The organism is Streptomyces sp. LUP47B (assembly GCF_001746295.1).
In the GTDB taxonomy this organism is placed as follows: domain Bacteria; phylum Actinomycetota; class Actinomycetes; order Streptomycetales; family Streptomycetaceae; genus Streptomyces.
The window spans coordinates 344,582-568,485 of record NZ_MJAH01000004.1 but is presented as its reverse complement, the minus strand read 5'-3'; the positions used below and the strand labels follow the sequence as shown (position 1 = coordinate 568,485).

Genomic DNA, 223,904 nt, shown 5'->3' with positions numbered 1-223,904 from the left:
GATACAGGATGTTCGCCATCGAACTGCCGTCCCGCACCGGCGGAGCGGCGATCAGGAAGAACACCCACACCGCCACCGCCCCCAGGAACACCCCGACCTCGGGACGCGCCAACAGGCGCAGCGCGAGCGGTCGTTCCGCGGTCCGGCCGTCAGTGACCTTGCCCGGGCCGGAGGCCGGCGGTGTCGTCACCGCCGGCTCGGCGTGCTGGGTCATACCCATCACCTGGTGCCCTTCGCGGCGAACGCGGCCACCGCGTCGACGTTGGACTTGTCGACGAAGGCCGGGCCGGTCAGCACCGGCTGCTCGCCACCGCCCATGTAGTTGCCGTTGTTCTTGTAGAGCCACAGCGAGTCGATGGCCAGGTAGCCCTGGAGGTAGGGCTGCTGGTCGACGGCGAACTCGATGGTGCCCTTGCTGATGGCGCCCGTCAGGTCCTTGTTGAGGTCGAACGTGGCGATCTTGGCCTTGCTGCCCGCGTCGGACGCCGACTGCACCGCGGTCAGCGCGAAGGGCGCACCGAGGGTGACGACGTAGTCGATGGACTTGTCCTGCGTGAGCTTGGCCGTGATCGTCGACTTCACGGACGGCATGTCGGTGCCGTTGACGTTCAGCGTCTGCAGCTTGCCGGTGAAGGTCTTCTTCACACCGTCGCAGCGCTGGGTCAGGCCGATGTTGCCCTGCTCCTGGATGACACAGACGGCGTTCTTGGCGCCGGCCTCGTTCAGCCGCTTGCCGAGTGCCTCGCCGGCCACGGACTCGTCCTGGCCGAAGAACTCCATCAGGCCGAGCTTCTGCCAGTCGCTGACGCCGGAGTTGAGGCCGACGACGGGTATGTTCGCCGCCTTCGCCTTGGCGACGACGTCCTTGAGGGCGTCCGGCTTGGCGAGGGTGATCGCGATGCCGTCGACCTTCTGGTCGATGGCGTTCTGTACGAGGTTGGCCTGGTTGGCCGCGCTCGGGTCGGCCGAGTAGACCAGCTTGACGTTGTCCTTGGCGGCGGCGGCCTGGGCGCCCTTGCGGACGATGTCCCAGAAGGTGTCTCCGGGCGACTGGTGGGTCACCAGCGCGATGGTCATCCGGGGGGTGGTGGCCTTGCCCGCGGAGGCGCCGTCCGAGCTCTCCTCGGACTTCTTGCCGCCCGAGCTGCTGGAGCAGCCGGCGAGCGTCAGGGCCGCGGCCGCAGCCAGGGCCACGGCGGGAGCGAATCTCCGCGAACGGGAGAGAGAAGAGCGGTCCATCTTTCCTTGCACCTCACTGTGCGACGGGGAGAACGTCGGGAAAGGGGGCGGGATCTACAAAACGCGCCAACTTGCGTTGGGACGGGATCCAACTCCCCTGGTGCGGCCGCTGTCAATACTTTGTTAAGACATCATTTCACGATCAGGTCCGAATGTAAGAACAAACTATTGACAGCGTCGCCCTTCGAGTCCTACACCTGGGATGCAACGGGCCCAGAGGGCCTCGCATCCCCAGTCCGGACCGAGGAGCGTCGCGCATGGTCGAGCCAGTCCAGCAGTTCGACGTGATCAGTATGGGCCGTATCGGAGTTGATCTCTACCCGCAGCAGTCGGGGGTGCCGCTGGCGCAGGTCCAGTCCTTCGGCAAGTTCCTCGGGGGCTCGGCTGCCAACGTCGCGGTCGCCGCGTCCCGGCTCGGTCGCTCCACCGCGGTCATCACCCGCACCGGCGCGGACCCCTTCGGTACCTACCTCCACCAGACCCTCACGGAGTTCGGCGTCGACAACCGCTGGGTGACTCCGGTGGCGGCCTACCCGACCCCGGTCACCTTCTGCGAGATCTTCCCGCCGGACGACTTCCCGCTGTACTTCTACCGCCGCCCCAAGGCTCCCGATCTGGAGATACACACCGACGAGCTCGACTACTTCGCCATCCGCGCGGCCCGGATCTTCTGGATCACCGGCACCGGTCTGAGCGCGGAACCGAGCCGCTCGGCCACGCTCGCCGCCCTCAAGTGCCGCGACCGGGCCGGCACCACGGTCTTCGACCTCGACTGGCGGCCCGAGCTGTGGAGCGACACGGCCTGGGCCGACCCCGACGAAGCCCGCCCGTACTACGCCGAGGCCCTGCGGCACGCGACCGTCGCGGTCGGCAACCTCGACGAGTGCGAGATCGCCACCGGGGAGCGTGAACCCCTGGCGTGCGCCGAGGCCCTGCTGGCGGCCGGTGTGGAGCTCGCCGTGGTGAAGCAGGGCCCGAAGGGCGTCCTCGCCGTGCACCGCGACGGCACGATCGCCGAGGTCCCCCCGGTCCCGGTCGAGGTCGTCAACGGCCTCGGCGCCGGCGACGCCTTCGGGGGCTCGCTGTGCCACGGGCTGCTGTCCGGCTGGGAGCTGGAGCGGACCGTCCGGTACGCCAACGCGGCCGGCGCGCATGTCGCCGCCCGCCTCGCCTGCTCCTCCGCGATGCCGACGCAGGCCGAGGTAGACGGTCTCCTGAACGGCGTCGCGCCGTGACCGGCCCGCCCGTCAACGGCATCGCGTACGGACCACGGGACTGCCGTACGACGGTCCCGGCACCCGGCGGACGGTTCCGGGCCCCCGCCGGTGACCGTGCCCGGCCACTCCCCGCACCACCTCGACGTCACGGCGGGCCCGGCTGATCCGCGCCCACCCCGACCCAGCCCACCGCCCCCCGCCTCGCCCTCCACACCGGCACCGGAGAAGTCCTGATGAGCAGCACCACCCGCCTGACCGTCGCCCAAGCCCTCGTGCGGTTCCTGTCCGTCCAGTACACGGAGCGGGACGGAGTACGGCACCGGCTGATCGCCGGGACCTGGGGCATCTTCGGCCACGGCAACGTGGCCGGCATCGGGCAGGCCCTCCTGGAGGCCGGTGAGGACGCGATGCCGTTCCACCAGGGTCGCAACGAGCAGGCGATGGTCCACGCGGCCGTGGGCCACGCCCGCCAGCTGAACCGCCTGTCGGCCCAGGCGGTCACGACGTCGATCGGCCCGGGCGCCACGAACCTGGTCACCGGCGCGGCCCTGGCCACGATCAACCGCCTCCCGGTCCTGCTCCTGCCCGGCGACTACTTCGCCACCCGCGCCGCCGACCCGCTCCTGCAGCAGCTGGAGCATCCGACGGAGGCGGACGTGTCGGTGAACGACACCCTGCGCCCGGTGTCCCGCTACTTCGACCGCATCCACCGCCCCGAGGCCCTGATCCCCTCCGCCCTCCAGGCCATGCGGATCCTCGCCGACCCGGCCGAGACCGGCGCGGTCACCCTCGCCCTCCCCCAGGACGTGCAGGCTGAGGCGTACGACTGGCCGGAGCAGTTCTTCGCCGAGCGGGTGTGGCGGGTACGGCGTCCCGCGCCCGACCCCGTCGAGCTGGCGGAGGCGGTACGGGCGGTCCTGGGGGCCGCGCGCCCGCTGATCGTGGCGGGCGGAGGGGTCCACCACAGTGAGGCCGAAGAGGCGTTGAAGGCACTCACGGACGCCACCGGCATCCCCGTCACGTCCACCCAGGCGGGCAAGGGCTCCCTGCGCCACGACCACCCCGCCGACCTGGGCGGCATCGGCCACACCGGTACGGCGGTCGCCGACGACCTCGCGCGCACCGCGGACCTGGTCATCGGCGTGGGCACCCGCTACTCCGACTTCACCACCGCCTCCGGCACCCTCTTCCAGAACCCGGACGTGCGCTTCCTCAACCTGAACATCACCTCCTTCGACGCCCACAAGCTGGCCGCGCGGACGGTCGTATGCGATGCGCGAGCGGGTCTGGAGGCGCTCACGTCGGCGTTGGCGGGCCACCGCGTGAACGCGGCCTACGAGGCCGAGTACGGCGCGGGCAAGGAGCGCTGGGAGCGGGCCGTGACCCGGGCCTTCGAAGCCGCGGACGAGAGCGCCGTGCCGACCCAGACCCAGCTGCTGGGCGCGCTGGACGCGGTCGTCGGCGACGAGGACGTGGTGATCAACGCGGCCGGCTCGCTCCCCGGCGACCTGCACAAACTGTGGCGGGCCCGCAGCCCCCGCCAGTACCACCTGGAGTACGGCTACTCCTGCATGGGCTACGAGATCCCCGCCGCGATCGGCGTGCAGCAGGCGACCCCGGACACCCCGGTGTGGGCGCTGGTCGGCGACGGCACCTACCTGATGATGCCCACGGAACTCGTCACCGCGGTCCAGGAAGGTCTGCCGATCAACCTGGTCCTCATCCAGAACCACGGCTACGCCTCGATCGGCGGCCTGTCGGAGTCGGTGGGCGGCGAGCGGTTCGGCACCGCCTACCGCTACCGGGCGGCCGACGGCACCTTCAGCGGGGCCCCGCTCCCGGTCGACCTGGCCGCGAACGCGGCGAGCCTCGGCATGGACGTGCTGCGCGCCAAGACCGTACGGGAGCTGCGCGAGGCCCTGGCCACGGCCCGCGCCTCGGACCGGCCGACCTGCGTCTACGTCGAGACGGACACCGCGACCCCGACCGCTCCCCCGGCAGCGGCCTGGTGGGACGTGCCGGTGGCGGAGACGGCGTCGCGCGAGGCCGCCGTGGAGGCGAGGACGGAGTACGACCGTCAGGCGGCCGCCCGCCGCACCCACCTCTGACGGCCCCGTCCCCGACCCTTTGAGGGAGGTACCCCCATGGCGAAGCCCGGCGACCCGTCACGTGCCGCGACCGCCCCCGCTCTCGACTCCCTGGACTTCGCCCTGGACCGGGGCAGTCCGGTGCCGCTGTACTACCAGCTCGCCCGGCAGCTGGAGGCGGCGATCGAGCACGGCGTGCTCGCCCCCGGAAACCTCCTGGGCAACGAGATCGACCTCTCGATCCGCCTCGGCCTGTCCCGCCCGACCGTCCGCCAGGCCATCCAGACGCTGGTGGACAAGGGTCTGCTGGTCCGTCGGCGGGGAGTGGGCACGCAGGTGGTGCACAGCCAGGTCAAGCGCCCCCTGGAGCTCAGCAGCCTCTACGACGACCTGGAGGCGGCCGGGCAGGGCCCGGCGACACGGGTGGTCCGCAACGAGACCGTCCCGGCACCGGCGGACGTGGCGGCCGCGCTGTCCGTCCCGGAGGGCAGCGAGGTCACGGCGCTCGAGCGGCTGCGCCTGACCCACGGCCAGCCCGTGGCCCTCCTGGGCAACTACCTGCCCACCGGCCTCCTCCATCTCGACAGCGACCGCCTGGAGGCCACCGGCCTCTACCGCGTGCTGCGCACCGCCGGCATCACCCTGCACAGCGCCCGCCAGACCATCGGCGCCCGCTCCGCCACCGCGGAGGAGGCCGCCCGCCTCGACGAACAGACGGGCGCGGCGGTCCTGACCATGCAACGCACGGCCTACGACGACACCGGCCGCCCGGTCGAGTACGGCACCCACATCTACCGGGCGTCGCGGTACGCCTTCGACTTCCGGCTGCTGGTCAGGCCCTGAGGGACGGCGGGCTCAGTGGGCCGCGTCCAGCCGGGCCCGCTGCTCCCGCGTCAGTTCCAGGTCCACGGCGGCCAGGTTCTCGTCAAGCTGGGCCAGGGACGACATCCCGACCAGGGGGACGATCGGCAGGTCCGCGCCGATCTGCCAGGCCAGCACGACCTGGTTGACGGTCGCGCCGGTCTCCTTCGCCACCTCGCCCAGGACCTTCAGACGGGCCGGGGTGCCCGGGTGGTCGAAGTCCGGGGGCAGCCGGTCCGGGCGGGTGTAGGCGCCCTTCAGCAGCGGTGAGTAGGCGACGAGGGTCAGGCCGGGCTCGGCCCGCAGATAGCTCAGCAGGTCGGGGCCCGCGTGGCCGAGGCTGCCGTCGGGGAACAGGTCCCCGGGGACGTCGGTGCGGGGCCGCAGATGGCTGTGCGCGTACTGGAGGACCTCGTAGCCGGGCAGTCCGGCCGCGGCGGCGAGCGCTCGGGCCCGTTCCACCCGCCAGATCGCGTGGTTGCTCGCACCGAGGAGGCCCACCGTGCCCTCGGACACCAGCTCGGCGAATCCCTCCACCGTCTCCTGGAGGGGGACGCGGTGGTCCTCGATGTGCGCGTAGAGCAGGTCCAGCCTCGACACGCCCAGGCGTTCCCGGCTGCGCTCCGCGGACTCCCGGATCACCTTGGCCGACAGGCCCTCCGCGTTGTCGACGTAGCTCGTGCCGGGGGCCAGGGGGCGGGCCCCGAGTTTGGTGGCGATGAAGATCTCGTCGCCGACGCCGCGGCTGCGCCGCCACCGGCCGAGCAGTTCCTCGCTCTGTCCGCCCTGACCGCCGTCCTCCCAGAAGGCGTAGTTGTCGGACGTGTCGATGAAGTTGCCGCCGGCCTCGACATAGCGGTCGAGGACGGCGAAGGAGGTCTCCTCGTCGGTCCGTGAGCCGAACAGCATCGCGCCGAGCGCGAGCACACTGACCTCGCGGCGGGTCGCCGGATCCGTGCCGATGGTGCGGTACTTCATGATGATGTCCTCCCGTGTGTACCCGTCTTCGGGGCACACACGGGAGTCTTCATCTTGAAGCGCACTTCAAGTCAAGGGACCGCCCGCTCACTTGGCGAACGGACCCTCCAGCGCCGCCCACTGGAGCAGCATGATCGTCTTGGCGTCGGCGATCTCCCCGGTACGGATCATCTCCAGGGCCCTCGCGAAGGGCAGTTCGAGGATCTCGATGTCCTCGCCCTCCTCGTCGAGGCCGCCGCCCTCGTGCGTGCGGGTCGACGGGGCGTACTCGGCGGCGTAGAAGCTGACGCGCTCGGTGACCGAACCGGGGCTCATGTAGACGTCGAAGACGTGCCGGACCTCGCCGATGGTGTGCCCGGTCTCCTCGACGACCTCGCGTCGTACGGCGATCTCGGGGTGCTCGTCATCGTCGTCGAGCAGGCCGCCGGGGGTCTCGATCAGCAGTCCGTCGGGGTGTCCGTTGACATACACCGGGAAGCGGAACTGACGGGTGAGCAGGACGGTTTCGCGTTCCGTGTCGTACAGCAGCATGGTGGCGCCGTTGCCACGGTCGTGGGTCTCGCGCTGCTGAGTGCTCCAACTCCCGTCGGCGTGCTGGATGTCGAAGGTCGTGGCCCGCTCGACGTACCAGTGACTGGACAGCAGTTTCACATCGCGGACCTTGACGCGCGGGTTGCCGGTCAGGTCGAGGCCGGTGCGGTCGAGTCCGGTGCGACCCCGGTGGTCGGGAGTGTCGATGCCCTCGGTCATCGGACACCCGCCGGACGGGAGGAGGAGCGGGGGAAGTGCGAGTTGGTCATAGCCGCTTCTACCATTCCGGGGCGGGCCGCGTCGCGCACGGCACCCTTCCCCGGCGGGCCTCGCACTGCTTAGCGTGCTCGTATGGATCATCCGTCGCAGCCGTCCGTACGGCACTTCGACCACTGCCCCTGGCTCTTCGCGGACGAGGCGACCGACGAGCAGCGCGCCGCCCAGCGGATGGTGCAGCGGGCCGTCGGCGGCGACACCGGGATCGGTGAGCGGTGTTACGTCGCCGAGTCCGCGGCGGTGTTCCCGGACCGGCTGCGGCTCGGCGACGACTCGTACATCGCCGCGCACGCCTATGTCACCGGGGAGTTGGAGACCGGCTCCCACTGCACGCTCAACCCCTTCACCACGGTGCGCGGGAACGTGGCACTCGGTCACGGCGTACGCATCGGCGCCCACACCTCGCTGCTCGGCTTCAACCACTCCATGGCCCCCGACCGACCCGTCTTCCGCCAGCCGCTCACCAGTCGGGGCATCCGGGTCGGCGACGACGTCTGGATCGGCTCGCAGGTGATCGTCGTGGACGGCGTGACCATCGGCGATCACTGTGTGATCGGGGCGGGGGCGGTGGTCACGAGAGATCTGCCGGCGTGGTCGGTGGCGGCGGGGAATCCGGCACGGGTGCTGCGGGATCGGCGGGAGGTGCGGGGGGTGGAGGCGACTGCGGCCTCGGATCCGGCTTCGGCTTCGGCCTCGGCTTCGGCTGTGTCGGGGATACGGCCGGATGACGGCCGTATGCCCGCGGGCCGCCCGGCGCCACAACCCGGGCCCGGGGAAGTGGCCGCCGGCGATCCGGAGCGGGCGCCGCGCGATCGGCGGGCGGTGCAGGAGGCTACGGCCGTGAGTGCCGAGACGGCTGCGGGTGCCGAGGCGGCGGATCTGCACGGGATGCGGCCAGGGGGCGGCCGTACGCCCGCGACCCGCCCGGCGGTCGGCACCGGTCCCCGTGCAGCGACCCTGGCTGCCCTCGCCGACACCGCCCGGGATCAGGCTGTTGGGCTTCTCGACCGTTGCTGGGACGGTGAACGGTACGTCGATCGGCCCGGCGCCGTTCCCACCGTGCGGGCTCACTGTGACGCCGTGGAGATCGCCGACCTGCTGCTCGGGGCTGTGCCGGAGCACCTGTCCGCCGAGGAGCACATCGGGCGCCTGAGCGGGCTCCAGGATCCGGAGAGCGGTCTCGTCCCGGAGTTCGGCGAGCCGCTGCCGGTGGCGGACGCCGATGGGTTCATCGGGGAGGGAGCGGCGCTCTACCACGTGCTGTGCGTGGGCTACGCCCTCGATCTGCTGGGCCCGGGACTCCCCCATCCGGTGCGCGGCGTAAAGGACATGACGGCACGCCAACTCATCGCGAGACTGAAGACGTTGCCCTGGCACACGGGCGCGTGGGGCGCGGGCGCCTGGGTCGACAGCCTTGCCACTGCCGTCCATTGGAACCTACGGCACGACGACGGCGGCGGCGACAACGGCCACGGGGCACCGGAGTCGCTGTTCGGCTGGCTGCTGACCAGGGCCGATCCCTGGACCGGGATGTGGGGCAGCCCCTCCGCCGAGGAGGGCCGGCTCCAGGTGGTCAACGGCTACTACCGGCTGACGCGGGGCTCGTTCGCGCAGTTCGGGCTGCCGGTGCCGTATCCGGAACGGGTCGTGGACGCGGTCCTGGACCACGCGCGCGACGCCCGGCATTTCGGTCCCGGCCGGGAGAACGCCTGCAATGTGCTGGATGTCGCCCATCCCCTGTGGCTGTGCACCCAGCAGCTCGGGCGGGGCGCCCGCGGCTACCGCTCCGGTGAGATCCGCGACTGGGCCGAGCGGCAGCTGACCACCGTCCTGCCGCGCTGGCGGGACGGCCTGGGCTTCGGCTTCGGCCCGGGCGCCGCCGGCCCCGGACCCGAGCCCGGGCTCCAGGGCACGGAGATGTGGCTTGCCATCGTCTGGTACCTCGCCGACCTGCTGGGCCGCTCCGACGAACTGGGTTACCGCCCCCGCGGCATCCACCGCCCAGAACCGACCCGACAGGGAATCGCGGGCCTGAGCTGAGCCGACGGGAGCTTCGGGCCCCGGCCGATCGACGGAACATCAGCGTTGGATGCACCGGACCCGCCCGGGCGAGGGCGTGGCCGTCACCGGTAGGTGATGGCCGACGCGCTGTATCTGCAGTGCGTGCCGTCCGCCCCGGTGCCCAGTGAGGACGGTTCGGCGCCCGACGTATTGCCCTGGAAGCGTTCGCAGACGGTGATCTTCCTGCTGCCGTCCCCGACGATGGTCACGCCCGAGAGGGTGGCCGTGTCACCGTAGTTGGCGTTGACGCCCGCGATGTCCTTGCCGGGCCCGGTGACCTTCACATTGCTGATGACGACATGGCGTTCGTACTGGGTCCTGCAGTTGCCGCACGACCGGTACAGCTTGCCGAAGTCGGCGACCTGGAAGTTCCTGATGGTCAGGGTGCCGGCGCCGTTGTGCTGGAAGACCTTGTCGTCCGCCTTCCGCGCACCGCCGCCGTCGACGAGGTACGTCGCGGAGGCCGACGTGCCCTTGAAGGTGGCCGCGTCCTCGCCGACGTCCTGCCACCACACGTTCTTCAGGGTGCAACTGCCCAGGCAGTGCACGCCGTCGGCGGCCGGGGAGCCGAGGATGACGTTCTTCAGCGTCGCCCCGTCGGCGAGTTCGAAGAGCGGGCCCTGGTCCTCGTCCTGGCTGTCGCTGCCGAGGCCGCCCGTGCCGTAGAACCGCTTGAGGGCGCCGTCGTAGGTGCCGGACACCTCGATGGTGGTGGCGACCGCCTTCTCACCGGTGGCCGTGGGCCAGGCCGCGAATCCGGTGGTGGACGTGGGCGGCGCGGGTGGGGAGGCGCTCTTCGTCGCCGACGCTGAGGCGCTCGGGGAGGCCGACGTCCTCGAGGCAGACTGAGACACGGACGGAGACGGGGACGCGGAGGACGACGGGGAAGGGGACGCGGTGATGGGCGACGGGGACACCGTCCCCGTGGCACCGCCCAGCCGGTAGGTGCCCGCGCGCGCCCCGGAGCCGGACCCCGTCAGCAGCACACCGCCGGTGACGGCACCGCCGACCAGGATCGTGGCCAGGATGCCGACCAGCAGGCCTCGGCGGCGGGTGGGCTTCTTGCGGTGCGGCTTGCGCGCGGTTCCTCTGGTGCCCATGGTGTGACTCTCGTTCGCGAATCGGGACGTTCGGCCGAGGCAGTGGGGGTGCGCTCTTGCCCCACCAGTCGCCGCCAACGGCACCGAGGTTGCCGTCGAACGCGAAAAAGTCGATCACTCGAAAGCACCCAGATCCGGTGCCTGTCCCTTGTACGGCAGCCCGACGTTCACGCCTTTGTCGATCAAGGTGCTGTTGGCCGTCGGGCGGAGGCTCGGCAGGGCGGGGAGGCTGCCGTCGGCCTGGCGGGGCGCGTCCCAGCCGGATGTCGACACACTCTGGAACTGTGCGTCCGACAGGGCGACGCCCAGGTTCCACGAGTTGTTCGCGGCACTCGTGCCGGTCATGTTCGACGTCAACGTGCCGGTGTAGGCAAGGTTGTTGCGCAGGTTGCCCCGGCCGACGTCGGCGCCGCCGGAGTCGACTCCCAGCATGTTGAAGTCGGGGTGATTGCCGTAACCGGTGTTGTTGAAGTAGTCGTTGGCGACCGGGTGGTGGTTGGCGTAGAAGCCGGACGCCCTGTTGAGGAACGCCACCGACGTGCGCACGGTGTGCTTGACGGCGCCGGCGTCGTAGTCGCCGCCGTAGCCGCCCGCCTTGAAGCCGGTTCCGTTGCCGGCCGCGGTGGTCGTTCCCGGCATGTACCCGTTGCGCCACGCCCAGGAGTTCTCGATGGTCACCGACGAGTAGGCGCTGATGAGGTCGAAGCCGTCGTCGGCGTTCCACCACGCCCGGCAGCCCCGGAACACGTTGCCGGGGTTGCCCGCCGAGATGTGCGCGCCGAACCCGTCGGCGTTCTCTCCTGCCCCGTTGGAGGAGTGGGTGTCGTAGTTGTCGTGCGCGTCGGAGTTGAGGACGAGGTTGCCGCCGCCGTTCTGGATGAACAGACCGGGTCCCATGTGGTGGTGGGTGTTGATCTGTTCAAAGGTGTTGTTGCTCCCCGAGATCCAGATTCCCCAGGACTCGTGGTTGAGGTTGTTGTTCTGCGGGACCCCGGTGACTTCCAGGCCCTTGAGGTGGAGCCGGCTCCCGGTGACGTCGAAGCCCTTGATCCGGCAGTCGTCCGTCATGCCCGAGAAGTCGAACACCGGCTTCTCCCCCGGGTAGGCCCAGTAGCGGATCGGGCTTCCCGAACTGCCGCTCTTGTTCAGGGTGATGGCGTCGACCCTGGCCGTCTGGCTGGTACACCCGCTGTTCGCGCGGGTGTACCGGTAGGTGCCGCCCCGGAAGTACACGGTGTCACCCGGCTGGACCACGGCCTGCGCATGGGCGATCGTCGCCCAGGGAGCGGCCTGCGTGCCCGCGGCACTGTCGCTGCCACCCGGGGCCACGTAATAGGCGGTCGCCGCCGCCGCGTTGCTCACGGCCACCGAACCGGCGGGGGTCACGAAGGGGCTCAGGGTGACCGCCGAGATCAGCAGGGCACGTCCGACAGACTTGGCAGAACTCATCGCTGTCTCCTGGTCACCCGTTGAGGAATCCGTCCATGGCCGCAGTCGGCCGCCGTGTGCTCTCGTCCCAGGCCGAGCTGTTGTAGGCGTTGAACGACGGGTAGCCCTCGGGCTCCCAGAAGAAGGTGCCGAGGCCGCCGAAGCCCTGCAGCCCGGTGACGAACGCCCGCAGCGAGTCGCGCACCTGGGTGGGCTTGCCGACCGGCCCGCCGTACTCCACCTGCATGACCGGTTTGCCGTAACCGGACTGGATGGTCTGCATGTTGGCCAGCACGGCGGGCACGTTGCCGCCCTGCGCGTACGAGGACAGGCCGGTGATGTCCCACCTTCCGCCGTTGTCCCGGTAGGCGTTGAGGAAGTTCTGGACGCCGGCCAGGTTCTGCGGCTGCGCCAGGTGCACCAGCACCGGCGTGCTCGGGAAGACCTGCTTGGACATGTCGTACGCCGCGTTCAGCAGGCCCGTCATCTGAGCGGGGCGGCTGATGCTGCCGACCGGCTTGCAGATGCCGGAGTTGGTCTCGTTGCCGATCTTCACCCAGGCCGGTGTGACGCCGTGGTACTTGATGAGGTTGCACGAGTGGTACACGTAGTCGTACATGGCGTCGAGCATCTGGCCGTAGGTCATGCTCGCCCAGGCCGCCGGCGGGTTCTGCACCCCGACGGAGTTCCAGGTGTCGCCGAAGTGGAAGCCGATGAGGACCTGCATACCGGCGTCCTTGGCGCGCTTCGCCAGCTGAGCCGTCTCCTCGATGGAGCAGTGTCCATTGGCCGGATCGCTGGACGGGTTGACCCAGGTCCGCAGACTGATCGCGGTGATGCCGTAGCCCTTGAGGATGGTGAACAGGTCCTGGCGCGCTCCGGCGCCGTTGTTCCAGTAGTAGCCCTTCGCCTCCATCTGCGGCAGCCAGCTGACGTCGGCGCCCTTGACGAAGGACGCGGCCTGCGCCGGGGTCGCCAGGGGGCCTGCGCCCAGGGCGAGCGCGCCGGCGCCGGCGGCCGCACCGAGCAGGACGGTGCGCCGCGGTAAGCCGGAGGGGCCGGTTCGTTCGGTGTCGGTCATGTGGGGGTTCCTCGGTTCATCGGATCCGGACCGCGGGGCGGTCCGGGTGGGGGTGAGGCGGTACGGAACGCCTCCCGCCGGCGGGCCGAGCCGCTTGCTGACCGGTACCGGGGCGGGAGCCGTCCGGAACTTCGTCTGTAGGTGGCCGCCGGCCCCGGCGAGGTTGCCGCCCGTGTGACGGAATCCGTCCTGCGTCGCCGGAACACACGAATGGGCCCCCGCAGGCACCCGCCTCGCGCGGCCAACCGATCCTCACGGCGGCCGCCGCGATCGCCCGCTCGTGCGGCCTGTTGGCCCGCGGCGCCCCTCGACGGCGCCCACCGCGCCTTGCCATCCGGGACTCCCCGCCCCACTCGAACGCACGTCGGCGGACGCATCCCCCACATGCGGCGATCGCCTGACTCCCCCAGGTCACGGCGGCCCGTCGATCCCCGGGCTCCGGCGAACCGGACCTACTCGAACGCCCTGCTCAGTGCACCGGACTGATGTCGGGGGCGCCGAGCCTGACCGCGTCGGCGGTCCGGTCGTCCGGCTGCTGCTGGGCCTCGCGTTCGGCGGCCACCCGCTTCAGGTAGTGGTCGACCTCACGGCGCCGGTGCGCCTGGTCCCACCCCAGGTGAGGCGCCATCAGTTCCGCAACGGTCTCCGCCGCGTCCACACCACGGTCCCAGGACTCGATGGAGATCCGGGTACGGCGCGCGAGCACGTCCTCCAGATGAAGGGCACCCTCATGGGTCACCGCGTACACGGCCTCGACCCGCAGGTAGTCGTCGGAGCTCGGCAACGGCTCGCCGAGCGAGGAGTCGGCTGCGACCATTGCGAGCAGCTCGTGCACGAGGGAGCCGTAGCGGTTCAACAGGTGCTCGACGCGGGCGACATGCAGCCCCGAGGACCGGGCGAGGTTGTGGCGGGAGTTCCAGAGGGCCGGATAGCCGTCGGCGCCGAGCAGCGGAACGCGTTGGGTGACGCAGTCGGGCACTTTCTCGTCCAGGCCGCGGGCCGCCTCGTCGACCGCGTCCTTGGCCATCACCCGATAGGTCGTGTACTTGCCGCCCGCCACCACGACGAGACCGGGTACCGGGTGGGCGACCAGGTGCTCCCGTGACAGTTTGCTGGTCTCCGCGGCCTCGCCGGACAGGAGGGGACGCAGACCGGCGTAGACGCCCTCGACATCCTCCGGGGCCAAAGGCGTGGCCAGGACGCTGTTGACGTGTTCCAGCAGGTAGGTGACGTCCTGGGAGCTGAGGGCGGGATGGGCCTTGTCGAGTGTCCAGTCGGTGTCGGTGGTCCCGATGATCCAGTGTCGTCCCCAGGGGATGACGAACAGCACGCTCTTCTCGGTGCGGAGGATCAGCCCGGTGCGGGAGTTGATCCGGTCACGGGGTACCAGCAGGTGTACGCCCTTGGAGGCGCGGACGTGGAACTGGCCGCGTGTGCCGGCGAGGGCCTGGGTGTCGTCGGTCCACACGCCGGTCGCGTTGATGACCTGCTTGGCTCGCACCTCTGTCTCGTCGCCGGTCTCCAGATCCGTGACAGCGGCTCCCACCACCCGCTCGCCCTGCCGCAGGAAGCGGCTGACACGGGTGCGGTTGGCGGCCAGTGCTCCGTAGGCGACGGCCGTGCGGACGAGGAACATGGTGTGCCGGGCGTCGTCGACCTGCGCGTCCCAGTACTGGATCGCGCCGACCAGGGCGTCGGAGCGCAGCGCGGGCGCCTCGTGCAGGGCCTGGCGCTTGAGCAGGTGACGGTGGTGGGGCAGACCTCTGGAGGTACCGGAGGCCGCGGCCATGGTGTCGTACAGCAGCACGCCGGCGCCGACGTACGGGCGCTCCCGGATCCGGTGTCGCAGGGGGTAGAGGAACGGCACCGGACGCACCAGGTGAGGGGCCAGGAACTGAAGCAGGAGTCCGCGTTCCCTCAGGGCCTCGGCGACGAGCCGGAAGTCCAGCATCTCCAGGTAGCGCAGGCCGCCGTGGATGAGCTTGCTGGAGCGGCTGGAAGTGCCCGAGGCCCAGTCCCGGGCTTCGACCAGGCCGACTCTCAGGCCCCGGGTGGCGGCGTCCAGGGCCGCGCCGGCGCCGACCACGCCGCCCCCGACGACGAGGACGTCGAGCTCACCCTCTCCCAGTCGGACGAGGGCCTCCGCGCGTGCCCCGGGCGAGAGAGCCACCGGGTTCGCCATGGTGTCCTCCTCGTGCAGCGAGTGCGGGTGTGGGCGGCGCACGCGGCTCGGGCGGGCCCGTTCGGTCGCTCCCGGCCGGGACCTACTCGACCTTGGCCCAGTCGAGCGTGCGCTCCACCGCCTTCTTCCAGCCCGCGTATCCTTCCTGGCGCTGCTCCTCGGACCACTGGGGTTCCCAGCGCTTGGACTCCTGCCAGTGGGTGCGCAGTTCGTCCGTGTCCCGCCAGAAACCGGTGGCCAGACCGGCGGCGTAGGCGGCGCCGAGCGCGGTGGTCTCGGCGACGACCGGGCGACTGACCGGGACGCCGAGGACGTCGGCCTGGATCTGCATGCACAGGTCGTTGGCCGTCACACCGCCGTCGACCTTGAGCACGTCGAGGTGGACGCCGGAGTCCTGCTCCATGGCTTCCACCACGTCGCGGCTCTGATAGCAGATGGCTTCCAGGGCGGCCCGCGCCAGGTGGCCGCCGTCGTTGTACCGGGCGAGGCCGACGATCGCGCCGCGGGCGTCCGAACGCCAGTACGGGGCGAACAGGCCGGAGAAGGCGGGGACGAAGTAGATCCCGCCGTTGTCCTCGACGGTACGCGCCAGGCGTTCGCTCTCGGCGGCGTCATTGATGATCTTCAGCTGGTCGCGCAGCCATTGCACCGCGGAGCCGGTGACGGCGATGGAGCCTTCGAGTGCGTAGATCGCCGGGCTGTCGCCGAACTGGTACGCCACGGTGGTCAGCAGGCCGTGCTGGGACCGCACCAGTTCCGTGCCGGTGTTGAGCACCAGGAAGTTGCCGGTGCCGTAGGTGTTCTTGGCTTCACCCGGCGCGTAGCAGACCTGCCCGACGGTGGCTGCCTGCTGGTCGCCTAGCACACCGGTGATGGGGATGGCGGCCCGCAGCGGCCGGGAGGTACGGGTCTGTCCGAACGCCTCCGCGTGGGAGGACGGGTTGATGGTCGGCAGCATCGCCCGGGGGACGCCGAAGAAGCCCAGCAGTTCGTCGTCCCAGTCGAGGGTCTCCAGGTCCATCAGCATGGTGCGGCTGGCATTGGTCACGTCGGTGGCGTGGACGCCGCCGTCGGGGCCGCCGGTGAGGTTCCACAGGACCCAGGCGTCGGTGTTGCCGAAGAGGGCATGGCCCTGCTCGGCCGCCTCGCGGACTCCGTCGACGTTCTCCAGGATCCACTGGATCTTGCCGCCGGAGAAGTACGTGGCCGGCGGCAGCCCTGCCTTGCGGCGGATGACGTCGCCCTGGCCCGAGCGGTCCAGCGCTGCCGCGATGGAGTCGGTGCGGGTGTCCTGCCAGACGATGGCGTTGTAGTAGGGGCGGCCGTTGCGCGGGTCCCAGACGACGGTCGTCTCCCGTTGGTTGGTGATACCGATGGCCGCCAGGTCCTCCGGCGAGAGGTTCCCGTGCCGGAGCGCGTTCTGGATCACCGAGTTGGTGCGCTCCCAGATCTCCACCGGGTCGTGTTCGACCCATCCCGAGCGCGGGAGGATCTGTGAGTGCTCCAGCTGGTGCCTCGCCACCTCGCTGCCGGCATGGTCGAAGATCATGAAACGGGTGCTGGTGGTCCCTTGGTCCACCGCGCCGACGAAGTCCGCCATGGGATGCCGCCTCTCCTTGGGCTCTCCCGGGGCAGCCGGATTCACGGCAACCCCGGAAGCCGGTCAGCTCTCGTGTCAGCTCTCGTCCGGGGCCGGTACCCGTCCGGGGGGCTCCGGCTCGGCGGTCGGCAGGAGCCGGCCGATGAAGAACTTGTACAGGCCCGCGCCCAGCAGACCTCCGATCAGCGGGCCGACGATCGGCACCCAGAAGTAGAGGTGCCCGTACTGATCTCGCCACGCTCCGCCGTACCCGGTGAAGAAGCTGGCCAGCCGGGGACCGAAGTCGCGTGCCGGGTTGATCGCGTAACCCGCGTTGGTGCCCCAGGCCATACCGATGGCCACGACGATCAGGCCGACGATGAACGGCGCCAGGTTGGCGCCGGGGGGCGTGTTGAGCAGGTCCGTGACCGCGAGGATCAGCAGCAGCAGGATCGCGGTGCCGATGATCTGGTCGCGGAATGCGCCCCAGTCGCTGACCGGCAGGTTCGGGTTGCCGTTGGCGGGCAGCGTGGAGAACACGCCCTGCGTCTTGATGGTGTGGGTGGGATCCGCCTTCGCCAGCGCCTCGGTGTAGTTCCACCGGACGAGCAGGGCTGCCACGAAGGCGCCGGCCGTCTGGGCCAGCGCGTAGGGAGCCACTTTGCTCCAAGGGAAACCCTTGAACGCCGCCAGCGAGACGGTCACCGCGGGATTGAGGTGAGCACCGCTCAGCCTCGCCGCGACATACACACCCAGAGTGACGCCCAGGCCCCAGGCCCAGGCGATGCTGTCGTGGTTTCCCAGGCCGCCCGGCGGGGTCGTGAGGGCCCCGCCGGCCACGACCTGCGCCACCACACCACAACCGAAGAGGATGAGGATCATCGTGCCGACGAATTCCGCTGAAAGCTCGCCGACCAGTCCTGATCTCTTGAGTCGCTCAGCCATGGGTGCCCGCTTCCCGCCGGCCCAGGGACCGGCCGTCGACTCCCCCGAGTACTCCACAAATCAGTGTAAAACCGTCCAGAGTCATGCGCACGAGACGATGCTGCCCGCCGCCCGGCAAGGTCTCCACCGGCTCACGAGCACCGGCCGTCACGTGGCCGCCAAAGCGCCTGGGGCGCTCGAACCGGATATCGCCTCGGCCCCCTGACCGGACGGAAGGGGATGCCGACGCCGATGGTCCGGCTGACCCGGGGTCCGCGGCCCCGCGGCCGAGGGCTTCGCGCACACGCCGCGCCGTGCGCGCGGGACGGCTGCACATGGGTGGAAGCGCTCGGCGGTGCAGGCAACTTGGGCGCCGACGCTGACGCGACGAACGCAGACGGGTTCCGCGTCGTCATACCGGGCAAGCACAGCGCCGATGGCAACCGGGTGGGCGGCCGGGACCCGCGGCGCTCGGGCGGCACCTGCCTGGTCCGAACTGGCCGCGCCCCCGCCCTGGGAGGCGGGCGGCAGCGAGCACGCATCGCGGATGTCCACGGGTAGGCGGCAGACTGTTCGTGTGGCGTGCGATCGCGAATGCGCCCGCCTGTCACCGGCGATGCCTGAGCTCCGTGAGGACACGAGGCAGAGGCTCCGCCGCCGGTTCCACCGGGAGGTCCCAATGAAGATGCTGATCAACAGTCCGGAGACCGTGGTGGCCGACGCCCTGCGGGGGGTGGCTGCCGCCCACCCGGAGCTGAACGTGGACGTGGAGCGGCGGGTGGTCGTACGCCGAGACGCGCGGGACGGCGGGCGGGTCGGGCTGGTGTCCGGCGGCGGCTCCGGGCACGAGCCGCTGCACGCCGGGTTCGTCGGATACGGGATGCTGTCGGCCGCGTGTCCCGGGGACGTGTTCACCTCGCCCGTCCCGGACCAGATGCTGCGCGCGGCGAGCGCCGTCGAGGCCGGGCAGGGCGTGCTGTTCGTCGTCAAGAACTACACCGGAGACGTGCTGAACTTCCAGATGGCCGCCGAGCTCGCCGAGGAGGACGGCGTCCGGGTCGAGCGGGTCCTGGTCAACGACGACGTCGCCGTCACCGACAGCCTGTACACGGCCGGGCGGCGGGGCACCGGGGCGACCTTGTTCGTGGAGAAGATCGCCGGGGCGGCCGCCGAGGAGGGCGCACCGCTGGAGCAGGTGGCCGCGATCGCCCGGCGCGTCAACGAGGCCTCGCGCAGCTTCGGTGTGGCGCTCAGCCCCTGCAGCACTCCCGCGAAAGGCGGCCCGACCTTCGACCTGCCGGACGGGGAGATGGAGCTCGGGGTCGGGATCCACGGCGAGCCGGGCAGGGAGCGGCGCGCGATGATGCCGGCCCGAGCGATCGCGGAGGTCGCGGTGGGCGCCGTACTCGAAGAGCTGGTGGAGGTGGCTCCGGCCGACGGGCCGGTACTGGCCCTTGTCAACGGGATGGGTGCGACGCCGCTGCTGGAGCTGTACGGGTTCCACGCCGAGGTGGCCGGGCTGTTGGAGGCCCGGGGCGTGCCGGTGGCGCGGGCACTCGTGGGCAACTACGTCACGTCGCTGGACATGGCGGGTTGCTCGGTGACACTGTGCCGGGCCGACGCGGAAATGCTGCGGCTGTGGGACGCGCCCGTGCAGACCGCCGCGCTGCGCTGGGGCCGCTGACCCCATGGTGGCGGTGGGACCGGCCGGACCCGATGCCAGGCCGGGCGATCCTGTGCGTGACGCGGACTTCTTCCGGCGCTGGACGGCGGCCGGCACGGCCGCCGCGAAGCGTGAGGCGGACCGGCCGGCCGAGTCGGCTCCCCGTCGGTGACGCGCTCCACGACCTGTCGATCGAGGACTACGACCCCTTCCCCCTCGATGCCCGTCTCTCCGAGGAAGGCGGCATCCCGAGGATCACGGTCCACCGGGGGTGTGGTGGTGGCAGCCACGTCGGCCGGTCCGTACGGCGACTGGTTCTCTCGGCTCGGGTGGGATGCACACAAGGCCGTCCTCTCATGGATGAGAAGACGGCCTCCGACCTGCGTTTCCGCTCAGTCGGGACGACAGGATTTGAACCTGCGACCCCTTGACCCCCAGTCAAGTGCGCTACCAAGCTGCGCCACGTCCCGGTGCGCTGCCCCGCAGTGGATCGCGGGAACGCGCCGAAAGAACTTTACCCCACGTCGGGGGCCGGACCGAAGCGGGCGCCGGGCGCGGGACAATTGACGTATGGCCAGTACATCCTCAGGACGGCAGACGGGCGCGCGGGACCGGGACAGCGACGGGCGGGCGCGCAACGCCCGGCCGCGGGACGGGCTCGGGCGGCCGTTGCCGTACGGCGCCGAGGGCGTCGCCCGGCAACCGGAGGGCGTGGTGCGCACCCCGCAGCAGACCGTGGCCGAGGCTCAGGAACTGCTGGACGCTGGGCGCCCGTTCCATGCGCACGAGGTCTTCGAGGACGCCTGGAAGTCGGGCCCCGACGAGGAACGGGCCCTGTGGCGGGGGCTGGCCCAGCTCGCTGTGGGACTGACCCACGCGGGCCGTGGGAACGTCACGGGCGGGGCGCGGCTGCTGCGGCGAGGCGCCGGGGCCGTGGAGGAGTGGGCCGCGTCGGCCGCGGGGCGAGGACAGCCGTACGGAATGGATCTCGCGGGGCTGGCGGACTGGGCCCGGCGGCTCGCGGACCTCGTGGAGCAGACGGGCACGAGCGTCGACGCGGGGGTGCGGGCACCGCGGCTGCGCGGATAGCGCTCATCGAGCCGGCCGAGGCCACGGCGGCTGCGGGTGAGTGGGGGTTCGTCGCGCAGTTCCCCGCGGGCAGCTGCGCCGGGCTTGGGCGGGACGTCTACAGGGGTGCCGGGTCGGGTTGTCGGGCGGCTGCCGGCCGGTGGGGGCTGGTCGCGCAGTTCCCCGCGGGCAGCTGCGCCGGGCTTGGGCGGGACGCCTACGGGGGTGCCGGGTCGGGTTGTCGGGCGGCTGCGGGCCGGTGGGGGCTGGTCGCGCAGTTCCCCGCGCCCCTGGGGAGTTGCGGCCAGCCGCGTCACGACGGGCCGTTCCCCGCACCGCGCGTGGCGACAGGCCGTTCGCCGCACCGCGCGCCACGGTGGCCCGTTCGGCGCCTCAGCCACCACCCCGGCTGCCGCCTGCCGCGCGGACAACCGAGGCCGCCGGCCGGCACGTGCTCCTGCCCCCGCCGGCCGGACAGCCCTCATCGACCCACGGCGAGACGGGCACCCCTTCCCACCAGTGCCCCGGACAATTCCGGTTGCCCCCCAGCCGTGCGGACAGCCCCGGTGGACGCGGTGTACGTACTGTCAGTGGCGTGCGGCAGACTCGGGGTGTGCGGAAGATTCATGTCATCGGTATCGGCGCGGGCGACCCCGAGCAGCTGACCCTCCAGGCGGTCAGGGCGCTGCGGAGCACGGACGTGTTCTTCGTCCTGGACAAGGGCGAGGTGAAGTCCGACCTCGTGCAGGTGCGCCGCGACATGCTCGACGCGCATGTACCGGAGGGCACGTACCGCGTCGTCGAGGCGCGCGACCCGCAGCGCGACCGGGCGGCCGGCGGGGCCGCGTACTCCCCCGCGGTCGGTGACTGGCGCAGCGCCCGCGCGGAGATCTACGCACGGATGATCGCCGAGGAGCTGGGCGAGGACGAGAGCGGCGCGTTCCTGGTATGGGGAGATCCCGCGCTGTACGACAGCACGATCGGGATCCTGGAGGAGATCCTCGAACGCGGCGCGGTGGCTTTCGAGTTCGACGTCGTGCCGGGAATCAGCAGTGTCTCGGCGCTCGTCGCCCGGCACCGGACGGGCTTGAACAGGGTCGCCCGCCCCGTCCAGATCACGACCGGCCGGCGGCTCGCCGAGGGGCTTCCCGAGGGCGTGGACGACGTGGTCGTCATGCTCGACGCCCACCAGACGTTCCGGCAGTACACGGACCAGGACATCGACATCTACTGGGGTGCGTACATAGGCACTCCGGACGAGATCCTCGCCGCCGGCCCGATCGCGGAGGCCGCGCCCCGTATCGAGCGGCTGCGTGCGGAGGCGCGCGAGCGCAAGGGCTGGATCATGGACACGTATCTGCTGCGGCGCAACCGGCAGGAGTGAGGCACGGGTCGCCCGGGCACTCGTGCGGCCCGTCCCCGCATGCGGGAGCAACCCACAGCTGTGAAGGTGACCTCGTGACAGTCGTGGAGGAAACCGCACTGCCCGCCGCCTCCCAGCCCCCCGTGTTGGACAAGCGCCGTCGCAATGTCGTCTTCGTGACGATCATGCTGGGCATGCTGCTCGCGGCGCTCGACCAGACCATCGTGGGCACGGCGCTGCCGACGATCGTGTCGGACCTGAGCGGCGCGGCACACATGTCGTGGGTTGTCACCTCGTACCTCCTCGCGGAGACCGTGGCGACGGTCCTGGTCGGCAAGTTCGGTGACCTGTTCGGCCGCAAGGTGGTCTTCCAGGTCTCGGCGATCGTGTTCATCACGGGCTCGTTCCTGTGCGGTCTCGCCTCCAACATGACGATGCTGATCACCTGGCGGGCGATGCAGGGCGTCGGGGCCGGCGGTCTGATGGTGACGGCGATGGCGCTGATCGCCGACGTCATCCCGCTGCGCGAGCGCGGCAAGTACCAGGGCGCCATCGGTGCCGTGTTCGGGGTGGCCACGGTCATCGGACCGCTGCTGGGCGGACTGTTCACCGACCACCTGACCTGGCGCTGGGCGTTCTACGTCAACGTCCCGATCGCGATCGCCGTGGTCCTCGCCGCGGCCCGCACCATCCCCGTGGTGAAGTCGGCGGTGCGGCCCGTGATCGACTACATGGGCATCGCGTTCGTCGCGGTGGGCGCCAGCGCGCTGATTCTTGCGACGAGTTGGGGCGGCAACGAGTACGCGTGGGATTCCGGCGTCATCATCGGCCTCTTCGTCGGCGGGGTGCTCTCGCTCGGGCTGTTCTGCTGGGTGGAGACCCGGGCGGCCGAACCGATGCTGCCGATGCGGCTGTTCGCCAACCCGGTGTTCACGGTCTGCTCGGTCCTCAGCTTCATCGTGGGCTTCGCGATGCTGGGTGCGTTGACGTATCTGCCGACCTATCTCCAGTACGTCGACGGCGACTCCGCCACGGTCTCCGGCGTACGGACGCTGCCCCTGGTGGTCGGCCTGCTCATCGCGTCGGTCGTGAGCGGCAACGTGGTCAGCAAGACCGGGCAGTACCGGCTCTTCCCGATCGCCGGCTCCCTGGTGATGGGGCTCGGGCTGTTCCTGATGTCCCGGATGGGGCCGTCCACGGGGGCCTGGCTGGAGTCGCTGTACATGTTCGTGCTCGGCACCGGCATCGGGCTGTGCATGCAGGTCCTGACGATCGCCGTGCAGAACACCGTCGAGTACGCCGACCTCGGCACCGCGACCTCCGGCGTCACCTTCTTCCGTACGTTGGGCAGTTCCTTCGGCACCGCGGTCTTCGGGACGATCTACACCAACTCCCTGACCCCGAACCTCCAGGACGGCATCGCCTCCGCCGTGCGGGTGGGCGGCGGGCCGGCCGCGGACGCCGTGACCAGGGCGGCGACCAGTCCGGAGGGGCTGCACCGGCTGCCTCCGGCCGTCTCCGCGCCCATCATCGACGCGTACGCCGACACGATCCGGACCGTCTTCCTGTGGACCGTGCCGGTCGCCGCGCTCGGCTTCGTCGTCGCCCTGTTCCTCAAGCAGGTCGAGCTGCGCGACAGCGCGCGGGCCGGTTCGACCGACATGGGTGAGGGGTTCGCGTCACCGTCCGGCGCGGACTCGCAGCGGGTGCTGGAGGCCACGGTCGGGAAGATCATCGGCGGTACGAACCTGGACACCGCGCGCGGGATCATGACGGATTCCGCCACCCGGCTCGATATCGCCGGGGCCTGGGCCGTGATGCAGGTGGAACTGCACACGCGGATGGTCGGCCACGCGAGCCTCGGCATGATCGCCGCGCGCCGCCGTCTGCCGCCGGAGGTGCTGCTGCCGGTGTTCGACCGGATGGTCGAGGAGGGCTATCTGACCCGCGACGGCACCCTCCTCTCGCACACCGCGGCGGGCGCGCGCGAGGCCCGGGTCATCGGCACGGCGTGGGGCAACTGGCTGGCGGACCGGGTGCAGCAGGACATCGGCCGCCCCTCGGGGACGGACCTCAGGGCAGCGGTGGACACGATCGCGAAGCGGCTCCTGGTGGAGGACCTGAGCAACGGACTGCCGCAGCAGGAGCGGGAGTTGGCGGGCAGCACCACCGCCTGAGTGTGGACAGGCTCGCAGACTCCGTCACGGCGAGTCGAGGTCCAGCCACCGCTGGACTCCCGCCACGTCCGGCACGGATGTCACCCCGTCCGGGAGGGGCGGGCGGCGTACGACCACTACGGGCAGGGCCAGTTCGCGGGCGGCCGTGAGCTTGGCGGACGTGGCCGCTCCCCCGCTGTCCTTGGTCACCAGGACGTCGATGCAGTGATCGCAGAGGAGTGTCGACTCGTCGGCCGGCGTGAACGGGCCACGGGCCAGGAGGACTTCGGTGTGCGGTGGCATGGGCGGCTCGGGCAGCTCCACCGACCGTACGACGAAGTGCAGTTCGGTGAGGTGGGCGAAGGCGGCGAGCTCCATGCGGCCGGTGGTCAGGAACACTCGCCGTCCGAGGCTCGGCAGCAGTTCGGCGGCCTCGTCGAGGGAGTCGACCGGATGCCAGCGGTCCCCCGGTCCGGGGTGCCAGCCCGGGCGGCGCAGCACCACGGAGGGCACGTCGGTCGCCGCGGCTGCCCGCGCCGCATGGGCGGTGATCGCACGGGCGAAGGGATGTGTGGCGTCGACCAGGGCGTCGACGTGCTCCTGCCGTATCCAGTCGGCAAGCCCCGCCGCTCCGCCGAACCCCCCGATCCGCACCTCCCCCGCGACCGCGCCCGGCCGGGTCACCCGCCCCGCGAGCGAGGTGGTGACGCGAACTCCCGGCCGCGCCGTGAGCGCGGCGGCCAGTTCGCGGGCCTCGGTGGTGCCGCCGAGGATCAGGATGTGGGGGGACATGGCGGGTAGCGTACGAGGTCAGGGGCGGAAGTCGGCACGTCGGGTATGCGGCTTCGGCCGGCGGCGGTCGACCTCCCGCAGGGCAGGCGAGACGCACGACGACAGGCGCTGCCGCCCGTCCGTGGTTATCGTCCGGGCATGGCATCCGTGCGTGCAGTCCTGATCGACATCGACGGGGTTCTCACCGTGTCGTGGGAGCCGCTGCCGGGGGCGGTGGCAGCGTTGCGGGAGGTTCGGGAAGCCGGCTTCGGCGTCGCGCTGGTGACCAATACGACCTCGCGCACGCGGGCGTCGATCGCCTCGGTGCTGGAGGGAGCCGGATTCGCCGTGACGGCGCAGGACATTCTCACCGCGCCCGCGGTCACCGCCGCGTATCTGGCCGAGCGCTGTCCCGGCGCGCGCTGCACGCTGCTGAACAGCGGGGACATCACCGATGATCTCGCGGGCGTCACACTCGTCGAAGGTGAATCCGGGGACGTCGATGTCGTCGTCCTCGGCGGTGCCGGGCCCGAGTTCGGCTACCCGGCGCTCAACCAGGCCTTCGCGCACCTCCAGCGCGGGGCCCGGCTGGTGGCGATGCACCGCAATCTGTACTGGCGTACCGACGACGGGCTCCAGCTCGACTCCGGGGCCTTCCTGGCCGGGCTGGAGAAGGCCGCCCGGACCGAGGCCGAGGTCACCGGCAAGCCGTCACCCGCGTTCTTCGAGGCGGCGCTCGCACGGCTCGGGGTCGGGGCGGACGAGGCGCTGATGGTGGGGGACGACATCGAGTCGGACGTGCTCGCCGCGCAGCGCGCCGGACTCACCGGGGTGCTCGTGAAGACCGGCAAGTACCTCCCGGAGACCCACCGCTCCGCCGACGGCAGGCCCGACCACGTGATCGAGTCCTTCGCGGACCTGCCCGGGCTGCTGGGCAGGTCAGTGGACCAGTAGCTGTACGCCGCCCACGATCGTCGCCGCGATCACCAACTGTTCGAAGAGCTTCTGGTTGATCCGGTTCACGGCCCATTTGCCGAGGAAGGCACCGGGCACGACGAACGCCACGAGGGCGAGGTCGAGCAGCAGCGAGTGACCGTCGATCAGGCCGAGGCCGACGCTGAAGGGCACCTTGGAGACGTTGACGATCAGGAAGAAGAACGCCGAGGTGCCGAGGAAGCCGAGTTTGCGGAAGCCCGCGGACAGCAGGTACATCGACATCACCGGGCCACCGGCGTTGGCGACCATGGTGGTGAAGCCGCCGAGGACGCCGTAGGAACGGGCCTTGACACGGCCCGTCCGGGTGGCGACCGCGTCGGGTTCCTCCGCCGCGCCGGCCGCCCGACGGCGCCACAGCGTCACTCCGGCCATGAACAGCAGGATCGCGCCGATCGACGTCCGTACGATCCCGTCGTCCGCCCATCGCAGGAACAGCGTGCCCGCGACCACGCCGACCGCGACCGCCGGGAACAGGCGCCAGAGTGTGGGCCAGTGGGCGTGCCGTCGGTAGGTGAGCACCGCGAGCACGTCCCCGGCGATCAGGATCGGCAGGAGGGCGCCGGTGGAGGCGCGGGCGGGCAGCACGGCGGCGAAGATCGCGAGACTGACCGTGTTGGCACCGCTCACGGCCGTCTTGGAGAAGCCGACGAGCACCGCCGCGGCGGCGAGCGCGGCGAACCCCCAACCGGAAATGTGCCAGAGCGTCATCGTGTCCATGCGGAGACCGATGGTAGGTGCAGGTAGGCGCTCTGGTAAGTGCCGTCTCGCCGAGTGGTCCTGTTGGCGCGCTGCCGCCAGGGCGGCGGTCTTCGCGCACGTGCGGACATCATCGACGCCCTGCTCACACGCTGAGACATCGCTGTTTGCACGAGTACGCCCTGGGCACCCGCGCCCCCATGGAGTGGTTGCGTCGAGCGGCCTGCGTGGGAGAGGACCCTGAGCTGTTCTTCCCTGTGGGCACACAAGGACCCGCGCTGCGGGACATCGCAGCGGCGAAGCGTGTGTGTGCCCGTTGCCCGGTCACCCTGGAGTGCCTCGACATGGCGCTCAGCGGTGGGCAGACCTCGGGCGTGTGGGGCGGAACCTGCGAGCAGGAGCGCGACGCGCTGCTCCGTGACGGCATTGACCATGCCAGAAGGAGGAGCACGGTATGACTGTGGTGAGGAGCACCCTGCCCGAATCCGCCCGCGAGGTGGTCGGTGAGGCCCTGCAGAGCACTCTGGTGGATCTGCTCGGCCTGTCGCTGATCGGGAAGCAGGCGCACTGGAACATCGTGGGCCCCCGTTTCCGGTCCATCCACCTCCAGCTGGACGAGGTGGTGTCGACGGCCCGCTCGTTCTCCGACACGGTGGCGGAGCGCGCCTCGGCTCTGGGCCTGCCGCCCGACGGGCGGCCGGAGACGGTCGCCGCGGCCTATACGCTGCCCGGCTCGAAGCCCGGCTGGATCCGGGACGACGAGGTCGTCCGGTTGATCGTGGAGGCGCTGGAGGCGGCCATCGGCCGGCTGCGCGAGCGCATCGAGGCCACCGAGAAGGCCGATCCGGTCACGCAGGATCTGCTGATCGGCATCACCGCGGAGCTGGAGAAGCAGCGCTGGATGTTCGAGGCCGAGAACTGGCCCCGGGACTGACCTGCCCCCAAGCACCACCGAAAGGCGCATGCGATGACCGACACCCTCGAACTCGACGCGCTGTGGGAGGACTTCCACCGCGTGGTGAACATGACCTCGCAGGAACTGGCCGCCTGGCTGCGGGTGAGCGACGCCGACGAGTCGGCGGAGCCGCTGCCGGAGCACGCGGGTGAGCCGACCGGGCAGCATGTCCTCGCGATCCTGCAGAAGCGGCGCACGGACCTGACCGACGACGACATCGAGGTGATGTACGAGGTCGTGGACACCGTCACCGCCGAGGTCGACGTGGAGAACGAGCCCGAGGCCGAGAAGACCGTGCGCAGGCACCGGTTGATGACGCTGGGGCACGACCCGCTCAGGCCGTAGCCACAGCGGACGACGGGCCATGGCCGACGGGTTTCCGCCCGTCGGCCATGCCTGTTCGGCCATCCCCGACGAGCCGGCCGAAGAGACCCTCCGGCCCGCCGGGGGCCGTGGCAAACTGCTCGCACATCCAGTCGAGCAGAGGAGTTTGTGTGACCGGGATCGAGTCGGCCGGCCGGCGGATCGACACGAGCAGGCCGCATCCGGCCCGGGTGTACGACTGGTTCCTCGGCGGGAAGGACAACTACCCGGTCGACGAGGAGCTCGGACAACGGATCACGGCACAGGGGGACGCGCCCCGGCAGGCACGCGCCAACCGCCGGTTCATGGAGCGGGCCACGCGGGTCGCCGTACGGGAAGCGGGAATCCGCCAGTTCCTCGACATCGGCTCCGGCATCCCCACCGAGCCCAACCTCCACCAGATCGCCCAGTCCGCGGTACCGGACGCGCGCGTGGTGTACGTCGACAACGACCCGATCGTCCTCGCCCACGCGGAGGCTCTGCTGCACGGCACGCCGGAGGGGGCGACGCACTACCTCCAGGCCGACGCCCGCGAGCCGCAGCGGATCATCCAAGGGGCCTCCGCCGTCCTGGACTTCGAGCAGCCCGTCGCGCTGTCGCTGGTCGCGCTGCTGCATTTCATCTCCGACGAGGACGGCGCCCAGGAACTGGTGGACACGCTGGTCGGCGCGCTGGCGCCGGGCAGTTGTCTGGTGCTGTCGGCGATGACGGCGGACTTCGATCCGGAGAAGGTGAACGCGGGCATCGCGGCGTACACGGCGAGCGGGGTGACCCTGGTGGCCCGCTCGCACGACGAAGTGAGCCGTCTCTTCAAGGGACTCGAGGTGCTGGAGCCGGGGATCGTCTCCCTGTCACGGTGGCGTCCGGACGCGCGGGAGGACGGCGATCCCGTATCGCTGTACGGGGCGGTCGGCATCAAGCGCTGAGCCCGCGGGCCGACCGCTCATCCCAGCAGCCACCCCCCGTCCACGCTCAACCCCACCGCGTTGACGGAGCCGTTGCGCAGCAGGAAGTCCACGGCGTCCACCACGTCCGCCACGGTCGCGAGCCGTCCGGTCGGGGTCCTGGTCCGCACTTCCGCCAGGACCTGCTCGGGTTTGGCCCCCCAGTGGGGGCTGTCGCCCACGACTCCGGGGTGGATCGCGTTGACCCGGACGGGCGCGAGTTCGACGGCGAGGGTGTGCATCAGCCCGGTCACCCCGGCATTGACGGTCGCCACCGTCGTCGCACCCGGGTAGGGCCGCTCCTTGGCCTGTCCGCCGAACAGCACGATGGCGCTGTCGTCGTGCAGCCGGGACCGCAGCGCGTGCACGACGGCGGTGTAGCCGACGAGCTTGAGCGTGACGAGGTGGACGGCGGCGTCGATGTCGTACGCGCTCACCCGGTTCTCGTCCCGGGAGACGCCCGCGACGACCAGGTGGTCCACGGTCCCGACGTCCCCCAGCGCGTCGGAGATCTCCTTCGGGCGCGCGAGGTCCAGGGCGAGCCCCCGGGCGCCGATCTCCTTGGCCGCGGTGCCGGTGCGGTGGGCATCGCGGCCGGTGATCACCACCTCGTCGCCGCGCTCGGCCCGCACCCGGGCGAACTCCCTGCCGATACCCGAGGTTCCGCCGATCACCACCACGCCGCTCATCGGGAAGCCTCCCTCAGGTAGTCCCAGTCCCGCGTGAAGCGGTACGAGTGCCGCGCCGGCGGCTGCGGGGCCTGGGTCTCCAGCCAACGCAGCGGCCCGTCACCGGCGTTGGAGAAGCCGTGCACACAACCGGCGCCCGCCCAGGCGCAGTCGCCCGGACCGAGCCGGTGCCGCGCACCGTCGAAGACCGCGTCCACCTCGCCCTCGAGGAACAGATACGTCTCCTCGAAGGGATGGTCGTGGGTGCCCGCGACGCCGTCGGGCGCGTACTGCACCATGAACATCGTCGAGGCCACCGCGCCGAGATCGCTGTCGACCATCATCTTCACCGTGATTCCGCTGTAGACGAGAAGCGCGGTCCGCATGCTCGCCGACACCGCGAGCAGGTCCTGGGACTGCTTGCCGGGGTCCATCTGGGCGGGCTCGAAGTGACCGAGGGACCGGGTGCGCGGATCACGGACGTCGACACGGACGGGCGGGCGCGCGGGCCACGCCGGGACCGCCTGGGTGTCGTACCCGTACCGGGCCCGCGGCACCGGCGCGAGCATGTCGGCCCAGCGGGCGACGGTGTCCCCGGCGCCGCGCCACGCGTGCGGGACCCCGGTCGGGAGGAGACCGTAGTCCCCCTCCTCCAGGAGATACGACCCCTCGGGCACATCGAGGACCACGGTCCCGTCGAGGACGTGGAAGCTTTCCTCGTACGAGTGCACATGGGCCGCGACCGCGCCCTCGGGCCGCAGCTCGCACATCCCGAAACCGGTGTGCGAGCTGCCGTCGCCCTCCCCGACCAACTCCCGGCGCCGGTAGCCGTGTTCGTCGTACGACGGCTCCGGCACGTCGGCGGCCCGGCGCACCAGGTGTCGCGTCACGCCCGGGCCTCCTTCGCGGCCAGCAGCCGGTCACGGGACTCCTCGACCAGGCGCCGGGCACGCGCCACGTCGGCCATGAGCCTGCCGTCTCGTTTGCGGACGACGCCGTCGACGATGACCGTCTCCACGTTGGACACGTCGGCGCTCAGCGCGACGGCCGCGGCGGCGTCGTGAACCGGGGCCACGTTCAGGGCGGTTGCGTCGATCGCGACGACGTCGGCGCGCTTGCCCGGGGTGAGGGAGCCGGTGCGGTCCTCCAGGCCGGCGACATGCGCGCCGTTGCGGGTGGCGATCTCCAGCATCTGACGTGCTGTCAACATCGTGTCGGGGACCGGGACGTCGGCCTGCCAGCTCGCCGCGTTGACGCGGGCGCGCTCGGCGGCGAAGGCCGCGCGGATCTGGGTGAACATGTCGCCGGGCACGGTGGTGACGACGTCGATGCTGAGCGAGGGGCGCAGTCCGTGCTCGATCGCCTTCATCACCGGCGGCCAGCCGTGCCCCATCTGCGTCTCCACCTGCGGCGCGATGGAGACCGTACCGCCGCTGTCGGCGACCAGCCGCCACTCCTCCTCGCTGAAGTAGCAGCAGTGGACGTAGGTGGTGTCGGGGCCGAGCAGTCCGAGGTCGTGGAGCTGCTTGACCATCCCGAAGCGGCCGGCGAGCCGTCCCATGGCCACGTGCACGGTGATCGGGATGTCCAGCTCTCGGGCGAGGGACCACTCCGAGGTGACGACGTCGTTGACGCAGAAGCCGGGGCCGCGGGTGGCGAGGGCCAGGGTGAGCAGGCCGCCGTCCGAGGCGAAGTACTCGGTGCGGACACGGCGTACGTCCTCGCCCGGGATCGCGATCTTGCTCTCGAACCAGTAGTCGGCGAGGGAGGTGTTGGCGCTGCCGTAGGCGTACTGGGCGCGGATGCCGGTCTCGGTGAGGGCCCGGATCGCCGCGTCCGGGTGCTCGGGCGTGTTGTTGATGTGGGACCAGTCGACGAGCGTGGTGATGCCGGCGTTCAGGCACTCCAGTGCGCCCGCGAGGTTGGCCGCGTACACGTCCTCGGGCGTGTACAGGGGCGCGAAGGTGTCCAGGATGTCGACGAAGTAGTCGTCGAGGGTGGCGTCGGGCGCCACGTTCCGGATCGAGGCCTCCCAGGTGTGGCGGTGGGTGTCGACGAAGCCGGGGATCACGATGCGGCCGGTCATGTCGAGGACTTCGGCGTCCGCGCCGATCTCGCGGTCCACGGCCGCGATCTTCCCGTCCTCGATGAGGACGTCACCCTGGGGCAGGTCCCCGACCGCGGGGTCCATCGAGAGCACGTGTCCGGCACGAAGGAGTATCCGATGGGTCATCGCGCTTCCTCCTAGGGGGTGTTCAGTACGCGGCCAGGCTCCTGACGGCCGCCACGACCTTGTCGACGGTGGGGATGACCTGCTCCTCCAGCACGTCCGCGAACGGCAGCGGCACACACTCCGCCGCAACCCGCCGCACCGGCGCGTCCAGCAGAGCGAAACCCTCGTCGGCGACGACGGAGACGAGCGTGGCGCCCCAGCCGCCCTGGTACGGGTTCTCCTCGACGGTGACCAGCCGGGAGGTCCGGCCGAGCGAGGCGAGGACGGTGGCCATGTCGAGCGGCACGAGTGAGCGCAGGTCGACGACCTCGACGCCGATGCCCTCCTGGGCGAGCCTTTCGGAGGCCGTGAGCGCGACCGGCACCATCGAGGCGAGCGCGACCAGCGTCACGTCGGCGCCCTCACGGACGACGGCGGCACGCCCCAGCTCGACCACATGGTCCGGCGGCGGGGGCGGCCCCTTCGTGGCCAGCAGCCCCTTGTGCTCGAAGAAGACGACCGGGTCGTCACTGCGGATCGCCGCCGCCATCATCCCCACGACGTCGGCGGGGGTGGAAGGCGCCGCGATCTTCAGCCCGGGGACGGTCAGCGCCCAGTTCTCGGTGGCCTGCGAGTGCTGCGCGCCGAAACCGAGCCCGCCGCCGTTGGCGGTGCGAACGACGAGGGGCACGGTGACCTGGCCGCCCGTCATGTAACGCACCTTGGGTATCTCGTTGGCGAGGTAGTCCCAACAACAGGCCAAAAAGTCGGAGAACATGATCTCCGCGACGGGCCGCATCCCGGTCATCGCGGCACCCATCGCCGCGCCCACGATGGCCTGTTCGGAGATCGGCGTGTCCCACACCCGCCCCCGCCCGAACTCCTTCAGCAGCCCGGCCGTCGTCTTGAACACCCCGCCGGCCTCGCCGATGTCCTCGCCCAGGCAGACGACGGACGGATCGCGTCGCATCTCCCGCGCGATGCCCTCGGCGACCGCCTCCCGGTACGTGATCACGTCCGCCATGCCGCACCTCCGTCCGCCCACACATCGGTGAACGCCTCCCGCGGATCCGGCGGCGGCGCGCTCTTCGCGGCCTCGATCGCCTGCCGTACGACTGTCTGTGCGCGCTCGTCGGCGGCGGTGACCGTCTCCTCGGGCACCCCGGCCTCGATCAGCCGCCCGCGTGCGATGTCGAGCGGGTCGTGCTTGAGCCAGCGTTCGACCTCCTCGGCCGGGCGGTAGGTCGCCGGGTCGGCCCGGCTGTGTCCGAAGTGGCGGTAAGTCTCGGCCTCCAGCACGGCGGGCCCGTCTCCGGCCCGGGCCCGCCGCGCCAGCCGTGCCACCGCCTCCTGGACGGAGACGACGTCGTTGCCGTCGACGACCTCACCGGGGATGCCGTACGCGGGCGCCCGGTCGGCGGCCGGCCGGGGCACCGCCGTGACGTCGGAGATCCGCGTGTACTCCATGTACAGGTTGTTCTCGCAGACGAACAGCACGGGCAGCTTCCATACGGCGGCGAGGTTCAGCGCCTCGTGGAAGGAGCCGATGTTGGTGGCGCCGTCCCCGAAGAAGGCGACCGCGAGCTGTCCGGTACCGCGCAGCCGGGCGGACCAGGCGGCGCCGACCGCCATCGGGAGGTGGGCGCCGACGATGGCGTAGGACCCGAGCATGTTGGCGTCGGCCTTGGTGAGGTGCATGGATCCGCCCTTGGCCCTGCACAACCCCGTTGCTCTGCTCATGAGTTCGGCCAGGCACTCCTCGGGGGTGGCGCCCCGGGCCATCGCGTGGTGGTGGCCGCGGTAGGTCGCGAAGACGTAGTCGTCGTCGCGCAGGGCGGCGCTCGCGCCGACCGCGATCGCCTCGTGACCGGCGGCGAGGTGGGTGGTGCCCTTGACGAGGCCCTGGAGGAACAGGTCGTGGGCTGCCTTCTCCGTACGGCGGATGAGGGCCATCTGCTCGTACGACGCGAGGAGTTCAGCGGTGTCCATCGGTGGTTCCCGTGTTCAGGTGGGACTGCGCCTCCCGGGCGGTGTTGAGCTCGCCGCCCACCGTCCAGTACTTGCGGCCGGCCACCAGCAGCTCCTCGGCCGGGAACTTGGTGATGACCTCGCAGCCGTCGGCGGTGACGACCAGCTCCTCCTCGATCCGGGCGGCGGACCAGCCGTCGGCGGCGGGCCAGTAGGTCTCCAGGGCGAACACCATGCCCTCCTCGAGGACTTCGGGGTGGTCGAGGGAGACCAGGCGGCTGAAGATGGGCTTCTCCCAGATCGACAGGCCCACCCCGTGGCCGTACTGGAGGGCGAACGCGGCGGTCTCGTCGGCGAAGCCGAACTCCTCGGCACGCGGCCAGACCCGCACGACGTCGGCGGTGGTGGCGCCCGGCCGGACCAGGGAGATCGCCTCGTCCATGTAGGCACGGCAGCGGACGTAGGCGTCGCGCTGGGCACGGGAGGCGCTGCCCACGGCGAAGGTGCGGTAGTAGCAGGTGCGGTAGCCGAGGTGGCTGTGCAGGATGTCGAAGAAGGCGGGGTCCCCGGGCCGGATCAGGCGGTCGCTGTAGACATGCGGGTGGGGTGAACAGCGTTCCCCGGAGATGGCGTTGACACCTTCGACGTACTCGCTGCCGAGGTCGTAGAGGACTTTGCTGACCAGTCCGACGCACTCGTTCTCGCGGACTCCTGGGCGGAGGTAGCCGTACAGCTCCTCGTAGGCCGCGTCGACCATCGCGCAGGCCTGGGCGAGCAGGGAGATCTCGTCGCCGGTCTTGATGCGGCGGGCCTCCAGGAAGACCTGCTGCCCGTCGACGACGTCGATGCCCTCGGCGCGCAGGGCGGCCAGGACCGGCATCTCGGCGACGTCGATGCCGAGCGGTTCGCCGGCGAGACCGTGGGCGCGGAGCTCGGTGGCGATCTTCGCGGCGACGTCCTCGGCGATGCCGGCGTCCGGGTGGAAGGCGCCCCGCAGAGTGGAGATGCCCGCGCGGGCTCCGGTGGGCGGGCCGCCCTTGCCGTCGCTGTGGTCGAGCCACGGGTTGTAGAGCTGGTGGTGGCGGGCCGCGGAGCCGAAGTCCCAGACGATCGGTTCGCCGCCGCGGACCAGCAGGGCGAAGCGGATCAGCTTGTCCATCGCCCAGGTGCCGATGTGGGTGGCGGTCATGTAGCGGATGTTGGCGAAGTCGAAGCTGAGCACGGCTCCCAGTTCGGAGCGGTTCAGTGTGTCGTGGAGCCGGGCCAGACGCTGTCTGCGCAGCCGGTCCAGGTCGACGCGCTCTTCCCAGTCGACGGCATTGGGGCCGTAAGTGCGGATCGCCATCGCGACCACCCCCACCGTCGAGTCAACGACCGTCCGCGAGGAGTGTCAAGCGTCACTGAACGGTTTGGCTCGACACGAACCAGACGCCCACGGCCGGTTCCTCGCCGTCGTTGCGGTAACGGTGGGGGGTCGTGGACTCGAAGCTGACGGCGTCACCGGGGTGCAGGACCTGCTCGTCGAAGCCGAGGGTGAGGACGAGTTCGCCGGAGGTCAGATAGCCGTACTCCGTGCCCGCGTGCCGCATCAGGCCGCCCGAACCGGAGGAGGAGCCGCCGGGCCGGTAGGTGACGAGCAGGAAGTCGACGTCCGTGCCGGGGACGTGCCCGAGCCGCTCCCACACGACGCCGGAGTCCAGTTCCAGCACGTCACGCTCACCGGGTGTGACCAGGGGACCGATACGTCGGCCGGGGTCGGCCGCGAAGGCCGCCAGAGCGTGCACGACGGCGGCGGTCTCCCGCACTTCGAAGAGGGATTCGACGGAGATACCGAGAGCGGTGGTGATGGCGTACAGGGTGCTGACCGAGGGCTGGCTCTTCCCGGTCTCTATCTGGGAGACCAGGCTCGCGGAGACGCCGACCTCGCGGGCCAGGGCGCGCAGGCCCAGGCCGCGCTCCAGACGCGCCTGCCGGATGCGTGCGCCGACCGGCGGCACGGGGGCAGGGGACACGGACGGCTCCTCTCCTGTGCAGCCCCATTGAACAACCCGTCCCCTCACCCGGGAAAGACCGCCCGCGTCACTCGGCACCGCATCGCCTCACACCGGACCACCACGCCACCTTGCGCCAGCCCGCCGCAGCAACTTGGAAAAGCCCCTACGCCCCGGGGACAGACCACCGCCCGCCACCCGGAAAGCACCGCTGGTCTCCACGGCGGCCTCGTCACACGGCTCGACCGCGCGCCCCCGCGGCAGACCACCTGCGCCACCCGAAATGACCCCGACCCCGCCCGCGAGAGCACCCGCAGCAGCCCACAAAGGCCCCCACGCCCCGGGGACAGACCACCGCCCGCCACCCGGAAAGCACCGCTGGTCTCCACGGCGGCCTCGTCACACGGCTCGACCGCGCCCCCCGCGGCAGACCACCTGCGCCACCCGAAAAGATCCCGACCCCGCCCGCGACAGCCCACCCGGCAGCAGCCCAGAAAGGCCCCCGGGGACAGACCACCGCCCGACACCCCAGGAAGCACCGCTGGTCCCGACGGTGGCCACGTCGGACGGGTCGACCGCGCGTCACCCGCGACCGCCACAACCCCAGGACAGCCCACCCGCACCACCCCGGAAAGGCCGCCACGTCACCCGGGAAAGTCCGCCCGCACCTCCCACCCGTACTCCGCCCGCGGCCCCGCGTGCAGTTCCCCGCCGAGTGCGGTCACTCGCTCCTTCAGGCCGACGAGACCGAAGCCGCCCCCGTGCGCCGCCGCGGGCAACTGGCTGCCGCCGCGCCCGTCGTCGGACACGGACACCTGGAGGCGGGCCCGGTCGTAGCGCAGCCCGACGGTGACCTGGGTGGCGTCGCCCGCGTGCCGCCGTACGTTGGTCAGGGCCTCCTGCACCACCCGGAAGGCGGCCGCCTGCACCTCGTGCGGAAGGTCGTCGGGCACCGCGGTCTCGCGCTGCAGGGTGGCCCTCTGGACGGGGCTCGCGAAGCCCTCGATGAGATCGGCGACACCCGCGAGGTCGCCCACCGGACGGCGGTCGGCCGCGTCGTCGGTGTCGCGCAGGACGCCGACCGTGCGGCGGATCGACGCCAGCGCCTCGGTCGCGGCACGCTCGATACCCGCGAGGACGGGGTCGAGTTCCTCGGTGCCGGTGTCCGCCATCATGCGGGCCACCTGGGTCTGCACCAGGATGCCGGTCACATGGTGGGCCACGAAGTCGTGCAGGTCGGCGGCGATGGCCAGGCGTTCGGCCCGCCGGGTCTCGCCGACGGCGACGGTCCGCCGGTAGTCCTGCGAGCGCAGGTACGCCGCGAACGCGATCGTGAGGCCGACCAGGAGGAGCCCGATCAGCATGAACCCCAGCATGGTGTCCAGCTCGCCCAGAAAGGGCCGTACCGGAAGCGCCAGCACGGCGCACCCGTCGAGCGCGGCACAGGCCACGACCCAGTGGCGCGGGCAGTGCCGCACGGCGACGAACAGCAGGCACAGCAGGATCGCCAGCTCGCCCGGACCGAACAGGGCGCCCGAGCGCGCCACCGAGTCCACCGTGCAGACCAGGGAGGCGACGGCCGGCACGGTGGTGCGCAGCTGTGGGGTGAGCCACCGGGGGTGCCGGGCGGCCGGCCACAGCACGGCGACGCCGCCGAGCAGCAGGGTCGCGGCCGGAGGCCAGGAGGGACCGTCACCCCCGCTCGAGTAGGCCACGTCGACGAACACGGCCGCGAACAGCGCGCCGACACCGGCGCCGCCCGCGCAGCCCCGGACAGATACGGACTTCATGCCGCTCACCGTATGTGCGGCCGCCGCGCACGGGATCGGCCGAACGGTCGAGGCGCCGCCGTGCCGGGCCCGGAGACCATGGCCGTTCGGCCGAGGCGGGCGCAGGGGTCCGCGGGTGAGAGTGGAGTCACTTCCCCCGCCAGGGACCGCCCCCATCCACAGCCGCTCCGCCCCTTCCGCTCCCTGAGGCATGATCGCCCCATGACGAGCCCCACCCCGCCGACAGCGCCCATCCGCGTGCTGATCGCCGACGACCAGGACATGGTCCGTACCGGTTTCCGTTTCTTCCTGGACGCGCAGCCGGACATCACCGTGGTCGCCGAGGCCGCCGACGGGGAGACAGCGGTGCGGCTGGCCAGGGAGGTGCGGCCCGACGTGTGTCTGCTGGACATCCGGATGCCGAAGCTCGACGGACTGGAGGCGACGCGGCTGCTGGCGGGGCCCGACGTCACCGATCCGTTGCGCGTGGTCGTGGTCACCACCTTCGATCTCGACGAGTACGTCTACGGCGCGCTGCGCGGCGGTGCCTGCGGGTTCCTGCTGAAGGACTCCGGGCCCACGCTCCTCGCCGAGGCGGTCCGGGCCGCCGCGGCCGGCGACTCACTGGTCTCCCCCTCGGTCACCGTCCGCCTGCTCCGGCACGTCACGGCGGACCCGGCGCCGGAGCCGGTCAGCGCGCCCCGCCCCGCTCCGGTCACCGAGCCCCTGACGGACCGTGAGCTCGACGTGGTCCGCCGGGTCGCCCTCGGCCGTACGAATGCCGAGATCGCCGCCGAGCTGTACGTCTCCCTCTCCACGGTCAAGACCCACCTCTCCAGCGTCCAGCTCAAACTGGCCGCACGGAACCGCGTGGAGATCGCGGCCTGGGCCTGGCAGAACGGGCACGCGGGGCGGGAGCGCTGAGTCGGCCGTCGGAGGGGGCGTTCGAGTCGCCGTTTCCGGGACAAGCTGATCATCGGGCGGCACAATGGCGGCAACGGCCGCAGGCACGAGAAGGAGCACAGTCGTGAGCGAGAGCCACACCCCGTCGGGTGCGTCGGCGAGGCTGAACACAGGTGTGGCGCACAACGCGCGCGTGTGGAACTACTGGATCGGCGGCAAGGACAACTACGAGGTCGACCAGCGGGTCGGCGATCATGTCGCCGGGATGTTCCCGATCATCCAGGAGGTCGCCCGCGCGGACCGCTGGTTCCTGGGCCGCTCGGTGCGCTTCCTCACCGAGGAGCAGGGCATACGGCAGTTCCTCGACATCGGCACCGGGCTGCCCACGGTGGACAACACCCACGAGATCGCCCAGCGCATCGCCCCCGACGCGCGGATCGTCTACGTGGACAACGACCCGATCGTGCTGGTCCACGCCCGCACCCTGCTGACCAGCACCCCCGAGGGCATCACGGACTACATCGACGCCGACGTCCACGACCCGGCCGCGATCCTCGAACGCGCCGCGCACACCCTGGACCTGAGCAAGCCGGTCGCGGTGATGATGCTCGGCATCCTCAACTTCGTCCTCGACACCGAGGAGGCCCGGCGGATCGCGCGGGAGGTCATGGCCGCGATGCCCGCCGGCAGCCATCTGGCCCTGACGCACCCCACGTTCGACGCCGATCTCGGCGGCGAGGGCCAGATCCCGGCCATGAAGTTCTGGAACGAGAACGCCACTCCGCCGATCACGGCCCGCAGCGGCGACGACATCGCCATGTTCTTCGAGGGACTCGACCTCCTCGAACCGGGCCTGGTCTCCTGCTCGCAGTGGCGTGCCGAGTCCGACTCCCCGGTCGTGGTACCGCAGTTCGGCGGAGTGGCCGTGAAACCCTGACGCGGGATCCGATCCGGCCGAGCCCGTCGTGGAGGACGTATGACCACCCTTGCCGACCCCGTTCCCGGCGGCCGACCCGGTGACGTGGACCGGGCCACCGAACTGAGCGACGAGCTGGCCGAGAAGGGCGTACGCGGCGTGGTCCTGGCCTACGTCGACACCGCGGGCATCTGCCGGGTGAAGACGATCCCGACGGCGAAGCTGGCCTCCGCCGCGGCCTGGGGCGTGGGCATGTCGCCGGTGTTCGACACGTTCCTGGCGAACGACTCCATCGTCACGACCGACACCCTCGGCTCCCCCGACGGCGATCTGCGCCTCTATCCCGACCTCGACCGGCTGGTGGCGCTGGCCGGGCAGCCCGGCTGGGCCTGGGCGCCGGTCGACCGGATCACGCAGGAGGGCGAGCGGCACCCGGGCTGCTCCCGCACGGCCCTCAGGCGGATCGTCACCGAGGCCGCCGAGCGGCACGGCATCACCTTCAAGGCCGGCGTCGAGATCGAGTGGGCGGTGGGCCGGGGCCCGGCGGCGGACGGAGACTTCGTGCCCGCCGTGTCGGGACCGGCGTACGGCGCCACCCGGCAGGTCGAGCTCGGCGACTACGCGGCCGACCTGCTGGCGGCCTGCGACGAGCAGGACATCGAGGTCGAGCAGCTCCATCCCGAGTACGCCGCCGGGCAGTTCGAGATCTCGACGGCTGCCCTGGACCCGGTGGCGGCGGCCGACGTCAGCGTCCTCGTACGGCAGACGATCCGGGCGGTGTCCCAGCGGCACGGGCTGGTCGTCTCCTTCGCTCCCGCGGTCTTCGCGGAGGGCGTCGGCAACGGCGGCCATCTCCATCTCTCCGCCTGGCGCGAGGGCGTGAACCTGCACTCGGGCGGCAAGGGCCGGTACGGCATGACGCCCGAGGCCGAGTCGTTCATCGCGGGCGTCCTCGCCCATCTGCACGCGCTCACGGCGCTGACCGCGCCGAGCCCGGCCAGCTATCTGCGTCTCAAACCCTCCCAGTGGGCGGGCGTGTTCACCGCCTGGGGCCGCGAAACCCGGGAGGCAGCCGTCCGGATCGTCACCGGCACGGCGGGCCGGACCGGCCGGGCCGCGAACCTGGAGCTGAAGCCGGTCGACCTGGCCGCGAACCCGTATCTCGCGTTCACCGGTCTGATCGCCGCCGGGCTCGACGGTCTGACCTCGGCCATGCCGCTCCCCAGGGAGATCACCGGCGATCCGGCCCTGCTCGCCGCCGACCGGGCCACCGCCCTGGGCGTGCGCCGGCTGCCGACCTCCCTCTCCCAGGCGGTCAGGGCGTTCGGCGCCGACGAACAGCTGCGGGCCGCGCTGGGCCCGGTCCTCGCCGACGCCGTGGTCGCCGTGCGCTTCGGAGAGAGCGATTCCGTGGCCGAGCTGGACGACGAGCAGATCGCGGCGGCGTACCGCTGGAAGTACTGAGCATGAGCGGACGCGTCCACGAGGCCCTCGCCGCCGTCCGGCTGGTGGACCACCACTGCCACGGGGTCGTCGTCGACGGCCTCGACCGGACGGGCTTCGAGTCGCTGCTCACCGAGGGCGCGGCCTGGCCGGGGATCTCCTCCTTCGACAGCCCCGTCGGTGTGGCGGTCCGCCGGCACTGCGCACCCCTGCTGGACCTCCCGCGCCACGCGCCGCCCGACGCCTACCTGACCCGCCGCGCGGAACTCGGCCCGCAGGAGGTCAACCGGCGTTTTCTGACCGCCGCGGGCACGGACGTGTTCTGCGTGGACACCGGCTACGCGCCGGAACGTCTCACCACACCGGCGGAGCTGGCCGAGGCCGCGGGCGGGACGGCGTACGAGATCGTGCGGCTGGAGGGTGTCGCGGAGGCGGTGGCGGCGCGCGGCGTGGAGCCGGACGCGTACGCGGACGAGTTCCGCGCGGCCGCTCTGGAGGCCGTGGGACGGCCGGGTGTGGTGGCCGTGAAGTCGGTCGCCGCCTACCGCACCGGCTTCGACCTGGACCCGGCGCGCCCCTCGGACGCGGAGGTCACTCGTGCCGCCGCCGACTGGCTCGCGCACGGTGGACGACTGGCCGATCCGGTTCTCGTACGGCATCTGCTGTGGACCGCCGTGGACCTCGGGCTGCCCCTCCAGCTGCACACCGGGTTCGGCGACAGCGACATCCGTATGCACCGCGTGGACCCGACCCTCCTCACGGACTGGCTGCACCTGACCGCGGGCACCATCCCGGTCCTGCTGCTGCACTGCTGGCCGTATCAGCGGCAGGCCGCCTATCTGGCCGCGGTGTTCGAGCAGGTGTACCTCGACGTGGGCCTCACCCTGCACTACGTCGGCCCCGCACGGTCCCGGGCGATCCTGGCGGAGGCGCTGGAGATCACTCCGTTCCGCAAGCTGCTGTACAGCTCCGACGCGTACGGAGTGGCCGAATTCCATCTGCTCGGCGCGTTGTCGTTCCGGCACGGGCTGACCGCACTGCTCCAGGAGCGGGTGGACGCCGACGAGCTGAGCCTGCCGGACGCGTTGCGCGTCGCGGCCTGGGCGAGCGGGGACAACGCCCGCCGCCTCTACGGACTTCCCGCCCCGTCCCCCGTCCCACCAGGCGAGCGCGACTGAGCGCCCGCCGTCCCCGGAAAGTATGATCTAGCAATGTCTGACTTGACCGATACCACGCCCGGCTGGCTGAGCGCCGACGATCTCGAGCAGGCCCGCGCCCGGATGCCCATCCTGTACGTCGAGGCCGTGCCCGTGCGCGTCGACGACAGCGGCGAAGTCACCAGCGTCGGCCTGCTGCTGCGCATCGGACCCGACGGAACGGTCAGCCGGACGCTGGTCTCCGGCCGCGTCCTGCACCACGAGCGGGTCCGGGACGCCCTGTTGCGCCACCTGGAGAAGGATCTGGGACCTGTCGCCCTGCCCCGGATCCCGCCCTCCCTCCAGCCCTTCACGGTGGCGGAGTACTTCCCCACCCAGGGGGTCACGCCCTACCACGACCCGCGCCAGCACGCGGTGTCCCTCGTCTACGTGGTCCCGGTGAGCGGCGACTGCCAGCCCCGCCAGGACGCCCTGGACCTGGTGTGGTTCAGCCCGCAGGAGGCCCTGTCACCGGCGGTGGAGAGTGAGATGCCCGGCGGTCACGGGGTGCTGCTCAAGCAGGCGCTGGCCCACGTGGGATGCGCGATCTGAGGTCACCCGTCAGTCGGTCTCCTTGCGCTGCGTGGTGCCGGGCTCACCGCTGCCCCGCGTCCACTCGACGACGAGTTCGTCCTTGCTGCCGAAGCGGACCAGGTGGCTGCCGACGACGCCCTCCAGGAGATCGAGGTGTTCGGACTCCGTCTCCAGCGTCAGCAGCAGCGCGCCTTCGGTGGCGGTGAGGGAGCCCTTGCCTCCGTTCTGGAAGAGCAGGCTGCCCTCACCGCTGTCCTCGTCCCACGTGGTCTGGCTGCGACGCCCGAGGTGCGAGGCGAGCTGTTTGGCGTAGCGGTGCGGGCGGTCGGTGGCGACGCGGGCTTCGGAGCGGGGCATGGGTACTCCCAGGAGTGCGGTGGCGCGGTACGGACTCGATGCTGCCGCAACACCGGGCGCCCCATGCCCATTCCGCACCCCTCGCGGACCGCAACGTATGGGTGCGGCCTATGCGCGGGTCTTGCTCGTCATGGAGAACTCGTCGGCCTCCGCCAGGTCGAAGTCGCCATGGTCGCTGCCCAGTCCCTGCGCCACCAGCGCCGCCGCGGCGCTGCCCAGGATCGCCGCCTCGCGTGGCGTGCGGTCCAGGCCCATCCCGCGCAGGAAGCCCGCCGAGAAGGCGTCGCCGCAGCCGGTGGTGTCGACGACCTCCACCTCGAAGGCGGGGATGGTCTCCGTGCCCTCGGCGGTGACCAGGAGGGCGCCGTCGCCGCCACGGGTGACCGCGACCAGGCCCACTCCCCCGGCCAGGAACTTCTTCGCGCCGGTCACCAGGTCGTCCTCCTCGCTGAAGCCGAGGACCTGGTCCTCGTTGGGGAGCAGGAAGTCGACGTACGGCAGCAGCGGTTCGATCTGGTCGAAGGTGCCGAGTTCACCCGGCGCGAGGAGGTCCACCGAGGTGGTGACGCCGTGGTCCTTGGCGTGCGCCAGGATGCGGGCGGCGACCTCGGCGCCGATCAGCTCGGGGCCGCCGAGATGGAGGTGGGTCGCCTCGGCGACCGCGTCCCAGGGCACGTCGTCGAGGCCGTAGGTGATGTTGGCGCCGAGCAGGTGGAGGGTGGGGCGGTCACCGTTGGGGCGGATGGGCAGGACCGTCGCGGAGGTGGATGTGTCGACACGGCGGACGAGCAGCCCGGTGTCGATGCCCGCCTTGTCGAGCAGTTGCGTGAGCAGGTCGCCCGTCGGGTCGGTGCCGATCGCCCCGGCGGTGCGCACCGACGCGCCCAGTTTGGCGAGGGTGAGTGCGGTGCCCGCGGCCGTGCCGGCGGCGGTCATGCGGATGTCCTCGACCAGGGTCGCGCCCTGGCCCTCGGGTATCTCCTCGACCGGCCGTACCAGCACGTCCAGCACGTGCACACCCATGGTGACGACGTTCTGTGCCTTCATCGGTTCCCCTCCTGTGCGGATTGCGTGGTGCCGTAGTTGCGGGCGAGGGCGGCCTCGATCACCGCGATCTGCTGCTGTTCGTCGAGGAAGCGGGGCTGTCCGAGGGCGGCCGCGCGCTGGTAGACACCGCAGGCCCACTCCAGGAGCAGCGCGTGCTCGACCGCCTTGTCGAGGGTCGGGGCGTGGGTGACCGCGCCGTGGTTGGCCATCAGGGCCGCACCGCGCCCCTCCAGCGCGGTGAGGACCGACTCCGCGAGTTCCGGGGTGCCGAAGGTGGCGTACGGTGCGACCCGGACGGTGCCACCGAGGGCCAGCAACTGGTAATGGATGCAGGGCAGTTCGTCGAGGACGAGGGAGAGCGCGGTGGCCATCGGGGCGTGGGTGTGCACGACGGCGGCGGTGCCGTACCGGCGGTAGACGCCCAGGTGCAGGTCGAGCTCCGAGGTGGGCAGCAGGCCGCCGGCCACGATCTCTCCGTCGAGGTCCACCACGGTCACCTGGTCCGCGGTGAGCTCGGCCAGGACGGCGCCGGTCGCGGTGATCGCCACGTGGTCCTCGACGCGTAGGCTGACATTGCCCGCCGTACCGATGAGCAGGCCCTCGGCCCCCAGACGGCGGCAGGCGTCCGCCACGGCGGTCCGCTCCTCGCTCAGCACCGGGCTTGAGTCGGTCATGCGCGCGACGCTAACCTAAACCTGAAACAAAGTCACGTTCACGTTCGGAGGTCGTCAGGTGAACGAGCGAAGGGCGTCCCGTGACTGAGCCCACCCCGGACGCCGAGCCGGCCGCATGGGTCGGCGCCCTGCGCCGTACTCCCCAACAGGCCCGCAGCCGGGCCCGGTTGGCCAGGGTTCTGGAAGCCGCGGAGCGCATCCTGGTCGAGGAAGGCGTCGAGTCGCTCACCACGACCCGGATCGCGTCCGAGGCGCGGGTGTCGGTCGGCTCGCTGTACCAGTACCTGCCTGACCGCGGGGCGATCATCGACGCGCTCGCGGCCGGTTACTTCGCCAAGCTGGAAGCGGCGATGGACGCGCTCGTCGAGGCCGCTGCCGCCGAGCGCTGGGAGGATCCGGTCGGCGTCCTCGTCGACGCGTACGCGGAGATCTACCGTACCGAACACGGCTTCCGTGCCCTGTGGTTCGGCAGCGGACTGACCGAGCGGACCCGGACCGCGGACCGCGAGCACAAGCGCAGGATGGCCGACGGGATCCGCCGCATCCTGCTCGCCCTGCGGCTCGCCGAGGACGACGAGACCCTCGCCCGCGTCTGCCACGCCGCGATCCTCGCCGCCGACGCCCTCGCCCAGGAGGCCTTCCGCCGGGAAACGAAGGGGGACGCGGCGCTGCTCGAGGAGACCAAGATCCTGCTGCGCGGCTATCTCACGGACATCGCGGCGCGGTACAACGGGTCCTGACGTCTTCCGCGCAACGGGGGCCCGATGCAGCTCACCTTCACCGGCCGGGTGGTCGAATGGCGCGGTCCGGCGCCCTACTACTTCGTCCCGGTGCCCGATCAGGAGTCCGCCGACATCGATGAGGTGGCCCGGATGGCCACGTACGGCTGGGGCGTCATCCCGGTCGAGGCCCGGATCGGCGAAATCACCTTCACGACGTCGCTGTTCCCGAAGGACGGCGGCTATCTGCTGCCGCTGAAGAACGCGGTGCGGGGGCCGGAGGGGCTCGGTGCGGGGGACGACGTGAGGGTCGAGATGACGGTCCGCTTCCAGTTCGACGGCTGATCAGGACGGCCACGTATCGTGCAGCCGTGACCGAGACCGAGCCCCTGCGGCTGCCCGAGATGCCGTTGCACGATCCGTTCGTCGTCGCCGACGCCGAGACGCGGACGTACTACCTCTACACCTCCAACGAACCTTCCGTGTCGGGGGTGGAGGGCGTCGGGACGATGGTCTACCGCAGTCGGGATCTGCGGGACTGGGCGCGGCCGGTCGTCGTGTTCCGGACGGATGAGCAGGAGGGGATCTGGGCGCGGGACGGCGGGTGGGCGCCGGAGGTGCACGCGTGGGGTGGCAGGTACTACCTGTTCACCACGCTGCACGACGAGGGCCGGGTGCTGCCGGTGCCACCGGCCGGGCGGTGGGGCACGCCCTTCCAGCTGCCCAACCACGCGCGCGGCACGATCACCGCGGTGTCCGACTCGCTGCTCGGCCCCTTCACCGTCGTCGACCCCTCCGGGCCCACTCCGCCCGCGCGCCTCATGACCCTCGACGGCACGCTCTACGTCGATCCGGCCGGGCAGCCCTGGATGGTGTACGCGCACGAGTGGCTGCAGACCGTCGACGGGACGATGGAAGCCGTCCGGCTGGCTCCCGATCTGACCGGGACGGTCGGCGAGCCCGTCTTTCTGTTCAAGGGCTCGGACGCGTTCTGGCTCGGTGAGCAGATCCCCGCGGGCGTACCGCACCAGCTCGCGCCCTACGTCACCGACGGCCCGCAGCTCCACCGCACCCCTGACGGCGCCCTCCTCATGCTGTGGTCGACGTACGAGAAGAACACGGCCGGTGCGGACGGCACCGTCAGCGGCGGTTACGTGCAGACCTACGCCGTCTCCAAGTCCGGTGAGCTGAACGGCCCTTGGGAACAGCGCCGGCCGCTGGTCCGGGACGACAGCGGGCACGGGATGCTGTTTCGGACCTTCGACGGCCGGCTGATGATGATCCTCCACCGCCCTTTCGAGAACGCGCGCGGGAAGCTGTACGAGATGCGGGTCGAGGGTGACGAACTGCGGGTGCTGCGGCAGTGCACCGACCTGGACGGCGACGCCAGCAGCGGGTGAACGGTTCAGGTACACGCTCGTCAGCGCCCGGTGGTGGGCAGCCACACCCGCATCGTCGACGGACCGCGGTTCGCCCAGGAGTTGTACGGCACCAGCACGATCCCCTGCCGCTCCACAGTGAGCACCTCTCCCTGTTCCGGCGGCCGGTACGGCCATGCCTCGTCGTGCGGCTCGGCGAGTTCACCCGGCGCCACGACCGTGCCGCCCGGCCCGTCCACCGGCTCGGCGGTGGTGTCCACCCGTACGGCGTCGACGTCCCGTCCGTCCGGCAGGTCCACCGACTCGGCGCAGTACACCAGGGGGCCGCGCTGGACGGCGACCGTACCGCGTACCGCGTCGATGCGGGGGTCCGGCCCGATCCAGCGCGGGACGACGGGCAGTTCGAGCCGGATCTCGTCGCCGGGGCGGAAGACGCGAGTGACCGTCGCCGTGCCCGGGGCGACGGTGCGGCGGGTTCCGTCCGCGTCGACCAGCAGGGCCGTGGCGCCCTCCGTCCACGTCGGGACGCGCAGGGACAGGGTCCATGGATGGTCCGGGGACCGGGCGATCCGTACGGTCACGGTCCCGTCCGACGGGTAGTCGGTGCGGACGCGCAGGGCGATCCCGTCGACGGAGATCTCGGCGTCCGCGTACTGGTGGAGCTGGATGCCGTGGTCGTCGACGGACGCCAGATACGCGGGCAGCAGGGCCAGGGTGCGGGCCACGTTGGTCGGGCAGCAGGACACCGCGAACCAGGGGGCACGCAGGCCCGATTCGGCACGTGGGCTCACGGCGTCAGCCGCCGGCACGGTGCCGCGTCGGCGGCGGTGCAGGGTGTTGGCGTAGAAGAAGGAGCGGCCGTCCTCGGAGGGTGCGGTCGCGACGACGTTGAACAGGGTCCGCTCGGCGAGGTCGGCGAAGCGTGGTTCGCCGGTGGCGAGCAGGAGGCGCCAGCTGAGCATCACGGAGGCGACGGCGGCGCAGGTCTCCGCGTACGCGCGGTCGGGTGGGAGGACGAAGTCGTCGCCGAAGGACTCGTCGCGGTGGTGGGAGCCCATGCCGCCGGTCAGGTAGGTGCGTCGGGCGACCGTGGTCTCCCACTGCCGTACGACGGCCGCGAGGAGGTCCTCGTCCCCCGTCTCCACGGCGACGTCCACGGCACCGGCCGCGAGGTAGAGGGCACGGACGGCGTGGCCGCGCAGGACGGTGGCCTGCCGGACGGGCAGGTCGTCCTGGTAGTAGGCGCGGCCGAACTCGCCGTCGGCGAGCGTGCCTCGGCCTCGGCGGTCGATGAAGAGTGCCGCCTGGTCGAGGTAGCGCTGTTCGCCGGTCGCCCGGGCCAGTTCGACCAGGGCGGTCTCGATCTCGGGGTGCCCGCACACACCGTCGATGCCGCCGGGGCCGAAGGTGGCGCACACGTGGTCGGCGGCCCGTTGGGCGATCTTCGCCAGCTCGCCCTCGCCACGGGTGCGGATCTGCGCCACGCCCGCCTGGATCAAGTGGCCGTAGCAGTACAGCTCGTGGCCCCATTCGAGGTCGCTGTAGCGGGGCTGCTGGCCGGGGCGGCCGAAGGCGGTGTTGAGGTAGCCGTCGGGTTCCTGGGCGGAGGCGATCGTCTCGGTGACCGTGTCGGAGCCGGTGCCTGTCCAGGCCATCGCTTCGAGCAGTTTGTAGACGTCGGAGTCGGCGAACTCCCGTCCCCGCCGCTGCTCCACGGGTGCGCCGAAGTTGCCGGTCCAGCCGACGCGTTCCATCCAGTCGCGGCAGTGGTCGAGGGTGGCGGTGGCGTTGACCTCCCTGCGCCGGGCCCAGAAGCCGCCCGTGATCCGGACCTCGTCGAGGCCGAGCGGCCGTAGCCGACCGCGACTCGGTGCGACCGGTACGACAAGGTCCGTGTTCGCCTTCGACGTCGACTTCAACGCGTCATCCCTTCAGGGCACCCGACATGAACCCGCGCACGTAATGCCGTTGCAGAAGCAGGAAAACGAGGAGACAGGGCACGGCGAGCACCACCACGCCCGCCTCGGTGGCGCCGTAGTCGACAGCGCCCATGCTCTGTTGGCGCAGATTCGCCACGGCCAGCGGCAGGGGCGCCTTCTCGCTGTCGGAGATGAGGATCAGCGGGGCGATGAAGTCGTTCCAGGCCGCGAGGAAGGCGAAGAGGCCCACCGTGATCAGTCCCGGCCGCACCGCCGGGAGCAGCACCCGGCGCAGGGCGCCCGCGGTGCCGCAGCCGTCGACGAGGGCCGACTCCTCCAGTTCGCGGGGGACCGCCTCGAAGGAGATCCGCATCATGAAGGTGGCGAACGGGAGTTGGAACATGGCCAGCACCAGGCTCAGCCCGAGCAGGGAGTTCTGGAGGTGCAGGCGGCCGAGGAGGACGTAGAGGGGGATCAGGAGGGTGGCGTACGGGACCATGAGGATGGCCAGCGTCAGCAGGAACAGCAGGTTCTTGCCGGGGAAGCTGAACCGCGCGAAGGCGTAACCGCCGAGGAGCGACACTCCGAGGGTGAGCGCGACCGTGAGGGCCGAGACGACGGTCGAGTTGAGGAGGTAGCGCCACAGTCCGGCGTCGTAGTCGAGGAGTGTGCGGTAGTTGCCGAGGCCGTAGCCGGACTCCTGGGCGGTGCCGGGCTGGGCGCTGACGGAGGCCCAGGCGTTCCAGAGCAGCGGGAAGAGGAAGATGACGGCGAGGCCGGAGGCGACGACGTAGTACGGCGTCTGTCCGAGAGCCCGGGTGCGCACGGTGCGGTCCCCCTTCATGATTCGTCGGCGTGCCGCAGACCGCGGAACTGCAGGGCGTTGAGGAGGAGCAGCGCGGCCAGCACGATGATCGAGAGGGCCGCCGCGGTACCGAGGTCGAGCCGCTGGAACGCCTCCCGGTAGATCAACTGCACCACCGTCACCGTGCTGTTGTCCGGGCCGCCCTTGGTCAGGACGAAGAACTGGTCGAAGGCGAGCAGCGATCCGGTCACGCACAGCAGCAGGGACAGGGCGAGGGACGGCCGCAGCAACGGCAGGGTGATGGAGCGGAAGATCTGGCCGCGGCTCGCACCGTCCATGCGCGCCGCCTCGTACACCTCGTGCGGGATGCGCTGGAGGCCGACGAGCAGGATCAGCATGTAGAAGCCGGCGAACTTCCAGACGACGAGGAACACCGTCGACAGCAGTGCGGAGTTCGGCGTGCCGAGAAAGGACACCGGGCCGTCGACCAGACCGAGTTTCTCCAGGGGGCGGCTGAGCGGGCCGGTGGTGGGGCTGTACATGCCCCAGAAGAGGAGGGACGCGGAGGCGAGCCCGAGGGCGCCCGGCAGGAAGTAGACCGTGCGGAAGAAGCCGGTGCCGGGGCGGGACTCCTGCACCAGCAGCGCGAGGAGCAGCGCGAGGCCGAGGAGGACGACGGTGACGATCCCCGTGTAGAGGAGCGTGAAGCGGACCGCGGGCCAGAACAGGGTGCTGTCAGTGACGTCCGTGTAGTTCTCCGGGGTGTTCCCGCCCCGGTCGCCGGCGAGCAACGGCCAGTCGTGGAGCGACATCCGGCCGACGAGGAGAAGGGGCAGGACGAAGAAGACGGCGACGAACGCGGCTGTCGGGGTGGCGTATCCGAGGCCCTGAAGGGTGCGGGAGTGCCACAGGCGGCGGTGATGGCGTTCCGTCCGGACCGGGGGTACGACCGCCTCCCGGTCCGGCGACTGCACCTGCATGTCCCTCCTCAGCCGTAAGCCCTGGGGCACGGTCAGTCACCCAGTGAGGCGGTGACGGCCTCGTTGTCCTTCTCGACCTTCGCCGCGTCACCGAAGACGGCGTCGCGCATCAGCGTCAGCCAGGGCCCGTTGGGGTCGTTGAAGGTCTGACCGAACTTCAGGGCGTAAGGGGTACGGCCGTCCGCCACCAGCTGGTTGATGGTGACCAGGCGCGGGTCGGCCTTGGAGTACTTGTTGGAGGCGAGGTCGGTGCGGGCCACCACGTCCTTGTGCGCGGCGACCACGTCGACCTGTGCCTCGTCGCCCACGGACCAGGCGAGGAAGTTCCAGGCCTGGTCAGCCTTGTCACTGGTGGCGGAGATGCCGATGGCGTCGCCGCCGACGAAGGTCGACTTGCCGCCGTCGGGTCCGGGGATGGGGGCGACGCCGAGGTCGAGGTCCTTGGGCATCAGGCCCAGCGTCGTCGACGGCATGGGCATCACGCCGACCTTGCCCTTCGGGAAGACTCCGGTCCAGGTCACACCGGTCTCGTCGCGGGCGCCGGGGGCCACGATGTCGTCCTGGACCCAGCCGCGGTAGGTGTCGTAGACCTTCTCGGCGGTGTCGGAGGCCAGGGCGGCCTCGGTGCCGTCCTTGTTCAGTACCTCATCGCCGGCGGCCCAGATCGACGGCCACCAGGTGAAGACGCCGCAACCGCCGCAGTTGCCGCCGAAGAAGGTGCCGTTGACGCCACCGCCCAGCTTGTCCACGGCCCGTGCCTGCCGGTCCCATTCGGCCAGAGTGGTGGGCGGCTTGTCGGGGTCGAGTTTCGCCCGACGGTAGAGGTCCTTGTTGTAGAAGAGCACCGAGAGGTCGAGGGTGTGCGGGACGACGTACTTCTTGCCCTCGTACGTGCCCGCCTTGATGTGCGACTGGGCGAGGTCGTCCGCGAAGGGCAGCGCGTCGATGCGGTCGGTGAGGTCGGCGAAGAGCCCGCTGGAGGTGTAGTTGGGGACGAACACCACGTCGGAGGCGAACAGGTCGGGGAGGTCCTTGGAACCGGCGGCCGCGCCCACCTTGGCCTGGTAGTCGTCGGTGGGGACGACGGTCAGTTCGATCCTGTTCTTGTGGTGGGCGTTGTACGCCTTGACCAGGGCCTCGCTCTGCGGGCGGGTCGCCGCACGGGTCCACATCGTCAGCGTGGCGCCGTCGTCGACCCCCTTCGCGTCCGCTGTACCCCCTCCCCCGCCGCCGGAGTCGTCGTCCCCCGATCCGCAGGCCGTGGCCAGGCCGACGGTGGCGGCCAGGGCGACTGCGGCGGTGACGAGTCGGCGGACGGGTCCACGCGATCCGAACGGGCTCCCCATGACGATCCCCCTACGTGACGAGCACCCGGAAGAAACGAGCCGAAAAGGCTTTCGTCAAGCTAGAACCGAGCTCACTGCCCGTCAATCCCCCGCGCAGAACAACGAGTTCAGGTGGGCGGGCGAAAATTCTCGCGTACGGTTGAGAGTGCGCGACGCGAGACAGGAGACCCCGCATGACACCCGCCCCCGGCCCCGCTCGTTCGCACACCGCCACCCTCACCGACGTCGCCCGGCTCGCCGGCGTCTCGGTGGCCACGGCGTCCAAGGCCCTCAACGGCCGCAGCCAGGTGCGTGCCGAGACCCGGCAGCGGGTGATCGAGGCGGCGGAGCGGCTGTCGTTCCGGCCCAACCAGCTGGCCCGGGGACTGCTCGCCGGGCGGACCGGCACCGTCGGACTGCTCACCAGCGACCTCGAGGGCAGATTCAGCATCCCGATCCTCATGGGCGCCGAGGACGCCTTCGGCGCGGGCGAGGTCGCGGTGTTCCTGTGCGACGCCCGCGGTGACACCATCCGCGAGCAGCACCATGTGCGCGCGCTGCTCGGGCGCCGGGTCGACGGGCTGATCGTGGTGGGCAGCCGGACCGATCCACGCCCCTCCCTGGGCCGCGACCTGCCGGTTCCCGTCGTGTACGCGTACGCCCCCTCGGACGACCCGGCGGATCTGTCGATCGTGCCCGACAACGTGGACGCGGGCCGGATCGCGGTCGAGCACCTGCTGGCCTGCGGCCGCACCCGGATCGCGCACATCACCGGCGACCCGGGTTACCTCGCCGCGCGGGACCGGGCGGACGGCGCCCGGGCGGCGCTGGCGGGCGCGGGGCTGGACTTCGTCGGCGAACCGCGGTTCGCGGAGTGGTCGGAGGGGTGGGGTCGGGCCGCCACCGCGATGCTGCTGGAGCGGCACGCCGACGTGGACGCGGTGCTGTGCGGCAGCGACCAGATCGCGCGCGGGGTCATCGAGGTCCTGCGGGAGCGCGGGCAGCGGGTACCGGAGGACGTGGCGGTCATGGGCTTCGACAACTGGCAGGTCCTGACCTCGGCCTCCCGGCCGCCGCTGACGAGCGTCGACATGAACCTGGAGCAGGTCGGGCGGGCGGCCGCCCAGGCACTGTTCGGTGCGATCGACGGCATTCCCCGCTCGGGGGTGGAGACGCTGCCGTGCCGGGTGGTGATCCGGGGATCCACGGCTCATCTGTCCTGAACCATACGGTCGCCGAACTCCGCCATCAGCGACCTCTCTTGACACTCCATCAGCTCGCTCCTACGTTGCGAAAACCTTTTAGGTCGTTTCAGCAAAGGGGAGCATCCGATGCGAAGACGAACTGCGCCGCGAAGACGAACCGGGACCGTCCCCCAGCGCATCATCGTGATCCTGACCCTCCTCCTGTGTTCGGTCTCCCTCGCGGCTCCCGCCCGGGCCGCGCAGACCATCGGGTTCCCCGCCTTCACCGGGCCCGCGATCCCCGCCCCGCCCGTCGCCCAGACCACCGGCGACATGATGCGGGCCATCTACGACGCGGAGAGCTCGGGCACCGACTTCTGGATGGACCGGCTGCTGGCCCGCACCGGTGACGACCCGTCCGGACCCTGGCTGATGAGCCGCGGACGGGCGCTCTTCATGAAGGAGCACGACCCGGCCCGGCTCGGCTTCGCCGGCAAGGTCGCCTACTGGGAGAGCATCAACGACAACAGCGCCTACACGGTCGCGATCACCCCGGGCACCTTCACCGAACAGGTCTCCCAACGCCGTCAGACGCCCAGCCACTGGAGGAGCGTCCACACCAGCGGCTCGGTCTCGGTCGAGCAGACCAAGTTCATCACCGACAACAACGTCGCCGTGACGAACCTTTCGATCAAGAACAACGGCAGTAGCCCGACCACCCTGCAACTGCGGGCGACCTCGCCGTACGCCACCACGGGCACCGGCAGCGAACTGACCGGCCAGGTCAACGCCTACAACAACCTCACCACCATCCGGCCCCGGCTCACCGGCGACGGTTTCAGCGCGTCCGGCGGCGGCCTCAACCGGTCGGTGACGATCGCGGCCGGGGCCACGGTGACCACCAAGGTGGTCATGGGCTTCGTCACCGACGAGATCCCCGAGTCGCTCAGCGAATACCAGGCCTACGCGGGCTACTCCCCCGCGACCGCCTTCGCGACCCATGTACGGGCCTACAACCTGTGGTGGGCACAGAACGTGCCCTACATCGACGTACCGGAGCCGGCGATCAAGAAGAACATCTACTACCGCTGGTGGCTGATGCGCTTCAACAACCTCGACGCCGACATCCCCGGGCAGACCTTCCAGTTCCCGACCTCCACCGAGGGCGTCCTCGGCTACAACAACGCGATCGCGCTGACCCAGCCGATGCACATCGACGACCTCAAGTACCTGCGCAACCCGGCCTACGCGTACGGGGACTGGCTCAGCGTCGGCCAGGTGTCCAAGGGCGGGCGCTTCCTCGACAACCCGGGTGACCCGGAGAACTGGTCCAACAGCTACACCCAGTACATCGCCGAGGCGGCGTGGAAGAGCTACCAGATCCACGGCGGCCAGCCGGCCATCGCCGCCCAGCTCGCCCACTACGCCGAGGGCGACGTGAAGGGACAGCTCGCCTACTACGACCACGACAACAACAAGCTGATCGAGTACGACTGGGGCGCCCTGACCGGCAACGACGCCGACGCGGTCTCCTTCCACTGGAAGCCCGGGAACATGGACCGCGCCGAGTCCGCCTACCAGTACAGCGGTGCCCTCGCCGCCGCGCAGGCCTACGAGGCGACCGGCAACACCGCCAAGGCGGCGGAGATGCGCACGCTGGCGAACCAGATCAAGGACGCCATCGTCAACGTGCTGTGGAACCCCAACAGGCAGCTGTTCGAGCACCGGCTGAAGTCGACCAACGAGTGGGTGCCCTGGAAGGAGATCAACAACTACTACCCGTTCTCGGTCGGCGCGGTCCCCAACACGGCCACGTACAAGCAGGCGTTGCGGCTGTACGACGACCCCGCCCAGTACCCGGTCTTCCCGTTCTACACGGCCAACCAGGCCGACAAGAAGGCGGCCGCCGACGCGGATGAGCCCGGCTCCAACAACTTCTCGACGATCAACTCCACCGTCCAGTTCCGGCTCTACTCCTCGGTGTTGCGCAACTATCCCAACTCCTGGATGAACGCGACGGACTACAAGAAGCTCCTCTACTGGAACGCCTGGGCGCAGTACGTCGGCGGCGACACCCGGTGGCCAGACGCCAACGAGTTCTGGGCGGACTGGAACGGCAGCGGCATCGACTACCGCTCCTGGATCCACCACAACATCCTCGGCAGCAGCAACTGGACCGTCATCGAGGACGTGGCGGGACTGCGGCCGCGCAACGACGCCAAGGTGGAGCTTTCCCCCATCGACATCGGCTGGGACCACTTCACGGTCAACAACCTCCGTTACCGGGGCGCCGACCTTTCGATCGTCTGGGACGACCCGGCCGACGGTGTGGTGCGATACCCGGGCATCCCGGAGGGCTACTCGATCTACGTGAACGGCAACCGGGTGGCCACGGTCGGCTCGCTGGTGCCGTTCACCTGGGATCCGGCCACCGGTGACGTCACCACGAGCGGCACGGTCACCCATCACACGGCCGTCTCCGGGCTCAAGGCGCCGAACCAGGTCGTGCAGGACAGCCCGCGCATGGTGGACATGCTCGCCAAGGCCGGCGTCGACCTCACCGCCGATCTGACCAACCTGGCCGCCGGGGCGACCGTGTCCGCCTCCTCCACCGGCTCCGGCAGCACGGTGGGCGCGGCGGTCGACGGCTACCCCACCAACGAACCGTTCTGGGGCGCCGGCGGATCGGCCGCCCAGGACTGGTACGAGCTGAACCTCGGCACGGCCCGCACGCTCGACGAGGTGCGCCTGTACTTCAAGGACAGCCGCCCGGCGAGTACGACCTACCGGGCGCCGTCGGCGTACACGGTCCAGTACTACAACGGCAGTTCATGGGTGGACGCCCCGAGCCAGACGAGGAGTCCGGCGGCACCGCGCGCCAACTACAACCTGGTGAGGTTCCCGGCGATCAGCGCCCAGCGCGTGCGTGTCCTGGCCACCAACGCGTCCGGCGCCAGGACGGGCCTGACCGAGGTCAAGGTGTTCAACCGGGGCGGGGGCCGGCCACCGGCCAACCAGGCGGCATCGGCGACGGCTTCGGCGTCGTACACCTCTTCCTGGGAGAGTGTCGCCGCGGTCAACGACGGCATCGATCCGCCCTCGTCCAACGACACCGTCAACCCGCGCTGGGGCACCTGGCCGGAGACGGGCCAGCAGTGGGCCGAGCTGACCTGGCCGACGGCGAAGACCCTGAACAAGGCCGAGGTGTACTTCTTCGACGACGACCAGGGCATCGACCTGCCCGCCTCCTGGAAGCTCCAGTACTGGAACGGCAGCGCGTACGTCGACGTGCCCGGCGCGAGCGGCTATCCGCTGGCCAAGGACCAGTACGACAGCGTCACTTTCACCGCCACCGACACCACCCGGCTACGAGTGCTGCTCACGAGCAACGGCAGCAACTCAGTCGGCCTCCTCGAAGCGAAGGTGTACGGCCCGTGACCAGATCCAGAATCCTCCTGGCCCTGCTCGTCCTGGCAACGGCCCTGCTCGTCGCACCGCCCGCGTCCGCCGCCGTCACCTTCACCTCGACGGCCGTGAACCAGGGTGGCGGCAACTGCCTGGACCTGCCCGCGGGTTCGACGACCGCGGGGGCTCAACTCCGGGCGTTCACCTGCTCGTCGGGCGCCGACCAGAACATCGCCTTCACGCCCGTCTCCGCTACGAGCGACACGTACACGATCACCACCCGGTCCGGTCAGTGCGTCGACGTCAGCGGCGCCTCCACGGCGGACAACGCGGCGATCATCCAGTGGCCCTGCCACGGCGGGACTAACCAGCAGTGGCGGCTCGTCCCGGTGACGGTCGCGGGCACCGACAGGACCTTCAACCTCGTGTCGGTCGGCTCCGGCAAGTGCGTCGCGCCGAGCGGTGGTGCGTCGGCCCCGAACACCAACCTGGTCCAACTGCCGTGCGCCACAAGCGGCGGCCGGGTGTGGCGACTGCCCGCCTTCACCGGCGGCGGCACCGGACCGGGCACCTTCACCAACCCGCTCTCCCAGCACGGGCCCGACCCCTGGCTGACGTACTACGACGGCTCCTACTACCTCGCCACCACGACCTGGAACTCGACGGTCACCATGCGCAGGGCGAGCACCCTCGCTGGGCTCGCCACTGCCTCCGACCAGGTGATTTTCAATCTGACCCGGCCCAACGGGGCGGGCACGATGTGGGCACCGGAGTTCCATCTGCTCGACGGGCCCAACGGGAAGCGGTGGTACTTCTACTACACGGCCGGGCGCGAGCCGTACGACCTCGGCACCCAGCGCATCCATGTGCTGGAGAGCGCCGGACTGGACCCCATGGGCCCCTACAGCTTCAAGGCCGACCTACTGGACCCCACCCAGGACAACACCTGGGAACTGGACCCGGGGATCCTCCAACTCAACGGAAAACTTTATCTGTTGGGCACCTTCTACAACGGTTCGCAGCCCATGTTCATCCGCCCGCTGTCGAACCCCTGGACCGCGAGCGGCACCCGGCGTGTGCTGTCCACGCCCACCTACGGCTGGGAAACGGTGGGCGGCGCCGTCAACGAAGGCGCCGAGGTGCTTCAGCGGGGCGGGAAGACGTTCATCGTCTACTCGGCCAGCCACTGCTCCACACCCGACTACAAGCTGGGGATGCTCACCTACAACGGCGGTGATCCGCTCAGCTCCTCCTCCTGGGTCAAGTCGCCGAACCCGGTCTTCCAGCGGTCCGACGCCAATGGCGTGTACGGCCCCGGCCACAACGGCTTCTTCAAGTCGCCCGACGGCACCGAGGACTGGATCGTCTACCACGCCAACAACTCGGCGAGCGGCGGCTGCGACATGAACCGCACCACCAGGGCGCAGAAGTTCACCTGGAACGCCGACGGCACTCCGAACTTCGGCACCCCGGTGGCGCTCGGGGTCACTCAGACCGCGCCCTCAGGGGAGTAGGCCGGTGAGGAACGGTGCGAGGGTGCGGGTGAACGTGTTGTGCTGCGGGGCGGCGAACAGCGGGTCGAGGTGGTTCATCCCGTTGTCCGTCCCGTACGTCGCGTACGGGATGCGCGAGTCGGCCACGACCTGGCGGGCCGCCGAGACGATCGTTCCCTTGGCGTAGCTCGTCTGGAAGGCGTACAGCGGGACGTCGAGGCCTGCGGCGTGCTTCAGCCGCAGGCCCAGCGAGCGGGCCGTGTCGGTGTCGGCGTAGGAGTCGGTGACGTCGAGGTCGACCGACAGCCGGGCCGGCCAGTACCACTCCCATACGGCCGGTTCGGGGCCGCCCGCGTACGCGGTGGCGACCCGGTCGATGGGGGTGATGCCGTCGTCGACCCAGCCGCGCGGTTCGCCGCTGTCGGCGAGATGTCCCGAGTGCACGCTGATGTCGTTCGGCCAGCCGATGCCGGCGTCCACCAGGGTGCCCAGGAGGCCCGCGTTGGTCACCTGGACCGGCGGCCGCAGGGCGTCGGGCATGCGGGGCTGCAGGACCGAGGGGCCGTCCGGGTCGCGCTGGGCGTACCAGCCCGCGAGCTGGTACCAGATCTGGGTGCTCTCCGCCCGGTCACCCAGCCCCACGGCGCTCAGGGTCATGTCGAAGACCGCGCCGCCCTCGATGGCCGCCAGCCGCTCCTTCACCTGCTCCGGCGAGTCGGCGACCGGCTCCCCCGTGCCGTCGAACGCGCCGCGCACTCCGCCGTCGACCAGCACCAGGGCGGCCACGTCCCGGTACCCGGGGCAGCCGTCGAAGTCCCACGCTGCGTAGGCCATCGCGGTGGTCGCTCCCCATGAGTGGCCTCCGAGCACCACTCGGCGGCCACCCCGGGCGGCGGCCCGTACGACCGCGCGCAGATCCTCCAGCGTGCGGGTCAGGCCCCACCCGGCGGCGAAGGCGGAGGCCGCGGGGTCCTGCGAACGGTAGTGACCGTCGAGGTAGTACGCGGCCGGGTCGGCGGTGCGGAAGCCCGAACGATCGGCGAGGTTCTCCTCCCGCCGGTCGAACGCCCATACCTGCACTCCCGGCACGGCCGCGACGAGGTCCCGGGCCGCCCACCGGAAGTCGTTCGCCGCCCCGAACATCCCCGGGACCATCACCAGCACCGTGCGGGCCGTGTCGGGACCGACCTTCAGCACATGGACGCGGTCCGTGCCCTCCGGGCCGCCCCCACCGTCCACGGTCAGCGGGACATACGGCTCCCGGACGGGTCCGGCGGCCGCGGCCGACCCGGCTCCCGCAGCCAACAGGGCGGCCCCACCGGCCATGCCGCCCAGCACCGCCCTACGAGACAGACTTCCCGTCACTTCCGTAGTCCTCTCAACTGCCCGCCCACAGACGCCGGATGACAACGTACGCCCCCAACCTGACGGGCTCGCACCCGGAGTCGGCCGCGCACCCCCGGAGGGGCCTCCGCAGAGACCCGCCGGTCTCAGATCGCCTCGCGGATCGCCTGTTCGAAGCCCACGACGTGGCTGCGGGCGAGCCGCGCCGCCGTGTCGGCGTCACCGGCGACGATCGCCTCGATCAGCGGTCCGTGTTCCTCTACGTGGCCGGCCATGTCGTCGAGCCGGTCCACGAACAGGCACCAGATGCGGGTCGCCAGATTGTCGTGGCGGACGAGGGTGTCCTCCAGGTAGGGGTTGTGCGTGGCGGTGTAGATGGCTCGGTGGACCTGGAGGTCCAGGTGCATGAGCTCGGCGGAGTCCCGCCCGGGAGTGCCGGCGGTGTCGAGTTCGCGCCGCAGGGCCGTCAGGTTCGCCCGGTCGGTGGCCGTGGCGCGCCGCGCGGCCTGCGCCGCGGCCAGGGGTTCCAGTTCCTGGCGCACCTCGGAGATGTGCGCCAGGTCGGTGATGTTGACCTCGGTGGCGAAGGTGCCGCGGCGGGGGTAGGTCGTGATCAGGCGCTCGTACTGGAGCCGCTTGAGCGCCTCGCGCACGGGCGTGCGTCCGACGCCGAGGGACTGCCCCAGCTGCTCCTCGTTGATCGGCGCGCCGGGCCGGATCTCCAGCATGACGAGCCGGTCCCGGATGGCGCGGTACGCGCGCTCGGCGAGCGACAGCTCCTCGATCTCGGTCGCGACCTGCTGCATGGATGCCCCCTTGACCTGTGCGGCGAGCTCCCATACCTTACCGCACAGGCTGATATATCAGTTGCTCTTTAGCTGGCTCTCAGGATGGTGCACAGATGGCAACGAGTACGTCGCTCACCACGCCCGCCTCCACGCTCTCCCTGCCCCTCAGCGAGCTCGACCCGGATGTCGCCACCGCCGTGGCCGCCGAACTGCACCGCCAGCAGTCCACCCTCGAGATGATCGCCTCGGAGAACTTCGCCCCGGCCGCCGTGATGGAGGCCCAGGGCTCGGTCCTGACCAACAAGTATGCCGAGGGCTACCCGGGCCGCCGCTACTACGGCGGCTGTGAACACGTCGACGTCATCGAGCAGTTGGCCATCGACCGGGTGAAGGAGCTCTTCGGCGCCGAGGCCGCGAACGTCCAGCCGCACTCGGGCGCCCAGGCCAACGCGGCCGCGATGTTCGCCCTGCTCAAGCCCGGCGACACGATCCTCGGCCTGGACCTGGCGCACGGCGGGCACCTGACCCACGGCATGCGCCTCAACTACTCCGGCAGGCTGTACAACGTGGTGCCCTACCACGTGCGTGAGTCCGACCTGCGCGTCGACATGGACGAGGTCGAACAGCTCGCCCTCGCCCACCGGCCCAAGATGATCGTCGCGGGCTGGTCGGCCTACCCCCGGCAGTTGGACTTCGCCGAGTTCCGCCGGATCGCCGACGAGGTGGGCGCGTATCTGCTGGTGGACATGGCCCACTTCGCCGGTCTGGTGGCCGCAGGCCTCCACCCGAGCCCGGTGCCGTACGCCGACATCGTCACGACCACCACCCACAAGACCCTCGGCGGCCCGCGCGGCGGTGTCATCCTCAGCCGGGCCGGCCTGGCCAAGAAGATCAACTCGGCGGTCTTCCCGGGCCAGCAGGGCGGCCCGCTGGAGCACGTGATCGCGGCGAAGGCCGTGGCCTTCAAGGTGGCTTCCTCGGATGAGTTCAAGGAGCGCCAGCGGCGCACGCTGCGGGGAGCGAAGATCCTCGCCGGCCGGCTGCTGGCCGACGACGTCGCCGAGGCCGGGATCACCGTGCTGACCGGCGGCACCGAAGTCCACCTGGTCCTGGTGGACCTGAGGAACTCCGAGCTCAACGGGAAGCAGGCCGAGGACCGGCTGCACCGCGTCGGCATCACCGTCAACCGCAACGCCGTGCCCTTCGACCCACGCCCGCCGATGGTCTCGTCGGGCCTGCGGATCGGTACGCCCGCCCTGGCCACCCGCGGCTTCGGCGAGACGGAGTTCCGCGAGGTCGCCGACATCATCGCCGAGGCCCTGAAGGGCGAACGGCCGGGCGACGAACTGAGCGCCCGGGTCGAGAAGCTCGCCACCGCGTTCCCGCTCTACCCGCACCTCGACGGAGGCCCGGCATGACCGCCGAACCGCTGCCGGAACACCCGGACTTCCTCTGGCGCAACCCCGAGCCGCGTTCCTCGTACGACGTCGTCATCGTCGGCGCGGGCGGGCACGGTCTGGCCACCGCCTACTACCTCGCCAAGAACCACGGCATCACCAACGTGGCCGTCCTGGAGAAGGGCTGGCTCGCGGGCGGCAACATGGCCCGCAACACCACGATCATCCGCTCCAACTACCTGTGGGACGAAAGCGCGGCGATCTACGAGCACGCGCTGAAGCTGTGGGAGCGGCTCCCGGAGGAGCTGGAGTACGACTTCCTGTTCAGCCAGCGCGGCGTCCTCAACCTCGCGCACACCCCGCAGGACGTCCGCGAGGGCGTGCGCCGCGTCAACGCCAACCGCCTCAACGGGGTCGACGCCGAGTGGCTGGAGCCGGACGAGGTCGCCAAGGTCTGCCCCATCCTCAACGTCTCGTCCCGCACCCGGTACCCGGTGCTCGGCGCCACCTTCCAGCCCCGGGCCGGCATCGCCAAGCACGACCACGTCGCCTGGGCGCTGGCCCGCCGCGCCGACGAGCTGGGCGTGGACCTGATCCAGGGCTGTGAGGTCACCGGCTTCCTCATGGACGGCGACCGGGTCGTGGGCGTCGACACCAACCGCGGCCGCATCCACGCCGGCCGGGTCGGTCTCGCGGCCGCCGGGCACAGCAGCGTGCTGGCCGAGCGGGCGGGCGTACGGCTGCCCGTGCAGTCCCACCCGTTGCAGGCGCTGGTCTCCGAGCTGCACGAGCCGGTGCACCCGACCGTCGTCATGTCGAACCACGTGCACGTCTACGTCTCCCAGGCCCACAAGGGCGAGCTCGTGATGGGCGCGGGCGTCGACTCGTACAACGGCTATGGCCAGCGCGGCTCGTTCCATGTGATCGAGCAGCAGATGGCCGCCGCCATCGAGCTGTTCCCGATCTTCGCGCGGGCGCATGTGCTGCGCACCTGGGGCGGCATCGTCGACGTCACTCCGGACGCCTCACCGATCATCGGCAGCACGCCGGTCGAGGGTCTGTACGTCAACTGCGGCTGGGGGACGGGCGGTTTCAAGGCCACCCCGGCGGCCGGCTGGACCTTCGCGCACACCATCGCCACGGGCGAACCGCATCCGCTGAACGCTCCCTTCGCCCTCGACCGTTTCACGACCGGCGCGTTGATCGACGAGCACGGCGCCGCGGCCGTGGCCCACTGAGGCATTGAGGAGAACGCCGTGCTGCTGATCACCTGCCCATGGTGCGGACCGCGGAACGAGACCGAGTACCACTACGGCGGTCAGGCCCATGTCCCCCACCCCGAGTCCCCCGCCGATCTCAGCGACGAGCAGTGGGCCGAGTACGTCTTCTACCGCGACAACCCCAAGGGCCCCTTCGCGGAACGGTGGATGCACAGCATCGGCTGCCGCCGCTGGTTCAACGTCCTGCGCGACACCGCCACCCACGAGGTGTTGACCTCGTACCGGCCCGACGAGCAACGCCCGGGAGGGACCCGATGACCGACCAGCGCTTCCGGCTGCCGCGAGGCAGCCGAGTCGACCGCGGCACCTTGCTGCGATTCACCGTCGACGGACGGGAGTTGACCGGCCACCCCGGCGACACCCTCGCCTCCGCGATGCTGGCGAACGGTCTCGTCGAGGTCGCCCCCTCGCTCTACCGGAGCCGCCCGCGCGGCATCGTCTCCGCAGGAGTGGAGGAACCCAACGCCCTGGTGCAGCTGGGCGGTTCGTGCTCGGAGGGCATGCTCCCGGCCACGACCGTCGAGCTGTACGACGGCCTGTCCGCCACCACGCTCTCCGGGATGGGCCGGCTCGACCCCACTCCGGATCCCGCCGTCTACGACAAGAAGTACGTCCACACCGACGTCCTGGTCGTCGGCGCCGGTCCGGCGGGTCTCGCGGCCGCCGCCGCTGCCGCCGCCTCCGGCGCCCGCGTGATCCTCGTCGACGAGCAGCCCGAGTCCGGTGACGGGGAGTGGGCCGACGAGTTGCGCGCGACGCTCGACGCGGCGCCCGAGGTCGTCGTACTGCATCGGACGACGGCTTTCGGGTCGTACGACGACAACTACGTACTGGCGCTGCAGCGGCGCACCGACCATCTCGGCGCGACCGCCCCCGAAGGCGTCTCGCGGCAGCGGCTGTGGCACATCCGGGCCCGCCAGGTGGTCCTCGCGACCGGCGCGCACGAGCGTCCGCTGGTCTTCGCGGGCAACGACCGGCCCGGGATGATGCTCGCCGGGGCCGTGCGCACCTATCTCAACCGGTATGCCGTGGCACCGGGTTCACGGGCCGTGGTGAGCACGACCAACGACAGTGCCTACGACACGGTCGCCGATCTGTACACCGCCGGGATCCCCGTCGCCGTCGTCGTGGACGCGCGCCCCGAACTGTCCGACCGGGCCGCCGAGGTGGCCGCGGCGACCGGGGTGCGGGTGCTGACGGGCAGCACGGTCGTCGACACCGCGGGCGAGCACAGGCTCACCGGCGTCACCGTGCGGGCCCTCGACCACGAAGGCCAACTCGTCGGTGAGCCGGAGTCGTTCGACTGCGACCTGCTCGCCGTCTCGGGTGGCTGGAGCCCTGTGGTGCATCTGCACAGCCAGCGTCAGGGGCGGCTGCGCTGGGACGACGGGCTCGCCGCGTTCGTGCCGGAGGGAGCCGTACGGGACCAGCAGGTCGTGGGGGCGGCCCGGGGGACGTACGACCTCGACGGCTGTCTGGCCGAGGGGTCACGGGCCGGAGCGCTGGCGGCGACGGCGGCAGGGTTCCCGGTGCCCGTACCGGCCGAGCTCGCGCGGCGCGCCCCCGGCCCGACGCGTGCTCTGTGGCTGGTGTCCGCCTCCGACGGCGAGCCCGGCACCTGGGACGGCCACTTCGTCGACCTCCAGCGTGATGTCACCGTCGCCGACGTCTGGCGCTCCACCGGCGCGGGGATGCGCGGGGTCGAGCACGTCAAGCGGTACACCTCGCTCGGTACGGCGAACGACCAGGGCAAGACGTCCGGCGTCAACGCGATCGGGGTGATCGCCGAGGCCCTCGGCGGTTCGCTCGCAGAGATCGGCACCACGGCCTACCGGGCGCCGTACACGCCGATCGCCTTCGCCGCCCTGGCCGGGCGTGAGCGCGGCGAGCTGTTCGATCCGGAGCGGACCACGTCGATCCACCCCTGGCATGTGGCGCACGGCGCGGAGTTCGAGGACGTCGGGCAGTGGAAGCGCCCCCGGTACTACCCGCAGACCGGTGAGGACATGGACGCGGCCGTGGCGCGCGAGTGCCGGGCGGCCCGGGAGGGGGTGGCGTTCATGGACGCCTCCACCCTCGGCAAGATCGAGATCTGGGGCGCGGACGCGGGCGAGTTCCTCAACCGGATCTACACGAACGCCTTCAAGAAGCTCAAGGCCGGAACCGCCCGTTACGGCGTCATGTGCAAGCCCGACGGCATGATCTTCGACGACGGTGTGACCCTGCGCCTCGACGACAACCGCTACTTCATGACCACCACGACCGGCGGCGCGGCAGGCGTCCTGGACTGGCTGGAGGAGTGGCTGCAGACCGAGTGGCCCGAACTCGACGTTCACTGCACCTCGGTGACCGAACAGTGGTCGACGATCGCCGTGGTGGGCCCGAAGTCGCGCGAGGTCGTCGCCCAGCTCGCGCCGGACGTGGACCTGTCCGCCGAGGCGTTCCCCTTCATGGCCTTCCGCGAGACGACCCTGGCCTCCGGCGTTCCGGCCCGGATATGCCGGATCTCCTTCTCCGGCGAACTCGCCTACGAGATCAACGTCTCCGCCTGGTACGGCCTGGCGGTCTGGGAGGAGGTGGACGCGATCGGCCGGCCGCACGGCATCACCCCGTACGGCACCGAGACGATGCACGTCCTGCGGGCCGAGAAGGGCTACATCATCGTCGGCCAGGACACCGACGGCACGGTCACCCCGCAGGACGCGGGGATGAGCTGGGTGGTCTCCAAGCAGAAGGACTTCATCGGCAAGCGGTCCTTCGCCCGCGCCGACACCGCCCGCACCGACCGCAAGCAACTGGTCGGTCTGCTCCCGGCCGACCGCACGACCCGGCTGCCCGAGGGCACCCAACTCGTCGCGCCGGACGTCGATCTGGAGACGGTGCCGGTGCCGATGCTCGGCCATGTCACCTCCAGCTATCACAGTCCGGCCCTGGGCCGTCCCTTCGCCCTCGCCCTCGTCGCCGACGGACAGGCGAGGAAGGGCCAGACGCTGCTGGCCCCGGTGGGCGAGGCCCTGGTGCCGGTCGAGGTGACCGACTTCGTCCTCTACGACCCCGAAGGGACCCGGCGAGATGGCTGAACCGATCACGGAGGGACCGGTGGCCCTGCGCACGAGCCCCCTGTCCCACCTTCAGGAGCGGATGGACGCCGCCGCCGTCCGCGGCGCCCGGGGCGTCACCCTGACCGAGCTGCCGTTCGTCACGATGGTGAACGTGCGGGTCGACCCCGCGTCCGCGGCGGCCGACCGGATCGGCAGGACCCTGGGGGCACCACTCCCCCGCCGGTGCGGCGACACCGCCGCCCCGGGCCTCCATACGATCATGTGGCTCGGCCCCGACGAGTGGCTCGTGCTGTCCCGGGCCGACGCGGGCACCGTGACCGCGAAGGTACGGCAGGCCCTCGACGGCGCTGCCGGCTCGGTCGTGGACGTCTCCGCGAACCGCACCACACTGGAGCTGAGCGGACCGGCCGCCCGGGAGGTGCTGGAGAAGGGCTGCCCGCTGGACCTGCACCCCCGCGCCTTCGGCCCCGGCCGCGCGGTGTCGACCACGGTGGGCCCCATCGCCGTGCTGCTCTGGCAGCTCGACGACTCCCCGACGTACCGCCTGCTCCCGCGGTCCTCGTTCGCCGACTATCTGGCCCGCTGGCTCATCGACGCGATGAGCGAGTACGGCGGGCCGCAGGTCGCCTGACGGGCGCCCCGTGGATACGGAAAAGGCCGTTTTCTCATCCCTGAGAAAACGGCCTCCGACCTGCGTGAAGCTGGTCGGGACGACAGGATTTGAACCTGCGACCCCTTGACCCCCAGTCAAGTGCGCTACCAAGCTGCGCCACGTCCCGGTGCCCGCCTGACCTGGGGTTTCCCCTGGCCGAACGTGCACAGAAACCATACCGCACTCGGGTCGGTGGTCGCGCACCCCTTTCGCCCGTCTCACCCCCTGGGCGGATCGGGCAGGCCCAGCTCCGGATAGGCGTCGAGCAGCCCGGACGGCGCCGCCTGCCGCCAGGAGTCGGCGAGGATGTCCCGCAGTTCGCCCTCGTCCTCGATCGCGGTGAGGCGGGCGCGCACCCACGCGAACTGTGCCTCGTGATCGGCGATCCAGAACTTCCCCGGCTCGGCCAGCACCAGCTCGTCGCGCTCCTCCTTCGGACAGCGCACGGCGATGGAGGTCTCGTCCTCGGGCAGCGTGGCGAACATCTTCCCCGCGACCCGGAACGTGGGCATGCTCCAGGCGATCTTCTCCGTCGTGTCCGGCAGGGACAGGGCGACACGGCGTACGTCTTCGGCGTCCGGCATGACAGGCACCGTAGCGGCTGCCACTGACAATCACCTGGTCGGAGCGGTCGCCCCGAGCCGCTTGTAGTACAGGGTCGTCGGCCGCAGCACCCCGGCGGGATCGGCCGCGTAGTCGGGGATGACTCCGGCGCGGGTCCATCCGGCGCCGCCGTAGAGGCGCTCGGCGGGGCTGTCGGTCTCGGTGTCCAGGTGGAGCAGGGTGATTCCGGCCGCGCGGGCGGCCTCCTCCGCGACGCCGAGGAGTCGGCGCCCGAGACCCTGCCCGCGCGCGTCCCGGTGCACCATCAGCTTGACCAACTCCGCGCGGTGCCGGGAGTTGGGTTTGTCGGGGAAGGCCAGGCTGACGGTGCCGACCGCGCGGTGACCGTCGTACGCCGCCCACACCGCCAGAGACCCCGCGGCCACCGCGCTCACGCGCACCTTCCACCAGGCGACGGCCGCCGCCCGGTCCATCGGTGCGAGGAACCCGACGGAGGCGCCGCCGTCCACGGTGTCGACCAGCAGATCGGCCAACTCGTCCACGCCGTCGAGCAGTTGGGCATCGTCCAGGCGTATGACGATCACGGCAGGACCACCGCCAGCACATACCGCACCGGGTCGGGACCCGCGCACCGGAACCGTGTCGGTCCCCACACCCGCAGCCGCAGGCAGTCCCCGGTGCCGAGGTGGTGCTCGACGTCCTGGTCGGTGACGTCGAGCGCGCCCTCCAGAACCCAGATGTGCTGCTCCAGGCCCGGCACGGGCGGCCGGTCGTAGGCGATGTCGGAGCCGGCGGCGAGCCGTCCCTCGACGAGTTCGCCGCGCAGCCCGGAGTGCGGCGGCGACACGGACCGCCGTACGAACCCGCACGCCCGGTCCTCCCACACCGTCTGGTCGGCGCCCCGGATCAGCAGGGCGGACTCGGCCTCGACCTCGCTGAGCAGCTGGGACATGGTCCGTCCGTACACCCCGCACAGCCGGTTCAGCAGCGAGGCGGTGGGGCTGATCTCGGCCCGCTCGGCGCGGGAGAGGGTGGACTTGCTGACGCCGCTGCGCTCGGCCAACTCGCCCAGGGACCAGCCCCGTTCGGCCCGCAGCGCGGCGAGTCGGACGCCGAGGCGGGTGTCGACGGGATCACGGCCGGGTTCATCGCGTCTCACATTCGGGACGCTATCTCACATACGAGAAACCGGGCCAGTCCCTATTGGCCGGCAACGGCTCCGAGCGCGGCCAGCACGGGACGGATGAGGGGGTGCTCCTCCGCGCCCCGCCGCACGGCCGCGAAGACCCGGCGCGTCGGGGCGACCCCGTCCACCGGTCGTACGACGACCCCCGCGAGGTCCATCCCGATCAGCGCCGAACGCGGCACCAACGCCACCCCCGCGCCCGCCGACGCCAGCGCCACCACCGCGCGGAAGTCGTCCGACGAGTGCTCCAGACGTGGCTGGAATCCGGCGTTCTCGCAGGCCAGGACCACGACGTCATGGCAGGGGTTGCCAGGATAGGGGCCGATCCACGGGTCCTTGGCGAGCTCGGCCAGCGGTACCTCGCCCGCCTCGGCCAGCCGGTGGCTCACCGGGACGACCGCGTCGAAGGGCTCGGCGTACAGGGGCACGTGGGCGAGGCGTGGGTCGTCGGCGGGCGGGGCCCCGCGGTACTCCACGGCGACCGCCACATCGACCTGCCGGTCGAGGACCATCGGCAGACTGGCGTCACCCTCGGCGTCCTGGACGCGGAGGTGGATGCCGGGGGCTGTCGATGCCAGGCGGGCCACCGCGGGGGCCACGACCAGGGCGATCCCGGTCGCGAAGGAGGCGACCGTGACCGTGCCGGCCGCGCCCGAACTGTAGGCGGCCAGCTCGGCCTCCGCCCGCTCCAGCTGGGCCAAAACCGCGTTGGTGTGGCTGAGCAGGATCTCGCCGGCCGGAGTCAGCCGTACCCCCTTCGCACCGCGCTCGACGAGCCGGTGGCCGGTCTCCTGCTCCAGGGCCGTGAGCTGCTGCGAGACCGCGGAGGGGGTGAGATACAGCGCGGCGGCAGCCGCCGTGACCGTGCGGTGGTCGGCCACCGCACGGAGGATGTGGAGCCGCCGCGCTTCGATCATGGGATCGATTATCGCAATACGTCCGGACTAGGCCGCCAGCTCGGCCCTGGCCGCGACGAAGGCGTCGACCGCGCGGTTCACGTCCTCGGTGGAGTGGGCCGCCGAGAGCTGCACCCTGATGCGGGCCTGGCCCTGCGGCACGACCGGGTACGAGAAGCCGATCACGTACACGCCCCGCTCCAGCAGCAGCTCCGCCAGCCGGCCCGCCTCGGACGCGTCCCCGATCATCACGGGCGCGATGGCGTGATCGCCGGGCAGGACGTCGAAGCCCTCCTCCGTCATCCGGCGCCGGAACAGCGCGGTGTTCTCCCGCAGCCGCACCCGCAGGTCGTCCGCCGACTCCAGCAGGTCGAGGACCTTCAGAGAGGCCGCGGTGATCACCGGGGCGAGCGTGTTCGAGAAGAGGTACGGCCGTGAGCGCTGACGCAGGAGCGCGACGATCTCGGCACGCGCGGCGACGTAACCGCCGGAGGCGCCGCCGAGCGCCTTGCCGAGGGTGCCCGTGATGATGTCGACGCGGTCCATGACGCCGTGCAGCTCGGGGGTGCCGCGGCCGCCGGGGCCGACGAAGCCGACGGCGTGCGAGTCGTCGACCATGACCATGGCGTCGTACCGGTCGGCGAGGTCGCAGATGTCCTTCAACGGCGCCACGTAACCGTCCATGGAGAAGACGCCGTCGGTGACGACCAGCTTGCGCCGGGCGCCCGCGGCCTCCTTCAACTGCCGTTCCAGATCCGCCAGATCACGGTTGGCGTACCGGAAACGGCGGGCCTTGGACAGCCGGATGCCGTCGATGATGGACGCGTGGTTGAGGGCGTCGGAGATGACCGCGTCCTCGGGGCCGAGCAGCGTCTCGAAGACGCCGCCGTTGGCGTCGAAGCAGGAGGAGTACAGGATCGTGTCCTCCTGGCCGAGGAAGGCGGACAGCCGCGCCTCCAGTTCCTTGTGGACCTCCTGCGTGCCGCAGATGAAGCGGACCGAGGCCATGCCGTAGCCCCAGCGGTCCAGGGCGGCGTGGGCGGCGGCGACGACCTCGGGGTGGTCGGCGAGGCCGAGGTAGTTGTTGGCACAGAAGTTGAGCACCTCACCGGGGCGGCCGCCCGCGGAGACGTTCACCGTCGCGGACTGCGGAGTGTCGATCACCCGCTCCGGCTTGTGCAGGCCGGCGGCGCGGATCTCGTCGAGGGTGGCGCGCAGGTCGTCGCGCACGGAGTCGAACATCGTCAGTCCCTAAGGCAGTTGGTCCGGTCGAGGCAGTCGGTCCGGTCGAGTCAGGTGGTCCAGTCGAGGATGACCTTGCCGCCGCGGCCGCTCGCCGCGTCGGCGAACGCGGCCTCGAAGTCGCGGTAGCCGTACCGGCCGGTGATCACGGGGGCGAGGTCGAGGCCGCCCTCCAGGAGGACCGACATCGCGTACCAGGTCTCGAACATCTCCCGGCCGTAGATGCCCTTGATGGTGATCATCGAGGTGACGATCCGGGCCCAGTCGACCGGGAACTCCGCGGCCGGCAGCCCCAGCATCGCGATCCGGCCGCCGTGCGTCATGTTGGCGATCATGTCGCGCAGGGCCTCCGGCCGGCCGGACATCTCCAGGCCGATGTCGAAGCCCTCGCGCAGCCCCAACTCCCGCTGCCCGTCGGCGATCCGCGCCTCCGACACATTCAGCGCGAGGCTCACCCCGATCTTGCGGGCCAGGTCCAGGCGCTCCTCGCTGACGTCGGTGACGACGACGTTGCGGGCGCCCGCGTGCCGGGCGACCGCCGCCGCCATCAGTCCGATCGGCCCGGCGCCAGTGATCAGCACGTCCTCGCCGACCAGCGGGAAGGACAGCGCGGTGTGCACGGCGTTGCCGAACGGGTCGAAGATCGCGGCCACGTCGAGTTCGACGGGGACGCGGTGCACCCACACGTTGGCGGCGGGCAGGGCGACGTACTCGGCGAAGGCCCCGTCCCGGCCCACCCCGAGCCCGACCGTGGCCCGGCACAGGTGCCGCCGCCCGGCGAGGCAGTTGCGGCACTTGCCGCAGACGAGGTGCCCCTCGCCGCTCACCCGGTCGCCGAGGTTGATCTCCGAGACATCGCGCCCGGTCTCCACGACCTCGCCGACGAACTCGTGCCCCAGGACGAGGGGCGTGCGGATCGCCTGCTGTGCCCAGCCGTCCCAGGACCGGATGTGCAGATCGGTGCCGCAGATGCCGGTGCGCAGCACCTTGATCAGGACGTCCCCGGGGCCGACGGCCGGCTCCGGGACGTCCGCGAGCCACAGTCCGGGCTCCGCCTTCTCCTTGACCAGCGCCTTCACGGCATGGCTCCTGTGGGTGCGAGGGGTGGAAACGCCCTGCAATCTGCCGTACGACGCCGTCCTGGTCCATCGAGGATTTCTTAAGCGGTGCCACAGCTCCGCTTCACGCCCGCCGCGGGCCCGGAGGGCCTAGCCGAGGCGGGAGACCTGATAGTGGCTGATGTACCAGTCGTCCCCCGCCCGGGTCAGGAGAACCGCGAGCTTGACCGCGAGCGTGGGCCGATCGGTGAAGGTGAAGTCGACGTCCAGGTAGCCCAGGACGAGGCCGTCGGCGGGGCGCCGCGTCTCGAGGATGCGGTACTCGGCCTTCATGCCGAGCGGCTGGGAGTCGTAGTACTCGGCGACGCCCCGCCGTCCGACGCTGTAGGGGTGCAGTCCCTGGAAGAGGGCGTCCTCGGTGAAGAGGGCGGCTACGCGCTCCGGTTGGTGGGCGTCGACACCGGCCTTCCACCGGTCGAGGACGTCGTCCAGGATCGCCTTGTCGTCCGTCGAGCTGCTCATGTCGCTCCTTGGTCGATGAATTGACAGGTCGTCAGTGTCCGGCGCTCATACCGCCGTCGACGTGCAGGATCTCGCCTGTGACGAACGGCGCCGTCTCCAGGAAGAGCACGGCGTCCACGATGTCGCTCACTTGGCCCATCCGTCCGACCGGGTGCAGGGCGGAGAGGAACTCGTGGGTCTCCTCCGCGTGCATGGGCGTCTTGATGGTGCCGGGCGACACGGCGTTGACGCGGATGCCACGGCCGGCGTACTCGACGGCGAGGGACTTGGTGGCGGACTGCACACCGCCCTTGGTCAGCGAGGCCAGCACGGAGGGGACCCTGGAGTCCGCGTTGTCGACCAGGCTGGTGGTGATGTTGACGATGTGGCCGCCGCCCCGGGCGAGCAGGTGCGGGACGGCCCGCTGGGTGAGATGGAAGACGCCGGCGACGTTGATGCCCGTCACGGTGGCGTAGTCCTCGGCGGTGTACTCGGTGAACGGCTTGGCGACGAAGACGCCCGCGTTGTTGACCACGGTGTCGATGCGGCCGAACCGCTCCACGGCGGCCTCGACGACGCGCCCCGCGGTCGCCGGGTCGGCGATGTCGCCCTGGACGGTGAGGACGTCCGCGTCGTCGAGGGGTGCGATGGTGCGTGAGGTGGCGACGACGGCGTAGCCGAGCTTGCGGTAGCCCTCGACGAGGGCGGCGCCGATGCCCTGCGAGGCGCCGGTGATGATCGCGACCTTCTGGCTCTGCGTGCTCATGGTGACCTTCTTCGAGTCGGTGACCGGTACTAGCCGACCGGTCGACTATTTGGAAGGTAGGCCGGTCCACCGGCAGACGGAAGGACCGGCTTCCTACGGCCTGGAAGGCGCTGCCTCCCAGCGCAGGTCAGCCCGGGATCGCGTACGGGTCGTCGGCGGGCAGCCAGGCGTCCGGGGCGTGGATACCGAGGTCGCCGACGCCCTCGCACAGCGCGTCGACGACACCCAGGACACCGGCGCGCTCCTCCTTCTCACGCCACACCAGGGACCACGTCCAGTAGACCTTCGGTCCGGTGATCTCGCGGCGGACGAGGTCGGGCGGGAGCGGACTGGTCTGGCCCTTGGGCGAGTTGAGGACGGGGCGGGTGCAGCGGCGCACGTGGTCGAAGAACGCGGGGCCGGTGATCGCGCCGTCGGAGATGCGGACCGTACGGGCGCCGGTCGCCTGCGCGAGCTCTTCGGCGTACACGTTCCAGGCGGCCCAGGCGGTGAGATCGTCGTCGATGAGCACGTGGACGTCCCGGGCCGCCACATCGGGTACGTCGCCGCTGTCGCCGCCCCTGGCGACGGCGTAGAGCCGGTCGGCGCCGATCAGCCGGGCCCGCAGCCCCAGCCTCCGCAGGTCCTCGGTGCGCACCCAGCACACGGCGAGGTCCAGGCTGCCGTCGGCGACCCGCGCGGCCTGCGTGTGGGAGGGGGCGACCCAGGCGTCGACGTGCACCTGGGCCACCGCTGCCGTACGCGAGACGAGGTCGGGGGGAAGCCAGTTGACGTAGCCGAGCCGCACCGACTGCGAGCCGGTCAGGGTGCCCGCCCGGCGTTTGAGGTCGTCGGCGCGGTCCAGCAGGGCGCGGGTGTGCGGGAGGAGGGCGGCACCGGCCTGGGTGAGGGAGACCTTGCGGCGGTCGCGGTCGAACAGCCGGACGCCCAGGTCCCGTTCGAGTGCCTTGATCTGCTGGGAGAGCGAGGGGCCCGCGATGAGCAGCCGCTCGGCGGCCCGGCCGAAGTTCAGTTCCTCGGCGACCGCGACGAAGTACCGCAGCTGGCGCAGTTCCACGGGCGCCATCGTACGCGCGCTGGGAGGCTGCGCCTCTCAGCAGCGAGGAAGCCTGTCGTGGCATCGGCGCAGGTGATGTGCGCACCATGGGTTCACCGACGACGAGCGGAGAGCGTCATGCGAGAGTTCCTGGTCGAGATCACCACCACCGTTCCCGAGGGCACCGGACAGGAGGAGGTCGACCGGCGGCGGGCCGCCGAGGCCGACCGCGCGAAGGAACTGGCCGCCACCGGCAATCTGGCCCGACTGTGGCGCCCCGTGGGCGAGTTGCGCAGCATCGGGGTGTGGCGGGCCGCCGACGAGGCGGAACTCCACGAGAAGGTGCTCGGCACCCTGCCGCTGCGCCCGTGGATGACCCTCACCGTCACCCCGCTGGAGTCGCACCCCAACGACCCCGGCACGAAGTGAGCGCCTCGTCCCCCTGGAGTCATGCCGCGCGGGCCGCGGCGGCGCTCGCGGCAGGCATGGGAGTCGGCCGCTTCGTCTACACCCCGATCCTGCCCCTGATGCACGCCCGGGCAGGCCTGTCCACGGGAGCTGGGGCGAACCTGGCCACCGCCAACTACGTCGGCTATCTCGTCGGCGCCCTCGCGGGCATCCTGGCCCCCGCACTGATCCGGTCGCGCGCCGTACTGCGTGCCTCCCTGATCCTGCTGACCGGCACGCTCGCCGCGATGCCCCTCACCCACAGCACCACCGTCTGGAGCCTGCTACGGCTGCTGGCCGGCGTGGCGAGCGCCCTGGTGTTCGTCGTCGCGGCCGGCTCCCTCCTGCACCACCTGCGGGACCACCCGCCGCACCTGGCCGGCTGGGCGTTCGGCGGGGTGGGCGGCGGCATCGCGCTGTCCGGCCTGCTGGTGCTGGTGCTGCGGTCCGCCGCCGACTGGCGCACCGCCTGGTGGGCCGCCGCCGTACTGGCCACGCTGCTCGCGGCCGCCTCGTGGAACCTACGGCCGCAGGAGGCGCCCGTCCCCGCCCCGCGCGGGAGCGGCGCGAGACCCCGCACGCACCGCTGGTTCGGTGCGCTGTTCGTCAGCTATACCTTGGAGGGCGTCGGCTACATCGTCGCCGGGACCTTCCTGGTCGCCGCCGTCGGACAGGAGTCCCCCGGCTGGGTCGGCAGCGGCGCCTGGGTGCTCGTGGGCCTGGCCGCCGTCCCGTCCTCGGCGCTGTGGGCCCGGCTGGGCCGCCGGTGGTCACTCCCCGGACTGCTGCTCACGGCGCTCGTGATCCAGGCGGCCGGCATCGCCCTGCCCGCCCTGGTCGGCGGTACGGCCGCGGCCCTCGGCTCGGCGGTGCTGTTCGGCGCCACGTTCATCGGCGTCAGTTCGCTCGCCCTGGCGACCGGAGCCCACTTGCGGTTCCCCCACTCGGTCGCCCTGCTGACCGCCGGTTACTCGGTCGGACAGATCCTGGGCCCGCTGGTCGTCACCCCGCTGCTGCACCACGGCTACGATCGGGCCCTCGTGCCGGCCGCCCTCGTGGTCCTGGTCGCGGCCGCCGCGGCCGCCGTGCTGCGGATCGGTTTTCCGCACCACATGGTCGTAAGAGGCCACACGGTCCCGGAGCAGCAGCGAGAATCGACCAAGGACGTCCGGCCCGCCGTGGCCGGGCCCTGAGCACTCACCGCCGCACCCCGGCCGACTGACATGGAGCCGCTGATGACCACCGCACGGGACCTCGCGATCGTCGTCCTCGATGTGGCCACCGACAAGCCGGTGGAGCAGGGCGATCTCTCGCTCGTCCTCGCGGGAGCCGAGGTGCTCGACCTCCTCGACGCCCGCGCGCTCGCCCTGGACGGTGACCGCATCCTGCCCCAGGCCCTGTCCCCCACGGGCGACCGTCTGTTGGACGAGGCCGCCGAGGCGCTCGTACGGCAGGAGCCGTACGAGTCGGTCGAGGAGTGGCTGTGGCGCCGGGGCCGCGGGCTGTCCGCGGCCTACGTCGACGACCTGGAGCGGGTCGGTCTGACGGCCCGCTCACGGGGCCGCCGCATCCCACTGCGGACCGGGCGGACGGAACTGGTGGACTCGGCGGCCAGGCGGCAGGCCGAGGAGCGCCGGGCGGCGGGCGAACCCGTCCTCGCCGCTCTGGTGTCCGCCGCCGGGATCGGTGACGAGCCGGCCGGGGAACTCGCCGACGATGCCGCCACCGTGCTGGCCGCGGTCGGGGACGCGGTGATGGAACTGGAGGCCGTACGCCAGCGCAAGGTCATCGAGGACGCCGCGTTCGACAACGTCTGGCGCGGTTACTGAGGCCTGTCCGGCAGATCAGGCTCTGGGAGCCATCAGCCTCTAGGAGCCTTCGACGCCGAGCAGGGCTCGGCAGTTGTCCCACAGGGGGCTCAGGCGCTGGGGGCTGTTGTAGAGCTTGGCGAACATCACCTGGCCCTCCAGTTGGGCCACCACCGCCCGTGCCGCCTCCCGCGGGTCGGACACGGTGACGTCGCCGCGGTCCCGGGCCTCGGCGACGACCGCCTCGACCATGTCGACCTGCGCGTCGAAGATCTCCTGCAGCCGCCCGCGCACCGGCTCGGCGTGATTGCTCAGCTCCAGAGCGAGGTTCCCGAACAGACAGCCCGAAACCGTGCCGCAGCCCTCCTGGACGGCACGCTGGCCGGCCTCGGTCTGCTCGAAGAGCCCGCGCAGTCGTCGCAGGGGGTCCGCGTCCGTGCCCAACACGCTTTCCCACTCCCGCCGTTGGGCCGCCCAGTGCTCGTCGACGACGGCGAGCGCGAGGGCCTCCTTGGACTCGAAGAAGTAGTAGAAGCTGCCCTTCGGCACCCCGGCCGCCTTGCAGATCTCGGCCACGCCCAGCGCCGAGTAGCCGCGCCCCTCGATGAGCGAGCGCGCGGCACCGAGGATCTTCTGTCTGGCGTCACTGGTACGTCCCACACAGCGAGTCTAGGTGGGTACTGGACCGGTCGGCTTGCGATGTGGCCGTCTCCTCGGTCACAGCACCGGGAGCCCGTCGGCCTCCCGTCGCTGGAGACGCGCGACCAGTTCCGCCGCAGACGACTTGATGGTCTCCAGGCCGGACTTCCCCCAGGTCCGGGGCTGCACGTCCGCTGCGCACACCGTGCCCAGCACCATCCCGGTGGAGTCGATGAGCGGCGCGCCCAGATAGGAACGGATGCCGAACTCGTCGACGACCGGGTTGCCCGCGAACCGTGGGTAGTCACGGACGTCCTCCAGGACGAGCGCCTTGCGGCGGGCGACCACATGGGGGCAGAACCCATGGTCGCGCGCCATATAGCGGCCCACTTGCGGCTTGGCCTCGTCGCCGTCCGCCGGGGGCCGGGCCACCGGAATCCTGAGACCGGCGAAGAACTGCCGGTTCTCGCCGATGAAGTTGACCATGGCGTACGGCGCCCCCGTGTGCTCGGCGAGCCGCTCGGCGAAGGCGTCCAGCGCGGGCTCCGGGCGCTCCCCGAGGTCCAGCATGCGCAGCCGTCGCGCGCGGTCCGGGGCCTCCTTGTCCTCCGGGGTGAGCAGCAGACGACCGGCCGGGCGTGGTGGGTCGTAGCTCATGGGCGGGTTCCGTCGCTGTGGACGTCGGTCATATGCGGCTCCGTGGCGGTGTATGCGGGGATCACATGTGGGCGCCATGGCTCGGCGCGGGCGCCGGGCTGTGGGCGATGAGATGCCGTACGAGGGTGAGCAGGGTCTGCACACCGGAGGAGGAGATCCGTGCGTCGCAGCGCACGATCGGGATCTCCGGCGGGAGGTCGATCGCGGCGCGGACCTCCTCGGGGTCGTAGCGGTACCCCCCGTCGAACTCGTTGATCGCGACGATGAATCCGAGGCCGCGCTGCTCGAAGAAGTCGACGGCGGCGAAGCAGTCCTCCAGTCTGCGGGTGTCGGCGAGAATCACCGCGCCGAGCGCGCCCTCGGAGAGTTCGTCCCACATGAACCAGAACCGCTCCTGCCCGGGCGTGCCGAACAGGTACAGAACGTGTTCCGGATCGAGGGTGATCCTCCCGAAGTCCATGGCCACCGTCGTCTCGACCTTGTTCTCGATACCGTCGAGACTGTCGGTCGCGGCGCTGACCGTGGTGAGCAGTTCCTCCGTGCTGAGGGGAGCGATCTCGCTGACCGCGCCCACGAAGGTCGTCTTGCCTACCCCGAACCCTCCCGCCACCAGGATCTTCAGTGCGGTGGGGAAGGGGTCAGAGCTGTCGTCGTAGTCCATCGAGCACTGCCTCCAGAAGAGCCCGGTCAGTCGGGTTGTGGGTGAACTCGGGGGGCTTGGTGGTCAGCGCCCCGCAGTCGACGAGGTCGGACAGCAGCACCTTGGTGACCACCGCCGGCAGCTTGAGATGGGCGGCGATCTCGGCGACCGAGACGGGCGCGCGGCACAGGTCGAGGGCCTGCGCGTGCTCGGGGCCGAGGTAGCCGATGGGGGTGGCCCCGGTGGCCCTCACGTGCGACAGCAGGTCGAACGCGATGGACGGCCGGGTGCGGCCGTTGCTGACCGTGAAGGGCCGCACCAGCCGCCCGGCCGCGTCGTCGAGCCAGGGCCCGTCGCCGGCCGCCGCCACGCTCAAGGCCTCATCGCCGGGGATTCGACGGAGTGCTGGCGGGGCGCGGTCACCAGGTAGGGACGCACGCTCTTGACGAGCATCGCCATCTCGTAGCCGAGCACCGCCGCGTCGGCCTCGCGGCCGGCGAGTACGGCGAGACAGGTGCCGGAGCCCGCGGTGGTCACGAACAGCAGCGTCGAGTCGAGTTCGACGACGACCTGGCGGACGTCTCCGCCGTCGCCGAAGCGGACGCCCGCGCTGCGGCCGAGTGAGTAGAGGCCGGAGGCCAGGGCCGCCATGTGGTCGGCGCTGTCCCCGTCGAGGCCGTGGACCGACTTCACGAGCCCGTCGCAGGACAGCAGGACCGCGCTGTTGGTGTGCGGTACGCGCTGCACGAGGCCGCTCATCAGCCAGTCGAGATCGGATACATGGCCGGTCGGCGCTTCGCTCGCCATGGTGGATCGACTCCTTGAGGTACGAAGGTGTGCGGGAGCGCTGGGGGGTGGGGTGAACGCGGGCGTGGTCATCCGGCGGGTGCGCTCCCGTCGTGCCGGGGGGTGGTGCGGTCGAGATCGCGACCGTGCGTCTCGGATATGTGGGGCCGCTCCATGGGAGTTACGTCGATGGCGGCGGTGTCGGTCATGGGGGTGGCGTCCGTGTGGTTCGTGTCGAGGCCGAAGCCGAAGCCGAAGGAGGCGGACGGGTCGGGGGACGGGGTGGGGCGGGACTCGTAAGACATGTCCGTCGTGCCTGTGGTGTCCGTATGCGTGCGGTCCGTTGTCGCCGTGTCCGGGTGGGCCGAACCCAAGTGGGCGGGGTCAATGGAGCGGGACGTGGTGTGTGCCGGGTCCATGGAGTCGGTCTCCATACGCGGCGCCGGGAGCGTCGTGGTCGGTTCGTCGGGCGCCTGCTCCAGGTGCTGCTGGGCCTCGGCGAGGCTGATTCCGCGCTGGAAGGCCGCCATCAGTCCCGGGTCGTGGCCGGCCGGGTACTCGGGGTCCTGCCGTGGCGCCGGTCCGCCGCGCAGCTGGGGTGCGATGTGCTCCTGGGCGCGGCGGCGGGGCAGTTGGGGCTTGCCCATGGTGCCGCGGACGGTCCCGGTACGCGGGGTGGGCGGCGCGGTCACATGCTCCACCACCAGATGCCGGTCGCCGGGCCTGATCCCGGGCACGGCCTCGGCGGGGTTCGGCCGCTCCCCACGAGCCCCACGCACCGGCAACGGCGCAGGCCGCCCCGAGCGCGCTCCACCGCCGTTCGGCCCGGTTCCACCACCAGCCTTCCGATCGGTCCCGCCACCGGCCAAGCTCTCGCTGCCGCCGGACCACGCCTCGTCCCCACCCGGAAGGCTCCCCCCGCTACCCGGCACCGCCGAGCCACCGTCCGAAAGGGACCCACCGCCATCGGGCGGGAAGCCGCTGCCGCCAGGCACCTGCCCCCGACCGCTCGACATCCCCGAGCCCCCGTCCGGGACGGACACGCCACCCCCCGACAGGCGGCCGCCCTCACTCGGAACGCCGGTCAGTGCCTGCGAGCCACCGTTCAGAAAGGGCCCACCGCCACTCGCCATGGAGTCACTGCCACCAGGTCCACGCCCCCCACCGCTCGACGCGGCCCCGCCACCATCCAGCGCAGCCCCGTCGCCGGCCGGTACGCCTCCGCCGCCGTGCGTCAGCGACCCGGCACCGCCGGCCAAGGATCCACCGCCACTCGGCGCGCGGTCACCGTCGCTCGGCGCGCGACCACTGCCGTTCCGTACCGGCCCGCTGCCGTTAGGGCCCTGCACGCGGCCGTTCCGTCCGGGCCGGCCGCCCTGCGGCACCGCTCCGCCGCTCTTCGTCGTCGGCGCCGTACGGCCGTCGAGTCCGGGCTGCGTGCCCCGGGACTCCCCCCGGCGCGGCTCGGCGGGCGCGCCCCGGTGCCGTGCCTCATGCCCGGGTCGCGGGTGCGCCGGGCCCTGCGCGGATACGGCCGTACCCGCGGCCCCACCCGACCCGCCGGCCTCCGGCGACTGCGCACCGATCGCCCCCGGCGCCGAACCCAGCAGCGCCTGCGGCACCACGAGGACGGCCTGGACGCCGCCGTAGATGTTGGTCTGGAGCCGGACATGGATCCCGTGCCGCTTCGCGAGCTGTGACACCACGAACAGCCCGATACGCCCGTCGGCCAGCAGGCTCGCGACGTTGACCTGGTCGGGATCCGCCAACAGGGCGTTCATCCGGTGCTGTTCGGCGACGGGCATGCCGAGCCCGCGGTCCTCCACCTCGACGGCGAGCCCGGAGGTCACGAGGTTGGCGCGCAGCAGCACTTGAGTGTGCGGCGCCGAGAACACCGTGGCGTTCTCGACGAGTTCGGCCAGCAGATGGATGACGTCGGCGACGGCGTGCCCACGCAGCGTGCCGTCGATCGGCGGCACGAGCTTGACCCGTGAGTACTGCTCGACCTCGGCGATGGCGGAGCGCAGCACCTCGGTCATGGAGACGGGGTTGCTCCACTGCCGACGCGAGACGGCACCGCCGAGGACGGCGAGGTTCTCGGCATGCCGGCGGATCCGGGTGGCGAGGTGGTCGACGTGGAAGAGCCCCTTGAGCAGGTCGGGGTCCTCGATCTCGTTCTCCAGCTCGTCGAGGATGGAGATCTCTCGGTGCACCAGCGACTGAAGCCGCCGCGCCAGGTTGACGAAGACCTCCAGCTTCTGTTCGCTACCGGCCTGACTGGAGAGCTGGGCTGCCTGGACGACCGCGGTGACGGCCCCGTCGTGGGCGCGAGCCAGGTCGGCGGCGAGCAGTTCGAAGTCGTCGGCGTCCTCGGGCGGACCGCTGCGGGGGCCGCGCCCCGGCGGAATCTCCCCGCGCCGCAGCCCCTCGACCAGCACCCGCAGGTCGGCCTCGCGGCGCGCGCTGCTGCGGCGCAACGCGCCGACACGGTCGCTCACCGTCCTGGCGGCGCGGTCGGCCGCCACGGCGGCGATGAGAATGCCCGCGAGGGCCACCGAGACCGCCCCGGCCAGGACACCCCACAGGATGAGGCTGGGTTGTGCCCCGGTGGAGCGGACGGTGAACAGGACGGCCGCACAGCCGCTGAGGGCGACCGCGATCGGTGGGAGCACGGCCAGCCGCAGCAGTTGCGGCCGTAAGTGCGTCTCCGGCAGCGACGGGGCGGGGCGGGCGACCGGCCGCCCGTGCCGCCCGCCCTCGCGGCGGTCTGCGCGTGCGGCCGGGGCACGGAGGTGAGACATCGGTGTCCTTGTACTGGTCCGTCGGTCCTGTTGGCCGGAGGGTCCCGGGCCTGCCGGCCCGGTTCGGCGGGCTCCGGCGTGTGCCCCTGCGGGCTGCCGGGCGGGGTGCGCGGCGGCATGGTCGTCGGTCACCGGCGCGTCCCCTCCCTCCTCCCCGCACCGCGGCTGTTCGCCGTGGGCATGCGTCATGGCGTACCGGTCGAGAGAACCGAAGACTTCAACCCCTCGTCGCCCGGCGGACACTCACAGTAGTCGCCAACGCATCAGGTGCGAGCGGCTGTTGACAAAGTCCTCCGCGGAGCATCCCGCTCTGGTATGAGGTGTCGCACGACTGACCGACAAGCGGATCGGCCGGGAATCCCCGAACGAGTGAATCCGATCAGTCCTGGTCAGAAGCGGTCACGTGCGTCCGGCGAGGCTCCAGGGGGCACGGGCGCCCCAGTCGCCGCGTCAGCCGTTTCCCCGACTACGGCAGCCCCACCGACACCCCTCCGGAGCGTTGGCCCGAGGCTTCCGGATTGTCACTGACCGTGTCGGTCAGCCTCAGCCGACGGCCTCGTCCGGGAAGGCGGTCAGGGATTCATCACCAGCGAGCGGCAGTCACCGGTCCAGCAATCCGGCGCCTGTCGACACCGTCGCGGTTCTACGGCCGCGTCCCGTCCGGTCCCCCAGGGCACCGAGCGGTCACATGTCGGCGCAGGACCCCAGGACCCGGACGGTCACGAACGTCACCCCGCCCCACCCGCACCGGTCGGCCCCGACACACGGCCTGCCCCCACGCCACACGGCTCGCTTCCACACACGGAGAACCACCACACGCAGGACCTGGCGCCGAGCCCCTCAGAGCGCTTGGGCCACGCCTTGCGCAGGAACTGCAGGCCCGCCTCCAGTGCCGTACGCACCACCTGGAGGCGGACGAAGGCTTGGCCGGGGTCGCCCTCGCGGCCGTCCGACTGGGCCGGGATCACGGATGTCGCCGTGCGGCCCCGGGGCAAGGCACGCCGGGACGTGCGCGGTCAGGACCCGCCGGTTGCGGTCGAGGCCCGGCGGCAGCACCAGATAGGCGGCGGCGCAGACAAGGCCCCCGCGCCCACCGCGGTGACGCGCCCCGGCCACAGACCACCCGGCCCCCACCCAACTCCCCCGCGCCCCTCAGGTGACTGGACCGCCCACCCAGGGACAGGGAAAACCGCCCGCCCAGCCACCCCGGCCCCGGCCCCGGCCCCCAACCGCCCCACAGCGCGGTGAGACAGATCAGCGACCGTGGCTCAGACCTCAGCCACGGGTACGGGGGCCTCCTCCACCACCGTCGGCAACGCCACCCATCCCCCGGCCGGCGCCTTCGCCACCCCTCGCCACCAAGGATCGACCGCCGGGACGGCCCCGGGCTCGAACGGCTCCCCCGGCCGAGGCGAGGCCATCGCGATGCCGGCCTTGTGGGCCAGCACCATCGTCCGGTCCGCGGGCTCCGCCCAAGGATGCTGCGCCAGATTGAACGTGCCCCAGTGGATCGGCAGCAGCACGCCCTCCGTCGCATCCCCGCCCTGCAGATCCAGATGAGACTGCACAGCCTCTTCGGGCGTCATGTGAATCTCCGGCCAGAACTCCGAGTAGGCGCCGAGCTGGATCATCGTCGCGTCGAAGGGCCCGAACGCGGCGCCGATGTCCTTGAACCCCTCGAAGTACCCGGTGTCGCCGCTGTGGTAGATCCGGCGTTCTCCACTGGAGACGACCCAGGACGCCCACAGCGTGTGCTGGGTGTTCCGCAACCCCCGCCCGCAGAAGTGCCGAGCCGGGGTGGCCGTCAGCGTCAGTCCGGCGACCTCGGCCGACTCGTGCCAGTCCAGCTCACGCAGCCGGTCGGCGGAGACGCCCCAGTGCTCGAGGTGGGCTCCCACACCGAGCGGCACGGCGAAGACGGTGTCCGTCCCGGCCAGTTGCTTGATCGTGGGCATGTCCAGGTGGTCGTAGTGATCGTGGGAGATCACGATCACGTCGACCGGACCGAGCGCGGCGAGCGGCAAGGGCACGGGGTGCAGCCGCTTCGGCCCGGCGAAGGGGAACGGGGAGCACCGCTCGCCCCATACGGGGTCGAACAGCACCCGCCGTCCGTCGATCTCGGCGAGCACGCTGGAGTGCCCCATCCAGGTCAGCCGCAGTCCGGTGGCCGGGGGCTTGGAGAGGTCGGCGAGCGTCGTGGCGTGGACCGGGATCCGGCCCTGCGGAGCACGCTGCTGCCGGGCGTCGCTGTCGAAGTAGCTCTTGGCGAAGTCCGTAGCCGACCCCTCGGGCCGGGTCCGCGTGGATCCGCCGGGGTTCTGGAAGACACCGTCTTTGTAGTGGGGGGATCTGCGGATACGCGCCATGCGCTCACCGCTCGGGTCCGCACCGAAGGCCGCGGGCTGCAGCGCGCGGAGCCCGGAGCTCAGGGGACGGAAGCCGGTCACGGTACCTCCAGGGGGAGTGCTGAGGCATCCATTATGGTCCGCCCCACTGACAGTGCCGGCGTCTGTCCGGTCACACGGATAGGGACGCCGTCGGAGCTGATCACGTTGACAGGGCGCGGCCGGATGCAAATACTGACCCCCCGTTCAGTAGCCGTCCGCCCGCACCGGAGCCCGTGTGACCACCCCCTTGCTGTCGCTCACCTGGACGGACCACGTCACCGGCCACCAGGGCTTCCTCGTCGTCGACCGACTGGTACGGGGTGTCGCCAGCGGCGGCCTGCGGATGCGCCCCGGCTGCACCCTCGACGAAGTCACCGGGCTCGCCCGCGGCATGACCATGAAAGAGGCCCTGCACTACGACCCCGAGGCGCGCTACATCCCGCTGGGCGGCGCCAAGGGCGGCATCGACTGCGACCCCCGGGATCCGGCGGCGTACGGCCTCCTCGTGCGCTACCTGCGCGCCATGCGACCGTACGTCGAAAGCTGCTGGACGACCGGCGAGGACCTCGGTCTCAGCCAGGACCTGGTGGACCGGGCGGCCGCGGAGGCCGGCCTGGTCTCCTCGATCCAGGCGGTCTATCCGCTGCTCGACGACGAGGCCACGGCCCGGCGGCGGCTCGCGGACGCGTTCGCCGTCGAGGTCGACGGCATCGGACTCGACGAACTCGCGGGCGGCTGCGGGGTCGCCGAGTCGGTCCTCGCGGCCCTGGACCTGGCCGGGGTGCCGTACGCGGGCACGCGCGTGGCGGTGCAGGGCCTTGGCACCATGGGCGGGGCCACGGCCCGTTTCCTCACGCGCGCGGGACTCACCGTGATGGCGGTCGCCGACATCAAGGGCACGGTCTTCAACCCCGCGGGGCTCGACGTGGAGGCGCTGCTGGCCGCCAGGGACACCTACGGCACCGTGGACCGCACCGCCCTGCGTCCCGCCGACCGCGAACTGCCCGGCGACGCCTGGCTGTCGCTGGAGGCGGAGGTACTCGTGCCCGCGGCGGTGTCCTACACGATCGACACCGGCAACCAGGAGCGGATCAGGGCCCGTTGGATCGTCGAGGCGGCCAACATGCCGGTCCTGCCCGCGGCGGAGGCCCTGCTGGCGGCGCGCGGGATCACCGTACTGCCGGACGTCGTGGTCAACTCCGGGACCAACGCCTGGTGGTGGTGGACCCTGTTCGGCGACATCGGCGCGGACGCGGGCGAGGCCTTCGCGCACATACGGCGTTCCATGCGTGCCCTCGTCGAACAGTTGCTGGCCCGCGCGGAGGCGGACGGGATCTCGCCGCGGGCCGCCGCCCACGCACTGGTCGCGGACCGGCTGCCGGTGATCGCGGACCGGTTCGGCTGGTACCGCTGACCTGGCCCTCGGGGCGGCACCCCACCGAGTGACGGCTTAGGGTGATCCCGTGGCGAGAGTGCGGTTGACAGTGGCCGAGCGGCGCGAGGAGCTGTTGCGGGCCGCCATCGAGCAGATCGAGGCGCGGGGTGTGGCGGCCGTCAGGATCGCCGACGTGGCCTCGGTGCTCGGAGTCAGCAACGCCCTGGTGCTCTACCACTTCTCCACGAAGGAGAAGCTGGTCGCCGCCGCGTTCACCTATGCCGCCGAGGACGATCTGGCCCATCTGCGCAAGCTTCTCGGCCGCCGTACCAGCGCCCTGCGCCGCCTGCGGGCGGCCGTTCGCTGGTACGCGCCGACGGGCCAGGCCAAGGGCTGGCGGCTGTGGATCGAGGGGTGGGCGGTGGCCCTGCGCGAGCCGGCGCTCCAGGAGGTCACCCGCGACCTCGACAGGCGCTGGAAGGCCGCTCTCGCGGAAGTGATCGCCGAGGGCGTGGCCGCGGGCGAGTTCCACTGCCCGGACCCGCGGGCCACAGCGCTGCGCCTCACCGCTCTCCTGGACGGCCTCGCCGTCCAACTGACGTCCTACGCGGGCGCGGTACCCAGGTCCCGGGCCCAGGAGTGGGTGGACGAGGCCCTGGCCCGCGAACTCGGGCTGGACGGCCCGGGGCCCGCATAGCGCGGAAGGGCGAAGCCCGCCCGGCCCCGGCACCGCGTACGGCTCAAGCCACCGAAGCGATCCGTGTCTTGATGTCGTCCAGCGACAGCACACCCTTGGCCGTCACGTGGTCCCCGGAGGACTCCCCCCGCAGCCGCCGCCCGATCCACGGCACCAGATACTCCCGCGCCCAGTGGACGTCGTCCCGTCGCACGTCCAGCGGACCGCGCGGCGGAAGCGGCGGCCACGGCTGGTCCGGGTCGGCCGGGACCTCGAGGCCGAGGACCTGGCCCGCCCTGAGCGCCACACGCGTGTGCCCTTCGGGAGAGAGGTGCAGTCGGTCGCCGTCCCAGGCCCGCCGGTCCTGAATGGTCTTCAGGGACCACAGGTCGAGCACCGGGCATCCGTACCGGTCGGCGACGGCCCGCACATGTCCGTTGTACGTGGCGATCTTGCCCCGCAGATGCTTGAGCACGGGAACACCACGTGTGTCGAAGCCGGTCGTCACCATGACCGTGCCGCACGCCTCGGTGAGCCGGGCGATCGCCCGCTCGAAGCGCTCGGCGACCTCGTCGGGGTCGGTACCTGGCCGGATGATGTCGTTGCCGCCGGCGCAGAACGACACCAGGTCCGGTGCCAGTTCGACGGCCTGCGGAAGCTGGTCCTCGACGATCTGGTCGAGCAGCTTCCCGCGTACGGCGAGATTGCTGTACCTGAAGTCGCCCTCGGGCCGCCGGTCCGCGAGAAGCACCGCGAACCGGTCGGCCCAGCCGACGAACGCCCCGTCGGGGCCGGGGTCGCCGACGCCCTCGGTGAAGCTGTCCCCCACCGCCACGTACGACCCGATCACTGAGCTGCTGTCATCCTTCGAATCGTCTGCCACAGCCGTTCATGATTCACCTTTGAATGTGACTTACGCGACCGTAGGAAGGACTTGACGGGCGGTGAGATAAGCCACGCTTAAAGTGTTCGCCAAAGGAGGAATAGGTCTCCCGTCACGAATGTTGACGCTGCGACCGCCATACCCGGAAGTCACTGATCCGGAAGTGGCTCCAGGTGGTCCGGAACGCGAAGTGTCCCCTCGTGTAGGGCTCCGGGTCGGTGTAGTCGAAGACGAGCCGGCCGTTGTCCCACCAGTGCACTTTGGAGCCGTCGGAGACAATCCGCACCCTGTTCGGTTCGTTCGCGACGAGCAACGGCTCGGTGTAGTCGTAGATCAGCGGCCGCACAGCGGACTCCCCGACGTATCGGCGCAGCCTCGTCGTGGTGTTGTAGTTGGCGCCGTAGCCCGAGTAGTACGTCTTCAGGTAGTCGTACTCGGCGAGCGCCCCGCCCCGGTGGGTGGCGAAGAGGTCGTCGGGGGACCGGACGTCGACCGCGTTCCAGAAGTTGTTCAGGTCGGACACCCGGTCGTTGACCCCGCCCTCGGAGACGGGCGTGGCGGTGTACTCCAGGACGTACGGGCCGTCGAGCGGCTGCCTGAACCAGATCGTCGCGCCGGCGGGCACGTCGACCTCCAGTACTCCGCGCCGCGCGGTGACCGTGCCGCCCTGCTCCAGTTCGACGGCCCAGCGGCCGAGGCCGTGGCGGAAGTCGTCGTGGGCGATGAGGCGCCGGTGGCGGGGCGAGGCGCTGGCGGTGGCCGCGGGGGCGAGGGCGGCCAGGGCGGCGCCGGCCGCGAGGGCGCCGAAGGCTCTACGTGTGGTCGTCATGCGAGAGCGTTCCTTCCAGGGACGGCTGAGAGTGTGCCGCAGAGAGCAACGCACGGTCCGGGTGACTCGGTGGTGCGGTCGGCGAGCACTCCCCGCCGGACAGAGTGACCTCCGAAAGCCTAGAAAGCGCTTGCCCAGCTGCGGAGTTCACTCTCTCCCCACCCTCCCCCGCCTGTCGACGCTCTGAGCGCCGCCGCCACAGGAACGCAATGAAGTGATCATTAAGGTGCAGAGCCGCTCAGGGCCGGGAACACCGAAGGCCGGACCCGGGGATCGGGGTCCGGCCTTCGGTGGCACAGGGGGCGTGGTCAGCCGACGGCTACGCCCTTCGAACGGAGGTAGGCGACCGGGTCCACGTCGGAGCCGTAGTCCGGCGTGGTGCGGATCTCGAAGTGCAGGTGCGGACCGGTGACATTGCCGGTCGCGCCGGACAGGCCGATCTGCTGACCCTCGGTCACGGTCTGGCCGGCCGAGACGGAGAGCTGGGACAGGTGGGCGTACTGCGCGTAGTAGCCGTCGTTGAGCTTGATGACGACCTGGTTGCCGTAGGCGCCGCCCCAGCCCGCGGAGACGACCGTGCCCGCGGCCACGGCCTTGAGCGAGGTGCCGGTCGGGACGACGAAGTCGACGCCGGTGTGGTAACCGCTGGACCACATGCTGCCCGCCACGCGGTAACCGGTGCCGATGGTGGCGCCGGTTACCGGCAGGGTGTAGCCGCTGGAGCTGGTGGTGGCCGAACTCTGGGTGGCGGCCGTCGACTTCGAGGACGACTTCGATTCGGCCTTCGCCGTCTTCTTCGCCTTCGAGGAGGACGAGGAAGCGGAGGACTCGGTCTTCGCCGTGCTCGTCCCGGCCTTCTTGCCGATCGAGAGCTTCAGACCGGGGTGGATCAGCGACGGGTCGTCGCCGATGGCCGAACGGTTGTCGGAGTACAGCTTCTTCCAGCCACCGCTGACGTTCTGCTCATCGGCGATCTTCGAGAGATAGTCGCCGACGCGCACCGAATAGGTGCGCACCGTCGAGGTCTTCGCGGCGTCCTTCTTCGCGGCCGCCTTTTCGGCGGACTTCTGCGTGACCGGAAGCGACTGAACGGCCTTTTCCGAAACCGACTGGGAGGTGGCGGCGTGAGCGCCGGTGGCCCCCATGAGCGGGAGGGCGAGAGCGGCGCCTCCGGTTCCGGCGACGGCTATCGAGCGGGCGAAGCGCTGGGACTTCGGACGGCGGTGCTTACCCTTCGCGGGCATGGTGAATTCCTCTCCGGCGCCTGCGAGGTGAGCTGTCGGGTGCGGGCTGGAGATGCCCGGCCGCGTCGAGACGCGACTTAACCCCAAGCCGTTCCGGAGACCGGAACAGGCGGAACTACCTGTGGGTCCCCCGCTCCTGCCGTACACGGGTGAGTGAGTGAGCGGAATCCGTTCGGCGGCAGGATTGGGCGTCCGACCGGATCGGTGGCGAACGTAAGCGAACAAGACGCAAAGGGACAAGTGAGAGGTTCCCTGTGTATGCGTTTCTGTTGATCGCCTACGCGAATTACCGGTCACCCTGCGTGAATCAGACGCCCGTTACCCGGCCCGAATCTCCTTGAAAATCCTGCGAATTACGTGAACATGACGGGCGACGCACCGTCACGGATATGACGCTCCTCACGTCACGAATTCACAGGAACCCTGATTCCGGAAGGAGTTGGAAGGAAGCTATTAATTCGGACAGAAGCCCTAGATGCGGCGCAGTCGGATAACCGTCACATCGAGATCACCACGCAAACCGGTACGAAGTCCGTGATGCAGCAGTACGGCCCCTCGGTGCACTTCGCCCGTTTCGGGGCATTCGTACGATGCCGTCGGGTCGAGTCCGCGCAGCCGCAGCGCCGGGACGGGCTCGCCGTACTGCTGCGCCTGGAGCCAGGCGAGGACGACGGTCTCGTCCCCGAGGGCGTACTGCACCGCGCTCAGCCCGCCCCGCGGAGGCCGGAGCCGGTAGAGGTCGCCGCGCTGCACCAGGGGACGGATCTCCTTGTAGAGAGCCACCCACCGCCCGGCCTCGGCGAGCTCCTCCTCGGTCCACTCCGCGAGGTCCCCGCCAACCCCGAGCACCCCGGCCATCGCGCTCACGAACCGGAACCGCAGCGAGCTCACCCGGTCGTTGAGCTGGGTGTTCGGGCTGTCGGTGACCCAGGCGGCCATCACGCGCGCGGGATGGATCTGACTGAAGCCGTACTGAATGGCGAGGCGGTCGAGCGGGTCGGTGTTGTCCGAGGTCCACACCTGGTCGGTGCGGCTGAGCACCCCGAGGTCGATGCGGCCGCCGCCACCCGAGCAGGACTCGAAGGCGACGCCCGGGTGGGCTTGGCGCAAGCGGTCCAAAAGGGCATAGAAGCCGTGCACATGGTCGACCCACAGACGCTGCGGGTAGGGGTCGCCGGGCCAGCCCGCATCCGTGAAGCAGCGGTTGAAGTCCCACTTCACATAGTCGATCGGGGCCGAGGAGAGCAGGGTGTCGAGCTGCCCCCACAGGTACTCCTGGACGTCCTCGCGCGCGAGGTTCAGCACGAGCTGATTGCGGAACTCCGTCCGCTTTCGTCCGGCTTGGTACTGCACCCAGTCCGGGTGGGCGCGGTACAGCTCGCTGTCCGGGTTGATCATCTCCGGCTCGACCCAGATGCCGAACTGCATGCCGAGTCCGTGTACGTACTCACCGAGCGGCTTGAGCCCGTTCGGGAAGCGGTCGGGGTTGGGCGCCCAGTCGCCGAGCCCGGCCCGGTCACTGGTGCGGGCACCGAACCAGCCGTCGTCGACCACGAACAGCTCGACGCCCATCTCCGCGGCCCGCCGGGCGAGGGCGCTCTGCTGCTCCTCCGAGATGTCGAAGTTCGTGGCCTCCCACGAGTTGAACAGCACGGGACGGTCCTCGTCCGCGCGCGGGACGACGTACGCCCGCTGGTAGGCGTGCCAGGCGCGGCTCGCCCCGCCGAACCCGCCGTCGCTCCAGAGACCGGCGAAGACAGGGGTCGTGAACGACTCCCCGGGCGCCAGCCGGAGCAGACCCGAGTCGTCGTACCCGGCGCCCCCGGTGATCTGAACGCGCGCGTCGGGGAGCTGCGCGACGGCGATCCGCCAGGACCCCGACCAGCCGAGGGCGACGCCGTAGACCTCGCCGCGCTCCTCGGTGGCGTCGGTGTCGAGGGCAACCCAGGGCAGGTGCTGGTGCCCGGTGTGGCCGCGACGGCTGCCGATGACCTTCTCGCCGTAGGTGAGGGGGGTCCGCGTGAGCAGGGACTCGGCGGCCCAGCGGCCGTGCAGCTGGGACAGCCGCCAGCCGTCCTCACGGTCGGGCAGGGTCCAGGTGGCGGAGTCGGCGCGCAGCAGCTCGACGGGTGCCGGGTCCTGGTTGTCCAGGGTCACCCAGCGCTCCAGGACGTCGTGGCGCATCCGGTAGTGCAGCGTGACGGTCAGCCCGCCGTCGCGGAACCGCAGCCGCAGCTCGTCGCCCTCGGTGTCGTACGCCTCGAAGCTCCACTCGGTGCCGCGCCGCTCGTCGGTGCGCACGGACAGGGCCGGGCGGGTGAAGCGGGGGCCGCCCTCGACGGGGTACTCCTCGCGTCCGTCGAGCGGGGCCTCGAAGGGCCGGTAGTCGGGCAGCGGGCTCACGGCGAGGGCCTCGGCGTCGGCGAGGGCGATCCGCGGGCCCCAGTGCAGGTGCAGCAGCTCGTCCTCGGCGGTGAGGTGCAGGGCGTAACTGCTGGCCGGCCCGGACAGAATCCATGTACGGCCGTTCTCGGCGATCTCCAGCATCGTGCTTCCCTCACAGATTCGAACAGGCGCCAACAGGTGTGCTCAGGCACCAACATCATCAGTGGCCACCCGCCCCTGCGGCAACGGCTGTGGACAAGTCATTGCCGGCCCTGTGGACAACTCATTGCCCCAGGAACCCATGTCGTATGGTCGGGAGCGTGCCCGTCGACGAGCAGCGCCGGCGGAGCCCGGCTGGGAGGAGCCCCCGTGACGCAGCAGATCCCGTCGACCGAACCGGAACTGGCAGGTGTCCGCAACTTCCGCGATGTGGGCGGACTGCCGACGGCGGACGGACGGCGGGTGCGGCACGGCGTGCTGTTCCGCAGCGGTCACCTCGCGCATGCGACGGAGGACGACGCGGCCTTCCTGTCCTCCCTGGGTCTGCACACGATCTTCGACTTCCGCAACGCCGCGGACCAGAAGCTGGAGGGCCCGGACGTCGAGCTGCCGGGCGTCGCCAATGTGAACCTGCCGCTGAGCGACCCGGCCGAGGGCACCTGGTTCTGGAAGATGGTCCGCGACGGGGACATAGAGCAGCTGCGAGAGCTCCTCGGCGACGGCAAGGCCGCGCAGCGGATGACCAACTCCTACCGCACGATGATCAAGGAGCGCACCGCCGAGCACTCCCAGGTGCTGCGCTCCCTCGCCGAGGACAGCGTGCCCGCCCTCATGCACTGCGCGGCCGGCAAGGACCGCGCGGGTCTGTCCGTCGCGGTGACCCTGCTCGCGCTGGGCGTGGAGCGTGAGGCGATCGTCGCCGACTACCTGGAGTCGAACGCCAAGCACCGGCGCTACAAAGTACGCCGCACCAGCACCTCCGCCGACGCCTACTCCCCCGAGGTCATGGAGCTGCTCAGTCCGCTGTTCGAGGCGCGCGCCGAGTATCTGTCGGCGGCCTTCGAGACCATCGAGGAGACATGGGGCAGCGTCGAGGTGTATCTGGAGGAAGGCCTCGGCCTGACTCCCGCGACCCGCGAGCGGCTGCGGGAGCGGATGCTCGACTGACCCATAGGGCCGCTACTGCCCGGACCCCACCTGGAAGAGCAGAAAGATGAAGGCCGCGAAGACGTGGCCGACCGCGAGATAGATGATGAGGCGCACCCACAGGGCGCGGGGGAACTTCTCTTCCATGTCACTCATGGCGTCTCTCCAGGGGTGGGACCCAGGCACAGCGTGGCCGTGGGACTCTGCAACAGGGTGTGGACGAACAGGAGCTCGACACCGTCGGGGTCCTGGGCGGCGATGCGGTGCGGGGTCAGCGAGTCGAAGTGCGCGCTGTCGCCCGGGCCGAGCCGGTGCGTGGAGTCACCGAGGCGCAGTCTGAGCCGTCCCTTGAGGACGTACAGCCACTCCTCGCCCGGGTGCACCCGCACGATGTCGCCCTGCGAGCCGTGCGGCACCTGCACCCGCAGGGCCTGCATGCCACGTCCCGGCGCGCCCGCCTGGAAGTAGGTCCAGCCGCCCGCCGCGGTCGGTTCCGTGTCGGCGGCGCGCATCACGGCGTCCCGCTCGGCGACCGTCTCACCGAGCAGGTCGGAGACCGTCGTACTGTAGATACGGGCGAGCGCGAGCAGCATCGGCAGCGAGGGCTGGCGCTGCCCGGTCTCCAGTCGGGACAGGTGGGCGGGCGACAGCCCCGCGGCACCGGCCGCGGCCTCCAGGGTGAGGGAGGCGCGGCGGCGCAGGGCGCGAAGCTGAGGAGCCACCGAAGGCAGCTCCGTGAAGGCTTCCGGAGAGCTCATATCTCCATTGAGCCGGAGGTTTGCCTCTGCGGCAAATTCCTTGCCTCAGAGGCAAAACCTCAGGTACGGACCCCCTACCGGTTGGCCACTGCCTGCTTGACCAGTGTCTTGCTGAAGTCCCACATCAGGCCGCTGCCACTGTGTGCGTCGTCCATGACGTCGGTGAAGGCGTCGACGAACCGGTCCACCTCCTTCTCCCCGACGACGAGCGGTGGGATCAGCTTGATGACCTCCAGATGGTCGCCGGAGACCTGGGTGAGGATCCGGTGCCGCTGCAGGAGAGGGACGACCACCATCTGCGCGAACAGGCCCTTTCGCGCGGCCTGGAGCATGGTCCAGCGGCCGCGCAGCTTCAGTGACTTCGGCCTGCCGAATTCGATGCCGATCATCAGGCCACGGCCGCGGACGTCGGCGAGCAGCTCGTACTTGTCGATCAGTGCGGTGAGCCGGGAGCGCAGCAGGTCGCCGGTGACGCGGGCGTTCGCGACGATCTGCTCGTTCTCCATGACCGACAGAACCGCGAGCCCGGCCGCCATCGCCTGGGCGTTGGATCCGAAGCTCGCCGAGTGCACCAGCACCCGGTCCATCGACGAGTAGACCTTCTTGAAGATCCAGTCCTTGCCGAGGGTGGCGCCGACCGGCACATAACCGCCGGAGAGCGCCTTGGCCACGCACACCAGGTCGGGCTCGACCCCGTCCTCGTGCTGGTAGGCGTAGAAGTCCCCGGTACGGCCGAGCCCGGTCTGCACCTCGTCGGCGATGAGCAGCGCCTTGTGTTTGCGCAGCAGCTCCTGCGCGGCCCGCAGATAACCGGGCGGGGGCTCGTGCACGCCCTTGCCCTGGACCGGCTCGACGACCAGGGCGGCCACGTCGCCCTTCTTCAACTCCCTCGAGAGGGCGTCGAGATCGCCGAGAGGCACGGCGGTGTCGGGCAGCAGGGGCGCGAATCCGTCCCGGAAGCCCGACTCGCCGTTGACCGACAGCGACCCGGTGGTCAGTCCGTGGAAGGCGTGGTCGCAGTACAGGACCCTGGGCTTCCCGGTGGCGTAGCGGGCGAACTTCAGCGCCGTCTCCACCGCCTCCGTGCCGCTGTTGCCGAAGAACACCCGGTCCAGGTGCGGGCTGTGGGTGAGGAGCTTCTCGGCCAGCAGCCCGGGCAGCGGCTGGCAGTCGAAGCGGGTGAGGTCGGCGAGCTGGGCGTCGAGGACGTCGTGCAGTGCCTTGCGGACGACGGGGTGGTGGCGCCCCAGGCCCATAACTCCGAACCCGGCGAGCATGTCCAGGTAGTCGTTGCCGTCCGCGTCCCAGAAGTAGGCGCCCTCACCGCGCTCGTAGACCTTGTCGAAGCCGATGGTGTGCAGCATGCGCGGGAGCTGGTGGTTCAGGTACTTGCCGTGCAGCTCGTAGCGCTCGGCTCCGCGCTCGGCCAGGAGTCTGCCGAGGTCGAACTCCGTGGTCATTCAGCCTTCTCCCTGACTTCGGTCTGTGCCTTCACGGCCAGACTCGCGCTGATCCGCCCGGCCACCTCGACCGGCGTCAGCCCGATGTCGGCGAGCACCTCACCCCGCTTGGCGTGCGCGAGGAACTGCTCCGGGATCCCGAAACGCCGTACGGGCACGTCGACTTCGGCGTCACCGAGCGCCAACGCGACGGCGGCTCCCACCCCGGCGGCCCGGCTGTTGTCCTCGACGACTGCGACCAGCCGGTGTTCGGCGGCGAGGCCCGGCAGCGAGGGGTCGACGGGCTTGACCCACCGGGGGTCGACGACCGTGCAGTTGATGCCCCGTGCCTCCAGCAGCTCGGCGGCCTGGAGGCACACCGGGGCCATCACACCGACGGCGACCAGCAGCACCTCGGGCCGCTCCCCGCGGTGCAGCACGTCCAGGCCACCGACCCGGTCGATGGCCGGCAGCGAGGGCCCCACCGACTCCTTCGGGAACCGCACCAGGGTCGGCGCGTCGTCCACGGCGACCGCCTCCCGCAGCTGTGCCCGCAGCTGGTCGGCGTCCCGAGGAGCGGCGATCCTCAGTCCGGGGACGACCTGGAGGATCGACATGTCCCACATGCCGTTGTGGGAGGCCCCGTCGACACCTGTGACCCCGGCCCGGTCCAGGACGAACGTGACCCCGCAACGGTGCAGGGCGACGTCCATCAGGAGCTGGTCGAAGGCCCGGTTCAGGAAGGTCGCGTACACCGCGACGACCGGGTGCAGCCCACCCGTGGCGAGACCTGCGGCGGAGACCGTCGCGTGCTGCTCGGCGATGCCGACGTCCCACACCCGGTCCGGGAAACGCGCCGCGAACTTCCCGAGCCCCACCGGGTGCAGCATGGCCGCCGTGATCGCCACGACGTCCTCCCGCTCCTGCCCGATCGCGACTATCTCGTCGCCGAACACCGACGTCCAGGAGGGCCCGTTGGACGGCGCGAGCGGCTCACAGGTGAGGGGGTCCATCACACCGACGGTGTGGAAGTGGTCCTCCTCATGGGCCAGGGCGGGCTCGTAACCGCGCCCCTTCTCCGTCAGGCAGTGGACGAGCACCGGCCCGTGGAAGCGTTTCGCACGCCGCAGGGCGGACTCGACGGCCCCGATGTCGTGTCCGTCGATCGGGCCGACGTACTTCAGCCCGAGGTCCTCGAACATGCCCTGCGGTGCGAAGGCGTCCTTGAAGCCCTTCTTCGCGCCGTGCAGGGACTCGTAGACGGTGTTGCCGACCAGGGGGGTCCTGAGGAGTACGTCCTTCCCCCAGGCCAGCACCTTCTCGTAGCCGTCGGTGGTGCGCAGGGTGGCCAGGTGGTTGGCGAGCCCGCCGATGGTCGGCGAGTACGACCGCTCGTTGTCGTTGACGACGATGATCAGCGGCCGGTCCTTGGCGGCCGCGATGTTGTTCAGCGCCTCCCAGGCCATGCCGCCGGTGAGCGCGCCGTCGCCGATGACCGCGACGACATGCCCCTTCGCCCCCTGCACCTGGCGGGCCTTGGCGAGCCCGTCGGCCCAGCCGAGCGCGGTGGAGGCGTGACTGTTCTCGACGATGTCGTGCTCGGACTCCTCGCGCGAGGGGTAGCCGGACAGGCCGCCCTTGCCGCGCAGCTTGGAGAAGTCCTGACGCCCTGTCAGGATCTTGTGCACATAGCTCTGATGGCCGGTGTCCCACACGATGCGGTCGACCGGTGACTCGAAGACCCGGTGGAGCGCGATGGAGAGTTCCACCACCCCCAGATTGGGCCCGAGGTGTCCGCCGGTCCTGGCGACCGCGTGCACCAGGAACTCCCTGATTTCCTCGGACAGTTCACCGAGATCCGATTCGGACAGCGCCTTCAGGTCGCGTGGTCCCCGGATGTTCTCCAGAATGGTCACGCTCGGGCCCCCTTCGGTCCGTGCTGTTCAACTCACGGTGACGGCCGGCTCCCCCGACGCGACGCCGTCCTGCTCCATCTGTTCGGCGATCTTCATCGCCTCCTCGATGAGGGTCTCCACGATCTTCGACTCCGGGACGGTCTTGATGACCTCGCCCTTCACGAAGATCTGCCCCTTGCCGTTGCCGGAGGCGACCCCGAGGTCGGCCTCCCGTGCCTCGCCGGGACCGTTGACCACACATCCCATCACCGCGACCCGCAGGGGCACTTCCATGCCCTCGAGACCCGCCGTGACCTCGTCGGCCAGCTTGTAGACGTCGACCTGCGCCCGCCCGCAGGAGGGACACGACACGATCTCCAGCCGGCGTTGCCGCAGGTTCAGCGACTCCAGGATCTGGATGCCGACCTTGACCTCCTCGACCGGCGGCGCGGACAGGGACACCCGGATGGTGTCGCCGATCCCCCTGCTGAGCAGGGCGCCGAAGGCCACCGCCGACTTGATCGTCCCCTGGAAGGCGGGCCCGGCCTCGGTGACCCCCAGGTGCAGCGGGTAGTCGCACTGCTCGGCGAGCAGCGTGTAGGCGCTGACCATCACCACGGGATCGTTGTGCTTGACGGAGATCTTGATGTCCCGGAAGCCGTGCTCCTCGAACAGCGACGCTTCCCACAACGCCGATTCGACCAGCGCCTCGGGGGTCGCCTTCCCGTACTTCTGGAGCAGCCGCCGGTCCAGCGACCCGGCGTTGACCCCGATCCGGATCGGCGTGCCGTGGTCCTTCGCGGCCCGCGCGATCTCCTTGACCTTGTCGTCGAACTGCTTGATGTTGCCGGGATTGACGCGTACGGCCGCGCAGCCGGCCTCGATGGCGGCGAAGACGTACTTGGGCTGGAAGTGGATGTCCGCGATCACCGGGATCTGCGACTTGCGCGCGATGGTCGCCAGGGCGTCCGCGTCGTCCTGCGTGGGGCAGGCGACGCGGACGATCTGGCAGCCGGACGCCGTGAGCTCGGCGATCTGCTGGAGCGTGGCGCCGATGTCCGACGTACGGGTCGTCGTCATCGACTGCACCGACACCGGGGCCCCGCCCCCGACCGCCACCGGTCCGACGTGGATCTGCCGCGACAGGCGCCGCTCGGCGATCGGTCGGACCGGTACCTCGGGGACGCCCAAGGAAACGGCGGTCATGGCGCTACTCGCGGTTTCCGGAGACCGTCTCGCGCATGGCGCGCAGCGACTCCTTGAGCGAGCCCATGGTGGCGAGAACGGCGGTGGGCTCGTAGCCGCAGTGCGCCATGCAGTTGGCGCACCGCGGGTCCTTGCCGCGGCCGTACTTGTCCCAGTCGGTCTCCTCGATGAGTTCGCGGTACGTCGGCACGTACCCGTCACTCATCAGGTAGCAGGGGCGCTGCCAGCCGAACAGGGAGTAGTTCGGGATCGCCCAGGCCGTGCACGGAAAGTCGACCTTGCCCTCCAGGAAGTCCAGGAAGAGCGGGGAGTGGTTGAGCCGCCACTTCTTGCGGTTGCCGCCCGCGAAGGCCTTCTTGAACAGCTCACGGGTCTGCTCCACGCCCAGGAAGTGCTCCTGGTCGGGCGCCTTCTCGTAGGCGTAGGCGGGCGAGATCATCATCTCGTCGACCTTGAGGTCGTCGTTGAGGAAGTTGAGCACCTCGATGATGGTCTGCGGGGTGTCGGTGTTGAAGAAGGTCGAGTTGGTGGTGACCCGGAAGCCGCGCTTCTTGGCCTCCTTGATCGCCTCCACGGCCTCGTCGAACACGCCCTCCTTCGCCACCGACTCGTCGTGCCGCTCACGCAGCCCGTCGATGTGCACCGCGAAGGCGAAATAGGGGGAGGGCTTGAACTTGTCCATCTTCTTGCGCAGCAGCATGGCGTTGGTGCAGAGGAAGACGTACTTCTTCTTCGCCACCAACTGCCGCACGATCTCGTCGATCTGAGGATGCATCAGCGGCTCACCACCGGCGATGGACACCATCGGCGCACCCGACTCCAACACCGCCCCGACGGCCTGCGCCACCGGCATGCGCTGCTTGAGGACACCCGCAGGATGCTGGATCTTGCCACAGCCCTCGCATTTGAGATTGCACGCGAAGAGGGGCTCCAGCTCCACGATCAGCGGGAACTTGTCCCGCTTGCGGAGCTTTTGTTCGGCCAAGTATGTAGCGACCTTGATGGACTGGCGCAGCGGCATGGCCATCTGGCTCACCTCCTGGGGAGCAGCAAGGAACGGTGCCATTCATGGAAAGCTGGAAGAACGGAACGAAGGACGCGGAAGGCTGATATTCCACCGCGTACCGTGCCGATCCGGACGAGTTCATGTTGTGGAGCATCCACGACCACCCGGACGGCCGCAACAGGGTGCTCACCCGCACGCACGGCGCTCAGGAGCGTGGCCGCGGACTCCATGTCGACCGCGATCGCGCCGGTCGCGAGCAGATCCGACCGCTCGTGACCGCGTACGACGTGATCGGAGCCGGTGAGCGGTCCGGTGTGCACGGTACGTCCCGGTACGGCCCGTACGAGCTCCTTGACCAGTAGGTCGGTCTGCACACAGGGAACGGTTCCGTCCGGATCCCGGGTCTCCTCGGCGACCACCAGATCGCCGGGGTGCATCCCGGGGGCGAGCCCCGCGCAGAAGCCGGTGGCCAGGACGGCGGCCCCGGCGAGCGCCGGGTCGGCGAGGCGCCGGGTGACGGACCGTTCCGCCGCCTTGGGGCCCATGCCCGTCCTGAGCAGGGTGACCGGCCCGCCGGCCCCGCCGCGGTCGCCGGTGCGCAGGGCGAGGTGCTCGATGCCGAGAGCGCAGGCGATCAGCAGCGGGGCGGTGGCGGGCTGGGTGCTCATCAGACCGCCTCGGTCCGGGAGAACGGTTCTCCGTGGACGTAACGTCCGAGGGCGGTGAGCGGGAAGACCTGCCGGTAGAGGTGGTAGTTGATGGAGAAGTCCCAGGGGAAACCGGTGCCGGTGAAGTAGGGCTCGTCCCAGGAGCCGTCCTCGCGCTGGGTGGTCGCGAGCCACTCGACGCCGCGCTCGACGGCCTTGGAGTCCTTCTCCCCCGCGGCCAGCAGCGCCATCAGCGCCCAGGCCGTCTGCGAGGCCGTGGAGGCGCCGCGGCCGCTCCACTCCTTGACGTACTTGTAGGAGCGCAGGTCCTCCCCCCAACCCCCGTCGTCGTTCTGCACCTTCTCCAGCCAGGCCACCGCCCGCCGGATCGCCGGGTGCGAGGCGGGCAGACCGGCGGCGGTCAGCGCGGGCACCACCGACCCGGTGCCGTAGACGTAGTTGACGCCCCAGCGCCCGAACCACGAGCCGTCCGGCTCCTGTTCGGCGAGCAGCCACTCGATGCCGCGCCGGGTGCGCGGGTCGTGGGACAGCCCCTCGATCGCGAGCATCTCCACCACGTGCGCGGTGACGTCGGCGGACGGCGGGTCGATGACCTCGCCGAAGTCGCAGAACGGCAGGCGGTTGGGGAACGGGCTGGTGTTGTCGACGTCGAAGGCTCCCCAGCCCCCGTTCTTCGACTGCATCCCGAGGTTCCAGCGCACCCCGCGCCCGATGGCCTTCTCCACCCGCTCGGGGTCGTGGTGCCTGACCCGGCGCAGGGCGAGGACGACCTCGGCGGTGTCGTCGATGTCGGGGTAGTTGTCGTTGTGGAACTCGAAAGCCCAGCCGCCCGGCGGGAGTTGGGGTCGCTTGACGGCCCAGTCGCCGGGCCGGACGATCTCCTCGCCGAGCATCCAGTCCGCGGCCTTGACGAGCTGCGGATGATCGGCGGGCACGCCCGCGTCGGCGAGCGCGATGGTCGCGAGGCAGGTGTCCCACACCGGCGACTGGCAGGCCTCGATCATCCGGGACCCGTCCTCGCGCCAGATGGCGAAGCGGTCCAGGGACTCCAACCCGGCCCGAATGACCGGGTGTTCGAGGTCGTAGCCGAGCAGATGAAGCGCGATCACCGAATAGACGGCCGGGGGCTGGATGCCGCCCCAGCAGCCGTCGTTCTCCTGCCGCTCGATGATCCAGCGGGCCGCGCTGTTCATCGCGGCTCTGCGCAGTCGGCGCGGGGCGACCTTGCGCAGCCGGTGCAGGGCCTTGTCGAGACGCTGGAAGGCACCGTCCCAACTCGCCACCGAGGCGAGGGGCTTGGCCGGGTTCGGATCGGCCGGGTCGAGGTGCAGTTCGTCGAGCGGGAAGGGCGCGGGCCGGACCGGGCGCTTCGCGGAGACGATCGTCAGCGGGACGATGGTCTGGCGGGCCCAGCAGCCGAAGTCGTAGATGTTGAGCGGCATCCACTGGGGGAAGTAGATGAGTTCCGGCGGGAGTTCGGGCAGGTCCTCCCACTTCCACCAGCCGAACAGGGCGAGCCAGATCCGGGTGAACACCCGGGCGGCGGCGATACCGCCCTGAGCGCGGACCCAGGCGGAGGCCTTCGCCATGTGCGGGGCGTCGGGCGAGTCGCCGTCCAGGCGGAGGGCGACGTACGCCTCGATGGTGGTGGAGAGTTCGCCGGGCCCGCCGTAGAAGCTCGTCCAGGCGCCGTCCTCGCGCTGCTCGCCGCGGATGAACCGGGCGGCGGCCCGGGTGGTCGACTCGTCGCGGATACCCAGGAACTGTCGGAGCAGCAGGTCCTCGGCGTCCATCGTGACGTTGGTCTCGAGGTCGCCCTTCCACCAGCCCTCGGCGTCCTGCCGGGCGAGCAGGTGCTCGGTGGCGCGCTGTACGGCACGTACGGCGGCTTCTTGTATCCCGGCCGCCACGGGGGTGTCGAGGTGGGTTTCGCTGGCCGCGGCAGCGCGGGGCGGCAGGGCCCCGGTGCTTCCGTCGGTCGTCGCTGTCATGGCTTCCCCTTCGTGCAGTGTGCAATGTGGTGCTCTGCTGTGGGTCCGCCGTCGGCCGGCGCCTTTCCTTTCCTCGCAGCACCGGCCGGCGACTACGCGAGGGCTATTCGACCGATAGTGATCATCTCTTTCGTACGACGACGAAGTCGGCGAGCGCCGTGAACCGGTCCCGCACCCGGTCGGGCATGTCGATGGCGTGCAGGGCGTCGATGGCGACCGTGTGCTGACGGCGGGCCTCCGCCGCCGTCCACTCACGGCCTCCGGCCTCCTCGATGAGGGCTGCACGGGCCGCGAACTCCTCCTCGGAGAAGTTCTCGAAGTCGCTGCTCTTGGCGTCGGCGGCGAGGATCTCGCCGAGCCGCTCGGAGGCGGCACCGCCCGCCGCGAGCGCGGCCACGACCGGCAGGGACTTCTTGCGCTGGCGCAGATCGCTCCAGGTCTGCTTGCCGGTGGAGACGGGGTCGCCCCAGATGCCGAGGAGGTCGTCGACGGCCTGGAAGGCGAGGCCGAGGTGGTAGCCGTACTTCTCCAGGGTGTCGGCGGTGCGGTCGTCCGCGCCGCCGAGCACGGCGCCGATGGAGGAGGCGCAGGCGAGCAGGGCGCCGGTCTTGTTGCCCTCCATCTCCAGGCACTCCTCGACGCTGACGCGGTCGCGGTGCTCGTAGGAGATGTCCTGGGCCTGGCCGTCGATCAGGGCGCGGGTGGCGGTGGTCAGACGGCGGGTGGCGCGGCCGGCCTCGACCGTGCCGAGTTCGAGCAGGACCTCGTTGGCCAGGGCGAACAGGGCGTCGCCGACCAGGATGGCCTGGGCGGGGCCGTGCACCTTCCACACGGTGTCGCGGTGGCGGCGCTGTTCGTCGCCGTCCATCAGGTCGTCGTGCAGCAGAGAGAAGTTGTGGACCAGTTCGACGGCGACGGCGCCGGGGATGCCGGTCTCGGGCGGGGCGCCGGTGACCTCGGCCGAGAGCACCGCGAGGGCGGGGCGCACGGCCTTGCCGCCGTCCCCGTCCGCGGGGTTGCCCTGGGCGTCGATCCAGCCGAAGTGGTAGGCGGAAACGGTGTCCATCGGGGGTGCCAGGCGGTCGACGGCCGCCTTCAGCTCCGGTGTCGCCAGGGTCCGGCCGCGCTCGAGGAGCGCGGTCACGTCCACCGCGGTCCTCGCAGCGTCCGTCTCTGCCGGGGGCACAGTGGGCACAGTCTCTCCTCTTGTTGCGGTACCGGAGGTGCTGGGGCCGGATACGCCGTGCTGGTCGAGCATCACGCGGCCTCCTCGAACTCGAAGAGACGGGCGGGGCGGGGCCGGCCCAGGGCGGCGAGAGCGGCGTCCGCCGCACTCACACCGCTGCGGACCGCACTCTCCATGGTCGCGGGCCACCCTGTGGCGGTCCACGCGCCGGCCAGGTAGAGGCCGGGGGCTTTCGTACGGGCGCCGGGCCGCAGCCGTCCGACGCCCGGGGCCGGAGCGAACGTCGCCGTGCGCTCCCGGGTCACGAAGAAGTCCTTCACCTCGGCGCCGCGCGCGAGCGGAAGCAGCCGCTCCAGCTCGGGCAGATACCGCTCGCGCAGCGCGGCCACCGGCTCGTCGATCTCGCCGTGCGCGGCCGACTGGGACAGGGCGAGGTACTGGCCCTCGCGCAGCCCGGAGGCGTCGGTGCGGTCGAAGACCCACTGCACCGGGGTGCCGAGGGCCGCGAAGAACGGCTTGTCGAGGACCTTGCGGTCGTAGACGACATGGACGTTGAGGATCGGCGCGGTGCCGATCCGTCGAAGATTTTCCGGGGCGTCCAGCGCACCCTCCGGCAGCAGGTCACACGCCTCGTCCTGGGCGACGGCGAGGACCACCGCGTCGGCCCGGAGCGTCTCCCCGGGAACCTGAACGCTCCAAGTGCCGTTCTCGTCAGTAGAGATGGAGGTGACGCGTGTACGGACCTCGGTACGCACGCCCGCGGAGTCGAGCGCCTTGCGGGCGAGCCGGTCATGCAGTTCACCCAGCGGGACGTGCGCCCAGCCGATGTCGGCCGCGCCCGGGTCGGACAGCAGACCGGTCTTGAACACCATCGCGGCGAGCCCCAGCGAGGCGTCGCCCGCGACCGCGTTGAGGGTGGCGACCCCGACCAGGTCCCACAGGGCCTCGATGGCACGCGCCGACTGACCGTGCGCGGTCAGCCAGTTGCCGAAGTCCTGTGCGTCCAGGCTCGGATCGGCGAGGTCGAGTCCCTTGAGTGCGAGCGCGGCGCGCCCCACCCTGGCCCGTTCGGCGAGCGAGAGATGCGGATAGGTCGCGAGGCTGCGCCCCAGATGCAGGGGCACCGGCAGCGCGTCGCGCCGCAGTCTGCCGAGCCGTCGGCCCTCGGGCCGGGCCACGTCGAGTACGGGCACGTCGAGCCGGTTCTGCAGCGGCGCCAGCGCCGTTCCCTCGATGCGGTCGAGGAACCAGCGGTAGGCGGTGCAGCAACGCAGGTAGACGTGCTGTCCGTTGTCGACGGTCAGTTCGCCGCGCTGGAAGGAGAAGGCGAGTCCGCCCAGCCGCGGTCTGCCTTCGAGCAGCGTGACGCGCACTCCGGCGTCGGCGAGCGCGAGCGCGGTGGTGATACCGGCGAGCCCACCGCCGATCACGACGGCGTCCCGCCCGGACTGCTGCCCGTCGGTCATCGCACACCCTCCCCTGCGCGGACGCCGTGGTGCTTGAACGATGCACGGCCGGCCGTTGCAGTCAGGGACGCCGTCCTCGAGCGGAGGGTTGCGTGCCACTTTTCTCCAGTGGCATCACCTTGGACCGAATTGTCCATCAGGCGCGCCTCCTGACGGTCTGCCGCGTCACATGCCGTGCGTCCAGACCGGACAGGCCACGGACGGCGACGTACGCCTTCTCACGTCCGGGCAGTGACACCCGGCCGCGCAGCACCGCCTCGGGGTCGCGCTCGATGCGGTCGAGCAGACGGCGGTAGATGCCGGCCATGGCGGCGACACAGGCACCGCTGCGCCGGTCGAGCATGGGGAGCAGCCGGTAACCCTCGGCGAAAAGGGCGCGGGCCCGTCGCACTTCGAAGTGCACGAGGCCCGCGAAGTCGGCGCCCTCCGGTGGTTTCGGCCCCTTGAAGCCGGCCGAGCAGCCGAACTTCGCGAGGTCGTCGGCGGGCAGGTAGATGCGTCCGCCCTCGGCGTCCTCCCGGACGTCTCTGAGGATGTTGGTGAGCTGGAGCGCAAGACCGAGCGTGTCGGCATACTCCGGCGCGCGTTCGGCGGCGCGCGCCCCGGGTTCGGTGCCGAAAACACCGAGCGAGAGCCGTCCGATGGCGCCCGCCACACAGCGGCAGTACACCTTCAGGTCGTCCCAGGTCTCGTAGGTCTCGCCGCGTACGTCCATCAGGACGCCGTCGATCAGCTCGTCCAGGCCGCTCAGCGGGATCGGGAAGGTCTCTGCGGCATGGGCGAGGGCGACGGCCACCGGATCGGTGTCGTCCTCGTCGACCGAGCCCTCCCGCACCCGGGTCAGCATGGCCCGGGTGTCCTCGAGTCTCGCGGTCTTCACGTCGTCCGCCAGCGCGCCGTCGCCGATGTCGTCGACGCGCCGTGAGAACGCGTAGAGCGCCGACATCGCACGTCGCTTGGACGTGGGCAGCAGCCTGATGCCGTACGCGAAGTTGCGCGCCTGCTGTCCGGTCACGGTCTCGCAGTAACTGTAGGCGGCGAGTACCGGTGCGGACACATGCGGTGGTGACTCCACGGTCCGGATCACCCCTCTCCTCGCAGAGTGACGCCCACCTCGCGCAGCAGTTGGAGCTTGCCGGGCTTGGGCGGGCCGGGAAGTACGTCGTGTTCTGCGGCGGCGATCGCGTGGAGCGCCGCCCTTCCCCCCGCCACGAACCCTGCGAGCAGCAGCTTCAGTCTGCCGTGGACGCTACCCACCAGGGGGGCGCCTTCATTCAGGAGTTCGCGGGCGCGTTGTGCTTCGTATGCAACCAGAGCGCGCACCGATGCGCCCGCGGTTTTCGCGGCGAGATCCGCTTCCTGGACGTGAAAGCGCTTCATGTCCTCGGCGGGCAGATAGATCCGGTCGCGGCCGAGGTCCTCGGCGACGTCCTGGAGGTGTTCCACGATCTGGAGGGCCGTGCAGATCGCGTCCGAGAGACGGATCCGCTCGGGGGTCGAGGTGCCGGTGACGGCGAGCACGAGACGGCCGACGGGATTGGCGGACAGCTCGCAGTAGGCGAGCAGGTCGTCGTAGGTCTCGTAGCGGGTGACGAGCTGGTCCTGACGGTTGGCGGCGATCAGGCCGAGGAAGGGCTCGGGGGTGAGCGAGCGGCGGCGGACCGTGGCCTGGAGGCGGCGCAGCAGCGGGTGGCCCGGGGTGCCGTCGAAGACCCGGTCCAGGTCGGCCTCGAAGGCGTCCAGGAGGAGCAGCCGGTCCTCGGCCTCCTCGGGCGGGACGCCGAGCAGCCTGGCGTCGGCTCCGCCGGGGGCCAGGTCACCGTCGCCGATGTCGTCGACGAGCCGGGCGAAGCCGTAGACCGCGACGAGGTCGGTGCGCCAGTCCTTGGGCAGGAAGAACGGAGCCACGGGGAAGTTCTCCCCCGCGGCCTTGTCGAGCGTGCCGCGCTCCGGATCGCCGGCGCGCGCCTCGCCGGTTGCCGTCACCGCTCACTGCCCGGGGCAGGGACGGCACGGGCAGGGCGGAGCTGGGGATCTTCGGTCGCCATTGCCGTCACAACTCCCGTTCTACACCGCAGACCCAATACAGACTATTTCGGACACGCCGCCCGGCCGTCCGCGCAGCGCCCCAGTGATCGGGTGTCGCGCATTATCGCCCCACTTGCCGCGATTAGGCACCCGTACAGCTTACGTTGTACAACGCGGCAAGGATCGTCGGGGTGTCCTGCACATCACAACAACACACCGATTGGCCCCAAGATTCCTAAGCGGGCGCGAAGTTGACGCTTCCTTTGCAGACGCGGGGCCCCGCCGGAACAGTTCCGGCGGGGCCCGGTCAAGCGGAGCGGTGTTGTTCGTCCGTGGCGGAGTGGACTACTTGCCCGTGAACTTCTCGTACTCCTTGATGACCTCGTCGGTCGGACCGTCCATGCGTAGCTCGCCGCGTTCCAGCCACAGGACGCGGTTGCAGGTGTCACGGATCGACTTGTTGTTGTGACTGACGAGAAACACCGTGCCCGCGGTCTCGCGCAGCTCGCGGATGCGGGCCTCGGAGCGCTTCTGGAAGGAGCGGTCGCCGGTGGCCAGGGCCTCGTCGATCATGAGTACGTCGTGGTCCTTGGCGGCGGCGATGGAGAAGCGCAGGCGGGCCGCCATGCCGGAGGAGTAGGTGCGCATCGGCAGGGTGATGAAGTCACCCTTCTCGTTGATCCCCGAGAAGTCGACGATCTCCTGGTAGCGCTCCCTGACCTGCTCCCGGGTCATGCCCATGGCGAGTCCGCCGAGGATGACGTTCCGCTCGCCGGTGAGGTCGTTCATCAGGGCCGCGTTGACGCCGAGCAGGGAGGGCTGGCCGTGGGTGTAGACGCGGCCGCTCTCGGCGGGCAGCAGACCCGCGATGGCGCGCAGCAGGGTCGACTTGCCGGAACCGTTGGAGCCGATGAGACCGATCGCCTCGCCCTTGTAGGCGACGAAGGAGACGCCCTTGACGGCGTGCACCTTGCGCACGCCCCGCGCCGTCTCGTCGGAGCCCCGCTTGAGAATGCGGCTGAGCGCGGCGGTCGCGCTGCCCTTTCCGGTCTTGGCGCCGTTGACGCGATAGACGATGTGCAGCTCGTCCGCGATGACGGTCGGGGTGTGCTCGTCCGCGACGGCGGTGGGGGCGGGTTCGTCCCTGATGTCCTCAGCCACGGCCGTACCTTTCCTCCGCCTTCCAGAAGTACACGAAACCGCCGAGCGCGAAGAGCGCGGCCCAGCCGCCCGCCGCCGCCCAGACGTGGTCGGGCAGGTTCTCCGCGCCGTACTCGTCGATCAGGGCGAAGCGCATCAGGTCCATGTAGATGGCCGCCGGGTTCCACTGGAGCACCGTGGCGAGCCACTGCGGCTTGTCGGCCAGCATGATCGGGATCGAGAACATCACGCCGGACGCGTACATCCAGGTGCGCATCACGAACGGCATGAGCTGCGCCAGGTCGGGGGTCTTGGCACCGGCGCGGGCCATGATCAGCGCCAGGCCGGTGTTGAAGAGGAACTGAAGGATCAGCACCGGGACGATCAGCGCCCAGGACAGGTCCGGGTAGTGGCCGAAGCCGACCACCACGGCGAACAGCACGACCATCGAGAACAGCAGCTGCTGGAGTTGCTGGAGCGCGAAGGAGATCGGCAGGGAGGCCCGCGGGAAGTGCAGCGCGCGGACCAGGCCGAGGTTGCCGGAGATGGCGCGGACGCCCGCCATGACGGAGCTCTGCGTGAAGGTGAACACGAAGACGCCCGTGACCAGGAACGGGATGTACACGTCCTTCGACATGCCCCGGCTGGCGTTCAGGATGACGCCGAAGATGAAGAAGTACACGGCCGCGTTCAGCAGCGGCGTCGCCACCTGCCACAGTTGGCCGAGCTTGGCCTGGCTGTACTGGGCGGTCAGCTTCGCCCGCGAGAACGCGAGGATGAAGTGGCGCCGGTCCCAGAGCTGGCGGACGTACTCGACGAGTGAGGGCCTGGCGCCGCTCACGGTCAGGCCGTTGCGGGCGGCGAGCTGTGCCGCCGTCAGGCCTTCGTCGGGCGACATGGGCGCGCTCACCGCGACCGTGCCGTCGTGCGTTGTCTCACTCACTGGTGGATAGCTTTCCTCTTCGGGATGCGCGGCCTGTAAGGGGCAGGGCATGAGCATGGGGCCGCGGTGCGGCCCGGTTGCTCTCAGGAACGAGCTTGTCAGATGACCGGGGGCCGGCCCAGTCGGGTCAGGCGCCAGACGGTACGCCACTTCATCGGCCTGCGCGGTCCGCACGGCGTGCTCCAGCCCTCCCGGAAGCCGCCGAACCAGGCCTTCAGGGCGGGCCGTGAGGGGCGGCGCAGCAGGGTGAGCAGCAGCCAGACGCCGAGATAGACCGGGACGAGCGGCGCGGGCAGGTTGCGGCGGGCGAGCCAGACGCGGTTGCGGGCGACCATGCGGTGGTAGACCGCGTGCCGCGAGGGCGCGGTCGTCGGGTGGTACAGCACCATGTCGGACCGGTAGTCGATCATCCAGCCCGCGTCGAGGGCCCGCCATGCCAGGTCGGTTTCCTCGTGGGCGTAGAAGAACTCGTCCGGGAGGCCGCCGACTTCTGCGAAGACCTGGGTGCGTGCGGCGTTGGCGCCGCCGAGGAAGGTGGTGACCCGGGAGGAGCGCATCGGGTCGGCGGCCCGCAGCCGGGGGACGTGCCGGCGCTGGGTGACTCCGGTGTCGGGGTCGGCGATGCGGAAGCTGACGATGCCGAGCTTCGGGTCGGCCTCGAAGGCCTGGCGGCACAGTTCGGCGGTGTCGTGGTTCGGGAGGAGGCCGTCGTCGTCGAGGAAGAGCAGTATGTCGACGTCGCGGCCGCTGGGACCGAAGGCCTCGATGCCGACGTTGCGGCCGCCGGGGATGCCGAGGTTCTCAGGCAGCTCGATCGTGCGGACGCCGTCGGGGACGTCCGGGACGGGCGAGCCGTTGCCGACGACGACCACCTGGACCGGGTCGCCGTCCTGCTTGGCGACCGAGTCGAGCAGGGCGCGCAGCTCCTCGGGGCGGTTGCCCATGGTGATGATCACGGCGCCGACCTTCATGCCGGTGCTCACTTCAGCCTGCTGGAGGCGAGGATCGACATGAGGTGCAGCAGGGTCTGGAGCAGGGCGATACCGGCGAGCACCGCGACGCCGAGCCGCGAGAAGAACAGGTCGTCGCGCAGCTGGTCCGCTATCGCGAGGACCAGGATCAGCAGCGAGGCCTCGATGCCGAGGATCAGCCGGTGGAACTTGAACGCGGCGGCGGCCCGGCGGGCCAGTGCCATGCCGGAGGTGCGCATCTCGGCGGCGGCCTCCTGGACCGGCGGCTTCCCGGTCTGGTGGCGGGCGACGCCGACCAGGTCGGTCTCGGCCTTGATCAGGATGGCGCCGAGGGCGGCCAGGGTGCCGAGGAAGGCCCACAGCCAGTCGATACGGCCACTGCCGAACACGTCGGCGGCGCGCAGACCGAAGCCGACGAGTACGGCGGCGTCGGTGAGGTAGGCGCCGACCCGGTCGAGGTAGACGCCGTTGAGCGAGTACTGCTTCTTCCAGCGCGCGATCTCGCCGTCGACGCAGTCGAGCAGCAGGTACATCTGGACGCACACCACGCCGAGCACGGCTCCCGGGATCCCCGGCACCAGGAGGGCCGGGGCCGCGAGGACACCGAAGACGGTCATCAGGTACGTGAGCTGGTTGGGCGTGACCCTGGTGTTCACCAGGTAGCGGTCCACCCGCAGGGACACCTCACGCATGTAGAGGCGTCCCATCCAGTGCTCACCGCTGCGCCGGTCCTTGACCCCTGCGGGGTGGACGACCGGACGGAGTTCAGCTACCGATGGCCTTGACATAGTCGGTGTAGATGTCCTTGATCTGGTCGGTCTTGAGGTCGAGGTGTTCGAGGATGGTGTAGCGGCCGGGGCGGGTCTGCGGGGCGAACTCCACGGCGCGCACGAACTCCGCGGGTGTGAAGCCGATCTCCTCCGGCAGGACCGGCAGTCCGTGCCGGCGCAGTACCCCGGCCATGTACGCCGATTCCTCGTGGGCTCCGCGCAGGTACATCGCGAAGGCCGCGCCCAGGCCGCACTGTTCGCCGTGGGCGGCGGCGCGCTTGGGATAGAGCAGGTCGAACGCGTGGTTGATCTCGTGGCACGAACCGGACGCGGGCCGTGAGTCGCCCGAGATGGACATCGCGACGCCGGTGAGGACGAGGGCCTCGGCGAGCACCTGGAGGAAGTCGTTGTCGCCGACCCCTCCCGGGTGCCGGAGCACGGCCTCGCCTGCCTGGCGGGCCATGGCGGCCGCGAGTCCGTCGATCTTCTCGCCCTTGACGCGGTTCGCCAGTTCCCAGTCGGCGATCGCGTTGATGTTGGAGACGGCGTCGCCGATGCCCGCGCGGACGAAGCGCACCGGGGCCTCGCGGATGACGTCGAGGTCGATGACGGCCGCTATCGGGTTGGGCACGCCGTAGGAGCCGCGGCCGGCGTCGTTGTCGAGGGTCGCCACGGGGGAGCACAGCCCGTCGTGCGCGAGATTGGTCGGTACGGCGACCAGGGGCAGGCCGATGCGCGCCGCGGCGAACTTGGCGCAGTCGATGATCTTGCCGCCGCCGAGTCCGACGACCGCGTCGTAGTGGCCGGCCTTCATCTCGCCGGCCAGCCGGATCGCGTCGTCGAGGGTGCCGCCGCCGACCTCGTACCAGGTGGCGCCGGGCAGGGCGGGAGCGATCCGCTCCTTCAGCTTGGCGCCGGAGCCGTTGCTGACGGCGACGGCCAGCTTGCCGGAGTGTGAGATCCGCTCGTCGGCGAGCACACCGGCCAGGTCGTCGAGGGCACCGGGGCGGATGTCCACGACGACCGGCGAGGGAATCAGCCTTGTCAGTAGCGGCACGCGATCTCCCGTCCGCGGGCGAGATCGTCGTGGTTGTCGATCTCGACCCACTGGACGTCGCCGATCGGCGCGACGTCGATGCGGAAGCCGCGGTTCACGAGTTCCTGGTAGCCGTGCTCGTAGAACTGCTGCGGGTCGGTCTCCCAGACCGTCTTCAGGGCGTCGGCCAGTTCCGGGGCGGCGGTGCCCTCGATGAGGGTGACACCGATGTACTCGCCGGTGGCCTCGGCCGGGTCCATCAGCTTGGTGATCTTCGTCATGCCCTTCTCGGCGTCGACGACGACCTTCATCTCCTCGTCGGCGAGGGACTTCACGGTGTCCAGGGCGAGGATGATCCGCTTGCCCTCGCCGCGGGCGGCGAGCAGCGTCTTCTCGACGGAGACCGGGTGCACGGTGTCGCCGTTGGCGAGGATCACGCCGTCCTTGAGGGCGTCACGGCCGCACCACAGGGAGTAGGCGTTGTTCCACTCCTCGGCCTTGTCGTTGTCGATGAGGGTGAGCTTGAGGCCGTACTTCGCCTCCAGCGCCGCCTTGCGCTCGTACACGGCCTCCTTGCGGTAGCCGACGATGACGGCGACCTCGGTGAGACCGATCTCGGCGAAGTTGGCGAGGGTGAGGTCGAGAACCGTTGGTTCGCCCTCTATGCCCGCGGGCCCCACCGGCACCAGAGCCTTGGGAAGGCTGTCGGTGTAGGGGCGCAGACGCCGTCCGGCTCCGGCCGCCAGCACGAGGCCGATCATGCGGGTTCTCCTTCATCGTGTACGGCGGGCGCCCCGGCGGACACCCAGAAGCGGATGCTCTCGACGAGCACCAGCAGGGCCACCGCCACGGCCAGGACCGTGAGCGCGACCGTGAACTGCGAAGCGGTGAGCAGCGCGGCCAGGACGGTGACGAGCAGCGTCCGTCCCTCGTGCCCCCCGATGGCGCGCACCAGCCAGGCCGGGGGCGCTCCGGCGTTGCCGCGGATGCGGTACACCGTGTCGTAGTGATGGTAGGCGACGGCGGCCACCAGGCCGAAAGCCGCAGGAAGGGCTCCGTTCACGTCCGCCTTGGCCGCCAGGATGAGGACGGTGCCGTACTCGGCGGCGCGGAAGAGCGGGGGGACGAGCCAGTCGAGGGCGCCCTTGAGGGGGCGGTACAGGGCCTGACCGGCGGCGACCGCGTAGACGAAGGCACCGGCGACGGGTGCCCAGGTCACGCCCGAGAAGAGAGCGACGGCCAGGACGGCCGTGCCGGCCAGGGCCACCGGGAACGGGGCACCGAGGGGGGCGCGCGCGACCCGCGCCAGAAGTCCGGCCACCGGCCCGTTGTCCGCCAGGTCCGCCAGTGCCTGCGCCGCCCGGTCCGTGCGCTGCGCCTTGCGGGTCAGCGACCGCAGCACCCGGCCCGCCGTCGTGTACGTCGCCGCGAAGGCGCACCCGATGAGAAGGGCGTAGAAGGTGATACGAGGCGTGGTGGCCGCCGTCAGGACCGCGATCATCGCCCAGCGCTCCCCGATCGGCAGGACGATCATCCGCCGCACCCACACCGTCCAGCCGACGCTGTCGAGCTTGTCCGAAAGGGCCGCCGTGGGGCTGGTGTTGGCCGTGGCGTCGTGGTTGGCCTCGTTGAAGGAGAAGTCGACGACGTGCCGGCAGGTCTGGAGGATCATCGCGCCGAGCGCCAAGGCCCAGACGTCGTCGCCGCCGCGGGCCGCTCCGAGGGCGAGGCCGGCGTAGTAGGCGTACTCCTTGGCCCGGTCGAAGGTGGCGTCGAGCCAGGCGCCGAGCGTGGAGTACTGGAGGGAGTAGCGGGCGAGCTGACCGTCGGTGCAGTCCAGGACGAAGGACGCGATGAGCAGGACGCCGGCGGCGATGAACCCGCCGCGGGTACCGGTGGCCGCGCAGGCCGCCGCTATGAGCGCGGTGATCAGGGAGGCGGTGGTGACCTGGTTCGGGGTCAGGCCGCGCCGGGCGCACCAGCGGGCGAGGTAGCGCGAGTAGGGGCTGATGAAGTGGGTGGTGAAGAAGCCGTCCCGGGACTTCACGGCCGACTTCAGACGTACGGCCTCGTCGTCGACGTCCGCGACGGCCTGCCGGGCCTCGTTGCGGGCCTGCGGGTCGGCGGGGACGGCGGCGACCAGGCTGCCGAGCTCGGGGCGGTACACCTCGGCGCCGTCGTCGGCGAGCGCGGTGACGATGCGGTCGGGGAGGCTGTCCACTGCGAGTGCCGTGCCGCCGCCCGTGGAGTTCTCGCGGGCCAGCGCCCGGGTGAGCGTCACGCGGCCGTCGGGCTGTGCGGTGACGGCTCCGGGCACGGCCGCGAGCGGGAAGCGGGGGTCGGTGAGGCCGAGGCGCAGGGCGTGCACGTGGCCGACGAAGCGGGCGTCGACGAGGGCTATCCGCTGCTCGCAGGGTGCCTCGGCGACCAGTCGTTCGGCGTCGGCGGCGTCCACGGCGACCCGTACGTCGAAGCCGAGGGACCGCAGATCACCCTCGATCGACGATCCGGGGACCGGCTGACCGGTGAGGATGGCGGTCGACAACCGAACTCACTCCCTGGGTGCCGACGCGCGGGCGCCGGTCATGTGCACGATGGGGGCGCCCCTTGGCTGCACCAGGCGGGCGGCATGTCGGCAGAGGCTATCGGATGCCAAGAAGACTGCGTTCACCGCCCGTTAACGGGCCGATCAACGTCGCCTCCCTCGGCCTTTGCCACGATCATCATCGGTGATCCGGGCCCCCGCTCACAAACCGCGCCCCACAGAGCGGACATCCGGGACATCGCCGGGAGCCCGGAGCGTCGGCATAGGGTGGGCGACCATGACGTGGCTGATCACCGGCGGTGCCGGGTACATAGGGGCGCATGTGGCGCGGGCCATGACGGGGGCCGGGGAGCGGGTGCTCGTCCTGGACGACCTCTCGGCGGGCGTGCCCGCACGACTGCCCGCCGACGTGCCGCTGATGCGGGGTTCCTCACTCGACGGCGGCCTGCTCAAGCGGGTGCTGGCCGAACACGCGGTGACGGGTGTGGTGCATCTCGCGGCGCGCAAGCAGGTCGCGGAGTCGGTGGCCCAGCCGACCCGCTACTACCAGGAGAACCTCGGCGGCCTCGCGACCCTCCTGGAGGCGGTCGCGGAAGCCGGTGTCGAGCGCTTCCTTTTCTCCTCGTCGGCGGCCGTCTACGGCAACCCGGATGTGGAACTGATCACGGAGGAGACGCCGTGCGCCCCCGTGAACCCGTACGGCGAGACGAAGCTCGCCGGGGAGTGGCTGGTGCGGGCGGCCGGGCAGGCACACGGGATCTCCACCGTCTGTCTGCGTTACTTCAACGTCGCCGGGGCCGCGGCGCCGGAACTCGCGGACACCGGGGTCTTCAACATCGTGCCGATGGTCTTCGACCGGCTCACCCGCGGCGAGGCTCCGCGGATCTTCGGTGACGACTATCCGACGCCGGACGGCACCTGCGTCCGTGACTACATCCATGTGTCCGACCTGGCCGAGGCCCATCTCGCGGCGGCCCGGCACCTGAGCGGACGGAGCGGTGCTCTGACGGTCAACATCGGTCGCGGCGCGGGCGTGTCCGTGCGCGAGATGGTCACGGTGATCGGTGAGGTGACCGGAGACCGCCGGCCGGCCGTCGTGGAGCCCCGGCGTCCGGGAGACGCGCCCGTGTCGGTGGCCTCGGCCGCCCGGGCCGCCGAGACGCTCGGCTGGAGCGCGCGGCGAGGAGTGCGCGAGATGATCGACTCCGCCTGGCGGGGCTGGCTGCTGCACCACCGCTGAGGGCCCCTGACCTGCCCTTCGTTTCCGCAGGTCAGAGGACATGACAACGGTGTTCAGTGCCGCGTTGCCCGGTACCCCCTACCCGTAGTTCACTGTGATCCCGGACGGGCTGTTCCGGGACAAACACGCGGGAGGCGGCTTCCATGGGGGCAGGGCACGATCACGGGCGCTCGCATGCGCCGGCCGGCGGTACGGCGACCGCGGCGTACGTCGGCACGCTGCGGGTGGCGCTGTCGATCACGCTCACCGTCATGGTGGTCGAGATCGTCGGCGGCATCCTCGCGGACTCCCTCGCCCTGGTCGCCGACGCGGCGCACATGGCGACGGACGGGCTGGGCCTCGGCATGGCCCTTCTCGCGATCCACTTCGCGAACCGCCCGGCGACCGGCAACCGCACCTTCGGGTACGCCCGCGCCGAGATCCTCGCCGCCCTCGCGAACTGTCTGCTGCTGCTCGGCGTCGGCGGCTACGTCCTGTACGAGGCGATCCAGCGGTTCGTCACGCCGGCCGGCACCGAGGGCGGGCTGACCATCGTGTTCGGCGCCATCGGTCTGGTCGCGAACATGATCTCGCTGACCCTGCTGATGCGCGGCCAGAAGGAGAGCCTGAACGTGCGCGGGGCGTTCCTGGAGGTCGCGGCGGACGCGCTGGGCTCGCTCGCGGTGATCGTCTCCGCCGTGGTGATCCTGACCACGGGCTGGGAGGCCGCCGACCCGATCGCGTCCCTCGTCATCGGCCTGATGATCGTGCCGCGCACCGTCAAGCTGCTGCGCGAAACCCTCGACGTCCTCCTGGAGTCGGCGCCCAAGGATGTCGACATGGTGGAGGTGCGGGCGCACATCCTGGCCCTGGACGGTGTGGAGGACGTCCACGACCTGCACGCCTGGACGATCACCTCGGGCATGCCGGTGCTGTCCGCGCATGTCGTCGTGCGCTCCGACGTCCTCAGCGCGATCGGTCACGAGAAGATGCTGCACGAACTCCAGAACTGTCTCGGCGACCACTTCGACGTGGAGCACTGCACCTTCCAGCTGGAGCCGAGCGGGCACGCGGAACACGAGGCACGGCTGTGCCACTGACACACGTGTACGGTGCATGAAACGCGCGTTCTGACGGAATGCAGCGATCCGGCGCACCTTTGCGTCCTCCACCCCACAGCACCGCTCCGAGCGGTTCCCCGCCCGCCGCGCCGGGCACGATCAACTGCCGGGAGTGCCGGATTCGTGCGGCACACTTGGGGCGCGAAGACCGATGTGAAGGATGGGTATGCCGACCACACCTGCCACCACGACGCACACTCCGTCGAACGGCACCGCGAACGCGATCCTGCTGGAGCTGGTCGACGAGCACGGTGTGACGATCGGCACCGCGGAGAAGCTCGCCGCCCACCAGCCGCCGGGACAGCTGCACCGCGCCTTCTCGGTGTTCCTTTTCGACGAGCGGGGCCGGCTGCTCCTCCAGCAGCGGGCGCTCGGCAAGTACCACTCCCCCGGCGTGTGGTCCAACACCTGCTGCGGCCACCCCTACCCGGGCGAGGCGCCCTTCGCGGCGGCGGCCCGGCGGACGTACGAGGAGCTGGGCGTCTCCCCGTCGCTGCTCGCCGAGGCGGGCACGGTCCGCTACAACCACCCGGACCCCGACTCGGGTCTGGTCGAGCAGGAGTACAACCACCTGTTCGTCGGCATGGTGCAGTCCCCGCCCGCCCCGGATCCGGAGGAGGTCGGCGCGACGGTGTTCGTGACGCCGGACGAGCTGGCGGAGCGGCACGCGAAGGACCCCTTCTCGTCCTGGTTCATGACGGTGCTGGACGCGGCCCGCCCCGCGGTCAGGGAGCTGACGGGCCTCTCCGCCGGCTGGTGACCGCCCTCAGGACACGCGCACGGACTTGAGCGGCAGGGCGGCCCAGATCACCTTGCCGCCGCTGGTCGTGTGCTCGACGTCGCAGACCCCGCCCGCCTCCCGGGTGATCTCACGGACCAGCAGCAGCCCCCGGCCCCCGGTCTCGCTGTGGGCGGCCTCCAGGGCAGTCGGCCGGTAGGGGTGGTTGTCCTCCACGGACACCCGCACCCACTCCGCGCCCACGGCCACCTCCACGGCGAGCATCGGCGAGAGCAGGGCCGCGTGCCGGACGGCGTTCGTGACGAGCTCGGACACGATCAGCAGAAGGCCCTGGACGAGGTCGTCCGAGACGGGCACTCCCTGGCGGTACAGCAGGTCCCGCACGGCGTGTCGCGCCTGCGGGACCGACGCGTCGACAGCGGGTGCGGTGAACCTCCACACACCCTCGTACGGCAGCGGATCCGGTACGCCCGGGTCGAGGGGGTCTTCTCCGCTGTCCGGTGGGCGAGGGCCGGACCCGCGCCCATGGTCGTCCATTCTTCGGTCGCCACCCTTGCGCTCGATTGTCACCACATGTCGAGTGTTGGCAGCACGTCACTCCACCCCGGATACCTGAACAGAAGTCAGCCGATATCGAACGTCTCTGACCGATTCCGCGCGAAACTATTCGGGTTGTGTCGGTTTGGAGGCGGCTTCATGCTGCTCCGTGACCATTCCGACGATCTTGCGGCCACCGAAGCCGGTGGCCATGAGGCCGAGACCGTCGAAGAGCAGGGCGAGCGAGAAGAAGCAGCCGATCACGTACTTGCTGCTGCTCGGCCAGGAGGCCAGCACCAGGATGCCGAGCAGCAGACCGAAGGCGCCCTGCACGAGGGTCCAGCCGAACTGCGGCCCGCGCACCACCAGGCTGCCGGCCAGCCGGAACACCCCGCCGGTCAGGAAGAGCAGCGCGGCGAACATGGTCAGAGCCGCGGCCGCCGCGTCCGGGCGCACGATGACGACGACGCCGGCCGCGATGTTCAGGGCGGCGACCACGACACCGAGCCAGAAGAAGTTGGAGCCCCGGGCCTGGACCGCGTGCAGCAGTCCGACCACGCCGCCGATCAGCAGGAGCCAGCCGAACAGGATCATCGACGTGAGTGTGGCCACACCGGTGTAGACCAGCCCGACGAGTCCGGCGAGCACCAGGATCACACCGAGCGCCGCGAGCCACCCGAAATCGCGGCTCAGCCTGGCCGTCTCGGGGTTCTCCGCCTTGTTCACTGCCATGCGGGGCCTCCTCGTGCTGCGGCCCCTTCTTGATCGTACGGTCGAGGCGTACGACTAGCATCCGACGCTATGGAGCTCTCGGAGCCGCAGCTGCTGCACACCGTCACCGACTCGGTCGCTACCGTCGTAGTCCACCATCCGGCCAAGCGCAATGCCATGACGGCCGCGATGTGGCGGGCGCTGCCCCCGCTCCTTGACACGCTGGCCGCCGACCCGGGCGTACGGGCGCTCGTGCTGACGGGTGAGGGCGGCACGTTCTGCGCGGGCGCCGACATCTCCACGCTGCGCCAATCTCCCGAGGAGGCGCAGGGGCTCGCGGTGCGCGCCGAGGAGGCCCTCGCCGCGTTCCCGAAGCCGACGCTGGCGGCGATCCGGGGGCACTGTGTGGGTGGCGGGTCGCAGCTCGCGGCGGCCTGCGATCTGCGGTTCGCCGAGGAGGGCTCGCTGTTCGGGGTGACCCCGGCGAAGCTCGGGATCGTGTATCCGGCGTCCTCCACCCGGCGGTTGGTGTCGCTGGTCGGCCCGGCAGCCGCCAAGTATCTGCTGTTCTCAGGGGAGTTGATCGACGCGGAGCGTGCGCTGCGCACGGGCCTGGTCGACGAGGTGCTGCCCGAGGGCGAACTCGCCAAGCGGGTAGGGGACTTCACCCGGATCCTGGCGTCCCGCTCGCAGCTGACGCAGGCCGCCGCGAAGGAGTTCGCGAACGGCCGCTCGGACCGGGACGCGTACTGGGCCGGGCAGGCGCGGGGCAGCGGCGACACCGCGGAAGGCGTCGCTGCGTTCCTGGAGCGCCGTCAGCCGCGGTTCACGTGGTCGGTTCCTGGCCGAGGATGAACCGGCTCCTCGACCGGAGCAGCTCGACGACGTCAGCTGGCGCCTTCTGCGGGGCTCCTGCGTCGTAGGGCGGCTGCGGGTCGTACTCGATGCCGAGTTGTACGGCCTGGGCGACGAACTCGCCCGCGATACGGCCGATCAGCGCGAGCCCCATGTCGATGCCGGAGGAGACGCCGGCCGCGGTGACGTACTTGCCGTCCGTCACGACCCGCTCCCCCGTCGGCTCGACCCCGAACCTCCTCAGTTCGTCGAGGGCCAGCCAGTGCGAGGTCGCCCGACGCCCTTCCAGGCGGCCCGCGGCCGCGAGCAGCAGGGAGCCGGTGCACACGGACGTCGTCCAGGTGCTGGTGGTGTCGGCGACGCGGATCCAGTCGAGGAGGGCCTCGTTCGTCATCTGCGGGGTCTGCCCCGGACCGCCCGGGACGACCACCACATCGGGGTTCGGCACCGCGGCCAGGGTCCGGTCGGCGATCAGCGCGAGGTTCCCGCTGTCGGTGCGGACGGGGCCTGTCTGCTCGGCGACGAAGACGACCTCGGAGTCGGGGAGACGACCGAGGGTCTCGTACGGTCCTACGGCGTCCAGGGCGGTGAACCGGTCGTAGAGGACGATGGCGATCTGCACGGGGAGTCCTTTCAGCGGGCCGGGGTCGGGTGGAAGCGGCGGCGGTACTCGGAAGGGGCCGTGCCGAGGGCTTTGACGAAGGCGCGGCGCATCCCCTCGGGGGTGCCGTAGCCGCTGGCGCGGGAGATCTCCTCGATGCCGTCGGAGGTGTCCTCCAGGAGGCGGCGGGCGTGTTCGAGGCGGACCCGGTCGACGTACCGGCCCGGCGTCATGCCGGTCTCGGTCTGGAAGGCGCGGGCGAAGTGGCGGGGCGAGAGACGGGCGCGGGCGGCGAGCGCCTCGACGCTCAGGTCGCCGGCGGGGTGCTCGGTGATCCAGTGCTGGACCGCGCGCAACGGCTCGCGCTCCGCGGTCTGGGCGGCGAGCTGGGCGCTGAACTGTGCCTGGTTGCCGGGCCTGCGCAGGAAGACGACCAGGTGGCGGGCGATGGTGAGGGCGGCGTCCCGGCCCAGGTCCTCCTCGACCAGGGCGAGCGCGAGGTCGATACCCGAGGTGACGCCGGCGGACGTCGACACCTGCCCGTCGCGCACATAGATGGGGTCGGGGTCCACCTCCACGGCCGGGTGGTCGCGGGCGAGCTTGTCGCTGTACGCCCAGTGCGTCGTGACGCGCCGCCCGTCCAGCAGCCCCGCCTCGGCGAGCCGGATGGCACCGGTGCACACCGAGACCAGCCGCTCCGCCCGGGGGCCGTGCTCGCGCAGCCAGTCGGTGAGGCGCGCATCGGGGCGCCGGGTGCCCTGGCCGCCGGGGACCAGGAGGGTGTGCGGGGCATCGGCCTGCGCGAGGGTTTCGTCCGGTACGACGGTCAGGCCACTGGAGGTGCGTACGGGAGCGCCGTCCAGCGAGGCCGTACGGATGCGGTAGGTGCCCGGGGTGTGCTGCTCGGCCCCGGCGAAGACCTCCAGCGGGCCGGTGACGTCGAGGCTCTGCATGCCGTCGAAGAGGACGAAGAGAACGGTTCGCTGCGCCATGTCTCCGATTCTTGGGGGCGCCGACGATGGCCGCAATGACGAGTTCCCCACCTTTTCTGCCATGCGGAGCTCCCCCGTAGAGGAGATACCAAGCGGTCGGTAACCTGCACGCCATGACTACTGCCGTCCTGGAACCGCGCGCCGGCCGCCGCTGTCACAACCCGCTCAACTCCCTGCACGCCGCGCACTACTTCTCTCCCGACCTGGGCAGGGAGCTGGCCGCGATCGGCGTCACGCACCCGAGGGCCGTCAACTTCGCGGTGCGGGCCGCGCCACTGGGGGCGGTCGGCCCGGGGGCGGTGACGGCCGCGTTCTACAACTACAAGCACGAGTTGGTGGCCGAGCATGTACCCGCGGTGTGGCGGACCGCCACGCCCGAGCAGGTTCTGGCGGCACGCGTGCGTGCCGTCGACGCGACCCTGCGCCGCCTGCTGGGTGAGCAAACCGTGGCATCCGACGAGATGGCCGAGGCCGCGCGGCTCGCCCTGCGGGCCACCGAGGCCTGCTCACGCGCCGCGCGCCCGCTGTACTCCGCGCACGCCGACCTGCCCGTGCCCCAGGAGCCCCACCTGGCGTTCTGGCACGCCGCGACGCTGCTGCGCGAGCACCGGGGCGACGGGCATCTCGCCGCCCTGATGTCCGCGAGGCTCGACGGCCTGGAAGCCCTGGTGACCCACACCGCGACGGGCCGGGGCATGACGCCGTCCTGGGTGTTCACCACGCGCGGCTGGACCCGGCAGGAGTGGGACGCGGCCGTCGGACGGCTCCGGGAGCGCGGGCTGCTGGAGGCCGACGGCGAGCTGACGGAGCGGGGTGTCGCCCTGCGGGAGGAGATCGAGGCCGAGACCGACCGGCTGGACCGGGCCCCGTACGAGCACCTCGGGGCCGAGGACGTACGGCGGCTGACGGAGCTCGCGACCGGGTTCGCGCGTACCGCGATGGCCGCGGGGGCCTATCCCTCGGACCTGATCGGCAAGCGCTGAAACTTCCGGGGCACGAAGATTGCCGGGCCGTCCAGGAGGTACCCGTTCTTCTCCTGGCCGTCGTGGCCGGGAGAGGAAAGGGGATGCACATGTTCCGCGCGATCGCAGACGTCCTGCGTCAGATCGGTGGCGCCATCGCCACCGTGGTCACGCTGCCGTTCCGGGCGGTGGCCCGGCTGTTCGGCGGTGCGTCCAGCTCCACGAGGAGCCGCAGGGCCTGATGACCACGGCCTGATGACCGCGCCCTGACCCCGACTGTCGGTGCCGCCTGTCACAATTGCCGCGCAACCTCAGTGAGAAGGCGGTACGGGATCGTGACGACACCCGGGTCCAGCGGGTCCAGCAGCGCAGGGTCGATCGAAAGCAGGATCGCCGAGGAACTCGGCGTACGGGAGCGGCAGGTCAAGGCTGCCGTGGAACTGCTCGACGGCGGTTCCACGGTTCCCTTCATCGCCCGCTACCGCAAGGAAGCCACCGAAATGCTCGACGACGCGCAGCTGCGCACGCTCGAGGAGCGGTTGCGGTATCTGCGGGAGCTGGAGGAGCGGCGGACGGCGATCCTGGACTCGGTGCGTGAGCAGGGCAAGCTCACCGAGGAGCTGGAGGCGCGGATCCGGGGCGCGGAGACCAAGGCGCGCCTCGAGGACATCTATCTGCCGTTCAAGCCGAAGCGCCGCACCAAGGCGCAGATCGCGCGCGAGGCCGGCCTCGAGCCGCTCGCCGAGGGCCTGCTCGGGGACCCGGATGTCGCTCCGCTCGCCGCGGCCGCCGCGTTCGTTGACGCCGACAAGGGCGTGCCCGACGCGCAGGCCGCGCTCGACGGCGCCCGGGCGATCCTGACCGAGCGCTTCTCGGAGGACGCCGACCTGATCGGCGAGCTCCGCGAGCGCATGTGGGTGCGCGGCCGGCTGGCCGCCAAGGTGCGAGAGGGCAAGGAGGAGGCGGGCGCCAAGTTCGCCGACTACTTCGACTTCGCCCAGCCCTTCACCGACCTGCCCTCGCACCGGATCCTGGCGATGCTGCGCGGCGAGAAGGAGGAGGTCCTCGACCTCGTCCTGGAGCCGGAGGAGGCAACGGAGGGACCGTCGTCCTACGAGGGCATCGTGGCCCACAGGTTCGGGATCTCCGACCGCGGCCGTCCCGGCGACAAGTGGCTGACGGACACGGTCCGCTGGGCCTGGCGGACCCGCATCCTCGTGCACCTCGGCATCGACCTCAGGCTGCGGCTGCGTACGGCCGCCGAGGACGAGGCGGTCAACGTCTTCGCGGCCAACCTCCGCGACCTGCTGCTCGCCGCCCCGGCCGGCACGCGCGCGACGCTGGGCCTGGACCCCGGCTTCCGTACGGGCGTGAAGGTCGCCGTGGTCGACGCGACCGGCAAGGTGGTCGCCACCGACGTCATCCACCCGCACGTCCCGGCCAACAGGTGGGACGAGGCGATCGCCAAGCTGGCCCGGCTGGCCAAGGAGCACGCGGTCGAGCTGGTCGCGATCGGCAACGGCACGGCCTCCCGCGAGACCGACAAGCTCGCCGGTGAACTCATCACCAAGCACCCGGAGCTGAAGCTCACCAAGGTCATGGTGTCCGAGGCGGGCGCCTCCGTGTACTCGGCCTCCGCGTTCGCCTCGCAGGAGCTGCCGGACATGGACGTGTCGCTGCGCGGCGCGGTCTCCATCGCACGCCGGCTCCAGGACCCGCTGGCCGAGCTGGTGAAGATCGACCCGAAGTCGATCGGCGTCGGCCAGTACCAGCACGACCTGTCCGAGGTGAAGCTGTCGCGTTCACTGGACGCGGTGGTGGAGGACTGTGTGAACGGCGTGGGGGTCGACGTGAACACCGCGTCCGCCCCGCTGCTCGCCCGGGTCTCCGGGATCACCTCCGGGCTCGCCGAGAACATCGTGTCGCACCGGGATGCCAACGGTCCTTTCAAGGCGCGCACCGAGCTGAAGAAGGTGGCCCGGCTGGGTCCCAAGGCCTACGAGCAGTGCGCGGGCTTCCTGCGGATTCGGGGCGGCGACGACCCGCTGGACTCCTCCAGCGTGCACCCCGAGGCGTACCCGGTGGTGCGGCGCATGGTGAAGACGGCGGGGCAGCAGGTCGCCTCCCTCATCGGAAACACCGGTGTGCTGCGCTCGCTCAGGCCGCAGGACTACGTGGACGAGACGTTCGGTCTGCCCACCGTGACCGACATCCTCAAGGAGCTGGAGAAGCCGGGGCGTGACCCTCGGCCCGCCTTCAAGACGGCGACCTTCAAGGACGGCGTCGAGAAGATCTCCGACCTCGTCTCTGGGATGGTGCTGGAGGGGGTCGTGACGAACGTGGCGGCGTTCGGGGCGTTCATCGACGTCGGTGTCCACCAGGACGGTCTGGCGCATGTCTCCGCGCTGTCGAAGACGTTCGTCAAGGATCCCCGGGATGTGGTGAAGCCCGGTGACATCGTCAAGGTGAAGGTGCTGGAGGTCGACATTCCGCGGAAGCGGATCTCCCTGACACTGCGGCTGGACGACGAGGCGGCGGCGAAGCCCTCCGGTGGGGAGCGGCGACAGCAGCAGCGGGGCGGGCGGCCTCCTCAGCAGCGGCAGCAACCTCGTCAGCAGCAGGCGCCTGCTCCGGGCAACAGTGCGATGGCCGACGCCTTGCGCAAGGCCGGGCTGCTGGATTCCAAGAAGAAGGGGCGGTAGCGGTTGTGGGGCGCGGCCGGCCCGTTGTGGCTGGTCGCGCCCACGCGGCGGAGCCGCATATCGATACAGCCCCGCGCCCCTAGGGGGTTTCCGTCACCTTGCCCGATGAGAGCTCCAGGCGGCGGTTCACCCTCACCGCGTCCAGCATTCGGCGGTCGTGGGTGACCAGCAGCAGGGTGCCCTCGTAGGAATCGAGCGCCGATTCCAACTGTTCGATCGCCGGTAGGTCGAGGTGGTTGGTGGGTTCGTCCAGAACCAGCAGGTTCACTCCTCGACCTTGCAGCAACGCCAGCGCCGCTCTGGTCCGCTCACCCGGCGACAGCGTCGCCGCCGAGCGCAGGACGTGGTCGGACTTCAGGCCGAACTTGGCCAGGAGGGTGCGGACTTCCGCCGGTTCCGTGTCGGGGACCGCCGCGCAGAAGGCGTCCAGCAGGGCCTCCTCGCCGTGGAAGAGCTCGCGGGCCTGGTCGACCTCGCCGATCAGGACGCCGGAGCCCAGGGAGGACTGGCCGGCGGTCAGCGGCACCCGGCCCAGCAGGGCGCCGAGCAGCGTCGACTTGCCGGCGCCGTTCGCGCCGGTGACCGCCACCCGGTCCGCCCAGTCGATCTGGAGGGACACCGGGCCGAGGACGAAGTCGCCGTGGCGGACCTCGGCGTCCCGCAGCGTCGCGACGACCGCGCCCGAGCGCGGGGCCGAGGCGATCTCCATCCGCAGGTCCCATTCCTTGCGCGGCTCGTCGACGGTGTCGAGTCGCTCGATCATCCGCTGGGTCTGGCGGGCCTTCGCGGCCTGCTTCTCGCTGGCCTCGCTGCGGAACTTGCGGCCGATCTTGTCGTTGTCGTTGTTCGCCTTGCGGCGCGCGTTCTTCACGCCCTTGTCCATCCAGGAGCGCTGCATCTGCGCCCGGTCCTGGAGGGCGGCCCGCTTGTCGGCGTACTCCTCGTAGTCGTCCCGGGCGTGCCGCCGGGCCACCTCGCGCTCCTCCAGGTAGGCCTCGTAGCCGCCGCCGTAGAGGGTGATCTGCTGCTGGGCCAGGTCGAGTTCGAGGACCTTGGTGACGGTGCGGGTGAGGAACTCGCGGTCGTGGCTGACCACCACGGTGCCGGCGCGCAGGCCCTTCACGAACCGCTCCAGGCGCTCCAGGCCGTCCAGGTCGAGGTCGTTGGTCGGCTCGTCGAGGAGGAAGACGTCGTAGCGGGAGAGCAGCAGGGAGGCGAGGCCCGCTCGTGCCGCCTGGCCGCCCGACAGGGACGTCATCGGCTGGTCCAGGTCGACCGCGAGGCCCAGCGAACCGGCGACCTCCTCGGCGCGTTCGTCGAGGTCGGCGCCGCCGAGGTCCAGCCAGCGCTCCAGGCTGGTGGCGTACGCGTCGTCCGCTCCCGGCGCCCCGTCGACCAGGGCCTGGGTCGCCTCGTCCATCACCCGCTGGGCCTCGGCGACTCCGGTACGGCGGGCGAGGAACTCCCGCACGCTCTCGCCCGGGCGCCGCTCGGGCTCCTGCGGAAGGTGCCCGATGGTCGCCGTCGGCGGGGAGAGCCGGAGCTCCCCCTCCTCCGGCGCGAGCAGGCCCGCGAGCATCCTGAGCAGCGTGGACTTGCCCGCGCCGTTGGCCCCGACCAGGCCGATCACATCTCCGGGCGCGACGACGAGGTCGAGCCCGCTGAACAGGGAACGGTCGCCGTGGCCGGCGGCGAGGTTCTTGGCGACGAGGGTGGCAGTCATCAGACCGTCGATCCTAATGGCCGCGGCGGATGCCCGGCGCGTCGATTCTCAGCGGGCCATCGCCTCCACCAGGACACTTCCCGAGGTCCGCGCCACCACGAACGATTCTCCCCGCACCGCCTTGGCACCCAGGGCGATACGGTGCCGGCCCGCTTCCAGGACGCCGTCGAAGACCTCGTGGGCGTGGGTGCGGTACAGCCGGTCGAGGCGGTAGGCCGTCAGGCGCACCCGGCACGGTGAGGTGACCTCCACGGCCGCCTCGCCGTCGGCGGCGACCAGCCGGGTCAGCCGGCGCCGTTCGGCGGGGCTGCGGTCCAGGGCGTGCTCTATCTGGGCCACGAGCAGCGGGATGATCGGGGCGAGGCCTTCGACGTAGGTCACGTCGACGCCCGCACGTTCGAAGGAGTGGCGCACAGCGGTACGTTCCTCCTCGGTGACCGCGCGGCCGAAGGCGACCGCGCCGTAACCGCGCAGTTCGTCGGCGTGGACGGCGCCCACCTCATGGGTGATGTCGGCGCCGATGCCGATGGTGCGCAGGGCGGCGGCCAGTTTGGCGAGGACGGCGACGCGGGCGCCGATGAGCAGGACGCGGCGGCGGGCGCCCTCCGGTTCGGTGCCGCCTCGGAGCAGGGAGTCGAGCGCCGCGCGGTACTCGGCGCCCTGGAAGCGGAACGGCCCGATGCCGTGGTAGCCGTTGAGCTGGAGGTTCACGGCCTGTTCGGTCTGCCAGGCGAAGTCCCGCCAGATGAAGTCGTCGCCGTCCCGCTCGATGACCGCGGTGACGGCTCCGCAGGCGAGGTCCTCGCACTCGGGGCAGCCGTAGATGACGTGACGGCCGCTGGGAAGCGGGGCGTCCGTCTCGCCCAGGAAGCTGCGGACCTGGGCGGTGAAGATCGCGGGTGGGACGTCGGAGGCTAGTGGGGAGACGGCGTCGAGGTCGGAGAGCTGGAAGAGGAGCGGGCGGCCGTCGACGATGAAGTCCACGAAGTCCCGGTGTATCTGGAAGTCACCGTTGGCGAGAACTCCACCGGCACGCATCGCCGGTGCCAGGCCGAAGGTCGCGTATGCGGCAGACATGGTGTGAGTATTCCCGGCTTTGGGCCGCTCTGAGCACGGCATGCGACATTCCGCTCACGCCGGGCGGCGCGGCCCGGCGTGAGCGGCGTACGCATGGTCGAAGGAGGACCGGTCGGAGAGGGCGCGACCTCCTCCTCGACGTGCGCCGTAGTCAGCTGTGGTCGTGGCCCAGCGGGTCGCCCTCCGTCTCGGTGCCGGGGCCCGGGCCGATCTGGATCCCGAAGTCGCCGTCGTACTTCCTGTGGCCCTCGATCACGGCGAGTTCGACGGCCTCGGAGCCCATCTCGCCGCGCACGATGAGCGGGTCCCGGCGCAGGTCGCGCATGAGGGCGACGCACATGCCGATCATGACGAGGACGAAGGGCGCGGCGGCCAGGATCGTGAGGTTCTGCAGACCGGTGAGCGCGTCGCCCTGGCCGCTGCCGACGAGCAGCATGATGGCGGCGACCGCTCCGGTGACCACGCCCCAGAACACGACGACGAACCGGCCGGGTTCGAGGGCGCCCCGCTGGGAGAGCGTGCCCATCACGATGGACGCGGCGTCGGCTCCCGAGACGAAGAAGATGCCGACCAGGATCATCACCAGCAGGCTGGTGGCGGTGGCGATGGGGAACTCCTGGAGCACACCGAAGAGTTGGCCCTCCGGAGTCGACTCGCCGCCGAGCGCGCCGCCCTCCTTCAGCTTCATGGCCGTACCGCCGAAGATCGCGAACCAGACCAGGCTGACCGTGCTGGGCACGAGGATGACACCGCCGACGAACTGCCGGATGGTGCGGCCGCGGCTGATGCGGGCGATGAACATGCCGACGAAGGGCGTCCAGGAGATCCACCAGGCCCAGTAGAAGACGGTCCAGCTGCCGAGCCAGTCCGCGACGCCCTTGCCGCCGCTGGCCTCGGTGCGTCCGGCGAGCTGGGGCAGGTCGCCGAGGTAGGAGAAGACCGAGGTGGGCAGCAGGTCGAGCACGATGATCGTGGGTCCGGCGATGAACACGAACACGGCGAGGATCAGGGCGAGCACCATGTTGGTGTTGGACAGCCACTGGATGCCCCGCTCGATGCCGGAGACGGCCGACAGGACGAAGGCCAGGGTCAGCACGGCGATGATCGTGACGAGCAGACCGGTGCTGACGTCGTCCATCCAGTCCAGCTCCTGGAAGCCGGAGCCGATCTGGAGGGCGCCGAGACCGAGAGAGGCCGCGGAGCCGAATACGGTGGCGATGATCGCGAGGATGTCTATCACCCGGCCCACGCCGCCGTTCGCGTGCCGCTCCCCGATGAGCGGGGTGAAGACGGCGCTGATGGTCTGCCGCCTGCGCTTGCGGAAGGTGCTGTAGGCGATGCCGAGGCCGACCACCGCGTAGATCGCCCAGGGGTGCAGGGTCCAGTGGAAAAGGGTGGTGGCCATCGCCGTCTCCATGCGTTCGCCGGAGTTGGCGGGACTCGTGCCCGGAGGCGGGGTCGTGTAGTGCGAGAGCGGCTCGCTGACGCCGTAGAACATCAGGCCGATGCCCATGCCGGCGCTGAACATCATCGCGACCCAGGACACGGTCTTGAACTCGGGCTCCTCGCCCTCGGCGCCCAGGTGGATACGGCCGTAGCGGCTCATCGCGAGCCACAGGGCGAACACCACGAAGCACGAGGCGGCCAGCATGAAGGCCCAGCCGCCGTTGTGGATCAGCCCGCCCAGCATGGAGGTGGAGACGTCCTCCAGCGAGTCCGTCGCCGCCCAGCCCCAGATCACGAAGGCCAGGGTGATGACGGCGGTGACGCCGAACACCACCCGGTCCGTCTGGTGGCCGAGAGTCCCCGCGGGGTCTTCCCGGCCACCTCTCTTCTTCAGGTCTTCCGTCATCTGCGGCACCTTCCCCTGGGGCGGCGGATACGCCGGTGTTCACACAGTTCCCCAGGACCTACCACAGGTGCCACAGATCAGAACCGCTTCATCCTCCTTCCGGGACACGGTGGGCCGTGCGCGGAGCCCGGACTCCGTCAAGGGCCCCTGCCGCCTCCGGTACGGCGGTCCCGGCGCCCTTCGTGGCATGGGCGAAGGCGGCGGCGCCGCCGACCAGCGGGAGGCGGGCCGAGGTGCGGGACAGGTCGATCGTGAGGGTGGGCTTGGTGGACGGCGGGTCGATGAGGTCCTTGTCGGTGCCCGCGACGATCAGGGCGAGGCGGTGGCCCGCCGGGACGACGTGGTCCGTGGCGCCGAGGTCCAGGGTGATGGTGTACGCCTTGCCCGGGGTGAGCGGGACGCCCTTTCCGGGGTCGGCGTAGTTGCCCAGGTCGGCCCAGCCTCGGCTGACGACCGTGTAGTCGACGGCGGTGGTCTTGGCCTGCGTCTGCTTGAAGCAGGCGCTGTCCCCGGTGGTGCTCGCACCCCAGCAGGTGCGGTCGGTGAGGGTGGTGATGCCCTCGCCGCCGGCCGCGTAGTCGCGGATGGTGTCGGGGCCGAGGTCCACGAGTACGGCGGAGAGGTGGGCCGTGGTGGTGGTCGGGCTCGCCGTCACGGTGACCTTGGAGGAGCCGGACAGACGGAGGTCCCTGGTGAGGGTTCCGGTGGTGAAGCCCGCCTTGCCGGGGGTCGACGTGTCGATCCGGCCGGCCCAGTCGGTCTCGCTCAGCGCGGGGTCGTCCGTGAAGGTCTCGGTGCCCTTGGCCTTGGTGAGGCCGAGGGTGCCGACGCCCGGCGCGCTGCCCCGGGCGGGGCGCAGAGTGGTCGCCGAAGTGCCGCGCGGGGGCCAGGCCTTCGAGGTGACCCACTGGTCCGGGCGGCGTTCGATGTCGGCCATGGGTTCGCGGTCGATGCCGTTGTCGTAGCCGAGGAGTTCGTGGTCGAACCAGCGGTGCAGGGTGTCGACCCATTGCGCGCGGCGGAAGTCGAAGGGGTCGACGTGGCCGGTCTGGGAGAGCCAGATCTTGCGCTCGACGCCGTTCTTCGCGAGGGCGTCCCACCACGGACCGAGGTGCTGGAGGCGGACGTTGAGGTCCTGCATGCCGTGGATCGCGAAGACGCTGGCCTTGACCTTGCGGGCGTCCTTCACGTAGTCGCGCTCGGTCCACAGCGGGGTCCGGTCGCCGGTGCGGGGCGCCTGGTCGACGAGCTTCTGCTGGACGGCGGCGCACTTGGCGCGGGCGTCGGGGCTGTCGACGTAGTCGGAGAGCCAGTCGGGGCCGGAGTCGTAGAGCGGGGCGCCCTCGGAGAAGTAGTAGTCGTACCAGGTGGAGATGGCGCTGATCGGGACGATGGTCTTCAGGCCCTCGACCCCGGTGGCGGCGACGCCGTTGGCGATGGTGCCGTCCCAGCTCTTGCCGATCATGCCGGTCCTGCCGTTGGTCCAGCCGGCCCTGGCCTTCGCTGTGCCCGTGCGGCTGGTGTAGGCGGTGGCCCGGCCGTTCAGCCAGTCGACCACCGCCTTGGCGGACTGGATGTCGGAGCGGCCGCCGACGTCCACACAGCCGTCGGAGCGGTTGGTGCCGGCGAGGTCGACCCCGACGAAGGCGTAGCCGCGGGGCACGAAGTAGTTGTCGTAGAACAGCGGCATCTGGACGACGTTGCCCTGCGCGTCGTACGTCTTCAGCTGGCTCTCGTTGCCGCGTCCGCAGCAGGAGTAGTAGGGGCTGGCGTCCATGATGACCGGGACCTTGCGGCCCTGCTGGGCGGGTTCGCGGGGCCGGACGATGTCGACGGCGACGCGGTCGGTCTTTCCGTCACCGTCGCCGTCGAGCCGGGTGTCCACCCAGACGGCCTCGCGGACGGCGTTGCCGTACGAGTAGACCGGTTGGCTCTCTCGCGGGGCCGTCCGCGCCTGTGCCTGTGCGGTCGCGGGCACGAGGAAGGTCGCCAGCAGGGCGGCGGTGGCCGCGGCGGCTGTCGCGAGCGGTCTCCAGATCATGAAGCGCGTGCGTATCGACATGCGCGGACGGTACAGCGGTCAACTCCCGTGCAAAAGAGGGCCCCTTGAGACCATGACGGCCGAATGGCGATCGTGTGACACGGGTGCCCATGGACACATCCAGCTCACAGGTGGTGAATAGGCTGCGATCAGACCTCGTCCCCCACGACTTGGAGTTTTCGTGCACCGCAGACTCATCGCACCGGGCGCACTCGCGACGGCCTCCCTGATGCTGGCGATCCCGGCGTCGGCGGCGGGCTTCTCCCCCGGCGCGCCGGGTATCGGCGACCCCTACTACCCGGCCTACGGCAACGGCGGATACGACGTCTCCCACTACGACCTGCGGCTGAAGTACCAGCCGGCGACGGACGAGTTGGAGGGTACGGCGACTCTTCTCGCGCGCACCACGCAGGATCTGTCCCGCTTCGATCTGGACTTTCTGCTCGACGTGAGCGAGGTGCGGGTCAACGGCGCCAAGGCGTCGTTCACGACCTCCGGCGAGCACGAGCTGGAGATCACGCCGAAGTCGCCACTGCCCAAGGGCACTTCGGTGACCGTGGTGGTCCGTTACAGCGGGGTGCCGTCGTCGAAGCAGGCGTACGGCTTCACCAGCTGGCACCGCACTCCCGACGGCGGGGTCGGGGCGAACGAGCCCGAGGCGGCCTGGTGGTGGTTCCCGAGCAACGACCACCCGCTCGACAAGGCCACCTACGACGTGTCGGTCCTGGTGCCGGACGGCAGTCAGGCCATCTCCAACGGAACTCTCCAGTCGACGAGTTCACGCCTCGGCTGGACGCGCTACAACTGGCGCTCCGACAAGCCGCAGGCCACGTATCTCGCGACCCTGGCCGTCGGGAAGTTCGACATCACGACCGGGACGACCGACAGCGGGATCCCGGTCGTCAACGCCTACAGCAAGGACCTCGGGGCCAACGACGGCGCCGCCCGGGCCAGCGTCGAGCGGACCGGGGAGATCGCCGACTGGCTGAGCGGGTACTTCGGGCCCTATCCCTTCGACGCGCTCGGCGGATATGTGCCGAACACCACCACCGGGTACGCGCTGGAGACGCAGACCCGGCCGTTCTACAGCCCGCGGCAGTTCGCGAACGGGTCCAACGCCTCCGTGGTAGTGCACGAGTTGGCCCACCAGTGGTACGGCGACCTCGTGTCCGTGCGCGGCTGGAAGGACATCTGGGTCAACGAGGGCTTCGCGCGGTACGCGCAGTGGCTGTGGTCCGAGCACGAGGGCGAGGGGACGGCACAGGAACTCGCCGACTACGTGTACGCCTCGCATCCGGCCGACGACGCGTTCTGGACGGTGAAGCCGGGTGATCCCGGACCGGAGAAACAGTTCGACATCGCCGTCTACGACCGGGGTGCGCTGGCCCTGCAGGCGCTGCGGAACGAGATCGGCGACGAGGCCTTCTTCGCCGTGCTGAAGGGCTGGCCGGAGAAGTACGCGTACGGCAACGCCTCCGTCGCCGACTTCCAGCGGTACGCCGAGGAGGTGTCCGGGCAGCCGCTGGCGGCGCTGTTCGACACGTGGCTGTTCCAGCCGTCGAAGCCGGGGGCGCCGGCGGCGCGGGGCGCGTCGATCGCGAAGGGCGGGGAGGCCGCGGAGGCCTCCGTGCAGCCGAAGTCGTGGAAGAAGATCGCGGCGACGAACGACGTGCACGCCGACTAGGGGTTGAGGGCGGCCTGCCCCTCGGCTCCCGTCGGAGTGTGGGCCGCCCCGAACGCCCCGTGCGCGGGACTTTTCCGTGGGCGTACGGCCCGGCCTGTGTCCAGGCTCACGTCAGTCCTCCCGCATGTCGCTCCGCTGGGTGGGCCGGCTTCCTCTCGCCGTGGCTCACAGGCAGTGGGCGGCTGCGGGCCCGTTGTGGCTGGTCGCGCCCGCGCGGCGGAGCCGCATATCGGTACAGCCCCGCGCCCCTTCAGGGCGCGACCCCGTGGCGTCGCCTCGGATGTGTCTGATCTCCCCCGTGAGCCCACCGTAGAGGGCGCCACCGACAACGGAGCCTCGTCAGTCCGTGAGGTCGGTCAGTTCGCTGTCCGTGGTCCGTTCGACCCTGCGGCGGATGCCGAACCAGCCTGCCACCAGGAGTGCCGCGATCACCGGGATCAGCAGGAGCGTCCTGCGGCCGACCTCGGGGTCGTTCCACATCATGCCCAGGCAGGCCAGGAGGAAGGCGATCGTGGTGATCTCCGTGGCGGGGCTGAAGGGCAGGCGGAAGGAGGGGCGGGTGACCAGGCCCGCCCGTGCGCTGCGGACGAAGACCAGGTGGCAGACCATGATGATCACCCAGGTGCTGATGACGCCGAGGGAGGCGACGTTCAGCACGATCTCGAAGGCCTGGCTCGGCATGAGGTAGTTCAGGCCGACGCCGAGGACACAGACCGCGCAGGTGAGCAGGATGCCGCCGTAGGGGACCTGGCTGCGGTTCATGCGGGCCGTGAACTTCGGGGCCGAGCCCGCCGTAGCCATCGAGCGCAGGATGCGACCGGTGGAGTACAGGCCCGAGTTCAGCGAGGACATCGCCGCCGTCAGGACCACCAGGTTCATCACGTCACCGGCCGCCGGGATCCCGATCTTCGACAGGACCGTGACGAAGGGGCTCTCGTCGGCCGAGTACACCGAACCCGGCAGGAGCAGGGCCAGGAGGACGACCGAGCCGACGTAGAACAGGCCCACCCGCCACATGATCGAGTTCACCGCGCGCGGGACGACCTTCTCCGGTTCCGCCGTCTCCCCCGCCGCGACCCCGACCAGCTCCAGGGCGGCGTAGGCGAAGATCACGCCCTGCATGACGAGGACGACCGGCATCGCGCCGTGCGGGAGGACACCGCCGTTGTCGGTGATCACGCTCGGGCCGGGTGTCCCGCCGCCCACCTCGTGCCGGGTGGCCAGCAGGAAGATGCCGATCACCATGAAACCGACGAGCGTGGCGACCTTGATGATCGCGAACCAGAACTCCATCTCGCCGAAGATCTTCACCGAGATCAGGTTCACGGCGAGGACCACGGCCAGCGCGATCAGGGCCAGCGTCCACTGCGGGATGTCGGTGAACAGGCTCCAGTAGTGCGTGTAGAGCGCGATCGCGGTGATGTCGGCGATGCCGGTCGTCGACCAGTTCAGGAAGTACATCCAGCCGGCGACGTAGGCCCCCTTCTCGCCGAGGAACTCGCGCGCGTACGACACGAAGGACCCCGAGGAGGGCCGGTAGAGGACCAGCTCGCCCAGGGCGCGGACGACGAAGAAGGCGAAGACGCCGCAGACCAGGTAGGCCAGCGCCAGCGCCGGGCCCGCGGTGTGGAGGCGTCCTCCGGCGCCCAGGAAGAGGCCGGTGCCGATCGCGCCGCCGATGGCGATCATATTGACGTGCCGGGCCTTGAGGTCCTTGCTGTAGCCGGCGTCGCCCGCGTCGGCGGGCACCCGGGCCACGTCGGTGCGGGCGGCGGCCTGTGCCGAGTGCACGGCGTCCTTGCTCACAGGTGGTACCACTCTCTGGTGCGCCCCGGCGGATCGCGCTCGGGTCTCCGGACATGCGTCGGCCCGTACCCCTTCGGGAGGGGCACAGGCCGAGGGCTCGCCTTCCCGGGAAGCCGACGCGCACACGGTGGCGGGCGTCACAGAGGCAAACGTCTCGAAACCCGTCGGAACCCGTCGCACGGCAACAGGTGTCACAGCAATGGTGAGACAGCGATACTGCTCCACATGACGACCGACACCCCAACCGACGCCAAGGAGCCGACCGAGGAGCCGGCCCTCACCGTCGACGAGCTGGCCGCGCGGGCGGGGGTCACGGTCCGCACGGTCCGTTTCTACGGCACGCGAGGGCTGCTGCCGCCGCCGGTGATCGGTCCGCGCCGGGTCGGGCACTACGGCCGCGACCACCTCGCCCGCCTCGCGCTGATCGAGGAGCTCCAGCACCAGGGCATGACCCTGGCGGCGATCGAACGCTACATGCAGCAGCTGCCGGCCGACCTGAGCCCCCGTGACCTGGCGATCCACCGGGCCGTGGTGGCGTCCTGGGCCCCGGACGTCGTGGAGCCGGTGACGCGCGAGGAGCTCCGGCGGCGGGCGGGACGTGAGCTGAGCGACGACGACCTGGAACGGCTCTCCGCGATGGGCGTCGTACGGCGGGACGGCGACGGCTACCGCGTGGACCTCGGCCTGCTCCGGCTCGGTCTCGGACTGCTCGACGTCCCGCTGTCGCTGGAGGCGATCCTGGCCTCGCGCAAGGTGCTCATCGAGCACTCCCGGGCCGCCGCGCACGAGTTGTCGCAGCTGTTCCGGGGCGAGGTGGCCCAACGTGACGCGCAGGACGTGAAGTCACTGTCCGCGCACATGGAACCCCTGGTCGTGCAGGCTTTGTTGACGGCATTTCAGCGGTCCCTCAAGGAGGAGCTGCGGGAGTGGACGTCAGAGGTGGGCGGAGGCTCCTGACACGTTGAGGGCCTCCGGTGCGGGCGCGTGGACTTCGGCTACGGCCGCAGCGGTACGTCGACGAGCAACGGCCCGGTGAGGTCGCTCGCTCCGGCCACCAGTTCCTTCAAGTGGTCGGCGCTGTCGGCCCGGATCGCCTCGACGCCGAAGAAGCGGGCGGCCTGGGTGAAGTCGAGGGGGCCCAGTTCGGTGCCCGGGCAGGTGCCCTGGACGCCCATCGCCCGGTAGGTGTCCTGGAGCGTGCGGTAGACGCCGTTGTTCATCACGACGAACAGGACGGGGGTGTTCTGGCGGGCCGCGCTCCACAGGCCCTGGAGGCCGAAGAGGGTGCTGCCGTCGCCCAGGACGGCGACGACGGGGCGGTCCGGTTCGGCGAGGGAGCGGCCCACGGCGGCGCCGATGCCCCAGCCGAGGCCGCCACCGACGGTGTGGGTGTAGCTGCCGGGGTTTTCCAGTCGTACGTGCCTGCGGAGCAGGAGCCCGACCGTGATGGCCTCCTCGACGACCACGGCGTCCGGCGGCAGACCGCTCGCCACGGCGTGGGCCGCGGCCCGGGGAGACAGTGGGGCCGGGGAGTAGGCGGCGCGGGCCGCGGACTCGGCGCGGTCGCGTTCGGTGGCGTGGTGTTCGCCGGCACGGAGGATGCGGGCCTTCGCGGTGTGTTCGGGTACGCGGTCGCCCAGCAGGTCCGCCAGACGGTGCAGGGAGGGGGCGAGGGCGCCGACGAGGCCCGCATCGGCGGGGAAGTTGCGGCCGATCTCGTCCGGGTCGGAGTCGAGTTGGAGGACGGTGACGCCGGGGGGCAGGGCGGGGCCCGGTGTGTAGTGGTGGGGGGTGAAGGCGTGGGCGCCGGCGATCAGGACGGTGTCGTAGGGGGCGAGGGCCGCGCGGACCGCGTCGTGGCGGGGTGGGAGCATGCCCGCGTACAGGGGGTGTGTGGTCGGGAAGTCGAGGGCGTCCGCCATCGGCTGGTGGTGGACCACGGCTCCGCAGGCCTCCGCCGTGCGGACGAGTGCGCCGAGGGCGTCCTCGCGGGCCACCGCGTCGCCGGCGACGATCGCCGGGCGGGCGGCCGCTCCCAGGAGCACCGCGGCTCGTTCGATGCCGGGGGCCGGGCCGAGCGGGGGTGCCGGGGTACGGGCCGGGATCTCCAGTTCCACGTCCTCCTGGAGGAGGTCCATGGGCAGGGAGAGGAACACCGGGCCCGCGGGCGGCCGTTGGGCGAGGGCGAAGGCCCGGCGCAGGGCCAGGGGGAGGTCCCGGGCGTGCTGGATGTCGTACGTCGCCTTCACGGCGGGGGTCGCGAGGCCGATCACGTCGCCGGAGAGCATGGGGTCCTGCTGGAGGTGGCGGCGGTCCTGCTGGCCTGCCGTGACGACGAGGGGGGTGCGGGAGCGGCGGGCGTTGAGGAGGCCGATGAGACCGTTGGCGAGGCCGGCCGCGATGTGGAGGCTGACGAAGGCGGGGCGGCGGGTGGCTCTGGCATAGCCGTCGGCCATGGCCACGACCGAGCCTTCGTGGACGCCGAGGACGTATTCGGGGGCGTCCTGCGTTTGTGCGAGTGCGGCCAGGAAGGGGAGTTCGGTGGTGCCCGGGTTGCCGAAGACGCGGTCCACCCCCTCGTCGCGGAGGATGTCCAGGACGGCGAGGGCGGGACGGTGACCCATGGGGGCTCCTCGTGGCGGGAGTTGAGGTGCGACCGGCTCGCAAGCCAGCGTCGGGGAGCCCGGGGGTGCGGGGCAAGGGGGCGGGTCGGCCGTACGGCTCACGTCGGCCCGAAGGGACGTGGCTGGACGGGCTGAGACCTGCGGACTCTGGCTGGTCCTGGCCGTGTACGCCGCTATGACGGTCGCCACCGTCTGCGGGCCTGCGCCCGGAGACGCGGTGGGACGGGCCGAGTCGCCCGCCCCCCCTGACGCCGGGCGAGCCGCACTCGCCCGCCCGGCGTTCATGGCATGCGCCTCACTGGTCCCCGAAGCGCTCCCCGTTCTCAGCCTTCGCCACCAGCAACGCCGGCGGCGTGAACCGCTCTCCGTAGCGCTCCGCCAGTTCACGTGCGCGGGCCACGAAGCCCGTCAGGCCGCCCTCGTAGCCGTTGATGTACTGCAGGACCCCGCCCGTCCAGCCGGGGAAGCCGATGCCGAAGACGGAGCCGATGTTGGCGTCGGCGACCGAGGTCAGCACTCCCTCCTCCAGGAGTTTGACCGTGTCCAGGGCCTCGGAGAAGAGCATGCGTTCCTGCATGTCCCTGAAGGGGATCTCCGAGCCCGCGCGCGTGAAGTGTTCCCGCAGGCCCGGCCACAGGGAGGTGCGCCCGCCGTCGTCGCCGTAGTCGTAGAAGCCGCCGCCCCCGCTGCGGCCCGTGCGGCCGAACTCGTCGACCAGGCGGTCGATGACCGCCTCGGCGGGGTGCGGCGTCCAGGTTCCGCCCGACTCTTCGACCGCCTGCCTGGTCTCCTTGCGGATCTTGCGCGGGAGCGTGAGCGTCAGCTCGTCCATCAGCGACAGGACCTTCGCCGGGTAGCCCGCCTGTGCCGCCGCCTGCTCGATCGACGCGGGCTCGATGCCCTCGCCGACCATGGCCACCCCCTCGTTGAGGAAGTGGCCGATGACGCGGGAGGTGAAGAAGCCACGGGAGTCGTTCACGACGATCGGCGTCTTCTTGATCTGCCGGACCAGGTCGAAGGCACGGGCCAGCGCCTCCTCGCCCGTCCTCTTCCCCTTGATGATCTCGACCAGTGGCATCTTGTCGACCGGGGAGAAGAAGTGCAGGCCGATGAAGTCCGTCTGGCGCTCCACGCCCTCGGCGAGCGCGGTGATCGGCAGGGTCGAGGTGTTGGAGCAGAGCAGTGCGTCCGGCTCGACGATGTGCTGGATCTCCTGGAAGACCTTGTGCTTCAGCGCCGTGTCCTCGAAGACGGCCTCGATGACCGCGTCGCAGCCGGCCAGGTCCTGGGGGTCCGCCGTCGTGGTGATGCGGGCCAGGAGCGCGTCCGCCTTCTCCCGGGTCGTACGGCCGCGGGAGACCGCCTTCGCGCAGAGCTTCTCCGAGTAGGCCTTGCCCTTGGCCGCCGCCTGTGGGGACACGTCCTTCAGGACCACGTCGATGCCCGCGCGGGCGCACGAGTACGCGATGCCCGCGCCCATCATCCCGGCGCCGAGTACGGCCACCTTGCGGACCTGCCGGGGGGCCACGCCCTTGGGGCGGTTCGCGCCGGAGTTCACCGCCTGGAGGTCGAAGAAGAACGCCTGGATCATGTTCTTGGACGTCTGACCGGCGGCCAGCTCGACGAAGTAGCGCGCCTCGATGACCTGTGCCGTCTCGAAGTCGACCTGGGCGCCCTCCACCGCTGCCGCGAGGATGTTGCGCGGGGCGGGGTAGGGCGCGCCGTTGGTCTGCTTGCGGAGGGTCGCCGGGAAGGCGGGGAGGTTCGCCGCGAACTTGGGGTTGGCGGGTGTGCCGCCGGGGATGCGGTAGCCCGGCTTGTCCCAGGGCTGCTGGGACTCGGGGTTGGCGTCGATGAAGGCGCGGGCCTTGGTCAGGAGTTCGTCCTGTGTGGTGGCCACGTCGTCGACCAGGCCGTTCTGCAGGGCGCGCTGCGGGGCGTACTGGGTGCCCTGGAGCAGGACCTTCAGAAGGGCGTCGGCGATGCCCAGGAGGCGGACCGTACGGACGACTCCGCCGCCTCCGGGGAGCAGGCCGAGGGTGACCTCGGGGCAGCCGATCTTGGAGCCGGGTGCGTCGAGGGCGATGCGGTGGTGGCAGGCGAGGGCGATCTCGTAACCGCCGCCCAGGGCCGCGCCGTTGATCGCGGCGACGACCGGCTTGCCCAGGGTCTCGATGCGGCGCAGGTTCCGCTTGATCGCGAGGCCGCCGTCGAAGAGTTCCTGCGCGGTTTCCGGCGTGACCCGGATGAGGTCGCGCAGGTCGCCGCCCGCGAAGAAGGTCTTCTTGGCGGAGGTGATGATGACACCGCGGACGGTGTCCTTCTCGGCCTCCAGCCGGTCGGTGATCACCGCGAGGGAGTCGCGGAACGCCTGGTTCATGGTGTTCGCGGACTGGTCGGGGTCGTCGAGGACGAGGGTGACGACGCCGGTGCGGTCCTGTTCCCAGCGGATGGTCGTGGACTGAGTGCTCATGTGGATGTGCTCCGTGTGATCCGTCGTATCCGTGGGAGGGGGTCAGATGCGCTCGACGATGGTGGCGATGCCCATGCCGCCGCCCACACAGAGCGTCGCGAGGCCGTACCGCTTGTCCTGGCGCTCCAGTTCGTCGATCAGGCTGCCCAGGATGATGGCGCCGGTGGCACCGAGCGGGTGGCCGAGGGCGATCGCGCCGCCGTTGACGTTGACCTTGTCCAGGGACAGGCCCATGTCCCGCACGAAGCGCAGGACGACCGCCGCGAAGGCCTCGTTGATCTCGACGAGGTCGATGTCGTCGATGGTCAGCCCGGCCTTGGCGAGTGCCTTGCGGGTGGCGGGCGCGGGGCCGGTGAGCATGATGGTGGGTTCGGAACCGGAGACCGCCGCGGACACGATCCGCGCGCGGGGGGTGAGGCCGTAGCGCTCGCCGATCTCCCGGGAGCCGATCGCGACCAGCGAGGCGCCGTCCACGATGCCGGAGGAGTTGCCCGCGTGGTGGACGTGGTCGATCTTCTCGACCCAGTGGTACTTCTGCAGGGCCACGGCGTCGAAGCCGCCGAGGTCGCCGATGTCCGCGAAGGACGGCTTGAGCTTGCCGAGGGAGTCGGCGGTGGTGCCCGGTCGCAGGTGCTCGTCGTGGTCGAGGACGGTCAGGCCCGCGCGGTCCTTGACCGGGACGACGGAGCGGTCGAAGCGGCCCTCCTTCCAGGCCGTGGCCGCGCGCTCCTGCGAGAGGGCCGCGTACTCGTCGACGTCACGCCGCGAGAATCCCTCGATCGTGGCGATCAGGTCGGCGCCGATGCCCTGCGGCACGAAGTTGACGGCCAGGTTGGTCATCGGATCGTTGAACCAGGCGCCGCCGTCGGAGGCCATCGGCACCCGGGACATGGACTCGACACCGCCCGCGAGGACCAGGTCCTCCCAGCCCGAGCGCACCTTGGCGGCCGCCATGTTGACGGCCTCCAGGCCCGAGGCACAGAAGCGGTTCTCCTGTACGCCCGCGACCGTGTCCGGCAGCCCGGCGGCGACGGCGGCGATCCGGGCGATGTCGGAGCCCTGGTCGCCGACCGGGCCGACGACGCCGAGCACGATGTCGTCGACCGCGGCCGGATCCAGGTCCGGGAAGCGGGCGCGGATCTCGTGGATGAGTCCGACGACCAGGTCGATGGGCTTGGTGCCGTGCAGGGCGCCGTTCGCCTTGCCGCGGCCGCGCGGGGTGCGGATCGCGTCGTACACGTACGCTTCGGTGCTCACGGGAAGCCTTTCGGGAGGGTCAGCTCAGGAGGGAACGGCCGATGATCTCTTTCATGATCTCGGTCGTGCCGCCGTAGATGGTCTGGATACGGCCGTCGGTGAAGGCCTTGGCGACCGGGTACTCGCTCATGTAGCCGTACCCGCCGTGCAGTTGGAGACAGCGGTCGGCGACCCGCTTCTGAAGCTCGGTCGCCCACCACTTGGCCATGGAGGCGTGGACGGCGTCCAGTCCCCCCTCGCAGTGGTCCTCGACGCAACGGTCGACGAACGTCCGCGTGACCGCGCACTCCGTGGCCATCTCGGCTATCTCGAACCGGACGTGCTGCTTGGTGGCGAGCGGCCGGCCGAAGGCCTCGCGCTCCTTGACGTACTCGGTGGTGATCTCCAGGAGGTGTTCGGCGGCGGCGATCGCGGAGACGGCGATGCTCAGGCGCTCCTGTGCGAGGTTGGTCATCAGGTGCCCGAAGGCGCCGTTGTGTTCGCCGAGGAGGTTGTCCTTCGGCACGCGCACGTCGTGGAAGAACAACTCGGCCGTGTCCTGGGCCTTCTGGCCGATCTTGTCGAGGTTGCGGCCGCGCTCGAAGCCCTCCGTGCCGCGCTCGACGACCAGCAACGACAGTCCGCGGGCACCGCCCTCGGGCGTCGTCCTGGCGACTACGATCACCAGGTCGGCGATGATCCCGTTGGAGATGAACGTCTTGGAGCCGTTCAGCAGCCAGTGGTCGCCCCGGTCCTCGGCGTGTGTGCGGATGCCCTGGAGGTCGGAGCCCGCGCCGGGCTCGGTCATGGCGATGGCGGTGACGAGCGAACCGTCACAGAAGCCGGGCAGCCAGCGGCGTTTCTGCTCCTCGGTGGCGAGGCCGGTGAGATACGGGCCGATGACGTCGTTGTGCAGCCCCAGGGCGAGGCCGGGAGTCCCCGCGCGCGTGAACTCCTCGGCCAGGACGGTGGAGTAGCGGAAGTCGGTCGTGCCGCCGCCCCCGAACTCCTCGGGCACGGCGAGTCCGAGCAGTCCCTGCTTGCCTGCCGCCCGCCAGGCCTCGCGCGAGACGATGCCGTCCCTCTCCCACTGCTCGTAGTGCGGCAGGACCTCCCTGGCCAGGAAGGCACGCACGGTCTCGCGGAACGCGTCGTGCTCGGGGGCGAAGAGCTGCCGCTTCATTCGGCGCCTTTCATTCGGGGCCTTTCGCAAGATCCGGTACGTCCCAGTCGCGTGCCACGTCCGCGGTGTCGGCGCCGGCCCTGGCGGGCCCCGAGCGGACGGCCGTGGGGGTCCGCGAGAAGCGGGGCGCGGGCGCGGGCTGGGTGATGCCGCCGTGGTCGGTGAAGGTGCCACGGGCGGCGAGGTGCGGGTGCTGCGGGGCCTCGCGCAGCGACAGGACGGGCGCCACGCACGCGTCGGTGCCCTCGAAGACGGCCGTCCACTCGTCTCTCGTACGGGACCTGAAGCGGGCGGTGACCGCCTCGCGCAGCTCGCCCCAGCGGGTCCAGTCCTTGCGGGCGTCCTTGAGGTCCGGCAGGCCGAGCAGGTCCAGGAACAGGTCGTAGAACCGCGGCTCCAGCGCTCCCACCGCCATGTACCTGCCGTCGGAGGTCTCGTAGGTGCCGTAGTACGGGCAGCCGCCGTCCAGGAGGTTGGCGCCGCGCCGGTCCTGCCAGCCGCCGGCGGCGGTCATGGCGTGGATCATCGCGGTCAGGTGGGAGGTGCCGTCGACGATGGCGGCGTCGACGACCTGGCCGGTGCCGGTCGCGCGCGCGTGGTGCAGGGCGGCGAGAACGCCGACGACGAGGTACAGGGAGCCGCCCGCGTAGTCGCCGAGGAGGTTGGCGGGGACGGCGGGGGGCCGGCCCGGTTCGCCGATCATGCCGAGGGTGCCGGTGAGCGCGATGTACGCGATGTCGTGCCCGGCGCGCTGGGCGAGCGGCCCCTCCTGGCCCCAGCCGGTCATCCGGCCGTAGACGAGGGCGGGGTTGCGCGCGTGGCAGTCCTCGGGGCCGACGCCGAGGCGCTCGGCGACTCCGGGGCGGTTGCCCTCGATCAGGATGTCGGCGCGGGCGGCGAGGTCGAGCACGCGCGCGGGGCCGTCCGGGGCCTTGAGGTCGACGATCACCGAGCGTTTGTTGCGGTTGGTGATGTCGTAGGCGGGGTCGATCGACAGGGAGATCCCGCCCGGTCGGGACACGTGGACGACGTCGGCCCCCAGGTCGGCCAGGAGCATGGCGGCGAACGGGCCGGGCCCGATTCCGGCCAGCTCGACCACGCGTACGCCGGAGAGCGGGCCGTGCCCGGGCGTCGTTGCCGTTGTCATCCAGCCCCCATTGGCGTGACACAACTGATGTAACACCAGTGATGCTATGAATGCGTTCCAGTGGACACAAGACCTGAGCGAGCAAGCGCTTAGCCAATTATCGACCCGCGGCCACCGTTCCACCTCCGGCCTCGTCGTCGGGCTCCATACCCTTCACGCTAGCCTCGGCCACCGACAACGGCGCCGCGGCGGGACCCAGGAGTGTCATGAGCAGGCTGAAAAGGGCGGACCGCCCCTACGACATCGTTCTTTTCGGAGCGACCAGCTTCGCGGGAGTGCTCACCGCGGAGTACCTCGCCGCACATGGCCCGGACGATCTGCGCTGGGCGATCGCCGGCCGCAGCGAGGGCAGGCTCCGGGCGCTGCGCGAGAAGCTGCCGGGAGGCAAGGACGTCGAGGTGCTCACGGCCGACGTCTCGGACCCGGAGTCGCTGCGCGCCCTCGCCGGGCGGGCGCGCGTGGTCGCCACGACGGTCGGCCCCTATCTGACGTACGGCGAGGAGCTCGTCGCCGCCTGCGCGGACGCGGGTACGGACTATCTCGACCTCTCCGGCGAGCCGGAGTTCGTGGACCTGATGTACGTCCGGCACGACGCACGCGCGCGTGAGACGGGCGCACGGCTGGTGCACGCGTGCGGGTTCGACTCGATCCCGCACGACCTGGGGGCGTACTTCACGGTCCGGCAGCTGCCGGAGGGCGTGCCGCTGACCGTCGACGGGTTCGTGACCGCCGACGCCACCTTCTCCGGCGGAACCTTCGCCTCGGCGTTGAACCAGTTCGCGCGCGGCCGGCAGATGATCGCAGCCGCCCGGGACCGCGGACGGCACGAGCCGCGCCTGGTGGGCCGACGGGCGAGCGCGCCGACCGGAACCCCGCGGTACGCCCAGGAGATCGGCGCCTGGGCCCTGCCACTGCCGACCATCGACGCGCAGATCGTCCGGCGCTCCGCGAAGGCCCTCGAGCGCTACGGCCCCGACTTCCGCTACCGCCATTACGCGGCGGTACGGCGGCTGCCCATGGCGGTGGGCGGGGTCGCGGCCGTGGGTGCGCTGTTCGCGGCGGCGCAGGTGCCGCCCGCACGGCGCTGGCTGTCCGGCCGGGTCAAGCCCGGTGACGGGCCGAGCCCCGAGAAGCGGGCCAGGAGCTGGTTCACCGTGCGTTTCGTCGGCGAGGGCGGTGGGCGCCGGGTGTTCACCGAGGTCGCGGGCGGCGATCCCGGATACGACGAGACGGCGAAGATGTTCGCCGAGTCGGCGCTGTCCCTGGCCTTCGACGACCTGCCGGAGACCGCCGGTCAGGTCACGACGGCGGTGGCGATGGGGGACGCGCTGATCGAGCGGCTGCGACGGGCCGGCATCACCTTCCGGGTTGCGTCGAGCCGGTGAGCCCGCGTCAGAAGGACCAGCCCGCCACCGTGTAGATCATCCCCGCGATCCAGCCGAGTCCCGCGAGCACACCGAGGACGAGTGCGGCGGTCACCGCGCGCTCGACGGGCCGGTTCGGGTCGGCGAGGGGCTTGGGAGAACGGTGGGTCATGCGATGCGTCGTCATGCGGGACAGCCTGCCGATCGCACCGGGGCCCGCACATCCGTACAGATACTCAGACGACGTACTCAGTCCCCTGGCGGGGTCGCCTCCTGAGGCGCGGTCAGGCGGTCGCCTCCCGCAGCGCCCTCCGGCACAGCGCGTCCGCCCTGCGGGTCGTCTCCGGGAGCCGGTACGACGGCGTGAGGGCGAGCGTGTGGGCGCAGGCGTTGTCGAGGCTCACCCGGTGGCCGACCGAGACGAAGACCGGCTTCACGGCCTCGCGGGTCCGCAGGGCCCGGCCCACCTCCTGCGCGTCCGCCAGCAGCGGCGCCCACGCGCCGCGCCGGGCACCGGGATCGTCGTAGGTGAAGGCGAACGGGTTCTTGGCGACGCCGATCGTCGGCAGACCGGTGAGCACGCCCAGGTGGCTTGCGAGGCCGAAGCGGCGGGGATGGGCGAGGCCGTAGCCGTCGCAGACGACCAGGCCGGGCGGGGCCGGCAGGGCGCCGAGGGCGGCGAGGACCGTGGGGATCTCGCGGAAGGCGAGCAGACCGGGGACGTACGGGAAGGAGATCCGCCCGACGGCCGTGGCCTCGGCGACGACGTCCAGGGTCGCCGCGTCCAGCACGACGGCCGCCGCCGCGACGACGTCCCGTTCGTCGTCGTAGGCCACGTCGACCCCGGTGACATGGCCGGTGCCAGGCGGCGGGCCGGGCTCGTCGAGGACCGTCCTCGCCCTCAACTCGTCCTGAACGGCGCGGGCCTGCTCCTCGGTCGCGGGCCAGCCCGCGGGAATGTCTACGGTCGTCATGGTGGGGACGAGGGTACGGCGGGGCGGCGTACCCTCCCGATCATGTTCGTACTTGAGCTGACCTACACCGCCCCGCTCGATGCCGTGGACGCCGTGCTGCCGGCGCATGTCGCCTGGCTGGACGAGCAGTACGAGCGAGGCGTGTTCCTGGCGTCCGGGCGCAAGAACCCCCGCGACGGCGGGGTGATCATCGCCGTCGCGGAGGACCGCGCGCGGATCCAGGAGACCGTCGCGGGTGACCCGTTCGTCACGGCCGGGGTGTGCGCGTACCGCGTCACCGAGTTCGCCGCGACGAAGACGGCCCCCGCGCTGGAGGAGTACCGCGAGACCCTGGGCTGAGGGTCAGCTCTTGCCGCCCAGGGCGCGCTGGAGCTGGCTCTTGTTCATGTCCGAACGGCCCTTGACGCCCTTGCGTTTGGCTTCCTCGTAGAGCTGGTCGTAGGTCGGACCCTGGGAGCCCTTGCCGGACCGCTGGCCGCCCCGCTTGCCCGAGGACATGTCCTGGGTCGAGGTGCGGCTGGCGGTCTTGGACTCGCCGGACCGGGCGCGTTCCTTGTTGACCGTCCGCGCCGCGATCTCCTTGGCCCGTCCGGTGCTCTCGCCCCGGTCCTGGGCGCTCTCCTTGATGTGCTCGTACTGACGCTCGCGCTTGGAGCTCGAACCGGCTGGCATGTGGGATCACTCCTTTCGCCGTCGGCGACCGGGTACCCACATTCCGCCACTCAGCCCTCCAGTCGTGCCACCCGCCCCTTCTCCCCGGCCGCCCAGCAACCGCCGTCGACCGTGCAGTCCACGGTGTCGTACGAGCCGGTGTCGACGGTCCGCCAGGTCCGGCCGCCGTCCCGGGTGAGGTCGGTGCCGGTGGGGCCGACGGCGAGGGCGGCGGTGCGGCTGTGCGGGAGCCAGGCCACTCCGGAGCGGTAGCCGTTCACCGGGACCGCGGCGGGCCGCCAGGCGGCACCCCCGTCGCCGGTCCGGGCGGCGGCCCGCGGCGAGCTCTGGTCGGCGCGGTAGTCGCCGCCGACCGCGAGTCCGTGCGCGCGGTCGCGGAAGGCGAGCGCGAAGACGCCCTTGGCCGGGTCGCCCGCCGGGATCGGCGTGTCGGAGGCCGTCCAGGTCAGCCCCCGGTCGGCGGAGTGCAGTACACGCGCGCGTGCCGCCCCGCCGGTGGCCAGCCAGACGTCCCGGGGCCCGGAACTGACCAGGCACTGCCCGCTCGCCGCGAAGCCTGCCTCACCGTCGAGCGCGGCAGGCATCCCGGTGTTCGGCAGCACCTTCCAGGAGCGGCCGCCGTCGGAGGTCGACAGGATGCGGAACTTCCCGTCCACCGGGTCACTCATGGCGATGCCGTGACGGTGGTCGAAGAAGGACAGGCAGTCGTAGAAGGCCTTGGCGTCGGTGTTGCGGAAGGACTCGGTCCAGGTCGCGCCGCCGTCGTCGGTGCGGTAGACGCGGGACGCCTCGCCCTCTCCGATGGCCAGGACCACGGCCCGGCGCGCGCCGAAGGACTCGATGTCGCGGAACTGCAGTTCGGCGGCGCCTGGCGGCGAGACGTTGCGCCAGCTCGCCCCGCCGTCCGTGGTGCGCAGCACGGTGCCCTGGGTACCGGCCAGCCAGGCGGTGTCCCGGCTGACGGCCGACAGCCCGCGGAACCGCACCTCAGGGGTGCCGCTGTCCTTGAGTTCCCAGTGCGGAGTTCGGCCGTCGGGGCCGTGCGCCTGGGCCGGTACGGCGGCCAGGGCGGCCAGCGCCGCCGCACAGGCCACCCCCACGGCGATGGTCCGGCCCGTCAGACCCGTACGTCTCTTGCCTCGCATGTTCCCCAAGCGCCTCATGGCGGGCGAAGCTAGCCCACACTCCCGGCGCCGTCCAGATGCCCTCGGCCGTCCGCCCGGCGGTGCGGAGGTTGCCACAAGTGCCTCTCGGGGCACGGGAAGAGGACTGAATCACACCAGTGCATGAAGACGGTGACAGAGGTCACTCGACTTTCGTGTACACGGATTGGCTCATTCCGTCGTCTCCTCCAGTGCCCGTCCTCACTCCGAAGCCCCACCAGCCGTCACAAGGGAGCAAGGCGTTGTCCACCGTCATCGAGCAGCCCGTCGAGGCACGTCTCGTCGCCGCGGCACCGCGGATGCCGAGCATTCCCGCCACACTTCACTACGACCGCTGCGATCCCTTCGCGGTCCGTATGACCTTCCCCGCCCCGGCCACCCTTGAGGGGGTCGAGGTCTGCTGGACCTTCAGCCGCGATCTGCTCAGCACCGGCCTGCACGAACCCGACGGCCACGGCGACGTCCGGGTGCGGCCCTACGGCTACGACCGCACCGTTCTCGAGTTCCACGCCCCCGAGGGCACCGCCGTCGTGCATGTGCGCACGGGTGAGCTGCGCCGGTTCCTGGAGGCGACGAACGACCTGGTGCCGACCGGCCTCGAGCACCTCCAGCTCGACCTCGACCACGACCTGGCGGAGCTGATGCGGGACGCCTGCTGATCCGGGCCACCGAAGAGGGCGCCGAGCTCACCGTGGTCGAGCCGTCGGCAGGCGCGTCCCACGTCCCCGCGTCCAGCAGCTCCCGCGCGGCGCGGCGGACCAGGGCGGGTGCGGCCGGCTCGGCGACGGGCGGGTGCCGGGTCCTGCCAAGTCGTTCAGCTGTCCGTCCACGCGGTCGACGACGAGTGTGACGGTCCCCGGGTCGACGGCCCCGGGGACGAAGATCCCGTCGGCACCCGAGGCGAGGCGGGCGGCCCGCTCCGGGGCTCCAGGGCTCCAGGGCTCCAGGGCTCCAGGGCTCCAGGGCTCCAGGGCTCCAGGGTGAGACCCTCCCCCGCTTCGGCCCTGCCGATGATCAGGCTCCGGCCGAGGCCGCCGCCACCGCCCCACGCAGCTCGTGGACGACCTTCCGCAGCGCCGGGGCCGCCTGCCCGCTGCGTTCGATCAACTCCTCGACCCGGGTGTCGTGCGACTCCTTGCGGGGCAGCAGGGTCCGCAGCCCGGCGGCGGCCGCGAGCGCGACGACGGCCGCGTCCCGGTCGGAGATGTCCACGGCCGGTACCGGCCCCCGCAGGATCTGCCGTGCCTCCTCCTGGAGCGCCTCCACCGCGGCCGGGCGCGCCAGGTCGTACTCGACCGTGGGAAAGAGCCCGAGGGCCCGCCTCTTCCGCGCCCGCAGCCATCCCCCGGCGGCGAGTTGTTCCCGTACGGCGTCCAGGGTGATCCGGGTGTGCAGCGTCACCCAGGACCGCCACCGGTGCGGCCGGGATTCGCGGACCAGTTCGAGAAGCCCGTCCAGGACGGCGTCGCCGGTGGACGCGTCCATGTCGACCGGCGTGGCGATGCCGTCGTCGTCGACGAGCAGCCCGCGCTGGGCCAACTCGGTGAGCGCACCGGCCCGAACCAGCTGGGGGTTCTGAGTGGCGCCGGTGATCTCGGACTTCGAGGTGTCCCAGGCCAGCAGGTAGAGGTGGGCCGGCAGGGAGAGCGGGCCGACGGGCACGGGGCCTCCTAGGGAGCATTAACTCGTTGACAGCCCTGCGGCCGCCTCGTACGTTGTACAACGGTTCTGTTGTCGTCGATCGGAGAAGGACGTTGCTCGTCTGAGGTCCTGAGACACCGTGTCACACACCTGAGGTGTGTGCGCTGCGTGCGACCTCGGCACTCGAGCCGTTCCGACGAGCCGGGCCCTGTCCGTGCCCTCCGGTTTCCCCTCGTCCCCCCGTCGCCGCGGGTGTCTCGATACGCGTTTGCCCCTTCTCGCTTCGAGCAACCGCGGAGACTCGTATGTCTGCTTCCATCACCTGCACCTCGCTCGCCTTCTCCTGGCCCGACGGCACCCCTGTGTTCGAGGGCCTCGACATCGCCTTCGGCCCCGGCCGGACCGGTCTCGTCGGCGTCAACGGGTCAGGAAAATCAACCCTGTTGAAGCTCATCGCCAGTGAACTCACCCCGGCCGACGGCGCCGTGCGCGTCGCGGGCGAGGTCGGTTACCTGCCGCAGAACGTCACGCTCGACACCGCCCTGAGGGTCGACGAGGCGCTCGGTATCGCCGCCCGGCGCGCCGCCCTGCACGCCATCGAGGCGGGCGACGTGGCCGAGGAGCACTTCGAGACGGTCGGCGACGACTGGGACGTGGAGGAGCGGGCCCTGGCCACCCTCGGCGAACTCGGGCTCGGCCACATCGGGTTGGACCGCGGGATCGGCGAGGTCTCGGGCGGCGAGTCGGTGCTGCTGCGGCTGGCCGCGCTGCTGCTGCGCCGCCCGGACGTCCTGCTTCTCGACGAGCCCACCAACAACCTCGATCTGTACGCCCGCAGGCGTCTGTACACGGCCGTCGCCTCCTGGCCGGGGGTCATGGTCGTGGTCAGCCACGACCGCGAACTCCTCGACCTGGTCGACCAGATCGCCGATCTGCGCTCCGGGGAGGTCAGCTGGTACGGCGGCAACTTCTCCGCCTACGAGGAGGCCCTGGCCGTCGAACAGGACGCGGCGGAGCGGATGGTGCGGGTCGCCGAGTCCGACTTCCGCAAGCAGAAACGCGAACTGGTCGACGCCCAGGTCAAGTTGGCCCGGCGCAAGCGGTACGGCCAGAAGATGTTCGAGCAGAAGCGCGAACCGAAGATCGTCATGGGGGCGCGCAAGCGGTCGGCACAGGAGTCCGCGGGCAAGCACCGCATCATGCACGAGGAGAAACTCGCCGAGGCCAAGGACCGGCTCGACGAGGCGGTGGAGGCCGTACGGGACGACGACGAGATCCGCGTCGACCTGCCGTACACGGCCGTGCCGCCGGGCCGTACGGTGCTGACCCTCATGGACCTGGAACTCGCCTACGGCGCACGGGTGAAGGGCGGGCTCGACCTGCGGGGCCCCGAGCGGGTCGCGCTGATCGGGCGCAACGGAGCGGGCAAGACGACGCTGCTGCGCACGATCGCCGGGGAACTGGAGCCGGTGTCGGGCGAGGCGACGGCCCATGTCCCGCTCCGCTTCCTGCCCCAGCGACTGGACGTCCTCGACGGCGAGCTGTCGGTCGCCGAGAACGTGGCCCGGTTCGCACCGGGTGCCACCAACAACCGGGTGCGGGCCCGTCTCGCCCGCTTCCTGTTCCGGGGCGCCCGGGCCGACCAGCAGGCGTCGACGCTGTCCGGTGGTGAACGCTTCCGGGCGGCCCTGGCCGCGCTGATGCTGGCGGAGCCCGCACCCCAGCTGCTCATGCTCGACGAGCCGACGAACAACCTCGACATGGCGAGCGTGCGGCAACTGACGTCAGCCCTGGAGTCGTACGAGGGCGCCCTGGTCGTGGCCAGTCACGACCTGCCGTTCCTGGAGTCGCTCGGCATCACGCGCTGGCTGATGCTGGACGGTGAGCTGCGGGAGGTCACTCCGGAGGACCTGGAGTTCCCCGCGTAGCGTCCACGGCGGTGACGACGGCCGCCAGATCCGTGCCCGCCCGGAGCAGCGCCACGCTCCGGGCGGCGAGCTGGTCGAGCCGTCCCCGCAGGATGCGCCGGGCGTCCTCCAGTCCGTCGCGGCCGTCCAGGGAACCCATGACCTCGCGCACGGCCGGAATGCCGTAACCGCCCGCGCGCAGGGCGGCGACGACCCGTGCGGCCCCGATGGCCGCCGGCCCGTAGCGACGCGCGCGCAGGGTGGTCACCCGCTGGGGGAGCACGAGCCCTTCCTGCTCCCAGAACCTGAGGGTGGACGACCGCACGCCCAGCGCCTCCGCGAGCTGCGTGATGGTCATGGAGTCGCCGCCCCGGCCGTCCTCCTCGGCTTGGATGCCCTGGAGCGCCCGCTGGGCGCGCAGCGCCTCCTCGCGTTCCCGCGCGAGCCGGGCGTGGACCCCGTCGATCTCCGCGGCCGCGTCCGCGATCGTCGCCGTCCGCAGCCCGGCGAGCAGGCGCCGGGCCTCGACGGGGCCGACGGCACCGGCGAGTCCGCGGTAGGCGCGCAGAGCGTGCACGTGGAGCGGCGTGTAGCAGCGGTAGCCGTTGTCCGACCGTACGGCCGGCGGGATCACCCCCAGCCGCTCCAGGTCGCGTACCTGCTGCGCCGAGTACCCGGACGCCCTCGCGACGTCGGCTGTGCGCATCGTCCGGCCAACCCCACATAAGCACTTGAAGGTCACGCTTGAACCATGAGTATGGAGCAGATCATCGCGACCGTGCGCGGCTTCGAGGGAGCACTCGTGGTCGTCCCGGAGCCGGGTGGGGGCTTTCCCGAGATCGCGTGGGGCGACGCGTTCTTCTACTACGCCCCCGACGGCCTGATGCCCCGGGCCACACAGCCCTACGGCACGATCGTCACCAAGGACTACCCCGACGACAGCGCGTCCGACCTCGACCCCCCGGGTCGCTGGCGGATCAACATCCATGTCGGCCGGGCGGCGCTTCCGGAACTCCTCGGGGGGCGGTACGACCTCGCGGCGGCCGACGTGCTGCTGCCGCACCCGGTCTACGGCCCCCTCGGCTGGAGCTGCGTCGTGAATCCCGGCGAGCGGACGACCGGGACCGTCGTACGACTGCTGCGTGCGGCCCACGAGGCGGCACGCGCGCGTGAAGCGCGACGGCGCTCGTGAGCCGTGGCGCGTCTCAGGAGGGCCACAGCCTGGCTCCGGGGGTTTTGTCGACACGGACCGGCGCTGCATGATGGCTGACCGGCGCCCGTCACGGATGCCGCCCCTGTCCCGCCGATACGGAGTTCCCTCGTGCCCAGCAAGAAGGCCCTCGTCCGCCGCCCCAGCCCGCGCCTCGCCGAAGGTCTGGTGACGCACGTCGAGCGGGAGAAGGTCGACGTCGACCTCGCGCTCGAACAGTGGGAGACGTACGTCGAGGCCCTGCGCGCGCACGGCTGGGAGACCGTCGAGGTGGACCCGGAGGACGACTGCCCGGACTCGGTGTTCGTCGAGGACACCGTGGTCATGTACAAGAACGTCGCGCTGATCGCCCGCTCCGGCGCGGAGTCCCGGCGCGAGGAGACCATCGGCGTCGAGGAGGCCGTGGCGCGCCTGGGCTGCTCCGTGAACTGGATCTGGGAGCCCGGCACCCTGGACGGCGGCGACGTGCTGAAGGTCGGCGACACGATCTACGTCGGCCGGGGCGGGCGTACCAACGCGGCCGGCGTCCAGCAGCTGCGGGCCGCCTTCGAACCACTCGGGGCCCAGGTCGTCGCCGTACCGGTGAACAAGGTGCTGCACCTGAAGTCGGCGGTCACCGCGCTGCCCGACGGAACCGTCATCGGGCACATCCCCAAGGTGGACCGGCCCGCTCTCTTCCCGCGCTTCCTGTCCGTGCCCGAGGAGGCCGGCGCCCATGTCGTCCTGCTCGGCGGCCCCAAGCTGCTCATGGCGGCGAGCGCGCCGAAGACGGCGGAGCTGCTCACCGACCTCGGCTTCGAGCCGGCGGTGGTCGACATCAGCGAGTTCGAGAAGCTCGAAGGCTGTGTGACGTGTCTCTCAGTTCGACTGCGGGACCTGTATGCCTGATCGGGCGTGCGTGTCTCCCGCGGCCCCGGACCTGCGGTTCCGGGGCCGCTTGTCATGCCCGGGAAACACCGCTGATCAGGGATCTTTACGGCACGCTTAACCTACGGTGTCGTAACCTACGGTTTCGTAGCCTACGATTCCGTAGGTTCCCCGGCGCCGCTCGCCGATCCCCTCAATTGTTCGCCGCGTCCCCCTGGAGTACCTGTGACGATCACTTCCCCTCACCTCGGCAGCCCGTCCTCCGCCTGGACCGACGCGCGACTGCTGTACGCGCTGGAGGAAGTGGTCGAGCAGGAACTCAACCGGCATCTGAAGGTCACCAAGGACTGGATGCCGCACGAGTACGTCCCGTGGAGCGACGCCCGCAACTTCCCCGGTCTCTTCGAGGACGGCGAGGCCTGGGAGAAAGGCCAGTCCAAGGTCACCGAGATCGGCCGGATCGCCCTCGTCGTGAACCTCCTCACGGAGGACAACCTCCCCAGCTACCACCACGAGATCGCCTCGCTCTTCGGCCGTGACGGCGCCTGGGGCACCTGGGTGCACCGCTGGACCGCCGAGGAGGGCCGGCACGGCATCGTGATGCGCGACTACCTGCTCGCCTCGCGCGCGGTGGACCCGGACCAGCTGGAGCAGTTCCGGATGGCCCACATGAGCGAGGGCTTCGAGTCGGACAACCGCCACTCGATGCTGCACTCGGTGGCCTACGTATCCTTCCAGGAGCTCGCGACCCGCGTCTCGCACCGCAACACCGGCCACCAGTCCGGGGACCCGGTCTGCGACCGCATGCTGGCGCGCATCGCCACCGACGAGAACCTGCACATGGTCTTCTACCGGAACCTGCTGAAGGCGGCCTTCGAGCTGGCGCCCGACCTGACGATGATGGCGGTGCGCGACGTCATCGTGAACTTCCGGATGCCCGGACACGGCATGCCCGGCTTCGAGCGGGCCGCCGCGCAGATGGCGATCGGCGAGATCTACAACATGCGCATCCACCACGACGACGTCATCCAGCCCGTCCTGCGCTACCTGAAGGTCCTGGAGATCGACGGTCTCGGCCCCGAGGGCCTCAAGGCCCAGGAGGAGCTCGGTCTGTACATGGGCGGCCTGGACGCGGAGGCGTCGAAGTTCGACGAGAAGCTGGCGGCGCGCAAGGCGCGGATGGCGGCTCGCGCGGCAGGCGTCTGACGCCGGTCCGGCCGGCCCTGGCATGCCTGCTTGGTCGGTCACCGCGGCCGACCCCGCCGGTCGACCGTCCCTGCGCCCGGCGACGCTGCTGCCCGCGGCCGTCCGACCGGGCCCGGCGGCCCGGCCCCGCCGGTCACCGCCCGGCAGCGCGACCGAATATCCGGTGCGGGCCGCCCGCCGCCCGGGGCATCATGCGGCCATGCATGACAGCAGCAAGGACCAGCGGGCCGTCGGCTTCCTGCTGGGCCTGATCGACGCCGACGCCGCCGCGCGGGTACGGCGGCGGATCGGCGCGTCGCCCATGGGCGCGAACGAACGCCGGGCCGCCTACGCCGCCCTGAAGCTGACCCCGGTCCCCTCCTCCGTGCTGGTGTGGATTCTGGAGGAGGACGACCCGAAGCTCAACGCGGCGGTGTACGGGCACGGTTCGGCCGACCCGACGATGCGGCGGGCGGTGCTGCGGGGCGTGCCGTTCGGTCCGGGCCGTACGGGCCCCGTGCCCGTGGACGATGTCCTGCGCAAGCACGCGGACGAACCGCCGGTGCCGCAATCCGTCGTGGCGCGGGGGCTCATCGGGGCGCTCCGGGCCGCCACCGCCATGGGGCCGGCCAGAAGCGCGGCGTCCATGGTGCTGGGACGCCGCGACTGGCAGACGGTCGCCGCGGCCGACCGCGAGCGGCCGTTGCCCGGTCACGCCCGCTGGGCCCTGTCCGTACGCCCGGACTGCCCGCCCGCGCTGCGCGCGCAGTTCGGCAGTCACCCCAAGTTCACCCACCGCGTCCGGCAGGCCGGCGTCCTGGCCGGTCCCGGTGCGTACGCGACCGCGCACGGACCCGCCGCACAGGTGCTGAAGGTGCTGTCCCTTGGCCGGGTGATGTTCCCCGCGCGCGTGGGCGACGCCGAGGACGCCCTGCGCCCCCTCGTGCGCGAGCACCTGGGCGACCGCGAGGAGGCCTGGGCGGTGCTGGCGCAGCTCCTCGACACGTTCCACGGGACGGCGCCAGAGCTGATCATGACGGCGGGCGCGATCGCCTGACCCTGCCGGGAGGGGGGCGGGGCGGCTGGATTCGAACCAGCGTGTTCCGGTTCTGGAGACCGGTGCGCCTGCCTCTGCGCTACGGCCCCGCCCTTGGTCCCCGAGCGTAATGCGTTGGCCCGTTGTCAGTGGGCGCTGCTACCAATGAGGCACGGGGGATTTCGGTACGGGGGGGCTCGGCATGGCGTACGGAGAGCGGGGGCGGCGTGTCCCGGTGGTCGATCTGGCCGACCGCAGGGCGCTGGAGCGGTACCGACCGGCGGACCCGGGGGTCGTCAAGGAGGCACGGCGGCTGAAGGAGGCCGCGCTGCTGGACTTCGGGCTGACCGAGTCGGCGGTGGCGTCCTGGCTGTACGCCAAGTGCCATCACCAGATCCCGACGACCGCGGTCGACACGGCGGCCGTGGTGGCCTCCGGCGACGGCTCCTGCCTGCTGCTGTACAACCCGGACTTCTTCGTCGGTCTCGGCCTGGACGGCGTCAAGTTCGTCCTGTTCCACGAGGCACGGCACCTCGTGCAGCGGCATCTGTTCAACGACCCGGAGCTGCGCGCGGACCCGGTGTTCGAGCTGGCCTGCGAGGTGTCCGTCAACCATGTGGCGCTGGTCCGGCTGGGCCGGCGGGAGCTCCCCCTGCTGGACGGCCGCCCGACCGGTGTCGACCCACGCGCGATCCATCACGCCTACGTCCTGGACCTGACGGGACACGGCCTCGAGCCGGTGCCGTACGAGACGTTCACCGAGACGGACATGCGGGTGTACGGCGAGCTGAAGCGCATGCACAACCCGCCCGTCCCCGAGGTGCGGCTGTGCGTGCACCTGCGGGAGGGAGGAGTGCCGGCCGACCAGGAGACCGTCGACGCGGTCGCCTCCTCGGCACTGCTCAACTCCCTGCTCGCGGCTCGTCGGGGGCACGCGGGCGCGGAGGGCGAGCTGCTCGACCTGATGGGCCGCACCGAGGACGGCAACACGCGGGCTTCGCGGATCTGGGGGAGCCTGGGCGCGGGTGCGCTGCGCGGTGAGACCACGCGCACGCGTACGGTCGACTGGTGGCAGCGCTGGCTGGTCGACGTGCTCGGTTCCAGACTGCGCGACGGTGAGCGGCTGGTGTACCCGAAGAAGCGGGGCGCGCTGCTCGCCGCGCTCGGCCAGGACCCGATGCTCTCGCGGCGCGGCCCGGTGCGGGAGAAGGTGCTCGTCGTCGCCTACGACACCTCGGGCTCCATGCCGGACCACGTCATCGAGTGGCTCACCCGGCTCGTGGGGCGGATCGACGGGGTCGAGGCGCACTGGCTCTCCTTCGACGCCGAGGTGATGCCGTTCCGGCCCGGCGAGCGGGTCTACGGCGGAGGCGGCACCAGCTTCCAGGCGGTCGCCGACTACGTGGAGGGCCGTACGGAGGTCGGCGGGCGGCGGTTCGACGTGACCCCGGACGCCGTCGTGATGCTCACCGACGGATACGCCCCGCCCGTCACGCCCGCCGAGCCGGACAAATGGATCTGGCTGATCACGGAGGGCGGAAACGACTGGCCGGAGACGCACACCCCCGCGATGGACTGCCATCGCGTCACCACAGGATCGCGGTAATGACGACGAGAACAGAGCAGTTGACCACCTCGCGCCTGGAGTCCTTCATCGACGCGATGATCGACATGGGGCAGACGGGGCAGATCTTCGGCGAGCACGGCATCGGCAAGACGGCGACGTTCTTCTCGCACATCGGCCGGGCGTACCCGGACGCGACGCTGGTGTACGTCCCGGCGGCGAACCTCACGCCGGACGACCTGCTCGTCAACGCACCGGTGCGGGACCCGCACACCGGTGAACTGGTGCTGCGTCAGCTGGTGATGAGCCAGTTGAAGCCGGGACAGCCGTTCGTGCTGCTCATCGACGACTCCCTGCAGGCGGGCGAGACGATCCAGTCGCAGCTGATGCAGATCGCCTGCAACTGGACGCTGGGGGAGCACGATCTGCGCGCGCTGGGCTGTGTCGGCGTCTTCCTGACGGACAACGAGTCGCTGGCCGAGACCTCGGCCCGCCGTAGCGATCTCGCGCTTCTGGACCGCATGGTGACGCTGCGGATCACGGCGAACGACACCTCGTGGCGGCGGCACCTGGCGGCGAAGTACCGCCCGTGGGATCTGCGTCCGGTGTTCTCCCTGTGGGCGTCCCTCTCCCCCGCCCTGCGCGAACTGCTGTCCCCGCGCACCCTCGACCACGTCCTGGCGAACGCGCAGGAGGGCTTTCCGCTGCGCTGGGGCCTGCCGCTGGTCGACGGGGAGCGGCTGCGGCTCGCCGAGCCGGGACGGGACGGCAGACCCGGACAGAACCGCACCGCCGAAATCCTGGACCGGGTCGCCGAGTCGCTCGGCGTACCCAACCCCGCGACGATCCCCGACCCGGTACGGCAGGTCGTGCGGGCGGCGCTGCGGAGGCGCTGGGCGGTGCTGCTCCAGGGCCCACCGGGCTGCGGCAAGACGGAACTGGTGCGGGAGACGGTGCGGGCGGGGCTGGGCCGGGAACCGCTGTATTTCTCGCTGCCGGTGACGAACGTCGAGGACCTGTGCGCGCCGATCCCCTCGGCCGACGGCACCCTCGACAACCTCCTTGCCGAGAAGTTCACCGGGCCCGGGCCCAAGGCGATCGTGTGGGACGAGTACAACCGGCCCAAGGACAAGGCCGCGTTCGCCAAGCTCATGGAGATCACCCAGGAGTGGTCGCTGGCGGGGCGGCCGATCGAGAACCTGAGGGCGCAGATCGCGGTGCAGAATCCGCCGTACCACCTGGGCCGCAAGATGCTCGTGACGCGGAACAACATCGCGCAGGCCACCCGGTTCACGGCCTCGCTCCAGGTCGAGCCCGAGGACATACCCGCCAACGAGTGGCTGCTGGCCCGGTACGGCTCGGACGCCGAGACGGTCCTGGAGTGGTGGAAGCACGACATCGACGACGACGGGCGGGCCTGGATCACCAAACGCACGCTGGAGCGGCTGATCAAGCTGCACCGGCGCGGGCTGCCGCTGGAGATGGGCACGGTCTATCTCGGCGACGGCGAGTACGCGCCCGTCCCGCTCACCGCGCTGATCGACCGGTTCCGGGGCCGCCCGGTCACCGGTCTGCGCGAGCTCGCGCGGGACGTCGACGCCTGGGAGGCCCGGCTGCGCCGCGCCGCCGGCCACTCCTCGGAGGGCGGCGACGACAGCGACGTCGTCCACCAGATCCTCGCCAACGCCGAGCTGTCCCAGCTCAGAAAGCACCACGCCGCCGTGATCCGCCTCGTCGCCCTGCTGCCGGCGAAGCTGCGCGCGACCTACCTGGTGGGCGCGTCGGCGCAGCAACAGCGGTTCTGGACCGAGGTGTTCATGGCGATGCGCCGGTGACGCGGGGCTGAGAGCGGCGCCGCTCTCAGCCCTCCCCGCTCACCACTCCGCCTCCCGGTAGTCCTTCAGGAAAACCCCGGACACGGGGTCGCCCGCCTCGCCGCGCACGATCGGGTCGTACACCCGCGCCGCCCCGTCCACGACGTCCAGCGGGGTACGGAACCCGGCGCGGGCCATCCGCTGCTTTTTCGGCGCCGGATTCTCGTCGGTGATCCAGCCGGTGTCGACGGCGCACATGTGCACGCCCTGCCCGGCGAGTTCGGCGGCGCTCGTGCGGGTGAGCATGTTGAGGGCGGCCTTGGCCATGTTGGTGTGCGGGTGGCCGGCCATCTTGTTGCGGACGGCGAATCGGCCCTCGACGGCGGTCACGTTGACGACGTACCTGCGGGGGTGCGGGGAGGCGAGCAGCAGGGGCAGCAGGCGGTCGCACAGGAGCGCCGGGGCGAGCGCGTTGACGAGCTGGGTCTCCAGGACCTCGGCCGGGTCGAGCGCGCCGAGCCGGGCGGACCAGGAGTTCTCCGGGGACGGGTCGGGCAGGAGCCCTGCCTCGTCGGCCTCGCGCAGCGCGACGGGCAGCGCCGCGGCGCCGCCCTCCAGCGTCCGCATCGAGGTGAAGCCCGGCGCCCGCCGTACCCCGTCGGGCAGCGCGTCGTGCTCGCCGGCGGCGAGGAGGGCGTACGACTCGGGTGGGCGGCGTACCGTCTGCGCGGCGTTGTTGACGAGGATGTCCAGGGGGGCGCCCGCCCGGCACAGGTCCTCGCACAGGCCCAGTACCTGGCGCGGGTCGCGCAGGTCGACCGCGATGACGGTCAGCCGGTCGAGCCACTGATCGCTGCCCGGCTCGGCCTGGAAGCGGCGCACGGTGTCGTGCGGGAAGCGGCTGGTCACCAGCAGTTCCGCGCCGTCCCGGAGCATCATCAGGGCCAGCTGGAAGCCGATCTTCACCCGGCCGCCGGTGAGCAGCGCGCGGCGCCCCTCGAGGTCGGTGGTCAGGGCCCGGCGGGCCGTGTTGTCGGCGGCACAGCGGGGGCACAGGCGGTGATAGAAGGCATCGACCTGTCGATAGGGCGACTTGCAGACATAGCAATTGCGCGGCTTGCGGAAGACGCCCGTGTCGCCGGGCTCGGCCAGCGGCGCGTCCTCGCGCCGGTCGTGGGCGCCGGTCGCGGTGGCCGCCATCGCCCCGGCGTCGGCGGCGGCCGTTTCGGCGCCCCGCGCCTTGCGCCGCCGCAGCCGGCCGTCGCGGGCGAAGGACGCGGCGACCTGCTCGGCGCGCAGCCGCACCGGGTCGTCGACGGGCAGCTCGCGCAGCCTGCCGACCGTACGGTGGAAGGCGGCCAGCTCGTCCTCGCCGATCACGTCACTCATGCGTCCCCGCCCCGTCGGTGCCCTGCCGCGAGCCAGGCCGGATTCGAACCGGCGTTCCCTTCATGCGATGAAGGTGCGCCTGCCTCTGCGCTACCGCCCCTTGCCATGGGCCCCGGCCGGATTCGAACCGGCGTATCCGCCCTGACAAGGCGGCGAGTCTGCCTCTGCTCCACAGGGCCCGCGGACGCAGCCCGGGGATCGGATTCGAACCGATGTATCTCGCCTTGGCAAGGCGGTGCGCCTGCCTCTGCGCTACGCCCGGGTGCGCTCCGGGATCCTAACCGCACTTCGGGCCCCTCGGCTCATCGGTTTTCCAGCCGCCTGAGCGCCAGCCGCTCCTTCTCGGAGAGGCCGCCCCAGACGCCGAAACGTTCGTCGTTGGCCAGGGCGTACTCGAGACAGGCCGAGCGCATCTCGCACATGCCGCAGATGCGCTTCGCCTCCCGTACCGAGCTGCCCGGCTCGGGAAAGAAGAAGTCCGCCCCGGTCTGCGCGCACAACGCCTGCGCCTGCCAGGCGGGGTCGGTCGGGGTGATGGTGTCGATGTGCATGGCGGAGATCGTGCCGGGCAGCGAAAAACGTTCGATCAACGCGCGATCAACGACCCCGTTCATGGCTTTCCTCGCCTCGATGGTCCTCCGCCCGGTACGGGGGTGCACGGCGGCGCGCGGAAACGGTTCATCCGACGATCCGCGGCGTCGTACCGGCGGCGATTGTCAGTGGAGGGTGCAAGACTCGGCAGTGCAGGCAACGGGACCCCTCAGAGGAGGGCAGAGATGCTCACGACCCGTTATGTCACCGGCGCTCCGAACTGGCTGGATCTCGGCACCCCCGACATCGACGGCGCCACCACCTTCTACGGCGGCCTGTTCGGCTGGGAGTTCCAGCCGGGCCCGCCCGAAGCCGGCGGCTACGGCTTCTTCCGGCTCGGCGGCAGAACCGCCGCGGGCGGCATGCAGACCACACCGGAGCAGGGCCCGCCCTCCTGGACCGTGTACTTCCAGACCCCGGACGCGGACGCCACCGCGAAGGCGGCCGAGCAGGCGCACGGCTCGGTGCTGATGCAGCCCATGGACGTGATGGGCCAGGGCAGCATGGCGATCCTCGCCGACAAGGCGGGCGTGCCCTTCGGCGTCTGGCAGCCCAAGGAGAACAAGGGTCTCGAGGTCACCCAGGAGCCGGGCTCGCTGTGCTGGGTCGAGCTGTACACGGCCGACCTGCCGATGGCCGCCTACTTCTACCGTGCGACTCTCGGCCTGGAGACCTACGGGGTCGACTTCCCCGGCGGCACGTACACGACGGTGCTGCCGGACGGGCAGGGCGAGGACGCCATGTTCGGCGGCATCGTCCCGTTCGCCGACGATCCACTGGAGGCGCAGGCCGGGGCGTACTGGATGCCGTACTTCGAGGTCACGGACACGGACGAGACGGTGGCAAAGGCACAGGAACTGGGCGGCAGCGTCCGGCTGCCCGCCACGGACGTGCCGGGCGTCGGCCGGGTCGCCAAGCTGGCCGACCCGTACGGCGTCCGCTTCGCGATCATCAAAAGCGCGCCGCAGCAGACGTGACCGCGGTGGGGACGGGAGATCAGGCCGAGGCGCGGCGGATCAGCGTGGTCGGCAGGACGACACCGGCCGGGGTGGCTCCCCCGCTTCCCCGGTCGAGGTCTCGCAGCAGCAGGCGGGCCATCAACCGGCCCATCTCCTCGATGTCCTGACGGACCGTCGTCAGCGGCGGATCGGTCTGTTCGGCGACCGGCAGCATGTCGTCGAAGCCGATCACCGCCACGTCCTCGGGCACCCGGCGCCCTCGCTCGCGCAGCACGCGCAGGGCGCCTGACGCCGTGAGGTCGTTGGCGGCGAACACCGCGTCCAGGTCCGGGCACCGGTCGAGGAGTTCGCGCATCGCCCGCTCCCCGCCGGCCGGGGTGAAGTCGCCCCGTACGACAAGCTTCGGGTCGGCGTCGCCCATGACGTCCTGGTAGCCGTCGAGCCGGTCCGCGGCGGAGGTCTGGTCGAGGGCGCCGGTGATGTGGGCGACACGGGTGCGTCCGAGTCCGACGAGATGCCGCACGGCCTCGCGGGCACCGCCCCGGTTGTCGCTGTCGACGTACACGGCATCCGTCGTCCCGTCGCTCCACCCGGGCCTGCCGCCGAACACCGTGGGGACACCGGCCCGTTGGATCAGTTCCGGCAGCGGGTCGTCGAGGTGCAGCGAGAAGACGAGCGCGCCGTCTACGTGGCCTCCGGCGAGGTAGCGCCCGACGCGGGCGTGGTCGTCGCGGCCCTCGGTGAGCAGCAGGACGAGTTGATTGTCGTGACCGGTCAACTCCTTGCTGATTCCCCGGAGTTGCAGCGCGAAGAAGGGGTCCGCGAAGACCCTGGTCTCGGGTTCGGCCACGACCACGGCGACGGCGTCATGGCGCCGGGTGACGAGACTGCGGGCGGCCTGGTTGGGGACGTAACCGAGCTCGTCGACGGCCCTGCGCACCCGCTCGACGAGCGGTTCCCTGACCCCGTCCCCGCCGTTCACCACCCGGGACACGGTGGCCCGCGACACCCCGGCCCGGGCCGCCACGGCCTCCAGTGTGGGGCGCGGCGCTGTGTCGGTCACTTCGGGACTCCTCGTCGGCGGGTGCGGATCAGGATAGCGCCGGAGGGGACACCGGTGAGAGCGCTCTCGGGGTTGGTGGAGGAGGCTTGCGCACCGGGAACCCAAAGCGAGGAGCGCCCCCGTGTTCGGCTGGGCGCACTGGCTGCTCACCGCGCGGGGATCCGGGCGGGATCCGGGCGGGATCCGGGCGGGCAGCGCGTCCTTGGGGGCTACGGCGCCGATCGCGACCGGTTTGTGGAGTGCCGCCTCGGCGAGGAGACCGTCGAGCCGGGCACCGAGGGCCGCCTGGTCCGTCCCGACGGCGGTGCGCTCGGTCACCGCCGTACCTCACCGTCTCCCGGGGGGCTCGTGACGGGATTCAGGCCAGTAGGTCCACCCGCTGTCCGATCCCCGCCCGTTCGGCCCGCCCGTACGCCGTCCAGGCCAGCGCGAGGTCCTGCCAGGGCATGCCCACGGGGGCGTAGACCGTGCGGTCCGTGTCGGTCGTCCGGCCGGGGTGCTCGGACCGTGCCACCTCGCCGAGGGTCGCGTCGGCCGCCCTCAGCGCCCCCACGTCCGCCGCGAGTTCACGATCGTCGACCACCAGGAGTGCCGCGTCCAGCAGATCGGCGGCCAGTTCCGCCTTGCCGGGCTCGTCCACGCCCAGGCTCGTGAAGTGCTGGCCCGGCCTGGTGTCCCGCAGGTGCAGCAGTGGTTCCCTCGACCAGGTGGCCGACAGGACGATGCCGGCGGCCGCGGCGACCTCCGCGGCGCAGGACACCACGCGCCCGCCGTGCCGCGCGGCGAACTCCGCGGCGCGGTCGGCGGACGTGTCCTGGACGACGAGGGCGCTGCGGGGCCGTAGCGCCGCGAGTCCCCGCACCATCAACTCGGCCTGTGCGCCCGCCCCGATCACTCCGACGACGTCTCCCCGGCCGGCGAGCAGATGTGTGCCCAGGGCGGCCGCGAGGCCGGTGCGCCAGGCCGTGACCGTCGCCGAGTCCAGCAGCGCCAGCAACTCTCCGTCGGTGCCACTGTGCAGGCAGATCACCCCGCGCAGGGCGGGCCGGGCCCCGGGGAACTTGGCGTTGACCTTCACCGTGTAGGCCGGGATGCCGGGGAGCAGGCCCGGGATCAGCGCGGTGGCCGTACCGGGGAACGGGAGGTCCGTGCGCACCCGTTGCCCCGCGATCGGCACCGCCTCCGCGTGCCGGAAGCCCTCCCGCAGAGCGCCGATGCAGGCCTCCGGCTCCAGCACCGCTTCCAGGTCACCACGGGTGAGAAGAAGAGTCACCCGTCCATGATCCGTCAGTGCTCGTGCCCGGCCTGCTGCTCCGTGTGCTCGTGCGGCTCGTACCCGGGGATCGTGCCGTCCGTCTTCTTCACCAGGAACAGGCCCACCATGCCCATGTCGGAGTGGCTCTGCACATGGCAGTGGTACATCCACGCGCCCGCGCCGACCCCCTCCCCCGCGATCACCTGGAAGCCGAAGGAGTCCGCCGGGCCCACGATCTTGTTGTCGATGACCTGGCTCGGGTCGTCGGGGCCGGTGAGCATGCCCGTGCGGTTGTCCGCCCAGCGGTGACCGTGCATGTGGAAGGTGTGGTAGTACTCGCCGTGCGTGATCATCACGAACTCGACGCGATCGCCCACCGTGGCCTCGAAGTCGGGCCCCGAGTGGGCGGGCTTGTTGTTGATGAGCATGTCGTTGAAGACGATCGTGTGGGTGGCGTCGGGGAGGACATCGCCCTTGCGGCGGACGATCACGGGTCCGTAGAGGCCCTTGCGGATGCCGCCGGTGCCGTGTTCCGTGCCGACGACGTGGTCGTGGTAGTGCCAGTAGCCCGCGCTGCCCGCCCGCCAGGTGCCGTCGCTCCGGCGGCCCGGCAGATGGGTGCGCCAGGTGTAGGTGCGGGTGCCGCCCGGTTCGACGTCGCTCTTGTTCAGCTTGGTGCCGTCGCTGGAGATCTCGTAGTCCAGGCCGTGGACGTGCAGGCTCGCCCTGACGTCCATGGTGTTCTCGAACTCGATGTGCAGGGTGTCGCCCTCGTTGAGCTCGATGAGCGGACCCGGGATGGTCGCCTTGCCCTTCTCGAGGCCGTAGCCCATCTGCCCGTCGGCGAGCTTCTCGGCGTACAGCTTGATGCGCTTGACCTCGCCGCCGCCCGGGGCCGCCGTCGCCGGGCCGGTGTCGCTCCGGGCCTCCGGCGCCAGGGACAACGATGTCGCGACAGCCGCACCGCCGAGCAGCACCCGCCGGTTGAATCCACGTCTGTCCAGTGCGCCCATGCGGAACTCCCCACCGTGATACGGATTTTGCGGAGACGTGCCTGTGATGAACCTGTGAGACGGTACCGGCCCCCGAGCCGTTTATCCACACTCAGGACAAAGTTGGTCCGATCCCGGTCATAGGTATTGGCGAGTGACGCAAAGGGGTCTAGCTTCCATGGCGCTGTTGCTGTGACCGAGGAGGTGCCCATGCACTTACGAGGGTTGAGCGCGAGAAGCGGAGGAAGCACGAGAAGACGGGTCTGGACGGCCACCGTGACCGCGGGGGTCGTCGCCGCCGGGCTGATGTCCGGACCCGCGGCGGGGGCCCTGCCGGCTCCCGATCCGTCCGCGACAACGATGTCCGTCAAGTCGCCACCGGGCGGCGCCGATGTACGGGTGCTGGTCTTCTACGGATCCGCGGCCGCCGGGGACGAATCACCGGTCGTCAACGCCGGGATCGCCGCCGTCGAGAAGATCGGGCTCTCCGGTCCCGTGAACCAGCGGTTCGAGACCGAAGCCACGGACGACGCCAGAGTCTTCACCGACGAGAAGGCGCTGGGGAGTTACAACGCGATCGTCTTCCTGACCGGCGGCGGCGATGTCCTCGACCCCGACCAGGAGGCCGGCCTGGAGGCCTACATGGAGGCGGGCGGCGGTTTCGTCGGCATTCATGACGCGGCCCGCGCCGAGCCGTACTCCGACTGGTTCACCGGCCTCGTCGGCGCCCGTCCGGCCGCCTCCAGCCCAACGGCCGTCCAGCGGGCCACCGTTGAGGTCGGCGACCGGCAGCATCCGGCGACCAAGGATCTGCCGGTGCAGTGGAAGCGTCCCGACCAGTGGTTCAACTGGACGAAGAACCCGTCCGGTGACGTGCACACCGTGGCCCGGGTGCGCGAGTCGACCTACCAGCCCGGCGCGAGCGCCAACGGCTGGGACCACCCGGTGAGCTGGTGCCGGGACTACGACGGCGGCCGGTCCTTCTACACCGGCATGGGCGGCACGGTGGCCTCGTACGACGAGACCGACTTCCGGACCCATCTGCGTGGTGCGCTGCTGTGGACCTCGCGACTGGTGCAGGCCGACTGCAAGGCGACCATCAACGGCAACTACAAGGCCGAACGCCTCACCCAGCCCAACCAGGCGGGGCAGAACGACCAGATCGGCGAGCCGCACGGCCTGGTCACCGCCCCCGACGGCCGGGTCCTGTACATCGGGCGGGGCGGCGCCGACTCCTCCCAGCCGGTGATCACCGACTGGAACAACCCGGACGTCGGCAAGGGCAAGGGTCAGATCCACGTCTACGACCCGGCGACCAAGAAGGTCACCCTGGCGGGCGAGCTGACCGTCTTCGGCAACAAGGGCGGCGGCGACGAGCTGGTGAAGGTCGAGGAGGGGCTGCTCGGCATCGAGCTCGACCCGCGCTTCGAGCAGAACGGCTGGGTGTATCTGCACTACACCCCGCACGACCGGCTCAACCGCGACACCCAGATCGCCGAGCGCCGGGTCTCCCGCTTCACACTCGACCTGACGACGAACAAACTGGACCTGAACAGCGAGAAGGTCCTGCTCAAGTGGCCGGTCCAGGTGCACAGTTGCTGCCACGCCGGCGGCGGGATGTCCTGGGACTCCAAGGGCAACCTGTACATCGCGACCGGCGACAACAACTCCAGCGGCTTCAGCGGCGGTTACTCGGGCAACAACCCGCAGCCGAACTACAAGGGCGTCTCCTTCGCGGACGCGCGCCGCACCGCCGGCAACACCAACAACCTCAACGGCAAGATCCTGCGCATCCACCCGGAGCCCGACGGGACGTACACGCTGCCCGCGGGGAACCTCTTCACGGGCAAGGAGACCGACGAGGGCGGCGGCAAGACCCGCGGCGAGATCTATGTCATGGGCGTCAGGAACCCGGCCCGTATCTTCGTCGACAAGAAGACCGACATCCTGTACGCGGGATGGGTCGGCCCGGACGCGGGCGAGCCCTCGACGACCTGGGGCCCGGCCAAGTACGACACCTTCGCCGTCATCACCAGGGCGAGCAACCGGGGCTGGCCCTACTGCATGGGCAACAAGCAGCCCTACCGCGACCGCAACCTGCCGGATCCCAACCAGCCGCTGGGCTGGTACGACTGCGACCACCCGAAGAACGAGTCGCCCAACAACGACGGACTGGTCAACCTCCCGCCGGTGACGGGCAACAACATCTGGTACTCGCCCCAGGGCGGCGCCCCGGACTACCCGCGCGACGCGAACGGCATCCCCTCCTACAAGCAGGAGGACGCCAAGTACCTGCTGCCGTGGCTCAAGGGCGGCGGCCAGGCCGCGATGAACGGGCCGGTCTACCGCTACGACGCCGCCTCGGCCACCAGCACCGTCAAGTGGCCCTCCTACTGGGACGGCAAGTGGTTCGTCGGCGACTTCTACGACGCCGACCAGCCGCGCAACGCCGTCATCACCGATCCGAAAACCCACGGGGACGGCGGACTGCCCGTCCACTCCGAGTCGCTCAAGAAGATCGTGCCGATCGGCAACGACGGCATCAAGAACCTCATGGACTGGAAGTTCGGTCCGGACGGCGCACTGTACGTCCTCGACTACGGGCGCGGCTTCTTCACCTCGGACGCCAAGTCGGCGCTGTGGCGGGTCACTTACAAGGGCGGCGGTCCGACACCGGCCGCCGGACAGCTGGCGAGAGGAGGGCAGTGATGCACCCCCGAAGAGCTCTGACCGTCCTGTTGGCCGCCCTGCTGATGATGCTCGGCCTCCAGTCGACGTCCGCGGCACGGCCTGACACGGTCCCGGCGGCGGCCCAGACACTCACCTGGACCGCCGGCGACGACATCACCAAGTACGGCTCCGTCCCGACGACGGCCGTCGCGGGCTCGGCCACGATCGTCTTCGAGAACAGCGCGGCCACCGGCAACACCACCGGTATGCCGCACACGTTGACCTTCGTGACCAGTGACCCCGAGTTCAACAACGACGTCGAACTCAACATCCTCGCCAACCCGAACGACGACATGGGCGGCCGCCACACCGCCGAGGTCACGCTCACCCCGGGCCGCTACTTCTACCACTGCACGATCCCGGGCCACGGCCAGATGCAGGGCATCCTCGTGGTGACCGAGGGCACCGGCGAGGACACCACCGCGCCGACGCCCCAGGCCCAGGTGACCGGCACGCAGAACGCGCAGGGCCAGTACGTCGGTTCGGCGAGCGTGGCGGTCACGGCGACCGACGAGGCCGGTGGCTCGGGCGTCGACCGGATCGAGTACGCGACCGGGGACACGGGTGCCTGGCAGCCGTACACCGCCCCGGTCGTCTTCGACCAGGTCGGCAGCCACACGGTGCGTTACCGGGCCGTCGACAAGGCGGGCAACGTCTCCGCCGAGAAGAGCGTCGACTTCACGGTCGTGGCACCGCCGTCCGACGACACCGCCCCGCCGGACACCTCGGCGACGGTCAGCGGCGAGCAGAACCCGGACGGCACGTACGTCGACATGGCGTCGGTGACGGTGTCGGCCTCCGACACCGGGTCCGGGGTCAACACCATCGAGTACGCGGTGAACGACGGGAGTTGGCAGCCGTACACCATGCCCGTGATGGTGCACCAGGTCGGCGCCCACACCGTGCGTTACCGGGCGACCGACAAGGCGGGCAACGTGGCCGCCGAGAAGAGCGTCCGGTTCACGGTGGTCGCGACGGCCCCGCAGGACACCACCCCGCCGGTGACCGGTGTGACCGTGGACGGCACCCGGAACTCCGACGGGGCGTACGTGGGCAACGCCAAGGTGACCGTGAGCGCCACGGACGAGGGCGGTTCAGGTGTCTCCGGCGTCGAGTACTCGATCGACGCCGGACCCTACCTGGCGTACACCGCTCCCGTGGTCGTCGACCGGGCGGGCACCCACACCCTGGCGTACCGGGCGACGGACAAGGCAGGCAACACCTCGGCCGCTCGCACGGTGACCTTCACGGTGGTCTCCGGTCAGGTCCCGGCGCCCAACTGCGCGGAGTTCGACGAGCGGTTGACGGTGATCGTCGGCACGGTCGACAGCGGGGTGCCGAACCGGATCACGAACAGCCGGTGCCGGATCAACGAGTTGATCGAGGACGAGAAGGAGTGGACGTCCCACGCGCTGTTCCTCAAGCACGTGAAGACCGTTCTGGACAAGCTCTTCAGGGACGGGGTCGTCGACGAGCGCGAGTACGACGCCATCGACGCCGCGGCCCGTGAGTCCGGGATCGGCAAGCCGGGGCAGACCGAGGGCTACCGCACGATCCTCGACGGCAGCGCGGCGTCCTTCGCCAAGTGGCAGCAGGTGGGCGGCGGATCGTTCGCACCCAACGGCGACGGGTCGATCACGTCCGGCACCACGAAGGACGGCCTCGGCATGCTCTGGTTCCCGGAGCGCAAGTACGGCGACTTCTCGCTCAAGCTCCAGTGGCGGGACGACGCCCCGGGCTCCGGTAACGCCAACTCCGGTGTATTCGTGCGGTTCCCGTGGGTCCACGACAATCCGGAGGAGCCCCGGCCCGAGTGGGCCGCCATCAAGTTCGGCCACGAGGTGCAGGTGCTCGACCGGCCCGACGGCGACATGTACAAGACCGGTTCAATCTACGGCTTCGACCGGGTGGGACTCGCCGGTGCCGGCGTCACCCAGAAGGGCACGTGGAACGACTACGAGATCCGGGTGGTCGACCAGCACTACTCGGTCTACCGCAACGGCGTGCTGATCAACGAGTTCGACAACATCGGCGGTCAGGATTTCTACCCGGCCCGCTCGGACGACCCGGGCACGGACGGACGGCGGTTCTCCTCCGGCTACATCGGGCTCCAGGTGCACAGCACGACCGACGTGGTCTCGTACCGGGACATCAGGATCAAGGAGCTGTAGGAGGCGCCTTTCGCGACGTGTCCCGGCTCGGCTGTACCCGCTTGGGCTCCCCCGGCATCTTCGGATACTCGGGCGGGTACGGCAGATCACCGAGCCCGTGGTCGTGCTCGTCACGGCGGGCCAGTTCGAGCAGGGCGTCCAGCGAGAAGGCGTGATCGTCCATGTCCGCGTGCACATCGCCGAGTTCGGCGAAGCGCGCGGGCATGGTCGCGATGTCGAAGTCCTGCGGGTGCGCCTCGCCGACCTCCTCCCAGCGCAGGGGTGCGGAGACAGGGGCGTGCGGGCGGGGCCGTACCGAATAGGCGGAGGCGATCGTGCGGTCGCGGGCCGTCTGGTTGTAGTCGATGAAGATGCGCTTCCCTCGCTCCTCCTTCCACCACTTGATGGTCACGTGGTCCGGCATCCGGCGTTCCATCTCGCGCCCGACCGCGATCGCGGCCCGCCGCACCTGGGTGAAGGTCCAGCGCGGTTCGATCGGCACGAAGACGTGCAGACCGCGTCCGCCGGAGGTCTTGGGCCAGCCGCGCAGACCGCCGAACTCCCCCAGCACCGACCGCAGTTCATGAGCCGCGCGCACGGCGTCGTCGTAGTCCGTGCCGGGCTGCGGGTCGAGGTCGATGCGGAGTTCGTCGGGGTGGTCGACGTCGTCGCGGCGGACCGGCCAGGGGTGGAAGGTGAGGGTGCCGAACTGGGCGGCCCACAGGACGGCGGCCTCCTCGGTCGGGCACATCTCGTCGGCGCTGCGGCCGCTGGGGAAAGTGATGTGGGCGGTCGGGATCCAGTCGGGCATGTTCTTGGGCGCCCGCTTCTGGAAGAAGTTCTCCCCGGTCACACCGTCCGGGTAGCGCTCCAGGGTGGTGGGGCGGTCGCGCAGGGCGCGCAGGATGCCGGGGGCGACGGCCTGGTAGTAGCGGGCGAGGTCCAGCTTGGTGAAGCCGCGCTCCGGGAAGAAGATCTTGTCCGGGCTGGACAGCCGTACGGTCCGGCCGCCCGCCTCCAGTTCCACCGCGTCACCCATGCGAGCCACGGTAAGCGAGCCCGGCATATCAGGCATTTCGGGGCACCCGCGTGCAGAATCGGACCATGGATCTACCGGTGATGCCCCCCGTGAAGCCCATGCTCGCCAAGTCCGTGGCGAAGATCCCGCCGGACATGCACTACGAGGCGAAGTGGGACGGGTTCCGCGCCATCGTCTTCCGGGACAGGGCCGAGGTCGAGCTGGGCAGCCGTACCGGCAAGACGCTGACCAGGTATTTCCCCGAGCTGGTGGAGGCACTGCGGGAGCGGCTGCCCGAGCGCTGTGTGATGGACGGGGAGATCGTGATCGCGCGTGACCGCCGGCTGGACTTCGACGCGCTGTCCGAGCGCATCCATCCGGCGGACTCGCGGGTGCGGACGCTCGCCGAGCGGACGCCGGCCTCCTTCGTCGCCTTCGACCTGCTGGCCCTTCAGGACGAATCACTGCTGAACGTCCCGCTGACCGACCGCAGGAAGCTGCTCACCACGGCTCTGTCCGGCGTCACGGCGCCGGTGCACCTGGCACCGGCGACCACGGACATCGACGTGGCCCGCCATTGGTTCGAGCAGTACGAGGGGGCGGGCCTGGACGGTGTCATCGCCAAGCCGCTCACCCTGCGCTATCTGCAGGACGAGCGCGCCATGTTCAAGATCAAGCACGAGCGCACGGCGGACGTGGTGGTGGCGGGCTACCGGCTGCACAAGAGCGGCCCGGTCGTCGGTTCCCTGCTGCTGGGGCTCCACGACGACCGGGGCACCCTCCAGCACGTCGGTGTGTCCGCGGCCTTCCCCATGAAGCGGCGCGCCGAGCTGATCGACGAGCTGGAGCCGCTGCGGATGGAGGACGCGTCCGGCCACCCCTGGGCGGCCTGGGCCGAGGAGGCCGCCCACGAGAGCGCCCGGCTGCCCGGGGCGCCGAGCCGCTGGTCGGGCAAGAAGGACCTGTCCTGGGTGCCGCTCAGGCCGGAGCGGGTGGCGGAGGTGGCGTACGACCACATGGAGAACGGCGTACGGTTCCGCCACACCGCCCGTTTCCGCCGCTGGCGGCCCGACCGGACGGCCGAGAGCTGCACGTACGCGCAACTGGAGGAGCCGGTGCGCTACGACCTGGACGAGATCCTGCGCTGACGCGCCGGGTCAGGGCCGCATCAGCACCTTGACCGCGCCCTCCTGCTTCTTCTGGAACATCTCGTACGCGTGCGGCGCGTCCGACAGCGGCACGTGATGGGTCGCGAAGTCGTCGACGCCGAGCGGGTCCTCGTCCGTCAGGTACGGGATGATCTCGTCGCTCCAGCGCCGCACGTTGGCCTGGCCCATCCGGATCTGGATCTGCTTGTCGAACATCGTGAGCATCGGCAGCGGGTCGGCCATGCCGCCGTAGACGCCGATCAGCGAGAGCGTGCCGCCGCGGCGCACCAGTTCGATGGCGGTGTGCAGGGCGGCGAGCCGGTCGACGCTGAAGCGCTCGGCGAACGGCCCGCTGAGCTTCCTGGGCAGCAGGGCCGAGGCGTTCTGGGCGAGCCGGGCGACCGCGCTGCCGTGGGCCTCGGTGCCGACGGCGTCGATGACGGCGTCCGGGCCGCGTCCGTCGGTCTCGTCGCGGATCGCCTGGACCAGCTCCTTCTCGCTGTCGAAGCTCCTGAGGTCGTACGTCTCCACGCCCCGCAGGCGGGCCCGCCGCAGCCGTTCGGTCACCAGGTCGACGCCGAAGACACGCCCGGCGCCGCGTACCTGCGCGACCCGGCAGGCCATGTCGCCGATGGGGCCGAGGCCGAGCACGGCGACGCTGCCACCCTCGGGGATGTCCGCGTAGGCGACGGCCTGCCAGGCGGTGGGCAGCACGTCGGAGAGGTAGACGAAGCGGTCGTCCGGCGGGCCCTCGGGAACCTTGATCGGCCCGTACTGGGCCTGCGGGACCCGGAGGTACTCGGCCTGGGCCCCGGGTACGGCGCCGTAGAGCCGGGTGTAGCCGAACAGGGCGGCACCCATGCCCTCGCTGGTGACCTGGGTGGTCTCGCACTGGGTCGGCAGCCCGGTCATGCACATCCAGCAGTTGCCGCAGGCGATCTGGAAGGGCACGACGACCCGGTCGCCCGCCGCGAGGTCCGGCACCCCGGCGCCGACCTCCTCGACGATGCCCATGGGTTCATGGCCGAGGATGTCACCCGGCGTCATGAACGGGGTGAGCACCTCGTAGAGATGCAGGTCGGAGCCGCACAATCCGGTCGAGGTGATCCGGATGACCGCGTCCGTCGGTTCCTTGATCTTCGGATCGGGCACCTCCTCCACCTGCACGTCCCGCTTGCCCTGCCAGGTCACAGCCTTCATGCCGGGCACTCCCTCCGTCACCTCGCGTGTCGGTCCTGGGTAGGCGCCCCGGGTACCCGGGGGCGCCTTGGCCGAACCGTGATTGAGGGCCGATCGGCGTACTCGACGCGACTAATCAGAAACGGACGGGTATGGCCATCAATGAACTTATTAGCGCACAATCGAAGACACGAAACGGGCGGGCATGGTGGGCATGGTGGACACGGAACACAGGGGGCGCGCGCGACGTGCCCGTACGGCGGCGGCACTGCTGACCGTCACGGGCCTCTTCGCCGCGGGCTGCACGGGACACGGCACTCCCCGCGCACCGGCCGACGACGGACGCGGACAGTTCCGCACGGCTCGACCGAGCACTTCACCACCGAACACATCGGAACCGCGCGAGGAGGCCGACGGTCCCTCCGTGCTCGCCGTGAAGATCGACAACGTGCGGGCGGCCCGCCCGCAGACCGGCATCGACTCCGCAGACGTCGTCTACGCCGAGCAGGTCGAGGGCGGCCTCAGTCGCCTCATGGCGGTGTACGCGACCAAGCTGCCGAAGACCGTCGGCCCCGTGCGCAGCGCCCGCGAGTCGGACCTGGAGCTGCTGCGGCAGTTCGACAGGCCGACGCTCGCCTTCTCCGGCGCCCAGGGCAAGCTGATGCCCCTGATCAACCGGGCGCCACTGGTCGCCCGGCCCCCCGAGAAGGCGTCCCGCGCCTACGTCCGCGGTCCCGACAAGGCCGCCCCGCACAATCTCTTCCTGCACCCGAAGCGCCTGGTACCCGCCACGCCGGGCGCCGCCGCGCTGACCACAGGCTTCCACTACGGCCCCGCGCCCGCCGGCGGCACCAAGGACACCTCGGAGACGGTCCGCTTCCCGGCCGCCCGCTTCACCTTCACCTGGTCCAAGAGCCGGGAACGCTGGCTGGTCTCGATGGACGGCACCCCGGACGTGACGTCCGACGGGAAGCGGCTGGCCCCGGCCACGGTCGTCGTGCAGTACGTGAAAGTGCGCAAGTCCGCCTTCCACGACTTCCTCGGCAACAACACGCCGTACACGGTGACGGTGGGCTCGGGCCGGGCGAAGGTGCTGCGCGACGGCCGCGCGTACGACGTGAACTGGAAGCGGGCGAAGGCCACGGACGGTACGGAGTTCACCACCAAGGACGGCTCTCCGGTGAACTTCGCCGAGGGGCAGGTGTGGGTCGTCTTCGCGAAGGCGTGATCAGGGCCGGATGACGAGGGGCTCGGCGGGATTGCGGAGCCCCTCGGCCGCGTCCGCGACCCGGCGGATCAGCTCGAAGAACTGGCCCTGCTCCGCGGCGGAGAGCGGGGCCAGGAAGACCTGGTTCATCCGGGCGGTGCGCACGGTCAGTTTGCGGTGGGTGCGCACTCCGTCGTCGGTCAGGCGCAGCAGGAAGCGGCGGCCGTCCTGGGGGTCGCGGACCTTGTCGAGCAGTCCGCGCCTGCCGAGCCGGCTGATGACCTCGGCGATGGTGGACCGGTCGAGACCCACCCGCTCCCCCACCGTGCGCTGGTCGAGCCCCGGTTCGGCGACCAGCGCGTTCAGGACCGCGAACTGCGGCGAGGTGATCTCCTCGGAGACCATCGTGTTCCACAGCAGGTAGTGCGCCTGCTGGAGCCGCCGGGCGAGGTGCCCGGGGTGGGTGGTGAGGTCCACCGCGGCCATGTGCGCTCCCGAGTCGAATTGGTTGGTGCACTGAAGAGTAGTGAGTCTTGACGCCAGGCTGCCACAGTGGCAGCTTGAGAGAAACCTCGCCGAGATAGTCAGTGCACTGAGCGAATAGCAGGAATCCCATGACTCTCACCCAGCACGACATCGATCGGGAGATCGCCGCCGAGCGCGCCGCCTACGAGAAGCGGCTCGCCGACGGCGCTCCCGTCGAGCACCAGCCGCGCCGCGACTACGCGCCGTACCGCTCCTCGGTGCTGCGGCACCCCAAACAGCCGCCGATCGGCATCGACGTGTCCAAGGACCCGGAGCTGGTGGAGCTGCGGTCGCCCGCCTTCGGCGAGCGGGACATCACCGAGATCGACAACGACCTGACCCGGCAGCACACCGGGGAGCCGATCGGGGAGCGGATCACCGTCGAGGGGCGGCTCCTGGACCGGAGCGGCCGTCCGCTGCGCGGGCAGCTGGTCGAGATCTGGCAGGCGAACTCGGCCGGCCGCTACGCCCACCAGCGCGAGCAGCACGACGCCCCGCTGGACCCGAACTTCACGGGCGTCGGCCGCACGCTGACCGACGACAGCGGCTGCTACCGCTTCACCACCGTCCAGCCGGGCCCGTACCCGTGGCGCCAGCACGTCAACGCCTGGCGGCCGGCCCACATCCACTTCTCGATCTTCGGCACGGCGTTCACCCAGCGACTCGTGACGCAGATGTACTTCCCGAGCGACCCGCTGTTCCCGTACGACCCGATCATCCAGTCAGTGACGGACGACGCGGCCCGTCAGCGGCTCGTCGCCACCTACGACCACAGCCTGTCCGTGCCGGAGTTCTCGATGGGCTACCACTGGGACATCGTGCTCGACGGGCCGCAGGCCACCTGGATCGAAGAAGGACGCTGACCAGTCATGACGAAGATCGACACGAGCCGCCCGGAGACCGTGCTGCCGACCCCGTCGCACACGGTCGGCCCCTTCTACGGCCACGCCCTGCCCTTCCCGGGCGGCGGCGACATCGCGCCCATCGGCCACCCGGACACGATCGTCCTCCAGGGCTACATCACCGACGGCGAGGGCAATCCGCTGCCGGACGCCTTCGTGGAGCTGTGGAGCGCCGACCCGGACGGCGACATCCCGAAGGCCGACGGTTCGATCCGGCGCGATCCGGCCAGCGGCGGGTATCTGGGGCGCAACGGCGTGGAGTTCACCGGCTGGGGCCGCATCCAGACCGACGCCAACGGCCACTGGACCGCACGGACACTGCGGCCGGGCGCGCGCGGGCACAGCGCGCCGTACATCAGCGTGTGCGTCTTCGCGCGCGGGCTTCTGGTGCACCTGTACACCCGGATCTACCTGCCGGGCGACGAGGCGGCGCTGACCGCCGACCCGCTGCTGGCCCGGGTACCGGCGGAGCGGCGCGACACGCTGATCGCGCGTGAGCAGGGCGATGGCACCTACCGTTTCGACATCCGCCTTCAGGGCGAAGGCGAAACGGTCTTCCTGGAGTTCCAGTGACTTCTCCCGATCCGGACACCGGTCTGCTCGCCCCCGGGTGGGCAGGCTCCCCCGCCGCCTCCGCGACCGCCGACGGCGCCTACCTCCAGGCGCTGCTGGACGCGGAGGCGGCTCTGACCCGGGCGCAGGCCGCGCTGGGCCTGGCGCCTCCGGAGGCGGCCGCGGCGGTGACCGAGGCGGCCCACGCGAACCGCTTCGACGTACGGTCCCTCGCCGAGCGGGCGCGCGGCGGGGGCAACCCCGTCATCCCCCTGGTCGCCGATCTCACCGAGGCGGTCGGTGAGGAGTACGGTCCGTACCTCCACCGGGGCGCCACCAGCCAGGACATCCTGGACACGGCGACGATGCTGGTGGCGGCACGCACCCTCGACCTCGTGCTGGCGGACCTCGACCGCGTCCAGCGGGCCCTCGCCCGGCTGGCCGCCGAGCACCGGGACACCGCGATGCCGGGACGGACGCTCACCCAGCACGCGGTACCGACGACATTCGGTCTGAAGGCGGCCGGGTGGCGGGCGCTGGTACTGGACGCGCGGGACCGGGTCACAGTCGTACGGGACTCCCTCCCCGCCCAACTCGGCGGCGCCGCCGGGACATTGGCGGCCTTCACGGTGTACGGCGCCGAGGACACCCAGGCGCTCACGGCGGCCTTCGCCGCGCAGCTCGGTCTCCGGGCCCCGCTGCTTCCCTGGCACACCCTGCGCACCCCGGTCGCCGACCTCGCCGGATGTCTCGCCTTCACCGCCGGAGCGCTGGGCAGGATCGCCGCGGATGTACTCGTGCTGGGCCGTACCGAGATCGCCGAGGTCGCGGAGGGCGGCGGGGGCGGCTCCTCGGCCATGCCGCACAAGGCGAACCCGGTACGGTCCACGCTGATCGCCGCCGCCGCCCGGCGTGCGCCGCAGCTCGCGGCCACGCTGTACGGCTCGCTCGCCGCCGAGGACGAGCGGCCGGCCGGGGCCTGGCACGCCGAGTGGGAGCCGCTCAGGGATCTGCTGCGACTGGTGGGCGGGGCCGCCCGGGACGCCGCCGAACTGACCGGGGGGCTGCGGGTGCACGCCGACACCATGCGGGAACACCTCGGTCTCACCCACGGGCTGATCGTCTCCGAGCGGTTGTCCGCCGAACTGGCACCTGTGCTGGGCCGGGCCCGCGCCAAGGCACTGCTGACGGAACTCGCCAAACGGACGTACGCCGAAGGCGTCTCGCTCGGTGAACTCCTTTCCCGAGAGCCCGAGTTGAAGGACGTCGACCTCGGCGAACCCACCGATCCCACCGGCTACACCGGCTCCGCCGGAGCCCTCACCGACCGCGCTCTGGAGCGACCTTGACCGAGAAACTCCTCAACCACCGTGCCGAGGGCCCCGCTTCCGCTCCCCCGCTGCTGCTCGGGCCGTCGCTCGGGACGTCGTACGCCCTGTGGGACAAGGTGGCGCCCGAGCTGTCCATCAGCCACCGGGTGGTCCGCTGGGACCTGCCGGGGCACGGCGGCTCGGCGGCCGGTCTGATCGGTCCCGGCGCCACCGTGGGCGACCTCGCCGACCTGGTGCTGGCACTCGCCGACTCGCTCGGCATCGAGCGGTTCGGGTACGCGGGGGTGTCGCTCGGCGGTGCCGTCGGTCTGCACCTGGCCGTACATCACCCGGAGCGTGTCGCGTCGCTGGCGGTGATCTGCTCCTCGGCCCACTTCAACGGCAGCAAGCCGTGGGAGGAGCGGGCCGAGCGGGTCCGCCGGGAGGGGATGCAGTGGCTGCTGGAGAGCGTGAACTCCCGTTGGTTCGCCGGTGACTTCAGCGTCCCGGAACTGATCCGCGACCACGCCGAGGCCGATCCCTCGGCGTACGCCGCCTGCTGTGACGCCCTGGGCTCCTTCGACCTGCGCGACCGGCTGGCCGAGATCTCCGCGCCGACCCTGCTGATCGCCGGCCGGCAGGACCCGGCGACCCCGCCGCCCCATCTGCGGGAGATCGCCGACGCGGTGCCGCGCGCCACGCTCGTCGAACTTCCGGGGGCCTCACACCTGGCACCGGCGCAGTGCCCGGAAGCCGTCCTCACCAGCCTGCGCGCACACCTCGGCGGGGACGCCAAGCGGGGCATGGAGGTGCGGCGGGAGGTGCTCGGGGACACCCATGTGGACCGGGCGCAGGCCCGGCAGACCCCCTTCACCGCCCGCTTCCAGGACTTCATCTCACGCTACGCGTGGGGCGAGATCTGGACCGATCCGACGCTCAGCCGCCGCGAGCGCAGCATGATCACCCTGACGGCGCTGGTCGCGCACGGCCACTACGACGAGCTGGCCATGCATGTGCGCGCGGCGCGGCGCAACGGGCTCACGCCGGAGGAGATCGGGGCCGTACTGCTCCAGACGGCCGTCTACTGCGGAGTACCGGCGGCGAACTCCGCGTTCGCGACGGCGCAGCGGGTGCTGGCGGAGGAAACGGAAGGGTGACCCCGACAGTGGCAGGCACGGGGTACGACGATGTGCCTACGGTAGGGGCATGTCGACCATTCTGATCACCGGCGCCACCTCGGGTCTCGGCCGGTACGTCGCCTTCGAACTGGTCCGCTCCGGCCACACCGTCCTCGCCCACGGCCGGGACCCGGGCCGCACCGGGAGTCTGGTGGAGGAGCTGCGGGCAGAGGGGGCGGCCGAGGGCTTCGTGGCCGACCTCGCCTCCCTGGCCCAGGTGCGCGAGCTGGGCGCGAGGGTCGCCGAGGCCCACCCCGGACTCGATGTCCTGATCAACAACGCGGGTGTGGGCGCGGGTTCGCCCGGCTCGGGCCGGGAGGTGAGCGCCGACGGTCACGAACTGCGCCTGGCGGTCAACTACTTGGCGCCGGTGGCGCTGACCCGGGCACTGTTGCCGACGCTCCCGGCGCGGATCGTCAACGTCGGGTCGGTGGGCCAGGAGCCGGTCGACTTCGACGACATCGAGTTCACTCGCGGCTACAACGGCTTCGCCGCGTACTGCCGCAGCAAGTTCGCCCTGGCGGCCCACACCTTCGCCCTGGCCGATGAGTTGGCGGACACGGGGATCGCGGTGAACGTCCTCCACCCGGCCACGTTCATGGACACGGCGATGGTCCGCGAGGGCGGGGTCGCGCCCTGGTCGACGGTGGCAGACGGCGCCCCGGGTGTACTCGCCCAGGCCACCGAGGACTTGGGCACGGGCCGCTTCTTCGACGGAACGAATCCGGCGCGAGCTCACGAGGCAACGTACGACAAGGAAGTGCAGAAGCGCCTGGCGTCCATCACCGACCAGCTGATCGCGCACTGAAGGGGCGCGGGGAACTGCGCGACCAGCCACAACGGCGCAGCAGACGAAGAACTCACCGCAACCCACGCCCCGTCTCCAGCACCTCCCGGGCCTGCGTCACCAACCCGTCCGCCCCGCACGAACGCGCCAGCGCCAGGCCCCGGTTGAGCTCCGCCACGGACCGCGCCGCGATCCCGTACTCCACCCGGGCCGCCGCGTGCTCGTACTGGCAGGGAGAGGCCTCCAGATAGGCAACCGCCTGCGCGGCCAGCCGCACCGCCCGCTGCCCGGTCTCCAGCGCGGCGGCACACCGCAACGCCTCACCGATGGCCGTGTCCGTGCCGAGCCGCTCGGCATGCCGCCGGGCATCCGTGGCCAACTGGGCGGCCCGCACCGGGTCCTCACCGGCGAGCGCCCGCGCGAGATCGACGGCCCACGGCACCAGCACCGGGTTGTGGTGGCCCCGCACGGCCGCCGCCTTCTCCGCCGCGTCCAGTTCGTTGATGCCGTCCTTGGTCCGGCCGACGGCCAGCAGCAGCCGTCCCCGCACGGAGCGGGGATCGGGCAGCACGATCGTGGACGGATACGGCGGCGTGAACCCGTACTGCTCGGCGATCGCCCAGGCTTCCTCGACATGCCCGCGCGCGAGCAGCGTGTCGACGAGGTTGCACGTCGCCGACCAGTACAGCGGCAGCCCTCGTCCCACCCGCTCGGCGAGCCGGAGCGACTCGCGCAGGGAGGTCTCCGCCTCCCGGAGCCGTCCTCGCCGGCGGTGGCCGAGGCCGACGTAGGCATGGGCGAGCGCGAGGTGGCCGCCGCTCCAGCCGGCCGACTCGTAGGTGCGCAGTGCGTCGGCGTACAGGGCCTCGGCGCGATCGAGCCGGTCCGTGAAGGCGTACGCGCTGGCCAGCATCAGCGGCAGTTCGAGGCCCCACTCGGTGTCGGTCCAGCCGAGTCCGGGCGCGAGGCGGCCGTTGACGAGGGCGCGGTCGCACACTTCGGCGATCTCCTCGGCGCTCTCACCGTGGGCCATCGCGTCGAATCCGCGCAGGATGAGCAGGGCCCGCTCGGAGTTGTCACGGCCGGCACAGGTGGCGGCCAGGGCGGCGAGGCGCTCGGAGCGCGCCGGGGAGGTGGCCTCGCCCGGGTAGAGCCCCTCCCATGTGTACTGCACGGCCTGGAGGCGGAGCCTGGCAGGGCCTTCCTCGTGCCGGGCGGCCTCCGCCTCGACCGTGCGGACCGCCTCCTCCAGCTGGTTGTTGTGCATGAGTGCCTGGGAGAGGCGGACGACGGCGTCCACCCGGGCGGAGCCCTCAAGGCCGGGCATGACGAGCGCGGTCTGGAGGTGGCTGATGGTCTTGGCGGGGGAGGTCAGGAGGGTGGCACAGCCGAGTTCGAAGAGCACGCGCGCGTGCACCTCGGGACGCGGGGGCTCCACCAGGGCGCGCTCCAGACAGCGGCGGGCCGCGTCGGGGGCGCCGACGAGGAGGTGCTCGCGGGCGGCCTCGCGCAGTTGCTCGACGAGTTCCTCGTCGTCGTCCGGGTGGACCTGGAGCAGGTGCCGCGAGGCGGCCGCGGCGCCCAGCCCGGAGTCGGTGACGAGTTGTGCGGCGATGCCGTGCATGGCGGTGCGCAGGGCGTCGGGGATGGAGTCGTAGACGGCGGTGGCGATCAGCGGGTGGACGAACTCCAGCTCGCCGTCCTCCGTCCCGGAGTCGGTGACGATACGGGCGTCGCGCAGCAGTTCGGCGCAGAGCGCCGCGTTCTCCGGCTTCAGGGTGGCGAGCCGGGCCACCAGGCCGACGGAGATGTCGGTGCCGAGGATCGCGGCCGCCCAGGCGAACCGGGTGGCGTCGATGCCGAGTTCCTCGAGGCGGGTGACGAGGCCGCCGCCGCGGGCCGAGCGGTTCAGCTCACGCAGTTCGTTCGCCGAGCCCTCGCCGGGCTCCATCCCGCTGTCCCGGACCTTGGCGAGGAGTTCGACGGTCTCGTAGGGGTTGCCGTCGGTGACCGCCCACACCTCGCGGCAGAACGGGGCGTCGGCGTGCTCCCCCAAGGTGGCGCGGGTGAGCCCCGCGGTGGCGTCCGGGGTGAGGGCACTGAGGTCGGTGACGGGGCGGCCCGCGGCCGAGGCCACCGTCTCCAGGAGGCGGGCGCTCTCGGGGGTGGCCTCGCCGGGGCGGCGCGCCACCACGACCAGGACGGAAAGGTCGTCCAGGCGCTCGACGAAGGCGGCGAGCCAGCGCAGGGTCTCCTGGTCGGCCCAGTGGGCGTCGTCGACCATCAGCACGAGCGGCCAGTCCCTGCGGGCCAGCCGGCGCACCGCGGCGACCAGTCCGTCGCACACGCCCTGCGGGTCGGCCTGCCGCTCCCCCGGGTCGGCTATGCCGAGGGCGGGGCCGGCGATGTCGTACCAGTCGCCGAGGTACTCGCGGGCCTCCTCGGGCATCAGCGACAGGAGGGCGGGCTGGAGCAGTTGTCGTACGACGTTGAAGGGGACGGACCTGAGGGTCTCGCCGCCGCGTGCCGACCAGACCGTGCAGCCGCGGGCCTCGGCGATACGGCGGGTCTCGGCCAGCAGGGCGGTCTTGCCGAAGCCCGCCTCGGCACGGATCACCAGCACGCTGCCCGAGGACGTGCGGCCGGCGCACAGCGAGTCGACCACACGTTCGACGGCGGCGAGTTCCTCGTCGCGCTCCCACAGCGAGGCCGGGGCGGCCGCAACCGGCCGTACCTCCGTCATCCCGCTACCTCCCCAAGTCGCCCGAACGACGTACAGATCTCGAGCGTAGCCGTCCCGGCGCGGTGGCGGAGGGCGGTCGCGGCACCTCTTGCCTTCAGGGGTGACCTCGGGTACGGGCAGGCGACGCGCCCCGTCCGTGACCTGCCGACAACCGGGCTGACCATCAGTCAGTCGTTCCCTTCTGGGCGAAGTGCGCGGATTCGGCCGACGCCCCTCTCATCCCTCTTTCACCGAGGGCTCATACGGTGGGGGCATGACGCAGGAGACTCCCCCCGGGTGGTACCCCGACCCCGGGCAGACAAGTGACGGTCCCGCCACCGAGCGCTGGTGGGACGGCAAGGCGTGGACGGAGCGGACCCGGCCCGCCGGATCGGCCGCCGCATGGGGTCCCCCGGAACAGGTCGCGAGCCCCGGGGACCCCGGAGAGTACCCGGCCTATCCGCCGTACCCCGCGCAGCCGCCCTCCGGGTCGCGGCGCGGCCGTATGGGCATAGCCGTGGCGGTGGCCGTCGTGGTCCTGGCGAGCATCGGCGTGGGTGTGTACGCGCTGGCCGACAACGGCAACGGCGGCACCGCCAACTCGCAGGCGCCCGGGGGCCAGGGCGGGCCCGGCGGCACCGGGGGCCAGGGCGGACCGTTCGGCGGCGACGGAGGGCCCGGCGGCTCCGGCGGCAGCGGCGGCTCCGGGGGCGCGTCGCCCTCCCCGCAGGGGTCCGAGGCGCCGAAGATCGAGAGCGGTTCGGTCACCGACTCGATCGACGGGATCAGCCTGCCCATCCCGGACGACTGGTACGGCCAGGAGATACAGGTCGGCGCGTCCGTCACCTCGAACGACTCCTACGCCTGCCCCGGCGACACCTCCGACAAGTGCACGAAGGGCGGTGCCTACTCGGCGCCCGCCCTGGCGCTGGGCACCAAGGGCAGCACGGCCGAGCAGATCGCCAAGGCCGACATCGAGGCGAACGCCGAGCAGTCCTACGGCGGCAAGACCTACGGCTCGATCACCTCGCACGACGTCCTCGCCTCCGAGGCGGTGACCGTGGCCGGGCAGAAGGGCTACAAGGTCCGCTGGAAGGCGGTCACCAGCAAGGGCTCCGACGGCTATGTCGAGTCCCTGGCCTTTCCGTCCCCGGCGAACCCGCAGCAGATCGTCGTGGTGCGCTTCGGTGTCGACGTCGAAGAGGGCCAGAGCGTGATCGACGACATCACCAAGGGGATCAAGGTGTCGACGGGCGGCGGCAGCGGCCAGCACGTCTGACGGCCGGCCCCCGGACACCGGTCGGCCGGGTGGGGCGCCTCTCCGCTCGAGAGGAACCTCACCCGGCCGGGGGGTGCGCGCCGCCCCCGTCCCCACGGTGCGGCGCGAGCAGGTCACCGTCCAGTCATCCCGTGGACGGCGGCCTGGGTCTCAGGTCAGACCGAGCGCCGGCAGTACGGCCGCCTCCACGAAGCGGACCAGGTACTCCGGGTCGGCGTACTCCCCGTCGATGACGGGCCGGGCGCGGATGACGCCGAACATCTGGGCCGGGATGTACTCCAGCGCCGGGTTTCCGGCGGCGATCTCGCCCCGGTCGACCCCACGCTGGAGGATGTGCCGCAGCGCGGCGATCTCCGGGTCGACCAGCGCCTCACGCAGGGCCTTCGCGAGCTCCGCGTCCTGCGTGACGGCGTGGCCGAGCGCCTGGAGGAGCTTGGTGTCGTGCATCGACCACCGGCCCGCGGCCCGGGCGGCCTCGCGCAGATCCTCGGCTAGCGATCCCGTGTCGATCCCCTCGAACTTCGACCTGCGGCGGGAGCGCAGAGCGGCCACCACGAACTGGGGCTTGGTCTTCCACTGCCGGTAGAGGGTGGACTTGCTGCAGCGGGTGCTGCTGGCGACGCCCTCCATGGTCACGGCCTCATATCCGCATTCACGGATCTGTTCGAGCACAGCGTCGAAGAACTCCTGCTCACGCTCGGGCGTGATCTTGGAGCGGCGCGAGGCGGCGACCGTCTCCGGTCCGTCCGCGGCCTGCGACGTCATCAGCTCATCCCCTCATTCACCTCGGCGGTCGGCCTGCTTCGCGGCCGCCGCGTTTCATTCCCGGATTCCAGTGTGTCGTATGTCTATCGATACGCCAGTGTACCGGTACCCGGCCGTATCGGTACACTGGCGTATCGGTACGAGGTCGTATCGATGAGTTTCGGAATCAGGACGAGTCACCAACTTGTTCAGATTTCAGCATCCGCACCACCATCAGCGAAGGGGCCGGGGGATGAATGCCCTCACCGAGCCTGCAGAAGCGAAGCCGAGCGCCATAGCGCGGCCGCCGCTCGTCCGTGAGCTCCTGCTCGTCGTAGGACTCTTTCTCGTCTACAAGTTCGGCCGGCAACTGGTCACGGGCCACACCGCCGAGGCCTACCGCAACGCCGGCCGCGTGTGGCACTGGGAACGCGTCCTCGATCTGCCCGGAGAGGGCTCGGTGCAGTCGCTGCTGCTGCACGGCGACACCTTCGCGCACCTCGCGAACACCTATTACGCGACCGTCCACTTCCCGGCCACGGTCGCCTTCCTGGTCTGGCTGTACCTCAAGCGCCCCGCCCACTACGTCTGGGCCCGCCGCGTACTCGCCCTGCTCACCGGCGCCGCCCTGGTACTGCACCTCGTCTTCCCGCTGGCCCCGCCTCGGATGCTCGCGGCGGCCGGCCTGGTCGACACCGCGAAGGTCTACGGCCCCTCCGTGTACGGCCCGCCGCAGACCGACACCCTCTCCAACCAGTTCGCGGCGATGCCCTCGCTGCACTTCGGCTGGGCCCTGATGGTGGCGATCGGCCTGATCGTGGCCACCCGCTCCCGCTGGCGCCGGCTGTGGCTGCTGCACCCGCTGGTGACCCTGCTGGTGATCGTCGGGACGGCGAACCACTACTGGATGGACGCGATCGTGGCGACGGCCCTGCTCGGCATCGCCCTCGCGGTCCTTCGCCCCCGGACTTCGTCCGGGGGGACCCCCATCTCGCTTCGCTCGCCGCACCGGACGGCCACCACCGCGGGCCGGGCACAGGAGAAGCTCACCCCGGCCGAACCCAAGGAGAACGTGAACGTCCTGGTCGGAGTGGGTCGATGAACGCCACCCTGCTCGCTCTCGCACTCTCCCTGCTCTCCTCCGTCGCCTACGCGGCCGCCGCCGTCGCCCAGGAGCGCCTCGCCTCCCGCAACCCCGGCTCGGGTGTGCTGCGGATGCTGAGCTCGGGTGCCTGGTGGGGGTCCGTCGGGCTCAACGCGGCGGCCGCGCTGCTGCACGTCGTCGCCCTCAAGTACGGCCCGCTGACCGTGGTCCAGCCGCTCGGCGCCCTCACTCTGGTCGCCGCGGTGCCGCTGGGCGCGCGGATCGCCGGGCGCCGGGTCAGCGCGACGGAGTGGCGTGGCACCGCGTACACGCTGGCCGGCCTCGCCGCGATCCTCGTGGTGGCGTCGGGGTCCGCGCCCGGGAAGGTGCTGACCACGTCCGAGGCAGTGGCCGTGGCGGCGGTGACGGCGGCCCTGATCGGTCTGCTGGCCCGCCCCGGCGCCAAGCCCGGCATCCGGCACGCGTCGGCGTCCGGGGTCGCCTCGGGGGTGGCCTCCGCGCTGACCCAGACCGTGACGGTGGCCGCGACGGACCGTTCCGAGTCGCTTCTCAGCGTCCAGGTGATCGGCGTCGCCCTGCTCGTCGCGGCCTTCGCCGCGGGCGGACTCCTGCTCTCCCAGACGGCCTACCGTGACGGCCTGGGCGCCCCGCTGGCGGTGGTGACCCTGGCCAACCCGGTGGCCGCCGCGGTGATCGGCCTCTCCCTGCTGGGCGAGAGCCTGCGGGGCGGCGCGGCGGGTGTGCTGCTCGCACTGGCGGGAGCGGGCCTGGCGGCATGGGGTGTGGTGCTGCTGACCCGGATGTCTCCGGTGCCGGTGGACGACGACCACCCGGTGGCGGCGGTACTGGCACTGGAGCCGTCGACGGCATCGATGTCCCCGATGCCGGTGGCCGACGACCACCCCGTGGCGGCGGTACTGGCACTGGAGCCGTCGACGGCGTCCTTGGAACCGGCGCTGCGGCGGAAGCGTGTGCCCCGGCAGTCGAAGCCGGGGCACCTCACACCGCTGTAGGGACGCTGCGCTGCAGGGACGCTCAGCCGAACCCGCGGGAGTCCTGCTTCAGCGCCGTGTCGACCGTCAGCGCGGTGGCGAGGACCAGGCTCAGCAGCGGCTCGGGCAACTGGTAGTGGATCTGCAGCACGTAGTTGTCCGCGGTCGTGAACATCGTCTTGGCGAGCCCCTCCCACGTCTTCGTGATCCGGGCCACCTCGTTCTCGGTGTGGTCGACGATCGCGAAGTTCCAGGCCCGCCAGTTCTCCGCCTTGATCGCGCCGACCTGCTGCCCGTTCACCATCATCGCGAAGTTGATCTTCCCGATCATGTTCTGTTGGACGATCTCACCGACCGGCGAACCGTCCGGACGCTCCACGATCACCCGGGACTTGAAGATCTTCCCCGGCCGAGTCAGCAGCATGACCGGCTGTCCGTGGGCGTCACGGATCTCCAGCCTGATCTTCATGAACTGGTCGATGCTCCAGAGGAACCGCACGATCTTCCGGAAGGCGCTCTGCCCGACCTGGCTGACGGACCCGACCTGGTTGCCGTTCTGATCCATGACCTTGTACTCGTTGGTCAGCTCGATCAGCTTGGCCTTCTGGTTGACCACGAGCACCGGCTCGGAGAACAGCGTGCCGCCGCCGGGGCCACCCGCGGTGACCCCGGCCTGGTGCTGCACCTGACGCTGCACGCGCGGGTCGGGACCGGCCGACTGCTGAGGTATCTGCGGTGCCTGCTGGACCGGCGGGGCCTGCACGGCCTGAGCCTGGACCTGCCCCGCCGCCTGCTGGTCCTGGTGGGTGTGCTGGGTCCACTGCGCCCCGTCCCAGTAACGGAGCGTCTGGGACGCTCCGTGCGGATCGGGGTACCAGCCTGCAGGTGTGTTCGAATGCGTGGTCACCGGGGCACACTACCCCGGGACCACTGCGCTCCGGCCAGGTGTACGACGGCTCCCGCCGCGGCTTTACCTGGTGATTACGGCCGGATCGCTCACTCCTGTACGCCCGTTCTCGACATGTCCGGCGAATCGCCTGAGGAACGACGGGTCGGCGTCGGAGGTGACCGTGAGGTCGTACCAGCGACGGCTCTTGGCGAGGCGGAAGGTGTGCCGGACGGTGGCACCGGCCCCCACGGTGAAGGTCCTCGCCGGGTCGCCGTAGCCGCTCACGACCTTCAGACGTACCGTGCCGGAGCCCTTGTTGGTGAACGTCAGCTCGACGTCGTCACCTTCGTGGCGGGCGGTGGCCTCGGGACCGGCGGTCCCGTTCGCCCCCTTGAAGACGCGCAGGAAACCGGCCGGGCCGTGCACGGTCAGGTCGTACGACCCCTTCGAGTACGCCGAGTTCCAGGTGTCCGAGACGGTCTTGCCGGCCTCGGTGGTGTAACTCCAGGGCCCGTCGGTGCGGTTGCCGGAGGTCACCAGGAACGCGCCGCCCGCCTTGGCGCCGGAGGCGAAGGCCAGCGTGAACTTGCCGCTCGCCGCGTCCACCGAACCGTCCACGTGCGGGGCGTACTTCAGCGGGCGGGCCGGGCGCAGGCCGCGTTCCTGCTTCGGCAGGGCGCCGACGGCGGGCGGGACGGGCACGTAGTCGGGGTGGCGCCGGCGGTCCGGCGGCTCGTAGCCGTCGGTGTCCGGGAGGGCGACCGGCTTGGTGTCCCTGCGGGAGAAGTCGAAGGCGGAGGTGAGGTCGCCGCAGACCGCGCGCCGCCAGGGCGAGATGTTGGGCTCGTGGACGCCGAAGCGGGTCTCCAGGAAGCGGATGACCGAGGTGTGGTCGAGCGTCTCGGAGCAGACGTAACCGCCCTTGCTCCAGGGCGAGACGACGAGCATGGGCACACGCTGGCCGAGGCCGTAGGGGCCGGCCGGGTGGCTGCCGTCGCCCTTGAACAGGTCGAGAGCGGGGTCGACGGTGGACTTGCCCTGAGCGGCCGAGCCGGGGGGGAAGGCCGGGACCACGTGGTCGAAGAAGCCGTCGTTCTCGTCGTACGTGATGAACAGGGCGGTCTTCGCCCACACCTTCGGGTCCGAGGTGAGCGCGTCCAGGACCTGGGCGATGTACCAGGCGCCGTAGTTCGCGGGCCAGTTGGGGTGCTCGGTGAAGGCCTCCGGAGCGACGATCCAGGAGACCTGGGGCAGCTTTCCGCCCTTCACGTCGGCCTTGAGCCGGTCGAAGTAGCCCTCGCCCTTGGTGTAGTCCGTGCCGGTGCGGGCCTTGTCGTACAGCGGGTCGCCGGGCTTGGCGTTGCGGTACTGGTTGAAGTAGAGCAGCGAGTTGTCGCCGTAGTTGCCGCGGTAGGCGTCCTGGATCCAGCCCCAGGAGCCGTTCGCGTCGAGGCCGTCTCCGACGTCCTGGTAGATCTTCCAGGAGACGCCGGCCTTCTCCAGGCGCTCGGGGTAGGTGGTCCAGCCGTAGCCGACCTCGTCGTTGCCGAGGACCGGGCCGCCGCCCTGGCCGTCGTTGCCCGTGTAGCCCGTCCACAGGTAGTAGCGGTTCGGGTCGGTCGAGCCGATGAACGAGCAGTGGTAGGCGTCGCAGATGGTGAACGAGTCGGCGAGGGCGTAGTGGAACGGGATGTCCTCGCGGTTCAGGTACGCCATGGTCGTGGAGCTCTTGTTCGGGACCCATTTGTCGTACTTGCCCCCGTTGAAGGCGGCATGTCCGTCGTTCCAGCCGTGCGGGAGGTCCTGGATGAACTGCAGGCCCAGGTCGTCGGCGTCGGGGCGGAACGGCAGGATGTCCTTGCCTTTCGCGTCCTGCTGGTGCCAGACGGACTTGCCGTTCTGCAGGGTCACCGGGCGCGGGTCGCCGAAACCGCGGACACCCCTGAGCGAGCCGAAGTAGTGGTCGAAGGACCGGTTCTCCTGCATCAGGACGACGACGTGCTCGACGTCCTCGATGGTCCCCGTGCGGTGGTGGGCCGGAAGCGCGGCGGCGCGCTGGATGCTGCTCGACAGGGCGGTGAACGCCGTGGTGGCGCCCGCGAGTTGGAGGAATCTGCGCCGGTTGACGTCGGACATGGGTGAGGGACCTCTCAATCCTGCGCACCGATGGCCGGAACGTGACGGAAGGTGCGCGCAGCGAGTGTTCCAAGTGCACCAAACGTCAGGGAAGGGTCCGGTGGCGCTGGTGTGAAAGTCGCGGGTACGGGAGGTGTGCCGGACCTCGATCGGGGGATGGTCGCGATCATGACAGAGATGCCACGTCTGGACGCACCGCCCACCGAGCGGCCCGTGCGGCAGCTTCTCGCCGCTTCCGTGGGCAATGCCGTGGAGTGGTACGACTGGTACGCCTACACGTTTCTGGCGACCTACATCGCCGGCGCGGTCTTCCCGAGGGGCGCGGACAACTCGCTGGTGCCGCTGCTGTCGACGTTCGCGGTGTTCGCCGTCGGGTTCTTCATGCGGCCGGTCGGCGGGCTGCTGATGGGGGCGATCGCGGACCGGCACGGGCGGCGCTCGGCGCTGACGGTCACCATTCTGCTGATGGGCGGCAGCAGTCTGCTGGTCGGACTGACCCCGACGTACGCGGCGGTCGGGGTCCTGTCCCCGGTCGTGCTGGTGCTCGCGCGACTGCTCCAAGGGCTTTCCGTGGGCGGGGAGTTCGCGGCCTCGACCACCTTCCTGGTCGAGTCGGCGCGGCCCGGCCGGCGCGGGCTGTTCTCCAGCTTCCAGTACGTGTCGACGACGGCCGGGCAGCTCGTCGCCTCCGGGATCGCCACCCTGCTGGTGGACACGCTGGACGAGGCGCGGATGGACAGCTGGGGGTGGCGCGTGCCGTTCGCCCTCGGGGCCGTGCTGTCCCTGGTCGGGTTCTGGATCCGGCAGGGCGCGCAGGAGACGCGCAGCGAGGAACAGCGGCGGGCGCCGCGTCCCGGGCTGCTCGAGGGGGTGCGGCGCCATCCGCGTGAGTCCCTGCTGATCTGCGGGATCACGATGGGGGGCACGATCGCGTACTACACGTGGACGTCGTATCTGCCGACGTACGCCGAGATCGATGCCGGTGTCGACAAGTCGGACGCGTTGCTCGCGGGGACGATCTCGCTCGCCTTCTTCGGGGTGCTGCAGCCGCTCGGCGGGTTGCTGTCGGACCGCTTCGGGCGGCGGCCGTTGCTGCTGTTCTTCGGGCTGGGCTTCGCGCTGCTGAGCGTGCCGCTGCTGCACGCGCTGCGTGACTCCTTCGTGGTGCTGCTGCTCGTGCAGTGCGCGGGGATGGTGTTGCTGACCGGGTTCACATCGATCAGCGCGGCGGTGAACGCGGAGGTGTTTCCGGCGCGGGTGCGGGCGGCCGGGATCGGGTTCCCCTACTCGTTGACGGTCGCGTTGTTCGGGGGGACGGCACCGTATGTGGGCACGCTGTTCAAGGAGTTGGGGCACGCGGGAGTGTTCCCGTGGTACGTGGCCGTCCTGTGCCTCGGCTCGTCACTGGTCTATCTGCGGCTGCCGGAGACCGCCCACGGAGAACTGCGCCGCTAGCGCCCGCTTCGCCACCGCCGTTCCCGACCGCAGCGCGCCCACCGGATCGGCGGCCTCGTCCAGTTCGATCAGGACCGTACCCGCGCCGGGTGTGCCCGACATCGCGTCCGCCCAGCCCTCCCAGTCGACGATCCCCGTGCCCAGCTCCGTCATGTACGGCTGCTGCTGGGCGTACACCGTGTCGTCGATCGTGAGGTGGACGTCGATCGGGGCGACCGCGTCCTTCCAGTGGGCCAGGGCCGTGCGCGGAGTGTGGCGCCGGGCCACCGCGACGGGGTCGCCGCCGCCCAGGGCGATGTGGCAGGAGTCGGGGCACAGCCACACATAGCGCGGGTCGGTCAGGGCCATGAACAGGTCGATGTCCCGCTCGTACCAGAGGGTGCTGTGGGACTCGGTGTGGAAGGCCAGCCGCACCCCGTGCCGGGACACCGCCTCGCCCACCGCGTGCGCGATGCCGGCCATGCGGGTCATGTAGGCGGCGTCGACGAAGAAGGGCGGGCGGGTGCCGTACGTCGCCCTCATGGGCAGTCCGGCGACGAGGACCTCGGCGCCCACCTCGGCGAGGAAGGCGGCGCGGCGCTCGGCGTCGGCGACGATCGCGGGGAGGTTGTCGCCGTGCCGCCAGTCGGGGGCGTCGCTGTCGGCGACGAAGGCGCTGACGACGGCCAGGCCCCGGCCGGCCAGTTCCCGGCGGAACGCCTCCGCGCTGCCGTAGGCGCGCAGGACCGAGGCGATGTCGCCGGGCGCGAACGTCAGCTCGATGCCGGTGACCTCGGTCTCGGCGAGCGCGTCCAGGACCCGCTGCCAAAAGCGGTCCGGATGATCCGCGGCCCATTCGCGGACCGCTTCGGCGGAGTCGAGGTCCCAGAATCCGGGGTGGTAGAAGGTGACGACATCGGTCGCGAAACGAGGGCTCATTCCGTTCCCCCGCGCGCGTTGTAGACGACGACCTCGTCGGACTCGTCGATGGCCTTGCGGTAGTTGCGGAACACCGCGAGCGCCTCGTCCCTCAGGACGTCTCCCACGACCTCGATGCCGCGTGTCTCGAACTGCTCGGCCCAGTCGGAGCCGACCGGGCCCTCGTCGAACGTGGTGATCTCCTCCAGTTCCGGGCCCTCACCCGCGACCACCAGACCGCGTACCCCGGACCACATCGTGGCGCCGTAACACTGCACACAGGGACGCCAGTTGACGACCAGTTCGTGAGACGGCAGGCCGTCGCCGCCGAGGTCCCAGCTGCCGGTGGCGACCTGGGCGAGGCCGAGCGCGACGACCTCGGCGTGCGCGCTGGAGACCCCGCTGGACAGGACGACGTTGACGCCGACGGAGACGATCCGGCCGGACTCGCGCTCGGCGACGAGCGCGGCGAACGGACCGCCGTTGCCCTCGCGCCAGTTGCGGTCGGCGAGGCGGTGCACGAGACGCATCCGGGCCTCGCGGGAGGGGACGGTGGCGGGCACGTCGGCGAGTTCGTCGTCGATCCAGGCGGGCAGGGCCACACGGTATTCCCTGGCGATGTCGATCACGGTTCGGTTCCTCTCGGTGGTTCAGGTGCGTGCGGTGACGGCACGGGCGGCCCGTACCGCGGTGACGGCGCCGGTCAGCGTGACGTTGGCGGCCATGGGCGTCGGCACGACTCCGTTGCCCGCCAGATACAGGTTGTCGAAGCCCCACACCCTCCCGTCCGGGTCGCACACGCCGGTGCCGTCGTCGGTGACGCCTGCCCGGACCGTGCCGGTGAGATGCAGTGACGAACCGGGCGGAAGCACCGTGGACTCGGTGGCGGGGTCGAAGGGGCCGAACTCGGCGGCGACGGAACGGACTTCGTCCAGCGCCCGGCGGATCAGCGCGCGGTCGGCCTCGGTGTAGTCGAACTCGACGCGGATGCGGGGCAGCCCGGCCAGGTCGGTCTCGCTCGCCGAGAACACGAGCCGGTTCCGCGGGCGCGACTCGACGGGGACGTACAGCGACAGACCGACGGAGTGCGCGAGGGGCCGGCCGGCCTCGTCGACGTAGGTGCGGTTCATGATCTGGCCGTGGAAGGGCTGGGCGGGTCCGTTGCACGGCAGCCACAGCGAGTCCGTGCTGAACTCGCCGGGGCGCGGCAGGGGCAGGGCACCGGCGTCGAGGCCGAACCGGTCGAGGTCGAGCAGGACGCGGGCGGTGACGAAGGCGTGCTCGTTGAGGTGCCGGCCCAGGGCCTCGGGGCGAATGCCCGAGGCGTACAGGAGTTGCGGGGTGCGCAGGGCGTCGGCGCACACCACGACGGTGGCGGCGCGGAGTTCGGACTCGGTGCCGTCGGCGACGCGGCGCAGCCGGGCCCCGGTGACCCGGCCGGCGTCCCGGCTCAGGGCGGTCACGAGGGTGCCGGTGAGCAGGGTGAAGGCCGGATCGCCGCCTTCCGCGAGGGCGGGGAAGATCGTCCCGGGTGCCGTGCGGGGCATGGGGCCCGACGGTGTGGGGGTGACGGCCATGGGCATGGGCTGTGGGTCCCGGTCGGCGGGCCCGGCACCGCCGTAGCGTCGGCGCAGGACGTCGAGGACGAGTTCGCCGACCTTGGTCGGGCCGATCGCGGCGGGGGTGACGGCGAGCAGTCGGCGTGCGGTGTCGAGGTCGGCCGCCCAGGCGTCGGGGTCGCCGAAGTCGAAGACCTCGTCCCCGGCGGGCCATGGTGTGGCGGCGGTCCAGTGGACGCCCATGCCGCCCGCGTTCCAGGCGAGCGCGGCCTGCGGCATCGCCTCGGCGTCCTCCCCGAAGGCGAGCGCGTGGAACATGCCGGGGGTGAGGTCGGGGAGGCTGCCCGCGACCTCACGGACCACCTGCGCTCCCGTGTACATGCCCTGGATGCCGGTGGCGACCTTCTCGTTGTAGCGGGACCACAGGGCGGGGTCGTCGAGGTCGTGCAGATGCCGTCCTGGCGTGCCGCCGATCGGGGTGCCGCCGTCGGCCATGGTGATGTGCAGCGCCGGATCGCTCTCGCGCAGGAGGCGGGCCACGAGGGATCCCATGATGCCGCTGCCCACGATGAGGACGTCGGTGCGGGGGATGTGGGTCAAGTGGAGCTCCGTGTACGTGTGGTGTGGGGGTCAGTCGACCGGGACGAGTGGTCCGAACAGCTCGGTGTCCATGCGGTCCAGGGCGAGCTTCACCGCACCGATCAGGGGGGCGTCGTGGCCGAGCGCGGTGGCGCGCAGTTCGACCGCGGGGGTGCGTGCGTCCCGCAGTGCGGCCCGCACCCGGGGCAGCAGGACGTCGGCGGCGTCCTCCAGCCCGCCGCCGAGGACGATGAGCGAGGGGGCGACCGTCCAGGACAGGGTGGTGAGGATCGACGCGATGTTCTCCACGAACTCGTCGACCTCGGCGAGCGCGGCGGCGTCACCGTCGCGGGCCGCCTCGAACCGGGCCAGGGCCAGGGCGCGTTGGGCGGGCAGCGGTGAGGTCAGGGCGGCGACGGGCCAGTCCTCGACCGAGCCGGCCGGCATCGAGGGTGCCTCGACGATCTCGCCCGCGGCACCGTCGAGACCGCGGTGCACGGCCCCTCGGATGAGGATGCCGAGGCCGGTCCGGTTGCCGAGCATCGCCCATACGACGTTGTCGTGATCGGCGGCCACTCCCCGCCAACGTTCCGCCAGTGCGCCGAGGTTGGTGTCGTTGTCGGCGAACCAGGGCACCGGGAGGCGACGGCCGAGCTCCTCGGGCAGGTGCACGCCCTCCCAGCGGGTGGTGTGCACCAGGCGCCGTACGACGCCTTCGTCGTCGATGGCACCGCCGCCGGCGATGGCCCCGGCGCGCAGCCGGTCCAGCGAGCCGCCGGCGTCGTCGAGGGCCTGGAGGACCAGTTCGGCGGCGTCGTCGAGGGTGGTGCGCGGGTCCTTGTAGTCGCGCAGCGGCCGGTGTGCCCGGCCGAGGATGTGGCCGCGGACGTCGGCGACGACGGCCCGGGCATCGACGGTCGTGGTGCGCACAGCCGCCAACAGGGCGTGTTCGGCCCGTAGTTCGTAGCGGCGGGCCGGGCGTCCGGCGCAGCCGCTGTTCGGCACCCGGTCGAGTTCGGCGACCCAGCCCGCCTCGACGAGCGAGTCCAGGATCAGCTCGATCGTGCGTCGGGACAGACCGGTCTGCCCGGCGAGTTCGGTGAGTTTCCGCGGTCCGGCGGACACCGCCAACGCCCGCAGGATCACTGAGGTGTTGACCCGTCGTACGGCGCTCTGGTTCATGCCGGCCGTCAGCATGGGTCCGCTCCCGTCACCGGGTCGTACCCGCCCCGGGTGTCGGCCGCGAGCGGTTTGCCGTATTCCCGGACCGGGTCGCCGAGCCGCCCGGTCGCCCTCCCCCAGGTCGGGGTCTCGCCGCGGACGAAGCCGACGAGGTCGGTGTGCATCCGGGCGGCCAGTTCCGCGGGCGGGTTCGGGCCGAGCGCCTCGGGGACGCCGGGCGCGTCGAGCACGTCGAAGAAGAACGGGAGGTCGACGCAGTGCACGGCGCCGCCGAGGGCCGGGGAGGGCCATTCGAAGGAGTACAGCCAGGTACCGGCGGGGGCCGCGCGGCGGGCGGCCGCGGTGCGGGGGCACGCGGAGCGGAACAGGGTGTCCGTGATCCGGGTGCCGGCCGCGCGCGACCCGCGCTCGCCGTCGCCGTCGAACTCGTCGCCCGTGGCGCCGAGCAGCAGCGGGACGTCCTGTCCGTGCACGGCCAGCCCTTCGGCGAGCGGCACCGGCAGGATGTCGTCGCCGACGACCGGGCCGAGCACGAGCAGGTCGTCGTCCCCGCGCAGGTCGAGCACGCCCCGCTGCAGCAACTCCGGTGCGCACAGGGCGAGTCCGGCCCGGGTGGGCGGCACGCCCAGGTGCTCGCCGAGCCGTGCGAGGAGGTCGCGGGCCCGGGTCGCTTCCACCTCGAACAGGCCGCCGGACAGGCTCACCGCCCGCTGGAACCGGCCGCGCCCGGCGGGCGAGGACAGCAGGGCGAGCACCGTCGCTCCCCCGGCCGACTGGCCCGCGACGGTGACCCGGTCCGGGTCGCCCCCGAACGCGGCGATGTTCTCCCGCACCCAGTCGAGCGCGAGGAGCACGTCCCGCAGCCCGAGGTTGGTGGGGACGTCGTCCAGTACGGCGAACCCGTCGACGCCGAGCCGGTAGCCGACGGTGACGGTGACGACGCCGTCGCGGGCGAAGGCGCGGCCGTCGTACCAGGGGCTCGCCGGGCTGCCCGCGAGAAAGCCGCCGCCGTGGATCCACACCAGCACCGGGCAGCCGTCCGCGTCGGGGGCCGTGACGGAGACGTTCAGTATGTCGTCGCCCGGCACCGACGGTTCCGGGATGGTGGTCGTGGCGAACAGCGGCACGCGCTGCGCGGTGGCCCCGGGCCGGGAGGCGTCGTACGGCCGTGTGAAGCGCCCGCGTGGGAGCGGCGCGGCGAACCTCCGTGGGCCGGTGGGTGCTTCGCCGTAGGGGATGCCCAAGAAGCGCCGCACGTCCCGGTGTCGACGGCCGGCGACCGTGCCCGCCGGGGTCCGGACGGTGACCGGTGTACTCATCGCAGCCCCGTTCCCGCGACGCCCTGGACGAAGTACCGCTGCAGGAAGAGGAAGAGCACGAGGACCGGCAGCATCACGACGATCGCTCCGGCGAGCAGCAGGCCGTAGTCGGTGACGTGGGCGGCGGCCTGGCTGGTGGCGGCGAGGCCGACCGGGAGGGTGTAGGTGGACATGCTCTGGGCGACGACCAGCGGCCAGATGAAGTTGTTCCAGGAGTTGAGGAACGACATGATCGTGATCGTGGCGACGGCGGGACCGGCCAGCGGCAGGAAGATCCTGAAGAAGATCCGGAACTCGCCCGCGCCGTCGATGCGGGCCGCTTCGAGGAGTTCGTCGGGGATCGACAGGGCGTACTGGCGCACGATGAAGACCGAGAGGGGAAGCGCCGCGCCGGGCAGGGCGATCCCGGCGAGGGTGTCCGCGAGGCCCAGGTCCACGGTGATCACGAACTGGGTGACGAACACCGCGGTGAACGGCACCATCATCGCCGCCATGACCGCGCCGAACGCGAGCCGCCGCCCCGCGAAGTCGAGTTTGGCGAGGGCGTAACCGGCGGCCGACGCCGCCAGGATGTTCCCGGCCACCACGATCAGCGCGACGACGACGCTGTTGACGAGGAACCGGCCGAAGCCCTGGGTCTCGAACAGCCGGGTGAAGTTGCCGAAGGTGAGGTGGTGCGGGAGCAGGGCCCCGGGGTCGGAGCGGATCTCGTCCAGGCTGCGCAGCGAGCCGCTCACGCCCCACGCGAAGGGCAGCATGGTGAGCAGGGCACACAGCACCAGGGCGGCGTACATCACGGGGCGGACGGCACGGTTCATGTGCGGGACCTCAGCAGCCGGAACTGGACGACGCTCACCACGGTCACCAGCGCGAGTGTCACGAAGGACGCCGCCGAGGACATCCCGAACTCGCCCGCCCCGAACTGGCGGTAGGTGTACAGCGCGACCGACTCGGTGGAACCGAGCGGACCGCCGCCGGTGAGGAGGTAGGGCTCGTCGAAGACCTGGAGGTAGAAGACGGTCAGCAGGACGGAGACCATGAGCGTGGTGGGCAGCAGCAACGGCAGGGTGATGTGCCGGAGTTGGCGCCACCGGCCGGCCCCGTCGAGGGCGGCGGCCTCGTACACGTCCCGCGGGACGGCCTGGAGGCCGGCGAGGAACAGCACCATCGCGATGCCGAAGTTGCGCCAGACGCCGAGCAGGATGACGACCGGCATGGCCAGATGGGGGTCGTCCAGCCAGTTCGGTCCGGCGAATCCGACCGCGCCGAGCAGCTTGTTGACGGTGCCGTCGAGGTGGAAGGCGTACTGCCAGATCAGCGCGACGGCGACGACGTTGGTGACGACGGGCGCGAAGAAGACGGTGCGCAGGACACCGCGCAGTCGGCTGATGCCGGAGTTCAGCGCGAGGGCCAGGGTGAAACCGATGCCCATCGTCAGCGGTACGCCCACGGCCACGAAGAGGGCGGTGTTGAGGATGTCCCGCACGAAGGTGTCGTCCTGGAACAGCCGCAGGTAGTTGTCGACACCCGTGAAGTCGACGGCGAACGGGGTGCGCAGGTCGGCGCCGCGGATGTCGGTGAGGCTCAGGGCGAGCGCGGCGACCGTGGGGATGGCCGTGTAGACCAGGAAGACGAGGGCGAAGGGGGCGAGGAAGAGCCAGGCGACGGCGGTGCGGCGGGCACGGGACGCCTTGTGTGCCGCGGTCTTCGGTGCGGCCGTGGCCCTCTTGGTGGCCGGTACGAGAGTCGTGGTCATCACTGCGTGCCCGTGCCGACGCTCTCGGCGTACGCCTGGATGTTCGCGGCCGCCTTCGCCGCGGTCTGCTTGCCCTTGGCGACGGCCTCCACCTCCTTGCCCAGCCGGGTCGCGACCTGCTGCCACGTGCTGACCTGCGGGAACGCGCGGGTGTTCGTGAGCTGGGTGAAGAAGGCGTCCAGGAGCGGCTGGCCCTTGATCGCCGGGTCGTCCCACGCGGAGATGACGGCCGGCAGCGAGCCGTACCCCTTGTACTGCGCGACCTGCGTGCTGGGCTTGGCCAGATACCGGACGAGCTTCCAGGCGGCGTCCGTGTTGCCGCTGTCGGCGAGGACGCCCCAGGTGCCGCCCGCGGAGAAGGAGACGCTGCTCGACGCTCCGGCGGGCAGCGGGGCGGTGGCGACGTGGGAGGCCGTCCAGCCGCTCTTCTTGGCGGCGGTGTCGAGCTGGCCGATGACCCAGGGTCCGGTGATCATGCTCGCTGTCTTGCCGGACACGAAGTACGGCTGGGCGTCGAGGAAGGTCGGCCCGCTGGTGTCGGCGGTCCCGGCGGTGAAGAAGGCCGCGTTGTAGTCGAGGGCGTCGACCATCTGGGGCGTGTTCAGGTTCCACTTGCCGGCGGAGGTGACGAGTGAGCCTCCGGCCTGCCAGGCGTACATGGCGACGTCCTGGCCGTTGAAGATGTCCCACCCGATGTCGGCTCCCAGCGCGTGGGCTGCGCCTGCGCCCTGAAGGGCCTTGAGGAAGGGCTCCATGCCGGCCCAGGTGGTCGGCGCCTGGACACCCGCCTTCTTGGCCAGATCCGATCGGTAGACGAGCGCGTAGGTGTACGCGTACCAGGGGACCGTGTAGGCCACGTCGTCCACGACGCCGGCGTCCCAGAGGCTCTTGAAGAAGCTGCCCGGATCCACCAGGCCTTCCGGCACCGGCCGCAGCGTCGAGGAGTCGAGGAACTGCGCCTGCGACTCGGGGAAGAACTGGGCGACGTCCGGTCCCTTGCCCGCCGCGATCGCCGCCTGGAGCTTGGTGTAGTACTCCGCGTTCGGGATCAGCGTGGTCTTCACGACCAGGCCGGGGTTGGCGGACTTGAACGGCTTGACGACCGTGCCGAGCACGTCGGCGTCGCCCTGGGCGGCCCAGACGTTCACGGTGCCGGTGGCCGGGGACGCGTCGACCTTCTTGGCGCCGGAAGCGGCGGCCGCGTCGTCCTGGCGCCCGCAGCCAGAGAGCGGAAGCGCGGCGCCGAGGGCCATTCCGGCGGTCAGCCGCAGGGCGGTGCGGCGGGAGAGGTTGGGCACGGGGACTCCTGTGACACGAGATTCCTCACGAGTACTGAGGGCGGTGGCGTGGTGTGTCCCGACGCTATGAACCGCGTGTTTCGGCCACGTGGCGGTCCTCGCCCCGAATAATTTCGGAACTTGTAGCGAAATCGGTGTGCCGAGGGCCCGGTGCGCATCCCGCGCACCGGGCCCTCGTCTTTCGGGCTGTCCCGCTACTTGCGAGCGCCGCTCGTGAACTTCTCGAAGGCGTGACTGAAGGCCCAGGTGTCCTGGCCGATGCCGGAGCAGGAGTCGGAGCCGCCGGTGCCCGGGCAGCCGCCGTTGTCGCGCTGGAGTGCCCAGAAGGAGAGGGTGTTGATCTTCTTGGCCTCGGCCCACTGCTCCACCGCGACCGCGTTCTCGACGGTGAAGGTCTCCTCGGGGCCGTAGTCGTCGATGCCGGGCATCTCGATGACGCCGATCATGCTCCACAGCTTCGCGGAGGTCTTGTGCGGGTAGAGCGCGGCGAGCTGGGCGTGCAGTCCCTCGGCGGCCGTCCTGGTGTCGGCCGCCATGTCGTGCGTGGCGCCGTCGTAGTAGTCGAACGTCATGAGGTTGACGACATCGAGGCGGGCGCCGTTGTCGACGGCGTTCTGGAGCACGGCGAGGCCGTTGGCCTCGAGGCCTTTCGTGGAGGTCGGGAGGGTGTAGGAGAACTGCACGGTGCGGCCGGTGCGTTCGGCCCAGCGTTGGACCTTGGCTATCGCCTTGTTGCGGCGGTCGATCCCGGCGGCGTTGTTGATGGAATCGCCCTCGACGTCGAGGTCGATGCGGCTGATGCCGTACGTCGTGACGAGGCTCTTGAACACCTCGGCGATGGCGTCGACGCTGGTGCAGCTGTCGGCCAGTTCGGTGCCGGTCGTGTCCGCGGACCAGCCGCCGAAGGAGGGGATGACGTCGCCGCCGCGCGCCTGGATGGTGGCGATGTCACGGCCGAAGGACGCCTTCGAGATCGGCTGATCCGTCGCGCCGTTCCAGTAGGCGGTGCACGAACCGGCCGTGGCCGTCTGGAGGAAGGCCATCGTGAGGTACTTGTTTCCGGAGGCCGCGGCGAGTGCGGCCGGGCTCTCGCCGGTCCACGACTCGAAGTAGGGCGCCGCCACTTGGGCGGGCAGGGGCTTGCCGAAGGCCGGGAGCGAGGGCGAGGACGGCGCCGCGAGCGCGCCCCCTCCCCCGAGTCCGACGAGCCCGGCGGACAGAGCGCTCACGCTCAGACAGGACAGCAACGCACGAAGGTGACCAGGTCGTCTCACTGACGCTCCCATGGGGAAAGGGCATGCGGGGACAGCGGGGACTGCGGAATGGAGAACCGCGGGATGAACCGTGGCCCAATGATTGGACTAGACCACCTAACTGTCAAGGTTCTTAACAGTTAGCTTCGCGGGCCTGCTTCGACCAGGTGGCGCGCGGTTCCCCGCCCGCGGAACGGAAGCGGCTGCCCTCCCCCGGCGCCAACACCTCACCGATGCGGGGCGGTTACGCGGCGGGACGAGCGGCGACCGGTCCGGGCAGGCGCATTGCGGAACCGGAGCGGGTGTACCGAGCGGAGGTCTCAGCGTTCCGGTACGGCGCGGCGCCCCCTCCGTGACCGATACGACGACAGATCCGCTCGCAGCCCGCTGTCCGTAGCGTCAGGCGTGGTCAGCGCACTCCCGCGCGCACCACGGGAGACGACATGCAACGGAGGACCATATGGGCACGTCGCCAAGTAGCTCGCAGCCCGCAGGACATATTGCCGTCGAGGGCCGAGCCGGGGTGCTTGTCGCCCGTATCGACGGAGGCCCGCATGCGTTGTTCGATCCCGAGATCACCAAGCAGCTGAAAGAGCTGGTCGATCGAGCGGACCGCGATCCGGACATCCGCGCGGTCGTCTTCACCGGTACGCATCCCGACCGCTTCTTGAGTCATTCCGATGTGCGCTGGCTACAAGAAGGTGGCACTGGATTCCCGCCGATCAACACGCGCATCGCCAGGCTCGTGGCGCGCACGGCGAGACTCATCAACCGAGTGCCGGTTGTCAGAACGCTCGCGGGGATGACCCGGCTCAAGACACTTCTGCAGCTCGACACGTTCCATGCCACTTTCCTGAAGATGAACGCAAGTGGCACCATCTTCGTCGCGGCACTGAACGGTTCGGCACTTGCCGTCGGCGCGGAACTGGCATTTGCCTGCGATCTGCGCATCATGGCGGACGACGGCGACCACGTCATCGGCCTGACAGAAGTCCTGCTCGCACTGACACCGGGTGGCGGCGGCTCTCAGCGACTGCCTCGTCTGATCGGTACTCATCAGACGTTGGTCACCGTTCTCGAAGGCAGGCCGTTCACGCCTGCGGAGGCTCTCTCACTCGGTGCGGTCGACGAAGTGGTGCCCAAGGAAAAGGTCCTCTCACGGTCGATCGAGCGCGCAGAGTATCTGAGCCTGCGCTCGAAGAAATCCCTCGGAGCCATCAAGCGGTCCATCTACTTCGGCAGCTCCCTTTCGCTCGAGGACGGATTGCAGTTCGAGCACGCCGAGTTCCTCGTCAGAGATCAGTCGAAGGAAGCCCAGAGGCGAATGCTGGAATACATCGCCACCACGGACGCCACTGGCGAACTCCCTCTCTTGAATCCTGAGACGTACGCGCGAGCACTCCGCGCCGGGCGATTCGGAAGTACCCCGAGCGAGTAGCCCGGGTCGATGCGGTGACCTCGTCCCGCTCGGCCCTCTCCGAACTTCGTGACCGAAACGACTGCTTCTTGTCTGCCGCCCAAAACCACTGCCCGCTACGAAACGGAGGCCTCCCATGAGTCAGCCCAGCACGATCCGCCTCGAGCGCACCACCCCGCGGACCGCCAGGATCACGTTCGCCAATCCTCCTGTGAACCTCATGGTTCCCGAGGCCGTGGTGAGGCTGCACGAAATCGTCTGCGGGTTGGACGAGGACCCGGACATCCAGGTCGTCGTCTTCTCCAGCGAGGTCCCCGACTTCTTCATCAACCATTTCGACGGCGCCGCGGCGGGCGACCTGCCCGTACCCCGGCACGAGGACGACCCGCCGGTGTGGACCGACATGGTCCTGCGGTTGAGCAAGGCCTCGTACGTCAGCATCGCGGCCATCCGTGGTCGCACCCGCGGCGCCGGCAACGAGCTGGCCCTCGCCTGCGACCTGCGGTACGCCAGTCGCGAGAAGGCCGTCTTCGGCCAGCCCGAGGTCGGCATCGGAATCGTTCCCGGTGGAGGCGGAACCGAGCGACTCCCCCGATCCATCGGCCGTGACCGGGCGCTCGAGGCCATTCTCACCAGCGTCGACTACGACGCCGACGTGGCCGAGCGCTGGGGGTGGGTCACCCGGGCCCTGCCCGACGCGGAACTCGACGCCTTCGTCGACGCGACGGTCGCCCGCCTCGCCTCCTTCGACCGGCAGGCATTGACGACCGCGAAGTCGATGGTCAACCGAGCGACACTGCCGCCGGACACGGACCTGATCGCCGGCTACGGCGGGTTCGTGGACTCGCTGACCAACCCGGGATTCCTGGCTCGTGCTGTGGCGCTCGGCGCGCTGATCGCCGACAAGGGTCTCGATGTCGAATACCACTTGGGCGAGTACGTCGGCCTGGCCAACCAGAGCTCCTGATCCCTTCTCGCCACAGGCGAGTCTGCCGCGCGGACCGACATGGTCCGGGCCGTCGACGCGCCCAGGTCCGGGCCCCACCGACATCGCCCGGATCGCCGTCGGCGGCATCGCCACCGGTGCCTACGAGTTCGTCGCCGACGACTCCGCCCGCCGGGCGCGGGCCGCCCTCGCCGGGGGCGTCTCCGCCGGCGTTCACGTCATCGATCCATCGCCCAGTACGTCTGCCAGGGAAATGCAGGGAACGCCATGAAACAGCAACGCGAGCAACGGGTTCGGGGCGGCAGCGCCGTCTGGGCCGTGGTCATCACCAGCGCGGCCGGATTCATCACCGCGCTCGACAACCTGATCGTCACCACCGCCCTCCCCTCCATCCGCAAGGACCTCGGCGGCGGACTCGAAGACCTCGAATGGACGGTCAGCGCCTACACCCTCACCTTCGCCGTCCTGCTCATGTTCGGCGCCTCCCTCGGTGACCGCTTCGGCCGCCGGAAAATGTTCGCCATCGGACTCGCGATCTTCACCACCGCCTCAGCCGCCGCCGCACTCGCACCGGGCATGGGCGAACTGATCGCCGCGCGTGCGGCCCAGGGCGTCGGGTCCGCGATCGTGACGCCGCTGACGCTCACCCTGCTCTCGGCCGCCGTCCCCGCCGAACGGCGCGGCGCGGCCCTGGGTGTCTGGGGCGCGGCCAGTGGCATCGCGGTGGCCACCGGACCGCTCATCGGCGGCGCGCTCACCGAGAACCTCTCCTGGCAGTGGATCTTCTGGGTCAACGTCCCCCTCGGCCTGGCACTGATCCCCTTCGCCCTGCTGCGGCTGAACGAGAGCCGCGGCCCCAACCCCACCCTCGACCTCGTCGGCACCGTCCTGGCCAGCGGCGGCCTGTTCGGCATCGTCTACGCCCTGGTGCGCGGCAATGCCGACGGCTGGACCAGCACCCCGGTACTGGGCGGCTTCTTCACCGGCACCGCCCTGCTCGTCGGCTTCGTCCTGTACGAGCTGCGCGCCAAGAGCCCGATGCTGCCGATGCGCCTGTTCCGTCACCGCTCCTTCAGCGCCATCAACGCCGCCAGCCTGCTGATGCTGCTCGGCATGTTCGGGTCGATCTTCCTGCTCAGCCAGTACCTGCAGACCGTCGGCGGCTACTCACCCATGCAGGCCGGCATCCGGATGCTGCCCTGGACCGCCATGCCCATGATCGCCGGACCCCTGGCCGGGGCACTGTCCGACCGCATCGGCGGCGCACCCGTCGTCACCGCCGGCATGACCCTGAACGCCATCGGCCTCGGCCTGTGGGCCCTCACCGTCCAGCCGCACGAGGTCTACAGCCACATGCTGCCCGCACTGATCGTCTGCGGCATCGGCCTGGGCATGTTCTTCGCCCCCAGCGCCAACCTCGTCCTGAGCACCGTCCGCCCCGAAGAACAGGGCATCGCCTCCGGCGCCAACAACGCCATCCGCGAGGTCGGCGGCGCCATCGGCGTCGCCTCACTGGCCGCCGTCTTCTCCGCCCAGGGCGGCTACGGATCCGCCTCACAGTTCGTGGACGGCCTGATCCCCGCACTCTGGACCGGCGCCGGCGCGGTCGCCCTGGCAGCGGCCGTGGCCCTGCTCATGCCCCGCAGGCACAAAGCCACCGACCACGCCCCGGGAAGCACCCCGGCCGGAGCCCCCGTCACCACCTGACACCCGGATCGAGAGCGCACGCCGCGGGACGTGAGCGCACTGATCACGCCCGGCGCTACGAAAAAGCGAGGAAGACGACTCCGCGAGGAAGACGACTCCGTCACCGTGTCAGTCAAGATTTGGCCAGGTGTCGTTGAACCCGGGTCGTCGGCACTGGCTGCGGGAGACAGCAGCCCTTTAAGCTTTCAAACAAATGGATCTGTACGGACGGCGCCGGGAGCAGGCAGCCCTTGACCGGTTCCTTGACGGTGCCCGTCAAGGAACCGGCGCGGCCCTGACGGTGTGGGGCGACCCCGGCATCGGTAAGACCGCCCTGCTCGACCACGTGGCCGATTCGGCCGCCGCGGACTTCACCGTCCTGAGATGCCGCGGTACCCGTCTTGAGTCGGAGCTGGCCTTCGCCGCGCTGCACGAACTGCTGTGGCCGGTGACGGAGCGGATCAGCACGCTCCCGCAGCCGCAGGCCAAGGCCCTGAACGGGGCGCTCGGTACCAGCACCGACGTGGCGGACCGGTTTCTGATCGGTGTGGCCGTAACCACGCTCGTCGGCGAGCTGGCCAAGGAGCGGCCGGTGCTCATCGTCGCCGACGACGCCCAGTGGCTGGACGAACCGTCCGCGCAGTGCCTGGCCTTCGCCGCTCGCCGACTGAGCAACGAGCCCGTGGCCATGCTCCTCAGCGGACACGACGACCCCGTCGGGGGAACCTGGGACAAGCTCGCGGCGATGGAGGTCCGCGGGCTGGACGACGAGGACGCCCGGCTCCTCGCCCGTGCCGTCGCTCCGCACGCGGACGAGGCAGTGATCCGCCGCACGGTCCGCGCGGCAGCGGGAAATCCCCTCGCACTCCAGGAGCTGCCCTCGTCCATGGCGGCCGGCGACCTCTCGACGCACCCTCACGCCGACGACCGGATCGCCGTCGGACCCCGCCTGCGCCGTGCCTTCCGGGCCCGTACCGAGAGGCTGTCCCCGCCTGCCCGCACCGCCCTTCTCCTCACGGCCGCCGACGACCGCAGCGACCGAACCACCCTGCGCCAGGCCGGAGTTCTGCTCGACCTCGACGCGGCCGCGTGGGACGAGGCGATGCACTCGGGCCTGCTCACCCCGGACCCGGACGGCCGGATCCGCTTCCGCCACCCGCTCATGGGGGCGGTGGTCTACGACGTGGCGCCGGCCACGGACCGGCAGACGGTTCATCGCGCGCTCGCGTCCGTCCTGACAGGTGAGTACGCCGACGAGCTGCGCCCCTGGCACCTCGCCGCGGCCGCGGAGGCCGCGGGCGGAACCGACGAGCAGGTGGCCCGGCTCCTGGAGGAGTCGGCTCAACGGTCATGGGCGCGCGGCGGCTGTGCCACGGCGGCTCGTGCCCTGCGGCGTGCGGCGAGGCTGTCACCCGCCACGGACGACGCGGCCCGGCGACTGTCCTACGGGGCGAGGGCGGCCTGGGAGGCCGGCCACGTCGACGCGGCGCGGGGCATGCTGGAGCGGGCCGAAGGGGTCTCCTCCGCAACCACGGTCGCGGATCTCAGCGAGGGGTTGCGCGGGCTGATCGAGTTCGCGCACGGCGATCTGGAAACCGCCTGCCGTCAGCTGACGCGCGACATGGAGCGGGTGGCCGATCCCGGGCAGGCGCTGAAGCTCGGCAGCATGGCGCTGCGGGCGGCGTGGGCGGCCAGTCATGACGCACTCCAGCGCGAGGCGCTCCAGCGGCTCGAGCGGCGGCTCCCGCAAGGGGACTTCCCGAACGCCGATCTGCTGCCGTTGCTGCGCCAGTGGTGGGCGGTGGACGGGGTCGGCGGCACCGATGACCCGAACCGGATCGGGGCCCCCGTCGCTGACATCCTCACCCGGCTCAGCGGCAGTTCCTGGCTCCTGATGCCACCGGCACCGCTGGCGGTGGCCTGGGGCATCGAGTCCGCCCTGCAGGAGGCGCTCCGCCGCCAGACCGACACGCTGCGGCACACGGACCAGGTCACTGCCCTGACGCAGGCGCTGGCCCAGACCGTGGCGCCCGACATCGCGCAAGGCTCGTGGACCTCGGCCGAGGCGAACGCCCTCGAGGGGCTCCAAGTGGCCGAGGGGACCGGCGACGACCACTTGGCCGCGCAGTGCCGCGCCGGTCTCGGATGGCTGGCAGCCGCGCGAGGCGACGAGCGGACCGTCGCGGACTTCGCCGCCCGGTTCATCGAGGAATGGGTGCCGCGTGGGGTGCTGGTCTTCAGCGCCGGCGCGGAGTGGAACCTCGGCATGTCGGCACTCTTCGCCGGCCGGTCCGAGGAGGCGCTCGACCGCCTGGTCCGGCTGACCGAGCACGGGCACCACTCCGCGCACCCCACCATCGCCGTGCTCGCCGCGGCGGACACCGCCGAGGCGGCCCTCCAGGCAGGGCAGCGGGCGACGGCCGAGGAACAGGCCCGGCTGCTGCGGCGGTGGGCCGAGCGGACCGGGGCGGCGTGGGCGATCTCCGCGACGCACCTCGTCCATGCCCTGCTGGCCTCCGGAGCGGACGCCGAGAAGCAGTTCCGGCTTGCGCTGGATGTTCCCGGAGCCCGGTCGCGGCCCTTCAACTACGCCCGCACGCGCCTCCTCTACGGCGAGTGGCTGCGGCGGGCCCGCCGCCGTACCGACGCCCGGACCCAGCTCGCCGAAGCGGCGGAAACCTTCCGGCGACTGGACGCGGCGCCCCTGCTCGCCCGCACCCGGGCCGAACAGGAACTGACCGGGCAGCACCCGCGCCGCGACTCCGCACCGGTACGGGACACCGCGGCCATCCTCACGCCGCAGGAGTTGAGAGTCGCACGGCTGGCCGCGCAGGGGCTCACCAACCGGGAGATCGGGTCACAGCTGCTGATCAGTCCTCGCACGGTGGGTCATCACCTGGCCAACGTGTTCCCCAAGCTCGGTATCGTCTCGCGCGCCGATCTCGCGCGCATCGATTTCGGAGACGGGCTGCATCTGATCGGCTGACCGCCGCCCGGCCGATGTGCTGAAGCGCCGGCACGGCCGCGGCAGGCCGGCGGACGCCTCGGCTGCCCGTCCGATCCGGTCTTCAGGAGTGGGTCGGCATCGCGAAGTCCGCGCGTACCTGGCTGTCGTCGGGCCGGCGGGCGGTGGCGGTCTTGCGGGTTCTCGCGACCCTCGACCAGGCACTCGCCGTCGTGAGCCACCGCGTCACCCTGCGGCTCGGATTCAGCCGGCTGCTGCCCGATCCCCGGGTCCAGCAGCGCGTCAGCCGCCAACCGCGGCATCGGCATCGTCCCCGAGGTCGCACAGCGCCTTACCCAGCACCCGCCCTGCGCTTCGTTCCCCTGGCCAGCGCACCGCCGAGCCCGGTCAGCCTCGTCCACTTCCCCGACGCTCGGCGAACACTGATCCGCCGGTTCCTGGACGCCGCCGTACCGGAGTGATCCGCAGCTGTCCCGGTCGGGAATCCATGCCTGACGGGCATGGATTCGTCAGCAAAAGCATTACCGCCAGGAGCCCGGCGTGGTTAGCGTCGAGGGCATGAGCGAAACCCCGAGCGCAGGTTTGTCCCGACAGGAAGCCGCGATCACCGTCCTGGGTGGCCCGACGGCCGTGATCGACCTCGGCGGACTACGCATCGTCAGTGATCCGACCTTCGACGACGCCGGTCCCCACGGCTATCTCACCAAGACGGCCGCCCCTGCCGTCGACGAGGACGGCGTCGGACTTGCCGACCTCGTTCTGGTCAGCCACGACACGCATCCGGACAACCTCGACGAACGTGGCCGCGCGTTCGCGAAGGCCGCCCCGTTGGTGCTCACCGGCCCTGTGACCGCCGGACGGCTCGGTTCTCCGGCCGTCGGCCTCGCACCGTGGACCGGTCACTCCGTGCCTCGCGCGGACGGCGGTGGCGACCTGACCGTGCTGGCGGTCCCCGCGGTCCACGGCCCCGAGGACGGCGAGCGGGACGCCGACGGCAACGTCAACTGCGAGGTCACCGGGTTCGTGCTCTCCGGGCAGGGGCTTCCCACCGTGTATGTGAGCGGGGACAACGCCTCGATCCGCACGGTCGCGGAGATCTCCCGCCGGGTGCCCGACATCGACGCGGCCGTCCTGCACGTGGGAGCGGCACGCGTCCCGGCGAAGTTCGACGGCCGTCCGCTGTCGCTGGACAGCCGCGCCGCCGCGGCCGCGGCAGCCGTCCTGGGCGCGGAGACCGTCGTCCCGGCCCACTACGACGCCTGGGCCCACTTCTCCGAAGGGCTGTCGGAGATCGAGCTGGCCTTCCACGAAGCCGGCCTCTCCGCCGTGCTGCGGGCCGCACCCCATGGAACGTGGGTGCGACTGAACCGCTGATCCGCCCTCATCGAAAAGCCGCTCCCAGACCGGGAATCGGCGCTTTCCTGGCCTCGGCCGCCGCCAGCCGGGGCACCCTCACCCACGCCACCTTCAACAACCCCGTCGTCACCGCGGACCTCTTCGACGATCCCGTGATGCGGCAGCCGGAGATCCTCGCCGCCAACGGCGTCTTCGACGCCAGGTCACTGGCACGGCTCTACTCCAGCGTGGTCGACGGCCCGCTGCGCACCAGCTCGCCCACCACCGTCGACCGGGTCCGACGCCGGCAGGCCCACGGGCCCGACGAGGTCCTGGTCGACCAGCCCACCCGCTTCGCCACTGTGTTCGCGCTGTCGTCCCCACGCCGGCCCATGCTCGGCCGCGGCTCGTTCGGCCACGACGGCCTCGGCGGACATCTGGCCTTCGCCCACCCGGAGTCCGGCACCACGTTCAGCTATCTCACCAACCGCGCCATCCCCGACCCCACGCCCCACACCCGGCTGTGGCGCCTGCTGTCGGCAGTGGCTGCGGCCCTGTGATCAGCGCTCTCCTCGCCGGCTCCCGCATCACCGGCCGGCGCCGCGCCGGTCAGGTCGTGGAGGCGGCGGGACCGGGCGGCAGGTGGACCGTCATGATCAGGCTGCAGGTCTCGGTACCCGAACCGCGGTAGGTGTGCGGGGAGTCGCCCTCGAACGTGGCGGTCTGTCCGGCCTCCAGGGCGTGCTCGGTGCCGTCGACGACCAGGGTCATCCGGCCTGAGGTGACGCTGACGGTTTCCACGACTCCGGCCTGATGGGGGTGGCTGGGGTAGTCCTCGCCCGGTTCCAGTCGCCAGCGCCAGACCTCCACCGGGGCCGGGCCCGAGGTCGTCAACATGAGCCGCGCCTCGCTGCCCTTCTCCCCGGTCCACAGGGGCGCCACCGCGTCTTCGGCCACCACGCGCACGCGGCCTTCGGCCGGTCCCTGCATCAAGGCCGACACCGAGATTCCGAGGGTGTCGGCCAGCCGGACCAGGGTGGCCAGGTTCGGGTTGCCCTGGGCTTTCTCCAGTGCCACCAGGGCTCCCTTGCTGACCTGGGCGCGTCGTCCCAGTTCGTCCAGGGACAGGCCTGCCCGGGTGCGGGCGGCGCGGACGTTGTGCGCCACCGTCCGCAGGGCTGCGGCTGGCTCGGCCATCTCATCTCCATCCTCGCCGTCGGCACATCAGAATGCACCGCGCGGTCGTTCGGTTGACACGGGACGGTCGTTGCGTTGTACGGTTCAGTCGTTCCGATGATAGTAAGGGATGTGCTGTGCTCGCTCTGCTGCTGGCCCTGGGCAGCTCGCTCGCCTATGGATGCGCCGACTTCCTCGGCGGCCTCGGCGCACGTAAGGCTCATGTGCTGCGTACCGTGATGATCGCGGCCCCGGCCTCTCTCGCGGTCGAGCTGTTGCTGTGGCCGGTGCTCGGCGCCTCGTTCGGCGCGGGCGCCCTCGGCTGGGGAGCGGCGTCCGGCGTCGCCTCCGCCGCCGCGTTCGCCCTGCTCTACCGCACCCTGGCGATCGGCCCGATGAACGTGCTGTCGCCCGTGACCGCGCTGGTGTCCGCCGCGCTGCCCGTCGGGGTGGGCCTGCTGCAGGGCGAGCACCTGGCCGTCACCGGGCTGGTGGGGCTGCCGCTCGCGCTGGTGGCGGTCCTGCTGGTCAGTGCCGGACACGGCGCCGGGTCGGCGCGCCCCTCCCGTACGGCGCTCCTGCTGGCCTTCGGCGCCGGCACCGCCATCGCCCTCCAGCTGATCTTCCTGCACCAGGCGCCGTCCGACAGCGGAGTGGCGCCGCTGATCGTGGGAAGGGCGGTCTCCTCGGCCGTCACTCTGGCCGCGGCGGGGGTGATGCACCGCCGGCTGGGCTCAAAGCGGCCCGCGTACGCGATGTCCGCGGCCGCGGGTGTGCTGGACTCCATGGCGAATCTGCTCTTCCTGCTCGCCGCCCGCAGCGGGGACCTCGCCGTCGTCGCCGTCATCGTCGCCCTTTACCCGGCCGGCACGGTCCTGCTCGCCCGCGCCGTGCTCGCCGAACGCGTCCACCGCGGCCAGCTCGTCGGCCTGGGCACCGCCGCCGTCGCCGTCGGCCTCCTCGCCCTTTCCTGAACAGCCCCGCACCCCTCCGGAGCCGACACCGCAAGGAGATCAGCATGTTCATCCAGCCCTGGGACGCCGGCCTCGACGAAGCCGAATGGCAGACCTGGATCGCCGATGGCCACGACTTCGGACAGCTCAGTGTCAACGGCCTGCCCGGCCACCCGCCCGTCGCCGTGCCCACTCACTTCACCGTCGACGGCACCAGCCTCCTGATCCACTTCGCCAGGCCCAACCCGGTCTGGGAGGCGGTCGAGCACGACCCGAACGTCCTGTTCACCGTCTTCGGTGACTACGCCTTCGTCCCCGGGCCCTGGCGCGCCAAGACCGGCACTCCGCCCACCGACGGCGTCCCGACCAGCTACTACGCGGCCGTCCAGTTCACCTGCCGAGCCCATGTCGTCGACGACCCCGAGGCCAAGGCAGAGCTGCTGCGCCGCCAGCTCGCCCACTTCCAGCCCGACGGCGACCACGCCCCCGTGGCCGTCGACCAGCCGCCGTACGGCCGGATGCTGCCCGGCATCCGCGGCCTGCGCCTGGAAGTCACCGACGTACGGGCCAAGTTCAAGTACGACGACCACAAACCCGTCGAGCATCGCAGCACCGTCGCCGACCACCTCACGACACGCGGCCAGGGCCTCGACGTGCCCACCGCACTCCAGCAGCGCCGTCGCCTGGGCCGCATCGGCCCCTGGAAGCCCTGACACCCGCACACACCGGAAACGGAAACCCGCCCATGCCTGCCTTCCGCATCACCTCCGCCGTCGCGGACGCCTTCCCCGACACCTTGATCGCCGTGGTCACCGCCACCGGCCTGCGTGGACGGGAATCCTGGCCCCGCACCACCGCGGCCCTGGATGACCTGGAGCGGCAGCTCGCCGACGGCACCTGGCACCCTGCCGACGAGACCGACCCCCGCATCGAGGCCTGGCACACCGCGTACCGCTCCTTCGGCACCAACCCCCGCCGCATCCGCCCCAGCGTCGACGCGCTCGGCCGCCGCCTCGCCAAGAAGGGAACGCTGCCGCGCGTCAACCCGGCCGTCGACTCCTACAACGCCGTCTCCGTCCGGCACGGCCTGCCCGCCGGAGCCTTCGACCTGGACCACGTCACCGGCGACGTCGACATCCGTTACGCGGACGGCACCGAGTCCTTCACCCCGCTCGGCGAACCCGACAGCACCGAGAACCCCAAGCCCGGCGAGATCATCTACGCGGACACCACCGGTGTCCTGACCCGCCACTGGAACCACCGAGACGCCCACCGCACCCGCGTCACCGAGGACTCCACCCACGTGGCCTTCGTCCTCGAGACCCTCCACGCCACCCGCGACGGCGACCTCCTCAAGGTCGCGGCGGAAGAGCTGCAGAGTCTGCTCGCCCCGCACACCGCACAGACCGCCGTGCACTACCTCGGTCCGGCCCAACCCCGGACCACCGCCTGAGACGCCACATCAAGGCGCGAGGGCGCCGTTCAGCGCTGCCGTGAGCAGAAAGCGAAGGGCATCGGACGTGACCGGGCGCGGGTTGACGTAAGAACTCCTAACAGAATGCTACTTCTACCCTTGGAATGTTGGCATTTGATGATGCGTTAGCCTTCACATGAGGAGGGGTGAGCAGCTGCCGTGGATCGTGTCCGATGAGTTGTGGGCGCGGATCGAGCCGTTGTTGCCGGTCGTGCGCCGCCGCGCGGATCACCCGGGGCGCAGGCGTCTGGACGACCGCAAGGTCCTGTGCGGGATCCTGTTCGTGCTGTACACCGGCATTCCGTGGGAGTTTCTGCCCCAGGAACTGGGCTTCGGCTCCGGTATGACCTGCTGGCGGCGCCTGCGGGACTGGAATGACGCGGGTGTGTGGCAGCGTCTGCATGAATCGCTGCTGGCCGAGCTGCACGCCGCCGGCGCTCTGGACTGGTCCCGGGCGGTGATCGACGGCTCTCATGTGCGGGCCATGAAGGGCGGCCCAAAACTGGACCGAGCCCGGTCGACCGTGCCCGAACAGGCTCCAAGCACCATCTGATCACCGAAGCGCACGGCATCCGCTTGGCCGCCTCCCTGACCGGCGGTAACCGCAACGACGTCACCCAGCTCATGCCCTTGATCGAGGCCCTTCCGCCAGTACGCGGCCGACGCGGACGACCCCGCCAACGCCCCGACCGCCTCTACGCCGACTGCGGCTACGACCACGACAAGTACCGCAAGCAGGTCCGGGCCGTCGGGATCACCCCGGTCATCGCCCGCCGCGGCACCGAACACGGCTCAGGCCTGGGCGCCCACCGGTGGGTCGTCGAACAGAGCTTCGCACTCCTGCACTGGTTCCGCCGATTACGCATCCGCTGGGAGATACGCGACGACATCCACGAAGCCTTCCTCACCCTCGGGTGCGCGCTCATCTGCTGGAGGAGATTGTGCCGTGCGACGGGTTCGTGACGTGGCATGTGGGATTCAGGGCTCAGTGGCGCCTTCCGCCAGGGCCTTGATGGTGTTGAGGCGGTGTTCCCACTGGGCGGCGAGGGTGGCCATCCACTGCGTTGTCTGCTTCAGCGGTTGCAGGTCGGCTTCGTAGCGGACCTCGCGGCCGGCCCGGTGGGCTCGGACAAGTCCAGCGCGGTCCAGAACGGCCAAGTGTTTGGCCACCGCCTGGCGGGTGACGGGGAGGCTCGCTGCCAGGGATGTCGGTGTGGCGCCGCCTTCGCGGGCAAGGATGGCGAGGACTTCTCGACGAATCGGGTCAGCCAGGGCTACCAGAACATGCTCGGAGACCTGATCGTCCTCGGCGGCGCGGGTCATGCCTTGGTCGGCTCGCAGACCGCGCGCAGTTGATCGAGCTTGCCGGGCCAGTTCTGGCTGTTGGCGCGGTGACGTTCGGCAGCCTCGGCGGTTGGCAGCCCGAGCCGCGCGAATCCGCTCTCAGTCAAGGTGAGTTGGGTACCTCCGGTGGAGTCGTCTTCGGCCAGCGTGAACTCGACCAGGGTGGCATTGGTGTCCTCCGGCTCTTCTCCAGCGGCACCTTGAGACCACCGCCAGGAGAAGAGCCGCGGCGGCTCGACGGTCTCGATGCGGGCGGGGATAACGCCATGGACACCGTGGTCGAAGATGAGGAGACCGCCGGGGCGCAGGTCGATCTTGACTGGCTCTCCGTTGCCGAACCAGCGACCAAGGAAGGCGGGTTCGGTCAGCACGGACCACACCCGCTGCACGGGGGCGTTGATCGCGATGGTGCGTTCGATCGTGTCGTGGATCATTGCAACCTCATCTCGTCTGGGCCTGCCACCTCAAGGTTGCACACTCGCCACCCGATGCGCAACCAATTGGTTGCGCATCGGGTGGCGAGTCCCCGCGCCAGATCCACACCGTGCATTTGGTTAGGAGTTATAAGGCCGGTCCACTGCCTGGCCGATGACCTCGTCCACGTCGTCCTGGGTCAGGCCGATGTCGGCGAGGGAGCGTGGGGCGCCGAGTTCCACGCTCGTCCGGGCCAGGTGTCCCGGCACGTCGTCGGCGGCCAGGGCTCGGCTCAGCGCCTGTCCGGCCGCCGGTGCCGCCGGGAGGTTGAAGGCGGCGACGTACGGGAGCAGGATCGTGTGGGTTTCGGCGTGGGGCAGGTCGAAGGTGCCGCCGAGGATGTGGCAGAGCTTGTGGTGCAGCGACATCGTGGTGGCCCCCAGGCAGGCACCGCACAGCCAGGCCCCCCGCTTTCCATGACCTGTCCCAGCCGCTGGTCCTCGGTCTCCCCGAAGCTGTCCAGCACCGCGACGGTGGCGGTCTCGACGGTGAAGTCCACCTGGCGTTCCTAACTCTCGGAGGTGCCCCGGCCGGCGAGACGGTCGACGAACCAGTCTCCGGTGAGCGCGTCGCGTTCGGCCGCGTGGTTGTAGAGGGTGTGCTCGCCGTCGGGCCAGATCCGCACCGTGGAGGTGGCGGGGTCGGCGGCGCGCAGGAACGGCTCCTGGTCCTCGTAGCGGACCAGGGGGTCCTGGGTGCCGTGCAGCAGGAGCAGCGGGCAGGTGATGCGGTGCTTGTCCGGGTCGAAGCGCAGGCTGTCCATGACCGCGGTCAATCTGCCCCGCTCGTCCGTGCCGGCCACGGCTGACAACTGCTCGCGGGCGGTGCGGAATTCCGGGACGGTCGGTACCGCCGGAGCACCGTTGACGACCACAGCGCCGACGCGCGAGTCCGCGGCGGCCAGATGGGCGGCGAACAGACCGCCGAAACTGATGCCCTGGACGCCGATCGGTCCGTCGAGGCGGGGATCGTTCTCGACCAGGTCGACGAAGCGGGCGAAGCCCTCGATGACCTGCTCGTCGACGTACAGCCCGTGGCGCAGCCGTGACTCGCCCTGGCCGGGCCCTTCCACGAGCAGACAGGCCAGGCCGCGCGTGGTGTACGCGTCGGCCACCGACAGATACGCCGCTCCCCAGCTGCTGAGCCCACCCCACACGATCACGGTGGCCCGGGGCGTGCCGGCCGGCAGGCACAGCCAGCCGCCGAGAACGCCGTCGCGGTGCGGGATCTCCATGCGCTCCACGCCGGGCGCGAGAGCGGCGACCGCGGCCGTGTGCCGGGCGTACAGCTCCCGCTTCTCCGCGGTGTCGGTCTGATACGCCATCTGCGCGAACATCAGGGCCGCGGCGGCGAACCGGAATGCCTGCCGGGCGGTCGCGCCGTGTCCCGACTCCCCTGCGCGCCGGGCTCGTTCGAGCTGCGCCTCCGCGAGGGCCGCTGCGACGTCCGGCCACGGGGTGCCGGCCGCGGTATCGGCGAGCAGGCGGCGGGCGTCGGCGGGATCCATGCCGCAGTCGGTGAGCCGGGTGAAGGGCATGGCCCGGTGCTGGGCGGAGACCAGCGGCGACAGCGTGGGCGTTTGCGGCTTCTCGGTCATGCCATCACCTTCACGGGTGCGGTCAGCGCGGTGTCGAGGGCGTCGACGAGCGCGCCGATGTCGGTGCTGTCGACGGCGGTGCCGAACAGGACGAAGTCCGGGCGGGCCAGATACGCGACCGCGCCGAGCAGGTGCAGGTACTCACGGTGGCGTCCGTCGAGGTCGTCGACCGTGTCGAGGGCGACCACGGCGCAGCCCAGGCGCTCCAGCATGGCGAGCCGCTCCGGCCCGAGGGCGGCGGTGGGATCCTCGGCCGTGACCAGGGCGAAGCCGTAGCCGGTCAGGTCGTCGAAGCGCCCGGTGCGCCCGTCGGGCAGACCGATACGGCCCTGCGGGGTGAGCGTGCCGGCCGGCGCGTCCGTGCCCGGGCGCAGCACTCCGTGGGCAAGAGGTGGGAACGGGGGCGGCGGGGGCACCTTACCGGCGAAGAAGGCCGCGTCCCGGGCCGCCGCCGCCTCGACGTCATGCGTGTTGGCGACCTTGCCGAGGCCGATCGCCGCGTGGGTGAGGGCCGTGACGTGCGGGCGGCGCTCGCTCTCGTAGGTGTCCAGGAGCGCGTCCGGTGCCTGGCCGCCGAGCACCAGGTGCAGTTTCCACGCGAGGTTGGTGGCGTCGCGCAGGCCGCTGCAGGCTCCCTGTCCGAGGTACGGGGGCATGGTGTGGGCGGCGTCGCCGACCAGGAAGACCCGGCCGGTCCGCCAGCGGTCGGCGATGCGGGCCTCGAAGCCGTAGACCAGCTGCCGGGTGATCCGCACGTCGTCCGGGCCGAGGTCGTGGTACTCGCGCAGGAGCCGCCAGGCGGCCTCCGGAGTGGTCATCTCCCCGCGGGTCTCGCCCGGCAGCAGGGCGAACTCGAAACGCTGGCGGGTGTGACCGATGTTGATGGTCATGTGCCCGCGGGCGGGATCGCAGTACTGGGTGCCGTACGCGAACTCCGGCGGCTGGGGACGCAGCCACTCGGCGTCCACGTTGACCCACTGCTCGTTGAAGCCGAAGTCCTGCCGCTCCACGCCGAGCAGTTCGCGTACCCCGCTGCGGCTGCCGTCGGCGGCGATCACATAGCGGGCCCGGACGTCTGCGTGCGGCCCGTCGGCGGTGCACGCGTCGGCGTTCCAGCCGCGCAGGCGCAGGGTCACGCCGTCGTCGTCCTGGTCGAGGCCGGTGACCGCCCAGCCCTGGCGGACGTCGACCGTGCCGTAGCCGCGCAGCCGCTGGTCGATCGCGCTCTCCACATCCGGCTGGTACATGGAGATGTGATCCGGATACCCCATCGGGCCACTCGGGTTCGCCGGGATGTCCACCAGGGTCTCGCCCTTGCCGTTGACCCACAGGTACTGACACATCGACGAGTCGCGCAGTGCCTCGTCGACATCGCCTGCCGCCTGGATGGTGCGGGCGGTCTCGTCGTCGATGTGGGTGAGGCGGGGCAGTCCGTACAGCGCCGGCCAGCGTTCGCAGACCACCACCCGGTGGCCGAGCCGGCCGAGCAGGGACGCCGCGGCGAGTCCGGTCGGACCGTAGCCGACGACGGCGATGTCATAGTGCGGAGCCATCAGACGCCTCCAGAGACAGCCCCGCGCCGTTGCGAGGGGGTCGTGGTGGGGAAGGGAGAGGCCGGGGCGTGACCGTGCAGTGTCCGCCGCAGCTTGCGTGAATCAAGATTCACACTTTGAGTGAATCGAGATTCACACAATGGCAACATGGACGTCAAGAGTCCGGCCGATAAACTGCGCAGATGACCGAGTCCCCCACCCGCAGGCCCGCCGCCCTCCGGGAAGGCAGTCGCCGTTCGCAGCAGGACCTCATGCAGGCCGGGTACGCGCTGCTCGAAGAGGGCGGAGTGGACGCGCTGACCGTGGCCGCGGTCGCCGAGCGGGCCGGCATGGCGGTCGGCAGTATCTACCGCCGGTTCGGCGACAAGGAAGGACTCCTGCTGGCCATCCAGCACGCCTTCACCGACAACCTCCAGGCCGAGATCACGGAACGCATGTCCGCGGAGCGCTTGCGCATCCTGCGCGACCCGGCCGTGGCGATCGCCGAGGCGGTCGGCGCGCTCACCGATGCCTTCCAGGCGCACGAAGCCCTGTTGCGCGTCTTCCTGCTGCTCGGCACCCGGCACGAAGCGGTACGGATCGAGGGCTCCCGCGTCAGCATCGAGGGCAATCGGCACTTCGCCGGGACACTGCGCAACACCCCCATCGCGCATGCGGACCCCGAGGCGGCGCTCGACTTCGCCTACCGGCTGATCTACGCCTCGATCGCGCACCGCGTCACGCAGGGCGAATTCCTGGAGTCCGACCGCCCGCTCCCCTGGAACGAACTGCGCAGCCACCTTCAGACCGCGGTCGTCTCCTACCTCCTCGACGCCCCGGAAGGCGACTGACCCCCGGCCTGCCGTCGTAAAAAGGTGCGCACACAAGTCCTGGCGAGCGATGCGGCCGTATGCGAGCCTCGCCTCAGCCTTGATGTGAAACGTGATTCACAAACCTCTGCGGCTCAGCCCTGCGCGTCCGTCAACTCCAGGAGCTGTTCGTCCGCGAGCGGGCCGAGGCGCGCCTCGAGACGCCGGAATGTCCGGGCGGAGCGCTCGGCAGGCCAGTCCGCGTCCAGGTGGGCGGCGGGCAGTCCGGGGTCGGTGCGCAACAGCTGACCCCAGTCGTCGGGGAGCATCAGGAGCTGGGGCAGGGCTTCGGCGGACGCCGGGTCCGCGGCTTCCCAACGGTCGAGGAAGCCGCGGTGCGCCGCACGCAGGGCCGCCAAGTCCCAGGCCGCGCGCAGCAGTTGCTCAGGACTGCTCGGTCCGGTTGGGGCACCGTGGAACGCCTGCACCAGGCCGAGTGCCTCCGCGGGGAAGATGTCGTCCAGCAGTTCCTCCACGTCGATCCGGCCGGGCGCAGCGCGCCAGGCCGCCCCCGCGGCCGTCCGTCGGAGTCGACACACTTGTCGCGTTCGCCCCGGCCCCGGTGGTCCGACGGTTCACGGCACGCATGTTCAGGCGGTGAGATCGAGGGAGCTCAGCACGGCGACGACGTCCTGACGCGCGGCCTCGTCCAGTCCGCGCAGGGGAAGCGGCAGGTTCGGCTCCTCCGTCAGGCCAAGGTGTGAAGCGGCAGCGGACATGACGCGCAGACTGCCGTGGCGGCGCAACAGTGCCCACAGCGGCTCGAGTTCGCCGGACAGGTCCAGCGCCCGGTCGGCGGCGCCGCTCCGAGCTGCGCGAGTGAGAGCGAGAGCAGTTCGCGGGAACGTACCGCCGACGACCGAGTACCAGGCGTCGCACCCGGCGCTCAGACCCCGGGCGGCCGTGTGGTCGCCGCTCACACCGATCGTGACCGTCTCCGGGACCAGCGCCCGCAGTGCGTCGACCCGGGCCTTGGCCTGCGCCGGGTCTTCGGGTACACCGGGAATCTTGATCGAGCCGATTGGGTCGGGCAGGAAGTGCATCGACGGTCTCGTTTATCGGGTCACCCGCTTCGTGAGGACCTTGGCTGTTCTCTCGGCTTCCCTGCGCAACTGCGACAGCGGCACGACGGTGTCCACGAGTTCGGCCGCCGGTATCTCCTGCGTGCGGACCGACCCGTGTCGGGACAGGCGGGAAGGCGGCCGGTCGGAGAAGAAACGGGCGTGCGGGGCGGCCACCACCGCGTCGGCGGCAGCGATCAGATCGATCGCCTAGGCGCACGCGACGCCGTTGACGGCCGCCACGAGCGGAATGCCACGAGACGGCGGTCGGAGTGCGTTCGCCGGGACGGCGAGGGCGTCCCGCCGAACGAGGCCCAGGCAGAGCGCTTCCGCCCCGGCCCCGACCACCACCACTGCGTCGAGGTCGGGCGACGCCATCACGCGGGTCCATGCCTGGTGCAGCTCCACGGCCATCGTTCTGTCAACGGCGTTGAGCACGATCGGTCACGATGGGCCCTTGCCACGAATCCGGTGCCGGCCGTCCCCGCGGTCACCCGCTCATGGACGACGCGCTGCGGATCTGCCGCCGGAGTTCCGCGCGGTGCCCGGTCGAGGGAGGTCCCGTTGGGATGCGTGGCGGGCGACTCGGCCTACGGTCGGGACTCTCGGCGTGACCCCGCTGACGTACCTGCGCAACGTCCGCCTGGATCGTGTTCACGCCGACCTCCTCACGGGCGCCACGGGAGTCACCGAGGCGGCCGGACGGTGGGGCTTCAGCCACTTGAGCCGGTTCTCCGCCGCCTGTCGCCGACGCTTCGGTGCCGCGCCCTCCCAGACCCGGGCCGGGGTCGGCGGTCACCACCTCGGCGAGCGGGAGAGCCGCAGGCCCAGAGGCACACGGCGCCGACGTAGCCAACCTCTCAGAGCCTCCGGGGAACGACGTACCGGGACCGCCGGTGTGTGCGGCCCCCTCGCACGCGGGTGGCTCTCCGGGCTCCCTCTCAGTCGAGGGGACCGACGTCGTTCTCGGCGGCTGTGCGGACGGATTGCGTGGCCTTCGACAGCTTGTGTTCGCCGGGCTGTTCGCCTTCCCACAGGGGGTGATGGCGCCTGGCCCAGGAGCGGGACACGAGGCCGGTGCGCAGGCCGGTGCGCGCCTCGGGATCCTTGGAGGCCATCCAGATGTGGCCGCCGACCAGGGCACCGATGAGCAGGGCCAGCCAGTCATGGACGAACGTCGCTCCCGTGCGCAGGAACAGCGCCGTGAGACGCGGGAACCACATGATGAGGCCGGTGCCGATCATCACCAGGGCGGCTCCCGAGATCACGGCCGCGTACAGCTTCTGACCCGCGTTGAACTTCCCCGCCGGGTGCGGGCGCCGGCGCACGGTCGCGCGTATCCAGCCACGGTCGTGCGGACCGAAACGGTTGATGCGGACCAGGTCGGCGCGGAAGGCGCGTGAGACCAGCCCGGCCAGCAGCGGGACGGGCATGGTGACGCCCGCCCACTCGTGCACGGTCACCAGCAGGCGTCGCCGGCCCACGAGCTCGCCCAGGGCGGGCAGGTAGAGGAAGGCGGCGGTGACGAGGGCGGTACCCATCAGCGCGGCCGTGGAGCGGTGGATCCAGCGTTCGGCGACGGTGAAGCGCCGTATCAGCTCGGGCGGTTCAGCCGGTCGAGTCATCGTCGCGTCCGTTCGACTTGCCGACCCACGCGTCGATGTCATAGCCGCGCGGCTCCCAGTAGCCGGGTACGACGCGTTCGGTGACCGTGATCTCGGAGAGCCACTTCGCCGACTTGTAGAAGTACATCGGCGCGGCATACAGCCGCACTGGACCGCCGTGCGGGGCGGTGACCGGCTTGTCCTGCATCTCGTAGGCGACGAGCATGTCGGGGCGCCGCGCCTGCTCCAGGGTGAGGCTTTCGGTGTAGACGCCGTCGAAGCAGGTGAAGTGCACTGCCTTCGCTCCCGGCTTCACCCCGGCCGTCTCCAGCAGGTCGGACAGCCGCACCCCGGCGAAGGGCGTCTGCGGCACCCGCCAGCCGGTGACGCACTGGACGTCCCGGACCAGACGGGTGCGCGGCATGGCTTTCAACTGCTCCAGTGTGTACGTCACCGGGCGGTCGACGAGGCCCTTCACGGTGAGCCGGTAGTCGGCGGCCGAGCGGTGCGGAATGCTGTCGGCGACGGAGTAGAAGCGGAAACCCCCGCCGCCCGGCAGCAGCCCGGTCAGACCCGTGGGGTCCTTGCTGCTCACGGTGGCCAGCAGACCGTCCGTCACGTTCTGCAGGCGGGCGCCTGCGGGCACCGCGACGGCGCCGAGGCCGAGGATGCCGAGGACGACCCGTCGCCCGACCGGCCTGCCCCGGCGGTCCGCGTCCTCGGTCAAGCCCTCTCTCCCGCCCGCAGCTTCCTGACTCCGCCGACGAGCAGGACCGCGCCGACGACAGCCACGAACAGGCCGATCACCAGCCACTGGGCCTGCCCCGACATGCCGCTGCCACCGACCGCCCCGGATCCTTGCAGGCTCCACACCACGCCGGAGAAGAGCAGCAGAACCCCGACGACCAAACGAATCCAGATCTTCATGCCGTGCTCCCAGGAAGCTGTCGAAGACTCACGCGGGTCAGTACTCCGGGTCCGACTCCGCCGGCCACGGGCCGGGGTGTCCTGTGCGTGGGTCGTGCGGGCGTTGATCGTCCCGTCGGAGTCACGCTATATCGACAGACGGAGCCCAATAAGTACAACGCTCAACTTCATGTACCGAACTCTCACCGTTGGCAACGGTCCGCCGTCGTGGATGTACCCAGCGACGTGATCGCGGCCATGCGCATCGGCCGCGCGCAGCTCACCCGAGTCGAGCACCACGGCCCGTTCGGCGAGCGCCTGCTCACCACCGTCCCCGGAACCGGCTGTCGTGTCGAACGCCAGGGGACATGCCGGCCGATCCCGCCGCACACCTCGCTCGAGGCACTCCGGTGAGCCGGGCGTCGGCCACACCGCAGAGCCACTCGCATCGCGTCCGGCTGACCCTCCGTCAGCGCCAAGGACGGCCCCGAGCGGGACCGGCCGGGCCCCGGACGGGCAGGCACCGGCTTCGGGCCGCCGCCCCGGGTGCACCGGCCGGGGACGGCGAACCGGTCCGTGCGGAGGGTGAGTGCGTCGCGTTACGGCGTTGTGCAGCGCCTCGTCGAGGTCACGGTCGAGGCCCGGCACGATGTGCTCGGACGGCATTTCCGCGAAAGGCGCGCGCAGCGTGGCGGCCGGCGAGCGGGTGGCCGGATCCGTGTGCATGCCGCGCAGCGAGGTAGCCGCACTCGCCGTCGCCGTTCACGGCTACGTCAAGTGCGAACCGAACAGCAGCACCCCTCGGCCGACCCTCTGAACAGCCTCTTCGCGGAAGCTCTTCCGTCTGGCAGAAGCCGCCTTGCGGAGCCACCGCCGGCGTCGGGACGCTGACTCCAACCACGGCACGCGGGGCGACGACGCCCCGCCGACAGGGACGGAACCCCCATGCCTCACACCACCGCCTTCGCCAGGAACCAGTGGTACGTCGCCGCCTACAGCCATGAGGTCGGGCGCGAGGAGTTGCTCGGCCGGACGATCCTCGGTGAGCCGCTCGTGTTCTACCGGACCGAGGAGGACGGGACGCCCGTCGCGCTCGCCGACCGGTGTGTGCACCGCAGGTTCCCGCTGCACGAGAAGCCCAGCCGGCTCGACGGCGACCGGATCGTGTGCGGGTACCACGGGTTCACGTACGACACCACGGGCACCTGTGTGTACGTGCCGGGCCAGAAGCGCGTACCGCGCACCGCGCGGGTCGCCTCCTACCCCGTCGTCGAGCTGGACTCCCTGGTCTGGGTGTGGATCGGCGACCCGGCCCTCGCCGACGCCGACACCATCCCGCGGGCCAGGCACCTCGACTCCCCCGGCTGGGTCACCGTCCGCGGCATGGAGCCGATCGACGCCGACTACGGCCTGCTGGTCGACAACCTCCTCGACCTGTCCCACGAGACCTATCTGCACGGCGGCTACATCGGCACCCCCGAGGTCGCCGAGACGCCGATCACCACGGAGGTCGACGAGGGCGCGGGCATCGTGCGGGTGAGCCGGCACATGGACGACGCCGAGTGCCCGCCCTTCTACGCCAAGTCCACCGGCATCAGCGGCCGGATCACCCGCTGGCAGGACATCGAGTACCACGCGCCCTGTCTGTATCTGCTGCACAGCAGGATCGCGGCGGTCGGCGTGACACCCGAGGCGGACGGCAGCGACCCGAACGGCTTCCACACCGAGATCACGTACGCCATCACGCCGTCGAGCGACGGTCACGTGTACGACTTCTGGATGGTCTCGCGCGACTGGGCGACCGAGGACGCCGAGGTGACCGAGTTCCTGCGCGGCAACAACCACACCGTCGTCATGCAGGACGTCGACGCGCTCAACCTGCTGCAGCGGACGCTCGGCACCGAGCGCACCGGCTACCAGGAGCTGAGCATCAACATCGACACCGGCGGTCTCGCCGCCCGCCGTATCCTCGCCCGGCTGGTCGAGGAGGGCGACAAGCCCGTGGAGAAGGTCCTGTGAGTGCCGGAGCCACCGGGGAGATCTACCGCATCGACTGGCTGCCGGGCACCGATGTCCTGCACGGCACCTGTCACTGCGGCCGTGAGCACACCTCGCAGGACCCGATCGAGATGTGGGAGTGGATGCTCGCGCACCCGAACGGGCACTCCCCGCAAGGACACGAGCCGCCCTCACCCGAGCCGCAAGGAAACAGCTCATGAGTGACGCGTACGAAGCCGAACTCGTCGTCGACCGCAGGGACACGGCGGCCGACGGCGTGCTCGCCCTCACCCTGCGCCACCCGCTGGGCGAGCAACTCCCGCCATGGGAGCCCGGCGCCCACATCGACGTGGTGCTCGGCCCCGGCCTGGAGCGGCAGTACTCCCTGTGCGGCGACCCGGCCGACCGCACCGCCTGGCGGATCGCCGTACTGCGCGAGCCCGTCGGGCGCGGTGGATCCGCCCATGTGCACGAGCAGTTGGGACAGGGCGACAAGGTCAGGGTGCGCGGCCCGCGCAACCACTTCCCCCTGCGGCCCGCACCCCGCTACCGCTTCATCGCGGGCGGCATCGGCATCACCCCGATCCTCCCGATGCTCGCGGCGGCGGAGGCCGAGGGCGCGGAGTGGACGCTGGTGTACGGCGGGCGGACGCGCGAATCCATGGCTTTCACCGAGGAGTTGAGCCGTTACGGCGATCGGGTCACCGTCGCTCCCCAGGACGAGACCGGGCTCCTGGACCTGCCGTCGATGCTCGACGGCGTCCCCGAGGGGACCCTCGTCTACTGCTGCGGGCCCGGCCCGCTGCTCGACGCGGTGGAGGCCCGCTGCCCGGCCGGCCTGCTGCACGTGGAGCGC

204 protein-coding genes, 6 tRNA genes, 3 pseudogenes and 1 riboswitch (1 of these 214 cut by a window edge) are annotated in these 223,904 nt (G+C 70.9%); of the genes and pseudogenes, 84 read left to right on the top strand and 129 right to left on the bottom strand.

The annotated features are described in order from the left end of the window. Together BFN33_RS16150 and BFN33_RS16145 are read right to left on the bottom strand one after the other, a co-directional pair. A pseudogene (locus BFN33_RS16150) lies at positions 1 to 220 on the bottom strand (ABC transporter permease); the annotation flags it as partial. After that, positions 220 to 1,239 (bottom strand): sugar ABC transporter substrate-binding protein, encoded by a 1,020-nt coding sequence (locus tag BFN33_RS16145; protein ID WP_069760721.1) that lies wholly within the window; start codon positions 1,237 to 1,239, stop codon positions 220 to 222. The gene BFN33_RS16145 and the pseudogene BFN33_RS16150, both read right to left, overlap by 1 nt. 257 nt (positions 1,240 to 1,496) lie before the next feature. On the opposite strand from BFN33_RS16145, the gene iolC reads away from it, so the two are divergent. From iolC to BFN33_RS16130, 3 genes are all read left to right on the top strand, one after another. Further along, positions 1,497 to 2,474 (top strand): 5-dehydro-2-deoxygluconokinase, encoded by a 978-nt coding sequence (iolC, locus tag BFN33_RS16140; protein WP_069760720.1) that lies wholly within the window; start codon positions 1,497 to 1,499, stop codon positions 2,472 to 2,474. Between the two features lie 215 nt (positions 2,475 to 2,689). Continuing rightward, the gene (gene iolD / locus BFN33_RS16135; RefSeq protein WP_176742397.1) at positions 2,690 to 4,564 is read left to right on the top strand and encodes a 3D-(3,5/4)-trihydroxycyclohexane-1,2-dione acylhydrolase (decyclizing); all 1,875 of its coding nucleotides are present in this window, start codon (positions 2,690 to 2,692) and stop codon (positions 4,562 to 4,564) included. Positions 4,565 to 4,600: 36 nt separating this feature from the next. Continuing rightward, the gene (locus BFN33_RS16130) at positions 4,601 to 5,386 is read left to right on the top strand and encodes a GntR family transcriptional regulator (protein ID WP_069760718.1); all 786 of its coding nucleotides are present in this window, start codon (positions 4,601 to 4,603) and stop codon (positions 5,384 to 5,386) included. 12 nt (positions 5,387 to 5,398) lie between these two features. Here the strand turns inward: BFN33_RS16130 and BFN33_RS16125 are convergent, their stop codons facing one another. Continuing rightward, complete coding sequence (locus BFN33_RS16125; RefSeq protein ID WP_069760758.1) at positions 5,399 to 6,382, bottom strand: aldo/keto reductase; 984 nt, start codon at positions 6,380 to 6,382, stop codon at positions 5,399 to 5,401. 87 nt (positions 6,383 to 6,469) lie between these two features. After that, complete coding sequence (locus BFN33_RS16120) at positions 6,470 to 7,132, bottom strand: NUDIX domain-containing protein (RefSeq protein WP_069760717.1); 663 nt, start codon at positions 7,130 to 7,132, stop codon at positions 6,470 to 6,472. 132 nt (positions 7,133 to 7,264) lie between these two features. Here BFN33_RS16120 and BFN33_RS16115 point away from each other — a divergent pair, with 132 nt between their 5' ends. Continuing rightward, complete coding sequence (locus BFN33_RS16115) at positions 7,265 to 9,229, top strand: DapH/DapD/GlmU-related protein (protein WP_069760716.1); 1,965 nt, start codon at positions 7,265 to 7,267, stop codon at positions 9,227 to 9,229. Between the two features lie 83 nt (positions 9,230 to 9,312). Here the strand turns inward: BFN33_RS16115 and BFN33_RS16110 are convergent, their stop codons facing one another. The 6 genes from BFN33_RS16110 to BFN33_RS16085 form a co-directional block, all read right to left on the bottom strand. After that, positions 9,313 to 10,104, bottom strand: a complete 792-nt coding sequence (locus BFN33_RS16110) for a pectate lyase (RefSeq protein WP_069760757.1) — start codon at positions 10,102 to 10,104, stop codon at positions 9,313 to 9,315. Between the two features lie 360 nt (positions 10,105 to 10,464). Then, positions 10,465 to 11,799 carry a right-handed parallel beta-helix repeat-containing protein gene (locus BFN33_RS16105; RefSeq protein WP_069760715.1) on the bottom strand — a complete coding sequence of 445 codons (1,335 nt, stop codon included), beginning with the start codon at positions 11,797 to 11,799 and terminating at the stop codon, positions 10,465 to 10,467. A 13-nt stretch (positions 11,800 to 11,812) separates the two neighbouring features. After that, entirely contained in the window at positions 11,813 to 12,859 is a 1,047-nt protein-coding gene (locus BFN33_RS16100) for a glycosyl hydrolase 53 family protein (protein WP_069760714.1), read from the bottom strand. 469 nt (positions 12,860 to 13,328) lie between these two features. Next, positions 13,329 to 15,041, bottom strand: a complete 1,713-nt coding sequence (locus tag BFN33_RS16095) for a glycerol-3-phosphate dehydrogenase/oxidase (RefSeq protein WP_069760713.1) — start codon at positions 15,039 to 15,041, stop codon at positions 13,329 to 13,331. A gap of 82 nt (positions 15,042 to 15,123) precedes the next feature. After that, positions 15,124 to 16,641 carry a glycerol kinase GlpK gene (gene glpK / locus BFN33_RS16090; RefSeq protein ID WP_069760712.1) on the bottom strand — a complete coding sequence of 506 codons (1,518 nt, stop codon included), beginning with the start codon at positions 16,639 to 16,641 and terminating at the stop codon, positions 15,124 to 15,126. 75 nt (positions 16,642 to 16,716) lie between these two features. Then, positions 16,717 to 17,565, bottom strand: coding sequence for an MIP/aquaporin family protein (locus BFN33_RS16085; protein ID WP_069760711.1), 849 nt, complete (start codon positions 17,563 to 17,565; stop codon positions 16,717 to 16,719). A 658-nt stretch (positions 17,566 to 18,223) separates the two neighbouring features. Here BFN33_RS16085 and dhaK point away from each other — a divergent pair. Next, positions 18,224 to 19,228: a dihydroxyacetone kinase subunit DhaK gene (gene dhaK, locus BFN33_RS16080; RefSeq protein WP_069760710.1), complete on the top strand. Its 1,005-nt coding sequence runs from the start codon at positions 18,224 to 18,226 to the stop codon at positions 19,226 to 19,228. Positions 19,229 to 19,603: 375 nt separating this feature from the next. Here the strand turns inward: dhaK and BFN33_RS16075 are convergent. Then, a tRNA-Pro gene (locus tag BFN33_RS16075) sits at positions 19,604 to 19,677 on the bottom strand. Between the two features lie 100 nt (positions 19,678 to 19,777). Here BFN33_RS16075 and BFN33_RS16070 point away from each other — a divergent pair. The 3 genes from BFN33_RS16070 to BFN33_RS16060 all read left to right on the top strand — a co-directional run bounded on the left by BFN33_RS16070 (position 19,778) and on the right by BFN33_RS16060 (position 23,815). Continuing rightward, entirely contained in the window at positions 19,778 to 20,296 is a 519-nt protein-coding gene (locus BFN33_RS16070; protein WP_069760709.1) for a DUF309 domain-containing protein, read from the top strand. A 592-nt stretch (positions 20,297 to 20,888) separates the two neighbouring features. Beyond that, positions 20,889 to 21,659, top strand: coding sequence for a precorrin-6A synthase (deacetylating) (gene cobF, locus BFN33_RS16065; RefSeq protein ID WP_069760708.1), 771 nt, complete (start codon positions 20,889 to 20,891; stop codon positions 21,657 to 21,659). 74 nt (positions 21,660 to 21,733) lie between these two features. After that, entirely contained in the window at positions 21,734 to 23,815 is a 2,082-nt protein-coding gene (locus tag BFN33_RS16060) for an MDR family MFS transporter (protein WP_069760707.1), read from the top strand. A gap of 24 nt (positions 23,816 to 23,839) precedes the next feature. Here the strand turns inward: BFN33_RS16060 and BFN33_RS16055 are convergent, their stop codons facing one another. Next, positions 23,840 to 24,586, bottom strand: coding sequence for a cobalt-precorrin-6A reductase (locus BFN33_RS16055; protein ID WP_069760706.1), 747 nt, complete (start codon positions 24,584 to 24,586; stop codon positions 23,840 to 23,842). Between the two features lie 138 nt (positions 24,587 to 24,724). On the opposite strand from BFN33_RS16055, the gene BFN33_RS16050 reads away from it, so the two are divergent. Then, positions 24,725 to 25,519 carry an HAD-IIA family hydrolase gene (locus BFN33_RS16050; RefSeq protein ID WP_069760705.1) on the top strand — a complete coding sequence of 265 codons (795 nt, stop codon included), beginning with the start codon at positions 24,725 to 24,727 and terminating at the stop codon, positions 25,517 to 25,519. On the opposite strand, the gene BFN33_RS16045 is transcribed toward BFN33_RS16050, so the two are convergent. Further along, positions 25,505 to 26,278 (bottom strand): sulfite exporter TauE/SafE family protein, encoded by a 774-nt coding sequence (locus tag BFN33_RS16045; RefSeq protein WP_069760704.1) that lies wholly within the window; start codon positions 26,276 to 26,278, stop codon positions 25,505 to 25,507. The genes BFN33_RS16050 and BFN33_RS16045 overlap by 15 nt on opposite strands. A 179-nt stretch (positions 26,279 to 26,457) precedes the next feature. Here BFN33_RS16045 and BFN33_RS16040 point away from each other — a divergent pair, with 179 nt between their 5' ends. The 4 genes from BFN33_RS16040 (at position 26,458) to BFN33_RS16025 (ending at position 28,501) form a co-directional block, all read left to right on the top strand. After that, positions 26,458 to 26,715, top strand: a complete 258-nt coding sequence (locus tag BFN33_RS16040) for a WhiB family transcriptional regulator (RefSeq protein ID WP_069760756.1) — start codon at positions 26,458 to 26,460, stop codon at positions 26,713 to 26,715. Next, a complete protein-coding gene (locus BFN33_RS16035) occupies positions 26,712 to 27,191 on the top strand; it encodes a Dps family protein (RefSeq protein ID WP_069760703.1) in 480 nt (159 codons plus the stop codon). Before BFN33_RS16040 ends, BFN33_RS16035 begins: the two co-directional genes overlap by 4 nt. A gap of 33 nt (positions 27,192 to 27,224) precedes the next feature. Further along, positions 27,225 to 27,557, top strand: a complete 333-nt coding sequence (locus BFN33_RS16030; RefSeq protein ID WP_069760702.1) for a DUF3140 domain-containing protein — start codon at positions 27,225 to 27,227, stop codon at positions 27,555 to 27,557. Between the two features lie 149 nt (positions 27,558 to 27,706). Further along, the gene (locus BFN33_RS16025) at positions 27,707 to 28,501 is read left to right on the top strand and encodes an SAM-dependent methyltransferase (RefSeq protein ID WP_069760701.1); all 795 of its coding nucleotides are present in this window, start codon (positions 27,707 to 27,709) and stop codon (positions 28,499 to 28,501) included. 17 nt (positions 28,502 to 28,518) lie between these two features. Here the strand turns inward: BFN33_RS16025 and BFN33_RS16020 are convergent, their stop codons facing one another. From BFN33_RS16020 to BFN33_RS15985, 8 genes are all read right to left on the bottom strand, one after another. Beyond that, positions 28,519 to 29,208 carry an SDR family oxidoreductase gene (locus BFN33_RS16020; RefSeq protein WP_069760700.1) on the bottom strand — a complete coding sequence of 230 codons (690 nt, stop codon included), beginning with the start codon at positions 29,206 to 29,208 and terminating at the stop codon, positions 28,519 to 28,521. Next, on the bottom strand, positions 29,205 to 30,077 hold the full coding sequence (locus tag BFN33_RS16015) for a cupin domain-containing protein (protein ID WP_069760699.1): 873 nt from the start codon (positions 30,075 to 30,077) through the stop codon (positions 29,205 to 29,207). Before BFN33_RS16015 ends, BFN33_RS16020 begins: the two co-directional genes overlap by 4 nt. After that, entirely contained in the window at positions 30,074 to 31,420 is a 1,347-nt protein-coding gene (locus tag BFN33_RS16010; protein WP_069760698.1) for an amidohydrolase family protein, read from the bottom strand. The genes BFN33_RS16015 and BFN33_RS16010 overlap by 4 nt, the downstream gene beginning before the upstream one ends. A 22-nt stretch (positions 31,421 to 31,442) precedes the next feature. Further along, on the bottom strand, positions 31,443 to 32,423 hold the full coding sequence (locus BFN33_RS16005; protein ID WP_069760697.1) for an alpha-ketoacid dehydrogenase subunit beta: 981 nt from the start codon (positions 32,421 to 32,423) through the stop codon (positions 31,443 to 31,445). Next, on the bottom strand, positions 32,411 to 33,388 hold the full coding sequence (locus BFN33_RS16000) for a thiamine pyrophosphate-dependent dehydrogenase E1 component subunit alpha (RefSeq protein WP_069760696.1): 978 nt from the start codon (positions 33,386 to 33,388) through the stop codon (positions 32,411 to 32,413). Before BFN33_RS16000 ends, BFN33_RS16005 begins: the two co-directional genes overlap by 13 nt. After that, a complete protein-coding gene (locus BFN33_RS15995) occupies positions 33,375 to 34,712 on the bottom strand; it encodes a Xaa-Pro peptidase family protein (RefSeq protein ID WP_069760755.1) in 1,338 nt (445 codons plus the stop codon). Before BFN33_RS15995 ends, BFN33_RS16000 begins: the two co-directional genes overlap by 14 nt. A 52-nt stretch (positions 34,713 to 34,764) precedes the next feature. Next, positions 34,765 to 35,379 (bottom strand): helix-turn-helix domain-containing protein, encoded by a 615-nt coding sequence (locus BFN33_RS15990; RefSeq protein WP_069760695.1) that lies wholly within the window; start codon positions 35,377 to 35,379, stop codon positions 34,765 to 34,767. Between the two features lie 623 nt (positions 35,380 to 36,002). Next, positions 36,003 to 37,148 carry a sensor histidine kinase gene (locus tag BFN33_RS15985; RefSeq protein ID WP_069760694.1) on the bottom strand — a complete coding sequence of 382 codons (1,146 nt, stop codon included), beginning with the start codon at positions 37,146 to 37,148 and terminating at the stop codon, positions 36,003 to 36,005. A gap of 201 nt (positions 37,149 to 37,349) precedes the next feature. On the opposite strand from BFN33_RS15985, the gene BFN33_RS15980 reads away from it, so the two are divergent. From BFN33_RS15980 to BFN33_RS15960, 5 genes are all read left to right on the top strand, one after another. Next, on the top strand, positions 37,350 to 38,051 hold the full coding sequence (locus BFN33_RS15980) for a response regulator transcription factor (RefSeq protein WP_069760693.1): 702 nt from the start codon (positions 37,350 to 37,352) through the stop codon (positions 38,049 to 38,051). A 103-nt stretch (positions 38,052 to 38,154) separates the two neighbouring features. Further along, positions 38,155 to 38,967 (top strand): SAM-dependent methyltransferase, encoded by an 813-nt coding sequence (locus BFN33_RS15975; protein ID WP_069760692.1) that lies wholly within the window; start codon positions 38,155 to 38,157, stop codon positions 38,965 to 38,967. 39 nt (positions 38,968 to 39,006) lie between these two features. Further along, the gene (locus BFN33_RS15970) at positions 39,007 to 40,410 is read left to right on the top strand and encodes a glutamine synthetase family protein (RefSeq protein ID WP_069760691.1); all 1,404 of its coding nucleotides are present in this window, start codon (positions 39,007 to 39,009) and stop codon (positions 40,408 to 40,410) included. 2 nt (positions 40,411 to 40,412) lie between these two features. Then, the gene (locus BFN33_RS15965; RefSeq protein WP_069760690.1) at positions 40,413 to 41,567 is read left to right on the top strand and encodes an amidohydrolase family protein; all 1,155 of its coding nucleotides are present in this window, start codon (positions 40,413 to 40,415) and stop codon (positions 41,565 to 41,567) included. A 33-nt stretch (positions 41,568 to 41,600) separates the two neighbouring features. Beyond that, positions 41,601 to 42,137, top strand: coding sequence for an NUDIX hydrolase family protein (locus BFN33_RS15960; protein ID WP_088245341.1), 537 nt, complete (start codon positions 41,601 to 41,603; stop codon positions 42,135 to 42,137). A gap of 9 nt (positions 42,138 to 42,146) precedes the next feature. On the opposite strand, the gene BFN33_RS15955 is transcribed toward BFN33_RS15960, so the two are convergent. From BFN33_RS15955 to BFN33_RS15945, 3 genes are all read right to left on the bottom strand, one after another. Then, positions 42,147 to 42,476, bottom strand: a complete 330-nt coding sequence (locus BFN33_RS15955) for a DUF2218 domain-containing protein (protein ID WP_069760689.1) — start codon at positions 42,474 to 42,476, stop codon at positions 42,147 to 42,149. Positions 42,477 to 42,584: 108 nt separating this feature from the next. Next, the gene (locus BFN33_RS15950) at positions 42,585 to 43,523 is read right to left on the bottom strand and encodes a carbohydrate kinase family protein (protein WP_069760688.1); all 939 of its coding nucleotides are present in this window, start codon (positions 43,521 to 43,523) and stop codon (positions 42,585 to 42,587) included. Continuing rightward, positions 43,520 to 44,197 (bottom strand): class II aldolase/adducin family protein, encoded by a 678-nt coding sequence (locus BFN33_RS15945; protein ID WP_069760687.1) that lies wholly within the window; start codon positions 44,195 to 44,197, stop codon positions 43,520 to 43,522. The genes BFN33_RS15950 and BFN33_RS15945 overlap by 4 nt, the downstream gene beginning before the upstream one ends. Before the next feature lie 80 nt (positions 44,198 to 44,277). Here BFN33_RS15945 and BFN33_RS15940 point away from each other — a divergent pair, with 80 nt between their 5' ends. From BFN33_RS15940 to BFN33_RS15930, 3 genes are read left to right on the top strand one after another with little or no spacing between them, the layout of a single operon-like run. Continuing rightward, positions 44,278 to 44,937, top strand: a complete 660-nt coding sequence (locus tag BFN33_RS15940) for a TetR/AcrR family transcriptional regulator (RefSeq protein WP_069760686.1) — start codon at positions 44,278 to 44,280, stop codon at positions 44,935 to 44,937. 24 nt (positions 44,938 to 44,961) lie between these two features. Then, on the top strand, positions 44,962 to 45,261 hold the full coding sequence (locus tag BFN33_RS15935) for a DUF1905 domain-containing protein (protein WP_069760685.1): 300 nt from the start codon (positions 44,962 to 44,964) through the stop codon (positions 45,259 to 45,261). 59 nt (positions 45,262 to 45,320) lie between these two features. After that, a complete protein-coding gene (locus BFN33_RS15930; protein WP_088245344.1) occupies positions 45,321 to 46,316 on the top strand; it encodes a glycoside hydrolase family 43 protein in 996 nt (331 codons plus the stop codon). A 20-nt stretch (positions 46,317 to 46,336) separates the two neighbouring features. On the opposite strand, the gene BFN33_RS15925 is transcribed toward BFN33_RS15930, so the two are convergent. Genes BFN33_RS15925 through BFN33_RS15910 form a run of 4 tightly spaced genes read right to left on the bottom strand, consistent with a single transcriptional unit; the run spans position 46,337 to position 51,345 of the window. Then, entirely contained in the window at positions 46,337 to 48,214 is a 1,878-nt protein-coding gene (locus BFN33_RS15925; protein WP_069760683.1) for a glycoside hydrolase family 127 protein, read from the bottom strand. Positions 48,215 to 48,218: 4 nt separating this feature from the next. Then, positions 48,219 to 49,040 (bottom strand): carbohydrate ABC transporter permease, encoded by an 822-nt coding sequence (locus BFN33_RS15920; protein WP_069760753.1) that lies wholly within the window; start codon positions 49,038 to 49,040, stop codon positions 48,219 to 48,221. A gap of 14 nt (positions 49,041 to 49,054) precedes the next feature. Then, entirely contained in the window at positions 49,055 to 49,999 is a 945-nt protein-coding gene (locus BFN33_RS15915; protein WP_069760682.1) for a carbohydrate ABC transporter permease, read from the bottom strand. Between the two features lie 32 nt (positions 50,000 to 50,031). After that, complete coding sequence (locus BFN33_RS15910) at positions 50,032 to 51,345, bottom strand: sugar ABC transporter substrate-binding protein (RefSeq protein ID WP_069760681.1); 1,314 nt, start codon at positions 51,343 to 51,345, stop codon at positions 50,032 to 50,034. A gap of 173 nt (positions 51,346 to 51,518) precedes the next feature. Between BFN33_RS15910 and BFN33_RS15905 the strand changes: the two genes are divergently transcribed. The 3 genes from BFN33_RS15905 (at position 51,519) to BFN33_RS15895 (ending at position 57,427) form a co-directional block, all read left to right on the top strand. Beyond that, entirely contained in the window at positions 51,519 to 52,547 is a 1,029-nt protein-coding gene (locus BFN33_RS15905) for a LacI family DNA-binding transcriptional regulator (protein ID WP_069760680.1), read from the top strand. Between the two features lie 108 nt (positions 52,548 to 52,655). Beyond that, a complete protein-coding gene (locus BFN33_RS15900) occupies positions 52,656 to 55,946 on the top strand; it encodes a discoidin domain-containing protein (RefSeq protein WP_069760679.1) in 3,291 nt (1,096 codons plus the stop codon). Further along, positions 55,943 to 57,427 carry a family 43 glycosylhydrolase gene (locus tag BFN33_RS15895; RefSeq protein ID WP_069760678.1) on the top strand — a complete coding sequence of 495 codons (1,485 nt, stop codon included), beginning with the start codon at positions 55,943 to 55,945 and terminating at the stop codon, positions 57,425 to 57,427. Before BFN33_RS15900 ends, BFN33_RS15895 begins: the two co-directional genes overlap by 4 nt. On the opposite strand, the gene BFN33_RS15890 is transcribed toward BFN33_RS15895, so the two are convergent. Together BFN33_RS15890 and BFN33_RS15885 are read right to left on the bottom strand one after the other, a co-directional pair. Further along, positions 57,416 to 58,771: an alpha/beta hydrolase gene (locus BFN33_RS15890; RefSeq protein WP_069760677.1), complete on the bottom strand. Its 1,356-nt coding sequence runs from the start codon at positions 58,769 to 58,771 to the stop codon at positions 57,416 to 57,418. The two genes, BFN33_RS15895 and BFN33_RS15890, sit on opposite strands and share 12 nt — an antisense overlap. A gap of 125 nt (positions 58,772 to 58,896) precedes the next feature. Next, positions 58,897 to 59,556, bottom strand: a complete 660-nt coding sequence (locus tag BFN33_RS15885) for a GntR family transcriptional regulator (protein ID WP_069760676.1) — start codon at positions 59,554 to 59,556, stop codon at positions 58,897 to 58,899. Between the two features lie 95 nt (positions 59,557 to 59,651). On the opposite strand from BFN33_RS15885, the gene glyA reads away from it, so the two are divergent. From glyA to BFN33_RS15860, 5 genes are read left to right on the top strand one after another with little or no spacing between them, the layout of a single operon-like run. Continuing rightward, the gene (gene glyA, locus BFN33_RS15880; protein ID WP_069760675.1) at positions 59,652 to 60,956 is read left to right on the top strand and encodes a serine hydroxymethyltransferase; all 1,305 of its coding nucleotides are present in this window, start codon (positions 59,652 to 59,654) and stop codon (positions 60,954 to 60,956) included. Then, complete coding sequence (locus BFN33_RS15875; protein ID WP_069760674.1) at positions 60,953 to 62,173, top strand: sarcosine oxidase subunit beta family protein; 1,221 nt, start codon at positions 60,953 to 60,955, stop codon at positions 62,171 to 62,173. Before glyA ends, BFN33_RS15875 begins: the two co-directional genes overlap by 4 nt. 18 nt (positions 62,174 to 62,191) lie before the next feature. Next, positions 62,192 to 62,473, top strand: a complete 282-nt coding sequence (locus BFN33_RS15870) for a sarcosine oxidase subunit delta (protein ID WP_069760673.1) — start codon at positions 62,192 to 62,194, stop codon at positions 62,471 to 62,473. Beyond that, a complete protein-coding gene (locus BFN33_RS15865; RefSeq protein WP_069760672.1) occupies positions 62,470 to 65,295 on the top strand; it encodes a sarcosine oxidase subunit alpha family protein in 2,826 nt (941 codons plus the stop codon). Before BFN33_RS15870 ends, BFN33_RS15865 begins: the two co-directional genes overlap by 4 nt. After that, complete coding sequence (locus tag BFN33_RS15860) at positions 65,288 to 65,908, top strand: sarcosine oxidase subunit gamma (protein WP_069760671.1); 621 nt, start codon at positions 65,288 to 65,290, stop codon at positions 65,906 to 65,908. Before BFN33_RS15865 ends, BFN33_RS15860 begins: the two co-directional genes overlap by 8 nt. A 71-nt stretch (positions 65,909 to 65,979) precedes the next feature. On the opposite strand, the gene BFN33_RS15855 is transcribed toward BFN33_RS15860, so the two are convergent. From BFN33_RS15855 to BFN33_RS15810, 10 genes are all read right to left on the bottom strand, one after another. Beyond that, positions 65,980 to 66,056, bottom strand: a tRNA-Pro gene (locus BFN33_RS15855). Between the two features lie 91 nt (positions 66,057 to 66,147). Beyond that, on the bottom strand, positions 66,148 to 66,513 hold the full coding sequence (locus BFN33_RS15850; RefSeq protein ID WP_069760670.1) for an MmcQ/YjbR family DNA-binding protein: 366 nt from the start codon (positions 66,511 to 66,513) through the stop codon (positions 66,148 to 66,150). 30 nt (positions 66,514 to 66,543) lie between these two features. Next, positions 66,544 to 67,077, bottom strand: a complete 534-nt coding sequence (locus BFN33_RS15845) for a GNAT family N-acetyltransferase (protein ID WP_069760669.1) — start codon at positions 67,075 to 67,077, stop codon at positions 66,544 to 66,546. Next, positions 67,074 to 67,652, bottom strand: a complete 579-nt coding sequence (locus BFN33_RS15840) for a helix-turn-helix domain-containing protein (RefSeq protein WP_069760668.1) — start codon at positions 67,650 to 67,652, stop codon at positions 67,074 to 67,076. The genes BFN33_RS15845 and BFN33_RS15840 overlap by 4 nt, the downstream gene beginning before the upstream one ends. Before the next feature lie 41 nt (positions 67,653 to 67,693). Then, on the bottom strand, positions 67,694 to 68,596 hold the full coding sequence (locus BFN33_RS15835) for a LysR family transcriptional regulator (protein WP_069760667.1): 903 nt from the start codon (positions 68,594 to 68,596) through the stop codon (positions 67,694 to 67,696). Between the two features lie 27 nt (positions 68,597 to 68,623). Then, positions 68,624 to 69,817, bottom strand: coding sequence for a glycine C-acetyltransferase (locus tag BFN33_RS15830; RefSeq protein WP_069760666.1), 1,194 nt, complete (start codon positions 69,815 to 69,817; stop codon positions 68,624 to 68,626). Between the two features lie 50 nt (positions 69,818 to 69,867). Continuing rightward, entirely contained in the window at positions 69,868 to 70,896 is a 1,029-nt protein-coding gene (gene tdh / locus BFN33_RS15825) for an L-threonine 3-dehydrogenase (protein ID WP_069760665.1), read from the bottom strand. A gap of 129 nt (positions 70,897 to 71,025) precedes the next feature. After that, positions 71,026 to 71,397 (bottom strand): nuclear transport factor 2 family protein, encoded by a 372-nt coding sequence (locus tag BFN33_RS15820; RefSeq protein WP_069760664.1) that lies wholly within the window; start codon positions 71,395 to 71,397, stop codon positions 71,026 to 71,028. Positions 71,398 to 71,428: 31 nt separating this feature from the next. Beyond that, positions 71,429 to 72,142 carry an SDR family NAD(P)-dependent oxidoreductase gene (locus BFN33_RS15815; protein ID WP_069760663.1) on the bottom strand — a complete coding sequence of 238 codons (714 nt, stop codon included), beginning with the start codon at positions 72,140 to 72,142 and terminating at the stop codon, positions 71,429 to 71,431. 127 nt (positions 72,143 to 72,269) lie between these two features. Next, complete coding sequence (locus BFN33_RS15810; RefSeq protein ID WP_069760662.1) at positions 72,270 to 73,208, bottom strand: LysR family transcriptional regulator; 939 nt, start codon at positions 73,206 to 73,208, stop codon at positions 72,270 to 72,272. A gap of 108 nt (positions 73,209 to 73,316) precedes the next feature. Between BFN33_RS15810 and BFN33_RS15805 the strand changes: the two genes are divergently transcribed. The 3 genes from BFN33_RS15805 to BFN33_RS15795 are packed head-to-tail and all read left to right on the top strand — an operon-like array spanning position 73,317 to position 75,454. Continuing rightward, positions 73,317 to 73,607, top strand: coding sequence for a muconolactone Delta-isomerase family protein (locus tag BFN33_RS15805; RefSeq protein WP_069760661.1), 291 nt, complete (start codon positions 73,317 to 73,319; stop codon positions 73,605 to 73,607). A 56-nt stretch (positions 73,608 to 73,663) separates the two neighbouring features. After that, positions 73,664 to 74,818, top strand: a complete 1,155-nt coding sequence (locus BFN33_RS15800; RefSeq protein ID WP_079140846.1) for a YbfB/YjiJ family MFS transporter — start codon at positions 73,664 to 73,666, stop codon at positions 74,816 to 74,818. Between the two features lie 42 nt (positions 74,819 to 74,860). Next, on the top strand, positions 74,861 to 75,454 hold the full coding sequence (locus tag BFN33_RS15795) for a GPP34 family phosphoprotein (RefSeq protein ID WP_069760752.1): 594 nt from the start codon (positions 74,861 to 74,863) through the stop codon (positions 75,452 to 75,454). Positions 75,455 to 75,493: 39 nt separating this feature from the next. Here the strand turns inward: BFN33_RS15795 and BFN33_RS15790 are convergent, their stop codons facing one another. The 8 genes and pseudogenes from BFN33_RS15790 to BFN33_RS15760 all read right to left on the bottom strand — a co-directional run bounded on the left by BFN33_RS15790 (position 75,494) and on the right by BFN33_RS15760 (position 83,403). After that, the gene (locus BFN33_RS15790; protein WP_069760659.1) at positions 75,494 to 76,093 is read right to left on the bottom strand and encodes a TetR/AcrR family transcriptional regulator; all 600 of its coding nucleotides are present in this window, start codon (positions 76,091 to 76,093) and stop codon (positions 75,494 to 75,496) included. Between the two features lie 57 nt (positions 76,094 to 76,150). Continuing rightward, on the bottom strand, positions 76,151 to 76,729 hold the full coding sequence (locus BFN33_RS15785) for a GAF domain-containing protein (RefSeq protein WP_069760658.1): 579 nt from the start codon (positions 76,727 to 76,729) through the stop codon (positions 76,151 to 76,153). 61 nt (positions 76,730 to 76,790) lie between these two features. Continuing rightward, on the bottom strand, positions 76,791 to 77,390 hold the full coding sequence (locus tag BFN33_RS15780) for an ATP/GTP-binding protein (RefSeq protein ID WP_007386183.1): 600 nt from the start codon (positions 77,388 to 77,390) through the stop codon (positions 76,791 to 76,793). After that, entirely contained in the window at positions 77,368 to 77,739 is a 372-nt protein-coding gene (locus tag BFN33_RS15775) for a DUF742 domain-containing protein (RefSeq protein WP_069760657.1), read from the bottom strand. Before BFN33_RS15775 ends, BFN33_RS15780 begins: the two co-directional genes overlap by 23 nt. Before the next feature lie 2 nt (positions 77,740 to 77,741). Then, positions 77,742 to 78,176, bottom strand: a complete 435-nt coding sequence (locus BFN33_RS15770; protein ID WP_069760656.1) for a roadblock/LC7 domain-containing protein — start codon at positions 78,174 to 78,176, stop codon at positions 77,742 to 77,744. 68 nt (positions 78,177 to 78,244) lie between these two features. Further along, on the bottom strand, positions 78,245 to 80,956 hold the full coding sequence (locus BFN33_RS15765) for a sensor histidine kinase KdpD (RefSeq protein ID WP_069760655.1): 2,712 nt from the start codon (positions 80,954 to 80,956) through the stop codon (positions 78,245 to 78,247). 839 nt (positions 80,957 to 81,795) lie between these two features. Next, positions 81,796 to 82,072: pseudogene (locus BFN33_RS54310) on the bottom strand (hypothetical protein); the annotation flags it as partial. A gap of 152 nt (positions 82,073 to 82,224) precedes the next feature. Then, complete coding sequence (locus BFN33_RS15760; RefSeq protein ID WP_069760654.1) at positions 82,225 to 83,403, bottom strand: MBL fold metallo-hydrolase; 1,179 nt, start codon at positions 83,401 to 83,403, stop codon at positions 82,225 to 82,227. A gap of 175 nt (positions 83,404 to 83,578) precedes the next feature. Between BFN33_RS15760 and BFN33_RS15755 the strand changes: the two genes are divergently transcribed. Together BFN33_RS15755 and BFN33_RS15750 are read left to right on the top strand one after the other, a co-directional pair. Next, positions 83,579 to 84,757 carry a Glu/Leu/Phe/Val dehydrogenase dimerization domain-containing protein gene (locus BFN33_RS15755; RefSeq protein WP_069760653.1) on the top strand — a complete coding sequence of 393 codons (1,179 nt, stop codon included), beginning with the start codon at positions 83,579 to 83,581 and terminating at the stop codon, positions 84,755 to 84,757. Between the two features lie 49 nt (positions 84,758 to 84,806). Continuing rightward, positions 84,807 to 85,415, top strand: a complete 609-nt coding sequence (locus BFN33_RS15750; protein ID WP_176742396.1) for a TetR/AcrR family transcriptional regulator — start codon at positions 84,807 to 84,809, stop codon at positions 85,413 to 85,415. 43 nt (positions 85,416 to 85,458) lie between these two features. Here BFN33_RS15750 and BFN33_RS15745 read toward each other — a convergent pair whose 3' ends face one another. From BFN33_RS15745 to BFN33_RS15730, 4 genes are all read right to left on the bottom strand, one after another. Then, positions 85,459 to 86,244 (bottom strand): SGNH/GDSL hydrolase family protein, encoded by a 786-nt coding sequence (locus tag BFN33_RS15745; protein ID WP_069760651.1) that lies wholly within the window; start codon positions 86,242 to 86,244, stop codon positions 85,459 to 85,461. Between the two features lie 145 nt (positions 86,245 to 86,389). Beyond that, the gene (locus tag BFN33_RS15740) at positions 86,390 to 87,106 is read right to left on the bottom strand and encodes a DUF6250 domain-containing protein (protein WP_069760650.1); all 717 of its coding nucleotides are present in this window, start codon (positions 87,104 to 87,106) and stop codon (positions 86,390 to 86,392) included. Positions 87,107 to 87,414: 308 nt separating this feature from the next. Further along, complete coding sequence (locus BFN33_RS15735; protein ID WP_069760649.1) at positions 87,415 to 88,350, bottom strand: LysM peptidoglycan-binding domain-containing M23 family metallopeptidase; 936 nt, start codon at positions 88,348 to 88,350, stop codon at positions 87,415 to 87,417. Between the two features lie 4 nt (positions 88,351 to 88,354). Next, a riboswitch (cyclic di-AMP (ydaO/yuaA leader) is annotated at positions 88,355 to 88,524 on the bottom strand. A 297-nt stretch (positions 88,525 to 88,821) separates the two neighbouring features. Next, a complete protein-coding gene (locus BFN33_RS15730; RefSeq protein WP_069760648.1) occupies positions 88,822 to 90,897 on the bottom strand; it encodes an alpha-galactosidase in 2,076 nt (691 codons plus the stop codon). A gap of 207 nt (positions 90,898 to 91,104) precedes the next feature. On the opposite strand from BFN33_RS15730, the gene BFN33_RS15725 reads away from it, so the two are divergent. Beyond that, positions 91,105 to 91,902 carry a tyrosine-protein phosphatase gene (locus tag BFN33_RS15725; protein ID WP_069760647.1) on the top strand — a complete coding sequence of 266 codons (798 nt, stop codon included), beginning with the start codon at positions 91,105 to 91,107 and terminating at the stop codon, positions 91,900 to 91,902. 12 nt (positions 91,903 to 91,914) lie between these two features. Here the strand turns inward: BFN33_RS15725 and BFN33_RS15720 are convergent, their stop codons facing one another. The 20 genes from BFN33_RS15720 to BFN33_RS15630 all read right to left on the bottom strand — a co-directional run bounded on the left by BFN33_RS15720 (position 91,915) and on the right by BFN33_RS15630 (position 112,929). Next, positions 91,915 to 92,037 (bottom strand): DUF6126 family protein, encoded by a 123-nt coding sequence (locus BFN33_RS15720; protein ID WP_069760646.1) that lies wholly within the window; start codon positions 92,035 to 92,037, stop codon positions 91,915 to 91,917. Beyond that, positions 92,034 to 92,639 (bottom strand): helix-turn-helix domain-containing protein, encoded by a 606-nt coding sequence (locus tag BFN33_RS15715; RefSeq protein ID WP_069760645.1) that lies wholly within the window; start codon positions 92,637 to 92,639, stop codon positions 92,034 to 92,036. Before BFN33_RS15715 ends, BFN33_RS15720 begins: the two co-directional genes overlap by 4 nt. 74 nt (positions 92,640 to 92,713) lie before the next feature. Then, positions 92,714 to 94,099, bottom strand: coding sequence for an aspartate aminotransferase family protein (locus BFN33_RS15710; protein ID WP_069760644.1), 1,386 nt, complete (start codon positions 94,097 to 94,099; stop codon positions 92,714 to 92,716). Further along, positions 94,096 to 95,994, bottom strand: a complete 1,899-nt coding sequence (gene dxs / locus BFN33_RS15705) for a 1-deoxy-D-xylulose-5-phosphate synthase (RefSeq protein WP_069760643.1) — start codon at positions 95,992 to 95,994, stop codon at positions 94,096 to 94,098. The genes BFN33_RS15710 and dxs overlap by 4 nt, the downstream gene beginning before the upstream one ends. A gap of 27 nt (positions 95,995 to 96,021) precedes the next feature. Then, positions 96,022 to 97,179, bottom strand: coding sequence for a flavodoxin-dependent (E)-4-hydroxy-3-methylbut-2-enyl-diphosphate synthase (gene ispG, locus BFN33_RS15700; RefSeq protein ID WP_069760642.1), 1,158 nt, complete (start codon positions 97,177 to 97,179; stop codon positions 96,022 to 96,024). A gap of 4 nt (positions 97,180 to 97,183) precedes the next feature. Continuing rightward, the gene (hpnH, locus tag BFN33_RS15695) at positions 97,184 to 98,206 is read right to left on the bottom strand and encodes an adenosyl-hopene transferase HpnH (RefSeq protein WP_037716058.1); all 1,023 of its coding nucleotides are present in this window, start codon (positions 98,204 to 98,206) and stop codon (positions 97,184 to 97,186) included. Positions 98,207 to 98,211: 5 nt separating this feature from the next. Continuing rightward, positions 98,212 to 98,853 (bottom strand): 1-hydroxy-2-methyl-2-butenyl 4-diphosphate reductase, encoded by a 642-nt coding sequence (locus BFN33_RS15690; protein ID WP_069760641.1) that lies wholly within the window; start codon positions 98,851 to 98,853, stop codon positions 98,212 to 98,214. Continuing rightward, positions 98,853 to 100,844, bottom strand: coding sequence for a squalene--hopene cyclase (gene shc, locus BFN33_RS15685; protein WP_069760640.1), 1,992 nt, complete (start codon positions 100,842 to 100,844; stop codon positions 98,853 to 98,855). The genes BFN33_RS15690 and shc overlap by 1 nt, the downstream gene beginning before the upstream one ends. Before the next feature lie 121 nt (positions 100,845 to 100,965). After that, positions 100,966 to 102,030 carry a polyprenyl synthetase family protein gene (locus tag BFN33_RS15680; RefSeq protein ID WP_079140836.1) on the bottom strand — a complete coding sequence of 355 codons (1,065 nt, stop codon included), beginning with the start codon at positions 102,028 to 102,030 and terminating at the stop codon, positions 100,966 to 100,968. Positions 102,031 to 102,101: 71 nt separating this feature from the next. Further along, a complete protein-coding gene (hpnE, locus tag BFN33_RS15675) occupies positions 102,102 to 103,496 on the bottom strand; it encodes a hydroxysqualene dehydroxylase HpnE (RefSeq protein WP_069760638.1) in 1,395 nt (464 codons plus the stop codon). Further along, positions 103,493 to 103,633, bottom strand: a complete 141-nt coding sequence (locus BFN33_RS54305; RefSeq protein ID WP_256122764.1) for a DUF6380 family protein — start codon at positions 103,631 to 103,633, stop codon at positions 103,493 to 103,495. The genes hpnE and BFN33_RS54305 overlap by 4 nt, the downstream gene beginning before the upstream one ends. Continuing rightward, positions 103,633 to 104,583, bottom strand: a complete 951-nt coding sequence (gene hpnD, locus BFN33_RS15670) for a presqualene diphosphate synthase HpnD (protein WP_069760637.1) — start codon at positions 104,581 to 104,583, stop codon at positions 103,633 to 103,635. Before hpnD ends, BFN33_RS54305 begins: the two co-directional genes overlap by 1 nt. After that, positions 104,580 to 105,482: a squalene synthase HpnC gene (hpnC, locus tag BFN33_RS15665; protein ID WP_069760636.1), complete on the bottom strand. Its 903-nt coding sequence runs from the start codon at positions 105,480 to 105,482 to the stop codon at positions 104,580 to 104,582. The genes hpnD and hpnC overlap by 4 nt, the downstream gene beginning before the upstream one ends. A 387-nt stretch (positions 105,483 to 105,869) precedes the next feature. Further along, the gene (locus BFN33_RS15660) at positions 105,870 to 106,685 is read right to left on the bottom strand and encodes an ABC transporter ATP-binding protein (protein WP_069760635.1); all 816 of its coding nucleotides are present in this window, start codon (positions 106,683 to 106,685) and stop codon (positions 105,870 to 105,872) included. Continuing rightward, complete coding sequence (locus BFN33_RS15655; protein WP_069760634.1) at positions 106,678 to 107,607, bottom strand: ABC transporter permease; 930 nt, start codon at positions 107,605 to 107,607, stop codon at positions 106,678 to 106,680. Before BFN33_RS15655 ends, BFN33_RS15660 begins: the two co-directional genes overlap by 8 nt. Before the next feature lie 98 nt (positions 107,608 to 107,705). Further along, positions 107,706 to 108,578 (bottom strand): glycosyltransferase family 2 protein, encoded by an 873-nt coding sequence (locus tag BFN33_RS15650; RefSeq protein WP_370743292.1) that lies wholly within the window; start codon positions 108,576 to 108,578, stop codon positions 107,706 to 107,708. 8 nt (positions 108,579 to 108,586) lie between these two features. After that, on the bottom strand, positions 108,587 to 109,366 hold the full coding sequence (locus BFN33_RS15645) for a CDP-alcohol phosphatidyltransferase family protein (RefSeq protein WP_079140845.1): 780 nt from the start codon (positions 109,364 to 109,366) through the stop codon (positions 108,587 to 108,589). Next, positions 109,344 to 110,405 (bottom strand): iron-containing alcohol dehydrogenase family protein, encoded by a 1,062-nt coding sequence (locus tag BFN33_RS15640; RefSeq protein WP_069760631.1) that lies wholly within the window; start codon positions 110,403 to 110,405, stop codon positions 109,344 to 109,346. Before BFN33_RS15640 ends, BFN33_RS15645 begins: the two co-directional genes overlap by 23 nt. Continuing rightward, on the bottom strand, positions 110,393 to 111,145 hold the full coding sequence (locus tag BFN33_RS15635) for a sugar phosphate nucleotidyltransferase (RefSeq protein WP_069760630.1): 753 nt from the start codon (positions 111,143 to 111,145) through the stop codon (positions 110,393 to 110,395). Before BFN33_RS15635 ends, BFN33_RS15640 begins: the two co-directional genes overlap by 13 nt. Continuing rightward, positions 111,142 to 112,929 (bottom strand): DUF5941 domain-containing protein, encoded by a 1,788-nt coding sequence (locus BFN33_RS15630; protein ID WP_069760629.1) that lies wholly within the window; start codon positions 112,927 to 112,929, stop codon positions 111,142 to 111,144. The genes BFN33_RS15635 and BFN33_RS15630 overlap by 4 nt, the downstream gene beginning before the upstream one ends. A 277-nt stretch (positions 112,930 to 113,206) precedes the next feature. On the opposite strand from BFN33_RS15630, the gene galE reads away from it, so the two are divergent. From galE to idi, 3 genes are all read left to right on the top strand, one after another. Next, positions 113,207 to 114,169 carry a UDP-glucose 4-epimerase GalE gene (galE, locus tag BFN33_RS15625; RefSeq protein WP_069760628.1) on the top strand — a complete coding sequence of 321 codons (963 nt, stop codon included), beginning with the start codon at positions 113,207 to 113,209 and terminating at the stop codon, positions 114,167 to 114,169. 143 nt (positions 114,170 to 114,312) lie between these two features. Continuing rightward, complete coding sequence (locus BFN33_RS15620; RefSeq protein ID WP_069760627.1) at positions 114,313 to 115,248, top strand: cation diffusion facilitator family transporter; 936 nt, start codon at positions 114,313 to 114,315, stop codon at positions 115,246 to 115,248. 187 nt (positions 115,249 to 115,435) lie between these two features. Beyond that, positions 115,436 to 116,029 (top strand): isopentenyl-diphosphate Delta-isomerase, encoded by a 594-nt coding sequence (idi, locus tag BFN33_RS15615; protein ID WP_069760626.1) that lies wholly within the window; start codon positions 115,436 to 115,438, stop codon positions 116,027 to 116,029. A 6-nt stretch (positions 116,030 to 116,035) separates the two neighbouring features. On the opposite strand, the gene BFN33_RS15610 is transcribed toward idi, so the two are convergent. Continuing rightward, entirely contained in the window at positions 116,036 to 116,545 is a 510-nt protein-coding gene (locus BFN33_RS15610; protein ID WP_079140835.1) for an ATP-binding protein, read from the bottom strand. Between the two features lie 126 nt (positions 116,546 to 116,671). Beyond that, positions 116,672 to 117,277, bottom strand: coding sequence for an HdeD family acid-resistance protein (locus BFN33_RS15605; RefSeq protein WP_069760624.1), 606 nt, complete (start codon positions 117,275 to 117,277; stop codon positions 116,672 to 116,674). 69 nt (positions 117,278 to 117,346) lie between these two features. Here BFN33_RS15605 and BFN33_RS15600 point away from each other — a divergent pair, with 69 nt between their 5' ends. Further along, complete coding sequence (locus BFN33_RS15600) at positions 117,347 to 118,111, top strand: enoyl-CoA hydratase/isomerase family protein (RefSeq protein ID WP_069760623.1); 765 nt, start codon at positions 117,347 to 117,349, stop codon at positions 118,109 to 118,111. On the opposite strand, the gene BFN33_RS15595 is transcribed toward BFN33_RS15600, so the two are convergent. Further along, complete coding sequence (locus BFN33_RS15595; protein WP_069760622.1) at positions 118,083 to 118,733, bottom strand: DJ-1/PfpI family protein; 651 nt, start codon at positions 118,731 to 118,733, stop codon at positions 118,083 to 118,085. The two genes, BFN33_RS15600 and BFN33_RS15595, sit on opposite strands and share 29 nt — an antisense overlap. 11 nt (positions 118,734 to 118,744) lie before the next feature. Next, positions 118,745 to 119,704, bottom strand: coding sequence for a GlxA family transcriptional regulator (locus BFN33_RS15590; protein ID WP_069760621.1), 960 nt, complete (start codon positions 119,702 to 119,704; stop codon positions 118,745 to 118,747). Between the two features lie 113 nt (positions 119,705 to 119,817). Between BFN33_RS15590 and BFN33_RS15585 the strand changes: the two genes are divergently transcribed. The 3 genes from BFN33_RS15585 to BFN33_RS15580 all read left to right on the top strand — a co-directional run bounded on the left by BFN33_RS15585 (position 119,818) and on the right by BFN33_RS15580 (position 123,368). Further along, positions 119,818 to 120,687: a hypothetical protein gene (locus BFN33_RS15585; protein ID WP_069760620.1), complete on the top strand. Its 870-nt coding sequence runs from the start codon at positions 119,818 to 119,820 to the stop codon at positions 120,685 to 120,687. Between the two features lie 89 nt (positions 120,688 to 120,776). Then, a complete protein-coding gene (locus tag BFN33_RS54300; RefSeq protein ID WP_256122763.1) occupies positions 120,777 to 120,908 on the top strand; it encodes an LPFR motif small protein in 132 nt (43 codons plus the stop codon). A 93-nt stretch (positions 120,909 to 121,001) separates the two neighbouring features. After that, complete coding sequence (locus BFN33_RS15580; RefSeq protein WP_069760619.1) at positions 121,002 to 123,368, top strand: Tex family protein; 2,367 nt, start codon at positions 121,002 to 121,004, stop codon at positions 123,366 to 123,368. Between the two features lie 79 nt (positions 123,369 to 123,447). Here the strand turns inward: BFN33_RS15580 and BFN33_RS15575 are convergent, their stop codons facing one another. The 4 genes from BFN33_RS15575 to BFN33_RS15560 all read right to left on the bottom strand — a co-directional run bounded on the left by BFN33_RS15575 (position 123,448) and on the right by BFN33_RS15560 (position 130,082). Beyond that, positions 123,448 to 125,091 (bottom strand): ABC-F family ATP-binding cassette domain-containing protein, encoded by a 1,644-nt coding sequence (locus BFN33_RS15575; protein WP_069760618.1) that lies wholly within the window; start codon positions 125,089 to 125,091, stop codon positions 123,448 to 123,450. Positions 125,092 to 125,139: 48 nt separating this feature from the next. Further along, positions 125,140 to 126,168 carry an oxidoreductase gene (locus BFN33_RS15570; protein WP_069760617.1) on the bottom strand — a complete coding sequence of 343 codons (1,029 nt, stop codon included), beginning with the start codon at positions 126,166 to 126,168 and terminating at the stop codon, positions 125,140 to 125,142. A 151-nt stretch (positions 126,169 to 126,319) separates the two neighbouring features. Further along, positions 126,320 to 128,020 carry a BCCT family transporter gene (locus BFN33_RS15565; RefSeq protein ID WP_079140834.1) on the bottom strand — a complete coding sequence of 567 codons (1,701 nt, stop codon included), beginning with the start codon at positions 128,018 to 128,020 and terminating at the stop codon, positions 126,320 to 126,322. 88 nt (positions 128,021 to 128,108) lie between these two features. After that, entirely contained in the window at positions 128,109 to 130,082 is a 1,974-nt protein-coding gene (locus BFN33_RS15560) for a Xaa-Pro dipeptidyl-peptidase (RefSeq protein ID WP_069760616.1), read from the bottom strand. Positions 130,083 to 130,242: 160 nt separating this feature from the next. On the opposite strand from BFN33_RS15560, the gene BFN33_RS15555 reads away from it, so the two are divergent. Further along, complete coding sequence (locus tag BFN33_RS15555; RefSeq protein WP_069760615.1) at positions 130,243 to 131,745, top strand: M1 family metallopeptidase; 1,503 nt, start codon at positions 130,243 to 130,245, stop codon at positions 131,743 to 131,745. Between the two features lie 339 nt (positions 131,746 to 132,084). Here the strand turns inward: BFN33_RS15555 and BFN33_RS15550 are convergent, their stop codons facing one another. Then, complete coding sequence (locus tag BFN33_RS15550; protein ID WP_069760614.1) at positions 132,085 to 133,551, bottom strand: amino acid permease; 1,467 nt, start codon at positions 133,549 to 133,551, stop codon at positions 132,085 to 132,087. 225 nt (positions 133,552 to 133,776) lie between these two features. On the opposite strand from BFN33_RS15550, the gene BFN33_RS15545 reads away from it, so the two are divergent. Then, complete coding sequence (locus BFN33_RS15545; protein WP_069760613.1) at positions 133,777 to 134,508, top strand: MerR family transcriptional regulator; 732 nt, start codon at positions 133,777 to 133,779, stop codon at positions 134,506 to 134,508. Positions 134,509 to 134,546: 38 nt separating this feature from the next. On the opposite strand, the gene BFN33_RS15540 is transcribed toward BFN33_RS15545, so the two are convergent. The 5 genes from BFN33_RS15540 to BFN33_RS15520 all read right to left on the bottom strand — a co-directional run bounded on the left by BFN33_RS15540 (position 134,547) and on the right by BFN33_RS15520 (position 142,214). Then, on the bottom strand, positions 134,547 to 136,175 hold the full coding sequence (locus tag BFN33_RS15540) for a thiamine pyrophosphate-binding protein (protein ID WP_069760612.1): 1,629 nt from the start codon (positions 136,173 to 136,175) through the stop codon (positions 134,547 to 134,549). A gap of 295 nt (positions 136,176 to 136,470) precedes the next feature. Next, entirely contained in the window at positions 136,471 to 138,648 is a 2,178-nt protein-coding gene (locus tag BFN33_RS15535; protein WP_069760611.1) for a 3-hydroxyacyl-CoA dehydrogenase NAD-binding domain-containing protein, read from the bottom strand. A 42-nt stretch (positions 138,649 to 138,690) separates the two neighbouring features. Beyond that, a complete protein-coding gene (locus tag BFN33_RS15530) occupies positions 138,691 to 139,905 on the bottom strand; it encodes an acetyl-CoA C-acetyltransferase (protein ID WP_069760610.1) in 1,215 nt (404 codons plus the stop codon). A 19-nt stretch (positions 139,906 to 139,924) separates the two neighbouring features. After that, a complete protein-coding gene (locus BFN33_RS15525) occupies positions 139,925 to 141,067 on the bottom strand; it encodes an acyl-CoA dehydrogenase family protein (RefSeq protein ID WP_069760609.1) in 1,143 nt (380 codons plus the stop codon). Between the two features lie 10 nt (positions 141,068 to 141,077). Further along, positions 141,078 to 142,214: a CaiB/BaiF CoA-transferase family protein gene (locus BFN33_RS15520; protein ID WP_079140833.1), complete on the bottom strand. Its 1,137-nt coding sequence runs from the start codon at positions 142,212 to 142,214 to the stop codon at positions 141,078 to 141,080. Positions 142,215 to 142,420: 206 nt separating this feature from the next. On the opposite strand from BFN33_RS15520, the gene BFN33_RS15515 reads away from it, so the two are divergent. Then, positions 142,421 to 143,599 carry a trans-acting enoyl reductase family protein gene (locus tag BFN33_RS15515; RefSeq protein ID WP_176742395.1) on the top strand — a complete coding sequence of 393 codons (1,179 nt, stop codon included), beginning with the start codon at positions 142,421 to 142,423 and terminating at the stop codon, positions 143,597 to 143,599. A gap of 7 nt (positions 143,600 to 143,606) precedes the next feature. Here the strand turns inward: BFN33_RS15515 and mmpA are convergent, their stop codons facing one another. Both mmpA and BFN33_RS15510 read right to left on the bottom strand, forming a co-directional pair. Then, positions 143,607 to 143,765, bottom strand: a complete 159-nt coding sequence (gene mmpA / locus BFN33_RS53160; RefSeq protein WP_086723806.1) for a morphogenic membrane protein MmpA — start codon at positions 143,763 to 143,765, stop codon at positions 143,607 to 143,609. Positions 143,766 to 143,862: 97 nt separating this feature from the next. Next, positions 143,863 to 144,552, bottom strand: a complete 690-nt coding sequence (locus BFN33_RS15510) for an endonuclease V (RefSeq protein ID WP_069760607.1) — start codon at positions 144,550 to 144,552, stop codon at positions 143,863 to 143,865. A 42-nt stretch (positions 144,553 to 144,594) separates the two neighbouring features. Here BFN33_RS15510 and BFN33_RS15505 point away from each other — a divergent pair, with 42 nt between their 5' ends. Continuing rightward, on the top strand, positions 144,595 to 144,891 hold the full coding sequence (locus tag BFN33_RS15505) for a YciI family protein (RefSeq protein ID WP_069760606.1): 297 nt from the start codon (positions 144,595 to 144,597) through the stop codon (positions 144,889 to 144,891). A gap of 3 nt (positions 144,892 to 144,894) precedes the next feature. Here BFN33_RS15505 and BFN33_RS15500 read toward each other — a convergent pair whose 3' ends face one another. Next, a complete protein-coding gene (locus BFN33_RS15500; protein WP_057610165.1) occupies positions 144,895 to 145,224 on the bottom strand; it encodes a hypothetical protein in 330 nt (109 codons plus the stop codon). A gap of 50 nt (positions 145,225 to 145,274) precedes the next feature. Beyond that, positions 145,275 to 146,369 (bottom strand): oxidoreductase, encoded by a 1,095-nt coding sequence (locus BFN33_RS15495; RefSeq protein ID WP_176742394.1) that lies wholly within the window; start codon positions 146,367 to 146,369, stop codon positions 145,275 to 145,277. A gap of 260 nt (positions 146,370 to 146,629) precedes the next feature. Between BFN33_RS15495 and BFN33_RS15490 the strand changes: the two genes are divergently transcribed. Beyond that, the gene (locus BFN33_RS15490) at positions 146,630 to 147,046 is read left to right on the top strand and encodes an SsgA family sporulation/cell division regulator (RefSeq protein WP_069760605.1); all 417 of its coding nucleotides are present in this window, start codon (positions 146,630 to 146,632) and stop codon (positions 147,044 to 147,046) included. A 355-nt stretch (positions 147,047 to 147,401) separates the two neighbouring features. Here the strand turns inward: BFN33_RS15490 and BFN33_RS15485 are convergent, their stop codons facing one another. Continuing rightward, positions 147,402 to 148,049, bottom strand: a complete 648-nt coding sequence (locus BFN33_RS15485; RefSeq protein ID WP_069760604.1) for a GPP34 family phosphoprotein — start codon at positions 148,047 to 148,049, stop codon at positions 147,402 to 147,404. Between the two features lie 284 nt (positions 148,050 to 148,333). Here BFN33_RS15485 and BFN33_RS15480 point away from each other — a divergent pair, with 284 nt between their 5' ends. Further along, positions 148,334 to 149,956: an ABC-F family ATP-binding cassette domain-containing protein gene (locus tag BFN33_RS15480; protein WP_069760603.1), complete on the top strand. Its 1,623-nt coding sequence runs from the start codon at positions 148,334 to 148,336 to the stop codon at positions 149,954 to 149,956. On the opposite strand, the gene BFN33_RS15475 is transcribed toward BFN33_RS15480, so the two are convergent. Next, a complete protein-coding gene (locus BFN33_RS15475; RefSeq protein WP_069760602.1) occupies positions 149,925 to 150,641 on the bottom strand; it encodes a MerR family transcriptional regulator in 717 nt (238 codons plus the stop codon). The two genes, BFN33_RS15480 and BFN33_RS15475, sit on opposite strands and share 32 nt — an antisense overlap. A 51-nt stretch (positions 150,642 to 150,692) precedes the next feature. Between BFN33_RS15475 and BFN33_RS15470 the strand changes: the two genes are divergently transcribed. The 4 genes from BFN33_RS15470 to BFN33_RS15455 all read left to right on the top strand — a co-directional run bounded on the left by BFN33_RS15470 (position 150,693) and on the right by BFN33_RS15455 (position 154,254). Beyond that, positions 150,693 to 151,127, top strand: a complete 435-nt coding sequence (locus tag BFN33_RS15470; RefSeq protein ID WP_069760601.1) for a DUF6194 family protein — start codon at positions 150,693 to 150,695, stop codon at positions 151,125 to 151,127. A 129-nt stretch (positions 151,128 to 151,256) separates the two neighbouring features. Then, entirely contained in the window at positions 151,257 to 152,033 is a 777-nt protein-coding gene (gene ddaH, locus BFN33_RS15465) for a dimethylargininase (protein ID WP_069760600.1), read from the top strand. A gap of 204 nt (positions 152,034 to 152,237) precedes the next feature. Beyond that, positions 152,238 to 153,218, top strand: coding sequence for an acyl-ACP desaturase (locus BFN33_RS15460; RefSeq protein WP_069760599.1), 981 nt, complete (start codon positions 152,238 to 152,240; stop codon positions 153,216 to 153,218). Between the two features lie 199 nt (positions 153,219 to 153,417). Beyond that, positions 153,418 to 154,254: a hypothetical protein gene (locus BFN33_RS15455; protein ID WP_069760598.1), complete on the top strand. Its 837-nt coding sequence runs from the start codon at positions 153,418 to 153,420 to the stop codon at positions 154,252 to 154,254. Between the two features lie 15 nt (positions 154,255 to 154,269). On the opposite strand, the gene BFN33_RS15450 is transcribed toward BFN33_RS15455, so the two are convergent. Next, positions 154,270 to 154,345, bottom strand: a tRNA-Trp gene (locus tag BFN33_RS15450). A 90-nt stretch (positions 154,346 to 154,435) separates the two neighbouring features. On the opposite strand from BFN33_RS15450, the gene BFN33_RS15445 reads away from it, so the two are divergent. After that, positions 154,436 to 155,839 (top strand): hypothetical protein, encoded by a 1,404-nt coding sequence (locus tag BFN33_RS15445; protein ID WP_069760597.1) that lies wholly within the window; start codon positions 154,436 to 154,438, stop codon positions 155,837 to 155,839. Next, positions 155,839 to 157,632: an AAA family ATPase gene (locus tag BFN33_RS15440; RefSeq protein WP_069760596.1), complete on the top strand. Its 1,794-nt coding sequence runs from the start codon at positions 155,839 to 155,841 to the stop codon at positions 157,630 to 157,632. The genes BFN33_RS15445 and BFN33_RS15440 overlap by 1 nt, the downstream gene beginning before the upstream one ends. Positions 157,633 to 157,671: 39 nt before the next feature. Here BFN33_RS15440 and BFN33_RS15435 read toward each other — a convergent pair whose 3' ends face one another. The 5 genes from BFN33_RS15435 to BFN33_RS15415 form a co-directional block, all read right to left on the bottom strand. Continuing rightward, the gene (locus BFN33_RS15435) at positions 157,672 to 159,000 is read right to left on the bottom strand and encodes an SDR family NAD(P)-dependent oxidoreductase (RefSeq protein ID WP_069760595.1); all 1,329 of its coding nucleotides are present in this window, start codon (positions 158,998 to 159,000) and stop codon (positions 157,672 to 157,674) included. 28 nt (positions 159,001 to 159,028) lie between these two features. Further along, positions 159,029 to 159,100 (bottom strand) — tRNA-Ala (locus BFN33_RS15430). Between the two features lie 7 nt (positions 159,101 to 159,107). Then, positions 159,108 to 159,179 (bottom strand) — tRNA-Asp (locus tag BFN33_RS15425). A gap of 10 nt (positions 159,180 to 159,189) precedes the next feature. Then, a tRNA-Gly gene (locus BFN33_RS15420) sits at positions 159,190 to 159,263 on the bottom strand. A 39-nt stretch (positions 159,264 to 159,302) separates the two neighbouring features. Further along, on the bottom strand, positions 159,303 to 159,551 hold the full coding sequence (locus BFN33_RS15415; protein ID WP_176742400.1) for a WhiB family transcriptional regulator: 249 nt from the start codon (positions 159,549 to 159,551) through the stop codon (positions 159,303 to 159,305). A gap of 225 nt (positions 159,552 to 159,776) precedes the next feature. Here BFN33_RS15415 and BFN33_RS15410 point away from each other — a divergent pair, with 225 nt between their 5' ends. Beyond that, positions 159,777 to 160,568: a VOC family protein gene (locus BFN33_RS15410; RefSeq protein ID WP_069760594.1), complete on the top strand. Its 792-nt coding sequence runs from the start codon at positions 159,777 to 159,779 to the stop codon at positions 160,566 to 160,568. A 19-nt stretch (positions 160,569 to 160,587) separates the two neighbouring features. Here the strand turns inward: BFN33_RS15410 and BFN33_RS15405 are convergent, their stop codons facing one another. The 3 genes from BFN33_RS15405 to BFN33_RS15395 form a co-directional block, all read right to left on the bottom strand. Then, the gene (locus BFN33_RS15405) at positions 160,588 to 161,613 is read right to left on the bottom strand and encodes a LacI family DNA-binding transcriptional regulator (RefSeq protein ID WP_069760593.1); all 1,026 of its coding nucleotides are present in this window, start codon (positions 161,611 to 161,613) and stop codon (positions 160,588 to 160,590) included. A gap of 358 nt (positions 161,614 to 161,971) precedes the next feature. Continuing rightward, positions 161,972 to 162,886, bottom strand: a complete 915-nt coding sequence (locus BFN33_RS15400) for an ornithine cyclodeaminase family protein (protein WP_069760592.1) — start codon at positions 162,884 to 162,886, stop codon at positions 161,972 to 161,974. 14 nt (positions 162,887 to 162,900) lie between these two features. Further along, positions 162,901 to 163,881, bottom strand: a complete 981-nt coding sequence (locus tag BFN33_RS15395) for a multicopper oxidase domain-containing protein (protein ID WP_069760591.1) — start codon at positions 163,879 to 163,881, stop codon at positions 162,901 to 162,903. A 189-nt stretch (positions 163,882 to 164,070) separates the two neighbouring features. On the opposite strand from BFN33_RS15395, the gene BFN33_RS15390 reads away from it, so the two are divergent. Beyond that, the gene (locus tag BFN33_RS15390) at positions 164,071 to 166,569 is read left to right on the top strand and encodes a ThuA domain-containing protein (protein WP_176742393.1); all 2,499 of its coding nucleotides are present in this window, start codon (positions 164,071 to 164,073) and stop codon (positions 166,567 to 166,569) included. Next, the gene (locus BFN33_RS15385) at positions 166,569 to 168,761 is read left to right on the top strand and encodes a family 16 glycoside hydrolase (protein WP_069760589.1); all 2,193 of its coding nucleotides are present in this window, start codon (positions 166,569 to 166,571) and stop codon (positions 168,759 to 168,761) included. Before BFN33_RS15390 ends, BFN33_RS15385 begins: the two co-directional genes overlap by 1 nt. Here the strand turns inward: BFN33_RS15385 and ligD are convergent. After that, positions 168,748 to 169,779 (bottom strand): non-homologous end-joining DNA ligase, encoded by a 1,032-nt coding sequence (gene ligD, locus BFN33_RS15380; protein WP_069760588.1) that lies wholly within the window; start codon positions 169,777 to 169,779, stop codon positions 168,748 to 168,750. The two genes, BFN33_RS15385 and ligD, sit on opposite strands and share 14 nt — an antisense overlap. A 65-nt stretch (positions 169,780 to 169,844) precedes the next feature. Here ligD and BFN33_RS15375 point away from each other — a divergent pair, with 65 nt between their 5' ends. Next, complete coding sequence (locus BFN33_RS15375) at positions 169,845 to 170,906, top strand: ATP-dependent DNA ligase (RefSeq protein ID WP_069760587.1); 1,062 nt, start codon at positions 169,845 to 169,847, stop codon at positions 170,904 to 170,906. Positions 170,907 to 170,915: 9 nt separating this feature from the next. Here BFN33_RS15375 and BFN33_RS15370 read toward each other — a convergent pair whose 3' ends face one another. Further along, positions 170,916 to 172,106 (bottom strand): zinc-dependent alcohol dehydrogenase, encoded by a 1,191-nt coding sequence (locus BFN33_RS15370; protein WP_069760586.1) that lies wholly within the window; start codon positions 172,104 to 172,106, stop codon positions 170,916 to 170,918. A gap of 193 nt (positions 172,107 to 172,299) precedes the next feature. Between BFN33_RS15370 and BFN33_RS15365 the strand changes: the two genes are divergently transcribed. Next, positions 172,300 to 173,313, top strand: coding sequence for a DUF3048 domain-containing protein (locus BFN33_RS15365; protein WP_079140844.1), 1,014 nt, complete (start codon positions 172,300 to 172,302; stop codon positions 173,311 to 173,313). Here BFN33_RS15365 and BFN33_RS15360 read toward each other — a convergent pair whose 3' ends face one another. Further along, entirely contained in the window at positions 173,314 to 173,778 is a 465-nt protein-coding gene (locus BFN33_RS15360) for a MarR family winged helix-turn-helix transcriptional regulator (RefSeq protein WP_069760584.1), read from the bottom strand. It lies immediately after the preceding gene. A gap of 128 nt (positions 173,779 to 173,906) precedes the next feature. Here BFN33_RS15360 and pcaH point away from each other — a divergent pair, with 128 nt between their 5' ends. Genes pcaH through BFN33_RS15335 form a run of 5 tightly spaced genes read left to right on the top strand, consistent with a single transcriptional unit; the run spans position 173,907 to position 178,567 of the window. Then, complete coding sequence (pcaH, locus tag BFN33_RS15355) at positions 173,907 to 174,680, top strand: protocatechuate 3,4-dioxygenase subunit beta (RefSeq protein WP_069760583.1); 774 nt, start codon at positions 173,907 to 173,909, stop codon at positions 174,678 to 174,680. Positions 174,681 to 174,686: 6 nt separating this feature from the next. Continuing rightward, positions 174,687 to 175,292, top strand: coding sequence for a protocatechuate 3,4-dioxygenase subunit alpha (pcaG, locus tag BFN33_RS15350; RefSeq protein WP_069760582.1), 606 nt, complete (start codon positions 174,687 to 174,689; stop codon positions 175,290 to 175,292). After that, positions 175,289 to 176,620, top strand: coding sequence for a 3-carboxy-cis,cis-muconate cycloisomerase (gene pcaB, locus BFN33_RS15345; RefSeq protein WP_069760581.1), 1,332 nt, complete (start codon positions 175,289 to 175,291; stop codon positions 176,618 to 176,620). Before pcaG ends, pcaB begins: the two co-directional genes overlap by 4 nt. Further along, on the top strand, positions 176,617 to 177,738 hold the full coding sequence (pcaD, locus tag BFN33_RS15340; RefSeq protein WP_069760580.1) for a 3-oxoadipate enol-lactonase: 1,122 nt from the start codon (positions 176,617 to 176,619) through the stop codon (positions 177,736 to 177,738). Before pcaB ends, pcaD begins: the two co-directional genes overlap by 4 nt. 49 nt (positions 177,739 to 177,787) lie before the next feature. Continuing rightward, positions 177,788 to 178,567, top strand: coding sequence for an SDR family NAD(P)-dependent oxidoreductase (locus tag BFN33_RS15335; protein WP_069760579.1), 780 nt, complete (start codon positions 177,788 to 177,790; stop codon positions 178,565 to 178,567). A gap of 52 nt (positions 178,568 to 178,619) precedes the next feature. Here BFN33_RS15335 and BFN33_RS15330 read toward each other — a convergent pair whose 3' ends face one another. Beyond that, on the bottom strand, positions 178,620 to 181,289 hold the full coding sequence (locus tag BFN33_RS15330; protein WP_069760578.1) for an AAA family ATPase: 2,670 nt from the start codon (positions 181,287 to 181,289) through the stop codon (positions 178,620 to 178,622). 253 nt (positions 181,290 to 181,542) lie between these two features. On the opposite strand from BFN33_RS15330, the gene BFN33_RS15325 reads away from it, so the two are divergent. Continuing rightward, positions 181,543 to 182,547, top strand: a complete 1,005-nt coding sequence (locus tag BFN33_RS15325) for a DUF2510 domain-containing protein (RefSeq protein WP_069760577.1) — start codon at positions 181,543 to 181,545, stop codon at positions 182,545 to 182,547. A gap of 150 nt (positions 182,548 to 182,697) precedes the next feature. On the opposite strand, the gene BFN33_RS15320 is transcribed toward BFN33_RS15325, so the two are convergent. After that, on the bottom strand, positions 182,698 to 183,312 hold the full coding sequence (locus tag BFN33_RS15320) for a TetR/AcrR family transcriptional regulator (RefSeq protein ID WP_069760576.1): 615 nt from the start codon (positions 183,310 to 183,312) through the stop codon (positions 182,698 to 182,700). A 232-nt stretch (positions 183,313 to 183,544) separates the two neighbouring features. Between BFN33_RS15320 and BFN33_RS15315 the strand changes: the two genes are divergently transcribed. After that, positions 183,545 to 184,393 (top strand): phosphatase PAP2 family protein, encoded by an 849-nt coding sequence (locus tag BFN33_RS15315; RefSeq protein ID WP_069760575.1) that lies wholly within the window; start codon positions 183,545 to 183,547, stop codon positions 184,391 to 184,393. After that, a complete protein-coding gene (locus BFN33_RS15310) occupies positions 184,390 to 185,409 on the top strand; it encodes a hypothetical protein (RefSeq protein ID WP_069760574.1) in 1,020 nt (339 codons plus the stop codon). The genes BFN33_RS15315 and BFN33_RS15310 overlap by 4 nt, the downstream gene beginning before the upstream one ends. Positions 185,410 to 185,431: 22 nt before the next feature. Here BFN33_RS15310 and BFN33_RS15305 read toward each other — a convergent pair whose 3' ends face one another. Both BFN33_RS15305 and BFN33_RS15300 read right to left on the bottom strand, forming a co-directional pair. After that, positions 185,432 to 186,295, bottom strand: coding sequence for a phospholipid scramblase-related protein (locus BFN33_RS15305; protein WP_069760573.1), 864 nt, complete (start codon positions 186,293 to 186,295; stop codon positions 185,432 to 185,434). 63 nt (positions 186,296 to 186,358) lie between these two features. After that, positions 186,359 to 188,413, bottom strand: a complete 2,055-nt coding sequence (locus BFN33_RS15300; protein WP_069760572.1) for a phosphocholine-specific phospholipase C — start codon at positions 188,411 to 188,413, stop codon at positions 186,359 to 186,361. Positions 188,414 to 188,569: 156 nt separating this feature from the next. On the opposite strand from BFN33_RS15300, the gene BFN33_RS15295 reads away from it, so the two are divergent. Further along, on the top strand, positions 188,570 to 189,868 hold the full coding sequence (locus BFN33_RS15295; protein ID WP_069760571.1) for an MFS transporter: 1,299 nt from the start codon (positions 188,570 to 188,572) through the stop codon (positions 189,866 to 189,868). Here the strand turns inward: BFN33_RS15295 and BFN33_RS15290 are convergent. The 9 genes from BFN33_RS15290 to BFN33_RS15250 all read right to left on the bottom strand — a co-directional run bounded on the left by BFN33_RS15290 (position 189,815) and on the right by BFN33_RS15250 (position 199,687). Further along, the gene (locus tag BFN33_RS15290; RefSeq protein ID WP_069760570.1) at positions 189,815 to 190,786 is read right to left on the bottom strand and encodes a sugar phosphate isomerase/epimerase; all 972 of its coding nucleotides are present in this window, start codon (positions 190,784 to 190,786) and stop codon (positions 189,815 to 189,817) included. The two genes, BFN33_RS15295 and BFN33_RS15290, sit on opposite strands and share 54 nt — an antisense overlap. After that, complete coding sequence (locus BFN33_RS15285; RefSeq protein WP_069760569.1) at positions 190,783 to 191,394, bottom strand: nucleoside deaminase; 612 nt, start codon at positions 191,392 to 191,394, stop codon at positions 190,783 to 190,785. The genes BFN33_RS15290 and BFN33_RS15285 overlap by 4 nt, the downstream gene beginning before the upstream one ends. Before the next feature lie 21 nt (positions 191,395 to 191,415). After that, positions 191,416 to 192,924 carry a GMC oxidoreductase gene (locus BFN33_RS15280; protein WP_069760568.1) on the bottom strand — a complete coding sequence of 503 codons (1,509 nt, stop codon included), beginning with the start codon at positions 192,922 to 192,924 and terminating at the stop codon, positions 191,416 to 191,418. Between the two features lie 30 nt (positions 192,925 to 192,954). Continuing rightward, positions 192,955 to 194,100: an ROK family transcriptional regulator gene (locus tag BFN33_RS15275; protein WP_069760567.1), complete on the bottom strand. Its 1,146-nt coding sequence runs from the start codon at positions 194,098 to 194,100 to the stop codon at positions 192,955 to 192,957. Next, positions 194,094 to 195,404: a carboxylesterase family protein gene (locus BFN33_RS15270; RefSeq protein WP_069760566.1), complete on the bottom strand. Its 1,311-nt coding sequence runs from the start codon at positions 195,402 to 195,404 to the stop codon at positions 194,094 to 194,096. Before BFN33_RS15270 ends, BFN33_RS15275 begins: the two co-directional genes overlap by 7 nt. Further along, positions 195,401 to 196,222, bottom strand: coding sequence for a carbohydrate ABC transporter permease (locus BFN33_RS15265; RefSeq protein WP_069760565.1), 822 nt, complete (start codon positions 196,220 to 196,222; stop codon positions 195,401 to 195,403). The genes BFN33_RS15270 and BFN33_RS15265 overlap by 4 nt, the downstream gene beginning before the upstream one ends. Continuing rightward, positions 196,219 to 197,160 carry a carbohydrate ABC transporter permease gene (locus BFN33_RS15260; RefSeq protein ID WP_069760564.1) on the bottom strand — a complete coding sequence of 314 codons (942 nt, stop codon included), beginning with the start codon at positions 197,158 to 197,160 and terminating at the stop codon, positions 196,219 to 196,221. The genes BFN33_RS15265 and BFN33_RS15260 overlap by 4 nt, the downstream gene beginning before the upstream one ends. Further along, on the bottom strand, positions 197,160 to 198,458 hold the full coding sequence (locus tag BFN33_RS15255) for an extracellular solute-binding protein (RefSeq protein WP_069760563.1): 1,299 nt from the start codon (positions 198,456 to 198,458) through the stop codon (positions 197,160 to 197,162). Before BFN33_RS15255 ends, BFN33_RS15260 begins: the two co-directional genes overlap by 1 nt. Positions 198,459 to 198,652: 194 nt before the next feature. Next, entirely contained in the window at positions 198,653 to 199,687 is a 1,035-nt protein-coding gene (locus BFN33_RS15250) for a chitinase (protein ID WP_370743289.1), read from the bottom strand. Between the two features lie 484 nt (positions 199,688 to 200,171). Here BFN33_RS15250 and BFN33_RS15245 point away from each other — a divergent pair, with 484 nt between their 5' ends. The 6 genes from BFN33_RS15245 (at position 200,172) to BFN33_RS15220 (ending at position 208,620) form a co-directional block, all read left to right on the top strand. Beyond that, on the top strand, positions 200,172 to 201,149 hold the full coding sequence (locus BFN33_RS15245; RefSeq protein ID WP_069760561.1) for an enoyl-CoA hydratase/isomerase family protein: 978 nt from the start codon (positions 200,172 to 200,174) through the stop codon (positions 201,147 to 201,149). Between the two features lie 115 nt (positions 201,150 to 201,264). Continuing rightward, on the top strand, positions 201,265 to 202,095 hold the full coding sequence (locus tag BFN33_RS15240) for an enoyl-CoA hydratase/isomerase family protein (RefSeq protein ID WP_069760560.1): 831 nt from the start codon (positions 201,265 to 201,267) through the stop codon (positions 202,093 to 202,095). A 246-nt stretch (positions 202,096 to 202,341) separates the two neighbouring features. Continuing rightward, complete coding sequence (locus BFN33_RS15235) at positions 202,342 to 203,781, top strand: DHA2 family efflux MFS transporter permease subunit (RefSeq protein WP_069760559.1); 1,440 nt, start codon at positions 202,342 to 202,344, stop codon at positions 203,779 to 203,781. Positions 203,782 to 203,974: 193 nt separating this feature from the next. After that, complete coding sequence (locus BFN33_RS15230; RefSeq protein WP_069760558.1) at positions 203,975 to 206,746, top strand: helix-turn-helix transcriptional regulator; 2,772 nt, start codon at positions 203,975 to 203,977, stop codon at positions 206,744 to 206,746. Positions 206,747 to 207,283: 537 nt separating this feature from the next. Next, entirely contained in the window at positions 207,284 to 208,099 is an 816-nt protein-coding gene (locus BFN33_RS15225) for an MBL fold metallo-hydrolase (protein ID WP_069760557.1), read from the top strand. Beyond that, positions 208,078 to 208,620, top strand: coding sequence for a serine hydrolase (locus tag BFN33_RS15220; protein ID WP_069760556.1), 543 nt, complete (start codon positions 208,078 to 208,080; stop codon positions 208,618 to 208,620). Before BFN33_RS15225 ends, BFN33_RS15220 begins: the two co-directional genes overlap by 22 nt. A 49-nt stretch (positions 208,621 to 208,669) precedes the next feature. Here BFN33_RS15220 and BFN33_RS15215 read toward each other — a convergent pair whose 3' ends face one another. After that, positions 208,670 to 209,257: a helix-turn-helix domain-containing protein gene (locus tag BFN33_RS15215; protein ID WP_069760555.1), complete on the bottom strand. Its 588-nt coding sequence runs from the start codon at positions 209,255 to 209,257 to the stop codon at positions 208,670 to 208,672. 116 nt (positions 209,258 to 209,373) lie between these two features. Between BFN33_RS15215 and BFN33_RS15210 the strand changes: the two genes are divergently transcribed. From BFN33_RS15210 to BFN33_RS49770, 4 genes are all read left to right on the top strand, one after another. Beyond that, positions 209,374 to 210,210 carry an EamA family transporter gene (locus BFN33_RS15210; protein ID WP_069760554.1) on the top strand — a complete coding sequence of 279 codons (837 nt, stop codon included), beginning with the start codon at positions 209,374 to 209,376 and terminating at the stop codon, positions 210,208 to 210,210. 44 nt (positions 210,211 to 210,254) lie between these two features. After that, entirely contained in the window at positions 210,255 to 210,902 is a 648-nt protein-coding gene (locus tag BFN33_RS15205) for an FMN-binding negative transcriptional regulator (protein WP_069760553.1), read from the top strand. Positions 210,903 to 210,934: 32 nt separating this feature from the next. Further along, positions 210,935 to 211,642: a B3/4 domain-containing protein gene (locus BFN33_RS15200; protein ID WP_069760552.1), complete on the top strand. Its 708-nt coding sequence runs from the start codon at positions 210,935 to 210,937 to the stop codon at positions 211,640 to 211,642. Between the two features lie 157 nt (positions 211,643 to 211,799). After that, positions 211,800 to 212,626 (top strand): IS5 family transposase gene (locus BFN33_RS49770; RefSeq protein ID WP_088245336.1). Its coding sequence is split into 2 segments (ribosomal slippage): positions 211,800 to 212,160 and positions 212,160 to 212,626, totalling 828 coding nucleotides; the frame shifts between segments, so codons are not numbered across the junction. Between the two features lie 15 nt (positions 212,627 to 212,641). Here the strand turns inward: BFN33_RS49770 and BFN33_RS15185 are convergent. The 5 genes from BFN33_RS15185 to BFN33_RS15165 all read right to left on the bottom strand — a co-directional run bounded on the left by BFN33_RS15185 (position 212,642) and on the right by BFN33_RS15165 (position 216,631). Beyond that, the gene (locus BFN33_RS15185) at positions 212,642 to 212,986 is read right to left on the bottom strand and encodes a helix-turn-helix transcriptional regulator (protein ID WP_069760550.1); all 345 of its coding nucleotides are present in this window, start codon (positions 212,984 to 212,986) and stop codon (positions 212,642 to 212,644) included. After that, positions 212,983 to 213,441: an SRPBCC domain-containing protein gene (locus BFN33_RS15180; protein WP_069760549.1), complete on the bottom strand. Its 459-nt coding sequence runs from the start codon at positions 213,439 to 213,441 to the stop codon at positions 212,983 to 212,985. Before BFN33_RS15180 ends, BFN33_RS15185 begins: the two co-directional genes overlap by 4 nt. A 120-nt stretch (positions 213,442 to 213,561) precedes the next feature. Beyond that, positions 213,562 to 213,879, bottom strand: coding sequence for an iron-containing alcohol dehydrogenase (locus tag BFN33_RS15175; RefSeq protein ID WP_370743291.1), 318 nt, complete (start codon positions 213,877 to 213,879; stop codon positions 213,562 to 213,564). A 110-nt stretch (positions 213,880 to 213,989) separates the two neighbouring features. Then, positions 213,990 to 215,078 (bottom strand): S9 family peptidase, encoded by a 1,089-nt coding sequence (locus tag BFN33_RS15170; RefSeq protein WP_069760547.1) that lies wholly within the window; start codon positions 215,076 to 215,078, stop codon positions 213,990 to 213,992. Continuing rightward, positions 215,075 to 216,631: a bifunctional 3-(3-hydroxy-phenyl)propionate/3-hydroxycinnamic acid hydroxylase gene (locus BFN33_RS15165; RefSeq protein WP_069760546.1), complete on the bottom strand. Its 1,557-nt coding sequence runs from the start codon at positions 216,629 to 216,631 to the stop codon at positions 215,075 to 215,077. The genes BFN33_RS15170 and BFN33_RS15165 overlap by 4 nt, the downstream gene beginning before the upstream one ends. A 182-nt stretch (positions 216,632 to 216,813) precedes the next feature. Here BFN33_RS15165 and BFN33_RS15160 point away from each other — a divergent pair, with 182 nt between their 5' ends. Continuing rightward, positions 216,814 to 217,461: a TetR/AcrR family transcriptional regulator gene (locus BFN33_RS15160; protein WP_069760545.1), complete on the top strand. Its 648-nt coding sequence runs from the start codon at positions 216,814 to 216,816 to the stop codon at positions 217,459 to 217,461. A gap of 113 nt (positions 217,462 to 217,574) precedes the next feature. On the opposite strand, the gene BFN33_RS15155 is transcribed toward BFN33_RS15160, so the two are convergent. The 3 genes from BFN33_RS15155 to BFN33_RS54290 all read right to left on the bottom strand — a co-directional run bounded on the left by BFN33_RS15155 (position 217,575) and on the right by BFN33_RS54290 (position 218,978). Next, the gene (locus BFN33_RS15155; protein WP_079140832.1) at positions 217,575 to 218,018 is read right to left on the bottom strand and encodes a PaaX family transcriptional regulator C-terminal domain-containing protein; all 444 of its coding nucleotides are present in this window, start codon (positions 218,016 to 218,018) and stop codon (positions 217,575 to 217,577) included. 51 nt (positions 218,019 to 218,069) lie between these two features. Then, positions 218,070 to 218,522, bottom strand: a complete 453-nt coding sequence (locus tag BFN33_RS15150) for a dihydrodipicolinate synthase family protein (RefSeq protein ID WP_107487982.1) — start codon at positions 218,520 to 218,522, stop codon at positions 218,070 to 218,072. A gap of 228 nt (positions 218,523 to 218,750) precedes the next feature. After that, entirely contained in the window at positions 218,751 to 218,978 is a 228-nt protein-coding gene (locus BFN33_RS54290) for a hypothetical protein (protein WP_256122762.1), read from the bottom strand. Between the two features lie 103 nt (positions 218,979 to 219,081). Between BFN33_RS54290 and BFN33_RS54285 the strand changes: the two are divergent. Then, a pseudogene (locus tag BFN33_RS54285) lies at positions 219,082 to 219,312 on the top strand (helix-turn-helix transcriptional regulator); the annotation flags it as partial. Positions 219,313 to 219,481: 169 nt separating this feature from the next. Here the strand turns inward: BFN33_RS54285 and BFN33_RS15135 are convergent. From BFN33_RS15135 to BFN33_RS15125, 3 genes are read right to left on the bottom strand one after another with little or no spacing between them, the layout of a single operon-like run. Further along, entirely contained in the window at positions 219,482 to 220,165 is a 684-nt protein-coding gene (locus tag BFN33_RS15135) for a cytochrome b/b6 domain-containing protein (protein ID WP_256122761.1), read from the bottom strand. Next, on the bottom strand, positions 220,149 to 220,871 hold the full coding sequence (locus tag BFN33_RS15130) for a molybdopterin-dependent oxidoreductase (protein WP_069760541.1): 723 nt from the start codon (positions 220,869 to 220,871) through the stop codon (positions 220,149 to 220,151). Before BFN33_RS15130 ends, BFN33_RS15135 begins: the two co-directional genes overlap by 17 nt. Further along, positions 220,868 to 221,071, bottom strand: coding sequence for a hypothetical protein (locus BFN33_RS15125; RefSeq protein WP_069760540.1), 204 nt, complete (start codon positions 221,069 to 221,071; stop codon positions 220,868 to 220,870). Before BFN33_RS15125 ends, BFN33_RS15130 begins: the two co-directional genes overlap by 4 nt. Positions 221,072 to 221,278: 207 nt before the next feature. Between BFN33_RS15125 and BFN33_RS15120 the strand changes: the two genes are divergently transcribed. The 4 genes from BFN33_RS15120 to BFN33_RS15105 all read left to right on the top strand — a co-directional run. Then, complete coding sequence (locus BFN33_RS15120; RefSeq protein WP_069760539.1) at positions 221,279 to 221,464, top strand: hypothetical protein; 186 nt, start codon at positions 221,279 to 221,281, stop codon at positions 221,462 to 221,464. 531 nt (positions 221,465 to 221,995) lie between these two features. Continuing rightward, complete coding sequence (locus BFN33_RS15115; protein WP_069760538.1) at positions 221,996 to 223,069, top strand: aromatic ring-hydroxylating dioxygenase subunit alpha; 1,074 nt, start codon at positions 221,996 to 221,998, stop codon at positions 223,067 to 223,069. After that, positions 223,066 to 223,269 (top strand): hypothetical protein, encoded by a 204-nt coding sequence (locus BFN33_RS15110; protein ID WP_069760537.1) that lies wholly within the window; start codon positions 223,066 to 223,068, stop codon positions 223,267 to 223,269. Before BFN33_RS15115 ends, BFN33_RS15110 begins: the two co-directional genes overlap by 4 nt. Next, positions 223,266 to 223,904, top strand: partial view of a PDR/VanB family oxidoreductase gene (locus BFN33_RS15105; RefSeq protein WP_069760536.1) — the 5' portion only. 300 nt of this gene lie beyond the right edge of the window; 639 of the gene's 939 nt are visible here — the first part of the coding sequence; it begins with the start codon at positions 223,266 to 223,268; its stop codon lies off the right edge, out of view. The genes BFN33_RS15110 and BFN33_RS15105 overlap by 4 nt, the downstream gene beginning before the upstream one ends.

Coding starts and splice junctions, on each gene's coding strand:
- BFN33_RS16145 (WP_069760721.1), bottom strand. CDS start 1,239: ATGGACCGCTCTTCTCTCTCCCGTTCGCGGAGATTCGCTCCCGCCGTG.
- iolC (WP_069760720.1), top strand. CDS start 1,497: ATGGTCGAGCCAGTCCAGCAGTTCGACGTGATCAGTATGGGCCGTATC.
- iolD (WP_176742397.1), top strand. CDS start 2,690: ATGAGCAGCACCACCCGCCTGACCGTCGCCCAAGCCCTCGTGCGGTTC.
- BFN33_RS16130 (WP_069760718.1), top strand. CDS start 4,601: ATGGCGAAGCCCGGCGACCCGTCACGTGCCGCGACCGCCCCCGCTCTC.
- BFN33_RS16125 (WP_069760758.1), bottom strand. CDS start 6,382: ATGAAGTACCGCACCATCGGCACGGATCCGGCGACCCGCCGCGAGGTC.
- BFN33_RS16120 (WP_069760717.1), bottom strand. CDS start 7,132: ATGACCGAGGGCATCGACACTCCCGACCACCGGGGTCGCACCGGACTC.
- BFN33_RS16115 (WP_069760716.1), top strand. CDS start 7,265: ATGGATCATCCGTCGCAGCCGTCCGTACGGCACTTCGACCACTGCCCC.
- BFN33_RS16105 (WP_069760715.1), bottom strand. CDS start 11,799: ATGAGTTCTGCCAAGTCTGTCGGACGTGCCCTGCTGATCTCGGCGGTC.
- BFN33_RS16100 (WP_069760714.1), bottom strand. CDS start 12,859: ATGACCGACACCGAACGAACCGGCCCCTCCGGCTTACCGCGGCGCACC.
- BFN33_RS16095 (WP_069760713.1), bottom strand. CDS start 15,041: ATGGCGAACCCGGTGGCTCTCTCGCCCGGGGCACGCGCGGAGGCCCTC.
- glpK (WP_069760712.1), bottom strand. CDS start 16,641: ATGGCGGACTTCGTCGGCGCGGTGGACCAAGGGACCACCAGCACCCGT.
- BFN33_RS16085 (WP_069760711.1), bottom strand. CDS start 17,565: ATGGCTGAGCGACTCAAGAGATCAGGACTGGTCGGCGAGCTTTCAGCG.
- dhaK (WP_069760710.1), top strand. CDS start 18,224: ATGAAGATGCTGATCAACAGTCCGGAGACCGTGGTGGCCGACGCCCTG.
- BFN33_RS16070 (WP_069760709.1), top strand. CDS start 19,778: ATGGCCAGTACATCCTCAGGACGGCAGACGGGCGCGCGGGACCGGGAC.
- BFN33_RS16055 (WP_069760706.1), bottom strand. CDS start 24,586: ATGTCCCCCCACATCCTGATCCTCGGCGGCACCACCGAGGCCCGCGAA.
- BFN33_RS16050 (WP_069760705.1), top strand. CDS start 24,725: ATGGCATCCGTGCGTGCAGTCCTGATCGACATCGACGGGGTTCTCACC.
- BFN33_RS16045 (WP_069760704.1), bottom strand. CDS start 26,278: ATGGACACGATGACGCTCTGGCACATTTCCGGTTGGGGGTTCGCCGCG.
- BFN33_RS16040 (WP_069760756.1), top strand. CDS start 26,458: ATGGAGTGGTTGCGTCGAGCGGCCTGCGTGGGAGAGGACCCTGAGCTG.
- BFN33_RS16035 (WP_069760703.1), top strand. CDS start 26,712: ATGACTGTGGTGAGGAGCACCCTGCCCGAATCCGCCCGCGAGGTGGTC.
- BFN33_RS16030 (WP_069760702.1), top strand. CDS start 27,225: ATGACCGACACCCTCGAACTCGACGCGCTGTGGGAGGACTTCCACCGC.
- BFN33_RS16020 (WP_069760700.1), bottom strand. CDS start 29,208: ATGAGCGGCGTGGTGGTGATCGGCGGAACCTCGGGTATCGGCAGGGAG.
- BFN33_RS16010 (WP_069760698.1), bottom strand. CDS start 31,420: ATGACCCATCGGATACTCCTTCGTGCCGGACACGTGCTCTCGATGGAC.
- BFN33_RS16005 (WP_069760697.1), bottom strand. CDS start 32,423: ATGGCGGACGTGATCACGTACCGGGAGGCGGTCGCCGAGGGCATCGCG.
- BFN33_RS16000 (WP_069760696.1), bottom strand. CDS start 33,388: ATGGACACCGCTGAACTCCTCGCGTCGTACGAGCAGATGGCCCTCATC.
- BFN33_RS15995 (WP_069760755.1), bottom strand. CDS start 34,712: ATGGCGATCCGCACTTACGGCCCCAATGCCGTCGACTGGGAAGAGCGC.
- BFN33_RS15985 (WP_069760694.1), bottom strand. CDS start 37,148: ATGAAGTCCGTATCTGTCCGGGGCTGCGCGGGCGGCGCCGGTGTCGGC.
- BFN33_RS15980 (WP_069760693.1), top strand. CDS start 37,350: ATGACGAGCCCCACCCCGCCGACAGCGCCCATCCGCGTGCTGATCGCC.
- BFN33_RS15970 (WP_069760691.1), top strand. CDS start 39,007: ATGACCACCCTTGCCGACCCCGTTCCCGGCGGCCGACCCGGTGACGTG.
- BFN33_RS15965 (WP_069760690.1), top strand. CDS start 40,413: ATGAGCGGACGCGTCCACGAGGCCCTCGCCGCCGTCCGGCTGGTGGAC.
- BFN33_RS15960 (WP_088245341.1), top strand. CDS start 41,601: ATGTCTGACTTGACCGATACCACGCCCGGCTGGCTGAGCGCCGACGAT.
- BFN33_RS15955 (WP_069760689.1), bottom strand. CDS start 42,476: ATGCCCCGCTCCGAAGCCCGCGTCGCCACCGACCGCCCGCACCGCTAC.
- BFN33_RS15950 (WP_069760688.1), bottom strand. CDS start 43,523: ATGAAGGCACAGAACGTCGTCACCATGGGTGTGCACGTGCTGGACGTG.
- BFN33_RS15945 (WP_069760687.1), bottom strand. CDS start 44,197: ATGACCGACTCAAGCCCGGTGCTGAGCGAGGAGCGGACCGCCGTGGCG.
- BFN33_RS15935 (WP_069760685.1), top strand. CDS start 44,962: ATGCAGCTCACCTTCACCGGCCGGGTGGTCGAATGGCGCGGTCCGGCG.
- BFN33_RS15930 (WP_088245344.1), top strand. CDS start 45,321: ATGCCGTTGCACGATCCGTTCGTCGTCGCCGACGCCGAGACGCGGACG.
- BFN33_RS15915 (WP_069760682.1), bottom strand. CDS start 49,999: ATGCAGGTGCAGTCGCCGGACCGGGAGGCGGTCGTACCCCCGGTCCGG.
- BFN33_RS15910 (WP_069760681.1), bottom strand. CDS start 51,345: ATGGGGAGCCCGTTCGGATCGCGTGGACCCGTCCGCCGACTCGTCACC.
- BFN33_RS15905 (WP_069760680.1), top strand. CDS start 51,519: ATGACACCCGCCCCCGGCCCCGCTCGTTCGCACACCGCCACCCTCACC.
- BFN33_RS15900 (WP_069760679.1), top strand. CDS start 52,656: ATGCGAAGACGAACTGCGCCGCGAAGACGAACCGGGACCGTCCCCCAG.
- BFN33_RS15885 (WP_069760676.1), bottom strand. CDS start 59,556: ATGCAGCAGGTCGCGACCGAGATCGAGGAGCTGTCGCTCGCCGAGCGC.
- glyA (WP_069760675.1), top strand. CDS start 59,652: ATGGCAACGAGTACGTCGCTCACCACGCCCGCCTCCACGCTCTCCCTG.
- BFN33_RS15875 (WP_069760674.1), top strand. CDS start 60,953: ATGACCGCCGAACCGCTGCCGGAACACCCGGACTTCCTCTGGCGCAAC.
- BFN33_RS15865 (WP_069760672.1), top strand. CDS start 62,470: ATGACCGACCAGCGCTTCCGGCTGCCGCGAGGCAGCCGAGTCGACCGC.
- BFN33_RS15860 (WP_069760671.1), top strand. CDS start 65,288: ATGGCTGAACCGATCACGGAGGGACCGGTGGCCCTGCGCACGAGCCCC.
- BFN33_RS15850 (WP_069760670.1), bottom strand. CDS start 66,513: ATGCCGGACGCCGAAGACGTACGCCGTGTCGCCCTGTCCCTGCCGGAC.
- BFN33_RS15835 (WP_069760667.1), bottom strand. CDS start 68,596: ATGATCGAAGCGCGGCGGCTCCACATCCTCCGTGCGGTGGCCGACCAC.
- BFN33_RS15830 (WP_069760666.1), bottom strand. CDS start 69,817: ATGTTCGACTCCGTGCGCGACGACCTGCGCGCCACCCTCGACGAGATC.
- BFN33_RS15820 (WP_069760664.1), bottom strand. CDS start 71,397: ATGAGCAGCTCGACGGACGACAAGGCGATCCTGGACGACGTCCTCGAC.
- BFN33_RS15815 (WP_069760663.1), bottom strand. CDS start 72,142: ATGAGCACGCAGAGCCAGAAGGTCGCGATCATCACCGGCGCCTCGCAG.
- BFN33_RS15810 (WP_069760662.1), bottom strand. CDS start 73,208: ATGGCGCCCGTGGAACTGCGCCAGCTGCGGTACTTCGTCGCGGTCGCC.
- BFN33_RS15805 (WP_069760661.1), top strand. CDS start 73,317: ATGCGAGAGTTCCTGGTCGAGATCACCACCACCGTTCCCGAGGGCACC.
- BFN33_RS15800 (WP_079140846.1), top strand. CDS start 73,664: ATGGGAGTCGGCCGCTTCGTCTACACCCCGATCCTGCCCCTGATGCAC.
- BFN33_RS15795 (WP_069760752.1), top strand. CDS start 74,861: ATGACCACCGCACGGGACCTCGCGATCGTCGTCCTCGATGTGGCCACC.
- BFN33_RS15785 (WP_069760658.1), bottom strand. CDS start 76,729: ATGAGCTACGACCCACCACGCCCGGCCGGTCGTCTGCTGCTCACCCCG.
- BFN33_RS15780 (WP_007386183.1), bottom strand. CDS start 77,390: ATGGACTACGACGACAGCTCTGACCCCTTCCCCACCGCACTGAAGATC.
- BFN33_RS15770 (WP_069760656.1), bottom strand. CDS start 78,176: ATGGCGAGCGAAGCGCCGACCGGCCATGTATCCGATCTCGACTGGCTG.
- BFN33_RS15765 (WP_069760655.1), bottom strand. CDS start 80,956: ATGTCTCACCTCCGTGCCCCGGCCGCACGCGCAGACCGCCGCGAGGGC.
- BFN33_RS15740 (WP_069760650.1), bottom strand. CDS start 87,106: ATGACGACCACACGTAGAGCCTTCGGCGCCCTCGCGGCCGGCGCCGCC.
- BFN33_RS15735 (WP_069760649.1), bottom strand. CDS start 88,350: ATGCCCGCGAAGGGTAAGCACCGCCGTCCGAAGTCCCAGCGCTTCGCC.
- BFN33_RS15730 (WP_069760648.1), bottom strand. CDS start 90,897: ATGCTGGAGATCGCCGAGAACGGCCGTACATGGATTCTGTCCGGGCCG.
- BFN33_RS15720 (WP_069760646.1), bottom strand. CDS start 92,037: ATGAGTGACATGGAAGAGAAGTTCCCCCGCGCCCTGTGGGTGCGCCTC.
- BFN33_RS15715 (WP_069760645.1), bottom strand. CDS start 92,639: ATGAGCTCTCCGGAAGCCTTCACGGAGCTGCCTTCGGTGGCTCCTCAG.
- BFN33_RS15710 (WP_069760644.1), bottom strand. CDS start 94,099: ATGACCACGGAGTTCGACCTCGGCAGACTCCTGGCCGAGCGCGGAGCC.
- ispG (WP_069760642.1), bottom strand. CDS start 97,179: ATGACCGCCGTTTCCTTGGGCGTCCCCGAGGTACCGGTCCGACCGATC.
- hpnH (WP_037716058.1), bottom strand. CDS start 98,206: ATGGCCATGCCGCTGCGCCAGTCCATCAAGGTCGCTACATACTTGGCC.
- BFN33_RS15690 (WP_069760641.1), bottom strand. CDS start 98,853: ATGAGCACCCAGCCCGCCACCGCCCCGCTGCTGATCGCCTGCGCTCTC.
- shc (WP_069760640.1), bottom strand. CDS start 100,844: ATGACAGCGACGACCGACGGAAGCACCGGGGCCCTGCCGCCCCGCGCT.
- hpnE (WP_069760638.1), bottom strand. CDS start 103,496: ATGACCGACGGGCAGCAGTCCGGGCGGGACGCCGTCGTGATCGGCGGT.
- BFN33_RS54305 (WP_256122764.1), bottom strand. CDS start 103,633: ATGGACAATTCGGTCCAAGGTGATGCCACTGGAGAAAAGTGGCACGCA.
- BFN33_RS15650 (WP_370743292.1), bottom strand. CDS start 108,578: ATGAAGGTCGGCGCCGTGATCATCACCATGGGCAACCGCCCCGAGGAG.
- BFN33_RS15645 (WP_079140845.1), bottom strand. CDS start 109,366: ATGTCAAGGCCATCGGTAGCTGAACTCCGTCCGGTCGTCCACCCCGCA.
- BFN33_RS15635 (WP_069760630.1), bottom strand. CDS start 111,145: ATGATCGGCCTCGTGCTGGCGGCCGGAGCCGGACGGCGTCTGCGCCCC.
- galE (WP_069760628.1), top strand. CDS start 113,207: ATGACGTGGCTGATCACCGGCGGTGCCGGGTACATAGGGGCGCATGTG.
- BFN33_RS15620 (WP_069760627.1), top strand. CDS start 114,313: ATGGGGGCAGGGCACGATCACGGGCGCTCGCATGCGCCGGCCGGCGGT.
- idi (WP_069760626.1), top strand. CDS start 115,436: ATGCCGACCACACCTGCCACCACGACGCACACTCCGTCGAACGGCACC.
- BFN33_RS15610 (WP_079140835.1), bottom strand. CDS start 116,545: ATGGACGACCATGGGCGCGGGTCCGGCCCTCGCCCACCGGACAGCGGA.
- BFN33_RS15605 (WP_069760624.1), bottom strand. CDS start 117,277: ATGGCAGTGAACAAGGCGGAGAACCCCGAGACGGCCAGGCTGAGCCGC.
- BFN33_RS15600 (WP_069760623.1), top strand. CDS start 117,347: ATGGAGCTCTCGGAGCCGCAGCTGCTGCACACCGTCACCGACTCGGTC.
- BFN33_RS15590 (WP_069760621.1), bottom strand. CDS start 119,704: ATGGCGCAGCGAACCGTTCTCTTCGTCCTCTTCGACGGCATGCAGAGC.
- BFN33_RS15585 (WP_069760620.1), top strand. CDS start 119,818: ATGACTACTGCCGTCCTGGAACCGCGCGCCGGCCGCCGCTGTCACAAC.
- BFN33_RS54300 (WP_256122763.1), top strand. CDS start 120,777: ATGTTCCGCGCGATCGCAGACGTCCTGCGTCAGATCGGTGGCGCCATC.
- BFN33_RS15575 (WP_069760618.1), bottom strand. CDS start 125,091: ATGACTGCCACCCTCGTCGCCAAGAACCTCGCCGCCGGCCACGGCGAC.
- BFN33_RS15570 (WP_069760617.1), bottom strand. CDS start 126,168: ATGTCTGCCGCATACGCGACCTTCGGCCTGGCACCGGCGATGCGTGCC.
- BFN33_RS15565 (WP_079140834.1), bottom strand. CDS start 128,020: ATGACGGAAGACCTGAAGAAGAGAGGTGGCCGGGAAGACCCCGCGGGG.
- BFN33_RS15560 (WP_069760616.1), bottom strand. CDS start 130,082: ATGTCGATACGCACGCGCTTCATGATCTGGAGACCGCTCGCGACAGCC.
- BFN33_RS15545 (WP_069760613.1), top strand. CDS start 133,777: ATGACGACCGACACCCCAACCGACGCCAAGGAGCCGACCGAGGAGCCG.
- BFN33_RS15540 (WP_069760612.1), bottom strand. CDS start 136,175: ATGGGTCACCGTCCCGCCCTCGCCGTCCTGGACATCCTCCGCGACGAG.
- BFN33_RS15535 (WP_069760611.1), bottom strand. CDS start 138,648: ATGAGCACTCAGTCCACGACCATCCGCTGGGAACAGGACCGCACCGGC.
- BFN33_RS15525 (WP_069760609.1), bottom strand. CDS start 141,067: ATGAAGCGGCAGCTCTTCGCCCCCGAGCACGACGCGTTCCGCGAGACC.
- BFN33_RS15520 (WP_079140833.1), bottom strand. CDS start 142,214: ATGACAACGGCAACGACGCCCGGGCACGGCCCGCTCTCCGGCGTACGC.
- BFN33_RS15515 (WP_176742395.1), top strand. CDS start 142,421: ATGAGCAGGCTGAAAAGGGCGGACCGCCCCTACGACATCGTTCTTTTC.
- mmpA (WP_086723806.1), bottom strand. CDS start 143,765: ATGACGACGCATCGCATGACCCACCGTTCTCCCAAGCCCCTCGCCGAC.
- BFN33_RS15510 (WP_069760607.1), bottom strand. CDS start 144,552: ATGACGACCGTAGACATTCCCGCGGGCTGGCCCGCGACCGAGGAGCAG.
- BFN33_RS15505 (WP_069760606.1), top strand. CDS start 144,595: ATGTTCGTACTTGAGCTGACCTACACCGCCCCGCTCGATGCCGTGGAC.
- BFN33_RS15500 (WP_057610165.1), bottom strand. CDS start 145,224: ATGCCAGCCGGTTCGAGCTCCAAGCGCGAGCGTCAGTACGAGCACATC.
- BFN33_RS15495 (WP_176742394.1), bottom strand. CDS start 146,369: ATGCGAGGCAAGAGACGTACGGGTCTGACGGGCCGGACCATCGCCGTG.
- BFN33_RS15480 (WP_069760603.1), top strand. CDS start 148,334: ATGTCTGCTTCCATCACCTGCACCTCGCTCGCCTTCTCCTGGCCCGAC.
- BFN33_RS15475 (WP_069760602.1), bottom strand. CDS start 150,641: ATGCGCACAGCCGACGTCGCGAGGGCGTCCGGGTACTCGGCGCAGCAG.
- BFN33_RS15470 (WP_069760601.1), top strand. CDS start 150,693: ATGGAGCAGATCATCGCGACCGTGCGCGGCTTCGAGGGAGCACTCGTG.
- BFN33_RS15455 (WP_069760598.1), top strand. CDS start 153,418: ATGCATGACAGCAGCAAGGACCAGCGGGCCGTCGGCTTCCTGCTGGGC.
- BFN33_RS15445 (WP_069760597.1), top strand. CDS start 154,436: ATGGCGTACGGAGAGCGGGGGCGGCGTGTCCCGGTGGTCGATCTGGCC.
- BFN33_RS15440 (WP_069760596.1), top strand. CDS start 155,839: ATGACGACGAGAACAGAGCAGTTGACCACCTCGCGCCTGGAGTCCTTC.
- BFN33_RS15435 (WP_069760595.1), bottom strand. CDS start 159,000: ATGAGTGACGTGATCGGCGAGGACGAGCTGGCCGCCTTCCACCGTACG.
- BFN33_RS15415 (WP_176742400.1), bottom strand. CDS start 159,551: ATGCACATCGACACCATCACCCCGACCGACCCCGCCTGGCAGGCGCAG.
- BFN33_RS15410 (WP_069760594.1), top strand. CDS start 159,777: ATGCTCACGACCCGTTATGTCACCGGCGCTCCGAACTGGCTGGATCTC.
- BFN33_RS15395 (WP_069760591.1), bottom strand. CDS start 163,881: ATGGGCGCACTGGACAGACGTGGATTCAACCGGCGGGTGCTGCTCGGC.
- BFN33_RS15390 (WP_176742393.1), top strand. CDS start 164,071: ATGCACTTACGAGGGTTGAGCGCGAGAAGCGGAGGAAGCACGAGAAGA.
- BFN33_RS15385 (WP_069760589.1), top strand. CDS start 166,569: ATGCACCCCCGAAGAGCTCTGACCGTCCTGTTGGCCGCCCTGCTGATG.
- ligD (WP_069760588.1), bottom strand. CDS start 169,779: ATGGGTGACGCGGTGGAACTGGAGGCGGGCGGCCGGACCGTACGGCTG.
- BFN33_RS15375 (WP_069760587.1), top strand. CDS start 169,845: ATGGATCTACCGGTGATGCCCCCCGTGAAGCCCATGCTCGCCAAGTCC.
- BFN33_RS15370 (WP_069760586.1), bottom strand. CDS start 172,106: ATGAAGGCTGTGACCTGGCAGGGCAAGCGGGACGTGCAGGTGGAGGAG.
- BFN33_RS15365 (WP_079140844.1), top strand. CDS start 172,300: ATGGTGGACACGGAACACAGGGGGCGCGCGCGACGTGCCCGTACGGCG.
- BFN33_RS15360 (WP_069760584.1), bottom strand. CDS start 173,778: ATGGCCGCGGTGGACCTCACCACCCACCCCGGGCACCTCGCCCGGCGG.
- pcaH (WP_069760583.1), top strand. CDS start 173,907: ATGACTCTCACCCAGCACGACATCGATCGGGAGATCGCCGCCGAGCGC.
- pcaG (WP_069760582.1), top strand. CDS start 174,687: ATGACGAAGATCGACACGAGCCGCCCGGAGACCGTGCTGCCGACCCCG.
- BFN33_RS15335 (WP_069760579.1), top strand. CDS start 177,788: ATGTCGACCATTCTGATCACCGGCGCCACCTCGGGTCTCGGCCGGTAC.
- BFN33_RS15330 (WP_069760578.1), bottom strand. CDS start 181,289: ATGACGGAGGTACGGCCGGTTGCGGCCGCCCCGGCCTCGCTGTGGGAG.
- BFN33_RS15325 (WP_069760577.1), top strand. CDS start 181,543: ATGACGCAGGAGACTCCCCCCGGGTGGTACCCCGACCCCGGGCAGACA.
- BFN33_RS15320 (WP_069760576.1), bottom strand. CDS start 183,312: ATGACGTCGCAGGCCGCGGACGGACCGGAGACGGTCGCCGCCTCGCGC.
- BFN33_RS15315 (WP_069760575.1), top strand. CDS start 183,545: ATGAATGCCCTCACCGAGCCTGCAGAAGCGAAGCCGAGCGCCATAGCG.
- BFN33_RS15310 (WP_069760574.1), top strand. CDS start 184,390: ATGAACGCCACCCTGCTCGCTCTCGCACTCTCCCTGCTCTCCTCCGTC.
- BFN33_RS15300 (WP_069760572.1), bottom strand. CDS start 188,413: ATGTCCGACGTCAACCGGCGCAGATTCCTCCAACTCGCGGGCGCCACC.
- BFN33_RS15295 (WP_069760571.1), top strand. CDS start 188,570: ATGGTCGCGATCATGACAGAGATGCCACGTCTGGACGCACCGCCCACC.
- BFN33_RS15290 (WP_069760570.1), bottom strand. CDS start 190,786: ATGAGCCCTCGTTTCGCGACCGATGTCGTCACCTTCTACCACCCCGGA.
- BFN33_RS15275 (WP_069760567.1), bottom strand. CDS start 194,100: ATGCTGACGGCCGGCATGAACCAGAGCGCCGTACGACGGGTCAACACC.
- BFN33_RS15270 (WP_069760566.1), bottom strand. CDS start 195,404: ATGAGTACACCGGTCACCGTCCGGACCCCGGCGGGCACGGTCGCCGGC.
- BFN33_RS15265 (WP_069760565.1), bottom strand. CDS start 196,222: ATGAACCGTGCCGTCCGCCCCGTGATGTACGCCGCCCTGGTGCTGTGT.
- BFN33_RS15260 (WP_069760564.1), bottom strand. CDS start 197,160: ATGACCACGACTCTCGTACCGGCCACCAAGAGGGCCACGGCCGCACCG.
- BFN33_RS15245 (WP_069760561.1), top strand. CDS start 200,172: ATGGGCACGTCGCCAAGTAGCTCGCAGCCCGCAGGACATATTGCCGTC.
- BFN33_RS15240 (WP_069760560.1), top strand. CDS start 201,265: ATGAGTCAGCCCAGCACGATCCGCCTCGAGCGCACCACCCCGCGGACC.
- BFN33_RS15235 (WP_069760559.1), top strand. CDS start 202,342: ATGAAACAGCAACGCGAGCAACGGGTTCGGGGCGGCAGCGCCGTCTGG.
- BFN33_RS15230 (WP_069760558.1), top strand. CDS start 203,975: ATGGATCTGTACGGACGGCGCCGGGAGCAGGCAGCCCTTGACCGGTTC.
- BFN33_RS15225 (WP_069760557.1), top strand. CDS start 207,284: ATGAGCGAAACCCCGAGCGCAGGTTTGTCCCGACAGGAAGCCGCGATC.
- BFN33_RS15215 (WP_069760555.1), bottom strand. CDS start 209,257: ATGGCCGAGCCAGCCGCAGCCCTGCGGACGGTGGCGCACAACGTCCGC.
- BFN33_RS15205 (WP_069760553.1), top strand. CDS start 210,255: ATGTTCATCCAGCCCTGGGACGCCGGCCTCGACGAAGCCGAATGGCAG.
- BFN33_RS15200 (WP_069760552.1), top strand. CDS start 210,935: ATGCCTGCCTTCCGCATCACCTCCGCCGTCGCGGACGCCTTCCCCGAC.
- BFN33_RS15185 (WP_069760550.1), bottom strand. CDS start 212,986: ATGACCCGCGCCGCCGAGGACGATCAGGTCTCCGAGCATGTTCTGGTA.
- BFN33_RS15180 (WP_069760549.1), bottom strand. CDS start 213,441: ATGATCCACGACACGATCGAACGCACCATCGCGATCAACGCCCCCGTG.
- BFN33_RS15170 (WP_069760547.1), bottom strand. CDS start 215,078: ATGACCGAGAAGCCGCAAACGCCCACGCTGTCGCCGCTGGTCTCCGCC.
- BFN33_RS15165 (WP_069760546.1), bottom strand. CDS start 216,631: ATGGCTCCGCACTATGACATCGCCGTCGTCGGCTACGGTCCGACCGGA.
- BFN33_RS15160 (WP_069760545.1), top strand. CDS start 216,814: ATGACCGAGTCCCCCACCCGCAGGCCCGCCGCCCTCCGGGAAGGCAGT.
- BFN33_RS15150 (WP_107487982.1), bottom strand. CDS start 218,522: ATGCACTTCCTGCCCGACCCAATCGGCTCGATCAAGATTCCCGGTGTA.
- BFN33_RS15135 (WP_256122761.1), bottom strand. CDS start 220,165: ATGACTCGACCGGCTGAACCGCCCGAGCTGATACGGCGCTTCACCGTC.
- BFN33_RS15125 (WP_069760540.1), bottom strand. CDS start 221,071: ATGAAGATCTGGATTCGTTTGGTCGTCGGGGTTCTGCTGCTCTTCTCC.
- BFN33_RS15115 (WP_069760538.1), top strand. CDS start 221,996: ATGCCTCACACCACCGCCTTCGCCAGGAACCAGTGGTACGTCGCCGCC.